The sequence below is a fragment of the Enterococcus sp. FDAARGOS_375 genome, from assembly GCF_002393265.1.
GTDB lineage: Bacteria > Bacillota > Bacilli > Lactobacillales > Enterococcaceae > Enterococcus_D > Enterococcus_D innesii.
This window is the reverse complement of sequence record NZ_CP023515.1, coordinates 576717-807402: the sequence shown is the minus strand read 5'-3', so window position 1 is coordinate 807402 and position 230686 is coordinate 576717. Positions and strand designations below refer to the sequence as shown.

The 230686-nt window shown below is 43.2% G+C and carries 211 protein-coding genes, 1 pseudogene and 1 other annotated feature (2 of these 213 only partly in view); of the genes and pseudogenes, 158 read left to right on the top strand and 54 right to left on the bottom strand.

From position 1 onward, the window contains the following. From CO692_RS04785 to CO692_RS04775, 3 genes are all read left to right on the top strand, one after another. Positions 1 to 294, top strand: the end of a protein-coding gene (locus CO692_RS04785; RefSeq protein WP_015510359.1) for an alpha/beta fold hydrolase. The gene continues 456 nt to the left of window position 1, outside the view; the window shows 294 of its 750 coding nt (coding positions 457–750); the start codon falls outside the window, past its left edge; the stop codon is at positions 292 to 294. Between the two features lie 107 nt (positions 295 to 401). Then, positions 402 to 1364 (top strand): rhodanese-related sulfurtransferase, encoded by a 963-nt coding sequence (locus CO692_RS04780; protein WP_096741697.1) that lies wholly within the window; start codon positions 402 to 404, stop codon positions 1362 to 1364. A 266-nt stretch (positions 1365 to 1630) separates the two neighbouring features. Next, positions 1631 to 2569 carry a 2-dehydropantoate 2-reductase gene (locus CO692_RS04775; RefSeq protein ID WP_005228196.1) on the top strand — a complete coding sequence of 313 codons (939 nt, stop codon included), beginning with the start codon at positions 1631 to 1633 and terminating at the stop codon, positions 2567 to 2569. 159 nt (positions 2570 to 2728) lie between these two features. On the opposite strand, the gene CO692_RS04770 is transcribed toward CO692_RS04775, so the two are convergent. Further along, complete coding sequence (locus tag CO692_RS04770; RefSeq protein WP_096741696.1) at positions 2729 to 3478, bottom strand: MurR/RpiR family transcriptional regulator; 750 nt, start codon at positions 3476 to 3478, stop codon at positions 2729 to 2731. Positions 3479 to 3632: 154 nt separating this feature from the next. Between CO692_RS04770 and pfkB the strand changes: the two genes are divergently transcribed. From pfkB to CO692_RS04735, 6 genes are read left to right on the top strand one after another with little or no spacing between them, the layout of a single operon-like run. After that, complete coding sequence (gene pfkB / locus CO692_RS04765; RefSeq protein ID WP_081119286.1) at positions 3633 to 4571, top strand: 1-phosphofructokinase; 939 nt, start codon at positions 3633 to 3635, stop codon at positions 4569 to 4571. Next, positions 4568 to 5647 (top strand): glucitol/sorbitol-specific PTS transporter subunit IIC, encoded by a 1080-nt coding sequence (gene srlA, locus CO692_RS18125; RefSeq protein WP_413464652.1) that lies wholly within the window; start codon positions 4568 to 4570, stop codon positions 5645 to 5647. The genes pfkB and srlA overlap by 4 nt, the downstream gene beginning before the upstream one ends. Positions 5648 to 5659: 12 nt before the next feature. Beyond that, positions 5660 to 6658, top strand: a complete 999-nt coding sequence (locus tag CO692_RS04750; protein ID WP_074934133.1) for a PTS glucitol/sorbitol transporter subunit IIB — start codon at positions 5660 to 5662, stop codon at positions 6656 to 6658. Positions 6659 to 6680: 22 nt separating this feature from the next. Next, positions 6681 to 7037, top strand: a complete 357-nt coding sequence (locus tag CO692_RS04745) for a PTS glucitol/sorbitol transporter subunit IIA (protein WP_096741695.1) — start codon at positions 6681 to 6683, stop codon at positions 7035 to 7037. Between the two features lie 42 nt (positions 7038 to 7079). Then, entirely contained in the window at positions 7080 to 7760 is a 681-nt protein-coding gene (locus CO692_RS04740) for a fructose-6-phosphate aldolase (protein WP_096741694.1), read from the top strand. Further along, on the top strand, positions 7757 to 8407 hold the full coding sequence (locus tag CO692_RS04735) for an HAD family hydrolase (protein ID WP_096741693.1): 651 nt from the start codon (positions 7757 to 7759) through the stop codon (positions 8405 to 8407). The genes CO692_RS04740 and CO692_RS04735 overlap by 4 nt, the downstream gene beginning before the upstream one ends. Positions 8408 to 8520: 113 nt before the next feature. Here the strand turns inward: CO692_RS04735 and CO692_RS04730 are convergent, their stop codons facing one another. Then, positions 8521 to 9309 (bottom strand): PHP domain-containing protein, encoded by a 789-nt coding sequence (locus CO692_RS04730; protein WP_015510339.1) that lies wholly within the window; start codon positions 9307 to 9309, stop codon positions 8521 to 8523. Between the two features lie 132 nt (positions 9310 to 9441). On the opposite strand from CO692_RS04730, the gene CO692_RS04725 reads away from it, so the two are divergent. From CO692_RS04725 to CO692_RS04700, 6 genes are all read left to right on the top strand, one after another. Next, complete coding sequence (locus tag CO692_RS04725) at positions 9442 to 10308, top strand: AraC family transcriptional regulator (protein ID WP_096741692.1); 867 nt, start codon at positions 9442 to 9444, stop codon at positions 10306 to 10308. A gap of 234 nt (positions 10309 to 10542) precedes the next feature. Then, positions 10543 to 11616: a Gfo/Idh/MocA family protein gene (locus CO692_RS04720; RefSeq protein WP_005228203.1), complete on the top strand. Its 1074-nt coding sequence runs from the start codon at positions 10543 to 10545 to the stop codon at positions 11614 to 11616. A 30-nt stretch (positions 11617 to 11646) separates the two neighbouring features. Next, positions 11647 to 12399 (top strand): sugar phosphate isomerase/epimerase family protein, encoded by a 753-nt coding sequence (locus CO692_RS04715; RefSeq protein WP_096741691.1) that lies wholly within the window; start codon positions 11647 to 11649, stop codon positions 12397 to 12399. Continuing rightward, positions 12396 to 13115, top strand: coding sequence for a ThuA domain-containing protein (locus tag CO692_RS04710; RefSeq protein WP_096741690.1), 720 nt, complete (start codon positions 12396 to 12398; stop codon positions 13113 to 13115). The genes CO692_RS04715 and CO692_RS04710 overlap by 4 nt, the downstream gene beginning before the upstream one ends. Continuing rightward, positions 13112 to 14080, top strand: coding sequence for a sugar phosphate isomerase/epimerase family protein (locus CO692_RS04705; protein WP_096741689.1), 969 nt, complete (start codon positions 13112 to 13114; stop codon positions 14078 to 14080). The genes CO692_RS04710 and CO692_RS04705 overlap by 4 nt, the downstream gene beginning before the upstream one ends. A gap of 24 nt (positions 14081 to 14104) precedes the next feature. After that, positions 14105 to 15133: a Gfo/Idh/MocA family protein gene (locus tag CO692_RS04700; protein ID WP_010749991.1), complete on the top strand. Its 1029-nt coding sequence runs from the start codon at positions 14105 to 14107 to the stop codon at positions 15131 to 15133. A gap of 78 nt (positions 15134 to 15211) precedes the next feature. Here CO692_RS04700 and CO692_RS04695 read toward each other — a convergent pair whose 3' ends face one another. Further along, on the bottom strand, positions 15212 to 16120 hold the full coding sequence (locus tag CO692_RS04695) for an ArsR/SmtB family transcription factor (protein ID WP_008380365.1): 909 nt from the start codon (positions 16118 to 16120) through the stop codon (positions 15212 to 15214). A 246-nt stretch (positions 16121 to 16366) separates the two neighbouring features. On the opposite strand from CO692_RS04695, the gene CO692_RS04690 reads away from it, so the two are divergent. The 9 genes from CO692_RS04690 to CO692_RS04650 all read left to right on the top strand — a co-directional run bounded on the left by CO692_RS04690 (position 16367) and on the right by CO692_RS04650 (position 27481). Then, complete coding sequence (locus CO692_RS04690; RefSeq protein ID WP_096741688.1) at positions 16367 to 17608, top strand: extracellular solute-binding protein; 1242 nt, start codon at positions 16367 to 16369, stop codon at positions 17606 to 17608. A 159-nt stretch (positions 17609 to 17767) separates the two neighbouring features. After that, a complete protein-coding gene (locus CO692_RS04685; RefSeq protein ID WP_096741687.1) occupies positions 17768 to 18643 on the top strand; it encodes a carbohydrate ABC transporter permease in 876 nt (291 codons plus the stop codon). A gap of 11 nt (positions 18644 to 18654) precedes the next feature. Then, on the top strand, positions 18655 to 19488 hold the full coding sequence (locus CO692_RS04680) for a carbohydrate ABC transporter permease (protein ID WP_096741686.1): 834 nt from the start codon (positions 18655 to 18657) through the stop codon (positions 19486 to 19488). An 18-nt stretch (positions 19489 to 19506) separates the two neighbouring features. Further along, complete coding sequence (locus CO692_RS04675) at positions 19507 to 21300, top strand: glycoside hydrolase family 2 protein (RefSeq protein ID WP_096741685.1); 1794 nt, start codon at positions 19507 to 19509, stop codon at positions 21298 to 21300. 30 nt (positions 21301 to 21330) lie between these two features. Next, the gene (locus CO692_RS04670; RefSeq protein WP_096741684.1) at positions 21331 to 22737 is read left to right on the top strand and encodes a glycoside hydrolase family 43 protein; all 1407 of its coding nucleotides are present in this window, start codon (positions 21331 to 21333) and stop codon (positions 22735 to 22737) included. Between the two features lie 204 nt (positions 22738 to 22941). Further along, a complete protein-coding gene (locus CO692_RS04665) occupies positions 22942 to 23868 on the top strand; it encodes an alpha/beta fold hydrolase (RefSeq protein ID WP_096741683.1) in 927 nt (308 codons plus the stop codon). A 125-nt stretch (positions 23869 to 23993) separates the two neighbouring features. Further along, positions 23994 to 25073, top strand: a complete 1080-nt coding sequence (gene serC / locus CO692_RS04660) for a 3-phosphoserine/phosphohydroxythreonine transaminase (protein WP_005228215.1) — start codon at positions 23994 to 23996, stop codon at positions 25071 to 25073. Continuing rightward, entirely contained in the window at positions 25074 to 26258 is a 1185-nt protein-coding gene (locus CO692_RS04655) for a phosphoglycerate dehydrogenase (RefSeq protein WP_081117859.1), read from the top strand. After that, positions 26258 to 27481, top strand: a complete 1224-nt coding sequence (locus CO692_RS04650) for a DUF1015 domain-containing protein (RefSeq protein ID WP_096741682.1) — start codon at positions 26258 to 26260, stop codon at positions 27479 to 27481. The genes CO692_RS04655 and CO692_RS04650 overlap by 1 nt, the downstream gene beginning before the upstream one ends. 44 nt (positions 27482 to 27525) lie before the next feature. Here CO692_RS04650 and CO692_RS04645 read toward each other — a convergent pair whose 3' ends face one another. Together CO692_RS04645 and CO692_RS04640 are read right to left on the bottom strand one after the other, a co-directional pair. Further along, complete coding sequence (locus tag CO692_RS04645; RefSeq protein ID WP_077452117.1) at positions 27526 to 28875, bottom strand: Nramp family divalent metal transporter; 1350 nt, start codon at positions 28873 to 28875, stop codon at positions 27526 to 27528. A gap of 156 nt (positions 28876 to 29031) precedes the next feature. Continuing rightward, positions 29032 to 31374: an ABC transporter ATP-binding protein/permease gene (locus CO692_RS04640; RefSeq protein WP_096741681.1), complete on the bottom strand. Its 2343-nt coding sequence runs from the start codon at positions 31372 to 31374 to the stop codon at positions 29032 to 29034. Positions 31375 to 31512: 138 nt separating this feature from the next. Here CO692_RS04640 and CO692_RS04635 point away from each other — a divergent pair, with 138 nt between their 5' ends. The 8 genes from CO692_RS04635 to CO692_RS04600 all read left to right on the top strand — a co-directional run bounded on the left by CO692_RS04635 (position 31513) and on the right by CO692_RS04600 (position 42050). Further along, entirely contained in the window at positions 31513 to 31998 is a 486-nt protein-coding gene (locus CO692_RS04635) for a MarR family winged helix-turn-helix transcriptional regulator (protein WP_010749984.1), read from the top strand. 160 nt (positions 31999 to 32158) lie between these two features. Further along, positions 32159 to 33946: a glycoside hydrolase family 13 protein gene (locus CO692_RS04630; protein ID WP_096741680.1), complete on the top strand. Its 1788-nt coding sequence runs from the start codon at positions 32159 to 32161 to the stop codon at positions 33944 to 33946. Between the two features lie 304 nt (positions 33947 to 34250). Next, the gene (locus CO692_RS04625; protein WP_096741679.1) at positions 34251 to 35303 is read left to right on the top strand and encodes an aspartate-semialdehyde dehydrogenase; all 1053 of its coding nucleotides are present in this window, start codon (positions 34251 to 34253) and stop codon (positions 35301 to 35303) included. Positions 35304 to 35425: 122 nt separating this feature from the next. Continuing rightward, positions 35426 to 37108 carry a ribonuclease J gene (locus CO692_RS04620; protein ID WP_010749981.1) on the top strand — a complete coding sequence of 561 codons (1683 nt, stop codon included), beginning with the start codon at positions 35426 to 35428 and terminating at the stop codon, positions 37106 to 37108. 242 nt (positions 37109 to 37350) lie between these two features. Beyond that, positions 37351 to 38790 carry an MFS transporter gene (locus tag CO692_RS04615; protein WP_096741678.1) on the top strand — a complete coding sequence of 480 codons (1440 nt, stop codon included), beginning with the start codon at positions 37351 to 37353 and terminating at the stop codon, positions 38788 to 38790. Positions 38791 to 38989: 199 nt separating this feature from the next. After that, complete coding sequence (locus CO692_RS04610) at positions 38990 to 39673, top strand: metal-dependent hydrolase (protein WP_096741677.1); 684 nt, start codon at positions 38990 to 38992, stop codon at positions 39671 to 39673. Between the two features lie 37 nt (positions 39674 to 39710). Then, complete coding sequence (locus CO692_RS04605) at positions 39711 to 41042, top strand: DRTGG domain-containing protein (RefSeq protein WP_005228249.1); 1332 nt, start codon at positions 39711 to 39713, stop codon at positions 41040 to 41042. A gap of 54 nt (positions 41043 to 41096) precedes the next feature. Further along, entirely contained in the window at positions 41097 to 42050 is a 954-nt protein-coding gene (locus tag CO692_RS04600) for a DHH family phosphoesterase (protein WP_096741676.1), read from the top strand. 139 nt (positions 42051 to 42189) lie between these two features. Here the strand turns inward: CO692_RS04600 and dapD are convergent, their stop codons facing one another. Genes dapD through dapA form a run of 3 tightly spaced genes read right to left on the bottom strand, consistent with a single transcriptional unit; the run spans position 42190 to position 44566 of the window. Beyond that, entirely contained in the window at positions 42190 to 42903 is a 714-nt protein-coding gene (gene dapD / locus CO692_RS04595; RefSeq protein WP_005233952.1) for a 2,3,4,5-tetrahydropyridine-2,6-dicarboxylate N-acetyltransferase, read from the bottom strand. A 12-nt stretch (positions 42904 to 42915) separates the two neighbouring features. Beyond that, positions 42916 to 43671 carry a 4-hydroxy-tetrahydrodipicolinate reductase gene (dapB, locus tag CO692_RS04590; protein ID WP_005233953.1) on the bottom strand — a complete coding sequence of 252 codons (756 nt, stop codon included), beginning with the start codon at positions 43669 to 43671 and terminating at the stop codon, positions 42916 to 42918. 13 nt (positions 43672 to 43684) lie between these two features. Next, a complete protein-coding gene (gene dapA, locus CO692_RS04585) occupies positions 43685 to 44566 on the bottom strand; it encodes a 4-hydroxy-tetrahydrodipicolinate synthase (RefSeq protein WP_096741675.1) in 882 nt (293 codons plus the stop codon). 222 nt (positions 44567 to 44788) lie between these two features. Here dapA and CO692_RS04580 point away from each other — a divergent pair, with 222 nt between their 5' ends. The 8 genes from CO692_RS04580 to CO692_RS04545 all read left to right on the top strand — a co-directional run bounded on the left by CO692_RS04580 (position 44789) and on the right by CO692_RS04545 (position 52374). Further along, positions 44789 to 45958 carry a M20 metallopeptidase family protein gene (locus CO692_RS04580; protein WP_096741674.1) on the top strand — a complete coding sequence of 390 codons (1170 nt, stop codon included), beginning with the start codon at positions 44789 to 44791 and terminating at the stop codon, positions 45956 to 45958. A 4-nt stretch (positions 45959 to 45962) separates the two neighbouring features. Beyond that, the gene (gene lysA / locus CO692_RS04575; protein WP_086291711.1) at positions 45963 to 47279 is read left to right on the top strand and encodes a diaminopimelate decarboxylase; all 1317 of its coding nucleotides are present in this window, start codon (positions 45963 to 45965) and stop codon (positions 47277 to 47279) included. A 23-nt stretch (positions 47280 to 47302) separates the two neighbouring features. After that, positions 47303 to 48136: a diaminopimelate epimerase gene (gene dapF / locus CO692_RS04570; RefSeq protein WP_077452097.1), complete on the top strand. Its 834-nt coding sequence runs from the start codon at positions 47303 to 47305 to the stop codon at positions 48134 to 48136. A 93-nt stretch (positions 48137 to 48229) separates the two neighbouring features. After that, positions 48230 to 48464, top strand: a binding site (T-box leader). A 50-nt stretch (positions 48465 to 48514) separates the two neighbouring features. Continuing rightward, on the top strand, positions 48515 to 49369 hold the full coding sequence (locus CO692_RS04565; protein WP_086291712.1) for a MetQ/NlpA family ABC transporter substrate-binding protein: 855 nt from the start codon (positions 48515 to 48517) through the stop codon (positions 49367 to 49369). Between the two features lie 12 nt (positions 49370 to 49381). Then, positions 49382 to 50407, top strand: a complete 1026-nt coding sequence (locus CO692_RS04560; RefSeq protein ID WP_096741673.1) for a methionine ABC transporter ATP-binding protein — start codon at positions 49382 to 49384, stop codon at positions 50405 to 50407. Beyond that, a complete protein-coding gene (locus CO692_RS04555) occupies positions 50400 to 51059 on the top strand; it encodes a methionine ABC transporter permease (protein WP_081117871.1) in 660 nt (219 codons plus the stop codon). Before CO692_RS04560 ends, CO692_RS04555 begins: the two co-directional genes overlap by 8 nt. A gap of 180 nt (positions 51060 to 51239) precedes the next feature. Then, the gene (locus CO692_RS04550) at positions 51240 to 51572 is read left to right on the top strand and encodes a zinc ribbon domain-containing protein YjdM (RefSeq protein WP_005228268.1); all 333 of its coding nucleotides are present in this window, start codon (positions 51240 to 51242) and stop codon (positions 51570 to 51572) included. Positions 51573 to 51666: 94 nt separating this feature from the next. Next, positions 51667 to 52374, top strand: coding sequence for a zinc metallopeptidase (locus CO692_RS04545; RefSeq protein WP_016612795.1), 708 nt, complete (start codon positions 51667 to 51669; stop codon positions 52372 to 52374). Positions 52375 to 52430: 56 nt separating this feature from the next. Here the strand turns inward: CO692_RS04545 and CO692_RS04540 are convergent, their stop codons facing one another. The 4 genes from CO692_RS04540 to CO692_RS04525 form a co-directional block, all read right to left on the bottom strand. After that, a complete protein-coding gene (locus CO692_RS04540; protein WP_096741671.1) occupies positions 52431 to 53120 on the bottom strand; it encodes a hypothetical protein in 690 nt (229 codons plus the stop codon). Further along, entirely contained in the window at positions 53110 to 53595 is a 486-nt protein-coding gene (locus tag CO692_RS04535; RefSeq protein ID WP_096741670.1) for an RNA polymerase sigma factor, read from the bottom strand. Before CO692_RS04535 ends, CO692_RS04540 begins: the two co-directional genes overlap by 11 nt. Positions 53596 to 53894: 299 nt before the next feature. Next, positions 53895 to 54587, bottom strand: coding sequence for an HAD family hydrolase (locus tag CO692_RS04530; RefSeq protein ID WP_096741669.1), 693 nt, complete (start codon positions 54585 to 54587; stop codon positions 53895 to 53897). Between the two features lie 2 nt (positions 54588 to 54589). After that, the gene (locus CO692_RS04525) at positions 54590 to 55375 is read right to left on the bottom strand and encodes a DeoR/GlpR family DNA-binding transcription regulator (protein WP_005228279.1); all 786 of its coding nucleotides are present in this window, start codon (positions 55373 to 55375) and stop codon (positions 54590 to 54592) included. 237 nt (positions 55376 to 55612) lie between these two features. Here CO692_RS04525 and lacG point away from each other — a divergent pair, with 237 nt between their 5' ends. From lacG to CO692_RS04500, 5 genes are all read left to right on the top strand, one after another. Beyond that, a complete protein-coding gene (gene lacG, locus CO692_RS04520) occupies positions 55613 to 57013 on the top strand; it encodes a 6-phospho-beta-galactosidase (protein ID WP_096741668.1) in 1401 nt (466 codons plus the stop codon). A 24-nt stretch (positions 57014 to 57037) separates the two neighbouring features. Then, positions 57038 to 57355 (top strand): PTS lactose/cellobiose transporter subunit IIA, encoded by a 318-nt coding sequence (locus CO692_RS04515; protein WP_010749967.1) that lies wholly within the window; start codon positions 57038 to 57040, stop codon positions 57353 to 57355. Between the two features lie 12 nt (positions 57356 to 57367). Then, positions 57368 to 59041 carry a PTS lactose transporter subunit IIBC gene (locus tag CO692_RS04510; RefSeq protein ID WP_096741667.1) on the top strand — a complete coding sequence of 558 codons (1674 nt, stop codon included), beginning with the start codon at positions 57368 to 57370 and terminating at the stop codon, positions 59039 to 59041. A gap of 15 nt (positions 59042 to 59056) precedes the next feature. Continuing rightward, positions 59057 to 60688 (top strand): arabinogalactan endo-beta-1,4-galactanase, encoded by a 1632-nt coding sequence (locus CO692_RS04505; RefSeq protein ID WP_096741666.1) that lies wholly within the window; start codon positions 59057 to 59059, stop codon positions 60686 to 60688. A gap of 526 nt (positions 60689 to 61214) precedes the next feature. Then, positions 61215 to 62822 carry a CTP synthase gene (locus CO692_RS04500; RefSeq protein WP_005228290.1) on the top strand — a complete coding sequence of 536 codons (1608 nt, stop codon included), beginning with the start codon at positions 61215 to 61217 and terminating at the stop codon, positions 62820 to 62822. A 263-nt stretch (positions 62823 to 63085) separates the two neighbouring features. On the opposite strand, the gene CO692_RS04495 is transcribed toward CO692_RS04500, so the two are convergent. After that, a complete protein-coding gene (locus tag CO692_RS04495; protein WP_005228292.1) occupies positions 63086 to 63541 on the bottom strand; it encodes a YehR family lipoprotein in 456 nt (151 codons plus the stop codon). A 368-nt stretch (positions 63542 to 63909) separates the two neighbouring features. Between CO692_RS04495 and CO692_RS04485 the strand changes: the two genes are divergently transcribed. From CO692_RS04485 to CO692_RS04460, 5 genes are all read left to right on the top strand, one after another. After that, entirely contained in the window at positions 63910 to 64779 is an 870-nt protein-coding gene (locus CO692_RS04485) for a class II fructose-bisphosphate aldolase (protein ID WP_005228297.1), read from the top strand. 173 nt (positions 64780 to 64952) lie between these two features. Next, positions 64953 to 66212 carry a UDP-N-acetylglucosamine 1-carboxyvinyltransferase gene (locus CO692_RS04480; RefSeq protein ID WP_005228299.1) on the top strand — a complete coding sequence of 420 codons (1260 nt, stop codon included), beginning with the start codon at positions 64953 to 64955 and terminating at the stop codon, positions 66210 to 66212. A gap of 2 nt (positions 66213 to 66214) precedes the next feature. Further along, entirely contained in the window at positions 66215 to 67510 is a 1296-nt protein-coding gene (gene rho / locus CO692_RS04475) for a transcription termination factor Rho (protein ID WP_005228301.1), read from the top strand. 99 nt (positions 67511 to 67609) lie between these two features. After that, complete coding sequence (locus tag CO692_RS04470) at positions 67610 to 67873, top strand: type B 50S ribosomal protein L31 (protein ID WP_005233979.1); 264 nt, start codon at positions 67610 to 67612, stop codon at positions 67871 to 67873. A gap of 493 nt (positions 67874 to 68366) precedes the next feature. After that, positions 68367 to 68993: a restriction endonuclease gene (locus CO692_RS04460; protein WP_096741664.1), complete on the top strand. Its 627-nt coding sequence runs from the start codon at positions 68367 to 68369 to the stop codon at positions 68991 to 68993. 193 nt (positions 68994 to 69186) lie between these two features. Here CO692_RS04460 and CO692_RS17645 read toward each other — a convergent pair whose 3' ends face one another. The 4 genes from CO692_RS17645 to CO692_RS04445 all read right to left on the bottom strand — a co-directional run bounded on the left by CO692_RS17645 (position 69187) and on the right by CO692_RS04445 (position 72128). Continuing rightward, entirely contained in the window at positions 69187 to 69354 is a 168-nt protein-coding gene (locus CO692_RS17645) for a hypothetical protein (RefSeq protein ID WP_005234033.1), read from the bottom strand. 220 nt (positions 69355 to 69574) lie between these two features. Next, positions 69575 to 70348 (bottom strand): ABC transporter permease, encoded by a 774-nt coding sequence (locus CO692_RS04455; protein ID WP_086291731.1) that lies wholly within the window; start codon positions 70346 to 70348, stop codon positions 69575 to 69577. A 5-nt stretch (positions 70349 to 70353) separates the two neighbouring features. After that, a complete protein-coding gene (locus tag CO692_RS04450) occupies positions 70354 to 71157 on the bottom strand; it encodes an ABC transporter permease (protein ID WP_096741663.1) in 804 nt (267 codons plus the stop codon). Beyond that, positions 71154 to 72128 carry an ATP-binding cassette domain-containing protein gene (locus CO692_RS04445; RefSeq protein ID WP_081117895.1) on the bottom strand — a complete coding sequence of 325 codons (975 nt, stop codon included), beginning with the start codon at positions 72126 to 72128 and terminating at the stop codon, positions 71154 to 71156. The genes CO692_RS04450 and CO692_RS04445 overlap by 4 nt, the downstream gene beginning before the upstream one ends. A gap of 390 nt (positions 72129 to 72518) precedes the next feature. Here CO692_RS04445 and CO692_RS04440 point away from each other — a divergent pair, with 390 nt between their 5' ends. Further along, complete coding sequence (locus CO692_RS04440) at positions 72519 to 73187, top strand: CPBP family intramembrane glutamic endopeptidase (RefSeq protein WP_096741662.1); 669 nt, start codon at positions 72519 to 72521, stop codon at positions 73185 to 73187. 46 nt (positions 73188 to 73233) lie between these two features. Here CO692_RS04440 and CO692_RS04435 read toward each other — a convergent pair whose 3' ends face one another. Next, entirely contained in the window at positions 73234 to 74025 is a 792-nt protein-coding gene (locus tag CO692_RS04435) for a helix-turn-helix domain-containing protein (RefSeq protein ID WP_096741661.1), read from the bottom strand. Positions 74026 to 74258: 233 nt separating this feature from the next. Here CO692_RS04435 and CO692_RS04430 point away from each other — a divergent pair, with 233 nt between their 5' ends. The 3 genes from CO692_RS04430 to CO692_RS04420 all read left to right on the top strand — a co-directional run bounded on the left by CO692_RS04430 (position 74259) and on the right by CO692_RS04420 (position 77048). Then, the gene (locus CO692_RS04430; RefSeq protein WP_096741660.1) at positions 74259 to 75272 is read left to right on the top strand and encodes an acyltransferase family protein; all 1014 of its coding nucleotides are present in this window, start codon (positions 74259 to 74261) and stop codon (positions 75270 to 75272) included. Between the two features lie 177 nt (positions 75273 to 75449). Then, the gene (locus tag CO692_RS04425) at positions 75450 to 76514 is read left to right on the top strand and encodes a DUF1002 domain-containing protein (RefSeq protein WP_081117899.1); all 1065 of its coding nucleotides are present in this window, start codon (positions 75450 to 75452) and stop codon (positions 76512 to 76514) included. Between the two features lie 162 nt (positions 76515 to 76676). Next, positions 76677 to 77048: a YccF domain-containing protein gene (locus CO692_RS04420; protein WP_010749951.1), complete on the top strand. Its 372-nt coding sequence runs from the start codon at positions 76677 to 76679 to the stop codon at positions 77046 to 77048. A gap of 257 nt (positions 77049 to 77305) precedes the next feature. Here CO692_RS04420 and CO692_RS04415 read toward each other — a convergent pair whose 3' ends face one another. Next, a complete protein-coding gene (locus tag CO692_RS04415; RefSeq protein WP_096741659.1) occupies positions 77306 to 78157 on the bottom strand; it encodes a MurR/RpiR family transcriptional regulator in 852 nt (283 codons plus the stop codon). Positions 78158 to 78309: 152 nt separating this feature from the next. On the opposite strand from CO692_RS04415, the gene gnd reads away from it, so the two are divergent. The 11 genes from gnd to CO692_RS04360 all read left to right on the top strand — a co-directional run bounded on the left by gnd (position 78310) and on the right by CO692_RS04360 (position 87594). Next, positions 78310 to 79209, top strand: coding sequence for a phosphogluconate dehydrogenase (NAD(+)-dependent, decarboxylating) (gene gnd, locus CO692_RS04410; protein ID WP_096741658.1), 900 nt, complete (start codon positions 78310 to 78312; stop codon positions 79207 to 79209). 11 nt (positions 79210 to 79220) lie between these two features. Beyond that, complete coding sequence (locus CO692_RS04405) at positions 79221 to 80222, top strand: D-isomer specific 2-hydroxyacid dehydrogenase family protein (RefSeq protein ID WP_081117901.1); 1002 nt, start codon at positions 79221 to 79223, stop codon at positions 80220 to 80222. Positions 80223 to 80237: 15 nt separating this feature from the next. Further along, positions 80238 to 81341, top strand: a complete 1104-nt coding sequence (locus tag CO692_RS04400; protein ID WP_096741657.1) for an iron-containing alcohol dehydrogenase family protein — start codon at positions 80238 to 80240, stop codon at positions 81339 to 81341. A gap of 11 nt (positions 81342 to 81352) precedes the next feature. Continuing rightward, on the top strand, positions 81353 to 82192 hold the full coding sequence (locus tag CO692_RS04395; protein ID WP_096741656.1) for a PTS mannose/fructose/sorbose/N-acetylgalactosamine transporter subunit IIC: 840 nt from the start codon (positions 81353 to 81355) through the stop codon (positions 82190 to 82192). 19 nt (positions 82193 to 82211) lie between these two features. After that, the gene (locus CO692_RS04390) at positions 82212 to 83069 is read left to right on the top strand and encodes a PTS system mannose/fructose/sorbose family transporter subunit IID (protein WP_008380577.1); all 858 of its coding nucleotides are present in this window, start codon (positions 82212 to 82214) and stop codon (positions 83067 to 83069) included. Positions 83070 to 83087: 18 nt separating this feature from the next. After that, positions 83088 to 83594, top strand: a complete 507-nt coding sequence (locus CO692_RS04385; RefSeq protein WP_096741655.1) for a PTS system mannose/fructose/N-acetylgalactosamine-transporter subunit IIB — start codon at positions 83088 to 83090, stop codon at positions 83592 to 83594. A 102-nt stretch (positions 83595 to 83696) separates the two neighbouring features. Beyond that, a complete protein-coding gene (locus CO692_RS04380) occupies positions 83697 to 84572 on the top strand; it encodes a hypothetical protein (RefSeq protein ID WP_081117904.1) in 876 nt (291 codons plus the stop codon). A gap of 24 nt (positions 84573 to 84596) precedes the next feature. Continuing rightward, complete coding sequence (locus tag CO692_RS04375) at positions 84597 to 85052, top strand: PTS sugar transporter subunit IIA (protein ID WP_096741654.1); 456 nt, start codon at positions 84597 to 84599, stop codon at positions 85050 to 85052. 20 nt (positions 85053 to 85072) lie between these two features. After that, the gene (uxuA, locus tag CO692_RS04370) at positions 85073 to 86161 is read left to right on the top strand and encodes a mannonate dehydratase (protein ID WP_096741653.1); all 1089 of its coding nucleotides are present in this window, start codon (positions 85073 to 85075) and stop codon (positions 86159 to 86161) included. Beyond that, the gene (locus CO692_RS04365; RefSeq protein ID WP_096741652.1) at positions 86158 to 86775 is read left to right on the top strand and encodes a bifunctional 4-hydroxy-2-oxoglutarate aldolase/2-dehydro-3-deoxy-phosphogluconate aldolase; all 618 of its coding nucleotides are present in this window, start codon (positions 86158 to 86160) and stop codon (positions 86773 to 86775) included. The genes uxuA (CO692_RS04370) and CO692_RS04365 overlap by 4 nt, the downstream gene beginning before the upstream one ends. Before the next feature lie 96 nt (positions 86776 to 86871). Beyond that, the gene (locus tag CO692_RS04360) at positions 86872 to 87594 is read left to right on the top strand and encodes an HAD family hydrolase (protein ID WP_096741651.1); all 723 of its coding nucleotides are present in this window, start codon (positions 86872 to 86874) and stop codon (positions 87592 to 87594) included. A 263-nt stretch (positions 87595 to 87857) separates the two neighbouring features. On the opposite strand, the gene CO692_RS04355 is transcribed toward CO692_RS04360, so the two are convergent. Next, the gene (locus CO692_RS04355) at positions 87858 to 88652 is read right to left on the bottom strand and encodes an AraC family transcriptional regulator (protein ID WP_172634710.1); all 795 of its coding nucleotides are present in this window, start codon (positions 88650 to 88652) and stop codon (positions 87858 to 87860) included. Between the two features lie 265 nt (positions 88653 to 88917). Between CO692_RS04355 and CO692_RS04350 the strand changes: the two genes are divergently transcribed. The 4 genes from CO692_RS04350 (at position 88918) to CO692_RS04335 (ending at position 93730) form a co-directional block, all read left to right on the top strand. Continuing rightward, entirely contained in the window at positions 88918 to 90534 is a 1617-nt protein-coding gene (locus CO692_RS04350; RefSeq protein WP_096741650.1) for a glycoside hydrolase family 43 protein, read from the top strand. After that, positions 90531 to 91856 carry an ABC transporter substrate-binding protein gene (locus CO692_RS04345; protein WP_087664632.1) on the top strand — a complete coding sequence of 442 codons (1326 nt, stop codon included), beginning with the start codon at positions 90531 to 90533 and terminating at the stop codon, positions 91854 to 91856. The genes CO692_RS04350 and CO692_RS04345 overlap by 4 nt, the downstream gene beginning before the upstream one ends. A 128-nt stretch (positions 91857 to 91984) precedes the next feature. Then, positions 91985 to 92896 (top strand): carbohydrate ABC transporter permease, encoded by a 912-nt coding sequence (locus CO692_RS04340; protein ID WP_096741649.1) that lies wholly within the window; start codon positions 91985 to 91987, stop codon positions 92894 to 92896. Continuing rightward, the gene (locus CO692_RS04335) at positions 92897 to 93730 is read left to right on the top strand and encodes a carbohydrate ABC transporter permease (RefSeq protein ID WP_005228444.1); all 834 of its coding nucleotides are present in this window, start codon (positions 92897 to 92899) and stop codon (positions 93728 to 93730) included. Between the two features lie 55 nt (positions 93731 to 93785). On the opposite strand, the gene CO692_RS04330 is transcribed toward CO692_RS04335, so the two are convergent. Beyond that, positions 93786 to 94964 carry an ROK family transcriptional regulator gene (locus CO692_RS04330; protein WP_096741648.1) on the bottom strand — a complete coding sequence of 393 codons (1179 nt, stop codon included), beginning with the start codon at positions 94962 to 94964 and terminating at the stop codon, positions 93786 to 93788. Between the two features lie 250 nt (positions 94965 to 95214). On the opposite strand from CO692_RS04330, the gene xylB reads away from it, so the two are divergent. The 7 genes from xylB (at position 95215) to CO692_RS04295 (ending at position 105958) form a co-directional block, all read left to right on the top strand. Next, positions 95215 to 96711 carry a xylulokinase gene (gene xylB / locus CO692_RS04325; RefSeq protein WP_077452032.1) on the top strand — a complete coding sequence of 499 codons (1497 nt, stop codon included), beginning with the start codon at positions 95215 to 95217 and terminating at the stop codon, positions 96709 to 96711. A 117-nt stretch (positions 96712 to 96828) separates the two neighbouring features. Further along, positions 96829 to 98136, top strand: a complete 1308-nt coding sequence (gene xylA, locus CO692_RS04320) for a xylose isomerase (protein ID WP_096741647.1) — start codon at positions 96829 to 96831, stop codon at positions 98134 to 98136. A gap of 141 nt (positions 98137 to 98277) precedes the next feature. After that, entirely contained in the window at positions 98278 to 99744 is a 1467-nt protein-coding gene (locus tag CO692_RS04315) for a glycoside hydrolase family 1 protein (RefSeq protein ID WP_096741646.1), read from the top strand. 36 nt (positions 99745 to 99780) lie between these two features. Continuing rightward, positions 99781 to 101190: a response regulator gene (locus tag CO692_RS04310; RefSeq protein ID WP_096741645.1), complete on the top strand. Its 1410-nt coding sequence runs from the start codon at positions 99781 to 99783 to the stop codon at positions 101188 to 101190. 137 nt (positions 101191 to 101327) lie between these two features. Further along, positions 101328 to 102227 (top strand): ROK family protein, encoded by a 900-nt coding sequence (locus CO692_RS04305; protein WP_096741644.1) that lies wholly within the window; start codon positions 101328 to 101330, stop codon positions 102225 to 102227. Continuing rightward, positions 102224 to 104494, top strand: a complete 2271-nt coding sequence (gene yicI, locus CO692_RS04300) for an alpha-xylosidase (protein WP_096741643.1) — start codon at positions 102224 to 102226, stop codon at positions 104492 to 104494. The genes CO692_RS04305 and yicI overlap by 4 nt, the downstream gene beginning before the upstream one ends. Continuing rightward, a complete protein-coding gene (locus tag CO692_RS04295; RefSeq protein ID WP_096741642.1) occupies positions 104495 to 105958 on the top strand; it encodes a glycoside hydrolase family 43 protein in 1464 nt (487 codons plus the stop codon). It begins immediately after the preceding gene. Between the two features lie 58 nt (positions 105959 to 106016). Here the strand turns inward: CO692_RS04295 and CO692_RS04290 are convergent, their stop codons facing one another. Next, on the bottom strand, positions 106017 to 107813 hold the full coding sequence (locus tag CO692_RS04290; RefSeq protein WP_096741641.1) for a sensor histidine kinase: 1797 nt from the start codon (positions 107811 to 107813) through the stop codon (positions 106017 to 106019). Beyond that, positions 107810 to 108415, bottom strand: a complete 606-nt coding sequence (locus tag CO692_RS04285) for a YesL family protein (RefSeq protein ID WP_096741640.1) — start codon at positions 108413 to 108415, stop codon at positions 107810 to 107812. Before CO692_RS04285 ends, CO692_RS04290 begins: the two co-directional genes overlap by 4 nt. A 234-nt stretch (positions 108416 to 108649) precedes the next feature. Here CO692_RS04285 and CO692_RS04280 point away from each other — a divergent pair, with 234 nt between their 5' ends. The 6 genes from CO692_RS04280 (at position 108650) to CO692_RS04255 (ending at position 115386) form a co-directional block, all read left to right on the top strand. Next, positions 108650 to 109591, top strand: coding sequence for an ABC transporter permease (locus CO692_RS04280; protein WP_005228459.1), 942 nt, complete (start codon positions 108650 to 108652; stop codon positions 109589 to 109591). Positions 109592 to 109606: 15 nt separating this feature from the next. Continuing rightward, positions 109607 to 110539 carry a carbohydrate ABC transporter permease gene (locus CO692_RS04275; protein ID WP_005234069.1) on the top strand — a complete coding sequence of 311 codons (933 nt, stop codon included), beginning with the start codon at positions 109607 to 109609 and terminating at the stop codon, positions 110537 to 110539. A 21-nt stretch (positions 110540 to 110560) separates the two neighbouring features. Continuing rightward, a complete protein-coding gene (locus CO692_RS04270; RefSeq protein ID WP_096741639.1) occupies positions 110561 to 112309 on the top strand; it encodes an ABC transporter substrate-binding protein in 1749 nt (582 codons plus the stop codon). A 137-nt stretch (positions 112310 to 112446) separates the two neighbouring features. Next, positions 112447 to 113103, top strand: coding sequence for an SGNH/GDSL hydrolase family protein (locus tag CO692_RS04265; protein WP_096741638.1), 657 nt, complete (start codon positions 112447 to 112449; stop codon positions 113101 to 113103). Continuing rightward, complete coding sequence (locus CO692_RS04260) at positions 113100 to 114566, top strand: alpha-L-fucosidase (protein ID WP_096741637.1); 1467 nt, start codon at positions 113100 to 113102, stop codon at positions 114564 to 114566. Before CO692_RS04265 ends, CO692_RS04260 begins: the two co-directional genes overlap by 4 nt. A 10-nt stretch (positions 114567 to 114576) precedes the next feature. Then, positions 114577 to 115386, top strand: a complete 810-nt coding sequence (locus CO692_RS04255) for an alpha/beta hydrolase (RefSeq protein WP_096741636.1) — start codon at positions 114577 to 114579, stop codon at positions 115384 to 115386. Between the two features lie 81 nt (positions 115387 to 115467). Here the strand turns inward: CO692_RS04255 and CO692_RS04250 are convergent, their stop codons facing one another. Next, complete coding sequence (locus CO692_RS04250) at positions 115468 to 116685, bottom strand: amidohydrolase family protein (RefSeq protein WP_096741635.1); 1218 nt, start codon at positions 116683 to 116685, stop codon at positions 115468 to 115470. 175 nt (positions 116686 to 116860) lie between these two features. Here CO692_RS04250 and CO692_RS04245 point away from each other — a divergent pair. From CO692_RS04245 to CO692_RS04185, 13 genes and pseudogenes are all read left to right on the top strand, one after another. Then, positions 116861 to 118972: pseudogene (locus CO692_RS04245) on the top strand (glycoside hydrolase family 65 protein). A gap of 205 nt (positions 118973 to 119177) precedes the next feature. Then, entirely contained in the window at positions 119178 to 121058 is a 1881-nt protein-coding gene (locus tag CO692_RS04240; protein WP_096741634.1) for a BglG family transcription antiterminator, read from the top strand. Between the two features lie 3 nt (positions 121059 to 121061). Beyond that, positions 121062 to 121847, top strand: coding sequence for a tyrosine-protein phosphatase (locus CO692_RS04235; protein ID WP_096741633.1), 786 nt, complete (start codon positions 121062 to 121064; stop codon positions 121845 to 121847). A gap of 15 nt (positions 121848 to 121862) precedes the next feature. Further along, positions 121863 to 123128, top strand: coding sequence for a PTS sugar transporter subunit IIC (locus CO692_RS04230; protein WP_096741632.1), 1266 nt, complete (start codon positions 121863 to 121865; stop codon positions 123126 to 123128). 28 nt (positions 123129 to 123156) lie between these two features. Beyond that, positions 123157 to 123456: a PTS sugar transporter subunit IIB gene (locus tag CO692_RS04225; RefSeq protein WP_010749922.1), complete on the top strand. Its 300-nt coding sequence runs from the start codon at positions 123157 to 123159 to the stop codon at positions 123454 to 123456. Between the two features lies 1 nt (position 123457). Further along, positions 123458 to 123799: a PTS lactose/cellobiose transporter subunit IIA gene (locus tag CO692_RS04220; RefSeq protein WP_061053195.1), complete on the top strand. Its 342-nt coding sequence runs from the start codon at positions 123458 to 123460 to the stop codon at positions 123797 to 123799. 156 nt (positions 123800 to 123955) lie between these two features. Then, entirely contained in the window at positions 123956 to 125296 is a 1341-nt protein-coding gene (locus tag CO692_RS04215) for a hypothetical protein (RefSeq protein ID WP_096741631.1), read from the top strand. Positions 125297 to 125516: 220 nt separating this feature from the next. Next, complete coding sequence (gene guaD, locus CO692_RS04210) at positions 125517 to 126872, top strand: guanine deaminase (protein WP_096741630.1); 1356 nt, start codon at positions 125517 to 125519, stop codon at positions 126870 to 126872. Between the two features lie 49 nt (positions 126873 to 126921). Next, the gene (locus tag CO692_RS04205) at positions 126922 to 128217 is read left to right on the top strand and encodes a uracil-xanthine permease family protein (protein WP_081117984.1); all 1296 of its coding nucleotides are present in this window, start codon (positions 126922 to 126924) and stop codon (positions 128215 to 128217) included. A gap of 317 nt (positions 128218 to 128534) precedes the next feature. Beyond that, on the top strand, positions 128535 to 129149 hold the full coding sequence (locus CO692_RS04200) for a LysM peptidoglycan-binding domain-containing protein (protein WP_005228480.1): 615 nt from the start codon (positions 128535 to 128537) through the stop codon (positions 129147 to 129149). Positions 129150 to 129433: 284 nt separating this feature from the next. Next, entirely contained in the window at positions 129434 to 129835 is a 402-nt protein-coding gene (locus tag CO692_RS04195) for an MmcQ/YjbR family DNA-binding protein (protein ID WP_096741629.1), read from the top strand. Between the two features lie 229 nt (positions 129836 to 130064). Then, complete coding sequence (locus CO692_RS04190) at positions 130065 to 131774, top strand: ABC transporter ATP-binding protein (protein ID WP_096741628.1); 1710 nt, start codon at positions 130065 to 130067, stop codon at positions 131772 to 131774. A 2-nt stretch (positions 131775 to 131776) separates the two neighbouring features. Beyond that, positions 131777 to 133546 carry an ABC transporter ATP-binding protein gene (locus CO692_RS04185; RefSeq protein WP_096741627.1) on the top strand — a complete coding sequence of 590 codons (1770 nt, stop codon included), beginning with the start codon at positions 131777 to 131779 and terminating at the stop codon, positions 133544 to 133546. 207 nt (positions 133547 to 133753) lie between these two features. Here CO692_RS04185 and CO692_RS04180 read toward each other — a convergent pair whose 3' ends face one another. Together CO692_RS04180 and CO692_RS04175 are read right to left on the bottom strand one after the other, a co-directional pair. Then, positions 133754 to 134071 (bottom strand): RNHCP domain-containing protein, encoded by a 318-nt coding sequence (locus CO692_RS04180; RefSeq protein WP_010749914.1) that lies wholly within the window; start codon positions 134069 to 134071, stop codon positions 133754 to 133756. A gap of 663 nt (positions 134072 to 134734) precedes the next feature. Further along, positions 134735 to 135526 carry an L-threonylcarbamoyladenylate synthase gene (locus tag CO692_RS04175; RefSeq protein WP_192940719.1) on the bottom strand — a complete coding sequence of 264 codons (792 nt, stop codon included), beginning with the start codon at positions 135524 to 135526 and terminating at the stop codon, positions 134735 to 134737. Between the two features lie 324 nt (positions 135527 to 135850). Here CO692_RS04175 and CO692_RS04170 point away from each other — a divergent pair, with 324 nt between their 5' ends. Together CO692_RS04170 and CO692_RS04165 are read left to right on the top strand one after the other, a co-directional pair. Then, complete coding sequence (locus tag CO692_RS04170; RefSeq protein WP_096741625.1) at positions 135851 to 136771, top strand: cation transporter; 921 nt, start codon at positions 135851 to 135853, stop codon at positions 136769 to 136771. Positions 136772 to 136836: 65 nt separating this feature from the next. Then, complete coding sequence (locus tag CO692_RS04165) at positions 136837 to 137673, top strand: YitT family protein (protein WP_081117936.1); 837 nt, start codon at positions 136837 to 136839, stop codon at positions 137671 to 137673. 97 nt (positions 137674 to 137770) lie between these two features. Here the strand turns inward: CO692_RS04165 and CO692_RS04160 are convergent, their stop codons facing one another. Next, the gene (locus CO692_RS04160; protein ID WP_096741624.1) at positions 137771 to 138439 is read right to left on the bottom strand and encodes a GntR family transcriptional regulator; all 669 of its coding nucleotides are present in this window, start codon (positions 138437 to 138439) and stop codon (positions 137771 to 137773) included. A 188-nt stretch (positions 138440 to 138627) separates the two neighbouring features. On the opposite strand from CO692_RS04160, the gene CO692_RS04155 reads away from it, so the two are divergent. The 5 genes from CO692_RS04155 (at position 138628) to CO692_RS04135 (ending at position 143877) form a co-directional block, all read left to right on the top strand. Next, positions 138628 to 140223 carry a mannitol dehydrogenase family protein gene (locus CO692_RS04155; protein WP_096741623.1) on the top strand — a complete coding sequence of 532 codons (1596 nt, stop codon included), beginning with the start codon at positions 138628 to 138630 and terminating at the stop codon, positions 140221 to 140223. A gap of 3 nt (positions 140224 to 140226) precedes the next feature. Next, the gene (gene uxuA / locus CO692_RS04150; protein ID WP_096741622.1) at positions 140227 to 141303 is read left to right on the top strand and encodes a mannonate dehydratase; all 1077 of its coding nucleotides are present in this window, start codon (positions 140227 to 140229) and stop codon (positions 141301 to 141303) included. A 16-nt stretch (positions 141304 to 141319) separates the two neighbouring features. Next, positions 141320 to 142708 carry a glucuronate isomerase gene (gene uxaC / locus CO692_RS04145; protein ID WP_096741621.1) on the top strand — a complete coding sequence of 463 codons (1389 nt, stop codon included), beginning with the start codon at positions 141320 to 141322 and terminating at the stop codon, positions 142706 to 142708. A gap of 138 nt (positions 142709 to 142846) precedes the next feature. Next, positions 142847 to 143173 (top strand): MGMT family protein, encoded by a 327-nt coding sequence (locus tag CO692_RS04140; RefSeq protein WP_005228493.1) that lies wholly within the window; start codon positions 142847 to 142849, stop codon positions 143171 to 143173. After that, a complete protein-coding gene (locus CO692_RS04135; protein WP_077451974.1) occupies positions 143170 to 143877 on the top strand; it encodes a GntR family transcriptional regulator in 708 nt (235 codons plus the stop codon). The genes CO692_RS04140 and CO692_RS04135 overlap by 4 nt, the downstream gene beginning before the upstream one ends. Positions 143878 to 143972: 95 nt before the next feature. Here the strand turns inward: CO692_RS04135 and CO692_RS04130 are convergent, their stop codons facing one another. After that, positions 143973 to 145172 carry an enolase C-terminal domain-like protein gene (locus CO692_RS04130; RefSeq protein ID WP_005234111.1) on the bottom strand — a complete coding sequence of 400 codons (1200 nt, stop codon included), beginning with the start codon at positions 145170 to 145172 and terminating at the stop codon, positions 143973 to 143975. A 290-nt stretch (positions 145173 to 145462) separates the two neighbouring features. On the opposite strand from CO692_RS04130, the gene CO692_RS04125 reads away from it, so the two are divergent. Next, the gene (locus CO692_RS04125; RefSeq protein WP_096741620.1) at positions 145463 to 147292 is read left to right on the top strand and encodes a glucose PTS transporter subunit IIA; all 1830 of its coding nucleotides are present in this window, start codon (positions 145463 to 145465) and stop codon (positions 147290 to 147292) included. Positions 147293 to 147344: 52 nt separating this feature from the next. Here the strand turns inward: CO692_RS04125 and CO692_RS04120 are convergent, their stop codons facing one another. The 3 genes from CO692_RS04120 to CO692_RS04110 form a co-directional block, all read right to left on the bottom strand. Then, complete coding sequence (locus CO692_RS04120; protein ID WP_005228499.1) at positions 147345 to 148115, bottom strand: ABC transporter permease; 771 nt, start codon at positions 148113 to 148115, stop codon at positions 147345 to 147347. Further along, on the bottom strand, positions 148108 to 149043 hold the full coding sequence (locus CO692_RS04115; RefSeq protein WP_005234114.1) for an ABC transporter ATP-binding protein: 936 nt from the start codon (positions 149041 to 149043) through the stop codon (positions 148108 to 148110). The genes CO692_RS04120 and CO692_RS04115 overlap by 8 nt, the downstream gene beginning before the upstream one ends. A 175-nt stretch (positions 149044 to 149218) precedes the next feature. Next, a complete protein-coding gene (locus tag CO692_RS04110; protein WP_077451962.1) occupies positions 149219 to 149467 on the bottom strand; it encodes a helix-turn-helix domain-containing protein in 249 nt (82 codons plus the stop codon). 194 nt (positions 149468 to 149661) lie between these two features. Between CO692_RS04110 and CO692_RS04105 the strand changes: the two genes are divergently transcribed. Together CO692_RS04105 and CO692_RS04100 are read left to right on the top strand one after the other, a co-directional pair. Next, positions 149662 to 149925, top strand: coding sequence for a hypothetical protein (locus CO692_RS04105; RefSeq protein WP_005228502.1), 264 nt, complete (start codon positions 149662 to 149664; stop codon positions 149923 to 149925). Positions 149926 to 149938: 13 nt separating this feature from the next. Beyond that, entirely contained in the window at positions 149939 to 150856 is a 918-nt protein-coding gene (locus CO692_RS04100) for a LacI family DNA-binding transcriptional regulator (protein WP_081117944.1), read from the top strand. 60 nt (positions 150857 to 150916) lie between these two features. Here CO692_RS04100 and CO692_RS04095 read toward each other — a convergent pair whose 3' ends face one another. Beyond that, a complete protein-coding gene (locus tag CO692_RS04095; protein ID WP_096741619.1) occupies positions 150917 to 151690 on the bottom strand; it encodes a MerR family transcriptional regulator in 774 nt (257 codons plus the stop codon). A gap of 114 nt (positions 151691 to 151804) precedes the next feature. Between CO692_RS04095 and CO692_RS04090 the strand changes: the two genes are divergently transcribed. The 5 genes from CO692_RS04090 to CO692_RS04070 all read left to right on the top strand — a co-directional run bounded on the left by CO692_RS04090 (position 151805) and on the right by CO692_RS04070 (position 157639). Further along, a complete protein-coding gene (locus tag CO692_RS04090) occupies positions 151805 to 152686 on the top strand; it encodes an HAD-IIB family hydrolase (protein ID WP_096741618.1) in 882 nt (293 codons plus the stop codon). After that, complete coding sequence (locus CO692_RS04085) at positions 152673 to 153029, top strand: DUF1827 family protein (protein ID WP_077451954.1); 357 nt, start codon at positions 152673 to 152675, stop codon at positions 153027 to 153029. Before CO692_RS04090 ends, CO692_RS04085 begins: the two co-directional genes overlap by 14 nt. A gap of 244 nt (positions 153030 to 153273) precedes the next feature. Next, entirely contained in the window at positions 153274 to 154740 is a 1467-nt protein-coding gene (locus tag CO692_RS04080) for a nicotinate phosphoribosyltransferase (protein ID WP_096741617.1), read from the top strand. 62 nt (positions 154741 to 154802) lie between these two features. After that, positions 154803 to 155627, top strand: coding sequence for an ammonia-dependent NAD(+) synthetase (gene nadE / locus CO692_RS04075; RefSeq protein WP_096741616.1), 825 nt, complete (start codon positions 154803 to 154805; stop codon positions 155625 to 155627). A gap of 191 nt (positions 155628 to 155818) precedes the next feature. Beyond that, positions 155819 to 157639 carry an LTA synthase family protein gene (locus CO692_RS04070; RefSeq protein ID WP_077451950.1) on the top strand — a complete coding sequence of 607 codons (1821 nt, stop codon included), beginning with the start codon at positions 155819 to 155821 and terminating at the stop codon, positions 157637 to 157639. Positions 157640 to 157706: 67 nt separating this feature from the next. Here the strand turns inward: CO692_RS04070 and CO692_RS04065 are convergent, their stop codons facing one another. Both CO692_RS04065 and nrdI read right to left on the bottom strand, forming a co-directional pair. Further along, a complete protein-coding gene (locus CO692_RS04065; RefSeq protein ID WP_096741615.1) occupies positions 157707 to 159356 on the bottom strand; it encodes a MutS-related protein in 1650 nt (549 codons plus the stop codon). A 41-nt stretch (positions 159357 to 159397) separates the two neighbouring features. Further along, entirely contained in the window at positions 159398 to 159847 is a 450-nt protein-coding gene (gene nrdI / locus CO692_RS04060) for a class Ib ribonucleoside-diphosphate reductase assembly flavoprotein NrdI (RefSeq protein ID WP_086291838.1), read from the bottom strand. 135 nt (positions 159848 to 159982) lie between these two features. Here nrdI and CO692_RS04055 point away from each other — a divergent pair, with 135 nt between their 5' ends. Next, positions 159983 to 160360 (top strand): VOC family protein, encoded by a 378-nt coding sequence (locus CO692_RS04055; RefSeq protein ID WP_086291839.1) that lies wholly within the window; start codon positions 159983 to 159985, stop codon positions 160358 to 160360. A 94-nt stretch (positions 160361 to 160454) separates the two neighbouring features. Then, on the top strand, positions 160455 to 161021 hold the full coding sequence (locus CO692_RS04050; RefSeq protein ID WP_005234129.1) for a GNAT family N-acetyltransferase: 567 nt from the start codon (positions 160455 to 160457) through the stop codon (positions 161019 to 161021). A 4-nt stretch (positions 161022 to 161025) separates the two neighbouring features. On the opposite strand, the gene CO692_RS04045 is transcribed toward CO692_RS04050, so the two are convergent. Then, positions 161026 to 161547: an LURP-one-related/scramblase family protein gene (locus CO692_RS04045; RefSeq protein WP_077451944.1), complete on the bottom strand. Its 522-nt coding sequence runs from the start codon at positions 161545 to 161547 to the stop codon at positions 161026 to 161028. 39 nt (positions 161548 to 161586) lie between these two features. Continuing rightward, positions 161587 to 162456, bottom strand: coding sequence for a Cof-type HAD-IIB family hydrolase (locus CO692_RS04040; protein WP_077451942.1), 870 nt, complete (start codon positions 162454 to 162456; stop codon positions 161587 to 161589). A gap of 132 nt (positions 162457 to 162588) precedes the next feature. On the opposite strand from CO692_RS04040, the gene CO692_RS04035 reads away from it, so the two are divergent. The 5 genes from CO692_RS04035 to CO692_RS04015 all read left to right on the top strand — a co-directional run bounded on the left by CO692_RS04035 (position 162589) and on the right by CO692_RS04015 (position 166141). Then, complete coding sequence (locus CO692_RS04035) at positions 162589 to 163272, top strand: uracil-DNA glycosylase (protein ID WP_096741614.1); 684 nt, start codon at positions 162589 to 162591, stop codon at positions 163270 to 163272. A 147-nt stretch (positions 163273 to 163419) separates the two neighbouring features. Next, a complete protein-coding gene (gene pta, locus CO692_RS04030; RefSeq protein ID WP_096741613.1) occupies positions 163420 to 164403 on the top strand; it encodes a phosphate acetyltransferase in 984 nt (327 codons plus the stop codon). 214 nt (positions 164404 to 164617) lie between these two features. Further along, positions 164618 to 165091, top strand: a complete 474-nt coding sequence (gene tsaE / locus CO692_RS04025; protein ID WP_077451938.1) for a tRNA (adenosine(37)-N6)-threonylcarbamoyltransferase complex ATPase subunit type 1 TsaE — start codon at positions 164618 to 164620, stop codon at positions 165089 to 165091. After that, positions 165084 to 165608, top strand: a complete 525-nt coding sequence (locus tag CO692_RS04020; protein ID WP_096741612.1) for a GNAT family N-acetyltransferase — start codon at positions 165084 to 165086, stop codon at positions 165606 to 165608. The genes tsaE and CO692_RS04020 overlap by 8 nt, the downstream gene beginning before the upstream one ends. A 17-nt stretch (positions 165609 to 165625) precedes the next feature. Further along, positions 165626 to 166141 (top strand): GNAT family N-acetyltransferase, encoded by a 516-nt coding sequence (locus CO692_RS04015; RefSeq protein ID WP_096741611.1) that lies wholly within the window; start codon positions 165626 to 165628, stop codon positions 166139 to 166141. Between the two features lie 75 nt (positions 166142 to 166216). Here CO692_RS04015 and CO692_RS04010 read toward each other — a convergent pair whose 3' ends face one another. Further along, entirely contained in the window at positions 166217 to 166750 is a 534-nt protein-coding gene (locus CO692_RS04010) for a 3'-5' exonuclease (protein ID WP_096741610.1), read from the bottom strand. A gap of 84 nt (positions 166751 to 166834) precedes the next feature. Beyond that, positions 166835 to 167587 carry an exodeoxyribonuclease III gene (locus CO692_RS04005; RefSeq protein ID WP_096741609.1) on the bottom strand — a complete coding sequence of 251 codons (753 nt, stop codon included), beginning with the start codon at positions 167585 to 167587 and terminating at the stop codon, positions 166835 to 166837. 222 nt (positions 167588 to 167809) lie between these two features. Between CO692_RS04005 and murB the strand changes: the two genes are divergently transcribed. Beyond that, on the top strand, positions 167810 to 168694 hold the full coding sequence (gene murB, locus CO692_RS04000; RefSeq protein WP_370447898.1) for a UDP-N-acetylmuramate dehydrogenase: 885 nt from the start codon (positions 167810 to 167812) through the stop codon (positions 168692 to 168694). Positions 168695 to 168811: 117 nt separating this feature from the next. Next, on the top strand, positions 168812 to 170029 hold the full coding sequence (locus CO692_RS03995) for a hypothetical protein (RefSeq protein WP_096741608.1): 1218 nt from the start codon (positions 168812 to 168814) through the stop codon (positions 170027 to 170029). Positions 170030 to 170095: 66 nt separating this feature from the next. Here the strand turns inward: CO692_RS03995 and CO692_RS03990 are convergent, their stop codons facing one another. Genes CO692_RS03990 through CO692_RS03975 form a run of 4 tightly spaced genes read right to left on the bottom strand, consistent with a single transcriptional unit; the run spans position 170096 to position 173068 of the window. After that, on the bottom strand, positions 170096 to 170740 hold the full coding sequence (locus tag CO692_RS03990; RefSeq protein WP_077451927.1) for an ECF transporter S component: 645 nt from the start codon (positions 170738 to 170740) through the stop codon (positions 170096 to 170098). A gap of 2 nt (positions 170741 to 170742) precedes the next feature. After that, entirely contained in the window at positions 170743 to 171300 is a 558-nt protein-coding gene (gene coaC / locus CO692_RS03985; RefSeq protein ID WP_008380717.1) for a phosphopantothenoylcysteine decarboxylase, read from the bottom strand. Between the two features lie 32 nt (positions 171301 to 171332). Beyond that, entirely contained in the window at positions 171333 to 172082 is a 750-nt protein-coding gene (gene coaB, locus CO692_RS03980) for a phosphopantothenate--cysteine ligase (RefSeq protein ID WP_081117960.1), read from the bottom strand. Further along, the gene (locus CO692_RS03975) at positions 172079 to 173068 is read right to left on the bottom strand and encodes an acryloyl-CoA reductase (RefSeq protein ID WP_081117961.1); all 990 of its coding nucleotides are present in this window, start codon (positions 173066 to 173068) and stop codon (positions 172079 to 172081) included. The genes coaB and CO692_RS03975 overlap by 4 nt, the downstream gene beginning before the upstream one ends. 387 nt (positions 173069 to 173455) lie before the next feature. Here CO692_RS03975 and CO692_RS03970 point away from each other — a divergent pair, with 387 nt between their 5' ends. From CO692_RS03970 to CO692_RS03935, 8 genes are all read left to right on the top strand, one after another. After that, positions 173456 to 173998: a helix-turn-helix domain-containing protein gene (locus CO692_RS03970; RefSeq protein WP_015510239.1), complete on the top strand. Its 543-nt coding sequence runs from the start codon at positions 173456 to 173458 to the stop codon at positions 173996 to 173998. A 16-nt stretch (positions 173999 to 174014) separates the two neighbouring features. Beyond that, positions 174015 to 175103, top strand: coding sequence for an ABC transporter ATP-binding protein (locus CO692_RS03965; RefSeq protein ID WP_077451918.1), 1089 nt, complete (start codon positions 174015 to 174017; stop codon positions 175101 to 175103). Between the two features lie 12 nt (positions 175104 to 175115). After that, a complete protein-coding gene (locus CO692_RS03960; protein ID WP_005234157.1) occupies positions 175116 to 175925 on the top strand; it encodes an ABC transporter permease in 810 nt (269 codons plus the stop codon). Next, positions 175922 to 176758, top strand: a complete 837-nt coding sequence (locus CO692_RS03955; protein ID WP_005228535.1) for an ABC transporter permease — start codon at positions 175922 to 175924, stop codon at positions 176756 to 176758. Before CO692_RS03960 ends, CO692_RS03955 begins: the two co-directional genes overlap by 4 nt. Then, the gene (locus CO692_RS03950) at positions 176755 to 177828 is read left to right on the top strand and encodes an ABC transporter substrate-binding protein (RefSeq protein WP_074933293.1); all 1074 of its coding nucleotides are present in this window, start codon (positions 176755 to 176757) and stop codon (positions 177826 to 177828) included. Before CO692_RS03955 ends, CO692_RS03950 begins: the two co-directional genes overlap by 4 nt. Positions 177829 to 178270: 442 nt before the next feature. Then, positions 178271 to 180028, top strand: coding sequence for a 1-deoxy-D-xylulose-5-phosphate synthase (locus CO692_RS03945; RefSeq protein WP_096741607.1), 1758 nt, complete (start codon positions 178271 to 178273; stop codon positions 180026 to 180028). A 286-nt stretch (positions 180029 to 180314) separates the two neighbouring features. Further along, positions 180315 to 181493, top strand: coding sequence for an MFS transporter (locus CO692_RS03940; RefSeq protein WP_096741606.1), 1179 nt, complete (start codon positions 180315 to 180317; stop codon positions 181491 to 181493). Between the two features lie 127 nt (positions 181494 to 181620). Continuing rightward, positions 181621 to 182508, top strand: a complete 888-nt coding sequence (locus tag CO692_RS03935; RefSeq protein ID WP_096741605.1) for a MurR/RpiR family transcriptional regulator — start codon at positions 181621 to 181623, stop codon at positions 182506 to 182508. 35 nt (positions 182509 to 182543) lie between these two features. On the opposite strand, the gene CO692_RS03930 is transcribed toward CO692_RS03935, so the two are convergent. Further along, entirely contained in the window at positions 182544 to 183365 is an 822-nt protein-coding gene (locus CO692_RS03930; protein ID WP_096741604.1) for an MBL fold metallo-hydrolase, read from the bottom strand. Between the two features lie 466 nt (positions 183366 to 183831). On the opposite strand from CO692_RS03930, the gene CO692_RS03925 reads away from it, so the two are divergent. Then, on the top strand, positions 183832 to 185688 hold the full coding sequence (locus CO692_RS03925) for a beta-glucoside-specific PTS transporter subunit IIABC (RefSeq protein WP_096741603.1): 1857 nt from the start codon (positions 183832 to 183834) through the stop codon (positions 185686 to 185688). Between the two features lie 11 nt (positions 185689 to 185699). Continuing rightward, positions 185700 to 187124: a 6-phospho-beta-glucosidase gene (locus CO692_RS03920; protein ID WP_096741602.1), complete on the top strand. Its 1425-nt coding sequence runs from the start codon at positions 185700 to 185702 to the stop codon at positions 187122 to 187124. 124 nt (positions 187125 to 187248) lie between these two features. Here the strand turns inward: CO692_RS03920 and CO692_RS03915 are convergent, their stop codons facing one another. Beyond that, positions 187249 to 188133 (bottom strand): AraC family transcriptional regulator, encoded by an 885-nt coding sequence (locus tag CO692_RS03915; RefSeq protein ID WP_096741601.1) that lies wholly within the window; start codon positions 188131 to 188133, stop codon positions 187249 to 187251. 132 nt (positions 188134 to 188265) lie between these two features. Between CO692_RS03915 and CO692_RS03910 the strand changes: the two genes are divergently transcribed. Together CO692_RS03910 and rhaM are read left to right on the top strand one after the other, a co-directional pair. Beyond that, positions 188266 to 189372 carry a glycoside hydrolase family 105 protein gene (locus CO692_RS03910; RefSeq protein WP_096741600.1) on the top strand — a complete coding sequence of 369 codons (1107 nt, stop codon included), beginning with the start codon at positions 188266 to 188268 and terminating at the stop codon, positions 189370 to 189372. Positions 189373 to 189411: 39 nt separating this feature from the next. After that, positions 189412 to 189723 carry an L-rhamnose mutarotase gene (gene rhaM, locus CO692_RS03905; protein WP_096741599.1) on the top strand — a complete coding sequence of 104 codons (312 nt, stop codon included), beginning with the start codon at positions 189412 to 189414 and terminating at the stop codon, positions 189721 to 189723. A 155-nt stretch (positions 189724 to 189878) separates the two neighbouring features. On the opposite strand, the gene CO692_RS03900 is transcribed toward rhaM, so the two are convergent. Genes CO692_RS03900 through CO692_RS03890 form a run of 3 tightly spaced genes read right to left on the bottom strand, consistent with a single transcriptional unit; the run spans position 189879 to position 193721 of the window. After that, positions 189879 to 191330: a response regulator gene (locus tag CO692_RS03900; protein ID WP_096741598.1), complete on the bottom strand. Its 1452-nt coding sequence runs from the start codon at positions 191328 to 191330 to the stop codon at positions 189879 to 189881. Next, complete coding sequence (locus tag CO692_RS03895; RefSeq protein WP_008380747.1) at positions 191327 to 193096, bottom strand: sensor histidine kinase; 1770 nt, start codon at positions 193094 to 193096, stop codon at positions 191327 to 191329. The genes CO692_RS03900 and CO692_RS03895 overlap by 4 nt, the downstream gene beginning before the upstream one ends. Beyond that, the gene (locus CO692_RS03890; protein WP_010749870.1) at positions 193065 to 193721 is read right to left on the bottom strand and encodes a DUF624 domain-containing protein; all 657 of its coding nucleotides are present in this window, start codon (positions 193719 to 193721) and stop codon (positions 193065 to 193067) included. Before CO692_RS03890 ends, CO692_RS03895 begins: the two co-directional genes overlap by 32 nt. 265 nt (positions 193722 to 193986) lie before the next feature. Between CO692_RS03890 and CO692_RS03885 the strand changes: the two genes are divergently transcribed. From CO692_RS03885 to CO692_RS03815, 15 genes are all read left to right on the top strand, one after another. Then, positions 193987 to 195297 carry an ABC transporter substrate-binding protein gene (locus CO692_RS03885; protein WP_060791387.1) on the top strand — a complete coding sequence of 437 codons (1311 nt, stop codon included), beginning with the start codon at positions 193987 to 193989 and terminating at the stop codon, positions 195295 to 195297. A 187-nt stretch (positions 195298 to 195484) separates the two neighbouring features. Further along, positions 195485 to 196444 carry a carbohydrate ABC transporter permease gene (locus CO692_RS03880; RefSeq protein WP_016608843.1) on the top strand — a complete coding sequence of 320 codons (960 nt, stop codon included), beginning with the start codon at positions 195485 to 195487 and terminating at the stop codon, positions 196442 to 196444. A gap of 3 nt (positions 196445 to 196447) precedes the next feature. Continuing rightward, on the top strand, positions 196448 to 197281 hold the full coding sequence (locus tag CO692_RS03875; RefSeq protein WP_005234188.1) for a carbohydrate ABC transporter permease: 834 nt from the start codon (positions 196448 to 196450) through the stop codon (positions 197279 to 197281). A gap of 75 nt (positions 197282 to 197356) precedes the next feature. Next, positions 197357 to 198970 (top strand): glycosyl hydrolase family 28 protein, encoded by a 1614-nt coding sequence (locus tag CO692_RS03870; protein WP_096741597.1) that lies wholly within the window; start codon positions 197357 to 197359, stop codon positions 198968 to 198970. Positions 198971 to 199393: 423 nt separating this feature from the next. Continuing rightward, a complete protein-coding gene (locus CO692_RS03860) occupies positions 199394 to 200647 on the top strand; it encodes a glycoside hydrolase family 28 protein (protein WP_096741596.1) in 1254 nt (417 codons plus the stop codon). Between the two features lie 419 nt (positions 200648 to 201066). Beyond that, positions 201067 to 202581 carry an extracellular solute-binding protein gene (locus CO692_RS03855; protein ID WP_096741595.1) on the top strand — a complete coding sequence of 505 codons (1515 nt, stop codon included), beginning with the start codon at positions 201067 to 201069 and terminating at the stop codon, positions 202579 to 202581. Between the two features lie 264 nt (positions 202582 to 202845). Further along, positions 202846 to 203514 carry a DUF1961 family protein gene (locus CO692_RS03850; protein WP_081117544.1) on the top strand — a complete coding sequence of 223 codons (669 nt, stop codon included), beginning with the start codon at positions 202846 to 202848 and terminating at the stop codon, positions 203512 to 203514. Next, positions 203514 to 204188: a YesL family protein gene (locus tag CO692_RS03845; RefSeq protein WP_096741594.1), complete on the top strand. Its 675-nt coding sequence runs from the start codon at positions 203514 to 203516 to the stop codon at positions 204186 to 204188. The genes CO692_RS03850 and CO692_RS03845 overlap by 1 nt, the downstream gene beginning before the upstream one ends. Next, positions 204163 to 206676, top strand: a complete 2514-nt coding sequence (locus CO692_RS03840; protein ID WP_096741593.1) for a hypothetical protein — start codon at positions 204163 to 204165, stop codon at positions 206674 to 206676. Before CO692_RS03845 ends, CO692_RS03840 begins: the two co-directional genes overlap by 26 nt. Beyond that, on the top strand, positions 206661 to 207608 hold the full coding sequence (locus CO692_RS03835; protein WP_005234199.1) for an ABC transporter permease: 948 nt from the start codon (positions 206661 to 206663) through the stop codon (positions 207606 to 207608). The genes CO692_RS03840 and CO692_RS03835 overlap by 16 nt, the downstream gene beginning before the upstream one ends. Positions 207609 to 207619: 11 nt before the next feature. Continuing rightward, complete coding sequence (locus CO692_RS03830; RefSeq protein WP_005234200.1) at positions 207620 to 208498, top strand: carbohydrate ABC transporter permease; 879 nt, start codon at positions 207620 to 207622, stop codon at positions 208496 to 208498. Between the two features lie 86 nt (positions 208499 to 208584). Next, positions 208585 to 210795: a helix-turn-helix transcriptional regulator gene (locus CO692_RS03825; RefSeq protein WP_096741592.1), complete on the top strand. Its 2211-nt coding sequence runs from the start codon at positions 208585 to 208587 to the stop codon at positions 210793 to 210795. Positions 210796 to 210988: 193 nt separating this feature from the next. Continuing rightward, positions 210989 to 212368: a beta-galactosidase gene (locus CO692_RS03820; protein ID WP_264291240.1), complete on the top strand. Its 1380-nt coding sequence runs from the start codon at positions 210989 to 210991 to the stop codon at positions 212366 to 212368. Next, positions 212310 to 213668, top strand: a complete 1359-nt coding sequence (locus tag CO692_RS18010; RefSeq protein ID WP_264291239.1) for a beta-galactosidase trimerization domain-containing protein — start codon at positions 212310 to 212312, stop codon at positions 213666 to 213668. Before CO692_RS03820 ends, CO692_RS18010 begins: the two co-directional genes overlap by 59 nt. Next, positions 213640 to 214491 (top strand): sugar phosphate isomerase/epimerase family protein, encoded by an 852-nt coding sequence (locus CO692_RS03815; RefSeq protein ID WP_096741591.1) that lies wholly within the window; start codon positions 213640 to 213642, stop codon positions 214489 to 214491. Before CO692_RS18010 ends, CO692_RS03815 begins: the two co-directional genes overlap by 29 nt. 150 nt (positions 214492 to 214641) lie before the next feature. Here CO692_RS03815 and CO692_RS03810 read toward each other — a convergent pair whose 3' ends face one another. Both CO692_RS03810 and deoC read right to left on the bottom strand, forming a co-directional pair. Next, positions 214642 to 215505, bottom strand: coding sequence for an SDR family oxidoreductase (locus CO692_RS03810; protein ID WP_096741590.1), 864 nt, complete (start codon positions 215503 to 215505; stop codon positions 214642 to 214644). Between the two features lie 10 nt (positions 215506 to 215515). After that, complete coding sequence (gene deoC, locus CO692_RS03805; RefSeq protein WP_005234205.1) at positions 215516 to 216217, bottom strand: deoxyribose-phosphate aldolase; 702 nt, start codon at positions 216215 to 216217, stop codon at positions 215516 to 215518. 163 nt (positions 216218 to 216380) lie between these two features. On the opposite strand from deoC, the gene CO692_RS03800 reads away from it, so the two are divergent. From CO692_RS03800 to CO692_RS03765, 8 genes are all read left to right on the top strand, one after another. Continuing rightward, positions 216381 to 216794 carry a PTS sugar transporter subunit IIA gene (locus CO692_RS03800; RefSeq protein ID WP_005234206.1) on the top strand — a complete coding sequence of 138 codons (414 nt, stop codon included), beginning with the start codon at positions 216381 to 216383 and terminating at the stop codon, positions 216792 to 216794. Between the two features lie 18 nt (positions 216795 to 216812). Next, complete coding sequence (locus CO692_RS03795; protein WP_096741589.1) at positions 216813 to 217307, top strand: PTS system mannose/fructose/N-acetylgalactosamine-transporter subunit IIB; 495 nt, start codon at positions 216813 to 216815, stop codon at positions 217305 to 217307. A gap of 12 nt (positions 217308 to 217319) precedes the next feature. After that, positions 217320 to 218150, top strand: coding sequence for a PTS mannose/fructose/sorbose/N-acetylgalactosamine transporter subunit IIC (locus tag CO692_RS03790; RefSeq protein ID WP_096741588.1), 831 nt, complete (start codon positions 217320 to 217322; stop codon positions 218148 to 218150). Between the two features lie 12 nt (positions 218151 to 218162). Next, positions 218163 to 218972, top strand: coding sequence for a PTS system mannose/fructose/sorbose family transporter subunit IID (locus CO692_RS03785; RefSeq protein ID WP_005234209.1), 810 nt, complete (start codon positions 218163 to 218165; stop codon positions 218970 to 218972). 36 nt (positions 218973 to 219008) lie between these two features. Then, positions 219009 to 219908: a class I mannose-6-phosphate isomerase gene (locus CO692_RS03780; RefSeq protein ID WP_096741587.1), complete on the top strand. Its 900-nt coding sequence runs from the start codon at positions 219009 to 219011 to the stop codon at positions 219906 to 219908. Between the two features lie 42 nt (positions 219909 to 219950). Beyond that, entirely contained in the window at positions 219951 to 220661 is a 711-nt protein-coding gene (locus tag CO692_RS03775) for a GntR family transcriptional regulator (protein WP_096741586.1), read from the top strand. 158 nt (positions 220662 to 220819) lie between these two features. Then, on the top strand, positions 220820 to 220906 hold the full coding sequence (locus CO692_RS18120) for a LacI family DNA-binding transcriptional regulator (RefSeq protein ID WP_096741585.1): 87 nt from the start codon (positions 220820 to 220822) through the stop codon (positions 220904 to 220906). Positions 220907 to 220930: 24 nt separating this feature from the next. After that, positions 220931 to 221698 carry a histidinol-phosphatase gene (locus CO692_RS03765; RefSeq protein WP_096741584.1) on the top strand — a complete coding sequence of 256 codons (768 nt, stop codon included), beginning with the start codon at positions 220931 to 220933 and terminating at the stop codon, positions 221696 to 221698. Between the two features lie 68 nt (positions 221699 to 221766). Here CO692_RS03765 and add read toward each other — a convergent pair whose 3' ends face one another. The 4 genes from add to CO692_RS03745 all read right to left on the bottom strand — a co-directional run bounded on the left by add (position 221767) and on the right by CO692_RS03745 (position 226944). Further along, positions 221767 to 222783, bottom strand: a complete 1017-nt coding sequence (gene add, locus CO692_RS03760) for an adenosine deaminase (RefSeq protein WP_096741583.1) — start codon at positions 222781 to 222783, stop codon at positions 221767 to 221769. Between the two features lie 152 nt (positions 222784 to 222935). After that, entirely contained in the window at positions 222936 to 224042 is a 1107-nt protein-coding gene (gene ald, locus CO692_RS03755) for an alanine dehydrogenase (RefSeq protein ID WP_086291876.1), read from the bottom strand. Positions 224043 to 224189: 147 nt separating this feature from the next. Next, entirely contained in the window at positions 224190 to 224912 is a 723-nt protein-coding gene (locus CO692_RS03750; RefSeq protein WP_096741582.1) for a C39 family peptidase, read from the bottom strand. A gap of 100 nt (positions 224913 to 225012) precedes the next feature. Beyond that, positions 225013 to 226944 (bottom strand): ABC-F family ATP-binding cassette domain-containing protein, encoded by a 1932-nt coding sequence (locus tag CO692_RS03745; protein WP_096741581.1) that lies wholly within the window; start codon positions 226942 to 226944, stop codon positions 225013 to 225015. 217 nt (positions 226945 to 227161) lie between these two features. Between CO692_RS03745 and CO692_RS03740 the strand changes: the two genes are divergently transcribed. Then, positions 227162 to 227836 carry a redox-sensing transcriptional repressor Rex gene (locus CO692_RS03740; RefSeq protein WP_005228549.1) on the top strand — a complete coding sequence of 225 codons (675 nt, stop codon included), beginning with the start codon at positions 227162 to 227164 and terminating at the stop codon, positions 227834 to 227836. A gap of 92 nt (positions 227837 to 227928) precedes the next feature. Here CO692_RS03740 and CO692_RS03735 read toward each other — a convergent pair whose 3' ends face one another. Further along, on the bottom strand, positions 227929 to 228291 hold the full coding sequence (locus CO692_RS03735) for a thioredoxin family protein (RefSeq protein ID WP_096741580.1): 363 nt from the start codon (positions 228289 to 228291) through the stop codon (positions 227929 to 227931). A 220-nt stretch (positions 228292 to 228511) separates the two neighbouring features. Here CO692_RS03735 and CO692_RS03725 point away from each other — a divergent pair, with 220 nt between their 5' ends. The 3 genes from CO692_RS03725 to CO692_RS03715 all read left to right on the top strand — a co-directional run. Continuing rightward, the gene (locus CO692_RS03725; protein WP_096741579.1) at positions 228512 to 229459 is read left to right on the top strand and encodes a permease; all 948 of its coding nucleotides are present in this window, start codon (positions 228512 to 228514) and stop codon (positions 229457 to 229459) included. Between the two features lie 3 nt (positions 229460 to 229462). Beyond that, positions 229463 to 230293: a TIGR03943 family putative permease subunit gene (locus tag CO692_RS03720; protein ID WP_005228555.1), complete on the top strand. Its 831-nt coding sequence runs from the start codon at positions 229463 to 229465 to the stop codon at positions 230291 to 230293. Positions 230294 to 230438: 145 nt separating this feature from the next. Next, positions 230439 to 230686: the 5' portion of an IreB family regulatory phosphoprotein gene (locus CO692_RS03715; protein WP_005228556.1), read on the top strand. It continues 19 nt past the right edge of the window; 248 of the gene's 267 nt are visible here — the first part of the coding sequence; it begins with the start codon at positions 230439 to 230441; the stop codon falls past the right edge of the window.

The window sequence follows — 230686 nt, the reverse complement described above, 5'->3', positions numbered from 1 at the left end:
CACGCTGGCGCTGCTGGGTTCTTTGTACCCGAGGATTATGGTCAGCTATTAAGCTGGATGGATGCTTACGACCTGTCTTCTCAACCAGAGAAATTAGGACAGCGTCCTCTTTTGTTTTGGCATGGTACCCAAGACGAGAAAATTCCTTATGGTGATGTGGAAGCCTTTGTGGCAGAAAATCCAGAAGCAAATCTGCAGTTTATCTCGCGAGAAGAACGCCATCTGGTGCGTGGAGAAACGATGGATCAAGTCACAGCTTTTTTCGTGGCAGAGCTCAATAAAACCAATCCATGACACTGTTTGCTCAAGGAAAATGATTGTGTGGAAAAGTACAAGCATAAAACTCGTTTTTTGTCACGTGATAACCTATACTGTAGGGTGCAAAAAAAGGAGGAATTGGTTTGACATACCGCGTTTTATTATTTTATAAATACACAACAATTGAAGATCCGGAAAGCTTCGCCAAGGAGCATTTAGCATTTGGAAAAGAAATTGGCATCAAAGGCCGTATTTTAGTAGCCAATGAAGGGATCAATGGCACGCTTTCTGGAACGGTTGAAGCAACGGATCGCTATATGGAAAAAATGGAAGCTGATCCCCGTTTTAAAGGGATTTTTTATAAGATTGACGAAGTAGAAGAACATGCGTTTAAAAAGCTATTCGTTCGTCCGCGCAAAGAATTGGTTTCATTGAACCTTGAAGACGACATCGATCCATTAGAAATGACTGGAAAATATTTAGATCCTAAAGCGTTCAAAGAAGCGTTGTTAGATGAAGATACCGTGGTGATCGATGCCCGTAACGATTATGAATATGATTTAGGCCATTTCCGAGGAGCCGTTCGTCCCGATATCCGCAGCTTCCGTGAGTTGCCGCAATGGATCATCGATAATAAAGAAAAATTCATGGATAAAAAAGTCGTTACTTATTGTACTGGTGGTATCCGTTGTGAAAAATTCTCAGGCTGGCTGCTGCGAGAAGGTTTTGAAGATGTGGCCCAACTCCATGGTGGTATCTTTGCTTATGGGAATGACCCAGAAGTTCAAGGCGAGCTTTGGGATGGGAAAATGTACGTCTTTGATGAACGCATCAGTGTGGAAATCAATCATGTAGATAAAAAAGTCATCGGCCGCGACTGGTTTGATGGGACACCTTGCGAGCGCTATGTAAACTGTGCCAACCCAGAATGCAATCGCCAATTCTTAACTTCTGAGGAAAATCAAGCTGCCCATTTAGGTGCCTGTGGCTATGATTGTGCCATCCACGAACACAACCGTTACGTGGAACAACATGGGATCACAGAAGCGGAAAAAGCTGAACGGTTAAAAAACTTTGCAACAAAAAACGAAACAGTCACTGCCTAAACCGACAACTGTTTCACAGAAAATGAATGATTAAAAGAGTCGCACGTGAGTCCGAAAACTGGCTTAGCTCAGTCAAGTTTTCAATCTTCCGTGCGACTTTTTTGAATGAACAAAGTTGGAAACGACCGTTTTTTAATTATCTGAAAAATCTAACTATTCCAATTGTTCTTTTTTCTTTCCTATCGAGAAAAAACGCAAGGCTCTCGCATATTTCACGATTTTAGAGTAAACTATACCTAATTGTGGAAGAGGAAAGAGGAATTCAGATGAAAATTGTTATTGCTGGTGCAGGTGCTATGGGCAGCCGTTTTGCTATTATGTTAAAAAGAGGCGGAAATGACGTCACGTTGATCGACGGCTGGCCGGCGCATATCGAAGCGATCCGTGAACACGGATTACGAGCGAACTTAAACGGTGAAGAGATCGCAGTCCCTTTTTCGATCTATTCGCAAAATGAGATCCCAACGACTGTACAAGCAGACTTGATCCTGGTCTTTACTAAAGCGATGCAACTGGATCAAATGATGCAAACGATCAAACCGATGATCGGAGAGCAAACGAAAGTCTTATGCTTATTAAACGGGATCGGTCATGAGGACACGATTGAAAAATATGTCAGCACGGATAAAATCTTTTTAGGAAATACCATTTGGACGGCGGACTTGATTGGTCCTGGTAATGTTCGCTTGTTTGGGGATGGTTCTGTAGAACTGCAAAATATCGAACCGGGCAAAGAAGAAGATGCCCGTCAATTAGCGGCAGTCTTGGCTGATGCTGGGTTAAATGCGTCTTATTCTGAGAACATTCGCTACTCCATCTATCGCAAAGCCTGTGTTAACGGCACACTAAATGGTTTGTGTTCGATTTTAAATGTGAATATTGCCCAATTCGGACAAACCTCAACGGCGCGTGCGATGGTCCAAACGATTGTGGAAGAATTTGCGGCAGTTGCTGCCCATGAATCTGTTGAACTGGATGTATCCGAAGTAGTCCACCATATTGAAGAAACCTATGATCCAGAAGGCATCGGAATGCACTATCCATCCATGTATCAAGATTTGATCAATAATCATCGTAAAACCGAAATCGATTATATCAATGGCGCAATCTCACGAAAAGGCCGCAAGTACCAAGTGCCAACGCCTTATTGCGACTTTTTGACTCAAATGATCCATGCTAAGGAAGATATTTTAGCAGCAGAATAACACTTCTGCGAAGGTAATAACTCGTAAAATCGCTAGCAGTCAGTAGCGATATCAAGAGACTGCATCCAAATCATTCAGCAAAAAAGTCTTTTCGCTCACTCATAGAAGAAACACTATGAGGGCGAAAAGACTTTTTTTATTGATTTCGAGTGAGTCTGCTTATTTTTTCTTGATACGAATCGCATAAGAATCCAACAAGATTCGAGCAATGACCGATAAGGGCAGTCGTGAGCGGACTTCATAATCAGGGAAAAAGGAAATTTCTGATTTGAAGCCAATCAAAGAAAGCTCGACTAATTCCAGCAAGCGGCTTTCTTTTGAGGCGGTGATCAAAAGCGATCCGATTTCTTTATCGTAACAATTTTGAGCCGCGATGACTAATTCTTCGGTTTCCCCATTTAATGAAACAAAAACCACAGTATCTTCTTTATGCAAACGCTTACTGATCGTAGTGATAATATTGGGATCAGTGTACAACTCACAATATTTATCCACCAGTTGAAATTTTGTCTTCATTTCTTCCCCAATCAATTCTGAAAAGCCCCGTGCAAAAATAACGATTCGTTTCGCGTTGTATATTTTTTGGATCGCATCTTCAATAGTGCCCGTATCCAGCATATTTAAGGTACGAATGACTTCTTGTTCATTTTTAATAATGGAGCGACGGATCTCTTCATCCACCATTTCCACGTTTGAAAAATTCAAGGTTATATTCGATTGCTCTTTTAAATGATGTTTAAAAGAGGTGTAGCCCTCATAGCCCTTTTTCTTCATGGTTCGGACGATCGTTGTCGTTGAAACATTTGCCAGTTCACTTAGTTTGATAATCGAAAGGCTCGGAATTTCTGAAAGGTTTTGCGTAATGTAATTCCATAAAAATAGTTCTGCTTCACTTAATTTGTTGTCCATCTTGCCACCTCTTATCGCTATTTTAGTGTGATTGTATCTGAAAATCAAATGGAATCAAACAAGATTGAAAATGTTTTCAACAGAATGGATCGTTTTAGAAAACATGTACATTCAGAAACAGTGCATACTTAAGGTACAGCAAGGAGGAACAATTATGGGAACGATTTACACATGCACGATGAATTTAGCGATTGACTTATTTATTGAAACAGAACAGCTTTTGCCTCAAGTTGTCAATCGTACACTAGATGATGAGATCCAAGCCAATGGCAAAGGGGTGAACGTTTCTCTTATTTTGAAAATGCTAGGTATTCCCAGCACTGCTTTAGGATTTAGCGGTGGCTTTACAGGAAAATATATTGAAGATTTTTTAAGCGAAAAGCACATCAAGAACGATTTTGTAGCGGTTAATGGAATGACTAGGATCAATGTCTTTACACAAGTCAACGAAGAAAACAAAGAATATAAATTGGTCAATCAAGGACCAGCGATCAGTCCAGAAAATGTGGAACGATTGTTAGCAAAAATCAAGACTCTTGTTCCAGGTGATTTTCTCTGTGTTTCTGGGAGTTTGCCAAAAGGTGTTCAGCCGACGGTTTTGATTGAGATCAGTAAAATCTGTCAGGAACGAGAAGTCAAGCTGATTATTGATAGTAGTTATAAGGAAGTTCGGGAGTGTTTGCAGTATCGTCCTTACTTAATCAAACCAAATGAAGAGGAGTTAGCGACACTGTTTGATGTCGCCACGATCGCACCCGAAGATTATCAGAAATACGGTCAAATGTTAATTGCAGAAGGAGCGCAAAATGTGTTGCTGTCTTTAGGAAGTGAGGGGGGAATTTTTTTAAATGAAGCAACTTGTCTGATCGCTAATGCACCAAAAGGCAAAGTGGTAAATACAGCCTGTGCGGGAGATAGCTTATTAGGGACCTTTATTGCTGGGATGGTTCGCAAGGAGGAGGTTTTTCATACATTGAAAAGAAGTATTGCTGCGGGAAGTTCAACTGCTTTTAAAAAGGGATTGACTGACTTTTTAGATATCCCTGAATTGGAAGCGCAAATACATGTTCATAGAAAGGAAGTCCATAAATGACAAAATTTCAGATAGTAGCTGCGACGGGATGTCCGACGGGGATCGCGCATACGTATATGGCACAAGAAGCATTAGAGCAAGCCGCTAAGAAGCGAGGCATTTCGATCAAAGTAGAGACTCATGGACAGATTGGGATTGAAAATGCGTTGACTGCTGAAGAGATCGAAGCTGCCGACGCAGTCATTATCGCGGCTGATAAAGATGTTCAAGCCGAACGTTTTGCAGGCAAAAAAATCATTGATGTCCCGGTAGCTTCAGGCATTCGCAATGCGGATCAATTGATCGCTGATGCCTTAGAGGGTGCAGGGAAAATCAAACAGCCGAAGCAATCTGTTCCGACCAATAAAGAAGAAGTAGCCGTCAGCGGGATTGGACATACGATCTACAAAAACTTAATGAATGGTGTCTCCCATATGTTACCGTTTGTGGTCAGTGGGGGAGTCTTGATTGCTATTTCATTTCTTTGGGGGATTTATTCGGCTGATCCAACTAACGCTCAGTACAACGAATTTGCTGCGCGACTCAATGGAATCGGTGGTTTTGCTATGAGTATGATGGTCCCTATCCTATCAGCATTTATTGCGGAGAGTATCGCGAAACGACCAGGACTAGTGGTTGGGTTTGTTGGGGGCTTGATCGCGGCAGACGGCGGCACTGGCTTAGGAGAAGAACGCGTGACCAAAGTGGCACGTTTATCTTCAAAAAATCCTTTCACTCGCTATTTGCTTTTACCTTTCCTATCTGCCTTTATGTTAGGAAACCCAATGTCGTTTACTATGGCTCGCTTTTTACCTGAATATTATAAGCCTAGCTATTATGCTTCACAAGCGCAATTTTGTCACACCAGTAATGGGGTATTTCCTCATATCAATCCGGGAGAACTCTTTGTATGGTTGGGTATTGCCCAAGGAATCACAACATTAGGCTTAAACTCGATGGAGCTGGCGATTCGTTACCTATTGGTCGGTATGATCATGAACTTTATTGGCGGTTGGATCACCGACTTTACGACTGCTTACGTGTGTAAGCAGCAAGGCATCACTTTGAGTAAAACAGTCAAACTAGCGGCAGAATAAGGAGGAATCAAGATGACGTACAAAAGTATACGAGTAGTCAAAGGCAGTGGCGGTTATGGCGGTCCCTTAGTGATCACGCCGACAGAAGAAAGACATAAATTTATTTACATTACTGGTGGTGGTGAGCGACCTGCAATCGTTGATAAAATTGTTGAATTAACGGGAATGGAAGCAGTCAATGGCTTTAAAACATCGATTCCCGATGATGAAATTGCATTAGCGATCATTGACTGTGGTGGCACGCTACGTTGCGGTATTTATCCCAAAAAAGGAATTCCGACGATCAATGTCGTCGCAACGGGGAAAAGTGGGCCATTAGCACAATATATCAATGAACAGATCTATGTTTCGGCGGTTGGGGTCGACCAAATTTCATTAAGTGAAGAGCAAGAAGCAACCACCGTCGCCAATGAAGCAACAGCTCCTAAGCGGGAATTCACCTACGATACTTCGAAAAAAATCACAGAGCAAAAAGCCGAGCAGCAAAATTTTATTGCCAAGATCGGGATGGGCGCCGGGAAAGTCGTTGCGACCTTTAACCAATCTGCACGAGACGGGGTTCAGACGATGATCAATACCGTCATTCCCTTCATGGCATTTGTTTCCCTGTTGATTGGAATCATTCAAGGGTCAGGCGTTGGAAATTTCTTTGCGAATGTGATGGCGCCATTGGCTGGCAATATTTGGGGATTGATGATCATCGGCTTTATTTGTTCCTTGCCATTTCTCTCCCCGTTACTTGGACCAGGGGCAGTGATCAGTCAAGTGATCGGGACACTGATTGGGGTCGAGATCGGCAAAGGAACGATTCCACCACAACTTGCTCTACCTGCATTATTTGCGATCAATACTCAAAATGCCTGTGATTTTATTCCAGTTGGGTTAGGATTAGAAGAGGCAGAAGCGGAAACGGTTGAGGTTGGGGTACCTTCTGTTCTTTATTCTCGTTTCTTAAATGGTGTACCACGGGTCTTCGTAGCATGGCTTGCAAGTTTTGGACTTTATAGTTAAATCAGTATAGGAGGAAGCAGAAATGGCAGTTTTTACTACGACAGTTCTTTCAATCGGTGTGGAGGCGGAATTATTTCGCCAAGAAAATATGATCATTCTTTTTGGCAAAGATGCACCGGCAGCGTTAGCTGACTATTGTTACAATATTGAAGTACAGCCAATGAATGGCACGATTACATCTGAACAAAAATTATGGATCGATGATCAAAGCTATCAAATTACCTCGGTAGGCGGTGTGGTATCAAGAAATTTACAAGAATTAGGACACATCACGATTAAATTTGACGGCAGTTCGACCTCTGAATTACCAGGCACACTTTATGTAGAAGCAAAAACGATCCCTGTGATTGATAAAGGAACGAAAATCAGCATTAAGTAAGGAAACTGTCTAGTAAAACGTAAGATTGAAGGAGTGTAAGCAATGGAATTCTTTTTGGATACAGTAAATCTTGAGGAAATCACCCACTATCAAAAGGTACTCCCGCTGGCAGGAGTAACCTCAAACCCCACGATTTTGAAAGCTGCGGGGAACATCGACTTTTTTACTCATTTGCAAGCAGTGAAAGAACGAATCGGAGAAGCATCCTTACATGTTCAAGTGGTTGGGGAAACCGTCGATGAGATGATCCTAGATGCAGAAACGATTATCAATAAGCTGGGAAAAGAAGTCTATGTCAAAATCCCTGTCAATGAAAATGGGTTAGAAGCCATCAAACGCTTAAAAGAGCGTGAATTCAACTTAACAGCTACAGCCATTTATACCGAATTGCAGGGGTTCTTAGCGATTGGTGCTGGAGTCGATTATTTGGCGCCATACTATAACCGTATGGAAAATATTAATGTTGATGCACCAACAGTCATTGAATCATTGGCACAAGCGATTCGTACCACTCAAGCACAAAGTAAGATCCTTGCCGCAAGCTTTAAGAACACTGCGCAAATGAATCGCGCGATTCGTGCAGGGGCACATGCGCTCACTGCTGATCCAGACATCTATCGACAAGGATTAGCCATGCCTTCCATTCAAAAAGCAGTAACGGACTTTCACAATGACTGGGTCGAGACGTTTAAGTCGCCATCGATTCAGGGGTTATGCCAATGACGACAACGGTAATTTTTGATATGGATGGGGTTATCGTAGATTCTGAGTATACGTTTTTAGAATCAAAAACAGCGATGCTTCATAGTGAAGGACACCTTGTAGATGAGTCATATCACTATCAGTTCATGGGGACCACTGCAGAATTTATGTGGGAAAAAATGAAGGAAGAATTACAGTTACAAAAATCTGTTTCAGCGTACATTGAAGAAATGAATCGCAGAAGAAAAGCGTTGATCACACGTGATGGCGTCAAAGCGATTCCTCATGTGCAAACATTGATTCGGCAGTTAGCAGAAGCGAACTTTCAGCTTGGTGTTGCTTCCTCTTCTCCCAAAAAAGAGATTGAGGAGAACCTGGATCAATTGCAGTTGCGAAACTATTTTACAGAGATCGTCAGTAGTGAAGAGGTAGCACGCTCGAAGCCTTTTCCTGACGTATTCTTGAAAGCAGCGTCGTTGTTGAGCGCGAACCCTCAGCAATGTATCGTCATTGAAGATACGATCAATGGCTGTAAAGCTGCCAAAGCTGCGGGTATGTACTGTATTGGCTTTGCGAATCCAGCATTCCCTGTGCAAGGTCTGCCAGCGGATCAAACGATTATTGATTTTCGTGACCTGAATGTGCAAGAATTGAAAACCATCAAATAATACGCACAACTAAAATGACCAACCTAGGAAAGGATAACTGCTAATGAAGCTGGAATCCTCCTTTCCTTGGCTGGTCATTTTTAATTTTTTTGCATGATAGTCAAAGAATAAGCTTATTCTGTCGGCAGATCCGCCATAAACCGTTCGCTACCTTGAAAGACCGCTAATTGATTGACACCAAAGGAACGCAACAGATCGCTCATCGCTGCAAAATCTAACCGATAGTCACTGGCTTTATGGGCATCAGAGCCGAGGGTGAACAATTTACCACCGACACTTTGATACAGCGGGATAGCATATTGATAAAGGTGGGCATTTTGATAGGGGCCAAAACTCTTAGCGTTGATTTCCATCGCTAAGTCACGGGCAACGATTTTTTTGAAGATCGTCGTTAACTCTGTTTCAAAATGGGCGGCCAATTCCTCAGCTGTAAATTGGAAACGACGCAAGCCATAATCAAAGTGGGTCACGATATGCCCGTCAGAAAACGAGTCCAACACGTGGGCCATTTGGTCAAAGTATTGTTTGGCGACTGCAAATTTGTCCTTGTTCAACACGGCGTCGTCCATATAATCAAAGGTACCGTTTTGATGGATGCTGATCAATTTCAAGTCATAAGGATGGCTTTCAAGATAGCGCAAGATTTCTTGTTCTTGACCAGGCACGACACCAATCTCGATGCCTTTTAAGAGTTTCGTCGCTGTGGTCTCTTGCAGCTTCTGGTGGGTATTTACTAGTAATTCATAGTCAGGAATATCATCACGGAATCCCGAATAGGGGTTCTTCAAATCGAAATGATCTGTCGCAACGAAGTAGGCAGGCTGGTAAGCTAGATAATTCTCAAACTGTTCATCTGAATCAAAAGACAAAAATGTATGCAGATGTTGATCATAATAATTCATAAACAAGACTCCTTTTCTTGAATACGATACCACAAAAAAGCAGAAGAAACTATGATTAGCTGAGAAAAGGTTTTCTCTTGGGCAATTTTTCGCTTATAATAAATAAGAATAGAGCGAAGGAGTCGGTCAGCCATGAGTATGTACCTTGAAATTCCTGAATTTGAAAGTGAATTTCGTTTTCGAACGTTTCTAAATGATGGGTTGACCATCGTTTACCCCCATGTCCATAAAGAAATCGAGATCATTTACGCTAAGCGCGGCACGGTGAATATTGGTGTTGACGATACGATCATTGAGTTGGAGGAAGGGGATCTCTATCTTTTTTCCAGCGGGCAGCCCCACTACTTTCTTGCATCACCTGAGAGTGAACGCTATGTCTATCAATTTGATATGCAGCTTTTTGAAGAGCCGCTGCTGCGAGAAAATGAAGTATCCTTGATGACACTCTTTGAAGAAGGGGAGCCCCACAGCAAAAATTGGCCAGCGAGTTTTACGGAAAAAATAACAGGTCTCTTGATCGAGTTGTATCAGTTGGAAGAGGAAAATGTTGTTGGGAAGCGTTATTTGACTCTCGGGCTGCTTTACCAGTTGATCGGGGAGTGCTATCAAAGCTTGCCAAAGCGCAAACAAGCCGTCAATCCGCTAAAACGAACGGCCGCACAATACAAAGAAACCTTGCAGCGTCTGAATGATGTCTTTGAGTACATCGAATCTCATTACCAAGAAGTCTTGACGATGGAGGACACCGCAAGACATGTAGGGTTTAGTCCCCATTATTTCACGCGTTTCTTTAAAACCAATACTGGCAAGACCTTCATGCAGTTTTTGACGGAATACCGCATCAATCAAGCCAAATTTATCTTGGCAAATGAAAAGATCCCAATGGCAGAAGTCGCTGAAAAAGCAGGCTTTGCTAGTGTCAAAACATTTCACCATGTCTTTAAGGAAGCCGTTGGTCAATCACCGTTGCAGTACCAGAAACAACTGAATCAAAATTGATAGAAACAGCCGATGAGCCTTTGCTTGTCGACTGTTTTTTTGTCAATTTGGCACTATTTTTTTCTCGATAGTGTTTTTTTAAGCGCTTTGCATAAATTGTGGAGTGGTTCTTTTTGTTAAAGTTTCATAAGATAATTTTCGGGAATTTTTTCAATGGAAACTGGGAAGAACTGCTTTCGATGTTTCGCTATAATGAGGGGGTAGAAAATAATAAGCGTTTTCAGGAGGAAAGATATGACAGTTAAAGTTGGAATCATTGGGTGCGGTGGGATCGCAAACGGCAAGCACATGCCTGCCTTGTCTCAAGTAGAAGAAGTAGAAATGGTTGCCTTTTGTGATCTGCTGGTTGAACGTGCAGTTGAAGCGAAATCAGCATTTGGAACCGAAGATGCCCAAGTATTCAGCGATTATCAAGAAATGTTGGCACAAGCTGATCTAGATGTGATCCATGTGTGTACACCAAATGCCTCACATGCTGAGTTGACGATTGCCGCACTAGAAGCGGATTGTCATGTCATGTGTGAAAAACCAATGGCAAAAACAGCGGCAGAAGCCAAAGCAATGATCGAAGCAGCCAACCGAACAGGAAAAAAACTCACGATCGGCTACCAAAACCGTTTTAGAAAAGATTCTCGTTATCTTCATGAAGTGTGCGCCGAAGGACAATTAGGAAACATTTATTTTGGGAAAGCTCATGCGATCCGTCGTCGGGCTGTGCCAACTTGGGGTGTTTTCCTTGATGAAGAGGCGCAAGGTGGCGGTCCGTTGATTGATATCGGTACCCACGCATTGGATCTGACCTTATGGATGATGAACAATTACAAACCAAAATTTGTTGTCGGAAAAGCGTATCATGAGTTGTCACAAACCAAAAATGCCGCAAATGCTTGGGGCCCTTGGGACCCAGAGAAATTCTCAGTAGAAGATTCGGCCTTTGGTTTTGTGGTCATGGAAGATGGCGCAACGATTTTCTTAGAAGCCAGCTGGGCACTCAACAGTTTGGACGTGAAAGAAGCCAAAACGACACTGATGGGTAGCAAAGCCGGTGCGGATATGAACAACGGTTTGACCATCAATGGGGAAGACCACAGCTTGCTGTATGAAAAAAATATCGAACTTGAAACAGGCGGCGTTGATTTTTATGAAGGAAACGGGGAGACGCCAGAAATTTTAGAAGCACAATCGTGGATCCATGCGATCATCAACGATACCGAACCAGTGGTCAAACCTGAAGAAGCAATGGTCGTGACGGAGATTTTAGAAGCGATCTACAAATCATCGCAAACCGGTGAGCCAGTCTACCTATAAGAACTGCTGGAAGAAAAGGAGCGAGCATAAATGACAAAACCGAAAATCGCTTTACAGCTTTGGAGTATTCAAGAGGACTGCAAGACAGATCTTTTTGAAGCGTTGAAAACAGTAAAACAAAACGGCTATGACGGTGTTGAATTTGCCGGTTATCATGGACACAGTGCTGTTCAGATCAAAGAAATGCTGGAGCAGTTGGATTTGGCGGTCGCGGCTTCCCATATCCCGTTTGAAGCATTGCAAGATCGTTTTGAAGAAACCGTCGCTTTTGAAAAAACGATTGGCAATCAACGGATCGTGATTCCGTATGCCAGCTTTGATTCTTTGGAAAAATGGCAAGCCTTTGCTGCGGAGCTGACCCAGATCACCCAAAAATTGCAGGCAGAAGGGCTGACTTGCTACTACCACAATCATGCCCATGAATTCACTGAAGTTGCTGGAGAATCCATGATCGATGAACTGATCAAAGACAATCCGCAACTGCGTTTGGAAGCCGACCTTTACTGGTTAGCCTTTGCAAACGTGGCTGTTTTACCTTGGCTAAAGGAACGCGAAACGAAGGTCGGCTTGGTTCATATCAAAGATATGCAAGAGCAGCCGCAAGAAAGCACCGAGATCGGCAATGGGATTTTACCAATCAAGTCGTATGTTGAAGCAGCTAAAGCATTAGCACTACCATGGCTGATCGTCGAGCAGGAAGCGTTTCAAAAATTCGCTCCTTTAGAAGCTAGCGGGATTGATTATCTGCAATTAAAAGACATCGTAGAGGAGGTCTACCAATGATCCATGTTACAGTATGGAACGAGTTTCGTCATGAAAAAACGAATGAGACCGTCCAAAAAATGTATCCAGAAGGAATCCATGGTCAAATTGCCAAGTTTTTAGAAGAGGATGATTTCCAAGTGCGAACGGCGACCCTTGATGAACCAGAACACGGGTTGACGGAGCAAGTATTGGCTGACACGGATGTGTTGGTTTGGTGGGGCCATATGGCGCATGAAGAAGTCGATGATGCTATCGTTGCTCTTGTGCAGCAGCGTGTATGGGAAGGAATGGGACTGATTGTCTTGCATTCCGGCCATTTTTCGAAAATCTTTAAAACCTTGATGGGAACGTCATGCGATTTGAAATGGCGGGTAGACGATCAGCATGCGCGGATCTGGAATATCAATCCAAGCCACCCAATCGTTGAAGGAGTCGGCGAATGGATCGAACTAGAGCAAGAGGAAATGTATGGCGAGCACTTTGATATTCCAGCGCCGGATGAATTGATTTTTGTCAGCTGGTTCCCTGGTGGTGAAGTTTTCCGCAGCGGCTGTACATTCCGCCGTGGGAATGGCAAGATTTTCTATTTCCAGCCTGGTCATGAGACATTCCCAAGCTATTACAATCCCAAAGTGCAAAAAGTGATCCAAAATGCGGCTCGCTGGTGTGCACCAACAGAAAATCGTTACCCAACATATGGGCATTTTCAAGCAATTGAGGAGGAAAGAAAATGAAATTAGGTGTTTTTACCCCATTATTCAATCAACTTAGCTTTGAAGAAATGATCGATGAAGTAGCGAAAAAAGGGCTCCAAACCGTTGAGATCGGTACCGGTGGTTCTCCCGGCAATGCCCACTTAGACATTGACCGTTTACTAGCAAGTGAAGCAGAGCGAAAAGAATACTTAGCGAAATTAGCTGATAAAGGATTGGAAATCTCAGCTTTGAGCTGCCACAACAACCCAATCTCTCCACTAAAAGCAGAAGCGCAAGAAGCCGATCAACTTTTGCGCAAAACCATCAAATTAGCCAGCTTAATGAATGTACCTGTTGTGAATGGATTTTCAGGCGTTTCAGGCGGAAATGAAACAGATACGCAAGTCAACTGGCCAGTATTGCCGTGGCCAACGGAATACGATGACAATTATAATTATCAATGGGAACAAAAATTGATTCCTTATTGGAAAGACATCAACACGGAAGCGGAAGCGGCTGGTGTTAAAATCGGGATCGAACTTCATGGCGGCTTTTTGGCACATACTCCTTATACGATGTTGAAACTGCGGGATGCTGCGGGGAAAGCCATCGGCTGTAACTTGGATCCAAGTCATTTATGGTGGCAAGGGATCGACCCAGTGGCAGCGGTCAAAATCTTAGGGGAAGCCGATGCGATCCATCACTTCCATGCCAAAGATACGTATTTGGATCAAGACAATATCAACATGCATGGCTTGACGGACATGCAGCCATATAGCAATGTCAAAACTCGAGCTTGGACCTTCCGTTCAGTCGGTTGCGGCCACAGCTTACAAGTCTGGTCAGATATTATTTCTGCGCTTAGAATTTATGGGTATGATTATGTCTTGAGTATTGAACATGAAGATCCAATCATGTCCATTGATGAAGGACTGACTCGTGCCATCAGTAACTTGAAGACGATTATGATCCGTGAAGAAGCTTCATCCATGTGGTGGGCATAAGAAGAAAACCGAGGAGTGTCAGACATGAGTGCAATCAATTTTGCAGTAATCGGATATGGCGGCATGGGTGCATACCATGTCCACAATATCTTACCAAATGAAAACGAACGAATCCACATCGTAGGAACTTACGATATCAATGAAGAACGTCAAGCGATCTCCCAAGAAAAAGGCCATAAGATCTTTAAAAGCTATGATGAAGTCTTAGCCGATGAGACGATCGAAGCAGTATTGATCGCCACACCTAATGACTTGCACAAAGAGTTATCGATCGCTGCGTTGAAAGCAGGCAAACATGTTGTTTGCGAGAAGCCTGTTGCGCTGAATACTGCGGAACTAGATGAGATCGTGGCGGTTGCCCAAGAAACTGGCAATACCTTTATGGTTCACCAAAACCGCCGTTGGGATCCTGATTTTCTACTTGTACGCGAACTGTACCGTAATGGACAGATCGGTGATTTGTTCCAATTAGAGTCACGGGTCCAAGGGGCAAACGGCATCCCAGGAGACTGGCGCCATGTGAAAAAACAAGGTGGGGGAATGCTTTTAGACTGGGGCGTTCACTTGCTGGATCAAATGCTATGGCTGATCGACAGTCCAGTGAAAGATGTTAAAGCGGATCTTAGCTTTGTGTTGGGGGAAGAAGTCGATGATGGGTTCTTCGCTTTGATTACCTTTGAAAATGGGGTCAAAGCAATCGTGGAAGTTGGAACTTCCAATTACACGCAATTGCCTCGCTGGTACATCAAAGGAACAGAAGGAACAGCCACCATCACCGATTGGGATCTAAATGGGGAAATGGTGCAAGCAACAGGGCGCGAAGACGTGGCAGCACCAAAACCGGTCCAAGCAGGCGTCGGATTGACGAAAACGATGGCACCCCCATCGGAATTGGCAGCCAAAGAAATTCCTTTCCCGAAAGCCGAAGCGGATTTTGAACCTTTCTACAAGAATTTTTACAACGTTGTACGCAACGGTGCCGAACCTATCGTTAAAAACGAAGAAGTCCGAGCAGTGATGCAGTTGATCGAACGCATTTTTGCCACAGCGTAAGAGAATAGAAAAAAGCACTAGCTGAGGGAGTGGTCTCTCTTCGCTACGTGCTTTTTTTGTGTAATGAAACGACAACAGTCATTCCGATACGTAAAAATTGAACAATAAATCTTGAGGATAATTTCCCCATCGATCGCCGAAAATGGTCAGACCACCAGCGTTTTCGGCAGTTGCAGGTGCAGCAATTTTAAAGGTGAAAAAGTCACTGTGGTCTAAGTCGATTTCATTCAGGTTGTGATCTGTTAATTTTTCTCCATCAAGGGAAGTATCATAGCGATTGATGCGCAAATGCTTAAGTAATCCATATTGACTGAACTCATCGATCCACCATTGCGGAGTCAGAGAACCTCTGACATCCGAAAAGTTTCCTGGTACGGTGTAGCTACCGATGCAGTGATTGTTTAAGTAAAAGGAAAGATCACTGGGCCAATAGTTATTCGAAATTGGGAACTCTGAAGCGATCTCCATACTGATTTCCAGTAATTCGATTTTTTCGCCATTTTTCAAAGGATTTGGGATTTTGTATTCTAAAAAACCGTTATTTAGCCAGATGATACTTGCATCAACACGTTCTTGATCCAGAAAAGATTTTGGATCATCTAAGGCGCCAATCAAGCGGTCTTTGGTCGCCATTCCACAAGAAGGCTCAGCTTTAAAATCGGTGAAGTGGCCAATTTTCACGGATTGGGAGGTTAGATTCATTTCTGGAAACACTTTTGCTGGGAAATTGATATTGATGAAATCAGTTTTTAGAGATAAGTATTTTTTCTTCCAGTCTTGCCCCGATCCTTTTTCTGTTTTGATCAACTGAGCTTCTTCGAGTTTACGGATATGTTTGGTCATCAAAGCATTGCTGATTGCTAATTTTTGTCCAATTTCACTGATGCTTTTCTTCTTATCGCCTAATTCTCTTAAAATCGCTAAGCGAGTTTCATTTGCCAGTGCTTCGTAGATCGGTAAAGATGCGTTTGTTAGATCCAATTCCATAGCGATCACCTCGTTATACTAAAATGTTTAATGAAAAGATGGTTTAATTATAACACAACCTTGTGAATTTACAAAATAGTAAAATGATGATTTTTTTAGATGCACCTTGTTAAAATAATATTGACAGCGCTTTATATTTATAGTAACTTTACGGTGTAAACATTATTCGACGATAGTCTAACGATTATGTTTATTGATAACTGGATGTCATTTTACTTTTTAGTTAAATTAAAAGGAGTGTAAAAAATGAAAGTAAGTAAATCAATTGTTTTAGTAGGGACAAGCTTATTATGTACAGTGTTGTTAGCTGCTTGTGGCGGAAGTGGTAGCTCAAGTAATAATTCAGAAATTTTGCTTTGGTCTTCGACGACAGGACCGGACGGTGAAAAAATCAAAAAAACGATTGATCAATACAATGAAACAGACCCAGACTTTAAAGTGAAGCTAGTAAGCATGCAAGGTGACACCTTTACTTCAAAGTTGACGACTGCGGGGAAATCGGGGAAAGGTGTCCCTGATTTGGCTTTGATCGCCTCAGAAGCTTTGCCTACGTATAAACACCAAGACATGCTTGAAACTTGGGATGACATGATCGATGGGACAGAATTGGCACGGGAAAACTACGTAGAAGCTGCTTGGGACACTGGTGTAGTGGATGATAGTCAATATGGGATTCCGGCAACCATGGGTTCGTGGGTGATGTATTACAACCAAGATTTGGTGGATAAATATGTTCCAGGAGCGTTGGATGATGGCGTAGTGACGTACGAAGAAATCAGACAAGCTGGGGAAAAAGCAAAAGCAGATGGTATCTATAGTTTTGGCTATACATGGGGCATGCAGAATTATTCGAATCTCTACCAACAAATGGGTGGGGAATGGCAAGATGCACAAGGAAACATCAATATCGATAATGAGTTTTCTTACAATGCCGTTCAAGAGTTTAAGGATCTATACGATGCCGGCTACATGGTCCCAGATGGTGAAGATGCAAATAAACTTTTTGCAAACCAGCAGCTGATTTTTCTTCCAGAAGGAACATGGATGCTAAGTAATATGGAAGAAATCAGTGACTTCACTTGGGGTCAAACATTTACTCCTCAATGGAATGCGGAACATATCATTCAGGGTTCAGGCGTCGATCAGTTTGCGATGTTCAAAACGAACGAGGAACGTTCCGATGAAAAGAAAAGTGGCATGGTCGACTTTCTGACTTGGTTACAAGCAAACCAATTAGAGTGGGTCAAATCAGGTGCAAATCCTACTTCCTTAGCAATGCTAGACAATGAAGAATATGTTGAGATGCCACAATCCTTCTTATTGAAGATAGAAAAAGGACAAGCGGCAATTTCTGTTAACGCAGTTGATGGCTTATCGTATATCTTTGGTGAATATGATAATCGTTCATGGGACATGATCACAGGAAAAGCAGATATTCAAACGACTTTTGGTGAGATCCAAAAAGTTGTAGAAGAAAAGATGAAATAATCTTCTCACTTGGAGGCTGTGGCAGAAGGAAGAGCGACCATAAAAAGAATTCAGTCCATTTTTTGATAAGGTAGGAATTCTGATGGGGAGGTTTAAAGGGCTGTCACAGTCGTTTCTTGTTGAGAGCTGCACTAGAAATACAAGGAAGGATGGGTATTGATGAAAAAAAGGTTAAATGGCTGGCCGATCGTTTTTATTGGTCCGCATATGCTCCTTTTTCTTTTATTCTTTTTAGTTCCTGCAGTGATTGGGATCTATGTTTCTTTTACTGAATGGGATCTGTTCAGTACACCGATTTTTGTCGGATTTGATAATTTTCAAACGATTTTGTTTGATAAAGACTCGTTGTATCATACGCAATTTTTTAATGGAATGAAAAATACGCTGTTTTTTGCGGCAATCTCCGTTCCATTATGTATTATGATTCCCTTGTTGCTAGCGGTTGCATTGTCTGCTAAACCAAAAATGATGCGTTTTTTTCAATCGATTCTCTATCTGCCAACACTGTTTGCAATCTCTGCCGTCATGATTATTTGGGGGTTCCTTTTGAGCAAATCTTTTGGGCCAATCAAAGAAGTATTCGGTATCGACATCAATTTTGTAGGCACGCAACCATGGGCATGGATCGCTATTTTGATCGTGACGATTTGGTGGACATTAGGTGGGAATCTAATTATTTATGTTGCTGCATTAAATGGCGTCTCCAAAGAGCAGTTAGAAGCAGCAGAATTAGATGGTGCAAATAGTATCACGAAATTTTTCCGTATTTCTTTGCCGAGTATTCGCAACCAGCTTGTTTTTACCACGGTCATGACGACCATCGCTCAGTTTAATATTTATGGTCAGCCACTAATGTTGACGGGTGGCGGCCCCAACAATTCTACTCGCGTGTTGATGATGTACATCCAAGAAAATGCTTTTGGTAGTAGTACCTCGGTTGCAGGAATTTCTTCAGCGATGGCTATTTTACTAGGTTTTGTAATCATGGCAGTTTCGATTGTGCAATTTATGGTCATCAAAAAAATGGAAAGATAGGAGGGAAGAAGATGCGAGAAAACAAACTAGGGAAAAGAATTGCCTTTATTTTGCTAGCGATCGTCTGTGTGATTTGGATCTTTCCTTTGATATGGGCAATTTTTACCTCGTTTAAATCGGAGGCAGAGATTCAAAAGGTTGGGTTCAGTTTGATTCCGCAAGATAGGACACTGGCTAACTTTTTGGGCTTGTTACAAGGCAATGATTCTTCTCCTGTGTTCCGTTGGTTTGTGAATTCAATGATTATTTCAACTTCACATACGCTGTTGGTTATGGTGATCGTCTCGTTTGCAGCCTATGGCTATACACGACTCACCTTTAAGGGGAGAGATTTGATTTTTGCCCTATTGTTAGGAACGATGATGTTTCCGGGGGTGGTCAATTTGATCCCGAATTTCAAAATCGTTGATACGTTAGGTTGGACCAATACATTTCTAGCTGTCATCGTTCCTGGGGCTGCAGGTGTTTATAACATTTTCCTCGTTCGGCAGTTCATTTTAGGGATTCCTAAAGAATTGGATGAATCGGCTGTGATCGATGGGGCCAACGAGTTTCAAATCTTTTATCATATCATTTTACCGTTGATCAAACCTGTATTGACGGTGGTTGCGTTATTTAGTTTTACTGGCTCATGGAATGACTTCTTGTGGCCATCGATCGTGATAAACGATATTGATAAATTGCCGATTACACCGGGGCTGCAATTGCTACAAGGGCAATACATGACCTATCCGGGAATTGGAACTGCTGGAGCAATCTTGGCTTTGATCCCTACCTTTTTATTGTATTTGGTGGCGCAAAAGAGTTTTATGGCGTCAATGTCGTTGCAAAGTGGCATAAAATAATTTGTTTTTGGAGGAAATATGAGTAGAGAAGAATATCCGAGACCGCAATTTGAGAGAGAGAATTGGTTAAGCTTAAATGGTGAATGGCAATTTGCCTTTGATGACCAAAATCTTGGTTTAAAAGAAAAGTGGTACACAAACGAAGCAAACTATCCGTACAAGATCAATGTTCCCTTTGTCTATCAAAGTGCATTGAGCGGCATTGATCATCGAGAAGTGCACGACGTTGTATGGTATTATCGGACCTTCAATGTGCAAGTCCCTGAAAAAAGTCGTGTCCTTTTGCATTTTGGGGCGGTGGACTATGAAGCAGATGTGTTTGTCAATGGCAATCATGTGAAAAATCATTGCGGAGGGCATACCTCTTTTGATATAGACATCACGGATGCTTTAGTATCTGGACAAGAGCAAATACTAAGTGTGCGAGCATTTGACCCGCATTTTGATGAAAGCATTCCACGGGGGAAACAATTTTGGGAAGAAGAATCAGCAGGAATCTGGTACACAAACTCAACAGGGATCTGGCAGCCAGTCTGGCTTGAAGTAGTTGCCGAAACCCATCTGAAACAGGTGAAATTTACGAGTGATTTTGATGCTGGCGCCGTGAAGATCGATGTAGAACTGAACCAGTTACAGCCGCAAGTAGTCTTAGAATATCAAATCTATTATAAAGGTGCTTTAGTTACCAGCGGAAAGGCAGACTTTATCACTGCTAAGTTGAGTTTTGCAGTTGATATTTTCCAGCAAGAAATTTTTCGGACGAATTTTCACCACGAAGGCTGGTCTTGGACACCTGAAAAGCCGCAATTATTTGATGTTGAATTGACGCTTAGAGAAGCAGGGAATGCCATCGATCAGCTAAAAAGTTATTTTGGTATGCGTAAAATACATACAGAAAACGGTATGATTTACTTAAATAACAAGCCTTACTACCAGAAGTTGGTTCTCGATCAAGGCTATTGGCCGAGCAGCTTGTTAACTGCACCAACAGATGAGGACTTTAAACAAGACATTTTATTGGCCAAAGAAATGGGGTTCAATGGTTGCCGGAAACACCAAAAAACAGAAGACCCACGCTTTTTATACTGGGCAGATAAATTAGGATTTCTTGTTTGGGGAGAGTGTGCGGCGCCGGCAATCTATACCGATCGTTCGGTAACGCGCTTGATGCAAGAGTGGGCAGAAATCATTACTCGAGATTATAGTCACCCTTCGATCGTTACTTGGGTCCCAATCAACGAGAGCTGGGGTGTGCCAAAAATCTCATTTGATCGTCAGCAACAGCATTTTTCTCAAGCGATGTATCACTTTATCCATTCGCTAGACCAGCAACGGTTGGTTATTTCAAATGATGGTTGGGCGATGACGGAGACAGATATTTGTGCGATTCATAATTATGCGCATGGGCAAGAATCTGAGCGGCAAAAATATCTATACTTCAAAGACAGTCTCAGCACGAGAGAAAAATTGGTGAATCGAGTATCGACCCCATGGCCGATTTTCGCTGGAGGATTTTCTTATCAGGATCAGCCTATTTTATTGACCGAGTTTGGCGGTATTGGCTTCGATGTTTCGGGGCAACCCGGTTGGGGCTATACCTCAGTGGAAAATCAACAAGATTTCTTGAAGGATTATCAGCGAATCATGACAGCTGTTTATGATTCTGTCGGACTCTGGGGCTATTGCTACACTCAGTTGACAGATGTTGAACAAGAAATCAATGGATTACTGACCTATGACCGCCAACCAAAAGTTGATTTGGCAGCGATTAAAGAGATCAATGAGCAGTTTCATCCACCACAGATAGAATAAAATGATTGGTAAGGAAAGGGGCGATGTCCGATGGGGAAATCAGCAGCTTGGCTCAGTGGAGTAAGTATCTTGATTGCTGCGCTTATGATAACCGGTTGTAGCACTGGAACTGATCCAGGGGAAGAAGTGTCCGATTTTACTTCAATTATCGATAATAATGGGGCAGATCCTTGGATCTTGCAAACGGAAGCGTTCTTTTATTATACCAAAACGACTGGGAATAATTTAACGCTCTGGCGTGCTGAAAACCTCTCTCACGTTGCTGCTGGGGAAAAAAAGATCATCTGGGAAATGCCAGCAGAATTTGAAAGTATCTGGGCACCTGAGCTTCATTACTTAGATGATCGCTGGGTGATGTATTTCGCGGCTAATCGCCCTTCAGAAACACATCGTATGTACGCATTAGTCAATCATCAGAAAGATCCTTACATGGGTGAGTGGCAATTGGAAGAGATCAAAGGGATGGATGATAAATTTGCGATTGATGGAACAGTCTTAGAGATCAATGACAAACGCTATTTCCTTTGGTCGGGCTGGGAAGGGTATGAAAATGTTGCGCAAAATCTTTATTTAGCGGAAATGGCCTCCCCTACGGAAGTGATTGGGGAGAAACGGCTGATCTCAGAACCAGAATATGAATGGGAAATGCGGCAAACACCATTGATCAATGAAGCCCCTCAAGTGATGATCAAAGACGAAACAGTCAATTTGGTATACTCTGCCAGTGGAAGCTGGGACAATGATTACGCTCTTGGTCTTATGACCTTAGATGTGGCTGATGATCCGCTAGAAAGAGCGAACTGGCAAAAGGAACCAGCGCCGATTTTCCAACAGACAAACACTGTCTATGGACCTGGTCATAATGGATTTGCCAAATCAAAAGACGGTTCTGAAGACTGGCTGATTTATCATGCTGCTCGGTGGGATCATTCGGGCTGGAAACGTTCGATCCGCTTACAAAAGTTTGGTTGGGATCAAGAGGATAAAATTCTGCTGGAAGCTCCTTTGGATGAATGGCATGTTCAAGCGTTGCCAAAAGCTGAGCCGAATCGACTGCGATTAACTGCTAGCCGTGCTTTGCTGGAAGGCGATTTAGTGCTTGTCGAAGATGAGGCAGCACTCTCGAAAAAAGTCGTCCAAGGCTTTGAATCAACGACTGACAAAATTATCTTTACCCCGCAGATTGAAGAAGCAGACGAATTTCTAGTGATTGCCTATGTCAAAACCACTGATTACCTCTCCTTAAATGACCCAATTCAGGTCAGGATTGAAACGAAACAAGCAAGCCACGTGGTGGATGTCTATCCTTCCGAATATTATCAACCGCTACAAGTCCGCATGAAGTTACCGAAAGGGGCGCAGGAAATCACCCTTTCGTCTGAGATTGGGGTGGATACGCTAAGTATTGATCGTTTAGAACTCGTCAAATTCAAATAAAAAATAGTGAGGAAGTTTTCCAATCCAAGCGATGGGTAATGATCGTTTGACTCCTGCTACTTTGTCTTTAGACAATGTGGCAGGATTTTTTCGTCCTCGAAAATTCCCAACTCCTACCGCCATAGCCTAAAATTCCATGTATAATAAAGAAAACAACCGTTTTATTTGGCGAAGGGAAAAGAAAAAGCAAAAGAGGTGCAAACTATGAGGATGAATCAAGAAAAGCTGACTTCATCAAATGGGAAGGATCAGCTTTTTGTCAAAACGTGGCTGCCAGAAGAACAGCCAAAAGCAGTCGTGCAAATCGTCCACGGAATGATCGAACACATTGAACGTTACCACGAGTTTGCGGAATGTTTAACTGCGCAAGGCTATGCGGTGGTCGGTCATGATCACTTAGGGCATGGGCAATCCGTGAAAGAAACACAGGCCTATGGTCATTTTGGTGAAAAAGAGGGCGCCAAATATTTAGTGGCAGATGTGGGAGTGGTCCATCAGTACGCCGCTGCTTGCTATCCAGACCGACCATACTTTATCTTAGGTCACAGTATGGGATCGCTGGTTTTGCGGAATTATTTGTTTAGTCAGCCATATCCATTGACAGGAGCGATCATCATGGGCACCACGATGGAAAAAGCTGTGCTGATGCAAGGAGGCAAACTTGTCACGAACTTGTTGCGGCCCTTTGCCGCTCAGCAATGGCCTTATCACGTAATGGAACAGTTAGTTTTTGGTCAGCACAACCGGCGTTTTCGTCCCAATCGAACCGCCAAGGACTGGTTGACCAGTGATCCGCAGCAAGTGGATCGCTATTTGAAGGACCCTTACACCCAATTTCATTTTTCCTTAGCAGCTTACAAGGATCTCTTTACATTGACACAAGCTGCCAGTGATCCGGACCAACTACGCAAGATTGATCCAGAATTGCCGCTGCTGCTGATTTCAGGTGGAGACGATCCTGTGGGGCACTATGGCAAAAGCGTCCGCCAATTGGCTCAGCAACTGAAGCAAAATGCTGACGTGACGATGTATTTGCTCGAACATGGCCGTCATGAGATTTTGAATGAGCGCAACCGCGAGATCGTTTACAATGAAATTTCTCGCTGGCTGTATGAAAAAATGCCGAAATGACGAACGTTAAGAAATTGGTAGTCTTTTCTGAAAATTCAAAATTATTTTCTCTTTTAAGGCTTTTTTCATTTTCGGCTATCTGTTATAATGATTTTCACATCTAACATAAAGGAGAGATTTTTTGTATGACAGTTTATAACTTTTCAGCTGGTCCTGCCGTATTGCCCCGTCCCGTATTGGAGAAAGCACAATCCGAACTTTTGAATTACCGCGGAAGTGGGATGTCCGTTATGGAGCTGAGTCATCGATCCTCCTTGTTTGAAGCGATCATTAAAGATGCAGAAGCACTTTTACGAAAATTAATGGGAATTCCTGAAAACTATCAGGTACTGTTTTTACAAGGCGGCGCGAGTCTCCAATTCAGTATGATCCCTTTGAATCTTGCACAAAACAAAAAAGCCTTATACGTAAATACCGGTTCTTGGTCGAAGAAAGCTATTGAAGCAGCAAAAGCGCTTGGAAACGTGACGGTGGAAGTCGTTGCCTCTAGTGAGGATCAAAACTTTACCTATATTCCAGAAATTTCAGAAGATGCGATCGATCAAGAAGCGGCTTATTTGCATATCACCACGAACAATACCATTGAAGGGACGGCCTTTCAAACGATTCCGCAGGCTGGCAATGTGCCGATCGTAGCAGACATGTCCTCAAATATTTTAGCTAATGACTATCGCGTAGAAGACTTCGGTGTGATTTATGCTGGGGCCCAAAAGAATATTGGTCCTGCAGGGTTGACGGTAGTGATCATCCGAGAAGATTTACTCAATGATGATGCTGTCTTCGCTCCAATGCTGGATTATCGTCTACAGGCTAAAAATGACTCATTGTACAATACACCACCAACGTATGCTATCTATATTGCTAAATTGGTGTTTGAATGGTTGGAAGAATTAGGCGGCATTCCTGCCATTTTAGAACAAGACCGCCAAAAAGCGGCGCTTTTATACGAAACGATCGAAGCCTCGGCTCTTTACAGTAGTCCTGTGGCTGTTGATAGCCGTTCACTAACGAATATTCCTTTTGTGACAGGGGATAAAGCATTAGATCAGCGCTTCAATGAAGAAGCTGTTAAAGCTGGCTTTGAGAACTTGAAGGGGCATCGTTCCGTCGGAGGAATGCGAGCAAGTTTGTACAATGCCTTTCCATTAGCTGGCGTTCAAGCGTTAGTCGACTTTATGAAATCATTTGAAGCGGAGGTCAAATAAATGTTCCAAATCAAAACATTCAATGCGATCGCACCAGAAGGATTACAGCGTTTAGAAAAAGAAAAGTATGCCATCAACGAAAGCGACCAACCGCAAGGGATTTTGCTGCGCAGCCAGAAATTGCACGATTACGCTTTTCCTGAAAGTGTCTTAGGTGTTGCCCGTGCAGGGGCTGGGACCAACAACATTCCCGTCAAAGCATGTACTGAAAAAGGGATCGTCGTCTTTAATACGCCAGGTGCCAATGCCAATGCGGTCAAAGAATTAGTGATCGCTAGTCTGCTCTTAAGCGTCCGTCCGATTTTACGAGGTGCCCAATGGGTGCAAACCTTGAGCGGTGATAATGTGGAAGAACAAGCAGAAGCGCAAAAAAGTCAATTTGCTGGAACAGAGTTAGAAGGCAAAAAGTTAGGAATCATCGGCCTTGGTTCTATTGGAGCGATGGTCGCCAACGATGCTTATCGTCTAGGGATGGAAGTAGTCGGTTATGATCCTTACGTATCAGTGGATACTGCTTGGACGATCTCTCGTCGGGTCAAGCGTGCCAATGATATTGCGGAAGTCTTTTCAACCTGTGATTTTATTACGGTTCATGTGCCGCTAATGGAAAACACCCATCATCTCGTTGGGGAAGCCGAACTTGCGAAAATGAAACCAACAACGAAGCTATTCAACTTTTCTCGTAAAGAAATCGTCGATACAGATGCCGTTTTACGTGCATTAAAAGCCGACCGTTTAGCGGGCTATACGACTGATTTTGCGGATGAACAATTGTTGCACAATGAAAAAGTACTCGTCTTGCCGCACTTAGGTGCATCAACAGAAGAAGCTGAAGTCAACTGTGCCAAAATGGCAGCCCGAACATTGAAAAAATTCTTGGAATTCGGGACCATCAAGCGCTCGGTGAATTTTCCAACTGTTGAGATGGCTTTTCATTCGCCTTATCGTCTGACGATCATCAATCGCAATGTACCGAATATGTTAGGTCAGATTTCATCGATCATTGCGGAATCCGGAATCAATATCGACAATATGCTGAATCGTGGACGGGAAGACTTTGCTTACACCCTAGCCGATGTCGCTTCTGAAGATGAAGCCTTATTGAATCAATTAGCCGATAAACTGCGGGAGAACGAAAACATCGTTCGTGTACGGGTCATCAAGAATCAGGAGGTTGGGTATTAATGGTTCAAGTATTTCCGTTTAAAGCCATTCGTCCAGAAGCCTCATTGGCAGAAAAAGTGGCCGAGCTGCCTTATGACGTGGTCAATTCACAAGAAGCCGCAGCGTTTGCGCAAGGCAATCCTTACAGCTATTTCCACATTGACCGTTCGGAGATCGACTTGCCAGGAATCGATCCTTATGATCCACAGGTGTATCAAAAAGCGGCAGAAAATCTTGCATCTTTTCAAGAAGCAGGCTGGTTGATCCAAGAAACGGCGCCCGCATATTATTTGTATGAATTGACGATGGCTGGCAGAAGGCAAACTGGGCTTGTCGCCTGTACCTCGATCGATGATTACGTCGCTGGGAAAATCAAGAAACACGAGTTTACCCGTCCAGAAAAAGAAATCGATCGGATCAACCATATTCTGGCATGTGATGCCAATACAAGTCCGATTTTCTTGAGCTATCGCCAACCAGCAGCAGTCAAAGAATCGATCGATGCGTGGCAAGAAGAGCATGCGCCAATCTATGATTTTGTCAGCTATCATGAGGTGCAACATCGTGTTTGGCTAATCGATGATCCAGCGCTAGTCGCCTCTTTTGCCCAGCAGTTTCAAGCTGTAGATGCCCTTTATATTGCGGATGGGCATCACCGCACAGAGTCAGCAGTCAAAGTCGGCTTGCAAAAGCGAGCCGATGGCCAAAGCAGTCAAGAAAGCGACCGCTTTTTAGCGATTTTATTCCCAGAAAATGAACTAGCGATTTGGGAATACAATCGGGTCTTGCGGGTACCGGTGCCAGAAACCTTTTTTGAGCAGGCAGCCCAGCATTTTACGATTCAAGAAACTACAAGGAAGAAACCAGCGCAACGTGGTTCGATTCATCTGTACCTAAACCATGCGCGGTGGGAGTTGACCATCAAACCGGAAGCTGTGCCGCAAGATGCGGTAGGACAGCTGGATGTGTCGCTTTTACAACAATACGTGCTGGCTGATATTTTCGCGATCCAAGATGTGCGGACAGACAAACGCATTGATTTTGTCGGCGGGATTCGTGGTCCAGAAGAATTGGAACGTTTGGTGGATAGCGGAGAATGGACATTGGCTTTTTCCATGTATCCAACGCAAATGGCCGATCTTTTGGCAGTAGCCGATGCGGGAGAAATCATGCCGCCAAAATCAACTTGGTTTGAACCAAAACTGTTGAGCGGTCTGTTTTTACATGATTTAGAAACGAATTAACCAAAAAAGCTTACGAGGCAGCCTCGTAAGCTTTTTTTTCGCTATTAGAAGTTGCCGAGTGTTTCGATGATCAAGCGGACATTCAAGACCGTCAATGCAATGGCACAGATCCAGCCTAAGGTAGAGACCCATAGCGGATTCTTGAAACGTTCCCCCATGATTTTTTTTGAGCTGGTAAAAAGAACCAACGGAATCATCGAAACGGGTAAGGCGATGCTTAAAAAGACTTGCGAATAGATCAGCAGATCGTCCAGAGCTTGTTCGTTGCCGCCAAAGTAAATTGTACAAAGCAAGACGGGGATCACCGATAAGCCACGGGTGATCAGACGTCGCGCCCAAGTAGGGATCTTCATATGGATAAATCCTTCCATCACGACTTGCCCCGTCAGTGTCCCAGTGATCGTTGAATTTTGACCAGATGCCAAGAGCGCCACAGCAAACAGAACGCTCAAGACTGGACTGGCGACAGCACCAGCAATGGAGGAATCTTGCAATGCATCAAACAGCGCGGAGAAGGTGCCGACTTCTTCACTATGACCAAAGAACAAGGCGCTTCCTAAGATCAAAAGCAGGCAATTGACCAAAAACGCAGCGGATAATTGGATATTGGAATCCCAAGTAGCGAACCGCACGGCCGTTGCTACTTCTTGGGTATCGCTGCGATCGATTTTTCGTGACTGGGAGATCGAAGAATGCAGATAGAGATTATGTGGCATCACAGTCGCACCAACGATCCCCAACGCCATTGTCAGCTGCCCATGGTTCAAGACTTGTTTTTGCGGAATAAAGCCTTGCAAGACAGCCGGTAGATCCGGTTGAGCAATAATGACTTCGTAACAAAAGACTAGCATAATGACCAAAATCAGTGTCATGACGATCGCTTCGATTTTACGGAAACCTAGTTTCATTAAAAAGAGCAGAAGCAATACATCGAAAATCGTTAAGATGACCCCAACTAATAACGGTAAGCCGAATAGTAGATTGAGAGCGATCGCTCCTCCGATCACTTCCGCGATATCCGTTGCCATGATAGCTAATTCGGTGACGATCCACAAGACAAAGCCTAAACCTTTGCTGGTGTGTTTACGAGTTGCTTGCGCAAGGTCCATCTGGGTCACGATCCCTAGCTTGGCTGCCATGTATTGCAGTAGCATAGCGATCAAACTGGAAATCAAGATCACAGAAAGTAAGAGATAGCCATATTCAGCACCGCCTCCGATCGAGGTGATCCAGTTTCCTGGGTCCATATAGCCCACGGCTACCAATGCCCCAGGACCAGAGAACGCTAAGAGATTGCGCCAAAAGCTGCCGTTTTTTGGGATGGCAACTGTATTATTTATTTCTTCCAAGCTAGGACCGTTGGCCGCTTGGATCAATTTTTTTTCTTCATTCATCGTTTCACGTCCTATCTTTTTAGGTATACCTAAAAACAAATCTATTGTATTCCTCATTTATGAATTTTTCAAGAGAAACCTTTTGGAAGTCAGAAGGAAGGACAAAAAAACAGCAGCCAAAGGAATGGCTGCTGTCTGCTGGGTTTTCTTATAAAATTAGTCGGCGCGTAAAGCGATCGCTGCATCTTTTTTCGCTGCCATTCGAGCTGGAATGTGGCCGCCGATCATCGTTAGGACGGTGCTGACAGCAATCAAGATCAGGCCGTGGACCGGATTTAATTGAGCAACATTTTCGAGATCAGTCATACTATATAAGATCGCGTTGATCGGGAATGTGGCTAACCAAGCAATCAGGACACCTAAAGCTCCTGAAGCAATCCCTAAAATACAGGTTTCGGCATCAAAGACGCGGGTGATGTCTTTTTTACGAGCACCTAATGCTTTTAAGACCCCAATTTCTTTCGTACGTTCTAGCACAGAGGTGTAGGTGATGATACCGATCATGATCATGCTAGTTACCAAGGAGATTCCTGCAAAAGCGATCAAGACGTAGGTGATGGCATCCATCAAGCCACCAGTCAATTGAGTCATCGTACCTGCTAAATCGGAATAAACGATTTGGTCTTCTTTGTCTTTGCCTTTGTTGAAGTCATCCAAGTAATCAAGGATTTTTTCTTTGGCACTGAAATCATTCGGATAGATCATAATGCTGTTTGGTAAATCACTGCCGCCAAGATAAGCGATCAATGAATCTTTAGCACTTTCGTCAACGGGTTCATTCGTCATCACGTTGGTGTCGCTGTCTTTTTGGGCTTGGACGATCGCTGAGTCTTGGTTTTCTTTGATGACTTCTTGCGCGAGGGCATCACTGTAGGCAATGCCAGTTGACAGCAAGTTCATCGTAGAGTTTTGCTTGATACGTAAGATTCCGCTGATCGTTAATTCTTTGTTGTTACTGTTATCGAAAACGTCATTTAAATCTTGATTTGGAATGAAGTTTCCAGTTGGTAATTCGGTGTAAAAGGCATCATTAGACGCCAATGTGATTTTTGTTCCCACGATATCGTCGAAGGACACCTTGTCGCCATCTTCAATGTCAAAACCGAGATTGATCAATGCATTGACATTCGTTACGTTGTTTTCATCGACGATCAAAACGACATCTGTGCTAGCACTTGGGTAGCTGCCTTCTAAAAGGTCGTAGTTGTCTTTTAAGAAATTGCCGTTATCCTCTGATAACTGCTCGGGGAAAGTCGAAACCCCAATCCCGGTGGAGGCACTCATGGCAGACATCATGGCATTGGTCTGTTCATTGTCAGGTGATGCATTGGAGAAGCTGACTTGTTCCACAGTATCATCGATCTTACGGAAAAGGTTCAAGGAAGTGGAACGAGTGTAGCCGATATTGTTGCTTAATTCAGGATCAATGTCGTTGATGTAATCGAGAAACTCTTGATCGATTTTGTTGATATGGGTTGCACGATCCGCATCACTTAATTTAGCAGTGACCTCTTTATCTGAAGGGAAATCTTCCGATTTCTCCCGCGTACCCATGGCTGATGGATCTTGTTCAGTGGCTACTTGCGAGATCGTAATCGGAAAACGAGCTAATGTTTCTGACTGGGTATTGTCGATTTGTTTTTGGAATCCCGTTGACAGTGACAAAACAATGGCGATTCCGATGATCCCGATACTAGAAGCAAAGGCTGTCAAGAAGGTGCGCCCTTTTTTGGTGCGGATATTGTTAAACGACAAACGTAAGGCAGTCATGAAACTCATTTTTGTGTGCTTTAATTCGAATTGGTCTTTCTTTTGTCCTTCGACATGAGGGTTCGAATCTTTAATGATTCGTCCGTCTTTGAACTCAATGATCCGTCCAGCGTATTTGTGCGCCAATTCAGGATTATGAGTAACCATGATGACCAATTTTTCTTTTGATAGTTCTTGGATCAGTTCCATGATTTGGACACTGGTCTCTGAATCCAAGGCACCTGTTGGTTCATCACAAAGAAGGATATCAGGATCATTTGCTAAGGCACGAGCGATCGCTACCCGCTGCATTTGACCACCGGAAAGCTGATTTGGTTTTTTGTGCATATGCTCAGCTAAGCCCACACGCGTCAAAGCATCGGTTGCTTTTGCGCGTTTTTCTTCTTTTGACACACCGCTCAAGGTCATCCCAAGCTCGACGTTGTCGATGATGCCTAAATGACTGATCAAATTGTAGCTTTGGAAGACAAAGCCGATCGAATTGTTCCGATACGCATCCCAGTCACGATCTTTAAAGGATTTCGTTGATTTGCCGTTGATGATCATATCACCAGAATCGTAATTATCTAAGCCGCCGATCACGTTCAACATGGTTGTTTTCCCAGAGCCGCTTGGCCCTAAAATGGCAACAAACTCTTGTTTACGAAAGGCGACGGAGACACCATCGAGGGCTTTTGTAGTACTGGCGCCAACCGTATAATACTTCTTGATATCTTTTAATTCTAACATGCTGTCACTCTTTTCTTGCCGTTTTCACGATTATTTTCATTATGTAACCACGCTATCATAATGGTTAACAAAAATCAACGATTATCATTGTTTAAACAAATAATTTATACTAAACTAAAGACAGAAAAGAGGGAGAGTATGGAAAAAGCGTTAGGAACATTCAATATGGCGGTATTTGCGGAGATCTTTTCGCTGATGGGAAACATATTGTTTGAAGAAATCGGTTTGGAAGATTTAAAATTGACCAAAATGGAAATCTTGGAACTCGTGGTGATCTCTAGTAATGAAGGAATCACGATGTCCGAGTTGGCCCAGCAAATCGGTACGTCAAAAGTCCAAATCAGTCGTTCGATCTCGGGGTTAGAAAAGGCTGGCTTTGTGGTCCGCAAAACCAACGGCGTCAATCGCCGCAACGTCAATGTTTATTTGGAAGAAGCTGGGAAGCAGTTATTTGTCCAAAAGAAAAAACAAGTGGAAGACCGCTTGAATGCCAAAACCGCTCAAATGGCTGCAGAAGATATCCAGCAGTTGAGTCAGTCGTTGACGGAGGCAGTGGGGATCTTGCGGAAATATGACATTTTACGGACTGGCAATCAATGTGAGAAAAATACGCCGTTTGATTAAAAAAGGGCGAAGCAATCGTTTGCTTTTTAATTACTGAATTAATTTCATATTAACTTATATTATCGATTTTTTAGATAAAGCAACCGATTGCGTTTTTCTCTTGTTTTGACTTCTGATTTGTGCGACAATGAGTATATCAAACAAGTCAAAGGAGTCTGCTATGAATACTACTGCCATTTATCATCGTCCCGAAAGTGAATTTGCGTATTTGTACGAGAAGGATAAAATGCATATCCGTTTGCGTACCGCCCGTCAAGACGTCCGCCATGTCCAGCTGCTTTGCGGTGATCCTTACACACTGTATAAAGAAGCTTGGTACCAGCAAAGAATTGAAATGAAAAAAATTCTTTCCACGGACTTGCATGATTATTGGCAAGTATCGGTCGGAGCAGAATTCCGCCGTTTGTCTTACGGCTTTTCCATCGAAAGTTACGATGGGTTGCATGTCTTTTATGGAGACCACGGGGTCTATCCTTTTGAGCAGCAATATTTAGAAATGAACAACAATTATTTTCGGATGCCTTACTTCCAAGAAGCCGATCGTTTCAAAATTCCCGAGTGGGCAAAAGAAACCGTTTGGTATCAAATCTTCCCTGAACGCTTTGCAAATGGGGACCCATCAAATGATCCAGAAGGTGTATTGCCTTGGGGTTCAAAAAATCCCGATCGCCAAGACTTTTTCGGCGGGGATCTGCAAGGGGTCATCGATCATTTGGATTACCTCGTCGATCTAGGCATCAATGGGATCTACTTCTGTCCGATTTTTGAGGCCTATTCGAATCACAAGTATGATACCATCGATTATTTAGCCATCGATCCAGCGTTTGGGGATAACGACACCTTTAAACGCTTAGTGGAGGAATGCCACAAACGCGGTATCAAAGTCATGCTAGATGCTGTGTTCAATCATATGGGGGATACTTCGCATCAATGGCTAGATGTCATCAAAAACGGCAAAGATTCGCCCTTTGCTGATTGGTTCCACATCAATGAGTTTCCTGTCAACTACAAAGAAGGGGAAAACTTTGAAGATGCTTATGACATCACCTATGATGTTTTTGCCTTTACGCCGCATATGCCGAAACTCAATACGGAAAATCCCGATGTGCAAGATTATTTGTTGAAGATCGCTCGTTATTGGATCGAAGAATTTGATATCGATGCTTGGCGCTTGGACGTGGCGAATGAAGTTAGTCACTTCTTCTGGAAAAAATTCCGCCAAGTGTGTGATGAGGCCAAAGATGATTTTTATATCCTTGGGGAAATTTGGCATTCTTCTCAACGCTGGTTACAAGGCGACGAGTTTCATGCAGTGATGAACTACGCCTTTACAGATGCAATTATTGAATATTTTGTCAAAGACGAGATCTCCATGACGAAAATGGTCTCGGAATTAAATAACCAGCTGATGTTGTATCGGGAGCAAACCAACCAAGTGCAGTTCAATATTTTGGATTCTCATGATACCCCGCGTTTGTTAACTTTGGCTCGGGGAGACAAAGACTTGATGCGCCAAGTGATGGCCTTTACGTATCTGCAACAAGGCGTTCCTTGCCTATATTACGGCGATGAGATTGGTTTGACCGGTGATATGGATCCGGATTGTCGTAAATGTATGATTTGGGATGAGGAAAAGCAAGATCGTGATTTGCTGCATTTCACCCAGTCATTGATCAAACTACGCAAAGACAACCAAAAAGTCTTATCTGAAGGTTCCTTGAGTTGGAACTGGGTTTCGGAAGAAGATGGCCTGATCATTTTCGAACGAGAGTTGGGGGCACAGCGGATCATCGGTATTTTCAACACTGGCGAGGACCAACTTACGCTCTCTCGTCCTGATTCAATTTTGATGGAACAGTTTGTCCAACTGGAAGATGAGACGATGATCATCGATAACAAAGGCTTTGCTATCGTGAAAGTAAATAACGAAGAATCGAATGAAGCATAAAAATGAGGCAAGAATTGCATATGCAATTCTTGCCTCATTCAATGTTTTGGGTATTTTTAATTTCCCCATGCACGTTGGAAAGAATCTTCCCCAAAATTCCTTCTGTCGGTATTATATCCTATAACACCTAAATGTGACAAATGATAACCCTTAAATATAGGTAGTTTTTTTCCGAAACGGGGGAAACGATTGAAAATTTAGATAGTTCTGCCTTCTTTTTGCGCTTCTTTCCACGAAAGGTCTTTTCTTTTTTACAAGATATGATAAACTAGTAAAAATGTATTTTTATTCGAGGAGTGATTTGATGAGTACAGGGTATCACATAGCAGTTGTCGGAGCTACCGGCGCAGTAGGAACAAAAATGATTGAGATGTTGGAGAAGACCACGTTGCCGATCAAAAAAATAACGTTGTTGGCATCCAAACGTTCTGCTGGGAAGACCCTTGTGTTCAAAAATGAACCGCTCGTTATTCAAGAGCTGACCGCAGATTCCTTTGTGGGAGTCGATATTGCATTGTTCAGTGCCGGTGGTGGCATTTCAAAACAATTTGCTCCAGAAGCAGTCAAACACGGTGCAGTCGTGATCGACAATACCAGTCATTTTCGGATGGATCCGAATGTTCCTCTAGTCGTTCCTGAGGTGAATCCTCATGCATTAGCGCAACATAAAGGAATCATTGCCAATCCGAATTGTTCAACGATTCAAATGATGGTGGCATTAGAACCGATTCGTCAAAAAGTCGGTTTATCGAGGGTCTTGGTTTCAACATATCAAGCAGTTTCCGGTGCTGGCGCACAAGCCTTGGCTGAATTGACTCGTGAATCTCAAGAATTATTAGCCGGCAAAGCCGCTGATGAACTAAACCCTGAGATTTTACCAGCAGGCAGCGACAAAAAGCACTACCCAATCGCGTTTAATGCCTTGCCGCAAATCGATGTTTTTGCTGAAGACGACTATACTTACGAAGAGTGGAAAATGATCAATGAAACGAAGAAGATCATGGAAGATGCGCAGATCAAAGTAGCAGCTACGTGTGTGCGGATCCCTGTGTTTAGCGGTCATTCGGAGTCGATTTATATCGAGACCAAAGACCATGCTAGTGTTGAGGAAGTCAGACAGTGGATCAGCGAAGCGCCAGGAGCTGTCTTGCAAGATGATCCAAGTCAACAAGTGTACCCGCAAGCTTTGACCAGTGTGGACAAAACGGAAACCTTTGTTGGTCGGATTCGCAAAGATTTGGATGTCGAAAACGGCTTGCATTTATGGGTCGTTTCTGATAATTTGCTGAAAGGTGCGGCATGGAACTCCGTTCAAATCGCCGAAAGCCTGCATCAGCAAGGATTAGTTCATGTGTAAACCATAAGTTTTTCAGAAAAGTGTGGTGAATGCCACGCTTTTCTTTTTTTTGTTGTATAATAATAGGGACGGCTTATGCTTGGGAAATAATACAGTAGAAAAAAATTAAGAGGTGAATAAAAGTGGAAACGATAAAAATCATTCCTCTTGGCGGTGTACGCGAAAACGGAAAGAACATGTACATTGCTGAAGTTGGCGAGGATATATTTGTGCTGGATTGCGGTGTCCGTTATCCAGAAAATGAATTATTAGGGATCGATACAGTGATTCCAGACTTCACATATTTAGAAGAAAATGCCGACCGTGTGGCTGGTGTCTTCTTGACCCACGGGCATGCAGATGCGATTGGTGCATTGCCTTATTTCTTGGAGAATATCCAAGTACCGGTCTTTGGGACCGAGTTAACGATCGAACTAGCAAAATTGACCGTGAATAAAAATGAAGCTACCAAGCGCTTCAAAGATTTTCATGTGATCGATGAACATTCGGAGATCGACTTTGGCCATGCGACCATCAGCTTTTTCCGTACGACCCACTCTATCCCTGATTCTGTTGGAATCAGCGTAAAAACAGAAGCTGGCAATATCGTTTATACAGGAGATTTCAAGTTTGACCAAACAGCGATCCCTATGTATCAAACCGATTTTGGCCGCTTAGCGGAAATTGGAAAAGAAGGAGTCTTAGCATTGCTAAGTACGTCCTCAAATGCCGAAAATCCAACGCCGATTGCTTCTGAATTGACGATCCAAGATGAAGTTTATGACAATATCCGTTACTGGGAAGGTCGGATCATCGTCGCTAGCGTTGCTAGCAATTTACAACGGGTGCAACAAGTACTAGATGCGGCATTTCGTTCTGATCGCAAAGTCGTTTTGACCGGGCAAGATTTTGGTCGGATCATCAAAACGGCCATGAAGTTAGGGAAATTAAAATTACCTGCCGAAGACTTGCTAATCACCCAAAAAGAAATGAAAAAATACTCAGACGAACAGTTGTTGATTTTAGAAACAGGTCGCATGGGGGAACCAATCAAAGCGTTGCAAAAAATGGCCAACGGCTCTCACCGGACGCTGCGCATCAAAGAAGGAGATCTTGTTTACATCACAACGACGCCGACAACGGCAATGGAAACGGTGGTTGCGAAAACGGAAGATATCATCTATCGCGCTGGCGGTACCGTAAAACAGATCTCGGATAATTTCCGTGTTTCTGGTCATGCCAACCCGAATGATCTGCAGCTGATGTTGAATATGATGAAGCCGAAGTACTTTATCCCTATTCAAGGCGAGTACCGCCAATTAGCCGCCCATGTGGACTTGGCGCAAGAAGTCGGGATTCCGATGAAAAATATCTTCATTACTGCACGTGGAGATGTGTTAGAATACAAAAAAGGCGAAATGCTTGCCGCAGGTGCGGTTCCAGCTGAAAACGTCATGATCGATGGGATCGGTGTCGGTGACATTGGGAATATCGTCCTGCGAGACCGCAAAGTCTTATCTGAAGACGGAATCTTCGTTGCGGTAGTGACGATCAATCGTCGTGAAAAGAAAATTATTTCTGCCCCTCAAATCACTTCTCGCGGGTTTGTCTACGTGAAAGCCAGCCGTGACCTGATTCGTGAAAGTGGCGAGATCGTAGAAGAAATCGTAGAAAAACACCTTCATGATGAAGAGTTTGAATGGAGCAAATTGAAACAAGATATCCGTGATCGTTTGAGTCGTTTCTTGTTTGAACAAACCAAACGCCGTCCCGTCATCTTGCCGGTCATCATGGAATCAAGCCAAAGAAATCGCAACCGTAAATAATTCGTTTTGACCTACTGACAAAAGCAGGTGAAAGAATAGCCGTTTGACGGCCGATTTCTTTTCACCGAAGCTTTTGTCTTTTTTTGTGCAAGAAAACAAGCGGCGGTTTTTTTACAAAATGACCTTTATTTTGGTCGTGATGAGCAGATAAGGATTGACGGCGAATGGATTTCGATCAATAATACAAAGTTGTCCCCCTAAGACTAGAGGAACAAAACAAGCAAAGAGAGGATGGTCGATTTGTGAATAGTTATCAAGAAAATCCCGTAGTACAACAGAGAAAGTGGTGGATTCTCATTGCTGTTTCGATGTTTACCTTTATGTCAACATTGGATGGGAGTATCGTAAATATCGCATTGCCGACGATCTCAGCAGATATGGGTGTACCTATGAATCAAGCGGAATGGGTCGTATCCGTCTACTTGATGATCGTTTGTGCCTGCCTTTTATTATTCGGTAAGGTAGGGGACAGTTGGGGCAAAATCAAAGTATTCCGCTTGGGGATGCTGATCTTTATTATCGGTTCGCTGTTATGCGGGTTTAATCACTCCTTAGCATTTCTGCTATTTGCCCGAGTGGTGCAAGCGATCGGTGCTAGCATGACAATGGCGACGAATACCGGAATTATTACTGAAGTCTTTCCTATGAGTGAACGAGGACGCGCCTTAGGGATGATCGGTGCCTTTGTTTCGTTAGGCTCCATCGTCGGTCCTGGATTAGGCGGAGTGATTTTGGCGCATTTTTCTTGGCCGTTTATTTTTTGGATCAATGTTCCTGTCGGTATTCTGACGATGATTGCTGGAGAAAAGGTGTTGCCAAAAGATATCACCATGAGTCATGATTCCATCGATAAAACCGGGTTTGTGCTGTTTTCAATTGCAATTATTAGCTTCTTCGGCGGCATTTTTCTTGGACAAGAGCGTGGCTTTCTAACGTGGCTGCCGCTACTGTTGGTGGGGATCGCCTTAGTGGCATTCATCGTCTTTTTGCGAGTAGAAGCGCGTGTGAGCAAACCGTTGATTACCTTTGGGATCTTTCGTAATAAAATTTTCACCATGAGTCTGATTACGGCGTTGCTGATCTTTTCTGCAAACTTTTTTGTCAATGTCGTGATTCCCTTTTACTTGCAAAGTGCCCGAGGCTTAACGCCGAGCGTGGCAGGAATGCTGATGATGGTCTTTCCTTTGATGATGGTCATTGGTTCACCACTTAGCGGGTATTTGACGGACCGCGTAGGACCGGAGATTTTGGTCTTAGCTGGCTTAGCGTTACTATCCATCACTCAGCTGATGTATATGTTTATGAATCAGCATACGCCGATTTGGTATTATATCGTTGCCACTGCAATCATGGGGTTAGGCAATTCGTTGTTCCAATCCCCCAACAATACGATGGTGATGAGCAGTGTCACCAAAGAAAACCTTGGGGTGGCAGGTAGTCTAAATTCCTTTGCCCGCAATTTGGGCATGGTCTTAGGGATATCCTTAGCAACGACGATTCTTTATGCCGCAATGAGTCAAGCCTACGGGAAGCATGTGACGACCTATATCGCAGGTCGGGCAGATATTTTTGCCTATGGCATGAAAATCACCTTCTTTGGGGCGTTCCTTCTTTGTATCACGGCGTTATTCTTAACAGTCTGGCGCATCTATAAACAAGGCGGACGTAAGAAAACGCTATGATTGCTTGAAGTCATCAGGTCAAACTGTTCTATTCCTTATTCAGAGAGGGTAGAACAGTTTTTTTCATTTTTCTTGACAAGAACCAGAAAAAGGACGGATGTATTAAAGTTGCCAGAATTTGTGCTTTTGGATTTCTGGCGTTATCTGTTATAATGAAAAATATTAGACTGTATTACTTAGATGGAAAGGGGAATGTTGTATGAAACTCACGTATCACGGACACTCAGTGCTTGCTATCCAATTAGCGGATGGCCAAAAATTGTTGTTTGACCCTTTTATTACTGGAAATGCTCTGACTGATTTGGATGCAGAGACAGTAGAAACCGATTGGCTTTTGATCACGCATGGTCATAGTGATCATATTGGGGATATGGTGCCGATCGCCAAAAGAAACGAAGCACCAGTGATCAGTGTCGTTGAAATTTGCCGCTATGCAGCCCGCAAAGGCGTTGCTGAGACGCATGGCATGAATATGGGAGGCTCTTTTGAGTTTCCGTTTGGCAAAATCTCAATGGTGGAAGCGAAACACAGCTCTGGTCTTGAAGAAGACGGCACGATGATCTATATGGGCAATCCTGTTGGAATCATTTTAGAAGCAGAAGGCAAAACCATCTACCACGCTGGCGATACTGCACTCTTTAGCGATATGGCGATGATCGGTGAACGTTTCGACATCGATGTGGCATTTTTACCGATCGGGGATAATTTTACGATGGGCGTTCAAGATGCCGCAACAGCAGCGGCGCTTTTAAACGCGAGCAAAGTGGTACCGATCCATTACAATACGTTTCGAATGATCAAGCAAGATCCGCAAACCTTCGTGAATTTATTGCCGGCAGGTGTGGGCCAGATCCTTGCAGTCGGTGAGACATTAGAAGTTTAAGCAACAGGAAGATTCGTAGTAGGAATAGGGGATAATTATGGCGACAAAACACGACTTGATTTTAGCGCATATCGAGAATCTGCCTGTAGGCGATCGCATCTCGGTGCGGGGAATCGCAAAAGACTTGAATGTCAGTGAAGGAACAGCCTATCGGGCAATCAAAGATGCGGAAAATATCGGCTTGGTTTCAACGATCCAACGTGTGGGAACCATCCGGATTGAACGGAAACTAAAGAAACACATTGAAAAACTAACTTTCGGCGAAGTCGTCCAAATCATTGAAGGTGATGTTTTGGGCGGCGCTGCCGGTTTGGACAAAGACTTGAACAAATTTGTTATCGGCGCCATGAAAGAATCAGCAATGGAACGCTATATCACGCCTGGTTCTTTAGTGATCGTCGGAAACCGTAACGAAGTCCACAAGTTGGCACTGGAGGATGGCGCAGCCGTCTTGATCACGGGGGGCTTTGAAACCTCAGAGGAAATCTGTCGTTTAGCAGACGAATTGGAATTGCCGATTTTACAAACGACCTATGACACCTTTACCGTGGCAACGATGATCAACCGTGCCTTAAGCGACCAGCTGATCAAAAAGGACATTATGCTGGTGAGTGACATTTATATGCCATTGGAAAAAACCAAGTATCTGCACACCTTTGATACGGTCAAGGATTACAAACTGCTTTCGGAGTCTACCAACCACTCCCGCTATCCAGTCGTCAACAAGAATATGCGGGTCGTTGGGATCATCACAGCCAAAGATGTCCTAGAAAAGCCTGACACGCAGATCATCGAACGAATCATGACCCGGGAACCACGGGTCGTAAAAAAAGAGATGAGTGTGGCCTCTGCCAGCCATCAGATGATTTGGGATGGCTTAGAAGTGATGCCCGTCGTAGCAGATGACCTTTCTTTGATTGGGATCGTTACACGCCAAGACATCATGAAAGCGATGCAGATGGTCCAACGACAAACACAAATTTCAGATACGATTTCAGACCAAATCTCGGGACAGATGCAAGTCATCGAACAAGATTTTGAAGGGAACAAATTGCCGCAGCCACATTTCAGCTTTGCGGTGACGCCTCAAATGGTCAATGAAGTCGGAACGATCTCTTTTGGTGTCTTGAGTGAAGTGATCGCTAATACGGCAAAACGTACCATGCAGTTGAATCAACGGCGCAATAGTTGGATCGAGCAAGTCAATCTGCATTACTTCCGTTTGATCCAATTAGAAAGCGAGATCATCATTCAACCGAAGATTCTAGAACTGGGGCGACGTTCGGCGAAAATCGATATCGAAGTATCGATCGAAAATTCCTTAGTGGCAAAAGCGATCGTGGTATGCCAAGTAATGGAACGCCCATAAATCATCGAAAACGGCACTTATGGAAAATTTTTAGAGAGAAAGTTGAGACCATTCATGAAGGTACAAGAAGAAATACTCGCAACAATCAAAGCATTCGACCGAATCATTATCCATCGGCACCAACGCCCTGATCCAGATGCATTAGGATCACAAGTGGGTTTGGCAGAAATTTTACGAGCTAGTTTTCCCGAAAAAGAAATCTATCAAGTCGGCGGACCCGTTGAAGGATTGGATTACTTGGCGCTGATGCAGACGATCCCTGATGATTTGTATAAAGGGGCACTAGTGATCGTTACAGATACGGCCAATGCACCACGGGTCAGTGACCAACGCTATGATCAAGGGGCGAAATTGATCAAAATCGATCATCACCCTAATGATGAGCCTTACGGAGAGCTGGTCTGGGTCAATACGAATGCCAGCAGCTGTAGTGAGATGATCGTTTCGTTTTGGCAAATGTTTCAAAACGAGCTGACGATGACGCAAGAAGCGGCTCGTCTACTGTATGCGGGCATTGTTGGTGATACTGGACGGTTTTTATATCCGGCAACGACAGCGACAACCCTGCGCTTAGCGGCTGAACTATTGGATTACGGCTTTGATGCAGCGAAGATCAATCGGCAATTGGATCAAGTCTCTCGCAGTGTTGCCCGCCTTTCAGGGTATGTCTACGAAAACATCGAAATCGATGAGATTGGTGCTGGCAAAGTGATCCTATCACAAGAATTGCAGCAGCGTTTTGGCGTAGTGGATTCGGAAACCTCAGCAGTCGTTTCCTTACCAGGGAAAATCGATGAGGTGCTGGCTTGGGCGATCTTTGTCGAACAACCAGAAGGCTATTATCGGGTGCGGATGCGTTCGAAAGGTCCAGTGATCAATGAGATCGCCAAACGTCATCATGGCGGCGGACATCCCCTTGCCAGTGGAGCAAATGCAAAAGACCTTGAAGAAGTTGCAGTGATCTATCAAGAGATCCAAGCAGCGATCAAAGAATTTCAAGCAGAATAAACACTTTTACAAGCACATTTGCCAATAGAAAAAGGGCGTGTCAAAAGCTTTCGGCACGCCCTTTTTTAGACAAAACGCAGCGCAGGCTCATCACTGAACCGGCACTGCGTTTTTTGCTTATATTTGAGAAAAGCACGGCTTAACCCCGTAGATCATCTAAAAATTCGGTTTTGCTTTTCGTTTTCTCGTCTTTCATTTTGATGACTTTGGCTGGTGAGCCAGCAACGACTGCTCCAGCAGGGACATCTTCAGTCACCACAGAACCAGCAGCGACGACTGCACCTTCGCCAACACGGACACCTTCAAGGACGACGGCATTTGCACCGATCAAAACATTGTCTTCTATGATGACTGGGCTTGCTGAAGGTGGCTCAAGAACGCCAGCCAAGACAGCACCAGCACCAATATGGGCTTTTTTCCCAACGGTTGCCCGGGCGCCTAAAATCGCACCCATGTCGATCATGGTTTCTTCACCAACGACGGCACCAATGTTGATCACTGCCCCCATCATGATAACGGCATTTTTTTCAATGATGGCTTGGTCGCGGATAAAGGCACCTGGTTCGATACGGGCATCGACTTTCGTCAAGTCCAACAAAGGGATCGCTGAGTTGCGGCGATCATTTTCCAGATAGTGATCGGTGATTTTGTCTTGGTGCGCGGTTAAAAACTCAGCTACTTTTTGACTGTCACCAACCACGAAATAGAAGGTGCCGTTACCAAACAATTGGATGCCATCTGCTTGGACGTCGCCAAGATCTCCATTGATATAGACTTTTACAGGTGTTTGTTTATTTGCTTCTTTGATATATTTTGCTAATTGATAAGGATCGGAAAATTGTAATTCTGTCATGAGAGACCACCTTTACTTGTCGATTAGATTTTGCATGGAATAAAAACCGGCTGGTTGATCGGCTAAAAATTCCGCTGCTTTTAGCGCACCATTGGCGAAGATTTCGCGGGAGAGCGCAGTGTGTTTTAATTCAATGATTTCATCCTGCCCAGCATAGATGACAATGTGTTCCCCAGGGATCGTTCCGCCGCGAACGGCATGGATGCCCATCTGCTTGCGGTCATTTACTAGATCACTGCCTTCACGCCCGTAGAGATACTCTTTTTTTGTTTCGCAGCTGTCATTGATACTATCTGCCAACAGCAAAGCTGTACCGCTTGGTGCATCAAGTTTTTGATTATGATGCTTTTCGATGATCTCAATGTCAAAGTCAGCTTCTAATGCGGGGGTGATACTTTGCAGTGCTTTGATCAGTACATTGATCCCCAACGACATATTGGCAGAATAGAAAACCGGAATCACTTTAGCAGCTAACGGCAGCATCATCTGCGTGTCTTCCGTCAAACCAGTTGTAGCAACCACGATTGGCAGCTGTTGTTCGACACAATAGTTCAACAAGGCAGGCACATTGCTATAATGAGAAAAATCAATCACCAAATCGATTGGCTGCGTGATTTTTTCTGGACGATCATAGATTGGAAAAGGACCATCTAATTGCTCGGTACGATCCAAGCCGGCGGCCACTTCTAACTGAGGGTGCTTTGCGATCAGGCTTTGCAACACTTTGCCCATGCGACCGTTTGCACCGCTTAATAAAATCTGTTTCACCAAAAACTCCTCCTTACAGCAATCCGTAATTGGTCATTTCTTCTTCTAAATGAACGAGAGTCGCATCTTCTGGGACACCCAAAGGCAAACGATAATGCAATTCGCATTTGCCTAGCAAGGAGACCGCTGCTTTGATCGGCACAGGATTTACTTCACTGAAAATCGCATCGATCAACGGTTTTTGTCGCAATTGCTCTTTAATGGCTGCTTTTACATCACCATTTAAGAAATCAGCAACGAGTTGTGCCGTTTGTTTCGGTGCAATATTGCCGATCGTTGAAATCACGCCAGAGCCACCTAAAGCTAGAATTGGGGTTACTTGATCGTCATTTCCTGAATAGATCGCAAAGTCATCATCCGCAAGACGAGCGATTTCTGCGATTTGCGAAATGTCACCGCTGGCCTCTTTGATGCCTTTGATATTAGGTATTTTTTTTAGTTCTGCCACGGCTTCAGGTGTTAAATTTAAGCCGGTTCTTGAGCTGACGGAGTATAAGATCACTGGCAGCTCAACGCTTTGAGAGATTGCTTCATAGTGAGCGACTAAACTTTTCTTGGTCGCTTTGTTGTAGTAAGGTGTTACAACCAATAATGCGTCAGCACCAACGCGTTGTGCTTCTTTTGAAAGATGGATCCCATGTTGGGTGTTGTTGGAGCCTGTTCCGCCGATGACGGGGATTCGACCAGCAACTTGTTTTACCACCGCTTCGATCACCGCGATATGTTCTTCATCGTCTAACGTGGATGCTTCACCGGTCGTACCGCATGCAATGATTGCATTCGTTCCTTGCTGCACATGCCACTCCGCTAACTCCTTCAGCTTATCGAAATCCACCGAACCATCTTGAAGCATAGGGGTGATCAACGCAACGCCAGAACCTTTGAATATTGTCAAACTACGACACATCCTTTCAACCAATTTATTTTTCGTTACTCTACGTATAAGTGTACCAAAACGAGGGGTAAAATTTTCAATAAAAATCGAAACATTTCGACAATTTATACTATAGATTATTCGAATTATATACTATAATATTAAACAATATCAATGAAAAACTGAATATTCGCTGGTTTTTATGGATATTTTTAAAAGGAATGAATAGAAAGGTGTTTTAACATGCAAGTATCGCAAGCAGTCAAAGAATTAACCGAAGACGTGGTTCGTTTTCGTCGTGAATTACATACAATCCCTGAATTAGGGTTAACTGAGTACAAAACAAAGGAATACTTGCTGCGTCAGCTGCAATCCTTTGGAATCAAAGAAATCTATCCAGTGATTGAAACCGGCTTGATTGCGGTCTTTCGCAGCGATCGCCCAGGAAAGACACTGGCCTTTCGAACGGATATCGATGCACTACCGATCAAAGAAGAGACCGGTGTTTCTTTTGTTTCCAAACATGAAGGGAAAATGCATGCCTGCGGTCATGACGGCCATATGGCAACGATGCTAGGGTTTGCCAAATACTTAGCGACGCATCCTGAAGTGATTCGTGGAACGATCGTTTTGATTTTCCAACCAGCCGAGGAAAGCCCCGGTGGCGCTCAATTGATGATCGATGAAGGCATCTTACGAGATTTTGGCGTGGAAAAAATCGTGGGGCTACATGTCTTCCCAGACTTTCCCGAAGGAGTCATTGCGAGTCGGAAAGGTCCGATGATGGCCCGTAACGGCGAGATCAATCTAACGATCAACGGCACGAGTGCCCATGGTGCCCAGCCTCATCAAGGACATGATGCCATTTTAGCTGCGGCTGCGATCATTCAAGGATTGCATTCGATCATTTCACGCAATATCAGCCCGCTTTCTGCTGGGGTCATCACTTTTGGGAAGATCCATGGGGGAGATGCGGAAAATATCATTCCCGGCAAGGTCGTTTTAAAAGGAACGATGCGGGCGTTTGAAGATGAAGTCTATGAAACGATGACACGCAGAATCACCACTGTCGCACAAGAAATCGCCAAAGGATATGATTGCACGGCGGATGTCGAATTCGAGCATCTTTATCGTGTCGTGGACAATGATCCTGAGATGGTGGAAGTATTGGAAAAAGTGGTCGGAGAGAGCTACCGAGAAACACCGCCATATATGTTGGCAGAGGATTTTTCGATGTACCAAAAGGAAATCCCCGGCGTCTTTTTCTTTGTCGGTACCCGAAATGAAGAAAAAGGTTATGTCCACCCTTTACACAGCAGCAAAATGAATTTTGACGAAAAAAATCTATTGCAAGGCATCGAATGCTACGTTCGTTTGATCGAGGCGTTGAACGAGCCGACAGACAAGGAGTAAAGCGATGGCAAAAGAAATCAAGAACAATCACTTATACATTGACGGTTGCGATACCGTTGAGCTGGCAAAAACCTTTGGAACTCCCCTTTACGTGTATTCCGTTTCGGAGATTCGCGAAGAATGCCAAAAGATTCAGGCGCAGTTTTTGACGCGCTACAGCAAGACACGGGCAGCATATGCCGCTAAAGCTTTCTGTACCACAGCGATGCTGCAAGTGATCAAGTCAGAAGGACTTTCATTAGACGTGGTTAGCGGTGGAGAGCTGTATACAGCGATCCAAGCTGATTTTCCAGCAGAACACATCGAGTTTAACGGCAATAACAAATCCATTGAAGAATTAGCAGCCGCCCTTGATTATGGCGTAGGACGGATCATCGTTGATGGCATTCAAGAAGTCGGCTTGATCCGCGCGTTATGTCAAGAAAAGCAAGTCGTTGCTAAAATTTTGTTGCGCATCACACCCGAGGTTTCGGTCAGCACCCATCAATTTATCTCGACCGGACAAAAAGATTCAAAATTCGGGATTCCTTTAGATGAAGAAATCTTATTTCCGTTAGTGGAAGAAGTGATTCAAGCACCTGAATTGGATTTCTATGGCCTGCATTTTCATGTCGGCAGTCAATTGTCGGACAATCGCTCACATCTAGCGGCAGTTGATGCGGCTTTGGCCCTTGTCCAAACTATTCATGAACGTTTTGATTATTGGATCAAAGAACTAAATGTTGGCGGCGGCTTTGGCGTTCGATACACAGATGCAGATATTCGCCAACCCTACAGCTACTTTTTAGATCCTGTGATGGAAAAAATCGACGCCTTTTATGCGCAGCACCAGAGCGAACGTCCGACCATCGTTATTGAACCTGGGCGCAGTATCGTCGCAGAAGCAGGCATTAGTTTGCACACCATCGGCAGTATCAAGACATTGCCGGGAATCAGAACATACGCCAGCATTGACGGTGGCATGACAGACAATATTCGTCCTGGTCTTTATCAAGCAACTTATACTGGGATCTTAGCCAACCGCGCTTCCGAAGCAGCGACACAGAAGATCACCATTTCTGGTAAAGCTTGTGAGAGCACAGACATCTTAGTAAAAGATCTTGCATTACCGCCCGTTGAAACTGGGGATCTGTTTGCTACGTTCGCAACAGGAGCTTACGGCTATTCGATGGCCAGCAGCTACAATAATTTACAGATACCCGCAGTCGTTTTTGTAGAAAACGGCCAAGCGGAATTAGCCGTTAAACGCCAGTCCTACGAGCAAATGCTGCAAAATGAAGTGGTTCCTTCGTTTCTAAAAGAGGGAACTTCCAGCAAGTAAAATTTTGAAAAGCAGGTGACAACATGACGATTCCTTATACAAAAATGCAAGGTGCAGGAAATGATTTTATCGTAATCGATAACCGCACATTGAAATTCTCCCGTGAACAACTGTCGCAATTTGCTGCTCAAGTTTGCCATCGGAAATTTTCTGTCGGCGCGGATGCAGTCATGGCAGTGGATTTCCCCACAGGAACCGCTGATTTTCGGATGCGGTTTTACAATGCTGATGGGACGGAAGCAGAAATGTGCGGCAACGGCGCTCGCTGTATTGCCCGTTATGCCTTTGAGAAGGGAATTGCTGGCGAGCAGATGACCATCGAAACAGTTGCTGGCGATGTCCCTGCATGGCGCTTGTCGGCAAAACACTACAAAGTAACCTTGAATCCACCGACCGTGACTACATTTGATCAAGCGTACCCGAATCCAACGGTTTCTTTCGTGGACTATGTGGAACTGGGTGATCCAGGAATCCCTCATGCGGTGGTTCACTATCCTGGTCTGGCAGAAACTGAGTTGGAACAGCTGGCTGAACTTGCCAAAGAGATACGCTATTGGGAGGTTTTCCCCAAAGGGGCCAATGTCAATTTCTATGAAGAAGACGAGAAGGGTGAGCTGATCGTTCGCACATATGAACGAGGGGTAGAAGGTTTTACCTATGCGTGCGGCACAGGATCTGGTGCCACTGCGTATGTCGTGACCAAACGTCACCAGCAAGCGGCAGCGAATGTCTTGCTGCACGTGTTAGGTGGCGAGTTAACGGTCGAAGTTGATGTCGATCAGGGCGCATTAGAATTGATCGGCGATGCGGTTATGGTCTCTGAAGGCTTGATTCTAGATGAGAATTTGGCTCTGTAAACACTGTGAAAATTATTGCAAAAAGATGATATTTTCGTGAAAAAAAGAATTGACATTCATTTGAGGCTATCGTATAGTTAAACACAAATTAAAAAACACGCGATGATAAGAAGAGTAAGTCAGTTTCGATTGGATCAGAGAGCTCGGATTGGTGAGAAAGAGCACAGCCGTTTGACTGAAGATGGACTTGGAGCGTTTGGACGTGAGCAAAAGCAAGCGTGCAGCGGGATTGCCCGATACAGCAAAGCAGTTAATAAACTGATAAGGTTGGCTGGTTCAGCCAATAAATTAAAGGTGGTACCACGAACAAGGTTGTTTCGTCCTTTCTCTATGATGGAGAAAGGACGTTTTTTTATTATAAAAAGGGGGAACAAAGAAATGAAACAGTTGAAAAAGGGAATCGTTGGATTAGTTGCTGCTGTCTTAATTACATTGGCAGCTTGTGGCAATACTAGCAGCACAGAGGATACGCAGTCTGGTGAAAACAGTGTAAATGCAGTGGAAGAAAAAGTCGTTGGAGTAGCGCCGGGACCATACGGGGACATGGTGACAGAGGTGATCTCTCCATTACTGGAAGAAAAAGGGTATCAACTCACGACCAAAGTGTTTAATGATTATATTCAGCCGAACAATGCCTTGGCGAATGGCCAAATCGATGCCAATTTGTTTCAACATACGGCTTATCTAGAAAAATTTTCGGCAGATAACCAGTTATCCCTTACGGCATTACAAAAAGTGCCCACACTGGGAATGGGCATCTATTCGAAGCAACTGTCCGGCTTGGATGAGTTAGCAGACGGGGCGACTGTTTCGATTGCCAATGATGCCTCAAATTTAGCTCGGACCTTGCAACTGTTAGCTGCCAATGAGTTGATCACCATCGCAGACAATATCGACGAAACGAAAGCAACAGTGAATGACATCGAAGAAAATCCGAAGAATCTGACTTTTAAAGAATTAGACGCAGCTCAATTGGCTCGTTCGTTAGATACCGTCGATTTAGCTTTAGTACCAGGAAACTTCGCTTGGGCGGCTTCTCTTGATCCTGCAGATGCTTTGGCGTTGGAGTCATTGAAAGAAGAATATAAAAATGTCTTTGTGGTGTCCTCCGAAGAAGAAGACAGTGATTTTGCTAAGGCAGTTACGGAAGTATTAGAAAGTGACGCATTTAAAGAAGCGATTGCCGAATCACCGTTCAGCAACTTTGATCAACCGAAATTTTGGACTGAGTAAGAAGGGGATCCTATGGCAAAAATAGAAGTGAAACAAGTATCAGTGGCCTTCACTCATAAAAAAGAAATCAAAAAAGCAGTGGATTCCGTTGATTTTTCCGTTCAAGCTGGAGAAGTATATGGGATCGTCGGATTGAGCGGGGCCGGGAAAAGTACTTTGGTTCGTACGTTGAATCTACTGCAGGTGCCATCTAGTGGTCAAATTCTGATTGATGGTCAAGACATCACGCAAGCTAAAGGCAAACACTTGCGTGAAGTACGACAAAAAATCGGGATGATCTTTCAGCATTTCAATCTGATCCATAATCGAACCATCAAGGAAAATTTAGCCTTTGCTTTGCGTGCTGGACATTATCCGCAAGAAAAGCAAGAAGCGAGGATCAAGGAACTGTTGGAAATGGTGGATCTGCCTCACAAAATTCACGAGTATCCGAATAATTTGTCTGGGGGAGAAAAGCAACGGATCGGTATTGCGCGAGCGATTGCCAACGAACCTGAGATTTTGTTGTGTGACGAAGCTACAAGTGCGTTAGATGTTGAAACGACTGAAGAAATTTTGAAATTATTGATCCGAATCAAGGAACAGACAGGCATCACCATCGTCTTTATCACCCATGAATTGGATGTTGCCCGAAAGTTTTTTGATCGGGTGGCAGTTATGGAAAAGGGGCGGATCGTTGAAGAACAAACGACCTACGGCTTGTTCAGTCAGCCTAAACAGCCTATTACGAAAAAACTGGTAGGTCGCTACTTGGATCTGACGCTTCCCGAGGAGATTCTAGCATCCTTCACGGAAGGCGACTTGCTGGAATTGCGCTATCAAGGGGAGTATACGTTAGAACCGCTGATTTCGACTGTAGCCAAAGCCTATGATGTGTCGATCAATATTATCCACGGAAAAATTGAGTATATCAAAAAAGATGTGATCGGTATTTTGTATATCTATTTGACCGGACCCGCCGAAGAAACAGCAAAAGCCCGAGCACACCTAGCTGCGAACGTCTTTTCTCTAAGAAAGATAGGTGAAGAAAATGGCTGATACGCTTGAGATTTTAAAAACAAACCTGCCTCAAGCACTATGGGAAACATTCTTCATGGTGGGAACTTCAGCAATTATAGGAGTAGTTTTCGGCTTATTGATTGGATTAGTCCTGTTTTTAGTCGGCAGTAAACTTTTTCATAAAAATGTTTTCTTGCATCATCTGGCCGATTTTGTCGTCAATGCAATCCGTTCGCTACCATTTTTGATCTTATTGATTACGTTGATTCCGTTATCAGCGATGCTGATCGGTGATCCTTATACCCCAGCGGGTGGTGCGATTGCTTTATCGATTGCCGCGATTCCTTTTTACGCCCGAATCGCTGAATCCGCATTTGCCGAAATCGACTATGGCGTCCTTGAAGCTAGTGTCGCTTCCGGAGCATCGACGGGGCAAATTATTCGCGAAGTGATTTTACCAGAAAGCTTGCCAGCCTTGATTCGCGGATTTGTGTTAACTTTGATCAGTCTTTTAGGCTACTCGGCGATGGTGGGAACGATTGGCGCAGGCGGCATTGGCGATTTAGCGATTCAGTATGGTTATTATCGCTATGAAACGGCGATTTTGATTGTGGTGATTCTCTTGTTGATCCTTTTGGTACAACTCATCCAGTGGATCGGCGATGCTTGTGCAAATTATTTCTCGAAATAAAAATGAATTCTGTGTAGTTCCTTTTCGGATACACGTGAATTATCGCTTCTGTTATTACTCTACAGAAGCGTTTTTTTGCTTATCGGTCACTGATTTTTGGTTGCGCCACTAGTGGTTTTTCGGTATGCTGATGGTGAGTTGTTTTTTACAGCGAAAATTATATTTTAAAGGAGCAACATTATGACTCAAATTCCTAACTGTCCCAATTGCCAATCTGAATACGCTTATGAAGATCGCGGGCTGTTTGTTTGTCCTGAATGCGGAAACGAATGGCAAGAGCAACAAGCGGCGGAAGAAGCACCCGTATACAAAGATGCCAATGGCAATATTTTAGTAGATGGTGATACAGTGACAGTCATCAAAGACTTGAAAGTCAAAGGCGCATCTGGCGCCATCAAACAAGGAACGAAAGTGAAAAACATCAAATTAGTCGAAGGCGACCACAACATTGATTGCAAGATCGATGGCTTCGGCGCGATGAAACTAAAATCAGAATTTGTAAAAAAAGGTTAAAAACAAAATCTTCCAGTCATCTTCATAATTTTTTCACCACTTTAATGGTAAAATAAGGTCAAAGATTAAAAGGGGGAATTTTATCGTGTATGGTATGGGCGGATACGGGTTCGGCTTTTTTTATGACCCGACTTTCATTCTCGTAATTATCGGTATGGTGATATCGCTAGCAGCGTCAGCGTACGTCAAAAGTACCTTTAACAAATATGACAAAGTCAGAAGTAAAAATAATATTACCGGCACAAAAGCGGCGCAGTACATCTTGCAGAGCCAAGGAATCAATAATGTTGGTGTGCAAGCGATCGCTGGTGATTTGACGGATAATTACAATTCTGGCAACAAAATGCTGAGTTTATCACAATCCACCGCACAATCAACTTCGGTAGCAGCAATCGGTGTTGCAGCCCATGAGTGTGGTCACGCAGTCCAAGATGCCAAAGGTTATTTTCCTTTGCGTTTGCGTCATGCGATCGTGCCGATCGCCAATATCGGAACTAGCATCTCGATCCCGTTGATTTTGATCGGGGTACTGTTACGAGGCTCGTTTCTGATCAACTTAGGTTTGTTGGCTTTCTCATTGGCATTTATTTTCCAATTAGTGACCTTGCCAGTCGAGTTCGATGCCTCAAAACGGGCGATCCGTATTTTGGCAGATGGTGGCTTGTTAACAGAAGAGGAAGTGCCACAAGCGAGAAGAGTGCTCTTTGCCGCAGCGTTGACCTATGTCGCAGCTGCCGTAGCAACCTTATTGCAGCTCTTACGTTTGATTATTTTATTCGGTAATAACAACCGTCGGAATTAATCGACAGTATGACAGAAAAAAGACCAGCTCAGGCATCCTGAACTGGTCTTTTTTCGTTATTCTACTATTAAGTAAATGTAATAGACGTTTTCAACGCTTTTTAAATTTTCTTCGGACAAGTTATTTTCCATCACATCATATAATTTTAGGTCGCCACCTTGTGCAATATAAATCAAAGGAATCTCAACATTTTTTTGGATTTCTAGGTGATCTTCTTCAATGTGGTAGATTGCTCCCCCGGGAAGATCATTGTCTTCTCCAAGAGAAATATACTGAAATGCCGTAAGATCTGTAGTTGTTTCTGATGCTCCGCCATTGGAAGATAAGTTTACGAGCAGCTTTTTTTCCCCTTTAGAAATACCAATTGTTAAATAACCGTTATAATTGCTTTTGGTATCTGTCATTAAGGAAGCAATCAGCTTGTGGGTTGTTTTCTCGCCTTTTTGATAGTGATCAAAATAAACCGTCATCGCTCGAGCTTGGGTATTAAATTTTAGCTGTGAGCCAAAATCAAATAATAATCTGGAAAGATCCATTTGATTTTCGACTTGAACTAGATGATTATCTGGAACACCCGCTATTTTTTCTCCTCGAAAAGGACCGTAATTGTAATAGTTTAAATAAAGCCCCCCTGGTAGACCAATCAATACTATCAAAGACAGTACAGCAATAACAATTGTCCTATGTGTGTTTTTTAGCCGAGCTTTTTTCACGATTTTTTTAAATTCTTGATCTTTAATAGTCATGATTCTTTTCCTCCATTCGTTTTTTCAGTTGTTTTCTTCCTCGGTATAATGCTGTTTTGATGCTATCTTCCGGGCGATTCAGTAAAAAGCTTATTTCTTTTAAACTCAAATTTTCTGCGTACTTCATGATCAAAAGGGTGGAGGTAGAAACGGGTAATTCTTGAAGTGTCTCATAAAGATCATCATCAGTTTCTTGCCAGTTGATACCAGAAGCAGTCACTGGCAAATACTGCCTGACGATTTCTCGCCGTCGCTTTGTTTGTTTATACAACGTAAAGTAACCATTGATCCCCACACGAAACAACCACGGACGAATCGCTTCTGCGGTTAAGACCGAATCGATTTCAAGGATTTTAACAACTGCTTCTTGAGCAATATCTTCGGCATCCTGTTGAGAAGCGCCGAGGGACTGCAGGTAATGAACCAAGTCATTCGTTAACTTCAGTAAATAATGTTCGTAAGCATTCAAACGCATTTTTCTCCCTCCTTAACAATACAACAACTGAAAATAAAAAAAGTGAACATCTTTCAACTGAAAAAATCGAAAAAAATCGATAAAATGTTAAATTAATCGATTGAGTTGTGCTTATTTTCTCAAAGAACAAAAAGAATGACAATGATTGGTTGGAGAAAATCTAGAAATTTTTAGCAGAATGAGTAAGAACTAAACGAAAATGAAAAAAACTGCAGTGAAATGACACGTGTCTTCATGTCATTTCACTGCAGTTTTTTATAAAAGGAGATATGCATCTCAGTTGTTTTTAATAGAATCGCTTAAGAATTAATGGATATGACAGATAGGCACTCTGTCCAAAAATCAGTAAAATCTTTGATGGTTCCATCTTTATTTAGCTGTGCCTGTTCAAATACTGATTTATTCTTACCGAATGGATCAATTGCGATAATTGTTCCAATCCCAGCACGCTTGGCAGCAAGCAAACCTGAATAAGCATCTTCGATAACAAGACAATCTGCAGGAGCTAAGCCCAATTTGCCAGCCGCTTTAAGAAAAATATCCGGTTGCGGTTTTCCAGGAAAAGAGCCATCGTCATAGACGATCTTATCCCAATCAAACCAGCGAGCTAAATCGAAAGTATCAAAATAAAAAGCAACATTCTCTTTAACAGTAGCGGTGGCAATCGTTAATGGAATCTGCTGGTCAGTCAGCTGATCAAGAGTCGCTTCAAGCCCCTTTGTCAATTGGAGATCGTTCTTATTTTGCAAGCAAAGCATACGATAATAGCTTTCTTTTTCTTCTGACAATACGGCGATCTCAGAGGCGGTCAAATGTTCTGAAATGAAATGTTTTAAAATCTCCGTATTCGTTCGACCATGGATATTTTTTAAAATATCCTCATCTGATAAACCATTTTTTGTATGATCATGAATCATGTGCAGCCAAGCAGTTTCATGCAGATGAGAGTCCAAAAACATAGTTCCGTTGAAATCAAAAATAATCCCTTTCATAGTTACGCTCCTATAGTGGTATTTTCGGTTGAATCAGCAATTTGCAGATCGACATATTGTGCATAGTGCTCTTGCAGCTCAGGTGATATTTGACGATCCGTAATGAGTAGGTCGAAGTCATGCAAATTATAAAATACATAAAAATCATCTCGGTTGAACTTTTTGTTATCAACGAGCAGATATTTCTTACGGGAATTATTTAATGCGATCTGTTGTGCTTCTCCTTCTTCTGTACTATAAGTAGAAATGGCTTCGTTGTGTACACCGTTTGAACTGATAAATGCTTTCGTAAACTTTAATCTTCTTAAATTGTCGTTAGTGATCGGTCCAACAAATGCACCGGTATTTTTACGGAAATCACCGCCAATTAGCAAAATTTCTGGTCCATCTGCTTGCGCAAGAATATCAAAAACTGGGTAATTATTAGTAATGATTCGGATTTTCTTGTTGAGTAAATGAGTCGCCAAAAGTTCGATTGTTGTACCAGGCCCTAAGAAAATCGTTTCACCTTCTTGAATCAAGGAGGCTGCTGCGGCAGCAATTTCTTTTTTTTCTTGAATCTGCAAAGTGGCTTTTTCGGTGTGAGAAAGTTCTTGATCTAAAGTGTAGGAAAGACTTTGCGCCCCTCCATGGACACGTAGCAGCTTGCCCGATTTTTCTAATTCATCTAAATCTCTGCGAACGGTCATATCAGAAACATCTAATTGATTGATGATTTCATTAACGGTAAGGATTCCTTTTTTATTGACCATTTCTACGATAGTAAACAATCTTTCTTTTTTCAGCATCGTCTTCACCTCTAATTTAAGGATAATCTACCATATAATCGGATAACAGTCAATCTGTTTCAAACAAAAACAAACAATTATTTGCGTGATACATGTTTATTTCAATGGGTTTTATCATTTTTTTTCGAATTTTGTGATTATTTATGTTTGTTTTTGTTGACAAATGTTTTGGATACGATTACAATTCAATCAGTTAGAAAGTGTGGAAACTGATTATAGATTTGAGGAGAGATGTACATGCTTAAATTACCAGAAGATTTTATTTTTGGTGGAGCCACAGCAGCCTATCAGGTTGAAGGAGCCACTAAGGAAGGCGGCAAAGGCGCTGTTGCTTGGGATGATTTTTTAGAGGAACAGGGTAGATTCAGTCCCGATCCGGCAAGTGATTTTTATCATCAATATGCAAAGGATATTGAATTGTGTGAACGATTTGGTGTGAATGGGCTAAGATTATCCATTGCATGGAGTCGAATTTTTCCTGATGGTGATGGGGAACCGAACCCAGAAGGAATCGCTTTTTATCATCGTGTGTTCGAAGAATGTGCGAAAAGAAACGTAACGCCGTTTGTGACATTGCATCATTTTGATACCCCTAAACGTTTGTTTGACCAGGGAGATTTTTTGAATCGAGAAACAATAGAAGCATTCGTTTCCTATGCCATTTTTTGTTTTCATGAATTCAAAGAAGTGAAAGTGTGGAGTACCTTTAATGAAATCTATCCTGTTGCGACCAATCAATATTTGTTAGGCGTTTTCCCGCCAGGAATCAAATATGATTTTACAAAAATCATCGCCTGTCTTCATAGTATGATGGTTGCCCATGCACGTGTAGTGAACTATTTCAAAGAAAACGAACTTCCAGGCGAAATCGGTGTCGTTCACTCATTGGAGACGAAATATGCGGCAACAGATGCTCCAGAAGATAAGCATGCAGCCTTTTTAGACGATGCATTGTCGATCCGCTTCTTATTAGATGCTACTTATTTAGGCTATTATTCAACTGAAACCTTGACTGCTCTTGATGAGATATGTGAAGCAAATCAGGCCAGCTATCATTTTCCTGAAGAAGATTTTGTCGAATTGAAAAAAGCCTCCACGCGTAATGACTATTTAGGGATCAATCACTACCAATGCCATTTTGTCAAAGCTTACGATGGAGAAAACGCGATCCATCATAATGGCACGGGTGAAAAAGGGACCTCTGTTTATAAAGTGAAGGGGATCGGAGAACGCATTTATAAAGAAGGAATTCCTCGAACAGATTGGGACTGGCTGATTTATCCAGAAGGGCTTTATGACTTGTTGTTGCGAATTAAAAGCGATTACCCGCATTACAACAAAATCTATATCACTGAAAACGGCATGGGGTATAAAGACCAGTTTGAAGATGGCATCATTATGGATCAGCCGAGAATCGACTATTTGAGAGTCTATTTGGAATCCTTAAGCAAGGCGATAACAGCTGGGGTAAATGTGAAGGGATATTTTTTGTGGTCGCTTATGGATCTTTTCTCATGGACAAATGGGTATAACAAAAGGTATGGCTTGTTTTATGTTGATTTTGAAACCCAGAAGCGTTACCCGAAAGAGTCAGCATACTGGTACAAATTAGTTAGTGAAACCAAAACGATTATTTAATAAGTAATAATGGGGGAAGAAAAGATGAATAAAGAGGAATTACAAATGCTTGGTTTTGAGATCGTTGCTTATTCAGGGGACGCTCGCAGTACATTATTGAAATTATTGAAAGAAGTAAGACAAGGGAACTTTGAGCATGTTGATTCAGCACTGAAAGAAGCCGACGAAAATTTAACCCTTGCACACAATTCGCAAACGAAAATTTTAGCGGAAGAAGCATCGGGAAAAGAGATGGAGATGGGATTCATTTTTATCCATGGACAGGACCATTTAATGACCACTTTGTTGCTGAGAGATCTGATTCAAGACTTTATTGCACTGTACAAGCAGAATCAAGGATAGGAGAAGAACGCTATGGATGGAATCATTAAACAAATCGAAAAAGGGAAACCGTTCTTTGAAAAAATCTCACGCAATAGTTATCTGGGAGCCGTTCGTGACGGATTTTTAACAGCGATGCCGGCTATTTTATTCTCAAGCATATTCATTTTGATTGCTGCGGTTCCTGAGATTTTTGGTTACCAATGGCCTGAAGCTGTCTCCACTTGGTTGTGGAAAGTCTATAATTATTCGATGGGGGTTGTAGGGTTACTTGTTTCAGCAACCACTGCTCGCTGCTTGGCTGATTCGATGAATCGCCGCTTACCGGAAAACAAAGTAATCAACACGACTTCTGTGATGCTGGCTTCTGTGGTAAGTTTCCTGTTGTTAAGCGTCTCTCCGATCGAAGGCGGATTTTCAACGGAATACATGGGGACAAAGGGGCTATTGGCGTCCTTTGTCGCTGCATTTTTAACAGTTAATTTATATAAGTTTTGTGTGCTGAAAGATATTACCATTAAGATGCCTAAAGAAGTTCCTGGTACGATTTCGCAAACCTTCCGAGATATTTTTCCTTTCTCTTTTTCAGTATTTGCGGCCGTTTTAATTGATTTAGGTATTCGGCAAATTTTCCAAATCTCATTTGCAGAAGCAATCATTACTGTGCTGCAGCCATTATTCACAGCAGCCGACGGTTATTTAGGAATTGCTATTATCTGGGGAGCGATGGCGCTATTTTGGTTTGTCGGTGTTCACGGACCGTCGATCGTGGAACCAGCAATTGCAGCAATTATCTATGCCAATGTGGAAACCAATCTGCAATTGTTCAATTCCGGTGAGCAAGCTTCAAAAGTACTGACAGTCGGTTTAGGAAATTTTGTAGGAACTATGGGAGGAACTGGGGCCACATTGGTCGTTCCTTTTATCTTCTTACTCTTTGCTAAGTCTAAACAATTGAAGGCAGTCGGGAAAGCTTCCTTTATTCCAGTAAGTTTTGCTGTCAATGAACCATTGTTGTTTGCAGCACCCATGATTTTGAATCCTTATTTTTTCATTCCGTTTTTGTTAACACCAGTTGTAAACGTTTGCTTATTTAAGTTTTTTGTCGATGTGCTAGGCATGAACAGTTTTATGTACGTTTTACCTTGGGCAACTCCGGCACCGATCGGTTTGGTTCTAGGAACGGGCATGGGGGTGTTAGCCTTTGTTTTAGCAGCGGTTCTAATCGTCGTTGACTTCCTAATCTATCTACCATTTTGTAAAGCATACGATGCTGTTTTAGTAGAGCAAGAAGCACAAAAAGCGGAAGTGATCGCAACCGAAGAAGGCGCTTCTGCTGCTATACGTGAGGAAGTACCTGTGGCAGCGAGACAAATTATCAGCGATACAAATAAAGAAATCAATGTGTTGGTGCTTTGTGCTGGAGCAGGGACAAGTGCGATGTTAGCTAATGCTTTAAAAGAAGGCGCATCTGAATCGAAAGCACCGATCAGTGCAATGGCGGGTGCTTATGGTTCTCATTACGAAATGCTGCAGGATTTTGATATGGTGGTCTTAGCACCGCAAGTCAATTCTTATTATGATGATATCAAAGAAGATACCGATCGCTTAGGAATCAAGCTGGTTGCGACAAAAGGAGCAGAATATATCGGATTAACGAGAGATCCTGAAAAAGCCGTTCAATTTATTCTGAACCAATTTCAATAAAGGAGGAGCAAATGAATGAAAAAGGGAGCTTGGTTGCGTAAAGTCGCTTTATTTGCAGCTGTGATAGGGACTTTGGGGGCTGTTTCAAAAACAGTTGAAGCATCTGCCAGCGAGTTTATTCGCGGAGCAGATATTTCAATCTTGTCAGATATGGAAAAATCTGGTGCAAAATATTATGAAGATGGTATTTCAAAAGATGCCTTAGAGATTCTAAAAAATAATGGTGTCAACTATGTTCGACTGCGTTTGTGGCAGGATCCTTATAATAGTAACGGAGAAAGTTATGGGGCAGGGACAAATGATCTGGAAACGACGATTGCCCTTGCAAAACGAGCAAAAAGTCTTGGACTCAACGTGTTGCTAGATTTCCATTACAGTGATTTTTGGGTTGATCCTGGGAAACAGAATGTTCCTAAAGCGTGGCAAGATCTGACCTTTGAAGAAATGAATACGGCATTGTATGACTATACAAAGAACGTTCTGTCGGAAATGAAGCAGCTAGACGTTTATCCTGATATGGTTCAGATCGGCAATGAACTGAATAGTGGCATGCTCTGGCCTTATGGCAAGTCTTGGGGAGAAGACGGGGGAGAGTTTGATCGATTAGCTACTTTTTTGAAGTCTGGTGTCCAAGCTGTTCGAGACACTCAACCTAAAACAACTCCAGTAATGCTCCACTTAGCTGATGGTGGCGATACAGGAGCATTTACTTGGTGGTTTGATGAAATCACCAGTCGGGGTGTGTCATTTGATTTAATTGGAGTATCGTATTATCCGTATTGGCACGGTTCAATGAATGAACTTCAAACCAATATGAATACGATCAGTCAACGGTATGGCAAAGAAGTGATCGTAGTTGAAACAGCTTATGGGCATACAACAGCGAATGCAGATACTATGCCAAATGCCTTTGGCGAAGCCGAAGCAGCGGCGGGGGGATATGAACCAACACCGTCAGGACAAGCAGAGTATTTGCTGGATCTAGCCGATCGTATTCAAGCGGTGCCGAATGATCGCGGGGCGGGCTTCTTTTATTGGGAACCTCTTTGGTACAACGGAAACGTGAGTTGGGCAACACAAGCAGGTATGAATTATCTCGGTGTTCAATCTACTATGGGAAACGAATGGGACAACCAGGCGATGTTTGATTTTGCTGGAAACGCCTTGCCAAGCTTGCGTGCGTTTAAACAAGCAGGGGCGCAAACAAATCTGGTTAAAAATGCAAGTTTCGAGAGCGATGGACCAACGACCAGTCCTTCCGATTGGCAAACGTGGTTTCAACAAGGAACAGCTGAAGGTACGATCAAAACGGAAGCTGGGACTTTTTTTGGAGACTACAAATTAACTTTTTGGCAGGACCAAGCTTACGAGGCATCAGCTTATCAAAATGTTAGTGGCATCAGCGATGGAACTTACACATTGAGTGCCTACGTAATGTCTGGGGGAGAGTTTGATACCAATCAGTTATATATCAAAAATTATGGTGGAGCGGAACTAAATACTGCGGTTGATAAAACAAGTGAATGGACAAAAATTACAATCAAAGACATTCCAATTACAACAGGTGTTTGTGAAATCGGGGTTTACAGCAAGGCATCAGCAAATGCTTGGACGAACGTTGATTTTGTTTCATTGGTGAAACAATAATTTAAGGATTGCTGCGATTGATCCTCAGAGCTTCCTTTTAACCGCATCACTAGCGTAGAAGGCAGGAATCGAACCTGCACCTCGTCTTTGCCAAAAATAACCAGAAATACGTTCCGATCATTTTTACCAAAACGAGTAAAGCGCCAGACTTCATCTACACTTTGTATTATGCCAAAGAGAGTTCAACGATTTCGTAAGAAGCAATGAAAAATTTGCAAAAAGTTGTGCAGAAAACATGAAGGTTGTTTAAGAAAGAATAACCATAGAACTTAGTCGTGAAAAAGAAGGAACCAGCTGTATCGATAAGTAAAGTGCTTTGTCTGGAAACCTCGTTTTCTTTCTGAAAAAATCAGATAAAGTTTTCTTGACATTTGCTAGGTGAGAATGTATCATTCTGTTTGGGCACTCTTTACAAGAGTCAGAAAGTGATTTAGAATTTTCGCTCCCTATTCATTTATGGATAGGGAGCTTTTATTATTTTCTAAATGCTTTTCCTGTAAAATAGATTAAAGGAGTTTTTCAGTTTATGACAAAATATATTTTTGTAACCGGCGGTGTGGTTTCTTCTATTGGTAAAGGGATCGTAGCAGCATCATTAGGACGTCTGTTGAAAAATCGCGGCTTGAAAGTAACGATTCAAAAATTCGATCCGTACATCAACGTCGATCCAGGAACGATGAGCCCATACCAACATGGTGAAGTATTCGTAACCGATGATGGAGCAGAGACCGACTTAGACTTAGGTCACTATGAACGCTTTATCGATATCAATTTGAACAAATACTCAAATGTAACAACTGGAAAAATCTATTCAGAAGTTTTGCGGAAAGAGCGTAAAGGAGAATACTTAGGCGCGACTGTTCAAGTGATCCCGCATATCACCAACGAGATCAAAGAAAAAATCATGCGGGCAGCCAAAATGACTGATTCAGATGTGATCATTACAGAAGTCGGCGGTACAGTAGGGGATATTGAGTCATTGCCATTTCTAGAAGCTTTGCGTCAAATGAAAGCAGACGTAGGTTCAGACAATGTGATGTACATCCACACCACGCTGATTCCTTATTTGAAAGCAGCGGGCGAAATGAAAACCAAACCGACCCAACACAGTGTGAAGGAACTGCGCGGCTTAGGGATTCAACCAAATATCTTGGTCGTTCGTACAGAACAACCCGTAGGACAATCAACGAAAAACAAATTGGCCCAATTCTGTGACGTGGCACCAGAAGCCGTGATCGAATCTCGTGACGTTGAGACCCTTTATTCGATTCCATTGGCACTGCAAGCGCAAGGCATGGATCAAATCGTGTGTGATCATTTGAAACTGACTGCACCAGCTGCTGACATGACTGAATGGCAAGCATTGGAAGAAAAGGTACTGAATTTGAAGAAAAAAGTACGTATCGCATTAGTCGGAAAATACGTGGAATTGCCAGATGCTTATCTATCAGTTGTCGAAGCCTTGAAACATTCTGGTTTTGCCTTTGATGCAGACATCGAGATCGATTGGATCAAAGCCCAAGAAATCACACGAGAAAACGTGGATTCTTACTTAGGTGAAGTAGACGGTATTCTTGTTCCTGGTGGATTCGGTGATCGCGGGATTGAAGGAAAAATCGAAGCGATCCGATATGCTCGGGAAAACGATGTGCCATTCTTAGGGATTTGTCTAGGGATGCAAATGGCTTGTGTGGAATATGCCCGCAATGTCGTTGGCTTGGAAAATGCCAATTCCGCAGAAACAGATCCTGAAACAGCCAACAACATCATTGATTTGATGGCTGACCAAGAAAACATCGAAAACTTAGGTGGGACATTGCGCTTAGGCTTGTACCCATGTAAAGTGAAGAAAGGCACCAAAACAGCTGCAGCTTATGACGGAGAAGAAGTTGTTCAAGAACGTCATCGTCATCGTTATGAATTCAACAACAAATACCGTGAAATCTTTGAAGCAAACGGGATGGTCTTCTCAGGTGTGTCACCAGACAATCGTTTGGTGGAGATCGTTGAGATCCCAGAAAACAAATTCTTCGTGGGTTGCCAATTCCACCCAGAATTGATTTCTCGTCCAACTCGCCCACAACGCTTGATCAAAGCCTTTGTTGGAGCTTCATTAGACAACCGCCAAGCATAATAATCGCTAGCGGCAAACCAAAGAATGAATGTGCGAAACTCCTCATCTCAAGATGGGGAGTTTTTTTGAGTTGCGCCATCCCAATAATCCGTAAAAGGTTGAAACTTGCGAGAGCGTTGGTAGAAGGTATCTGTTTCTGCACACAAAAAACTTCCGTCAAAACGACCGGAAGTTTCTGGCTTATGCATTATTTTTTTCGCTAACAGTTTGAATGAAATCCGCCAGCGGGAAACCCATGTTGATTTGCTGGTGCCTAGAGAGGATTATTCTTTTAGCTTATACCCTTGGTCTAAGAGCATTTCCTCTGTACGTTCCATGCTGATCCCATTTTCAGTGTTTCCTTCGAAACTAACCCCAGGCAATTGTTTCGCTGAATCATAATCCAACTCATCATAATTGATGGTCAAGGATTCAGTCGCTTCACTATCTGTATAGTCGAGGGAATAGTCCAACCCTTTGACTTGCTGATACTTCTTAGCGATCGGATCAAGCACGGTTTGTGCTTCTTCTTTAGTCGTTACCCCGATCGCTGAATAAGGCATGACATTGTTCGCAGTCTGAGTTTTTACTTTATCGCCTTCGTAAGTGAAGACCAATTCCATCGAAACCCCATTTTGATCCATTGTGAATGTTTTGGTTTCTTCCTTGGCCCCCGAGCTACAGCTTGCCAAGAAAAGAACTCCGATGACTGCCAAAAATCCAATAAGCGCTTTTTTCATTTTATCCCTCCTTTTTTACATAATAATATAGCCGCTTTCACAAGGCTATTCTTATGCTCAAAAGAGAAGAAGAAAGGATATGCTGGAAGATTATGATAAAATAACGAAAAAATATGTGAAATTTTTCTCGAATTTTCACATGCCGATTTGTTATCTAACGACCACAGACAGAAGAGCAAAACCTTACAGAATCCTAGACTTTCAGAAAAGATGATGAAAATGCTGGATTTTTATATTTGTGCAATCTTTTTTTGAAAAGAGAAATTCCTCTTTTTAGTAGCAAATACCGCAAATCTTTGCTAAAATAGCATTGTCGGTTAAGCATTGCTTAACAAATAAAGTTTTTCAAAACTTAGGAGGAATTTTTTATGCCAGTAGTATCAGGAGCTGAATTCTTAAAAGCTGCTCGTCAAGGCGGATATGCAGTCGGCGGATTCAACACAAACAACTTAGAATGGACACAAGCGATTTTAAAAGCTGCTGAAGCGAAAAAAGCGCCAGTTCTAATCCAAACTTCAATGGGTGCTGCCAAATATATGGGCGGATACAAAGTTGCTAAAGACATCGTTACAAACTTGGTTGATTCAATGAACATCACTGTTCCAGTTGCAATCCACTTAGACCACGGTGATTATGATGCAGCAATGGAATGTATCGAAGTTGGTTACACTTCTGTTATGTTTGATGGCTCTCACTTACCATTTGAAGAAAACTTGAAATTGGCTAAAGAAGTTGTCGAAAAAGCACACGCAAAAGGCGTTTCTGTTGAGTGTGAAGTTGGTTCAATCGGCGGAGAAGAAGATGGAATCATCGGTTCTGGCGAATTAGCTGACATCGAAGAATGTAAACAAATGGTTGCAACTGGTATTGATTACCTAGCTTGCGGAATTGGTAACATTCACGGTCAATACCCTGAAAACTGGAAAGGCCTTGCTTTTGATCACTTACAAGCAATCGCTGATGCAGTAGGTTCTGATGTACCATTAGTATTACACGGTGGTTCTGGTATTCCTCAAGACCAAATCGAAAAAGCAATCTCAATGGGTGTTTCTAAAGTAAACGTAAATACTGAATTCCAATTATCATTTGCTAAAGCAACTCGTGAATACATCGAAGCTGGCAAAGATAAAGAAGGTAAAGGATTCGACCCTCGTAAATTATTAGCACCAGGTGTTGCTGCAATCGTTAAAGATGCAGAAGAACACATCGACTGGTTCGGTTCAGCTGGTAAAGCTTAATCTTAATCAAAGATCAAAACTCTTAGAATCACTGATTCTAAGAGTTTTTTTGTTTTCCAAGAAAATATTCTTGATGCGGGGATCAAAAATATCCTGCATCTTTTTTCTTTGAGTGATCTGTGCTAAAATTGGAATGATACACATAAATTAAAAAAGAGTATAGGTGGAATTCCATGAAAAAAATTGTCATCAACGGCAATCGTCCCTTAAAAGGTGAAGTCACCATTAGCGGCGCAAAAAACAGTGCAGTCGCATTGATCCCGGCAGCGATCTTAGCTGATTCACCGGTCATTTTAGAAGGAGTGCCTGACATCCAAGATGTGCACTCATTAATTGAGATTATCGAAATCATGGGTGTGAAGACCCATTTTGAAAACAATACGCTAGAGATCGATCCGACAAACATCGTTTCGATCCCGATGCCTAACGGAAAAATCAACAGTCTACGAGCTTCTTACTATTTCATGGGGGCATTGTTGGCGAAGTTTGGTGAAGGTGTCGTTGGATTGCCTGGCGGCTGCTTCTTAGGCCCGCGACCAATCGATTTGCATATTAAAGGCTTCGAAGCACTTGGCGCAAAAGTCACCAACGAACATGGTGCCATGTACTTGCGTACCGAAGAAGAAGGCTTGACTGGTGAACGAATCTTCCTAGATATGGTCTCCATCGGAGCAACCATCAATGTGATGCTGGCAGCAGTAAAAGCCAAAGGCAAAACGATCATTGAAAATGCCGCACGAGAACCTGAGATCATTGATGTTGCGACCCTTTTAAATAATATGGGAGCGAAAATCAGAGGTGCAGGTACCAATGAAATTCGTATCGAAGGCGTGGAAGAATTGCACGGTTGTCGTCATTCCATCATTCCAGACCGGATCGAAGCAGGAACCTACCTTTCTTTAGCCGCAGCAGCGGGGGAAGGCATTACTGTCAAAAATGTGATTTATGAGCATCTAGAAAGCTACATTGCGAAATTGGAAGAAATCGGCGTGCGAATGGATATCAGCGAAGATGAAATCTATGTGCATCCCTCAAAAGACTTGAAACCAGCGACTGTGAAAACTTATCCTTATCCAGGATTTGCCACAGACCTGCAACAGCCGATCACACCATTATTGCTAAAAGCAAACGGAACGTCGGAGATCATGGACACGATTTACGCCAAACGGGTCAACCATATTCCTGAATTAGCACGGATGGGCGCACAAGCAACGACAGAAGGCAACATGATTTTTGTTAGCGGACCGAGCCAATTGCACGGAGCAGAAGTTGTCGCTTCTGATTTACGAGCAGGAGCTTGCCTTGTCATTGCCGGATTGATGGCGACTGGCACGACCAGCGTCTTTAATGTCGAGTATATTTTGCGCGGCTATGATCATATCATCGAAAAACTAACGGCTCTTGGAGCTGATATTCAAATGATAGAGGAGTAATTATGAGCGATTATCTTACGATGGCAGAGTTGGAAAACAAAACCTTAAAAGAAATCTACACCTTTGCCAAAGAGTTTCGAATTCCTTATTACAGCCAGATGAATAAAAAAGAATTGTCATTGGCTGTGATACGGGCGCAGGCGGAAAAACAAGGCTTCTTTTATATGGAAGGAATCTTGGATATCGTAGGCCAAGAAGGCTACGGTTTTTTACGCCCAATCAACTACGGACCGAGTGCAGAAGATATCTATATTTCTTCATCACAGATTCGTCGGTTTAGTTTGCGTAATGGTGATAAAGTCGCCGGTAAGGCGCGCCCGCCCAAGGAATCTGAGCGCTATTATGGATTGATGCACGTTGAGTCTGTTAATGGCAAAGATCCAGAAGATGCCAAAGAGCGTCCGCATTTTCCAGCGTTGACGCCGCTTTATCCGAATCGTCATTTAAAATTGGAAACAACGTCAGGACGCCTTTCTACTCGGATGATCGACATGCTGTCGCCAGTGGGTTTTGGACAACGGGGACTGATCGTTGCTCCGCCTAAAGCTGGGAAAACCAGTATCTTGAAAGAAATTGCCAATGGGATCACTGACAACTATCCTGAGGTGGAATTGATCGTTCTTTTGATCGACGAGCGCCCAGAAGAAGTGACTGATCTGGAACGCAGTGTCAAAGGAGATGTTGTTTCTTCAACCTTTGACCTGCAGCCTAGCAATCATACCCGTGTTTCTGAATTGGTACTAGAACGGGCGATGCGTTTGGTAGAAGACAAGCGTGATGTCGTGATTCTGATGGATAGTATCACTCGTTTGGCAAGAGCCTACAACTTAGTGGTACCGCCAAGCGGACGTACACTAAGTGGCGGGATCGATCCAGCTGCTTTGTACAAACCAAAGAAATTTTTTGGTGCTGCCCGCAATATTGAAGAAGGCGGCAGTTTGACGATTCTTGCCACCGCACTGGTGGATACCGGCAGCCGCATGGATGATGTCATCTATGAAGAGTTTAAAGGAACCGGCAATATGGAGCTGCAGCTTTCTCGCAGCTTAGCAGAACGTCGGATTTTCCCTGCGATCGACATCAAGAAATCTGGTACCCGTAAAGAGGAATTGCTGATGAGCAGCGAGCAATTGGAAGAAACCTGGCGCTTACGCAACAACATGTTGGGGGATTCCTTGGAGTTCACAGAACAATTCATTCAATTCTTGCGTAAAACGAAGAACAATGAAGAGTTTTTAGCGGCTTTTCATGATGTCCATTTCGGAGACAAACGGCAAAAAAGAAATATAAAAAGATAATTGCATCTAAAAACCAAACATGGTAAGATAGTCATGTTGTAAAATCGACAAATCAACTCTGGTGAAGCAAATGAGCCAGGGCAAAGGAGAGAAGAAGAAATGAAACAAGATATCCATCCAGATTATCATCCAGTTGTATTCATGGACTCAACTACTGGTTTCAAATTCTTATCAGGTTCTACAAAGAATTCTCAAGAAACTGTTGAGTGGGAAGACGGCAACACGTATCCATTGATCCGTGTCGAAGTAACTTCTGATTCACATCCATTCTACACTGGACGTCAAAAATTCACACAAGCAGACGGACGTGTGGACCGTTTCAACAAAAAATACGGTCTCAAAGACACAAACGCTGCAGAATAAGACAAATAACTGCAAATGTTGTTTCGGCAACATTTCTGAGGTTTCCCTTCTACGAGGGAAACCTTTTTTTATTTTTATAGGTAATAGACACGCAACTGCTAAAGCGAAAGAAACCATTCAGAATCTGTTACAAGTAAAGTAAGAGGACTCAATAGATCAGTAAGACAAGAATGTGGAAATTAGCACTATAACGAATCCTATCTAAAAATTTTCTTAAATGAAGCAGTGATCAAGAGTGATTTGATTTAACCTTCGATTGTTATTGAATATTCAAGCTTCAATTGACTTTTAGCTTAAATAAAATTATCATTAAATTAATAATATCCTTATATAAGTTTCTTATTTTGACTTATTTTATCAAATTAAAACGTTTTTTTGAGAAAAGTAGATTTTTCCTCTCCTTAAGAACCAGTTTTTATTCTACATAATTAAAGACCACTTACTAGCTAAGCTTTAACTAATCACATCCAAAACAATCAAGAAAGGAAGAGACATGTTTTCATTTAAGAAAAAGAAGGAAGTTATTAATTTACCAGAACTAAGCAACTTTAATGAACGTACATACCCGAAAAAATTGAAAAAGATTGTGGCTCAATTAGAAACCTGTAAATCGGAGGATTTGAATTATATTGCTGAATGTATTTTACAAAAGATGGGATATACCGTCCAAAACATCGATGGTTACAAAGATGGTGGTATTGATGTGTATGCTTTTTCTAATAATAAAAAGGCAATAGCGGTCCAATGTAAAGCTTGGAATCCGCAAAAGACAACGGAGCGGATCAGTAAGCCACTCGTTGCCGCATTTAAAGGGATTTTTCCAGACAAAGGGTTTCCCAATGGGCTTTTTATCACAACACATTTTTTTACAGATCAAGCATTAGAAATAGCCGGTGATAATCTACTGTTGGTTGACAGAAAAAAGCTGATTGAGCTGCTTGCGCATTTTTATCCAGAAATGATCAGTGAGTTATTTTGTTATAAAACCTTGACTGAATTAGAAGAATGCAAGAGTTGTAAAAATGGGAAGAAGTTGAAACTTTATAATAAGAAGAAACGCAACTATTACTATATCTGCGAAACATGTGGAGAGTATAGTTCGTTTAATTATTCATCATGAGAAAAGAACAAGAAAAAAGCGTAATGAATGAACGGATATCCGTTATTCATTACGCTTTTTTCGCGACTTATGTCAAAGTCATTTTTTTCTCAAATTAATTTTAACAAACGTGTCCTATACGTCGGGTGTAATGACTAAAACAGCCCCGGTTGTTTCGGTAGGTTCGTAGCCAGCTTCCCGTGTTTTTGACGACTTAAAGTGTATTTGAATAGAAGAAAACGTAAGAAATGGCAATCAAGCAAACCAACAATAAACCAGAGAGTGACAGAAAAAGCAGCATGATTCGTTTCTTCTTCAATCCAAGTACAAGTATCACTACATTCAATAGAAAGAAAACAAGTAAAATCGCTAAATATTCCATAACTGGTCCTCTTTTACGTTTTTATTTATCTTACCAGAGATTGGCGGCTTTTCCTAGCCAGTTTTTGTCTTTATAACAATAATTATTTACTGCATAAGATATGTGTAGTTATGCAATCAAAAAAGCGAATAAGCAATTTCACAACTATTAGAAAGTAAAAAAAGAGCATCACCCATAAAGTGACGCTCTTTTCCCACAAGATGTTTAATAAGGGGGAGGCTTACGAACCCGTAGAAATATAGTTCTTCAAACCTACTCGCCAAAAGAAGAAGGCGGGAAAGGCAAAGAGTAGACAAACCAAGGGTGATAAGATCCACCAAGGATTAGTTACGCGACCAATGACATACAGAAACGGATAATACTGAAACCAAGCCATCGGCACGACGTAGGTCAATAAACGCAAGACGTGTTTTCCGTAGATACTGAAGGGGTAGCGGCCGAACTCGCGGGCACCATCGGTAAAAATATTCATAAATTCAAGTCCTTGGATCGTAAAGAAGGAAATGGCGGCATACACTAAGAACAATAGGGCGAAAAAGAGGGCGCCACAGACGATCATCAGAAAAAGAGTCAGGACATTTCCAAAATGCCAAGCAATTCCACTATTAGGAATCGCATAAGCAAACAACAGCAAGGCTTGAATAAAACGACCGAGACGCGAGAATTCCATTTTGGAAGCTAAGACTTGAAAGATCAAGGAGCGGGGGCGCACGAGTGCCCGATCGAACTCGCCATTACTGATCATTTGTGGAAAAAGATCGAACCCGCGAAAGAAGCATTCCGCAATCGAAAAGGCAAACAAAACCGTCGCAAAGGAAAGCAGGACTTCCTCAAAGGTAAAGCCATCCACTTGATGAAACCGCGTAAACATAAACCAAATGCCTAAAAAAGCAGTAAAGGAACCTAGAAATTGTCCCAAAGCAGTTAACATAAAGGAAACTTTATACTGCATCTGACTTTTGATATGAATACAAAAATAATGCCAATAAACCATATTCCTTAACCTCCTTGCACAACGACACGCTTGAGTGCCTGATGCAGCCAAATTTTTCCGATCACGATCAAAAGTACGAGCCAAAAGACTTGTAAGAGCAATGCGGAAACCAGCGCAAAGCCAGTCAGATCCCCATTGTAAATTCGCAGCGGGACGTTTTGCATGGAAGCAAAAGGCAATAGTTCCACGAATTGGCGAAAAGGCTGCGGAAAGAAAGGCAGAGGAATGACCCCGCCAGCTAAAAATTCACCGATGGAGCTGATGACGATCCGCACCCCGATGGAGGATAATGTATAAAAAGTTGAGATGTAGACCAGCTGCGACATAGCGATCACTACACCTAAACTCAGCACCATAGACAAAAGAAACAAGAACAGGGCAGCGACGTTTGTTGGCAGAATCAAGCGATAAGGGGCTGGTAGTAAAAAAGCAATCACAAAAATTGGTCCGCAACGCAAGAGGGCTTTTGCTAAGCGATTGGCAGCCGATTGGCAAAACCAGCGATTGTATAGATCCATCGGCCGCACAAGTTCGTAGGCGATCGACCCTTTGGTGATGGTATCGAAAATTTCTGCCTCAAAGAACCACAACATAAACAAGGATAAGAAGGCTTGCTGGAGCCAAACATAGGAGACGGTTTGTTGAAAGGTCATGGGAAAGGCACTAGGATCTGCTTGGTAAAAGGCGTGGAATGCCAGAATCTCCATCAAGCCCCAAGCTAGTTGTGTAGCCATCCCGGCAATCGCCGCCGAGCGGTATTGCAAGGTATTGATAAAGCGAATGCGGAAAAATGCCTGATACTTCCTCATATTTGATACTCCTGATACAGCTTGGCGACCATTTCTTCGGCGGTGATACTGGCAACGGCCAAATCGGTGATCTCGACTTGATTGCTGAGCAGACTGAGCAGCTGAGCGACTGACACTTCTTTGGGATCAAGCTTCAGAACCAGGCGACCAACGTCTTTTTGAAGCAGCTGGACATTTTCTGGCAGATGGGGCTCCTTCCCTTGATAGTCGATCTCCAGCGTTTTGACATCAGAAAAACGATGCTTTAGTTCATCGAGGCGACCATCCAGCAAAATTTGCCCTTTGCCGATCAACAGAATTCGTTGTGTCAGCGCCTCGATATCTTGCATATCGTGGGTCGTCAGGATGACTGTGGTACCTTTTTCTTGGTTTCTTTTTTTGATGAACTGACGCACAGCAATTTTTGATACAGCATCTAAACCGATGGTGGGTTCATCAAGAAATAAGATTTTGGGGTCATGGAGTAAGGAGGCGGCGATCTCACAGCGCATACGCTGACCGAGACTCAAGGAACGAGCCGGGGTTTTTAAGATCTCACCTAAATCTAGTAAGGTGACTAATTCTTCTAGGTTGCGCTGATAACTAGCAGCGTCAACTTTGTAGATATCACGGATCAAATCAAAGCTGTCATTGACGGGGACATCCCACCAAAGTTGACTGCGCTGACCGAAGACGACGCCGATGTCTTTGACATGTTGGATACGTTCTTGCCAAGGGGTACGACCATTGATGTGACAAACGCCTTGATCAGGGGTCAAAATCCCACACATGATTTTGATGGTGGTACTTTTTCCAGCACCATTAGGCCCGATGTAGCCAACCATTTCGCCCTCATTGATGGTAAAGCTGATGTCTTGCAACGCATGGACGGTGGTGGTTTCACGAGAAAGAAAGGCTTTGGCTGCTTGGCGAAAGCCGCTTTTTCGCTTGGATACTTGGAAGGTCTTGCTGAGGTGTTCTACTTGGATCATTTGGATTCACTCACTTTCTTTTGACAAACGCGACAAAAAGAGCATTCGAAATCGAATACTCGCAACGAGTTGGTCCAAACGAACATGGTTGGGGCAGCGGTTCGTCAGCCAAACAAAAGTAGGAACAGTGTAGCATAAGAGAGCGCTTTTTTCAAACATTACTTATATTTTTTTGAGAGCAGCAAAAGAAAAAACGTGGTTTATTGGATAAAATACGCAAAATAACTGTTTTTATTTTTTATTTGTTGTAAATACTGAAGAAACTCAGTATCATTAGAAACAAGCCGATAGCGGCTTGCTTCTGGATATATGGGGAACCAAGTGATGAGCTGTGTCATGATTTGTCGTAACCCAATCCTGCAAAATGCAATGAGAAAAAAGGAGGAGAGCATGAAAGCAGTAAAGAACTTATTTATTTTGATTGGCTTATTCTTACTTAGTCAAGTAGGGATGACCGTATTCAGTGTGGTAAAAATCTATTATTTGGAAGCCGGAGAGCCGAGGATTCCTGCGATGATGAGCTACGGATTGATTGCCTTGCTTTTGGCAAACATTGGCCTGATGATGTATTTGGCTTGGAAGCTAGGACTTGCCACCTTTGACTTTGGCTGGTCAACGAAGCGCAACTGGTTATGGATCATCGGTGGCTTTGTTTTAGGACGAGTTATTGCTGTTGGTGGTACCATGTATCTGCAGCATATTTCCGATCAAGAAGCGACCGCCAATGATGCAGTGTTAGGGGAACTGTTTACAGGCGAAAATCCGCTTTTGATCTTTCTATTGATCGCCGTGGCGGCGCCAATCATGGAAGAGATCGTTTTCCGGGGTGGATTCATCGGCCTTTTATTCAAGAAATACCCGATAGTCGGGATCATCTCAAGTGTGGCGGCTTTTAGTATCATCCATTCCGTCACCAATCTGGTCGAGTTTCTAATTTACGGTGCTATGGGATTGATCATGGCGCTGATTTATGTAAAAACTAAGCGCTTAGAAACAGCCATCGCCATGCATTTTCTCAATAACGCCTTGGCAGCGATCGCAATGATCTTGTTAGGATAAGAAGTCAGCAAAAAACCACCGATCAAAACGATTCGATGGTTTTTGTTTACTCTGGCAGTTGTCCTTGTTCAAAGGGTAATTGTTCCAGTTCTTCTGCAGTAAAGAGGAGATCGCCTTCGTCTTCGATAGAAAATGTGTCACCTGCTGCAGATTTTTGATAGGCGCGTGCTTTATTCATATTACGAAGATAAAGATCCTTGCCTGCATTTAATTCTGGTGCAGCTAAATTGTCTTGGCGATTGCTGCGAATGACGATTTTACTTGTTTGCGTGCCAAAATGAAAACCGCGATGACCAAAAGCCATTAATTGGCTGGCATTTTCGCTGCTGTATTCTTTATAACCCGACAGACGGCCCGTTTTTACCAATGGCCGATCGATCGTATAAGTGATCAAGTATTCCGTATCTTCAGGCAGCTGAATCACTTGTCCGGTTTCCTGATTCGTTATCTCAGTGGCAGGCAAGTGGTACTTTTTAATAGAAGTGATCGTTAGGTCTTCTTTTGTGAAAAAGACTGGATCGATCCAAAATCCTGCCAGCAAAATCGTACTTAAGCTAATACTGAGAACAGTCAAAAGGGCGATCAATACGAGGCCAATTCGTTTGCGGTGGGTGGTCAGATTGAGTTCTTGCACCATCTGCTGATCTTCTTTTAATAAATAGTCCAAGGTCAATTCAAAATAGTTGCTCAGCTTGACTACTTGATCTAGATCAGGATAGCTCTTGCCGTTTTCCCATTTTGAAATCAGTTGCCGAGTGACAAAAAATTCCTGCGCCAATTGTTCTTGTGTGAGATTTCGTTTGGTGCGTTCTTCTTTAATAATTTTCCCAATATCCATGTGTCTGTTTTGCCTCCATCATTCTTTCTATATTATAGCAAACTCTTTTCTATGCGAACGAGGATCTATGAAATTAGCGATGCAACAAAGGGTAACATCCTTTATTTATCAATGTTTCTACTTGTTGCACTGTCTTTCTATCCTGGAAGCTTTCAGTGCTGGTCATAAAAAGAAAGGGTCAGTAAAGTGAAGGATGTTTGATCAAATTTGACGGAGAAAGGAGAAACGATTGAATGAAGACAAAACAACCTATGGTTCCAATTGGCTACATCCAATTCATCGCTTCCTTACTGGTGATTCTCGTTCACTGTGGTCGACTGGCGGAAAACAACGGGCTTCATTTTTTGTTAAAGAGTCTCTTATGTCGTTTGGCGGTTCCTTTTTTTCTGCTGCTGAATGGCTATTTTTTTCAAAAGAGCACCTGTTCATGGCAGCAATGGTGCAAACGACAACTTAAGTTATATTTGCGTTGGTCGATCGTGTATCTTCCCTTAGGCTGGTTTTATTTAGGAGAGCAAAATCTTGCCGATCCATTACGGGTCATCGGTTTGGTTGTTGGCTTTTTTACTGTAGGCATTTGGTATCATCTCTGGTATTTTCCAGCGTTGCTCTTTGGCATGTGGTTAGTACGGAAAACCCGCTTTCTTGGCTATCGGCGGCAGTTTTTACTGGCGATCAGTTTGTATGTGATTGGCTGTCTTGAAACGTACAGCAGTTATTTAAGTGGACCTTTATTGGTATTTTATCAAAATTATCGGACCCTATTTTTTACAACGAGAAACGGTCTTTTTTATGGGTTTCTTTTTTTGCTGTGCGGGTTTTGTTTAGGTGAACACCAGAAACGTCCTTTTTTCACGAAGCATCTTGGCAGAAAATTCGCGGTCTCTCTTTGTTTATTAGGCATTGAAGGTCGACTGGTGTATCTCAATCAGGGGGACGATAAGAATTTCATGCTGTTCTTTGTGCCGACGACTCTTTTTTTCCTTGCTTGGCTGATCAAGCAGCAACCACAAAAGCGGACTTGGCAAGCAAAACAAGCAGCTGAGGCTAGTCGATTGATCTTTCTGAGTCACCCGCTGTTTCTGGAATCCGGGAAAGTCTTTTTTTCACTCACAGGGTTTCCGTTGTTCTTTTATACGATAGCTTTAACGGGAGCCTTTCTTAGTTTGAGGAAAGTGGGCAGCCGTTTGAAATCCTATGCGGTTGGTTTTGCTAAAAAAACAGTTGATGAAAAGAAAAGCGTCTAAAGTATTGCTGTACCAAGGATAATACCAAATTGTGCCTTTTTTAAATAGCAGCAGAGTTCTAAGTTTTTCTTCATTTCAGACCCTAGACGTAGGCTTTGCAAGAAAACCTATAGTACAATAACAGCAGTAAGTGGGAAAAATCCCTGAAAAAGAGATCAACACTTGGAGGATATAATGATGAAAAAACAGACTCGAAAACCAGCGATGATTTTAGCGACTCTCTTGGTATCTAGCCAAGTTTTATTAGCAGCACCACAAGTTTTTGCTGACGAAACCAATTCAACGACCAGCAGTTCCACTGCAACAAGCAGTTCTACTGCAACGACAGCCACTACCGACAGTCAGACGAGTACCTCTGACAGCAGTTCAGATCGTTTGCAAGTCAATGCCGTGGCGATCGGAAATGCCTTGACGAAAGCACAAGAAGACTACACACTTGAACGCCTGGGCATTCAAGGCGAAACACCGATTTATACGACAAACGGTACTGACTTGATGAAATACATTCCCGATGGTGGCTTTACCGCAGATTGGGCGGTCTATAGCTCGGTCAGAATGCAGACGCTAGAAAGCGGAGCAGGAATCACTGTCGATATCGCGACACCAGATAACATTACCCGCATCACCGCAGCCCAATATCAAAATGCAGCGCTGACGGCAGGGATCACTGATGCGAAGCTAACGGTAGCTTCTGCTGTACCGATCGACGGTTCCGGTGCTTTAGCTGGGGTATACAAAATCGTTGAAGAATCAGGCGGCGTCATCAATCAGAATCGAGTAGCTGTAGCTCAAGATGAGATGGATGTGCTTTCTACGATCACCGAAGAGAACAAAGACAAAGAAGGCTATTCCGATGAAGCATTGAATGCAGCGCAAGAACAAGCGAAAACCGATTTGGCTGCTCAAACCGCAGATGGTACGGAATTGACTCAAGCAGACATTCAAGAGACAGTAGAAAAAGCCTTGAAGGACAACGGACTTGAAGGAATCGTTACGGAAAATCAAATTTCTGAATTGACCTCTTTAATGAGCGACATGCGAGACAACAATATCTTCGATGACTTCATCAAAGAATTGGATCTGTCAGAAGCTCGCAAGCAAATCGAAGAAACCTCTAAGGGCCTTTGGGAAAATATCAAGAGCTTCTTTAGCGGCATCTGGTCTTCGATCACCGGTGTCTTCGGCAATGACTCAAATGAATCAAATAACAGCAGCGAATCAACGGTTGATTCTGGGCAATAAGCATTTTACAAAATAACACATTTCGCTCGTATTAAGAAAAAAGAGAAGCGCGCAGGGGAAGGATCACCAGACGATAGCGCATGTCTGAGTGCTAACGATGCCCCCTGCTTTCTTTGCTAAAACAGGAGCAGTCTTTATTAAAAAAAGAAGGAGGGCAATCAGATGAATTTTTTAGGCAACGTGATTTGGTTTGTCTTTGGCGGCTTGATCGGTGCGATCTCATGGTTTTTGGCTGGGTGTTTATGGTGTATCACCATCATCGGCATTCCCATTGGTCTGCAATGTTTTAAGTTTGCGACGTTGTCACTCGCACCATTTGGGAAAGACATCGTTTACCGTGGCGGTGGCGTGTCCGTGATTCTAAATATTTTATGGTTGATATTTTCTGGTATACCACTGGCTTTAGGACATTTAGCTAGCGCAGTCATTCTAGCCATCACGATCATCGGCATTCCATTTGCGGCGCAATCATTGAAAATGGCGCGCTTAGCGTTGATGCCCTTTGGAGCAGAGATTGTGTCTAGTCGTTATTGATTTACCTAAAAAAAGATAGTCTTAAAAAACCACATTACAGAGCGGATAGCTTTGTGATGTGGTTTTTTTGCGACCATCAGCAAGAGTAAGGGACAAGATTTTTGGCAGGCTCACCGCAGTTGAATTTCAGAACTGAAAAAGTTGATAAGAAACCAAAGAAGAGTACAGAAAAAAGCACAAGTTTTTTTGCATATCAACTGTGATTCACAAAAGATTTAGCGAAACACAGAAAAATGTTAAGTTTTTTTCTTCCCTTCTCAGGGTTCTTTGATTTTTGAAATGGAGCGCCGAATTTTGGCAATCGATTGTTGCGCTTTGTCTCGATTAATAAACATTAAGATGACATAGAGGGAATCCATGATGCTCAGTTGAGCGATTCTGGATGCCAATGCCTCTGAGCGAAACTCAGTTTCTTCGGAAATAGAGATGAAAACCACGTCGCCGAGTTTGGCTAAAGGGGAAGCAGCATGGCTAGTAATGACGATAATTTTGGCACCATTGTTTTTGGCAACTTGAGCTAGTTCAATGGTTTCTCTTGATTTTCCAGTATGAGAGATAAAAATGCCGCAATCATCTGGCGTCAACAATGAAGCCTCCATCAGTTGGATGTGATAATCACTGCTGTGAAAAACAGTGATCGGCGAGCGCAAAAATTTGTGATAGGCATCGGTTGCCACGATCTCTGAACCACCAACGCCGAAGAAAGAAAGTCGTTTAGATTGATTGATCATTGCAGCAGCAAGCTTTAAATCTTCTTCTTTCAAAAGATTTTTAGTATCAGTCAATGTGGTCATATTGGAATCAAATACTTTTTGAGCCATAGTCAATTCATTATCAGACTTCTGGATATTTTCATGGATCGAAATGGCAGAAAAATCATTTTCCTGCATTAGCATTGCCATTTTGAAGTCTTTAAATCCGTTGTAACCGAGTTTTTTTGTGAATTGAAAAAAGGTCGAATCAGCGATGCCTAATTCATTGGATAAATCACTGATTGAACTGTGGCTGACTTTACTAGGATTTTCCAAAATGTAGTCGGCAATCGCTTGTTCTTTGAGACTTAAGTCTTTATAAAGCGTTTTTATTTGCAGGCGAATCGAAACAGTCAAAGACGGTTACCTCCTTTATATGAACATTATTATCTTTGTATTGTTACGTTACCTCTTTTAAAGAAAAAAAGCAAATAAAAATTATTTTTATTTTTCATGTTTACAAAAAAATATTTTTTTGTATAATGAAAGTATGAAATGGAGGCGCTGTCATGGAGATAGGAATTATCGGACTTGGAAAAATGGGATTGAACTTGGCCCTCAATTTAAAAGATCAAGGTTATCAAGTAAAAGGGCTGGATCTTTCGATACATGCGCAGAAAACAGCGCAAGAAGCTGGAATTACACTCTATCAAACGCTAGCTGATTTGACGAATTCTTTTAGCGGCCGACAGATTTTATGGTTGATGCTTCCTGCGGGAACGGTGACTGAGGGGATTCTTGAAGAACTATGGCCCCTTGTATCAGCGAAAGATATCGTGATTGAAGGCGGAAATTCTAATTACAAAGATTCGATTCGCCGAGCAGCCTGGTTTAAAGAAAAAGAGGTGCATTACTTTGATTGTGGGACTTCTGGTGGGGTTTCCGGAGCTAGAAAAGATGCATGTTTGATGATTGGCGGGAATGAAATCGCTTTTTCAGAAGTGGAATCTTTGTTTGCAGATGTGGCTATTTTAGGAGGCTACCTTTACGCAGGGGAATCAGGAAGCGGTCATTTTCTAAAGATGGTCCATAACGGTATCGAATACGGAATGATGCAAGCGATCGGTGAAGGCTTTCAATTGATTGAACAAAGTGCCTATGACTTTGATTTGGCTTCCGTCGCAGAGGTATGGAATCATGGATCGGTTATTCGCAGCTGGCTGATGGAAATCGCAGCGGCCCAATTTAATGAGAGCCCTAAGTTGGAGGAATATCGCGGGGTTGTTGTAGCTTCTGGTGAAGCTAGGTGGACAGTGGAAACGGCTTTGGAGATGAATGTTGCTGTACCGACGATCGCTATGAGTTTGTTTATGAGAAATTTGTCCCAAGAAGAAGACAGTTTCTCAGCAAAAGTCGTCTCTGCGCTAAGGAATGGTTTTGGTGGTCATGAGATTGTTGCAAAAGAGTAAGGAGGAAGAATATGGAACAGTTTAAGATCGCTATAGTGAATTCCAGCAGCTTTGGAAAAATCTTTCCGCAACATATCGAGCGGTTGCAAGCAATCGGAACTGTCAGTCATTTCACGTTCGATAGCGAAATCAATGGGAAAGAATTAGCAGAAAAGCTTAAGGGATACAACATCATTATAGCAAGTGTTACCCCGTTTTTTACCAAAGAGTTTTTTGAGTACAAAGATGAATTGCTACTGATTACACGCCACGGGATCGGCTATAACAATATTGATTTAGAAGCAGCGAAGGACCACCAAACGATTGTTTCGATCATTCCAGCTTTGGTCGAGCGAGATGCAGTAGCAGAAAATAATGTGACCAATCTATTGGCGCTTCTGCGCTGTACAGTTGAATCGAATACAAAAGTCCGCGAAGATCAATGGGAAAAACGAGCGGACTTTGTCGGACGGGCATTATTTAACAAGACGGTAGGAGTGATCGGTGTCGGCAATACTGGAAGCTGTGTAGTAGAAATATTGAGAAATGGTTTCCGCTGCGAGGTTTTGGCATATGATCCATATAAGTCGGCTTTGCATATTCAAAGCTATGGTGGAAAAAAAGTCGAGCTAGACGAGCTGCTAGCAAAATCAGATATTATTTGTCTATGTGCTAACTTGACGGAGGAAAATTATCATATGATTTCCTTTGAAGAAATTTCAAAAATGAAAGATCAAGTATATCTCTCCAATAGTGCCCGTGGCGCACTTTTGAATGAAGAGGCAATTGTAAGCGGATTAAAAAGTGGGAAAATCGCTGGTCTTGCCACCGATGTCTTAGAGGAAGAGCCTGGTCATAAAGATCATCCGTATTTAGCTTTTGAAAATGTAGTTATGACACCGCATACATCAGCTTATACTATGGAATGCTTAGAAGAAATGGGAAACAAATGTGTCACGGATATTGAACGAATCGTTAAGGGACTGCTGCCAGACCGTGCTGTTCAAGCGGAAAGTCGGTTTTTAGCTGTATAAAGGAGAGTGAAACTCGTGCTAACGGATTTAAAAGTAAAGGTTGGACCGCAAGTTTATCGTTACCATGAAGGCGCGATCGACTATGTGCCGGAAGTATTAAAAGAGTACAAAGTAAAACGCCTGCTGCTCGTACATGGAACGGTTTCTTGGGAAAAAGCGAAACCAAAATTACCCTTTTTAGAAGATGCGCATTTGGAAATTTTTTATCATCGCTACACAGGAGAATGTAGTTATTATGGCGCTGGACTGATTGCTGATCTTGTTGAAGAACTGGCGATCGATTTTATTCTGGGGGTTGGCGGCGGAAAGTTAGCCGACTTAGTGGGGTATGCAGCACATGTAGTCAATCGACCCTTTGGACTGATCCCAACATTGGCCAGCAATTGTGCACCATGGACCCCCTTGTCTGTCATGTATAAAGAGTCAGGAGAATCTGAAGGAAAGTCGGAACACTATTTAAGACAGGCTGCTTTTTTGATTACCGATCCGACGTTAGTGATCGATGCACCAGTCTCCTACTTTATCGCCGGTTTAGCAGATACGTTGGCAAAATGGATTGAATCGGAAGCAATTTTAGCCCAACCACATTTGAAAAATGAGCCCTTCTTGCAAATGGCAGGCTATACAGCAAAATTATGCGAAACAGCTATTTTGACACAATCGAAACAAGCGATTGAAGATATGAAGCGGCAGGAAGTGACAGACGCCTTTTGTCACTTGTCGGAGATCGTTATTGCAGTTGCTGGAATGGTAGGCGGGCTAGGCGATAAATATGCCCGCAATGCAGCGGCGCATGCGATGCATGATGCCATCAGTAAATATCTGCCTGAAAGTCATCGTTTTCTTCACGGGGAAAAGGTTGCCTATGGGATGTTTTATCAATTAGCCCTTGAAGAAAAATGGACGGTCATCGATCAGTTGATCCCCTTTTATCAAGAATTGCACTTACCAATGAGTTTACATCAAATGGGTATTTTTCCTGAAGATGCACAAGTCATCGATCAGTTGGTGCAGTTCATAGATTCGAAAGAAAAAGTCCACTTGATTCCAGTCTTAATCACCAAAGAACGCTTGAAAGAAGCTGTTTTTGATTTAGAAAACTATTTGAAAGAAGTTTAGGAGGAGGAAAAATGGATACATTAAGTGTTACACAAAGTTTACTGATTGCGCTGTGGGTTGCAGCAGTCATGTCTCGTTGGCTCGGTGGAGGCGCCACACTGACTTTACGTTTTTCACCATTGATGACGGGATTAGTTGTCGGACTGGTGATGGGAAATGTGGCTCAAGCCATGATCGTCACTGCCGCTTTACAAATGATTTACATGGGGGTATTTTCTCCCGGCGGATCCATGCCGGCGGAACCTTCGATTGCTGCGGCGATTGCCGTACCGGTAGCTTTGCTAGGAAATCTGCAACCAGAAGCAGCGATTGCTGTTGCCGTTCCTGTTGGGTTGCTAGGGAGTTATTTGTATCAGTTCCGTTTCTTTATCAATACCTTCTTAGGAAAGTATACGGATAAAGCAGTAGAAGATCTTAATGCCAAGGCAATGACGCGTTCAATTATTTTATACCCAACGCTGGCTTCATTTATTTTATTTGTTCCGCTGGTATTTATTGCACTTTATTTAGGCGCTCCACTGATTGCTGATGTCATCAATGCTCTTGAGGGGACAGTCGTTATTCATATTTTAGAAGTAGTCGGCGGAGGATTGGCAGCGATCGGGATTGCAACTACCGTCTATGTGATCGGTCGAAAAGATTATATGGTCTTTTTCTTCTTGGCCTATTTCATGAGTGTAGTTTTCAGTTCGCTGGAAATTACCATGGTCACCTATGCGATTTTTGGTATTTTGATCGCGTTGATTTTTGTTCAGTCACAAAAAGGAAAATTGGCCCCAGCCCCAGAAACGAATACAGCATCACCATCCTTTGATGATGACGATGACGATGACTATGATGACGGGTTCTAATCGATAAGGAGGAGCAGTAATGACCGAAATAATTCAAAAAGCGCAAGGCGCACCGGAAGAAATCACGAAGAAAGATGTCACAAAAGCATACCTAAGATGGCATTTCGCCAATGAGATCCCGCATTCATTTGAACGGTATTTATCACCCTCGCTTTTATACGCCATGATGCCGATTTTGCGCAAACTTTACAAAGACGATGAGGCACTGAAAGCTGCCTACAAACGCCAACTGCTGTTTTTCAATACCCAGCTGAGTTGGGGTGGCGGAGTCATCACTGGGCTGATGTCATCAATGGAACAACAGCGGGCCGAGGAAGAGCATGAGAAAAAAGAGATCTTGATGCAAGATGATCTAATGTACAACACGAAAGCTGGTTTGATGGGGGCTTTAGCAGGAATTGGGGATGCCATCGACTCAGGAACCGTTCAATATATCTTTATTGCGATTGCCGTCCCTTGGGCACAGCAAGGAAGTCCGCTAGGTGCGTTGTTCCCATTCATTTGCTTTGCACTGTATCAAGTTTCTCTAGGAATGTTTTTCGCCCGTCAAGCATTTTCGATGGGGCGCAATGCAACTGGATTGATGCAAAGTACAGGCGTCCAAACCGCAATTGAAACACTGTCGGTTCTCGGTTTGTTTATGATGGGGGTTCTGGCTGGAAACTATGTCAAAGTCAGTTCTTCGCTGCAGTTTGATATTTCTGGACGAGAATTTATTATCCAAGATATCCTTGATCAGATTGTACCAGGGATCTTGCCGTTAGCAGTTGTGATGGGCGTCTACTGGTTCTATACAAAGAAAGGATTAAAAGTCACGCAAGCATTGCTATGGCTGACTTTGATTCTGATTATTTTAGCCGGTGTCGGTATTTTATAAGAAAAGGAAGTGTCAAAAATGGGTGTAGTAAATTTAGCACGAGTCGACGAACGATTGATCCATGGGCAGGTCATGATGACCTTGTCACAAAAAAGCGGAGTCAATTCGATTTTTGTAGTGGATGAGGTAGTAGCTAAGGATAAGTTCATGCGGGAATTATACAAAAATGCCGGTAGCCGCACAGGGCAAAAAACGATCGTCGTTACACCAGAAAAAGCCAAATTTTACTGGGATGAATACAACTTCAAAGATTACAACTGTATTTTGATCGCCAAAACTGTCAGTGTGATGTACGACTTAGTCAAACACGGCGTGCCGATGAAAGAATTAAACATAGGCGGTATCGCCCAAAAAGATCCTGAAAAGGACCTTCTCGTTACAAAATCTGTTTATTTAAATCAAGAGGATGCGCAAAAACTCAAAGAAATGAACGAAGCGTACGGTGTGGAATCAATCTATTTTCAAGCAACACCTTCTGCACCGAAATCAACCCTTAAAGATGTGTTGAAGCAGTTCAATTTGTAATCATTGAGCGAGTTCGTCATCTGTTGAAGAGGAAGGCGGAGGATCTTATAAAAAAAGAGTTCCTCCTTCCTTGTCGGTAATTTGTGAATAGGAGAATTCGCCATGAATCAAACAGAAGCATTTCGTGATTGGCTGTTTCGTTATCGGTATGTCTATCGGTCGCGATCCACGGATAAAAGCAAACAAAGATTTTTGAAGGCACTCATCGCGGATATCATTCCATTTCGCAAAGACCTTCAGGTGATCGAGTATGATCACACGAAAAAAAACGCCTCACGCAATTTGTATGTTGGCGATCTGACCAAAGCAAAACGGATCATCTGCACATATTATGATACACCGCCACAGCATTTCGGTGATTACCATTTTTTTGATCGGCAGGAGCAAGGGCGCAAAACAAATCAATTTATTCTGACTGCTTCAGCAGTGATGATTCTTTTAGGGTTGTTGGGTACCTGGCTTTATATCCACTTTGCCTCAGGGAGATTTCCCTTGCTCTCATGGCAAACAGCGCTTTTTGCTTTAGGAGTCGGTATTTATTTTCTGCTATTAAATCGCGTAAGCCGCGGGGCAGGATTTGAGCAAAATTTGACCCGCAATACCTCCTCTATCTTAGCGCTGCTGTCACTGATCAGTCAAAACAGTCAAACAGCGACTGCCTTCGCATTTCTTGATGAAGGAAGTTACGGAGAACGCGGGTTGGAAGTGTTACGTGATTCAGCAAGGCCGAATGCGAAGATTTATTATTTAGATTCTATTGGTGCCGATGCGCCGATTCGAGCTATCGGCAAGCAATTCAATGAAGGGCAACTGCAGCAGCTGGCGATCGAACACAGCAGTGAAGCAATGGGCAGCATCAACTATCTGTTTTGTGCAGAAAAGCAACAGGATCAGACGTATGTGTTGCCTAGAAAACAATTAAAGCAAAAAGAGCTGAATCTGAGGAATATGCAAAAAGTCCTTGCATTATTTGGTTAGGAAGCGAAAAAGGAGGAACAACATTTGTTAGGAATCGTATTGGCAACTCACGGACAGCTGAGTACTGGTTTTAAAGATGCCGCAGAGGTGATCATGGGCAGTGTCGAAAATATTGCGGTCGTTAATTTGAACCACGGAGAGGATATTCAACTTCTGGGAAACAAAATCCATGAAGCAATCCATGAAACAGATCAAGGGGACGGTGTATTGGTGTTTGCTGATCTATTGAGTGCGAGTCCCTACAATCAGTCGGTTGTAACGATCAATCAATTAGAAGAACCTCTTCAGGAAAAGACGTATGTGATCGGCGGAGTGAATCTGCCGATGGTATTAGAAGCAATCAATCACCAATTTTTGGCGACACCGATTGAACAGGCGGTGGCAGCAGTGATCCAGCAAGGAGAAAACAGTGTGGCGCTTTGGCACAATTCTTCGGCAGGTGATAGTAGCAAAGAAACTGAGGAGGACGATGATTTTTAAAAACGAAAGGATGACAGCAAATGCAATGGGGGTTTCGATGGTACGGGGAAGGGGATACGATCCCGTTAACGAATATTCGACAAATTCCAGGAATGCACGGCATTGTAGGAACACTTCTGAATAAAATGCCCGGAGATGTCTGGGAGATTTCCGAAATCAACGCACTAAAAGCATCAATTGAAAAAGAGCATCTTTCGCTATTAGGGATTGAGAGTGTGGCGATCCACGATGCGATCAAAGCCGGAACAGAGGAACGGGATCACTACATCGATCATTATATTCAAACGATTCGGAATTTAGCAGCTTGTGATGTACATATGATCTGCTATAGCTTCAAACCGATCTTCGGCTGGGCAAAAACAAACCTATTTTATCAAAACGAGGATGGCAGTTTCTCCTTGCTCTATGATCAAGCCGTTGTAGATGATATGGAACCTAGTGAGATGTATACGTTGATCCATAGCCAATCAAAAGGCTTTAAATTGCCAGGCTGGGAAGAAGAACGACTGAAAAAGTTCCAGCGTTTGATGGCAACTTATGAAGGGGTCACTCAAGAGATCCTCTTTGATAACTTAAGCTATTTCTTAAAGCGGATCATTCCTGTGTGTGAAGAAGTAGATGTGAAAATGGCGATCCATCCCGACGACCCACCTTGGGAAATTTTTGGCTTGCCACGGATCACCAAAAATTTAGAGGACTTGAAAAAAATCATGGCCATCGTGGATTCACCTTATAATGGGGTGACGTTGTGCACCGGTTCGTTAGGTGCCGATCCAGAAAACGACATGGTGGAGATCGTTCATGCCTTAAAAGGCCGCATCAACTTTGTTCATTTCCGCAATGTGTTGTTTATGGGGGAACGCAAATTTAAAGAATCTGCCCATCTTTCCACTGAAGGATCGTTAGACATGTATGCCATCATGAAAGCCTTGGTTGAGGTCGGTTTTGATGGCGTCATCCGTCCTGATCACGGACGGACGATCTGGGGGGAAGTGGCGATGCCAGGCTATGGTCTGTATGATCGCGCGATTGGAATCAGTTATCTTCAAGGGCTTCATGAAGCCGTCTTGAAAGAGCAAATGCAATCGAAGGGAGGAAAGAGTGTATGACACTCTATGAACAATTGGCAAAAACAAGGGTGTTGCCTCTTTACACGGCAACAGACCTTACCTATTTGCCAGTAGTAGAATCACTGCTGATTGAGCATGAACTGTATTTTATTGAAGTGACCTTCCGCAGTGACCTTGCTTTAGCAGCGATTGAAGAACTCTCTCGATCGGGCAAATTGATCGTAGGCGCAGGCACGGTACGCACCTTAGAACAAGCGAAAGCAGCAGTTGAGAAAGGGGCGCGCTTTATTGTTTCCCCTGCTCTTGTACCTGATGTGGTGGAATTTTGTCTTGCCGAAAACATTCCAGTATTTCCGGGGACAGCTACGCCAAATGACATTCAACGAGCAGCGGCATATGGCTTATCAGTTGTGAAATTTTTCCCCGCGGATATCTACGGGGGCTTGCCGGCGATCAAAGCCCTCAGCGGTCCGTTTTATGATATTCGATTTGTCCCAACTGGTGGCATCACTCTCGAAAATATGCAAGACTATTTATCTGATCCGCAGGTGCTAGCAGTTGGCGGCTCCTTCATTCTTTCAGAATCATTAGTAAAAGAAGGTCGGGAAAAGGCTGACAGCCATTTGGCGCATGTAAAATCATTGCTAAGTTGAGCAGTCAGCTGTAAATAAACAAGATGAAGCAATGGGTGCCAAAGGATTTTGGTACCATTGCTTTTTTATTCGCAGAAAAGCAAAGGAGGCCATAGGATGGAGAAGATAAAACTGGTGATTTTTGATATGGACGGTTTGATGTTTGAAACAGGTCGTCTAGCTTACCGCGCCTATTTAAGCGCCGCGGAGGAGTATGATTTTGAAGTTTGCCAAGATGTTTATTATTACCTGACTGGCAAAACGGAAGCCGATATTCGTAGAGGGATGCAGGAACTTTATGGCAGTACGGTACCAACGGATCGGTGGCGAGAAGCGATGAATCGTCAGAAAGAAGTGATTTTAGCTGAAGAAAAACGGGTGTTCAAAAAGCCCGGCCTTCTTGAACTGTTGGAAGCATTAAAAAAACAAGATTGCTTGATAGCCGTGGCGTCCTCTTCGTCGAAAGAAAAAATCAAGGCGTATTTTGAAATGGAACAGATGCCAGATTGGTTTGACACGGTGGTTTCTGGGGATCAAGTGCGAAACGGCAAACCTGATCCAGAAATCTTTCTAACAGCTTGCCAACAATTAGGCGTAAAGCCTGAAGCAGCCTTGGTATTAGAAGATTCTCTAGCCGGCATAAAAGCCGCAAAACAAGCCGAGATCCCAGCTTTTCTGATTGCGGATGATTTGAGTGCTTTGCCAGTCAAAAAAAATGGGAAGTATCCTTTGCTTAAACAGCCAAAACTTGAGCAAGAAGTAGCTACACAGGTGAAAACTTTTTCTGATCTAACAGAAGTCAGAGACTGGCTAGTCGTGAATCATTTTTCTTGGGCTTGATCGATATTTAAAGAAGCTTCGATCAAGCAAACGGGCATTAAGCAAGAACATACAGTGCTGTAAATCAGGGATAGTGTTGCGGAATCGATAAAACAACAAAGGTTGATTTTGGCAATTGGTTTCTTCCTGCTCATTTCTCTATGAAGAAGGGGAGCGTTAGAACGTTTTTCACTACTTTCTGGGAACGTGGCAACAGGTTGACTAGAATAACGAGTAAGATTGTAGCAGCTCACTTTATAGGTAAGTGAAGCTGCTTTTTTACGCTATTCCTTCAGCAACGAAAAATGAGCATTGTGTGTTAAGCGGTATTCTTTCGGAGTCAGTGAGGTCAATGCTTTGAAATTTCGATTGAAGGTTCGCACGTTTTGAAAGCCAGCTTGTTCTGCTACTTCCGTAATCGGCAAGAGACTATGGGTCAGCAAAAAAGAGGCATGGCGAATTCTTGCTTGATTCAAAAGCCGAGGAAAGGTGCTTTTCAATTTCTCAGTGATCATTCTGGAAACGTAGACGCTACTATAACCGATACTGCTGCTTAGTTTTTCGAGCGTCAGCTCTTCTTTGAAGTGTGACTCGATATAGGCAAGCAGCTGGATCAGGATATCCTCTTGGTTTTTGGCTGGTAGTAAAGTCGTTTGGTGCTCAAAAAGGTAAAGGACTTGATACAGTGCCGATTTTCGTAAATAGAGGGAATCCGTTTCAAATAAAGGATAATACAGCTGATTTGCGACAGACGGATCAATGGTGATAACGGGATCTGACAAAGCGAAATCTTTGGTTTTGGCATAAAAATCTGGAATAAACTCCGGCGAAAAAACCAGAATATGTAGTTGTGATTCCTTAGGGGTTTCGATGGCATGGGTCTGGTAAGGCATGACTAATAACACTTGGCCAGTTGTAAGGACATAGGGACTTTCTTCGATTTTGACAACCGCTTCGCCGTCACTACAAAAAAGCAATTCAAAGGAACGATGAAAATGTTCCATGTAATTAAGCGAGTAGGGATGGTAACTGGAAACGCCTAGATATTCGCCAAAATGGTATTCTTCTAAAATGGTCACGCAATCTTTCCTCCGTTTTTTGTCTATCGATGTGTGGAAATCGTCCTGTGAATGATAGCGATTCCATTTATAATTATGACAGTTCAGCTGAAGAAAGTAAATAGAACAATGATTAGTGAATATTTTTAAAATGAACTACAGCAGCAAGTTTCTTTTTTTAGTTAGGTATATTAGTAAAGAAAACTTACTAACTGAAAGCTGCTTATTCCTATTGACACTCAGTTGAATCACAAAATGCCAAAAAGGGAAAGAGGAGGAAATTTTTTTGATTACCAATCCGATACTAACAGGCTTTCATCCAGACCCGAGTATTTGTCGTGCAGGAGAAGATTATTACATTGCTACATCGACCTTTGAATGGTTTCCAGGTGTGCGCATCTTCCATTCGAAGGATTTGAAGAACTGGCGCTTGATCAGTACACCAGTCAATCGTGTCAGTCAGTTGAATATGCTGGGAAACCCTGATTCTGGGGGCGTTTGGGCGCCAAACTTAAGTTACAGTGATGGTCGTTTTTGGTTGATTTATTCAGATGTCAAAACACAATCCAATAGCTGGAAAGATGTGAACAATTATTTGATCACCTGTGAAACCATTGATGGGGAGTGGTCAGAACCAATCTATATGAACTCTTCTGGTTTCGATCCCTCGTTATTTCATGACGACGACGGCAAAAAATATTTTCTGAACATGGTATGGGATTATCGCCCGACAAACCATTCCTTTTATGGGATCGCTCTTCAAGAGTTTGATTGGCAAGCCAAGAAATTGGTGGGGCAGCCCAAAATTATCTTCAAAGGAACAGAGCGCAAATTGACTGAAGCACCGGTTATGTATAAAGTAAACGGCTATTATTATTTATTGACGGCAGAAGGTGGCACCAAGTTTGAACATGCAAGTACCATCGCTCGTGGAACGCACATCGAAGGGCCTTATGAAGTTCATCCTCAAAACCCTCTGATCAGTTCCTGGGGACAGCCAGAGATCCTGCTACAAAAAGCTGGCCATGGTTCATTTGTGAAAACGCAGACCGATGAATGGTATTTTGTTCACTTAACAGGGCGAGCGCTGAAGTATCCAGAAACGCCCCTCTTAGAAAATCGCGGCTATTGCCCGCTCGGACGGGAAACAGCGATCCAGTCTGTTTATTGGGAAAATGATTGGCCGTATATCACAGGCGGAAACTTTCCAAAAGAGGAAGTCCCACAGCCACAGCTGCCCGAACATCCGTGGGAAACAGAATCAGGCTTTGATGATTTTGAAGAGGCGTCGTTGGCACCAGTGTTTCAAACCTTGCGGATTCCTTTTTCTGAGGAAATAGGTAGTTTGACCGCACGACCAGGGTACTTGCGCTTGTATGGGCGAGAGTCGTTCAATTCCTTGTTCCATCAAGCACTGGTGGCAAGAAGATGGAGCGATTTTCGTTTCGAAGCAACGACTGCCGTCGAATTTTCACCGACCTCGTTTCTACAGTTAGCAGGCATGACGAATTACTACAATACACAAAACTGGTCGGCGATCTACATCACTCATGATGAGACGAAAGGCAGAATCATCACTGTATTGGCAAGCGAAAAGGGCCAACTGAAGAGTCAAAAAGCACCAGAAGTTGTGATACCAGCCGATGTACAAACAGTCTACTTCAAAACGATCGTTAATTATGCCCACTATCAATACGCGTACTCCTTTGATCAAAAAGAGTGGCAGGTCATCGATCAGCTATTTGACAGCTTGCAATTGTCTGACGACTATGTAGCAGAACATTACGGTGGGTTCTTTACAGGGGCTTTTGTAGGGATGTTTGCGATCGATACGACTGGCAATCGTTTGGCGGCTGATTTTGATTCATTTGACTATCAAAAAATCGAGGAGGAAGAAAGATGAAAAATTGGAAACGGGTCTTACAAACAGCGTCAGTGGCGGGCTTAGCGGCTTTTATGCTTAGTGGCTGCGGGAATGGTTCAGGAAACAGCGGCTCAGATAATAGCGCAACGGGAAGTAGTGGCAAGGATGAACTCGTGGTTTGGACCTTTACTTCAGAATTATCAACGATGATCAATGATTACTATTTGCCGGCGCATGACGATTTGGCCTATGACATTCGGATCGTGGAGATTCCTTCTGACCAATTCGAGACCAAGCTCGATCCGATTCTCGGTTCCAAAGATGCACCAGATGTGATTGCTTTAGAATCTGCCTTTGTCAAAAAATATGTGGAATCAGGCATGATGGCAGACCTTGGTTCACTGGGACTTGATGAAGCCGCGGCAGATACGTATCAATATGTCAAAGACGTAGGGACTTCAAAAGACGGGGTTCTTCATGCCTTGGCTTGGCAAGCCGCTCCTGGCGGGTTTTATTACCGGGCATCGATGGCAGAAGAGCTGCTAGGGATCGATGATCCAGCGGCTGCGCAAGCGGCCTTGTCAGACTACGACAAGTTCTATGAGGAAGCCAAAGCAGTCAAAGAAAAAAGTGGTGGAACCACCTATATGATCTCTAGTGTCCAAGATTTGGCGAAGCCTTTTTATGGTCAACGCGAACATGGCTGGGTTGAAGACGGTAAATTAGTGATCGACGACAGTTTGTATGATTTGTTGGATATATCACGAAAATTTGTAGAAGAAGGCCTGACACAAGATACAGAAGGACAATCAGAAGCTTGGTTTGCTGGAATGAATAGCGACAATGTATTCGGTTATAGTTTGCCGACATGGGGGCTGCACTATTGGTTAAAACCAAATGCGACAGCTGCCGATAACTCCAGCTCAACAGAAGGGGACTGGCGCATGATCCAAGGACCGTCGTCGTGGTTCTGGGGCGGCACATGGATCGGTGCTACGGCAAATTCTGAGATGCAAGAAGAAGCGGCGCAATTGGTGGCTTACTTGACCACAGATCAAGCATTTTTAAAACAATGGGCCGAAGATACCGGTGATTTTGTATCGAATGAGCGAGTCGTTGAAGAAATTAAAAGCGAATACCAAGAGGAATTTTTAGGCGGTCAAAACCACTATGCAGAATTTGCCGATATGGTTCAAGACATCAACGCGAAAATTCTGACCGAGTATGACCAAACGATTGAAACCCTCTTTACGGATAGTTGTTTGACACCATATTCAAAAGGTGAAGTGGATCAGGAAACGGCGATCCAAAACTTTAAAGATGCGGTCGTCAATGCTTATCCAGATGTTCAAGTAGATTAGGTGTTGTTGAAACCGGCACCGAAGACGGGGTCGGTTTCAACCTTTTCTAGGTACTAGGCGCTGCTTAAATGGCTTGTCTTTATAGGCAGAAGTTGACAGTGGAAGAAAAAAATATCAGGGGGATTACGATGCAGAATAAGAGAAGATTTGAACAGTATCATCGCTATGGGCTATTATTTATCGCACCATTTTTTCTAGCATTCTTGGTTTTTCAGCTTTATCCAATTCTCTATACGATTTACCTGAGCTTTACAGATCTAAAAGGGTGGAATCCGACTGCCAATCTTGTCGGACTGGATAACTATCTTGCGATTTTTCGCAACCCGTTATTTTTAAAATCGATCAGCAATACTTTTATTTTGTGGGGCGTAAACTTTGTCCCTCAAATTGGCTTGGCTTTGTTGCTGGCGGCATGGTTTACCAATATCAAGCTGCGCTTGCGGGGGAAAGGCTTCTTCAAAGTCGCTTTTTACTTACCCAACATCATTACTGCCGCTTCAGTAGCAATCTTATTTTTTGTTTTGTTCAGTTTTCCGTTAAGTCCGATCAACCTAGTCTTGCAGCATTTCGGTGTTTTGGACCAGCCCTATGACTTTTTCCGTAGTGAAACGGGCACTCGGCTGATCGTTTCCTTTATCCAATTTTGGATGTGGTATGGTCAGACCACGATCGTTTTGGTTTCGGGCATTTTGAGCATTGATGATGCTCTTTTTGAATCAGCAATGGTCGATGGAGCCAATGATGGTCAAATTTTCCGCAAGATTACGCTGCCTTTGTTAAAACCCATCTTGCTTTATACATTGGTGACGTCCTTGATTGGCGGCTTGCAAATGTTCGATATTCCTTTTTTGCTGACAAATGGCAATCCCAACAATAGCGTCTTAACGATCACGATGTTTATCTACAACCAGGCCTTTACCGGGAGTCGGAATTTCAACGTTGCCGCAACTGCGTCGGTACTATTATTGGTACTTTCAATCGTATTAAGCACGTTATTGTTTCAATTTTTCAAAGAAAACAGCAAAGTGGGGCGAAAATAAATGGAAAATAGCTACCGAGCAAAACGATTGTTGATCTATGTCTTTTTGGTGTTGCTGACCATCCTAAGTATACTGCCGTTTTGGGTCGTCTTAGTCAATGCGACCCGTTCAGCGGAACAGATCCAGCAAGGGCTGTCCTTGTGGCCCGGCGGTAATCTCCAATACAACTGGTCCGTCTTAATGGGCAGAGGCTTCAATGTTTTCAATGGGTTTAAAAATAGTTTCCTGATTGCTGCTGGTGCTACCGTTCTCAATGTGTATTTTTCGGCGTTGACGGCTTATGGCGTGATCGCCTATGAATTTCGCGGCAAGAAAGTCCTGTTTGCTGTCATTCTTGGGCTGATCATGATTCCTCAGCAAATCAGCATGATCGGTTTTTATCAATTTATGAATCGCTTAGGGCTCTTAAATAATTTTCTGCCATTGATTTTACCAGCGATCGCATCACCCGCTACCGTTTTTTTCTTAAAGCAATATTTAGAAACGATCTATCATCCTGATTTGGCAGATTCTGCTCGTTTAGACGGAGCCGGCGAAATCAAAATTTTCCATCGCATCATGTTGCCTTTGATGAAACCGGGCTTAGCTACCATGGCGATTTTCTCGTTCGTGACCTCGTGGAATAATTTCTTGATGCCCTTGATCTTGATCAACGATACGGAAAAGTATACGTTGCCGATGCTGGTCCAATTGTTGAAAACTGATGTTTACCGTACTGAATTTGGCAGTATGTATCTAGGGATCTCATTAAGTATTATTCCTTTACTGCTGATTTACCTGTTTCTATCGAAATACATCGTGGGCGGTGTGACGGCTGGCGGAATCAAAGGATAGCGAGACCCTTTTACCAAAAGAAAACGCTGGACTGAGTTTTCAGTCCAGCATTCACTTAACGGATCACACGGGAGAGATCAAGTGCCGCAAAGCGCAAATCGTTGATATTCAAGAAATGTTTTGCCACTAGAACGTTACCACCAAACAGCGGGGCTTGATCGCCTAATCGGCTGTTTTTGATCTTCGTGTTTTTGGTGAACTGACTGGTCAATTTTTGCTGCAGCGCCAGTAATAAATCAGGAATTTTGCGATAGACCGAGCTGTTGATATAGACTTCTTCGGGATCAGAAAAAGTGATGACATTGTTTAGCCCAATGCTAAGAAACTCAACATTTTGTTGCGCCAATTCGACTGCTGATTTTTCTCCGGCATGGTAGGCTTGTGCGAAGGTATCCGAATTTACGAAGGCAGTTTTTGTATAGTGACTGTAGGTGTCAAACAAGACTTTGTTCGAGGCATATTGCTCTAAGCAGCCTCGATTGCCGCAAGGGCACAAGTTGCCGTGAGGAAAGAGCGTAGAATGGCCAACTTCCCCCGCCATACCGTGAGTACCGGTTTGCAACTGCCCATCAACGATGATTCCGACACCGATCCCGCTATGGACGCTGACGCTCAGTAAATTCGTGGAATCAGAAGAAAAACAGTACTCGCCTAAAGCTGTTAAATTGGCTTCGTTTTCTATATAGACCGCCGTATTGTATTTTTGGCTCAAAGGGGCGATCAAATCAAAGTGTTCCAAGTCGTAGTAGGGGGCAAAGGTGATCGTCTGATTGTGAACGATGCCGTGGATCGCCAAACAGATTCCTACTAATCCATGAGTGGTTTGCGGCATTTGCGGCCAAAATTCTTTCATCATAGAATCGATCGTCGCCAGTACATTTTCTTTGGTGATCAATTCATGGGAATGATCGGCGGAGGCGATCATCTCGCCATTGATATAAGAAAGCATTCCACGAACATAGTTATAGCCGATGTCAAAGGTAACAGCTAAGCTGCTGCGGTGATTGAATTGCAATTGAATCGGTTTGCGACCACCGATCGAAGTGGAATCCCCAATGCCGACTTCGCGCACGAAGTCCGTGTCGATCAGTTTTTTGGTTATTTGAGAAACAGACGCTTTATTGAGATGGGTCAAATTTGACACTTCCGCTCTTGACACATTTTCATTGTCAATGATTGTCTTCAATACAGCCGCTTCATTTTGTTCGCGTATGCCCATTTTATTGATAATCATGTGTTCTCCTCTTCGTAGATGTGATTAGTGTTAGTTTACCGTGCAAATTAATATTGTGCAAGCTGAAGAATAAAGAAAAAACGAAGAATGTAGGAACAGTAGTTTGAGAACGAAAAACCATAAAAGAATCGTTGAAAGCGCTTGACAGGAATGTGAGAATCGTTTACTATCCAATTAGTTAGTTTTGAATGCTAATCAACCGATTGAGGATCAATGGTTAACTGCTTCAAACAGAGGAAGGAGAGAAGAGATGGCTTATTTTTTAGGGTTGGATCTAGGAACAAGTGCGTTAAAAGGCCTAGTTTTTGATCAAACCGGGGAACTCCAAGGAACAGCAAGTGCTGACTATCCATTGTCATCCCCTAGACCGGGGTTCAGTGAGCAAGAGCCGGTGCATTGGCAAGAGGCGGCAGATGAGGTAATCAAAACCTTGATCCAGCAGCTTCCAACGCTGCAGAAAGAATTGATCGGCATCAGCTTTTCCGGACAAATGCATAGTCTTGTTTTACTGGATGAAGAAAACCGGGTCATTCGCCCGGCAATATTATGGAATGACGTTCGAACCACCAAACAATGTCAAGCGATCATGGCATCCTTTGGAGAGGAAATAAAAGCAATCACCAAGAATGTTGCTTTGGAAGGGTTCACCTTACCAAAAGTTTTATGGGTTCAAGAACATGAGCCTGAACATTGGCAACAAGTTCGTCACATGATGCTGCCAAAAGACTACTTGGCTTTTTGGCTGACTGGTAACTATTCGATGGATTATTCTGATGCGGCGGGTACGTTACTGCTGGATATCGAAAAGAAGTGCTGGTCTGAAGCCATTCTAGAAAAATTCGCAATCGCATCGGATTTACTGCCGCCGCTTTTTGAATCAGCAGCGCCAGTAGGGCAAATGCGAAAAGAACTGCAAGAAGCCTTTGGCTTTGAACAAGAGGTGACGATCTATGCAGGTGGCGCAGACAATGCCTGTGCTGCATTAGGGTCAGGGATCATCGCCGAAGGTGTCGGCATGGTGTCGATTGGCACTAGCGGTGTGTTCTTATCCTTTGAAGAAGCGCAAGAGGTTGATTATCAAGGCGATCTACACCTTTTCCGTCATGCGATTAAAGACAAGTTGTATTCAATGGGGGTCACGTTAGCCGCTGGAAATTCCTTAAGCTGGTATCGTGATACGTTTGCCCCAAACCAATCGTTTCAGGAATTGCTTTCAGCGATCAGTGAGGTAAAACCGGGGGCAGAAGGCCTGCTGTTTACGCCTTATATCGTGGGCGAACGCACACCACATACCGACAGCCAAATCAGAGGAAGTTTTATTGGCATTGACACACGGCATCGCGAAAAGCATTTCAGTCGTGCCGTCTTAGAAGGGATCACCTTCTCTTTGAAAGATTCCCAAATGATCATGGAAGAACGAGCACAGCGGAAATTCACCCAGATCGTTTCTGTGGGGGGCGGTGCGAAAAATGCCGAATGGCTGCAAATGCAAGCCGATATTTTTAATGCAGAAATGCTGACTTTATCTACTGAACAAGGTCCAGGTATGGGCGCAGCAATGCTGGCAGCAATCGGCAGTGGCATTTATCCAGATGCAGGTGCTTGTGTTAACGCCTTTGTCAAATATGGCAAAGCCATTGCACCGATTCCTGAAAATGTCGCCAAATACCAAGAAATCTATGCGATCTACCGGACCGTCTACCAGCAGACCGCGCCTATCTGCCATGCGCTGGCGCAAATCGAATAGCGTAATGGCAGCAGGCAATCTGCTTGATCAAAGCGAGGAATCGTTTTTGGTTCTAAATGATTGGAAACAAGTAAGTTAGTTTATTACACTAAAAAACATAAAATGGAGGCAACAACAATGACTTATTTCCCAGAGATCGAAAAAATCCGCTACGAAGGTCCTAAAACAGACAATATGTTAGCATTTCGCCACTACGATGCCGAAGAAGTTGTTTTAGGCAAGAAAATGAAAGATCATCTACGTTTTGCAATCGCCTATTGGCATACGATGACGCAAGACGGCTCTGATCCTTTCGGCGCACCCGTCAACAAACGGACGTGGATCGGTGACACCGAAATGGAAACAGCGAAAAATCGAGTAGAAGCCTTCTTTGAGATTTGCGAAAAATTAGGAGCAGAGTTCTTCTGTTTCCATGATGTTGACGTGGCACCTGCGGGAGAAACGTTAGAAGAATTTTTCCAAAACTTAGACGAAATCACCGATTTAATCAAAGAAAAAATGGAACAAACGGGAATCAAACTATTATGGAATACAGCAAATATGTTCTCACACCCTCGTTTCAACAACGGCGCTGCTTCCACCAATAATGCGGAAGTTTACGCGTATGCAGCAGCCCAAGTTAAAAAAGGCTTAGATATCTCGAAAAAATTAGGCGGTGAAAACTATGTCTTCTGGGGCGGCCGTGAAGGCTATGAAACCTTGTTGAATACAGACATGAAATTTGAACAAGACAACATCGCCCGTCTATTCAAAATGGCGATCGCTTATGGCGAAAAAATCGGTCATAAACCGCAGTTCTTATTAGAGCCGAAACCAAAAGAACCATCAAAACACCAATATGATTTTGATGCAGCGACAACGATGGCCTTCATTCAGCACTACGGCTTAGAAGGAGATTTCAAATTAAACCTAGAAGCCAATCATGCAACATTAGCTGGTCATACCTTTGAACATGAAATCGCTGTTGCCCGCAGCTATAACGCATTAGGCTCACTGGATGCCAACCAAGGAGATATGCTGTTAGGATGGGATACGGATGAATTCCCAACTAACGTTTTTGACTCGACACTCGCTTTATACGAAGTCTTAGAAAACGGCGGCATCGCACCGGGAGGAATCAACTTCGATTCTAAAGTCCGTCGTTCGTCATTTGAAATGGAAGATCTGTTGTTAGCCCACATCGCTGGTATGGATACGTATGCCCGAGCGTTGAAAGCAGCAGCCAAACTAAAAGAAGACCGCTTTTTAGACGAGTTGAAGGAAAAACGATACGCCTCTTTCCAAGAAGGCATCGGAGCGAAGATCGTTGCTGATGAGGAAAGCTTAGAAACACTGACAGATTACGCATTGGCGCATGATCAAATCGAATTAGAATCCAGCCACATTGAATATGTGAAATCGCGTTTGAATGATTACCTGTTTTAATAAGAAACGACTGTCGTTCTGAGGAGCGACAGTTTTTTCACCTAAAAAATATCTTTTGGCAATTGTTACGAATCAACCAAATTATGATACGATAAAATGTAACCGATTTAACTCGGTTTAGGAATTGAAGGAGGCAACTTGATGTTTCACACAAACTTAGATCCTTTCCCAGAAAACTTCTTATGGGGGGCGGCTTCGGCGGCCTATCAAATTGAAGGTGCGTGGGCAGAAGACGGCAAAGGTCCATCGATTTGGGACACCTATGCTCAAATTCCCGGCAATACCTTTGAGGAAACCAACGGCAAAGTAGCGATCGATCATTACCATCGGTACAAAGAAGATGTTGCTCTGATGAAACAAATGGGCTTGAAAGCCTATCGTTTCAGTGTGGCATGGTCACGAATCTTACCTGATGGCGAAGGCGCGGTCAACGAAGCGGGTGTGGCGTTTTACGAAAAGCTGGTGGACGAATTGCTTCGGCAAGGAGTAGAGCCGATTTTGACGCTGTATCATTGGGACCTTCCCCAGGCTTTGCAAGACAAATACTTAGGATGGGAAGGCCGAGAAACAGCAGAAGCATTTGAACGGTATTGTCGGATCCTTTTTGAACGCCTAGGAAAGAAAGTCACCTATTGGGTCACCATGAATGAACAAAATGTCTTCAATTCTCTTGGGTACCGTTGGGCGGCACATCCACCAGGCTTGAAGGACTTAAAACGGATGTATGCAGCCAATCATATCATCAACCTTGCCAATGCTAAGGCGATCAATTTGTTCCATGAGCTGGTTCCTCAGGGCAAGATTGGTCCAAGTTTTGGCTATGGTCCGATGTATCCGTTTAGCTGTGACCCAGAAGATGTGCTGGCTGCAGAAAATGGCGAAGCCTTCAACAACGCGTGGTTTTTAGATGTCTATTGCAAAGGCGAATACCCGAAATTTGTCTACAAGCAATTAGCCAAAGTTGGCTTGGCTCCTGAAGTCACTCCAGAAGATCAAGCACTATTAAAACAGGCAAAACCTGATTTCTTAGGAATCAATTACTATCACGGTGGGACGGCCCAGCAAAACAATTTGCAAAAGCAGTCAGCTGAAAAGAAAGAATTTTCTAAAGTCGATCCGTATTTGATGCAAGCGGCAGCTGGTGAGTTCTCACCCGAAGAAACCATGTTTGCGACAGCAGAAAATCCTCACTTGAAAAAAACGGATTGGGGCTGGGAGATCGATCCCGTTGGTTTCCGCGTAGCCTTGCGACGCATCCAAGCCAATTATGACTTGCCGATTTTTATTACTGAAAATGGGTTAGGCGCTATCGATCAATTGACAGAAGACAAACAGATCCATGACCCCTACCGCATCACCTATTTGCAGGAACATCTGGTGGAACTGCAAAAGGCCATCATGGATGGGGTTGAGCTGATCGGCTATTGTGCTTGGTCCTTTACAGATCTACTGAGTTGGTTGAATGGATACAAAAAACGCTATGGGTTTGTTTATGTCGATCGCGACAATCAAAGCGAACGTCAGTTGGCGCGCATCCCGAAAGATAGTTTTTATTGGTATCAAGAGGTGATTCGCACCAACGGGGCAAGTTTGACAAGTGAAACATGATGTAACGAAGGAGTAGCTGAAAATGGAGGTTGGAAAATGCGTAAAGTGTTGATCGTTGACGATGAAGCATCGATCCGAAATGGACTGCCTCTGATCATCGATTGGGAACGTCTGGGGTATCAAATCGTCGGGTCGGCGGAAAACGGCGAAGCTGGCTTGGCGATGATCCGTGAATTGAAGCCAGACGTTGTGATCGCTGATATCCGTATGCCGGGAAAAAATGGTCTTGAGATGGTGCAAGCAGCATCGGAGGAAGGTCTTTTGTTTTTTGCCATTATTTTGTCCGGCTACTCAGATTTTGACTATGCCAAGCAAGCGTTGCAACTGGGCGCTGTGACCTATTTGCTGAAACCAGTTGATGAAGAAGAGCTGATCGGTATTTTGACGAAAATCGATCAAAAAGCCAAGACCGATCAGCAGAAAAATCAGAAGAGTCAGTTGATGGAGAAATTGTTTGGCGGGGATCCAACGGGGATCAAAGACGCACAAGCCATCAAGCTATTGCGACTTCCCGAGGAGGCAGATGCCCAAAAGCTGGTTGAGAAATTGCAGGAGCAAGTGGCGCAAGTCATCACCTTGATCCATCGGCATCATCGGTATTTGGTTTTGTTAAACGAGGAACGCTTTCCCGACGAGGCGATCGATGCGTGGTGCCGCAAAAAAATGGCTCATCAAGAAATCTTGATCTCCCGCTGGTTTGCGGCGCAAGATAACTTGAAGCCATTGATGATCGATATCCAGACATTGAGTAAATTGATTTTCTTATTTCCCAATCAAGTCATTTCTCACCATGTTTTGGATACGACCCAAGAAGCAGAAGAACGAAGCGATTTGCGTGAAGAATTAGTAAAAGCGATTTTGGCAAACGATCCGTTGGAACAGCCGTTATTCCGCTATTATCAAACCTTTTATCATTCATTGGCATTGGAAGAAGAGATCAAATGGCAAATCAATGGTGACATCGAATGGTTGCAGCATCAAATCAGTGAAAAAGTAGCCTTAGCAATCGAATGGTCGACAGACGAAGTGCATCAGCAGATTTTTCTCGCCCAAACGTTTCCGATGCTGCAAAAGGTCATCGCCGAAAAACTAGCAGCCTTGCAAGCAACAGTCGCCAGCAGTTTGAACCAAATCGATATCATTGCAGAATTGATCCAATATACAAAAAAGCATTATCAAGAAGATTTGACCTTGAAAAAAATCGGGGAACGTTTCAATTACAATAGTGCCTATCTAGGCAAGAAGTTTCGCAAAGAAACCGGTAAAAATTATTTGGCGTTCTTGGATGAAGTGCGAATGGAAAAGGCGGTGGAAATCTTGCGTCATTCCAATCTAATGGTCTATGAAGTCGCTGAATTGGTAGGCTACAGCAATGTTGATTATTTCTACAAAAAGTTCAAACAATACCATCAGGTTTCACCAAATGAGTTTCGGAAAAATGAATAACCACAAAGATGTCCGTGATTTTCTACGGACATCTATTTTTTAGGGTAACGATGACTAAATTGCTTGGTAGGCTTTCTTTTTTTTCTTTTATATAATTTAGATGAAACTGTAAGCGCTTTTTGAACGGAGGAGGAAAAATGACAGATGTACGCCTGTGCTTTGATGTAGGCGGGACCTATATCAAATTTGGGGTTTTTACCGAGAAGAATCAATGGCTGGACCGAGGCAAAATCAAAACCCCGAGTAATACGCGGGATGAATTTTTTGCTGCCTTAGCTGCCAAAATACAAGAAGTCGAGCAAGCGCATGTTATCGAAGCGATCGGGCTGAGTTTTCCTGGTTTCATTGATTCAGTCAATGGCCGAGCGATCATGGCGGGGGCGTTGGCTCCTTTACACGGCTGTGCTGTCGTACAAGAGCTGCAGCAGCGTTTAACCAAGCCCTATCCGATCTGGATCGAAAATGATGCGAAATGTGCTGCTTTAGCAGAACTTTCGACCGGCAATGCTACTGACGTACAAGATTTTGTCATGATCACATTAGGTACCGGTATTGGTGGCGCGCTCGTTCATCAGCGCCAGTTGATTCACGGGAATGGGTTTCGGGCAGGAGAATTCGGGATGATGATCACTGATTTTCAAGCATCTTCTTTTGCGACCCTCCATGATCTAGCTTCAACGAGAGGACTGATTGCTGCCTATCGACGGGCAAAAGCGATTCCTGAATCAGAGGAGATTTTAGGCGAAACCATCATGCAGCAGCGGTCGAGTGATCCTGAAACGCAGGAGATTCTGAAACAGTGGGCACGTTATGTCGCACTTGCGATTTACAACCTAGCTGTCACGATGAATCCCGAAAAAATACTGATCGGCGGCGGCATCAGCCAAAACCCTGATCTATTAGCTATAATCAAACAAGCAATCAATGAGAACCCCCATTGGCCGGATTTCCAAGTGCCGATCGAGACTTGTCGTTACTATAATGATTCCGGTCTGTTAGGGGCGTTGACATTGATCCAACAAGGAGGAAAAAAATGAAATTTTCAGATGGCGGTTGGTTATTTCGTGAAGGATTTGATGTGAAATTTGCGGTGCATGTCTACGATGCCCTTAAAGAAGAAAACAAATTGGTCTTATATCTGCCTTATAGCTATGTCGGGCATAAAGGGGCAACACTGGATGGCGGATTGTTAACGATGGAAGTCACTACCCCTAGAACCAATATCATTGGGATCACCCTCTACAATTATAAGGGAGTCCAAGCCAAAGCCCCCGATTTTGAATTGATGACAGAAGAAATCACTCCTGATATTTCAGAAGATGAGCAATCGTATGTTTTTCGCTCGGGAGACTTGCAAGTCGTGATTAGCAAAGAGGAAAATGTGACAGCTTCGTTTTATTACAAAGACCAGCTGATTACCCAAAGCAAACCTCGCAGTAAAGCCTTAGTGATTGATCCGCAAGCAAATACCCATATCAGCGAACAGTTGACCCTGGATGTGGGAGAAACGATCTATGGTTTAGGGGAACGCTTTACTAATTTCGTGAAAAATGGCCAAAGTGTTGATATTTGGAATGCCGACGGGGGCACTGGTACAGAGCAAGCTTATAAAAATATTCCGTTTTATGTAAGTAATAAAGGGTATGGCGTCTTTGTCAATTCACCAGATCGGGTGCAATTCGAAGTGGGGAGTGAAAAAGTTTCGCGTGTTCAATTCAGCAATCCAGGACAATTGCTGCAGTACTTTGTGATCGCCGGTGATGAGTTAAAACAAGTGATCCAGCGCTACACTGATTTGACGGGGAAACCTTCGCTGCCGCCTGCGTGGTCCTTTGGGTTGTGGCTAAGTACCTCGTTCTTGACGGATTATGATGAACAAACCGTAACATCTTTTGTAGACGGTATGGCAGAACGTGAGATTCCCCTTGAGGTCTTTCATTTTGACTGCTTATGGATGAAGGAATACGAGTGGTGCAACTTCACGTGGGACGAACGAACTTTCCCAGAACCGGAAAAAATGCTGCAGCGCTTGAAAGCCAAAGGATTGAAAATCTGTGTTTGGATCAATCCTTACATTGGGCAAAAATCCCCCTTGTTTGACGAAGGGATGGCCAATGGCTACTTTTTGAAACGCGCCAATGGAGATGTCTGGCAATGGGACAAATGGCAAGCAGGTTTGGCGATCGTCGACTTCACCAACCCTGAAGCGGTCGCTTGGTACAATAGCAAGCTGCGTGCCTTATTAGACATGGGTGTGGATTGCTTCAAAACGGATTTTGGGGAACGGATTCCCACCGATGCGGTATACTATGACGGCTCTGATCCAGAAAAAATGCACAATTATTACGCCTACCTATACAATAAAGTCGTCTTTGACTTGCTGAAAGAAGTCAAGGGAGCAGAAGAAGCCATCGTTTTTGCGCGGGCAGCTTCGGTTGGTTCGCAACGTTTGCCTGTACACTGGGGTGGCGACAGTACCTCAGATTATCCATCGATGGCAGAGTCACTGCGAGCAGGTCTGTCCTTTGGGTTAGGCGGCTTTGGGTATTGGAGCCACGATATCTCTGGATTTGAAGCTGGCTCAACCCCAGACCTTTACAAGCGCTGGACACAATTTGGTCTGCTGTCTTCCCATAGCCGTTACCATGGCAGCTGGGAATACAAAGTGCCATGGGTTTATGACGACGAAGCCGTGGCGGTAGCCAAAGCCTTCACCAAGTTAAAATTGTCCTTGATGCCTTACTTGCAAGCCCAATCGGTGCTAACTGCTCAAACGGGGATTCCGATGATGCGGGCGATGGTCTTAGAGTTTCCTGAAGACGAGATGACCCATCATTTGGATCGCCAATACATGCTGGGGGAACACCTTTTAGTTGCGCCCATTTTTAATGATCAAGGAACGGTCTCCTTTTACGTACCGAAGACGAAGGGGCATTGGATCGACTATTTATCTGGCAAAGCTTACGAGGGCGGACATTGGTACCAAGAAACCTATGATTATTTCCACTTGCCACTGTTAGTCCGACCAAATCAACTGATTATCGAAGGCCATGAACAAACCAAAGCAGTCTATGACTATGCCCAACATCCAACGATCCATCTCTTTGATCCACAAGACAAGACCACTGCTGCTATCTATGATCACCACGGTGAGTGGATTGGCGAGGTGGCTGTCGAAAGAGTCGATCAAGAACTGATCGTCAAGCTGACTGGCATCCAGCAAGCATCCTTGCAGATTCACACGACTGCTGGAAAAACGAGCCATGAGCTGACGGCTGACCAAACCACGATAAAGGAGTTCTAGATGCCCATGCGAACCATCATGAATCCAATTTTGCCTGGATTTCATCCAGATCCCAGTATTTGCCGTGTCGGTGAAGACTTTTATCTGGTGACGAGTACCTTTGAATATTTTCCTGGATTACCAATCTATCACAGTAAAAACTTGGCAGACTGGCAGTTGATTGGCCATGGACTTTCGCGACCTGAGCAGCTGCAGTTATCGACGGAAAATCCCAATGCTTTTGGTCTGTATGCCCCAACCTTGCGTTTTATCAAGGACCGCTTTTACCTCGTTTGTACCAACGTTGGCGCAAACGAAGGAAGAGAAGGCAACTTTCTGATCTGGACAGATGACATCGCCGGTGAATGGTCTGACCCGATTTGGTTGGACACCCCTGGGATCGACCCGACGATTTTCGCAAATCACGATGGACAGACCTATTACTTAGGAACCCATAAGGAGATCTATCTGCGGACGATCGATTTGGCTTCTGGAGAACTAGGCCCGCGCCAAAACATTTGGACGGGCAGCGGAGCGGCTGATCCAGAAGGCCCCCACTTGTATAAAAAAGACGGCTATTACTACCTGTTGATCTCCGAAGGCGGAACGTCCTATGGGCATATGCTGACCATGGCCCGCAGCCGTTCCTTGACGGGACCCTACGAAGCATGCCCCAACAATCCAGTGATGACCAATCGCAGTACGAATTTGCCATTGCAAGCCGCAGGGCATGCGGATCTCGTGCAAGATACTAAAGGCAACTGGTGGGCAGTCTGTCTAGCAGTACGCCCCATCAGCTATCCTTTGAGGCATTTGTTAGGGCGGGAAACATGCCTACTGCCAGTGGACTGGTCAAACCCATGGCCGGTGTTTGGCGAGGAAGGTCATTTACCAGAAACCATTCAGGTAGACACAGCGGCAGCACTAAAGGAAACACGAAAGGAGAGCAGCAAGCCTGATTACGTGACTTTATTCGAATGGGACCCAACATTGATTGAAGAAGAGCCACATGGCTTCTTGCTGCATCCTAATCAGACGGGTCTGTCTGATCAAGGCAAACTCGCCGCAGTGTTCCAACGACAAACCGCCTTTGAGCAACAATTTCAGGCAACCTTTGATTGTCGGCAACTAACGGATGGACAAGCAGGATTGACGGTTCTCTTAAATGCCACCCATCACTATGAGGGTTACCTTGAAAAAACGGCATCTAGTCAGAAGCTGGTTTTCCGCCGACAAATCGGTTCCTTATGGAAAGTGGAAGAGAAACTGCCTTATGCAGCAGATATGGTCACCTTGCAGCTGAGCGCCGATAAAGAAACCTATCGTTTTTCTGTTCTTGATGAACAAGGACAAGCACAGCCTTTAGGCAGTGGAGAAACAAAATATCTGACTACTGAAGTCGGTGGTGTCTTTACTGGAATCATGGTGGGCTGTTACGCCAGTGCTTCTTCACCACAACAAACCGTTCGTGTGCGGGATTTCTAATCAATCAAAAGCCCCCCTTCGATTTCTGAAACAGGAATCGAAGGGGGGCTTTACTGTTTTAGCGAGGAGAAAATGAATCTTGGCTTAGATCGTGGATCCGCAAGGTGACTTGTGTGCCGCTGCCCAACACACTCTCGATCGTTAAGCCGTATTCAGGTCCATAAAACATTTTGACCCGATGATTGACATTGGCTAGCCCAATGTTCTTTTTGGCATGGGTGGAGGGCGTCTTGATTTTTTGCTGCAAGTGTTCAAGTTTTTCTGGCGGTATCCCGCTGCCGTTGTCTTGTACCACGATCACCAGATCATGGCCGTCTTTAGTGATCGTCAAACGGACAAATCCTGGATAGGTGATGCCTTCCAAGCCATGGGAGATGGCGTTTTCCACCAATGGCTGAATCAGGAGGGGCAATATTTGGACTTCTTTTTGGTCGATCTCATTGGAGACTGAATAGGAAAAGTTGACTCGATCACCAAAGCGCATCCGCTGGATCTTGACATACACGTGAACGGCATCTAAGGACTCTTCTAAACTCGTTCGCTTGGTCCCGTGGGCTTCTAGCGTATAGCGCATCGATTTTGCCAGTAATTTGATGGCATAAACGACGTCTGAATTGCCAGAAGTCAGCGCCATCATGCGAATCGTTTCTAATGTGTTGAACAAAAAGTGGGGATTGATCTGCCCCGCTAAGATATTAAATTCCATTTTCTGCTGCTGAGTCAATAGCTCTTGCTGTGCCAAACGCGAACGGTAGATCTCTTCTTCTTTTTTCTTGATTCGTTGAATGATCTTATGGAAATCAAGAGAGATCTGTGAAATCTCGTCTTCGCCGCTAATATTTTGAAAGAAATCATAATCCTCGATCGAGGCAAAGTAGACCGCCTGCTGCAGTTGAGAGATTCGTTTAGTAAAGAATCGAGCAAACAGAAAGACGATGATGAAAGTAGTGATCAAAATCACCAAAACGATCGTGCTCCAACGGATCAGATTGGCACGTAGATTGCGATAGGCATTGGTATCCGCACTATAAATCGTGATGATATCTTCTTTGTTACTCATGGGTAAGGTGCTTTTGGTCAGCATCACCTTGGTACCATCATTTTTTAAAAAGGCAGCACTCGTTTGCGGCTCAGAAAGAGCTGTCAGCTGTCCCGGTTCCCCAACTTGATTGATTTTGTCGCTATAAAAGATGACATCATCATTTAACTGTAATTCCAATTCATAGGATGAATTACGAAGTCGGTTACTGAGATAATTGTAATCGACTTGGATCTCCAAAACGGCAGTTTCTTTTGATAAAGGCAAAGGCAACGTTTTATAAAGACTCAAACGATTTGCTTTGTAATCCTCTGGCATCGTCATCAAAAAAGCATCGGGTTGCTTGAGAGCTCTTTGGTACCAGGCGGTCGCTTGAATCGTGTCATCTGCCTGTTGAAAATATTTATAGTTCGGAATGGTTTGATTCGTCGTATAGATGGTTAATTTCGCAATCGAGGTTTGAAGATTTCTGATCTCATCTAGCTGATCATAGCTATTGATGTCCACGATCGCTTCTTGGTCGTCAAGGTAATTGGCAGTTAAAAGCTGACGTAGATGAGTATCGTTTGATAAGGAACTCGCCGTGTTGGTCAGCGTGTTTGTTGTATCAAAAAGAACAGATTTGACACGCTGAGCATTCAACTCTGCCAAGTGTTGGTAATTGCCTGTCAGCTGTTTGGTTGAATCGTAGACCAATAAGAGACCAATAGTCACTGTGGATAAAAAAACAACAGGTAGATAAAGAATGAACAATTGTCGCCGAATGGAAAACTGACTCAGACGACGAAAAAGTGAGAGATGACTGATTCTTTTCATGCTTGTTGATTACGAAAGATAGAAAGCAACAGGAACGAGCTACAATAAATAACAAAAGAAAAACCAAAAATCAACAAGAGGAATTTAAACAACGGTAATAAAACAACAAAACAAAACGCAGCGATAGGAATAAGCGCGAGAGCTAACGAACGGATAGGGTCCGCGATCGGTAACAGAAACGCGTTTTTTAATGTTTGCCTAAAGCTGTTTTCATAACGTCCAATTAACGCGAGGCAATAGACTAACACAATAAACAGATAAATAGCTGTAACTATTAGAACGAAGGCAAAAATACTGGCAAGAATGGTTTTTGAGGAAAACCAAAACAAGCTACTATACAGTAGTGCTACCATGGGCAACCCAAGAAGGAGAAAACTACCGGTTGCTTTCATGAAGTTTGCTCGTAGCGCTCGGACATAGCCCACGATCAATTCACCACGCTCTTCATCCGCATAACGAATCGTCACTTCATAAAGGGCAGCTGTCGCAGCTCCAATCGTAATAATTGGCAAACAGCTAATGATATATAGTAAATTTAACAATGTGAATTGTGAAAAAACGGTGGTTATTTTGTACAGTTGACCATCAGGATTGTACTTCATTTTTATCCCTCCAAAATTGATATATTCCTATAGTACTCGCAAAAAACAAATATTGAAAGCCTTACCATTTAGGTGTCTTTTATCTGAAACCTTGATATATCAGCATTCTTTATAAATAAAAGAAAAATAAAGTCTAAAATGTACGGATTGACCTCTATTTTTAACAGGTGGCAAATAAGATTTCAGGTGCTAGTATTAAAAATGTAAAAGCGGTTACAAAAAAGGGGGAGGAAAATGGAAAGTAAATTAAGCAGTGTCCCAAGAAAAAATAAGCGGGTGACACGAGAAGGGAAGATTTTGTTTTTATGTATCGTTCCCTTCCTGATTCTCGTGTTTTTGTTCTCTTATTTTCCTTTGCACGGATGGATTTATTCACTTTATGATTACAAACCAGCATTAGGTTTAGCGCGCAGCGAGTTTGTAGGCTTCAAATGGTTTCGACTTCTTGTCTCTAGTCCAACACAAGTGGATCAGATCGTACAAGTAATGAAAAACACCTTTGCCATGAGTTTTTTAGGGATCGCCACTTCGATCCTACCAGTAGGCTTCGCCATTTTACTGAACGAAATCAAGTGCAAATGGTTTAAAAACTTGGTCCAAACGCTGACCACGCTGCCAAATTTTATCAGTTGGGTTTTGGTGTATACGATCGCCTTTAGCTTGTTTTCTTCAACAGGGCTGGTAAACACGTTGCTGCAAGAATGGGGCTTCGTTACCGATCCAGTCAAATTTTTGGATAGCGGCAATCATACATGGCTGATGATGTGTCTTTGGAATATTTGGAAAGGCTTGGGCTGGGGTGCCATCATGTATCTGGCAGGCATTTCAGGAATTGACCCCGAATTGTATGAATCGGCACGAATCGATGGGGCGAATCGTTTCCATCTAATGCGTCATATCACACTACCTGCCTTGATGCCGACGTTCCTTGTGATGCTGATGCTGTCTATCGCCAACTTGCTGAACAACGGGATGGATCAGTACTTTGTTTTCCAAAATGCATTCAATCGAAATACGATCCAAGTCCTTGATTTGTATGTCTACAATTTGGGGATGGGCGGAAATAGTCTATCTCTGGCTACCGCGATCAGTATGCTAAAAAGTGTCATTTCTGTTGCCTTGTTAGCCATCGTCAATATTGCTTCGAAAAAAATTCGGGGGACTTCCATTATTTAGGAGAGGAGGATATCTATGGAACTATCGATTAGTGAAAAGAAAAAGGCGAAAAAAGTACCCAAACGTGAAAACCTGACGTTTAGTATCCTCAATTATACCTTTTTCTTTCTGATTACGTTGATTTGCGCGTATCCTTTTTATTACTTGATCATTAATTCAATCAGTAATAATGAGTTGAGTGCGTTAGGACAAATTCGCTTTTTTCCACAAGAGATCCATTTTGAAAACTACAGTCAAGTGTTACAACTAAAAGGGTTGCCATTAGCCGCAACCGTTTCGGTGGCTAGAACGGTGATCGGAACAGCAGCAACCGTCTTAGCTTCAGCCTTCTTAGGCTTTATGTTTACCCAAGAAAAAATGTGGAAACGAAAATTTTGGTATCGCTTTGTCGTGATTACAATGTATTTCAATGCAGGGCTGATTCCATTATTCATCACCATGAAGACATTAGGTTTAACGAATAATTTTTGGGTCTATATTTTGCCGGCTGTCGTTCAGCCTTTTAACATCATCTTAGTGAAAACCTATATTGAGTCAATCCCCAAATCGTTGCAAGAAGCAGCTGAAATGGATGGAGCTGGCATCATTCAAGTATTTTTTCGGGTAATTTTACCCAACTGTACGCCGATTTTAGCAACAGTCGCAATCTTCTCGGCAGTTGGTCAATGGAATTCTTTCCAAGATACATTGATTTACATTACGGATCAAAGTCTCTACTCCTTGCAATACCTTCTTTATACGTATATCAATCAAGCCAATTCGTTGGCACAAATGGTCAAAAACACATCGGGATCACTTTCCAGCATCGCTTCAGCAGCAACAACGCAGACGCCGACGTCGATTCGCATGACCGTTTCAGTCATTGTTGTTTTACCAATCATGTTCATTTATCCGCTATTCCAGAAATATTTTGTCAAAGGAATTATGTTGGGTGCGGTGAAAGGTTAATAAAAAGAAAGAGGGAAGAAAATGAAAAAAATGTCGAAATATGTAACAACAGGTTTGTTAGGCATGACATTGCTAGGTAGTTTAGCCGGCTGTGGAGGAGCGGCTGAATCTGACACAGACGCTGCTTCTAGCGAAAGTGGTTACGATGAGACGATCACGATCGATGTCTATAATGGGTTAGCCAACTATATGGGGATGCAAGAAGGTTGGTTTGCCAAAATCGTGCGAGATAAATTCAATATGGAATTGAACATCATCGCACCAAACGTTGCTGGAAACGGAGACACTCTTTATCAAACGAGGACGGCAGCAGGTGATTTGGGCGATTTGATCATTGTTGATAATGGCCAACAATACAACGAATTGGTTGAAGCTGGTTTGTTGACCGATGCGAGCGAGTATTATGAAACTATGGAAAATGTTCAGCGCTTCGATGCGGCTGTTCAAAATCTAAACAAAGATGCCGATGGGCTGTATGGCTTTCCAACTTCTGTTTCTACCTTAAAAGCCACCGATCCTTCAGAAGGATTAGATCCTACATTTGGTGCTTATGTGCGCTGGGATCTTTATGGGGAGCAAGGATATCCAGAAATCGGGACACTTGAAGACCTACTTCCTGTGATTCAAAAAATGCAAGAAGACAATCCAACAACAGATTCTGGGAAAAAAGTTTATGGGTTTTCTCTATTCAGCGATTGGGACGGCAACATGATGAATGCAGGCAAACAGCTGGTCACCTATTATGGGTACGATGAATTAGGATTTGTCTTGGCAAAAGCGGATGGTTCTGATTATCAAAGCATTCTCGATAGTGATTCTGAATATATTCGCGCACTTAAGTTTTATTTCCAAGCCAATCAAATGGGCTTAGTGGATCCAGAATCAACGACGCAAAATTACGATACACTTTTTGCCAAATTCCAAGAAGGACAAGTCTTATTCTCATGGTGGCCTTGGTTAGGTCAAGCGGCTTTTAATACGACTACGAACTTGAATGAAGGAAAAGGCTTTATGTTGGCACCGATTCAAGACCAAAAAATCTTCTCTTATGGTGCGGAAGTTTACGGTGGCAAACAATTTATCGGGATCGGTTCAAATGCCGAAGACCCAGAGCGAATCGCAGCCTTTATTGACTGGCTCTACTCTTCAGAAGGCGTGTTAGCAAATTCTTCTCAAACAAGCGGTAGTAGTGGCCCTGAAGGCTTAACTTGGGAAATGAAAGATGGCGAGCCTGTCTTAACTGAGTTCGGAAAACAAGCGTTGCTAGATGGCGATGGGGATGTGCCAGAAGAATATGGTGGCGGAAGTTACAAAGATGGTGTATCCGCACTAAACGTCAATACGGTATTACCGATCGATATCAATCCTGATACCGGCTTCCCATATGCTTACACAATGTGGGAAAGCTATCAAAATGAAACAACCGATCCTGTAAAAGAAGATTGGTCAAAAAATATGGGTGGTGCAGAATCGACCATTGGCTATTTAGAGGAGAACGACCAATTGTTAGTTGCCCCTGGTGCCAGCTATGTAGCGCCAGAAGATAGTTCAGAGATCTCTACGTTGCGGAATCAAGCCAAAGCGACGATCATCGAGTACTCTTGGCGAATGGTTTTTGCCAAAGATGAAGCAGAATTTGACCAATTGCTAAAAGAAATGCAAGAAACAGCAGACGGCTTAGGCTATCAAACAGTGCTAGAATTTGACATGAATAATGCGAAAGATCAAAACGAAAAACGGGTAGAAGTAGCGAAAGAATTTGGAGACTAATCAAAACAAAGAATCATAAAAATGGTTGGTCAATGGTTCCTTGACAAAAGTGAGTAAACAGCGTTTGGTTAAGCAATCACTTAAGAAGATTGATCCAGCACCAGCGGATCAGTCTTCTTTCTTTAAGGAGGAAAACAATGATAGTGGATAAAAAAGATCGTCTGCTTTTTATGGGGGATTCGATCACAGATAGTAATCGAAATTATCAAGCGATACCTGCGGGATGGTCGTCATGGGGGGACGGCTATGTTCATCTGATCAACGCCTATACCACAGCATTACTCCCACAAATGGAATTAATGATCGTTAACCGAGGCATCAGTGGAGATACAGTCGTCGATTTGAAGAAGCGTTGGAATGATGATGTATTGGCATTTCAACCAGATTGGGTAACGATCATGATTGGTGTAAATGATGTGTGGCGGCATTTTGATGGCACATTTGCTCAAACGGAACTGGTGGGGATTGAAAGATTTGAATCAGAGTTGCGTGATTTGATCGCTCAGACATTACCGAGTGTCAAGGGAATGATTCTCTTGACCCCATTTATGGTTGAAGCCAACAAAGAAGATCCACTAAGAAAAATGCTTACCAACTACCAACACGTGCTTGCTAAAGTAGCGCAAGAGTATGGTATCCTTTTAGGAGATACGCAGGAAAAGTTTGATGATTTTTTGCTTTATCAGTCATCCTATGTCTTAAGCAGTGATCGTGTGCATCCGTCGACTGCAGGACATGTGTTGATTGCAAAAACATGGCTGGAAACAGTCGGTATTTTGGAGGAAAAACCATGATCACAGTAGAAACGATCCGCCAAGTCGCGCATCAAGGCCCCTTTTTCCCAAATTGGCAGTCATTGGGCGCTTTTGTTCTACCGGAATGGTTCCCCAAAGCAAAATTTGGGGTCTTCATTCATTGGGGATTGTACAGTGTTCCTGCATTTAACAACGAGTGGTACTCCAGAAATATGTACATCAAAGGCCATCCGGAATACGATCACCATATTGAAACCTATGGCCCACAAAAAAACTTTGGCTACAAAGACTTTATTCCCATGTTTACCGCAGAAAAATTTGATGCAAATGAATGGATTCGCTTGATCAAACAAGCCGGTGCCAATTATCTTTTTCCCGTTGCAGAACATCACGATGGGTTTCAGATGTATAAAAGCGAGCTGTCTGAATGGAATGCAACAGTTATGGGACCGAAAAAAGATATTCTTGGGAAATTAAAAGAAGCAGCTGAGGAACAAGACCTGCATTTTTGTACCTCATCTCATCGCGCCGAACATTGGTTTTTTATGGGACACGGTAAGGAATTCGACAGCGACATCAAGGAACCGTTAGAAAAAGGCGACTTTTATTGGCCTGCTATGCCAGAACCTGATAATCAAGATTTGTATAGCGAGCCATATCCCTCAAAAGAGTTTTTAGATGATTGGCTGTTGCGAACTTGTGAACTCGTCGACAACTATCAACCAGAGCTGCTGTATTTTGATTGGTGGATCCAACACGAAGCCTTCAAGGAGCACTTGCAACTTTTCGCTGCTTACTATTACAATCGTGGGGCTGAATGGGGCAAAAAAGTTGGTATCTGTTACAAACATGATGCCATGATGTTTGGTAGTGGTATTGTGGAGATCGAACGGGGAAAATTTGCCGAACCACAACCTTTTTACTGGCAAACAGATACAGCAATCGCTCGTAATTCATGGTGCTATACCACAACGTTGGATTACAAAACAACGCGTGAGATTTTACAGGATTTGATCGAAGTCGTCAGTAAAAACGGCAATCTCCTTTTGAATATCGGGCCGAAAGGGGATGGTTCGATCCCAGAAAAAGATCAAACGATCTTAAAAGAAATCGGTGCGTGGTTGGATGTAAACGGTGAAGCCATTTATGAAGCGAAACCATGGCGCAAAGCTGGGGAAGGACCCACGACCGTTGTCTCAGGCCAATTTCAAGAGGCACAGGCGACGACATACACGAGCCAGGATTTCCGCTTTACGGTTCAGGGGGATTCGTTGTATGCTATTGGCATGGCAAGTCCTGAGAATGGACACGCAAGGATTCAAGCACTGGCCCAGTCTAAAGATCAAAATTTGCCAGAATTTCACGGCATCATCCAAAACGTGACGATTCTAGGACACGAAGAACAGCCTATTGATTGGCAAGTGACCGATGAAGGCTTGCAACTAACTTTTGAACCAATTGAAACCGACCAACCAATTGTCTATAAAATTACAATGAAATGAGGCGCAATCCGTGATACATGAAAAAAGAACCGCACTTTTACCAGAAAGCCAAGCCAGTTTAACCACGTATGTCATGGAAAATTCTCCTGAAATGGAACCAGATCGTGTTCGACCAGCGGTCATCGTCTGTCCTGGCGGCGGCTATGAAATGTTGTCTGATCGCGAAGCGGAACCCATCGCCATCAAAATGATGAGCTTTGGTTTCCAAGCCTTTGTGTTGCATTATAGTATCAAACCGGCTGTCTATCCGTTAGCCTTAAAGGAATTGGCGGCTGCCGTTCGTCTTGTGCGCACCAATCATGAGGTCTGGCACGTCGATCCTGAAAAAATCATTGTTGCCGGTTTTTCAGCTGGTGGTCACTTAGCTGCTAATCTGGGTGTGTCTTGGCAGCAACCTTTTCTAGCAGAGGCTTTACAAGGAGCCAATGAAGAATGGCGACCTAACGGGTTACTGTTGAGTTATCCGGTCTTATCTAGTGGTGAACTTGGGCACCAAGATTCCTTCCGTTCATTATTAGCAGATCGTTACGAAACAGAAAAAGCCGCCTTGTCTTTGGAGACTTTAGTCAATGAACAGACACCACCAACGTTTCTTTGGCATACGTTAGAAGATGGATTAGTCTTGGCGGAAAACAGCCTCCTTTTTGCCGAACAGCTGCGCAAATTTAATATACCTTATGAGCTACACATTTTCCCTCGGGGCGGTCACGGGTTAAGTTTAGGAACGCCAGAAACCGCCAACAGCGATCAACACGGGATCGAAGCGTCGGTTGTCCGTTGGCCAGAATTATTTGCTGATTGGGTAAAATGGAATTTTTGAGAAACGTTTAATGATCGAAAGAAATAAGCCATTGTCTGTTGAGTTCAGACAATGGCTTTTCTTTTGTTGCTATCAGATAGTTTATTCAGCTGAAAAGACAACCGTTCCTCGATAAAAACTTTTGCTGACGAAGCCTTTGCGGGCAACGAATTCTGCCGTACAAGCAGCTGGTGTCAGTAAGAAATCAGCCGAATCACCAACCTTAGGCCATTGCTGCGCACCGTTTTTATCTAATGGCACTTTGCCATCAGTAACCAGACCTAGGGCTTGCGTCAAGTCTTCCTGACTTTTGACGGCAAAAATCTCTAAATAGCGCGCCAGCTTTTCTTGTAAAGAACCGTCGCCAAGAGAAGACCAAGAATCATAGACATTGTCGCAACCGATATGAACAGCCACGCCATAGCTTTGCAATTCCTTCAGCGGCGGGATCGTTCCTGGGCTGATGGGAATACTTGAAATGATATGGATCTCTAAGTCTGCTAAGGCTTGAAAGATTTCTTTGCGTTCTGCTCCCTCAAAGTCATTTAGACCAAAGGCGTGACTGATCGCCACTTTTCCTTGCATATTGAATTCCTTTGTCAAACGAATCATTTCTTTAACGGTCGCTCTGCCAGCTTCTTGCCGATCATGAAGATGGAGGTCAATCCCGACATGTCCTTTTTGAGCAAGTTCAAAAGTTGTTCGTAAGGAAGTTTTATAATCTTGATCGAGTGTATAAGGATCAACACCGCCAATATAAGAAGCTTTGCCCGTTGCTAAGGCTTCTTCAATCAAAGAAGCTGCATTTGAGCGCAATAAGCCATGTTGTGGGAATAAGACCAACTCCGAGCCAAAAGGTTGTTCGGCGACTAATTCGGTAATCGCATCAAAATAGCGCAGCTGAGTCATTGGTTCAATATCGATATGTGAGCGGAACATCACCGCACCGTGAGGTAGTTCTAAATCAATCAGCGCTTGTCCGCGTTCTTTGATCGATAACGGCAAGGCATCTAATTGGGGAATCTCAGTTTCAAATCGTTCCACCAAGCTAGCTGCCGGCGTTACTGGACGCCAAGGAGTACCTAATTTACTTTTGTCCAAATGACAATGTTTTTCGATCAATCCTGGCAACAATAACTGATTTCCCCCATCAATGATCGTCGCTTCGCTTGATGCCTGCCATTCGGTCAACGGCACGATCTCCGCTATTTTTCCATCATTGATCCCGATTGCTGTATTTTCTGTTTTGGTTCCATAAGACCAATCGCCTTCTTTTAAATAACTCGTCTCAAGTTGTAAATTTGTAAGCCATAAATCCAAGAAATCGCCTTCTTTCGTGTTTGCTTCATGGTATCATACATTCGCTGCTCGGCTCTAAAGAGATGCTTGTGGCAAAAGGACTAAGAGCTGAGCCTTGCAATCATTGGCTAGAAGTGTAGGATAGAAACTAAGTGAAGATAACGAGGAATAAACCAAAAGACTTGGAGGATAAAGGATGAAGAAAAACGACTTTCTATTGACAGCTGATGAGCTGTCCCATCAGAAAATGGAGTATCTAGAAACATTGTTCGCTGTAGGAAATGGGCAAATCGGCGTCCGTGCAGGGCATCCTTTGAAGGTCAATCAACTGTATCCAGGAAATCCTGGGGCGTTTGTCAACGGCTTTTTTGACAGCGAGCCGATTCAGTATGGCGAATGGGCTTATGGGTATGCAAAAGAACATCAAACGATTTGCAAATTGCCAAACTTGCGTGGAGTTATTTTGAAAATCGGCGAGGAGGATTCTTCGGTTGAGGAATGGCAAGTCGAACGAACGCAAATGAGTCTTGAATTAGCTGACGGGATTCTGACGGAAAGTTATCGGATCACTACTCCGACCGGAAAGTCTTTTGTGTTGGGGTTAACTTCGTTTGCATCAATGACGCGTAGTGAACTCTATGTTTGCCGCTATGAAGTGATAACAGCCGATTTTTCAGAACCGATCGAACTATCCCACACATTAAATCAGCAATTCTCTGTCAATAAAACAGATGATCCTCGAGTTGCCAGTAAGAATCATCAATTGGAAAAAGAACAAATGGGCGCATATCAAGTATGGACAGCACCAAATAGTTAAAAGCAAATCGCTATTCGGCTGCATCAAGAAAAGCAGTATTTGACAGTTGGAGAACCGTCAACTTCGATTTTTCAGGTCAAATTGCTGCAAATTATTGGTGAGACACCATTTGAGCAGAGAGTCGACGAGTTTTCTGTCTTATTAAAAGAACAAGCGGATTACTATCAATCTTTCTGGCAAGCCAGCGATATTCAAATCGTGGGGGATGACTATTTGCAAAAAGGGATCCGTTTCAATTTGTTTCATTTGAACCAAGGTGCAGGGCGTGATGGGAAAACGAATTTTGCCGCAAAAGGGCTGACGGGTGAAGGATATGAAGGCCATTATTTTTGGGATACAGAAATGTATCTGCTGCCGTTCTTCATTTATACGAACCCCGAGATAGCCAAAAGCTTGCTTTCCTATCGTGCAAGTATTTTGCCGCAAGCCAAAAAACGAGCACAAGAATTGAATCAAGCAGGGGCCTTGTTTGCTTGGCGCACGATTGACGGTAATGAAACGAGTGCCTATTATCCAGCAGGTACAGCACAGCTGCATATCAATGCCGATATCGTGTATGGCTTTCAATTATATGAACGTATCACGGGTGATCAAACCTTTATTGAAGAAATTGGTCAAGAAGTCGTTTTTGAAACAGCGAAATTCTGGTTTCATTATGGTACGTTTGCTATAAAAGAAGGACAAGAGCGATTTTGTATTCATGGAGTGACAGGACCAGACGAATACAGCGCTTTGGTAAACAACAATTTTTATACAAACAAAATGGTACAAAATAACTTACGCTATGCGGTCGAACTGGCAAAACGCTACAATGTCTATCAAGAAATGATTGCTGATTGGGAAAAAGCGGCTGACTTGATGTACTTCGGCTATGACGAAGAGCGGCAGTTAACGAAACAAGATGATTCGTTCTTAGATCAAGCGCTGTGGCCATTTGAGGAAACACCATCTGAGAATTATCCGCTTCTGCTTCATTATCATCCAATGATTATTTATAAGTATCAAGTATGCAAGCAAGCAGATACGGTTTTAGCAGAGATGCTGTTTACCCATGAATTTTCAGCAGATCAATTAACAAGAGACTATGACTATTACGAGCAGGTGACGACCCATGACTCCTCGTTGTCTCGTTCCATCTTTAGTGTGATGGCTAGCCGAATCGGCGACACTGAAAAAGCGTATCGCTACTTCATGGATACTGCACTGATGGATCTCAACGATTTGCAAAAGAATGTTGTAGATGGTGTTCATGCAGCCAATATGGGTGGCAGCTGGTTGAGTTTGATTTATGGTTTTGCTGGTCTGACCTATGATCGCGGACTTCATCTGGCGAATCATTTGCCGCAGAAAATCGAATCATTGACGTTTACGATCACTTATCAGCAAGAAGCAATCAAAGTGAAGCTTCAAGGAGGAGAAATCGAATGCTGGCTGCTGCCTGACAGCAAGCTGCACATTGTCAAAGAGAAGCATGGACTTTGGATCCAGTAATACACCTTGACTATCGCTGTTTAGTTATAAGAAGCTTGTTCCATTAAATAGAACCAGTCCCGTCGCAAGGATTTTCGCTTGCGGCGTTTTTTTTTTTGACTTATTTCATAAAACTTCTTGTAGAAATTTCCCTTAATGAAAGGGAAGATATACCTATGGAGGTTGTTTGGGTTTGACTCTAAACTAGTAATCGAGGGAGAGAGAGATGGAAAAATTAAGCCTATTGTTGTTAAGAACACTTTCGGAGCATGACGGTTTTATGACGAGTAAAGCGGCTGCTACCGAGTTGGGTGTTAGCAGGAAAACCGTTCGCCGTTATGCAGAAGAAATTAACCAGCATCAAGAACGATACGGTTGTATGATTCAAGCGAAAAAAGGGAGTGGGTTGTATTTACAAATAACGAACGAAGAAGCTTTTCAGCGAAGGAAAGAACAAGCGTCCCACAATGACGACTTTGTTTCTAGAATTATTGAATTCTTTATTCAAGAAGAAACGTATATTAAGTCCGAAATGCTTTGCGAACGCTTATTCATTTCTCAAAGCAAGCTATCTCAAGAATTGAAAAAGCTGCGACGGATACTAAGCCATTACCAGCTCTCCATTCAAACGAAGCCGTATTACGGAATGAAACTTAGCGGTAGCGAATTTGACTTGAGACGGTTTATGGCTAGTAATTATTTGCAAAGAACCCATATCAAGCAGTTAGAAGAGGGCACAATCAGCGAAGATACACCGTCGCTTCTTCACCAGCAGATAAAAGCGATCGTTTCGTCGGAGTTTTCGCAAAAAGCCTACCCCATGTCGGAGGCTATTTTGAACAATCTGGTGAATCATTTAGCAATCGCTGTCTTACGCATGCAAAGCGGCCGCTACTTAGATCGAAACCTACCGATCAGCGGCAGAACCAATGATGAACAGACATTACTAGGAGAGCGAATCATCGCCAGAATTGAAAAAGAGTGTGCTGTACATTTTACCGAATACGAGCGAAATTATGTTTTAGGGCAAATCGTTGGCAAACGAGTAGTCCCTAGAAATGAAAAGATGACTGTTTCAGATGAAGCAGCAGAATTGGTCAGCAAAATTTTAAAAGCGATCAAGGAAAGCCGCCAAATCGATTTCAGTAAAGACTTGGATCTGCATACGATGTTGATGTTGCACTTTGCTCCGCTGATCGATCGGATCGAATTGGGGATCGAGCTGAAAAATCCTTTGTTGAATGAGGTGAAGGTACACTGTAATGTCGCTTATGATTTAGCCATCATTGCCGGTCAAGTCATTGCAAAGCAATTTGAAAAGACCATCAGTGATCATGAACTCAGCTATTTGGCGATGCACTTTGATGTGGCTTTAAATAAGAAAGATTCGCAAACACAGCGCAAATATATTTTAGTGGTCAATGACCTCGGCCGAGCGACCAATACCTTCCTTAAAGAGAAATTTGAGTTTTATTTTCGCAATTATATCAAGAAAGTCACGGTATGCAATCAATATGAATTTTTGCAAATGATCGAAGAGCAGGAGTTCGATTTTATCTTTTCTTCGATTCCACTTCCTTACGAAGGAACGATTCCTGTTATGAATGTTGATTATTTTATGCAACCGGATATGATCAAAAAGATCGAAGCCGCATTGGCCGCTGTCTTCACAGAAGAAGTGCTTTTGAACTACTTTAAGGAATCGTTATTCATCTGTGAACAAGAATTTGAAACAAAAGAAGCGGTGTTGCATTTTTTATGCCAACAAATCAAAGAACAGTATTCAATGCCTGAGAATTTTGAAACGTTGGTTTTTGAACGAGAAGCCTTTTTTGGAACCGATTTCTTACCGTCAGTCGCTTTCCCTCATCCCAATGCGCTGATTGGTGCAGAAACGGTGATTGCCGTTGCAAACTTGAAAAAGCCAGTGTTCTGGTACAAACAGACGGTTCGTCTCGTTTTCTTATTAGTGATTGCTGAACAAGATCACTTAAAAGTGAAACCGCTGAATGATCATTTGATCAAACAATGTTCTTCGTTGGATAAAGTAAACAAGCTAGCTGCGACAACGGACTTTATGACGTTCATTAATTATTTAAAGGAGTAGTATATGACAAATGAAAAAGTAACCTTAGAAGGTGCGTATAATTTTCGCGATTTTGGCGGCTATCGGACCAAAGAGGGCAAATACGTAGTGACTGGAAAACTATACCGCTCAGACGAATTGAGCAAATTGACAGAAGCCGATCAGAAAAAATTAGCAGCTCTGGGAATTGAGAAAATTATTGACTACCGCAATGCCCAAGAAAGAGCAGACAATGAAGACAAACCTATTGGGAATGCTCAGATCCTTTATTTGACGCCAATTGCTGATATTGCTGCTTTAGCTTCTTCAGAAGAAGGGGAGCCAATGGCGCTTTCTTCAGAAAAAATCACCGCCGAAGTTGCAAAAGAATTGATGATTCGGCAAAATTATGAATTTGTTGAAAACAGTCAATGCAAGACCGTTTTTAAAGAAGTATTGGACATTCATTTGGAAGCTGAAGGTGCAGTGGTTCAGCACTGCCGTGGTGGCAAAGACCGCACCGGGTATGGGGTTGCCCTGATTCAGTTACTGTTGGGTGTCAGTTATGAAGAGGTCATGGAAGATTACCTGCTGACCAACGAGTACAAAAGTGAGAAAAATACCAAGAGTCTCAAGCTGATACAAGAAGAAACGAACAACCCCGATTTTGTGGCAGCAATGCGATACTTCAAAGAAGCTGATCGGTGTTTTTTACAAACCGCTTTGGATTTGATTGAGGCTCATGGGGGGATTGAAACGTATGTAAAAGAAGAACTGGGTTTTTCACAGCAGAAAATCCAGCTGCTTAAAGATAAATACTTGCGGGATTAAGTGAAGGAGGACCTTATGAATACACTGAAAGATAAAATACTAGCTGCAGCCGTTCAAGTACAAAACAATATTTATATGAAAGCCATTGCCAATGCAATGATGGGCTTAATGCCCGTCATGATGATCAGTTCCATTGCTTCCTTGATCAATGCGATCGACATCGGGGCAACGCAACAGATAATGGAACAAATTGGTTTGAAAGCATTATTAACCCAAGTCAACGCGATGACGATCGATGTCGTTTCCGTTTATGTCGCCTTTCTAGTTGGCTATAAATTAGCCGAGCATTTAAATGCGGATCAACTAAATGCCGGTATCATGAGTTTGGTATCATTTTTGATCTTGAGTCCGATTTCGACTTTAGAAGAAACCCGTACGATGGAGTTGTCGACCCTTGGTTCCGGTGGGATGTTTGTCGCCATGTTTGGCGGATTGTTGGGTGCCAGAATTTACATTTTATGTGTACAGAAGAATTTGATGATCAAAATGCCGGATTCGGTACCGCCGATCGTCAACAAATCCTTTGCAGCGATCGTGCCAGCAATTATTGTTTCCGCCATTATGGGCATCATTTACGTGGGCATGGCGGCAACGCCTTACGGCACGCTGACAGATATGATCTATACTTGGGTACAAGCTCCATTGACCTTGCTAGGAGCGAATATTTTTGCTTGTATGATCATTGTGGCGTTTATCGAATTTCTTTGGTTCTTTGGCATTCACGGAGTGTTGGCTGTTTATCCGATCTTGATGTTGGTCTTTTACCAACCAGGGCTTGATAATCTGGCGGCGTACAGTGCCGGCCAAGCATTACCACATTTGTTTACGATTGGGTTTATTTTGAACAATCGCGGGGCTCGTTCATTTGCAGTCGCTTTATTGGCTATTTTTGGTTGCAAATCAGAGCAGCTAAAAGCTGTTGGTAAAATTGGTTTAATCCCTTCCATGTTTGGTATTTCTGAGCCAATCAAATTTGGGATTCCTCAGGTGATGAATATCAGAATGCTGCTTCCCTTGATGTTAACACCGGCTGTTTCCGTGTTGTCAGCATATCTCTTAACAATTGTCGGCTTTTTGCCTTATCACAATGGAGTCAATATCCCAACTGGATTTCCGATTATTTTCGGTGGCTTCTTAGTGAATGGCTGGCAAGGGATCATTGCACAATTGATTCAATTTGTCTTATGTGTCGTCATCTACATCCCTTTTATGCGTCTGCAAGACAAAGCAGCACTCGCTGAAGAAAAGAATCTGCAAACCCAAGCGGCAGTCGTTGAGTAACAAATAACGAGAAAATGGAGGAACAATGATGAAAAAAATAGTATTAGTTTGCGCTGGCGGCATGTCTACTGGCGTCTTAGTAAATAATATGAAAAAAGCAGCGCAAGAAAAAGGAGAAACGGTGGCGATCGATGCGTTCTCTATTGAATCGGTCACGACTGCAGCAAAAGATGCTGATTGCGTACTGTTAGGACCGCAAGTTTCATACCGATTAAATGAAGTCCAAGGTTTAGTTGCTTGTCCAGCAGCCAGTATCGACATGCGCACCTATGGCATGATGGATGGAAAAAAAGCATTGGAACAAGCACTTGAACTAATAGGAGAGTAGAATGGAAGAAAAAGAACAAATTTGTTTTCAGATTATCTCGCAAGCGGGTATGGCAAGAAGTTGCTTTTTTGAAAGTATTCAAAAAGGAAGAGAAGCCCAGAATCTGGCTGCACTGCAAGCAATCGAAAAAGGAAAAGAACACTATCATGAAGCCCATTTGGCACATCGGAAGTTAGTTCAACAAGAAGCACAAGGGGACAAAGTTTGGATGTCCTTACTATTAAGTCATGCGGAAGATCTTTTGATGAGCGCAGACATCATGAGTGAGCTTGCAAAAGAGTTTCAAGGGTTGTATGAAGAAATTCAGGCAATTAAGCAAACGATTCAGTCTACTGGCTCCTAACCGAAAATCGCAATAAGAAAAAGAAACGAAGTGTCAGTCTTTTGACAACACACTTGGTTTCTTTTTGCTTAAATTTGGCACGCAAGTTGACAGGATTGCTTGAAAGTGTAGGATAGAAGAAAGATGGAACTTTAAATCAAGGCAAGGAGTCGGACGATGAAAGTTTTAAAATCCCATACCGCACTTTTGATCATCAGCAATACGATCACGATCATCCCGTATCTTTATTTCTTATCTTTGAGCAAAGAGCAGTCGCTAAGTGCAGCATTAGCCTTTGCGCTCTTTTATACCTTTCGCATGACAGGGGTCTTTTTCTTACAGACGCTAACGGCGCTTTTCGCACCATCGCTCTTAGCAGCTAGTGTCTTGATCGGCGGCGCCGGCGCATTGGTAGGTATCTTGAGCACTTGGTGGAGCGCTGCACTCTTGCCAGCTGCTGGTTTGTTGGGGATCAGTGCTTCTTGGTTGCCGCCAGCTGACCTGATGGTACGCCAAAAAGCCAAGCTCACTGAACAGCCGCTGAAAAATGATTGGAAGGAGGCGCTTTTCTTTCTTTTCGTTTTATTGTTTGCCTTACGGTTGCCTGATGACCTTCAAGTCATTGGTCTATTTGGCAGTTATCTTGCACTCTTTGCGCTGGCGGCTAAGAGTAGTCAAACATTCAAAAACCTACCGAAAAGACCGCTGATGCAGCGCAACCAGTTATTCAACAAGCAATTTTTGTTGTATTTCTTTTTCTTTCTCTTACTGTTTGGCTTGCGAGCAGCCAGGCTGATCAAGTCGAATGCCCTCTTTGAGTGGGCGATCACTGGTTTCTTGTTTCTCTTTGCTTTGCTGCTGATCACTTTAACGAAACGCAGTAAGTCGTGGAGACAGCCGCTTCACTTGAACATCCTCACCTTTATTCGGGGAGTGATCGGTAACTTTCTTTTTCTTTTCGGCTCGGTCTATGTTACCGGTCGATTTGGGGCACAAGCGCTCAGTACTCACGTTTACTTGCCTTACGCACTGGGCCTTTTTGGCGCAATGTTTCTCGGAGGAAAACTCGCACGCTTGCTAGAAAAACAGTTAGTACCGGCGTATTTGCTTGGATTGATGGTTGGTGTTCTTCTATTTAGCAGCGATCTTTTGATCCCAATAAGTTTATTTGTCATTAGTTTCTTTAATGCGGGATTGAATCAATGGCTCACGAAACAGTATTTGGCGGCAAAACCGGAAGCAATTGAACAGCAAAGCTTAGCCAAGTATGCCACACAAAGCAAAGGGAGTCTGGTACATCAATTTCTTTTGATGACACTCCTATTTGTCATTCTTCGTTTTGAACATCAGCCGCTGGCGTTCTTGTTTCAGCTATCAGGAACGACGGCAACGAATCAAACCTCAAGGATCCAAAGCTTTTTAGAGCCAGCAAAATGGGGCTCGATTGCAGGAGTACTCTGTTTGCTAGTAGGCGGACTGGTGGTATTTCGCCGACAATCAAAGAAAACAAAAGAATAAGCGTCTTTAGCAGTCACTATCTTGATTCAAGACAGTGGCTGCTTTTTTTGAAATCGCATAAAAACCGAACATTTATCGTTTTATCTTCCTTTATGATAGTGAATTTTATTGCACTATTTTCGAATAGCGTTAAAATAAGAACATCGTGTTAGTGAAAAAGGAACATTAAGTGAACGGCTTTTTCCTGACAATGTCTTAGAGAACGGGGGAAATCAAACAAATGGCAACCATTCGCTATTTTAAAGGAGATGTTTTCCATACGCCAAGTGATGGAAAATTGGAGTATATAGAAGAAGCTTTGATTCAAGTCGATGACGCAGGGATCATCACAAAAGTCACTGCTAAAACAGATCAAGGGTATGAGTCAGAGATGGCGAAAGCATCAGAGAATCTGCAGGCTTTATCTGAAGGCCAGTGTTTTTTACCAGGGTTTGTCGATCTGCATGTCCATGCACCACAATGGCCGCAAGCAGGGATCGCGTTAGATGAACCGTTAAATGTCTGGTTAGATGAATGCACGTTTCCGCTGGAGGCAAAATATGCCGATCCGGCATTTGCCAAAGCTGTCTATCAGGATTTGGTGGCACAGTTGTTGGCAAGAGGAACGACAACGGTTCTTTATTTTGCAACGATCCATCTAGAAGCGAGCCTTCAATTGGCGAAGATTTGTGCCGCTCTTGGTCAACGGGGATTAGTCGGAAAAGTCGTTATGGACGATCCTCAAGCCAATCCTGCTTTTTATCGGGACGCATCAACAGAAGAGGCATTAGCGGATACAGAACGTTTTATTCAAGAAGTACAAGCAATCGCAAAGACCGCACCTCAAGGCGTTTATCCTGTGGTTACTCCGCGATTTGTCCCGAGCTGTACCGATGAAGGCTTGGCAGGGTTAGGTGCATTGGCTCAAAAATATGATGTCCATGTTCAGACCCACTGCAGTGAAGGGCAATGGGAACATGACTTTGTTCAAGAGCGATTTGGCAAAACGGATACCGAAGTGCTGCAAGATTTCGGCTTGTTGCGAGAAAAAGCAGTGATGGCTCATGGCAATTTCATCAGCCCAGCTGACGGCGCCCGTTTTGTCGAAACCGGCGCTGCAGTTGCGCACTGTCCCATTTCAAATGCCTACTTTGCCAATGGCGTGATCCCAATCAAGCGCTTGAAAGAGCAAGGGGTCACGATTGGTTTAGGAACGGATATCTCCGGCGGTTTTTCACCGAGTTTGTATGACAACATCAAACAAGCTGTGATGTCTTCGAGAATGTTAGAAGATGGTGTAGATGTCACGCTTCCCCAAAACACACGAGGAGTAGCCGATTCTCGTATATCCGTGATCGATGCGTTCTCATTGGCGACAAAAGGCGGCGGTGAGGCACTGAAATTACCAGTAGGTGTCATCAAAGAAGGTTATGCGTTTGATGTGCAAGTGATCGATACGCGCCAAAAAGAAAATCCTTTGCCTGACTTCGGTGTGTTCACCTCACCCGAAGCAAGATTACAAAAAATCCTGTACTTAGCAACGATGCAAAATATTCGCCAAGTCTGGGTCCAAGGAAAAAAAGTACACGAAAAATGAGGAGAATGAGACAGTGGAATCAACGAAAAACAAATATTTAACGATCGGAATGAATGAAGACATTCCCTTTGGTCAAGCAGTACTTTTAGGATTACAGCATGTGTTGGCAATGGACGTGTATGTGCCGCCATTTATTATCGCAACGGCGGTGGCGATGTCCTCTTCAGACGCATCAGGTTTGATCCAATCGACCTTTTTAGGAGCAGGGATCGCTTCTTTGATCCAAGTCCTCTTTTTCTTGAAATTACCCGTATGTCAAGGACCATCCTTTGTCCCCGTTGGAGCGATCATCGGTATTTATTTTGGTGCCAACGGCATGGACACGGTGTTAGGAGCCAGCATCGTTGGTGCCGCAGCAGTCATTTTACTAGGTTTTACGGGCATCTATAAGTATATCGTTCGTCATTTTATTCCTACGATCGTCAGTGGAACGATCATTATGATCGTTGGGTTGACCTTGCTGCCAACGGCATTTACCAGCAATATCTATCCTGCCACTGAAACACTAAGTGCCAATCAAAACATGTTGTTAGCTGCGATTACTGCGGCGATTTTGATCTTGTTTTCTATGTTAGGTGATTATTTTCCGGGAATGGGAAAATACTTCCGGATCAGTTCAGTCATTATTGCATTGGTTATCGGTACCGTGATTGCTTCCTTTATGGGGGGCGTTGATTTTCAGTCGGTGGCGGATGCTTCTTTCTTTAGTCTGCCAAAACTGGTATTTCTAAACTATGGCCTGCACTTTGATGTTTCAGCAATCTTAACGATGCTAGTGATCTATATGGTGCTCCTAGCAGAAACAACAGGTACTTGGTATGCGGTCAGTTCTGTGACAGAAGAACCTGTTACAGATGAACAGATCAATAAAGGCGTGATCGGCGAAGGGTTAGGCTGCTTGGTTGCCGCCTTAGTAGGAACGACCCCTGTGACTGGTTATTCTACCAATGCAGGGATCATTTCGATCACAGGGGTTGCTAGTAAAAAAGTCTTTGTGATGGCATCTGTCTGGTTTATCCTATTGTCCTTCATGGGAAAACTTTCAGCCTTGATTCACGCAGTACCTTCTGCTGTCATCGGCGGCGTGTTCGCGGTCGTCTGCGTCATTATTTTGTTGAGCGGCTTTCGGGTCATTAAGAATGAAGAGTTTTCCGAGCGGGAGTTGTATATTATCGGGGTACCGTTGATTATTGCCATCGGCTTGTTGTTTATGCCAGCAGAAATCAAAGAATCTGCGCCTCAATTCTTACAATATTTATTAGATTCACCGATTGCTTTAAGCGCTATTGCGGCGATCGTCATGAATAAATTGATCCCAGTGAAGAAAAAAATAGGAAGTAAATGAGGAATGAGACCTTGTCTCGTTCCCTCTTTTGTTACAATCCTGTGTAAAAAGAGGGTTTTTTGTAATATAGGAAAGGTTTTCTAAGGTTAACTGGTTTACCTAAAAACAAAATAACTGTAATGTTAAAAATTACAGCAGAGAAAAGCTTGATATGATAGTCTTTTCCGATTCTTACGAAACGTAAGGCAACTGTCGTTTTCGTAATCATCTGTAATGATTTCTTTACCTATGAAATATTCTTCGGTGTTAGACTTGTTTATGCGCTTGAGTCATCTCAAATGACGCAAAATGAGTTTCAAAGAAGGAGATTTAATTATATGAAGTCTTTAAAAACTGTTTTACTTAGTACAGCTGTCCTTGCCGGTTTCGGCCTTTTCTTAGGTGGGAAAGACGCCTTTGCAGACGAACAATACACTGTTCAATCTGGTGATACATTATCAACAATCGCTACTAACTTTTATGGTTATAGCTCTGATGATACGATCAATGCGATCGTTGAAGCAAACGAGATTGCTGATAAAAACTTGATTTTTGTTGGGGAAGCATTGATCATCCCTACAGATGGCACTGCAACTTATACAGAATCTGCAAGCACGACTGCTGCAGCAAGTGTACAACAACCAAGTGAACCAGCAGCTTCACAATCAAGCAACACACAATCTGCTGCAAGCACTCAAAGCAGCTCAAGCTACAGCTCTTCAGCTAGCGGCTCAGAAGCTTCAGCAAAAGAATGGATCGCAAACAAAGAATCTGGTGGTTCTTACACAGCGACAAACGGACAATACTATGGCCGTTACCAATTAACCAACTCTTACTTAAATGGTGACTATTCAGCTGCTAACCAAGAAAAGGTTGCCGATGAATATGTAGCATCACGTTATGGTTCTTGGTCTGCTGCCAAAGCATTCTGGGAAGCAAATGGTTGGTACTAAGATTCTAAAATGAATCTTGTCCATGACATCTAGTAATCAATTGCCCTTATTGGCGAGTACATCTTACTCGCTGATGAGGGCTTTTTTTGTATCTTCTGAGAGAGATGAATGTAACGCCGCATGCAACTCTCTAGAGTCATTTTCAGTCGACATGCCATTGATAAAAATCCCTTTTTACACGGCAACCATGTATAATAGTAGGAAATAGAGCAGAAAGCGATTCAATCTGTCAAAAATTGAGACAGAAAATGACGGTTTTGATAGCAGAAAGTGGGGGAAACACAATGAGTACATCGATTGAAGAAAAAATTGCACAAAAAATGCAGCGATTTCAAGCATTTGGGGAAGGCTTGCCGGGAGCCAAAGTCTATTACCGCGAAGATTGGGATGCAATCTACTTTGATTTAGTAAGGAAACAGTTTGGGATCATGAGTCCGCAAGCAGAAGAAACAGCGTTTTTGACTTTGAAAAATCTGCCCGAGGTCAACGAAACGCTGCGAGAGCAATTTCCTGACGTCATCATTCCGGGGTATTATGCCAATAAGACCCATTGGAATACCATCAAGTTGGCATCTGATGCCTTGATGGAAGAAAACATCGAACAAATGATTTTGGTTTCCTACGATCTAGTCAAACAAAAACTGACAAAAAAACAAAAAAGTGAGCTGGAAAACAGCGAATCGTAAGTCAAAGATTTAGCGACAGAAAATAAGGAAGACCCTATTGAGGATCATCATAATCCCTTTATTAATCGTTATTTTCGCCAACGTTTATGCAATATTTTCAAAGAGCTTTCATGAAAGCTCTTTTTGTTTTATTTGTTCGCTTGTTTCTAATCGTGATCCATGGTAAATTGTTGTGCAACCGAAATTTTTTGGCAGTCTTTTCTGCTAAACACAAAGGAGTGGTACGTATATGGATCTGGTCTTACGCCATGTCAAAAAGTACAAAGCGGCAACCAGCATTGCCTTATTATCGGTCATTTTAATGGTCGTTGCTGCATTATGGCAGCCAAAGCTCTTGCAGCAAGTGCTAGAATCAATTATTACCGAAAACAATGATGAAATGAAAAAAATTGGTGTGCAGCTGATTGGGCTAGCATTGCTAGGCCTTGTTGCAGGGATCATCAACACGATTTTTTCTGCGAAAGTGGCGCAAGGCGTTAGTGCCGATATTCGAGAAGAGATGTTTCGGAAAATCCAGACTTTCTCATTTGGTAATATCGAAACCTTCTCGGCAGGAAACTTAGTGGTGCGTTTGACCAATGACATCACGCAAATTCAAAACTTAGTGATGATCTCTCTACAATCGTTGTTTCGCATCCCGTTCTTATTTATCGGTGCCTTCATTTTGGCGATGGCAACCATGCCACAACTGTGGTGGATCATCGTCTTACTGATTATCGCTGTTCTAGTGATTACGGCACTCTCCTTTACACGGATGGGGAAACACTTTATGATCATCCAGAACTTGATCGATAAAATCAACGGGATCGCCAAAGAAAATTTGATGGGGATTCGTGTGGTGAAATCTTTTGTCCAAGAAGACAACCAACTGCAAGGCTTTTCCAAAGTCAGTGAAACGTTAACGAAGCATAATATTATTGTAGGAACCCTGTTCTCTGTAATGATCCCCTCCTTTATGCTGGCGGCCAACTTAGCAGTGGTCGGCGCGATTTTCTTTGTCAGTGATCTAGCGAAAGATGACCCAACCCTGATTGGGGGAATTGCCTCATTCATGAATTATTTGATGCAAATTATGATGGCGATCATTATCGGCGGCATGATGATGATGATGACTTCACGAGCTGCAGTTTCGCTAAAACGGATCAAAGAGATTCTAGATACCGAACCAGATCTGCAATACCAAGATGTCCCAGAACAAGAATTGTCTGGAAGTGTCGCTTTTGAAAACGTCAGCTTCCGTTACCCTGGGGATGAAAAAAATGCCCTAACGGATATCAGTTTTACCATCAAACCTGGCGAAATGATTGGGATCGTAGGAGCGACTGGTGCCGGCAAATCAACACTGGCGCAGCTGATTCCCCGTTTGTTTGACCCAACGGAAGGTATCGTGCGGGTTGGCGGCGTTGACCTAAAAGAAGTCAATGAACAAAGCTTGCGAAAAACGGTCGCCTTTGTCTTGCAAAAAGCGATCCTCTTTTCAGGAACGATTGCCCAAAACTTGCGGCAAGGGAAAAAAGATGCTTCAGAGTCTGAGATGTCTCGGGCAACAGAAATCGCCCAAGCCAGTGAATTTATTCAAAAATTGACAGCGGGTTTTGAAGCGCCGGTCTCCGAGCGCAGCAGCAATTTTTCTGGAGGACAAAAGCAACGCTTATCGATTTCTCGAGGCGTGATCGGTGAACCGAAAATTTTGATTTTGGATGATAGTACGAGTGCATTAGATGCGCGTTCGGAGAAATTGGTTCGCGAAGCGTTTGAAAAACAATTAAAAGACACGACAACAATCATTATCGCGCAAAAGATTGCCTCTGTTGTGAAAGCCGACCGTATCTTCGTTTTAGATAATGGACGTCTGGTTGGTGAAGGAAGCCATGAATTTTTAGCCAATAACAATGCCATCTATCAAGAAATCTTCGCAACACAGAAAGGAGAGGAGTAACCATGACAGATTTGTTCAAAGCGAGTAAATTTTTCTATCATTACTTAAAACAATACAAGTGGTCGTTTCTATTCATTTTTGTAACGGTGATTCTGGCAACGTATCTGCAAGTGCAAGCACCAGTTTTTGTCGGAGAAGCGTTCCAAGAGTTGGCGAATTATGTTGGTGGTTTGATGCAGGGGATCGATGATAAATCGGCTTTTCTATCAATCATTTGGAAATTGTTGATTTTTTATGTCTTAGCCAGTGCAGCCAATTTTGTTTATAGTATCTTGTTCACGCAAGTGGTGGGAAAATCAACCAACAGAATGCGGATCGGCTTATTCAATAAACTGGAAAAATTGACGATCAAATTCTTTGATTCCCATCAAGACGGTGATATTTTGAGCCGTTTCACCAGTGACTTGGATAACATCCAAAACAGTCTGAACCAAGCATTGTTGCAAGTGCTGACCAATGTAGTCTTAATGGTGGGAATCTTGATCATGATGTTCCGTCAAAACGTTGAATTGGCATGGGCAACGATTGCTTCTACCCCGATTGCGGTATTGATCGCGGTGATCGTGATCCAAAAAGCCCGCAAATATGTCGATCTGCAGCAAGATGAAGTCGGAAAATTAAACGGCTATATCGATGAAAAAATCAGTGGTCAACGAATCATCATCACCAATGGACTGCAAGAAGAAACCATCGACGGTTTCTTGGTCCACAACCAACAAGTCCGCGAAGCTACCTACAAAGGGCAAGTCTACTCTGGGCTGCTTTTCCCCTTGATGCAAGGGATGTCCTTGTTGAACACGGCAATCGTGATTTTCTTTGGTGGCTGGTTAGCATTGAACGGTGACTTAGAACGTTCCGTTGCCTTAGGATTAGTTGTGACCTTTGTCCAGTATTCGCAGCAATATTACCAACCGTTGATGCAGATCTCTTCTGGTTACAGCATGATTCAGTTGGCGATCACCGGTGCGCGCAGAATCAATGAAATGTTTGATGAACCTGATGAGATCAAACCAAAAGACGGGATCAAAGTGAAGGGCATCAAAGAGGCGGTTGCTTTGAATCATGTGGACTTTGGGTATGACAGTCAAGAATTAGTCCTAAAAGATGTCTCGATCACGGTCAACAAAGGGGAAATGGTCGCATTGGTCGGGCCGACTGGTTCTGGAAAAACGACCATCATGAACTTGTTGAATCGCTTCTATGATGTGAATGGTGGTTCTGTGACCTTTGACGGCATCGACATCCGAGAGTTAGACTTGGATCTGCTGCGTTCTCAAGTGGGGATCGTTTTGCAAGAATCCGTGTTGTTCTCAGGGACGATTCGTGAAAACATTGCTTTTGGGAAACCAGAAGCGACTGAAGCCGAAGTCATTGCAGCAGCGAAACAAGCCAATATCCATGAGTTTGTTATGACGTTGGAAAAAGGCTATGACACGGAGATCACCGAAGAGAACAATCTTTTCAGTACTGGTCAAAAACAATTGATGAGTATTGCCCGAACGATTTTGACCAATCCAGAATTGTTGATTTTGGATGAAGCCACCAGTAACGTTGATACCGTGACTGAAGCGAAAATTCAACGAGCAATGGATGAAGCAATCAAAGGACGAACCAGTTTTGTGATTGCCCATCGCTTGAAGACGATTTTGAATGCCGACCGCATCGTAGTCTTGAAGGACGGCGAAGTCATTGAAGAAGGCAATCACCATCAATTGGTGGCGGCCGATGGCTTTTATGCAGAACTGTATCACAATCAATTCGTTTTTGAATAAGCGCAAACCAACGTAAAATCATCAAGAAGACACTAGCAGGACAGCCCGCAATTTCGTCAACCAATCGACGAAACAGCGGGCTGTTTTTTTTAGGTTAAAGCAAGCGCTTCTTATGACGACAATGTTTATGAGCAGTTAGTGGTATAAGGGGTCCGTTGTTCTGATAAACAAAGAAGACCAGCCTTAAGCATAGTCTTCTTTGGTTTTTTAGTGATACGCAGCGGTTTGAGCCAACCACTCAATAAAATGGTCTGGCTGTTGCGTATCCTGTGCCACGATATTCCACTGCTGGTTTTTGCAGCGGGTGCATTCATGCAGCAGCTGATAGCCTTTTTTGGAATGTTGGCGATAGTCAATCGGTCGCATCAAGCCATGGCAAGTATTTTGACGATCACCCGGGCGAATATCCACGTGTAACGAGTAGAGACACTGGGGACAATGGTTGCGGTAAGAACCATTGGTCAAGGGTGCCACAGGCGTACTGCAGTTTTTACAAACAAAGGTCGTATTTTCATCTTTTCTCATTTTGCTTTCCTCCAAAAGAATGATTTCTTTTGAGAGAAAAGGGTTCCGTTCGTTCTTCATCAGGCTTCTTTGGCTAGGGACACATTCACCGTCCGTAACGATTACTTCTGCTTCCAGCTTCATGCGATTTCGCAATCCGTACCACGCTTAGTTTTTTCGTTTTGTGCTAAGCACTGTGTTGCGGCAGCCTACAACCCAGCAGTAAGTGTAGTCCAAAGTCACTGTCATTGGCGTCGTCCCCTAGAAAGCAATTGAGGAATGCTTTTTCATAGAGTCCCTCCTATGTGTTTATGAGGGTATTATAGCAGAGAAAGAATTGGAATTCTAAAATAGATAAAAATATTGATCCTAATTATGGATTCGTTTTTCGTAAAAAATATAATGATTTATATATAATGCTCATATTTTTTGTATAAGTAGATAGCTTCCAGTTGAATTTTATTCATAATAGAAGAGACACTGACTCATAGCATGGAGAAAGGGTAATTGAATGAAAGGAATGCAATGAGGTCTTCCGCTAACTAGAAAGCTGAAGATTCAAACGGAACAGTAGCAAAAAAATGTATGAGGCGCGATAGAAAAACCGAAGAACGAGCTGAGCGTTTTTTCCTTGAAAAGGAGGGCCGTTAGCTGGTTCTTCGGTTCTTTGTTGACGATGAAAGATTAATAGTACTCCCCGTGGCGATAGTCCCATGAGTTGAACTGATCAGAAAGGTACATTTGGATTTTTTCAACATCGAGTCCTTTACGGATCAAGACAGGTGCTGGCGTGATGGAGCGTTGGTCTCCTTGCTCTGGAATCAAGTTGCCGTCTTGGTCAACGAAAGAAACCATGACTCCTTGCTCATAGCGGGTTTCCAGCGTTTTATCTGGTTGGATCGATGCAACATAGTCGTTTCCTTCGATGATCAGATCGGCTTCTTGCGCGATTTGTTCACCGATCCCTTCAACAAGCCCGCGATTTCCTTTGCCTGAAGGATTCGCTGAGCTGGCGAAAAGCAACTTCTTATTCTGCTCCCAAAGCTCTTTAGAAATCTGCTCGCCAGGAACTCCAAATTTAATCACGAAGCAGCTAGTTCCCCGAACGTCAGTCATCAATTCCTCTGAGCCATCGTTTGGGATATAGGCTTTTCCTGATTCTTTCCAAGGCAAAATCGCGCCGAATAACACGTCATTGTTCCAACACGTTTCATAAACAGCGGCGGTTTCCGCATTTAATTCAGCTAGTTCGTGTAGCTGCTCCAATGAGCTGCAAAGAACGACACCTGGTTTATTACGTTTGCGATTCTTTGCCGAAAACTTGCGTTCCAGCCCTTTTTTATCAGAGACGGCAATAATATAGCCGACTTTGGTGGGGCAGACGATCACTTTGCCTTCTTCATTCAAATAGTTGATCGCTCGTTGGTTGAGTTCTCCTGTCCATGGGACTTGTTTTGCTTCATTCACTCTCTTCATCCTCCCTGTCTTCCAATGAATCGCCGTTATGAAAAATATAACGGAATATTCTGAAAATTCTGATTGAATATGGTTACCCTTGATGATAAGGGAATCAATCTGCGTAGTCAAGGGGATTTACACCAGAATGTAAAAAGAATAGGCCGGGGAAATCGAGGATCTGTAACGAGGACTAGGAAGAGTGAGTGACAGCAACACTATTTTTTTCCGCTTTGTATGAAAAAAATGACTGTTTTTTATGTTATTTATATGGGAAGATAGGCTTATAGATAGAAGAATGCAATCAAATTGATAGTTTTTTTGAAAAAAAGAAAGAGGAATATCATGAGTGAAAAGAAAAAAATACGCAAGCTCTTGCTGGCCTCGATTGTCGCTGGGAGTATCTATGGCGGCGGTGCCTTGCTTTTTGGGTTACTGGTCAGTTATAACGTTCTCTTGTTAGATGGAGTTTATACATTGATTGGTGCAGTGATGTCGCTAATTGCTTTATATGTAGCAAAGTATATCCAAGCCCAAGATTTTGAACGTTTCCCATTCGGCAAAGAAGCGTTGATGCCGTTGGTGGTTTTTATTCAATATAGTATCATCTTGCTGATCTCAATTTATGGGATTATTGAGTCTGCCTTTAGTTTATTACACGTCAGTGACGGCATGATTGATCCAATCGGTTTGTATTTCTCACGGGTTGGAACGATCTACTGTTTATCTTTTTACTTGTACTTAAAAAAGAAACCACTGACTCATCCCTTTTATTGGGTGGAACTAGAACAATGGCGTTTCGGCTTTTTCTTTAGTCTGGGTGTTGTCGGTTCGTTTCTTGTGTCCTGGCTGATCCAAGCCAGTCCCTATGGAAATTTCGCAATGTATGTCGACCCAATCATCTCCATCGGGATCACCTTGTTCTTTATTCAGCTTTCGATTAAAGAGTTGAAAGCGGCCATTCTGGAATTGACTTCTTCAACACCGAAAGAAGAACTACGAGAGTCCATCATGACGATCGTTGAAAAAGAATTGCGCGCAGAAGAAGTGGTGGACTTTGTGTTACGTACCGCCAAAGTCGGCAATCAAGTCATTGTGGAATTAGATGTGGTGATTTTACCTGCCAGTCCTCTCGATACAGTTGGGCGGCAAGATCCCTTGCGAGAACGGTTGAATCAAGCAATCAGCCGACAGATATCCGGTTATTCCCTCTGGCTAAACATAAATTTTGTCGGAGACATCAAATGGGCGTATAGTGAGGAGTAAGAATGGCTGCTAGGCGGTCACTGACGGAATCAACTTGTGAAAATGACAAAGAAAAGAGGAAACAAATGACAATTCTGAAAACTTATGGAAAAATTACCGCAGCACTTTTTTTGCTAGCGGCAAGCATCAATTTATTTTTAGGCCCGCATCATGTGGCAGCTGGCGGTGTCAGCGGAATCGGTATTTTATTAGAGTCAGCACTCGGTTGGGATCGAGCGGCTGTTATTATGGTGTTGAATATTTTTATGCTTATTCTGGCCTATGCTTTCTTAGGGAAGGGGCCTTTTCTGAAAGTCCTCTATGGTAGTTTTGCTTTTCCAGTAGCAATTGCCTTAGTACCAGAATATATGGTTGCTGAAGACCGACTGCTTTCCGTGATATTTGGCAGTGCGATTTTTGCTTTAGGTGTAGCGATTTTGTACAAAAATCAGTCTTCCAGCGGCGGCACAACGATTCCACCGCTGATTTTCAAGAAATACTTTAATTTGAATCCAGCGATTGGCTTGCTGGCGACCGATGCGATCGTTGTTTCCATGAACTTGTTCGTTTTCGGGTTTGAAGAGTTCTTGTTTGCGATATTATCGATCGTGATCACCTCTGGTGTGATGACCTACATTGAAACGGGCTTTAACCGGAAGAAATCCATCATGATCTTAAGTGAGAACCACGTGAACGAGATTCGAGAAGCGGTCTTTGATAAAACAGCTCGTGGTGCCACTCTATTGGCTGCCCAAGGCGGTTACCAGCAAGCCGACAAGCAAGTGCTGCTGATCGTGGCCAGCGACCAAGAGTTTATGCAGATCAGACAAATCATTGAGACGATTGACCCAAAAGCGTTTGTGATCGTCAATAATGTCTCAGAAGTACTGGGCCAAGGCTTTAGTTATCACCCAATCGAATGACCGTATTCTCGCTTGTTCAGCGTATGAAACCACCCTCGTCAAGTAGGCTATCTACTCGACGAGGGTGGTTTTTAGGGTCCATGATTTTCAAATAGCTTTACTCCGTAAAGTAATCGGGAAAGGCCTTTTCCACAAAAATCAAATCGTTATCAATGACATCAATGTGTTGTCCGACCAAGAGAGCAATTTTGGCTTGGTCTTTTTCTTTTAAAGTGACTAAGATTTCTTCGTGATCCCGCAAAATAATTTCCCAAGACAATTCCTCCACCTCTAAACGTAAGAAGCGGAAGCGATTTAAAGGCAGATTGATCGTTTGTAGCCAATTCCAGACATTTTCTTTGTCGGCGATTTTATAAATCAACTGATGGAAGGCCTCGTCGAGTTGAAAAAACTCGATTTCATCCTTCAATTGGGCATAGGTCCGCTGCAAAATAACGAGTTTTTCTAGTTCTTTCAGCTGTTCTTCTGTAACGGCTTGGCAGGCAGCTACGAATACTTCTTTTTCAAGCGTCTCTCTGACAAAACGAGCTTCTTCAATTTGTTTGATACTGATTTTAGAAATATAGGTGCCGCTTTGGGGAACGACATGGATCAGTGCTTCACGGCGCAGACGAATAATTGCTTCACGGATCGGCGTCCTGCCAATGGTTAGCCGTTGCTCCAATTCCTTTTCAGATATTTTTTGACCGGGAATCAGTTTGGCGGTTAAGATCAGTTCTTTGATTGATTCATAAGCTTGTGATTGAAAATTTGTAGGGTTCAACATAAACGCTTCTTTCTGTATCAGGCATTCAATTACCTTCTAAAGAAAAACTCTGAAGGAAGGTGCCTAGGGATAGTTTTGAGTAATAAAACTAGTATATAAGTTGAATAACCTTTTGTAAAGGCTTGCAATTCAGTATAGAATGAACTAGAATACTAATATATCAGTTTTAAGAAAAAGGAGGAAGTAGGATGTTTGATTTTGCTGCCTTGAAGCAGGCAGGAGTTACGATGCCGATCGTTCCCAAAGAAGTGACGGATCAATCAGATACTCAGTTTCAATGGCTACACTTTGGTGGGGGAAATTTGTATCGGGCATTTCACGCAGAAGTAGCCCAAACGTTGATCGATCAACAAGCGCTGACAAAAGGAATCGTAGTTTGTGAAACCTTTGATGAACAGGTGATTGATCAAGTATATGCCCCTTACGAGAATGATATTTTAGAAGTAATCATGCACGAAGGGGGACGGTTGGAGAAAAAATTGCTCCAGTCAACGGCGGCTAGTTATTATTGCCATCCTTCCCGTGCTGCGAGTTATGAGCAAATACGCAAAGTATTTCGTGAGCCGTCACTACAGTTGGTTACCGTAACGATCACAGAAAAAGGCTATGGCTTAAAAGACAGTCAGGGGAATTTTTTGCCTGTCGTCCAAGCGGATCTCGCTGCGGGTCCTCATCAGGTCAACCATACAATGAGCATTTTGGCTAGCTTTTTATGGGATCGTTTTCAATCAGGGGCTCTTCCGATCGCTATGGTCTCCACCGATAATTTTTCGCAAAATGGGCTCCGTTTCCAAACGGCGATGGTCACCATTGCAAAAGAATGGCAAAAGCTGGGGCATGTTTCAGAAGCGTTTGTCCGATACTTAGAAAACAACGCGCAAGTGACGTTTCCGTGGTCAATGATCGATCGGATCACGCCAAATCCTTCAACAGCAGTTGCAGAAGAATTAGCAGCAGCTGGCATTCAGCAGTTGCCAGTCATCCGGACCGATAAAGGAACGACGATCGCTCCGTTTGCTAACACAGAGGCGACTCATTACTTGGTGATTGAAGATGATTTCCCGAACGGTCGCCCGAATTTAGACAAAGCAGGGATGATCTTGACGAGTCGAGAGATCGTAGACAAAACCGATAGTATGAAAGTCACAACTTGTTTGAATCCACTGCATACGGCAATGAGTTTGTTCGGCTGTTTACTGGGCTATACATCCATTGCTGCGGAAATGACCGATCCAGATATTGTCGCTTTGATCAAAGGAATCGGCTATCGTGAAGGCTTGCCGGTAGTGGAAGATCCTGAGATCATTCAGCCAAAGAAATTTATCGATGAGGTGGTCGGTCTTCGTTTACCGAATCCGCTGATTCCTGACACCCCACAGCGGATCGCCGCAGATACCTCACAGAAAATCGCCATCCGTTTTGGCGAAACCATCAAAAAGTATGTGGAAAAAGAAGGCTCGGCTTCTGAGCTGACTTTCATTCCCTTAGCGATTGCAGGCTGGTTGCGTTATCTCTTAGCGATCGATGATGAAGGCCATCCATTTGTTCCAAGTCCTGATCCCCTCTTAGCAGAATTACAAGAGCTTTTACGTGAGTGTCAGTTGGGGACGGCCGCCGATGTTCAAGGGATCATTCGACCAATCTTAGCAAATCCGCAGATTTTTGGTTTGGATCTCTATCAAGCAGGAATCGCTGAAAACGTGGGTCACTTGTTCGCTAAGATGCTGGCAGGAACCGGCGCAGTCCGTAAAACATTACATGAAACAGTAGAAGGGATCGAATAAAAAATGGAAATGACATTTCGTTGGTATGGAAAAGACTACGATAAAATCAAATTAGCAGATATCCGGCAAATTCCTGGGATGAAAGGCATTGTCGGCACACTCTTTGATTTGCCTGCTGGAGCAGTTTGGCCGAAAGAACGGATCAAGGCGCTCGTGGAAGAAGTCGAAGCAGCTGGACTTTCCCTCAAGGTGATCGAAAGTGTCAATATTCATGATGACATCAAGATTGGCTTGCCTTCGAGAGACCTGTATATCGAAAACTACAAAGAAACGATTCGAAATTTGGCAGCATATGGGATCGAAGTGATCTGCTATAATTTTATGCCGATTTTTGATTGGATCAAAACGGATCTCGATTATCGCTTACCCGACGGTTCTTCTACGATGGCATTTGAAAAAGCAGGGATCGACAAAGACCCAGAAGAGATCGTCAAAGAAGTCGAGGAATCAAGCTCTGGCTATACCTTGCCAGGCTGGGAACCAGAACGTTTGGCACATGTCAAAGAATTGTTTGCTGCGTATAAGGATGTCGATGATGACAAATTAAGAGAAAACTTTGCTTACTTCCTAAAAGCCATCATTCCCACCTGTGAAGAGGTCGGCATCAAGATGGCTGTTCATCCAGATGATCCCCCCTATTCGATTTTTGGTCTGCCGCGTATCGTTAAAAACCGCGATGATTTGGATTGGGTCTGCAACGTGGTCGACAGTCCGTCAAATGGGATCACACTTTGTACTGGCAGTATCGCCGAAGACCCAGACAATAATGTCTATGAGATTTTGGCTGAGTTTTGTCGCCGGGACCGGATTCCTTTTGCCCATGTTCGTAACATTCAATACTTGGGTAATGACAAAGACTTTTATGAAGCACCGCATCTCTCCTCTGAAGGTTCGTTAGACATGTATCAAATCCTAGAAGCGATGTACAAAAATGGCTTTGACGGCTATATTCGACCAGATCATGGGCGAATGATCTGGGGAGAGACGGGACGTCCAGGCTATGGCTTGTATGATCGGGCGATCGGCGCTTCTTACTTATTAGGGTTGTGGGAAGCCATCGACAAGAGCGTGGGGCGTTAAGAAAAGGAGCGAAGAAATGTTTTTAACTGACGATTTTATTTTGAAAAACAGCTTTGCCAAACAGTTATACCATGGGTATGCAAAAAAGCAGCCGATCATTGATTATCATTGTCATTTAGATTCGAAAGAGATTTTCGAAGACCAAAACTTCACCAATCTGACCCAAGCGTGGCTGGCGGGGGACCATTACAAATGGCGCTTGATGCGAGCCAATGGTGTTGCAGAATCTTTGATCACTGGTGATGCTGATGACTACGAAAAATTCTGTGCTTGGGCGCAGACCTTGGAGGCTTGCATTGGCAATCCATTATATGTCTGGACCAATTTGGAATTGAAGCGAATCTTTGGTATTGATGAGCGGTTGACACTAGCCAATGCAGCAAGCATTTGGGAAAAAGCCAATCAACAGTTGTGGACGAAGGAATTTTCACCACGAGGGCTGATCAAAAAGATGGCCGTTGAGGTGATCTGTACGACGGATGATCCCATTGATTCGTTGACGTATCATCAAAAGCTGGCAGAAGAATCCTTTGCTGTGTATCCTACCTTTCGTCCTGACAAAGCAATTAATCTGCAGAATTCAGAATTTCCAGCATACCTTAAGCAATTGGCTATAGCTGCGAGCAAAGAGATCACTAGCTATCAAACGCTAGTTGAAGCATTGACCGTACGTATTTCTTACTTCCAGCAACAGGGCTGTCGTTTAGCAGATCACAGTCTGTCACGTCTTGGAGAGGAAGCTTATGATGTCGCTGCACTTGAAGCGATTTTTCAAAAGCGTTTGACCACTGAGACACTGACTAATGAAGAAATCAGACAGTTTCAAACCGGTTTGCTGATTGACTTGATGCGCCAATACGCAAAGCAAGGCTGGACCGCGCAATTGCATCTGATGGCGACTCGCAACAACAGTCAAAAGCTTTTCCAACAACGAGGGCCTGATAGCGGCGGTGATGCGATGGGGGACGACCGTCTAGCGAGGGGCTTAAGTCGGACATTGGCGCAGCTTCAGGCGGAAAGCTTACTGCCGAAGACGATTTTGTATTCACTGAACCCCAAAGATTATCCAGTGTTGACTGCGCTGATGGGGGCGTTTCAAGAAGAATGCAAAGGCAAGCTACAATTAGGCTCTGCTTGGTGGTTCAATGATACGTATTCTGGCATGCGGCATCAGTTGACGACCCTAGCAGAAGGCGGAATTCTCGGAAACTTCGTCGGCATGCTGACGGATTCCCGCAGCTTTTTGTCTTATCCACGCCACGAGTATTTCCGGCGGATTTTGTGTCAGGTGATCAGTGAATGGGTGGAAGACGGTCAACTGCCAGCAGATGAAATGTATTTAGGGCAGATCGTCGCAGACATCTCCTATCATAATGCGAAAACCTACTTTGATTTTCCAAACTAATGACTACTCGATTCGTTCTTGGCTTGCTAGAGAAGGAATCGAGTGTTTGTATGGCTATTGCTAAAGTTGCGTCTGTTCATTTACTATTGGTAGGGAATCCAGTACTATGATAGAAAGATCAAAGAAGGAGCGAACAGTATGAATCCATTCTATGAAGAAGTCTATGCGCTGGCGCGGCAGATCCCTTTTGGTAAAGTCGTCTCCTATAGTCAGATCGCATGGAAATTGGGACAAATCAACGGCGCACGGGCAGTCGGTCGAGCGATGCGCTTGAGCCCTCAGGATGTCCCTGCTCATCGAGTCGTGCGGGCAGATGGCGTCTTAGTTGGTCCCTCCGCCAATGTGCGAAAAGCAGCACTCGTCGATGAAGGGGTGGTCTTCAAAGCCAGTGGTCGTATCGATATGAAGGCTTGCAGTTGGTCCATGAGCGAGATCGCTCCCGCTCAAATGAAGGAGCCGTTATGAAAAAACGTGAATTTATCGTACAAGATCTGTTGAGTAAAATCTATCAGGAAGAATTTTCTGCCGGCAAACTACCCAATCAAAGAACTCTTGCGCAAACCTATGGTGTTTCTCGGTTTACGATCCAGCAAGCAATCAAAAACCTTGAAGAGATCGGGATCGTCAAAGTGGTTCAAGGTTCAGGGATTTTTATCCATGAAAAATGGGTCAAAAACCCAATGATCTTTAATTCCTTGACCCGCACCCCTTATGACCGCATCCGTTCCAAAATGATTTCCTTGAATAGGGCGGCAGCAACGTTGGATGAGCAGCAGATTTTCCAAATAGGCCCAGACGAGGAAGTCTGGACCTTTGAACGAGTGCGGATCGTCAATTACAAAATCGAGCAGCTGGAAACCTCTAAATTGCCTGTCAGCCTATTTCCCGAATTGACACAAGAAATCGTAGAGCACTCGATCCAACGCTATGTCGAAAGCTGCGGATACCGCATTTCCCACTACATCACCAGCTATACCCCCATCACCACATCGACCGCGCAATCGGGCATTTTATTGTGCAAGCGGGGGACGCCGGCAATGCAGATCAGCAATCGGGCGATTTTAGAAGACGGCCGCGTGTATGAGTTCAGCAATATTGTTGCCATTGATTATGCCGTGACCTACATCCGTCCCTTTGACCGTGAGATCCATCGCTCACGCATCGATTGATTTTTAGGAAAGCAAATGAGCCAGTTGCGTCGTCTTTACCCAGAGAGAACAAAGACATCCCCTGTCGATTGGACAGGGGATGTCTTTTGTTGTGTTTAAGGAGTGATCAAAGTGCCGTCTGGTGTACGGCTCTGGGTCCATTCGTGAGGACGGTAAACCACGGGAAATTCCGCAGCTGCTGCTTCATCGAACGTGATTCCGATCCCACTTTTCTCGATGGGATAAAAATAGCCGTTTTCAGGTTGTGGACTACCACCAAAGACCGACTGGGTATTTGCTGGGATCGCAATCGTTTCTTGGATCGCGGCATTGTGGAGATGGATATTTAGATGGGTGTTGACGGCTAAGCCGACAGGGCTGATATCAGACGGCGTGTGCCAAGCGATCCGAATGCCCATCGCATCGCAGAAGTGAGCCAATTTCAATGCTGGCGTGATCCCACCGATTTGTGAGACATGGGCACGCATAAAGTCGATCTGTTGATTTTTGACTAGCTCTTGCCATTCCATCGGATTATTGAACAATTCGCCGGTCGCGATCGGGGTCGCCGACTGGCTTCGGAGTTGCTGCAACCACTTGTTTTGATCCGGCGGCAAAATATCTTCGAGGAAAAAGAGATTAAAAGGTTCCGCAGCTTTTGCAAATTGAATCGCTTGGTTTGGATGCAGCCGTTCATGCACGTCATGCAGCATTTGGAATTGATTGCCGTATCGTTCTTGGATCGCAGCAAACATCTTCAGTGTCGTATCCATGTAGTCCGTTTGATCAAAATAGGAACCTGCGATGGGCTGATCGGGTGTTTGCAGTTGGCTAGGATTTCCACCATAAAAGCCTAATTGGCAACGGATATAGCGATACCCCTCAGCCAAGAAGCGATCGATTTCTTGGTAAAGGTCTTCGAGATTATCTGCCACGGCATGAGTATAGGCGGGAATCGCCGTACGCGCTTTTCCACCTAACAGTTGATACAATGGCATATCGGCTAATTGTCCCTTGATGTCCCACAAAGCCATGTCAACTCCTGAGATGGCATTGTTGGTGATTGGACCATTCCGCCAGTAAGAATTGACATTCATCACTTGCCAAAGATCTTCGATTTGATTGGCATCGCGGCCAAGTAAGAGGGGGCGTAAATACTCGTCAACGACGGTTTTTACGGCTAGTGGGCGAAACTGGAAGGTTGCGCAACCTAACCCAGATACGCCTTTGTTCGTTTCTACTTTAACGACAACAAGGTTATGACGATCAGGTTTGATCGCAAAGGCTTTGACGTCGGTGATGATCGTTGGTGTCATTTCATTCACTCCAATTTTTGTCTCTAGTTGCTATAGCCATTGAAACATGCTTGGCAACCGCTGTCAATTTGGTCTAATAAAAACTGGATATACACCATAAAACCAGTCCAATTTTTGTCTGTTTTATAATAAAACGTTGATATATAGCGTTTTTATTCTGTTTTTATAAAAAAAGGACTGGTTTTACAAGTCTGTGTCAGCATGCTACTATGTGTGTGAAAACGGAAACACCTGAAAGGGCGCCCGTCAAAAGGATCAGGACCGTTAGCAAACAACAGGGGGAAAAAAAGATGACCAAAGAAGACATCGTAAAACAGATCATTAAAGATGTTGGCGGATCAGACAATATCAACAATGCATGGCATTGTATGACTCGCTTGCGTTTTGATTTAAAGGATGAGAAAAAAGTCGACTATGCGGCGTTAGAAAAAACACCCAAAGTCGTAGGAACAAAATATCAAAGCAATCAGCTGCAAGTAGTGATAGGAACGGATGTTGCTGATTATTATGCACCTCTAGCCAAAGAATTAGGTCTTGATGAAGCGAACCAAGGGGAATCATCAGAGAAAAAAGGGGCCGTTTCCTTATTTATGGATACCGTTTCTGGCGTTTTTGGTCCGATCGTTCCAGCTATCGCTGGCGCAGGAATGATCAAAGGATTGATGGCTGGATTGGTGGCATTGAATGTCATCTCTAATCAAACAGATACCTATTTAGTGATCGACATGATCGCGAGCGGCGTATTCACATTCTTGCCATTTTTTGTTGCTGCTTCTGCCGCTCGGATTTTTAAAACCAATCAATATTTAGCGATCGCAATCGCGGCAACGCTGCAATTTCCAACGATGACTAATGCGGTAGCCGAAGGAAGCATTTCCGCCTTTCGCTTGTTCGGCGTACTGCCAGTACCCGTCTTTAACTATGCAGGGACAGTGATTCCCATTATCTTTGCCGTGCTGGCGCTCAGTTATATTTACCGTTGGGTCGATAAACTCTTACCACAAGTGCTGCGTACCGTGTTTACACCGACGATTTCGTTGTTTGTCGCGGGTATTCTGACATTAACGGTCATTGGTCCAATCAGTATCCATCTAGGAAACTTACTGGCTGCTGGCGTGGCTGGGTTATTCACTATCTCGCCTGTCCTAGCAGGAATTGTGGTAGGGGCGATTCGACCAATTGCAATCTTCACGGGACTGCACCATGCCATGACCCCGATCGCTTTGCAAAACTTCGCCAATCAAGGGTATGACATGCTGATGCCAATGATGTTTATGGCAAATATGGCAATCACCGGCGCAACAGCAGCTATCTATTTCAAAGTCAAAACCAAAGAAGAAAAATCGATCATTCTATCTTCGGCTGTTTCTGGCTTGTTAGGGATCACAGAACCTGCGTTATTCGGGATTTTGTCGAAGTATAAAAAAGCCTTTATCGCTGCAACAGTTGGTAGTTCTGTGGCTTCTGCCTTCATCAGTTTCTTCGGTGTTCGGATTTATGGGTACATTCTTTCAAGTATCTTTAGTTTGCCAGCCTATATTGGGGAATACTTTATCTATGCCGTTTTAGGGATCATCTTGGCAATCGGCTTATCTTTTGCCATGAGCTGGTTCTTGGTACCAACTCAAGCAGCAGAAGGCGATCGTTACACCAACGAAGTGGATCTGCATGCCGTGACCCATGGTGAATATGTCCCATTAGAAGATGTACCAGATGAAGTTTTTTCAACGAAAATGATGGGAGAAGGCTATGCCATCGAGTCCCAAGATGGCCAAATCTTTGCACCAGTCAGTGGCGAAGTCACCACTGTGTTCCCTTCAAAACATGCCGTTGGGATCAAAACCCAAAACGGCGTTGAAGTTCTTGTGCATATGGGGATCGATACAGTTTCCCTTGGCGGACAAGGCTTTGATGTCTTTGTCAAAGCTGGGGAGCAAGTCACTCCACAAACCAAACTGGCACAAATGGATCTGCCTTATATCAAGCAGCAAGGCAAAGAAACCATGGTGATCGTTTTGATCACCAACATGGATCGCGTGCAGCAATTTTCTGGAAGTACTGATTTAGAAGGCAGACACCAAGCCGGTGCATTACTGGAAAAAGTCGTTTTGAATGCCTAATAAAAGAAAAAAGATGAGCTTCGTTAACGAAGTTCATCTTTTTTCTTTGCAATTAACTACGCAGCCCGCGGCCTTTTTGGATCAAGTACCAGCATACGCTGTATAAGACAACAATGAACAAGACCAAAATACCGATGGATAGGAAAATTGGGACATCGATGGTGCCTAAAAAGCCGTAGCGGAAACCAGAGATCATATACACGATCGGGTTGACTTTGGAGATCGTTTGCCAAATCGGCGGCAGCATGCTGATGGAGTAAAAGACGCCTCCAAGATAGGTCAATGGTTGTAAAACAAAGGTTGGCACGATGGAAACATCGTCAAAGGATTGGGCGAAGATCCCATTTAGTAACCCTGCTAATGAAAATAAGATGGCGGTCATGACAAGGGTTAAGACAACGATGACCCAAGAATACACATGTAATGGCACGAAGAAAAGGGAAATGATGGTCACCAATGTGCCCACCAAGATACTACGGCCAAGTCCGCCAAAGACAAAGCCCCAAATGATGACGTGGGTAGGGACCGGCGCCACTAAGAGTTCCTCAATGTTTTTTTGAAACTTCTGTGAAAAGAAGGAAGAAGACACATTAGAGTAAGAACTAGTGATCGTCGACATCATGATCAGCCCAGGAACGATAAATTCCATATAAGAAAAGCCGCCCATTTCGCCGATGCGGCTGCCGATCATTTTCCCAAAGATAATAAAGTATAAGGAAGTAGTGATGACGGGTGGGACGAGGGTCTGCACCCAAATCCGTAAATAGCGGTTGGTCTCTTTGACCGCTAAACTTTTTAAGGCTGTAAAATAAAGACTAAACATGGTTTTCCTCCGCTTCGTGTGCTTCTTCGGTGATTTTCAAAAATAGTTCTTCCAAGCGATTGGATTTGTTGCGCATGGAGAGGACATTGATCCCTTGCTGGCTGAATTGAGCAAAAAGATCGTTGACGCCTTGGTCTCGAGCGACTTCAACGGCGATGGTCTGTTCATCTTCCATTTGGATCGGATATCCAGTGATCGTTGGTGCTTGTTTGATCGGTGCGATATCAAAAAGAAAGGTTTCAAATTGCAGTTTTGCCAACAAGGACTTCATGCTGGTGTTTTCGATCAGTTCACCAGATTGGATGATCCCGATGTTGCGACAAAGCATTTCCGCCTCTTCTAAATAATGGGTCGTCAAAATGATCGTTGTGCCATTTTGGTTCAGCTCCCGCAAAAAGCTCCACATTTCCCGACGCAATTCGATATCGACACCTGCCGTCGGTTCATCCAAAATCAATAGCCGTGGTTCATGCATCAGGGCACGAGCAATCATCAAACGGCGTTTCATCCCGCCAGACAGCATCCGCGCACGAACATTGCGTTTTTCCCACAAATTCGACTGCTTCAAGTATTTTTCGCTGCGCTTGATGGCTTCGTTGCGGGGGACACCATAATACCCAGCTTGATTGACAACGATCTGCTGGACCGTTTCAAAGGGATTGAAATTGAATTCTTGGGGAACCAAACCAATCTGTTGTTTGACTTGGACCAATTCTTTGTCTAAATCGTAGCCGAAGACTTTGACGCTTCCGGAAGATTTATTGACAAGAGAGGTGATAATGCCGATGGTGGTGGATTTTCCAGCGCCGTTTGGGCCTAACAAGGCATAAAAGTCGCCTTCTTCCACCGTCAAATTTATGCCCCGCAACGCTTCAACGCCGGTAGCATAGACTTTGCGTAAATCGGTTAGTTCTAGTGCATAGGTCATGTTTGTTTGAACTCCTTCTATGTATGATGGTTTATTCTATCATTTTTTTTCAAGAAGAACCGCATGTTTTGATTTTTTCATTCGATTAGATAACGATTGTTGCTAATTGATTAAAAGTGGGAAAGAGACAAAAGAAAAAACGACCGTTTGATCGTTTTTTCGATAAAGTCGATTGTTAGCATAAATACCGTTCTGGTCGTTCTGTCTGTCCTAGTAAGTAATCGACAGAGACATTATAGAGGGAAGCTGCGTGTAGCAGCGTCAATACATCGGGTAAGCGATCGCCTGCTTCATATAAGGTGTAATCGGGGTAAGGCACATCGAGATGCTGGCATACTTCTTTTGGGCTCAATCCGCGTTCTTCTCTTAAAAATTTGAAGCGGCATCGCAAGGTGTCTAATAAAAAAGCTTCTTCTAATGTCACTTTGCGGTCCTCCTTAAAAAAATCGCGCTTCCTTTCGCACTGTTCTCTTTTTATTGTACCAACAAAAGCAAAATATGCGAAGTAATTCACATGAAGGTCGATCGGTTTTTGTTAAAAAGTGAAACAAATGACTTGCTCTGAGACGCGTTTCATACAGTATGCTTGATTCATAAAAAGGAAGGCGGGATGAAAAAATGAATACGTACATGAAGAAAAATGGTGCGGAATGTTGTTATGTAACGTTGGCTTTTGATGGACAACAATTGGTATTGACGAAACCAAAAGGGTTCTTTCAAGAACGCTTGGTAGAAATTCCAGTGGATGAGATCAGTCATTTGACATGTGATGAACACTTCGGTTCTCAGCGGATCGGTTTTATTCATCACAATGATTACTATGAATTTTATACATGTGGGTTAAGTGTGATAGACTATATGAAAGAACAATTATTCGTTTAAGGAGCAGTGAGTCATGGCAAACATTCGGGATATTGCACGCTTGACCGGTTATTCGGTCTCCACAGTTTCACGAGTCATTAACAACAATCCGTATGTCAGTGAAGAAAAGCGTCGTAAGATCCTGGCTGTCATGGAAGAGGTCAACTATATTCCGAATTACACGGCACGGGCATTGAGTGTTGGCAAAACCAAAAATATTGGTGTGATTCTGCCATTTGTCAATCATCCGTACTTCGATCGCTTGTTGAGCGGCATCACGACAGCAGCGTTTGCTCGGGGTTATAAGGTGACGCTTTTAGCCACGAACTATGATCCGCAAGTAGAGGAAGCGTATTTGCAAGAATTTGCGGCGAAAAGCTTTGATGCCTTGATCATTGCCTCGCGGGCGAATCCGATCGAAACCTTATTGCCTTATCGTTCTTACGGTCGCATCGTCTTTTGTGAGAATATCCCGTATTTGACTGACGGCTGCACCTATATCGATCGAGAGGAATCGATCAAAGAAGTCTTTACGTATTTTAAGGAACAAGGTATCCAGAAAATCGGCGTGACATTGGGACGTAGCCGTAAGCTAAGCAGCAATTCAAAAATCACGGTCCGTTTGGCTCATGACTATTTTCCGACCTTTTCCGAAGACTTGATCTTTTGGGATTGTTTGACGGAAGAAGATGGCAAAGAAGCAGCTGCTTATTTTGCAGATAAAGGGGTCGAAGCGATCTTCACCAATGGGGATCATGTTGCAGCTGGGATCCAGTCGCAGGCGCCGGGAGAATGGCTTGTGATTGGACGGGACAATTTATACATCAGCGAGCTGCTGCAGCTTTCAACGATCGATCATCACTTGCAAGCTTGCGGGGAGACTGCCGTCCAATTGGCGATAATGGAAAAAAGCGGCAACTATCGCATGCCCTATGAGTTCATCAAACGATAGCATAGACGAAACGATGCGCAAACAAAGCCCCTGAGCGGGCAGTGCTAGCGCATCGTTTTTTTAATGGGATTTGGTGTAATGGTCAATGATCTGTTTCAACAGCTGGGCGCTGCCGACACCCGCTTTTTGATCGTAATAGGCGGTAAAACGCTCGTCTTGAACGTACATTTCCCCTAAAGATCGGTGATATTCTGCTGAGTAAAAGGGCGCTGCTTGTTTAAGCCATGCTTGATGCGCAGCAAAAGCCATTTGGGCTTTGTCAGAAGGGATTCGTTTCCCTTCCTTTTCATTCAACAGCTCTTTTATCAGCTGCAATAAGCGGTTTTCGTTGTCGGTCAGTGCTTGATAATCGACTTGGGTCATCTGCTGCCACTTTTGGTTGCTTTGTTCGATGATTTCCTCACCGTAGGCTTCTCGTAATTCGGCACCGTAGTTCGCTTCGTTTTCACGAATTTTTTGTTCCTTAAAATAACTGAATTTCTCTTGATCGGTCATCGTCTTTTCTCCTTCATAATAATCAATTGTTTGCGCTAAGGTGGTCAAAAGACTGTCCAGGGCTGCTCGTTCTTGTAAAAGCTGTTGGTAATGCTGCAACAAGACCGTTTGGATCGATGCTTGCGGCTCATCCAAGATTCCGCGGATCGTTTCTAATGACAGCCCAAAAGACTTAAAATACAAAATCTGCTGTAGGCGATCGACTTCCTGCCTCCCGTAGATACGGTAACCAGCTGAGTTGGTGCGTTGCGGTTGTAACAACTTGATCTGATCATAATACCGCAGGGTACGGCTGCTGACTCCTGACAGTTTGGCTAAGGCACTGATCGTATATTCCATCGGCTTTTCCCTCCTTACACCTGTATCCTAAAGGTTGACGTAACGACAAAGTCAAGAAAATTTTTTTGCGTTTTTTAAAATGTGCTATAATTATAACAAAGAAAGGAAGATAAGATGCAAATAGTTTTTTCTGATATTGATGGGACGTTTCAAGAAATGGGGCACCCGATTCATGAGATCAATAAAGAAGCCATCCGTTGTTTGCAAGCCCAAGGGGATCACTTTGTGTTTGTCACAGGGCGAGGATTTGAGCTTGTTCAAGATATGATGGCGGAAGAAGGCCTTTCCTGCGATGTGATTTTCGGAAACGGCGCCGGTGTGATGGTAAAAGGAGAAGCGCCTGTTTTGACGCATATCTTGCCCTATAAGACATTGGCACAAGTGATTGGTATCTTAGAAACAGAAGAGGTTTTTTATTTCTTACATACTGACCATGGCATCATTTCCCCACAAGCGCATTTGTATGAAGCGCAATTTCAAGAAAGCCGCAAGCAGTTACTCGCGGAGTTAGGGGAGCGAGGGCAAATCATCGCTGACTACAAATACGAGTTCTTCTACAACGAATGCCTTCATAAAGACGACGTGTTGCAGTTTATGAAGGAACATCCAGAGATAAAGGTCATCAAAATCGAACTGATGGAAGCGTCAGACGAAAAAAGAGAACGGCTGCGGGCGATGATCCAGTCAGAAACGGCAGCGATTTTTCAATCCTTTGTCCAAACACTGGAAATCGTTGATCCATTGGCGACCAAAGGTGCGGCGATCCGTAGCTTTTTAGAAGCTTTTCCCGCTGCCAAAAGCTACGGGATCGGTGATGGTGAAAATGACCTTGCGATGTTTGAAGCGGTGGATGTTTCTTTGGCGGTAGCAAATGCCAGCCCAGCGATCAAAGCAGTTTGTGATCGAACCATTGAGCGCGCGGAAGACGGCGGTGTTGGCCGCTTTATTTTAACAGAATTAGTTTCGAGAGAGGATGTTGTGCATGAAGTTGATTGAAACCCCAGTAAACCAAAATCTAAATATGGAAACTTTTTACCCGAACATCTCCAAGTACCTATTCGACAAAATAGCGATCAAATACTATAAATTGTACTCGCTTGATCGGACGCAGATTCTCTATGTGGATAGTTTTGATACGATTTCTTTAGTATTGATCAACAATAAAAAGAAAATCAGTCGGGAAGAAGTCGACACAGCGATTCATCGTTTGCTGAAGGTCGATCGCAAAGACGTGACCGTCAATGTTAATATTCGTAAAGAAATGGAAGCAAGAGGCATCACCTTTTCTAAACCGAGAAAAGATGTCATTCTTGTTCAATTGCCTGTGAAAGAACACTAGTTGAAAGAAGTTGGGACATGCACGTTGCAAGAGTAATCAAACGTTGAACAAAGGGGCGACCTTATACGAGCGCGTAAATAATGCGCAATAAGTAGGAGGTTGACCCATGCTTTGAGCAATTTGTTCTCAGGTGGATTGTCTTGTACTGGCAAAAACCTAACTTTTTTTGGAAAAAAACAAGATTTTCTGTCTTTTGTGTTTTTTTTGCTATAATGAGAAGAAGTAAGCTAGAGGGAGTAAGAACATGCAGAAATTATTTAAAGATGACAGCTTGACGCTACACACCGATCTCTACCAAATCAACATGATGCAAACCTATTGGGAGTTAGGCAGAGCCGATCGTAATGCGGTGTTTGAATGCTATTTCCGTGACATGCCTTTTGAAAACGGCTATGCGATCTTTGCCGGTCTGGAACGATTGATCGATTATTTGAACGATTTATCCTTTTCAGAAACGGATATTGCCTACTTGCGAGAAATCGGCGGCTACCCAGAAGCCTTTTTAGAGTATCTAAAAGAGTTCAAGTTTGCTTGTACCGTTCGTTCAGCGTTAGAAGGCGATTTGGTCTTCAACAATGAACCGATCATTCAAGTAGAAGGGCCGTTGGCACAAGCGCAGCTGATCGAAACGGCGTTACTAAATATGGTCAATTTCCAAACCTTGATCGCCACGAAAGCTGCCCGCATCAAATCCGTGATCGGCACGGATCCCTTGTTGGAATTTGGTTCACGGCGGGCACAAGAATTGGATGCAGCCATTTGGGGGACTCGAGCGGCCTATATTGGCGGAGCGGATGCGACAAGTAATGTGCGAGCAGGGAAGATTTTTGGCATCCCAGCCAGCGGAACCCATGCCCATTCCCTCGTGCAATCCTACGGCAACGACTATGATGCATTTATGGCATATGCCCAAACCCACAAAGATTGCGTATTCTTAGTCGATACCTATGATACATTGCGTTTAGGTGTGCCAAATGCGATTCGTGTGGCCAAAGAGATGGGGGATAAAATCAATTTCTTAGGTGTGCGGATCGACAGCGGCGATATGGCGTATATCTCGAAAAAAGTCCGTGAACAGCTGGATGAAGCGGGATTCACGGAAGCCAAAGTCTATGCTTCCAATGATCTAGACGAAAATACGATTCTAAGCTTGAAAATGCAAAAGGCGAAAATCGATGTGTGGGGTGTCGGCACCAAGCTGATCACCGCTTACGATCAACCGGCATTAGGTGCGGTTTATAAACTGGTTGCCATCGAAAATGAGCAGGGAGAAATGATCGACACCATCAAATTATCCAGCAACGCCGAAAAGGTTTCGACCCCTGGGAAAAAACAAGTCTGGCGGATCACCCGTAAATCGGACGGAAAGTCCGAAGGCGATTATGTCACGCTATGGGAAGAAAATCCCCAAGCAGCAGACGAACTGTTCATGTTCCATCCTGTTCACACTTTTATCAACAAAACAGTGACGAACTTTGATGCGCGTCCATTGTTGCAAGACATCTTTGTAGATGGCCAGCAAGTGTATCAAGTGCCTGACTTAGAACAGGTCAAAGCCTATGCGACGAATTGCTTGGATTCCCTTTGGGATGAGTACAAACGTGATTTGAATCCACAGAAATACCCAGTCGATCTCTCGCAAGAATGCTGGGATCATAAAATGCGCACGATTGAAAAAGTACGCAAACAGACCAATGGCGCGATTTTGTAATCCGCAACTGCGCTGGTCCTAAGATCAGTCAGCTGCTTCAAAAAATAAGAGGAGGCGTTTCTATGACCATGCAACAAGAAATTATCAAAGAATTAGGAGTCTTACCGACCATCGACCCGAAAGAAGAAGTTCGTAAGAGTATTGATTTTTTAAAGGCGTATCTGCAAAAGAATCCGTTCTTGCATACGTTTGTCTTGGGGATCAGTGGTGGACAAGATTCGACGTTAGCCGGTCGAATCGCGCAATTGACGATGGAGGAAATGCGTAGCGAAACCGGGAATCCCAACTATCAGTTCATAGGGGTACGCTTACCTTATGGGGAACAAGCAGATGAAGAAGATGCTAAAAAAGCCATTGAATTTATCAAACCAGATATTGAGCTGCGGGTAAACATCAAAGCCGCCGTCGATGCCCAAGTGCAAGCGGTGGAGGAAGCAGGCTTAGCGGTTTCTGACTTTAATAAAGGCAATATCAAAGCCCGTCAACGGATGATCACACAATATGCCATTGCGGGTGAAAAAGCAGGGGCTGTTCTGGGAACAGATCATGCTGCGGAAAATATCACCGGCTTCTTTACGAAGTACGGCGATGGCGGAGCCGATATCTTACCACTGTTTCGTTTGAACAAACGCCAAGGTCGTCAACTCTTGCAATACTTAGGCGCGCCAGAAGCGTTGTATACAAAAGTCCCAACTGCGGACTTGGAAGATGGCAAACCTTTAGTGGCAGATGAAGCAGCTTTAGGAGTGACCTACAACGACATCGATGACTATTTAGAAGGCAAGAAAATTTCGGCTGAAGCCCAACAAACCATTGAAAACTGGTGGAACAAAACGCAACACAAACGCCACTTGCCCGTCACGATTTTTGACGATTTTTGGAAATAAACGAAACCAGTGATTGAGTTCCATTCGGATAGAAAGAAGAGTCTAGGGGGCAAGAAACCTTAGACTCTTTTTTATGAGGGTTGCTTTCTTTAAAAATAACAAAAGCTTCTTGCCTTGGCTTTACTTTCTTGTCTTGAAAGCATAAAATACGAGGGTACCTAGAACGTGTAGAAAAGGAGGAATGTTCCTTCGTGAAAATAAATAGCCATCCTTATCTGAAGATCGCATTAAAAGGCATCGCCATCGTCCTGTTGATCATTTTCAGTAATTTATATTTGCAATGGTGTCAAAACAATCTTTCCGTTGAATTAGCCTTGAAATTTGCCTTTTCGTGGCATACAGCAAAGTTTTTCTTGGCTTGTGGGGTGCTACTGCTGGTGTATGGGGTGTTTGCCAGTTTGGCAGGTTCAGTACTGATCGGGGGCATCTTTTATAGTGTCGTCATCGGAATCTTAGGGTATGCCAACCATACGAAGATGGTCTATCGCCAAGAACCAATCTATCCTGATGATTTAAAGATGGTCACTCAATTCGACCTTCTACGAACCATGATCGGCAATGGCGCCTTTTTCTTAGCCATCCTCTTCGCTCTGGCGGCGATCGGGGCGATCGGCTGGAGTATCTATCGCAGCCGCAAATTAAACCGGCGTTTACAAGTAATGCGAGGGGCAGTGCTGGTCGTATGCTCGCTGGGCTTAGTCTATGTTTCACACTTCAACGACAGCAACAACCTTCTACGCAAAGCCTACAATCAGACCGCACTTTGGATTCCGTATTCACAAAAAATGAACTATTACAATACGGGATTTATCGGTGGGTTTTTGTACAACTTGCGGGTAGATGCCATGACGAAGCCTGAGGGGTATTCAAAAGAAGCGATCCAAGCGATTGCGGATACCTACAATGCACAGGCGGCGGAGAAAAACCAAGACCGTGAAAGTGAAGCACCAAATATCGTTTATGTGATGAGTGAGAGCTTTTCCGACCCGAGCCATTTAAATGGCCTGTCGATCACCGGCGATCCGTTGAAAGACTATTACCACGTCGCCGATCAAACCATCAGTGGAAAAATGCTTTCGCAAAATTATGGGGGCGGTACGGCAAACATCGAATTTGAAGCGTTGACTGGTTTTGCCATGGGCCTATTGAATCCGCAAATGACAACGCCTTACACGATGCTGGTGCCGAAATTGACGCAACTGCCATCCCTCGTTTCTTTCTTGGAACAATCAGGGTATACGGCAACGGCGATCCATCCTTACGATACATCAATGTACAAACGCAAGGATGTCTATGGGGTGATGGGGTTTGAACAGTTTATCGATCAAGATACGATGACCTATACCGACAAAATCGAAAATAATCCTTACATCTCTGATGAGGCGGCCTACAAAGAAGTGCTGGCATTGTTGGAAAACGATCAGCAACCGCAATTTGTCCATTTAGTGACGATGCAGACCCATATGCCCTATGCTGGCAAATACGATACGCTGAATTACCAAGCGAGCGGTCCGGGCAATATGGCTTCTTTGGAAAACTACCTACAGGATATCTCTTATAGCAGTACAGCGTTGAAAAACTTTGTGGCTGAATTAGAGCAGCTGGATCGGCGAACGCTGGTCGTCTTTTGGGGCGATCATTTACCAGGCATTTATGCCGATGAGATCAAGGATCAAAATGAAACGGCTGCCCTGCATGAAACCGAGTTTTTGATGGTTGATTCGCAAGGGAATTTTGCACCAGAAGATGTACCAGTAACAAGTCCTTTTTATTTTGCACCGAACCTATTAGAAGCCAGTGATCAACCAACCAGCGGGTTTTACCAGTTGTTGTTGGCCTTGCAAGATGAGTTGCCGGCTTTTGAACTGGGTCAATATTATCAAGAGGGACAATGGCAGACGACTCTTGCGTTGGATCAAGAAGCCCAAGAAATCTATGATGCCTATAGTTTGATCCAATACGATGTGCTACAAGGAGAGCAATACAGTTTAACGACTGGTTTGTTTGACTAAATGAAATGTAAAATAGCGCCTTATCCCAGTGTTAGTCACAGGATAAGGCGCTTTTGTTTGTATGAAGTTATAAATCCTGCCATTTACGGTTTTGATCAAAATCATTGGCGGCGGCATAGGCATCTTGAACGATCATTTCAGGGTAGCCCATGACTTTTAAGAGGGCGATCGCGTTGCGGCTCAAGGCAGGACCGGATTTGACCTTATAATCAAAGGAGATGCCGTCATCTTCCGTGACTTGTTCAGAAAAATGAATGTTGCGGCAATCATTTTTCAAAATTTCAGTCAGCTTAATATCATGGGTAGCGACAAAGGCTAATGATGGGTAGGCTCGCAACCAATGGATGATGCTAGCAGAAGAAGCGATTCGTTCCACCGTATTGGTTCCTTTTAAAATCTCATCAACAAAACAGTAGCAGCGCTGTTTCGTGGCAACGGTATCTAGCAGGCGTTTGATGGATTTGATCTCCGCCACGAAATAGCTGTCGCCTTCAAATAGATCATCTTCGACAGCCATCGAGGTAATGACGTGACCAGGAACCATCGTAAAGGTTTCAGCTACTGCTGTCTGGATCGTTTGTGCCAAAATACAGTTGATGGCGACACTTTTGACATATGTCGATTTGCCTGAGGCATTGGAGCCAGTTACAAGGGTATTGTGGGTCCAAGTGACATCATTCATGACTGCTTCACTCAGAAGGGGATGATACGTACCCGTTGCTTCTACACCTCCGCTTGTTTGGAAGGTCGGTAGGCAAGTGATGGGCATATACGTGCGAAAATTTAAAATGGCAGCTGCGACTTCCAATTTTCCCAGCAAATTCCACAGATCGATGGCTGCTTGTTGGTGTTTGGACAGAGTAGTGGTGACCGTTTGATAGGAAATAAACGGCAGCATAAAAATGATATTGATGTATTCAAACAACATGTCTCCTTCGCTGCCGTTTTTGGCACGAAACGAGAAAGCGAAACGAGTAATCTTCTTTAATGGTGCCAAGGATTGTTTGATCTCATCTTGGAGGGGTGTGTTGATTTTAGCAATCTGACTGCCACAGGCAATCGTTTGAACCAAATAACGCATACTGTTCAGTTCTGTTTCCAGCTTGGCTTTTTTGATGGAGTAATAGATCGTATTGAAAACGACACTAACCAACGTCAACAGGATGCCTTGGACAAACCCCAGCAGGAGCAGCAAGATGCCGACTAATGGCAGCACACCTAAAAAGACAAAGAAAGGCAGAGAACCGATGGATTGCGCCGCTTCATTGGCCAAGTAGGCTTTCGAAAAATTATCATCTTGTTTTCCTAAACGAGCAAACGTATATTGGGATTGTTCGCGTGCGGCACTGTCAGCAGCAAAAAAGTCGATCAATTTGGTCAGCTGTTTGTCCGTCTTGAAGCGAAAATTGCGTAACTGCTGGTACAACGCTTCTGAACCAACACTGGAAAACGTCAGATTAATGGACTCAAACAACGAAAAGCCATCCAAGTCATACCAAGTGATGTCATCGACCTCGCTATCAAAATCGTGAAACTTCTTCTCCGTCAGCCAAGCCTTTTTCAAACTCGCTTCTTTATCAAAGCGGGGCTGACGGGGAAGCTTTCCCCAAGCAAGCCGAACGTAACGGCGTACTTTGTATCGATTCCAGATATCTAGTGCGGTCAAGATGAGAATGCTGGCGAGTATGATCAAAATGACCATCGTTTGTGGTTCCATATGCAAAAGTCCTCCTAATGGCTAATGAATGCTGGCTAAAGCTAAGTGTTGCTGTGGGCAGGATCGATTTCTTTCAAACAAGCATAGATCCTTTCAATATCTTGGGTCGTGCCTCGCAGCTCGAAATCTGCTAAGAACGGGATCGAAAATTGCTCCGCATATTGCTTTGCGGTCAAACAATATTGATAATTGAAGTTTTTGTTGCCGCTGCCGATCACGCCCAAGCAAAGAGCGACGTTGTTTTCATAGTCGATGTATTCACGCATGGTCTCTGTGAGGATCTCCTGATCGCCGTTATCGACGCCATTTCCACCTTCTAAATAGGTAGGGACAAAAACCACATAAGGTTCGTCTTCTTGTTCAAAGATACTATTGTCATGAATTTCTTTGGCTTCCCAAGTACTCGGGGTATCTTGCTGATCCGCATAGGCCAACAAGCGGTTGACGAATGCACGGGTATTTCCAGAGATTGAAATATAGAGTAGTTTCATTTTTTCATCACCTTCCGCTTTCTAGTATAACAGAAACCATTTATGAAAAGAGGAGAACTTCGGCAGTCTTTTCTAGTAAAATGCAGCCAAAGGCTTTAAACTGAGAGAGGAGTCCAATACAAAGGAGTGGCAATAATGTTTTCAAAAATGCATCATGTGGCGATCATCGCCAGTGATTACCAGCAGACCAAAGAATTTTATGTAGAGAAATTAGGCTTTGAAGTGATTCGTGAACACGCACGCCCAGAAAAGAAAGATGTAAAAATCGACTTGCGCTTTGGGGAATCAGAAATAGAACTGTTTGTGGTGGAAAACCCACCAACACGACCAAGTTTTCCCGAAGCAGCCGGCCTGCGGCATTTGGCATTTGCGGTGGAAAATATTGAAGCAGTCGTAGCGGAGTTAGCCGCTAAAGGGATTGTGTGCGAACCGATTCGTTTTGATACCTTTACCAATAAGAAAATGACTTTTTTCCAAGATCCAGACGGCTTGCCCTTGGAATTGCATGAATAAATAGAGGGAACTTCAGGTAGGACATTTTTTTGATTCAACTTGGTTTTTCTTAAAAGAATTGTTATTCTATGTATAGAAGCAAGGAGGAAAAAACGTGATAAGATTTGCAAAAGAAGAAGATCGTTTTGTCATGGCTGAACTCGTTTTAGTCATTTTAAAGGACATGGAATTGCCGTTTGTCAAAGAGATCGGAGAAGCCAAGACCTTAGAGATCTTGGCAGATGCCATGCTAGAACCCGATTATCGTTACGGCTTTCGCCGTGCACTAGTCAATGAGATCGACGGGGAAGTTGCTGGGGTCGCCTTTGGATACCCAGACAAAGAAGAGGCGACGATCGATCAGCCTCTAGATAAAGTGCTGGAACAGTACGGTTTGAGTAAAGACATGAAGCTGTTTATCGATGAAGAGACTTTACCAAATGAATGGTACTTAGATACCATTTGTGTGGCTGAGAAATTTCGGGGCAAAGGTGTTGGCTCAGCCTTATTAGAAGCATTGCCAAAAATTGCTTCTAGAGATGGCTATGAGGTGATCGGCTTGAGTGTTGACCGAGCAAATCCCCATGCGAAGCGGCTCTATGAAAAGCACGGCTTTGAAGTCGTGGCCCAAAGAGAGATCAGTGGCCATCTTTACGACCATATGCAAAAAAGAACCAGCTGATTTTTCAGCTGGTTCCATTTGTTAGTCGAAGCTCAAGAGGGTGGTCTTTTTTGCGGTGCCGATTGTACAGCCAGTAATCCATGACGGCCGCAATACAGATGCAGACCGGCGCATCCCGGTCATCGACAACATCCAGTACATAATAATCCCCCGTCAACAAGGTCGCTTTGTTCATCTCCATAATCTTTTTATTGAAATGATGGATCCCATAGCGATGATTGTAGATATCGCCGTGGACTGCCCAGTGAAGCTGTTGGATATAGTAGAAATCACCTGGCCAGTTAAAGATTTTTTGCAGTGTACCGACTTTCTCAAAGTCTTTGTAGATCTCAAAGCGTGTACCAAAAGTAAAGCTGATTTGTTTGATACTAGCGACCATTTGCCCATTTAAACGGTAAAGGGAGAGGGCATCGCCCTTTGTTCCCCAACGTCCCACCATCAAAAATAGTGATTTGCCTGTTTCATCTTTGACAATGGTGCGTGTGACTCTGCTAAGTTGCCTATCTTGGATGAAAAATTCTGACATACTTACGCCTCCTCATGTATCCCCAAAAAGCTGCGTGGTTTAAAGATTTTCATCAATTGCCCGAACGATTGCTTTGCCGACACCAGCCTCAATATTGGTGTCCGTCAAATACTTCGCGGCTTCTTTTACCTCTAACTCGCCATTTCCCATTGCAAAACTAACGCCTGCTAGTTGCAGCATACTTACGTCATTTAAGTTGTCACCGATCGTCATCACTTCCGCCAGTGAGATCATCCGATCTTTGGCGACATGTGCCACTGCGATTCCTTTTTGCGCGTTTCGGTGGTTGATCTCAATATTGTTTTGTCCAGAAGAAGTCACCACTAGATCGCCGTACCCATCGATGATTTTCGTGATAGGACCCAATACCCGGGCACCGTCTTGGTGGAAGCAGATCACTTTCAAAAATTCTAATTCTTCGATCGAAAACAACTCACTGAAATCATCGACATAATTGATCGGTAAAAATTCTAAACGGGCTGCTGTCATAGCAATCGCCATCTTATGAGTGAGATGGGGCATTGCTTCTGCCGTATGGATCGCAAAATTTTCGATCCGACGTGTCTGACTTTCCGAATAGATCCCATTGCTCGTTGAGATCTCAAAATAGATGTCGTTTTCTTTTAGTAGGTCGATCAACGAACGAGTTTGTTCATGGCTGATCGGCACAGTAAATAATGAATTACCCGCTTCGTCATAGACTTGGGCCCCATTCAAGGTGATCATTGCACAGTCGATCCCGGCTTCTTGCAGCGGCGGCAATGCCTCTTTACGGTTACGGCCAGTTGCGACCATAAATTCGATTCCTTTGGATTGGGCATATTTGATTGCTTGGATATTTTCTTCTGAAATCTGCATACTGGCATTTAAAAGCGTACCATCCATATCAGAAGCAATTAATTTGATCATTGTCAGCGTCCTTTCTTAATCGTTTCTACAAATAGTGTACCATAAATCACGGATTTTTTTTCTTTCGAAGAGTAATTCTTGTTTCTAAGGAGAGGGATTTGTTATCCTAGAAGAAAACAAAGGAGATTCGCCATGAAACGACTATTGGACAATGATTGGCAAGAACAATTGCAAGAATCATTTGAGCAACCCTATTACCAACAACTACGGGCTTTCTTGAAACAAGAATATGCCCAGCAAACGATCCATCCAGCGATGGATCATATTTATGAAGCACTTAAACTGACGCCATACCATGACGTAAAGGTCGTCATCTTAGGTCAAGATCCTTATCATGGCCCGCACCAAGCCCACGGACTGTCGTTTTCCGTGCAGCCGGGGGTCAAAATACCGCCTTCCTTACGCAATATTTACAAGGAATTAGCCGATGACTTAGGGATTGCACCTGTGTCCCATGGCTATCTTGTGCCATGGGCGCAACAAGGGGTCTTATTGTTGAATACCGTATTGACGGTACGTGAAGGGCAAGCCTATTCACATCATGGACGTGGCTGGGAGCAGCTGACAGATACGATTATCGAAAAATTGAATCAACGAGAAGAACCGGTCATTTTTGTACTTTGGGGCAAACCCGCCCAAAAAAAAGCCGCTTTGTTAGATACCAGCAAGCATATTATTATAACAGCGCCTCATCCAAGTCCGTTATCAGCGCATCGAGGATTCTTTGGTTCGAAGCCTTTTTCTAAGATCAATCAAGCATTGCTGGCGTTAGGGGAAGAACCGATTTCCTGGGCGTTGCCAGAAAAAATAACATAGTTGTAAAACTGTGTTATTTAGAATGAGTGAATTTGTGAAAAAGGTAACGATATTTAAAATAATCGACTAATACAGGATTTTTATCTGTTCTTTTTTTCGCAGTTATTGTACAATGGAAGGGTATAAAAAAACTGGAGGTCTTTACCCGTGGAATTATTCGAAAGTTTAAAATTTAAAATCGTGCGTCGTCATATCAAAATCGTTTTTCCAGAAGCAACAGATCCTCGTATCCTAGGTGCTGCTAGCCGTTTACGTTCAGAAGAATTGATTGACCCCGTTTTGATCGGTAACCCGGTTGAAATCGAAAAAGCAGCAGAAGCTCGCGGAATCAACGTATCAAACTTTGAAATTTTAGATCCTGAAAATTATGATCGTTGGGATGAAATGGTTGAAGCTTTTGTGGAACGCCGCAACGGCAAAGCAACGAAAGAACAAGCAGAAGAAATCTTAAAAGATGTCAACTATTTCGGTACGATGTTGACTTACATGGGCATTACTGAAGGAATGGTTTCAGGAGCGATCCATTCTACGGGTGATACAGTAAGACCCGCTTTACAAATCATCAAAACAAAACCAGGTGTGAGCCGTACAAGTGGTGCTTTCTTAATGGTTCGTGGTCGTGACCAAGAAAAATACTTGTTCTCAGACTGTGCCATCAATGTAAACCCAAATGCACAAGAATTAGCAGAAATCGCTGTTGACTCAGCGAAAACCGCTGAATTATTTGAAATCGATCCAAAAGTTGCTATGTTAAGCTTCTCAACGAAAGGTTCTGCGAAAGCACCAGAAGTAGATAAAGTCGTTGAAGCAACAAAAATCGCCAAAGAATTGGCACCAGAATACCAAATCGATGGAGAATTGCAATTCGATGCTGCGTATATCTCAGCAGTTGCGCAATTGAAAGCTCCTGAATCTGAAGTAGCTGGTAAAGCAACCGTCTTTGTTTTCCCAGATTTACAATCAGGAAACATTGGTTACAAGATCGCCCAACGTTTCGGTAACTTTGAAGCGATTGGACCAATCTTGCAAGGATTGAACAAACCAATCTCTGATTTGTCTCGTGGTTCAAATGAAGAAGATGTCTACAAATTATCAATCATTACTGCGGCACAAACACTAATGGAAAAATAAGCAGCCAATCGCTGCACTGATGAAAAACTGATCCCTTGAGGGTCAGTTTTTTGTTTTGCTCTTGGAAAGTTGAGGGCAGCAAAGGAGGAAGTGAGCGCAAAAGAAACGATCCAGTGATCGTCGGGAAATTTTCCCTAAGCTCCTTCTTTACAATTCCTTGAAAAACAGGCTATACTAGCAACTAGTAAATTAGATTGATCAAAGGATGGGGACTATGTTTACCATTAACGACTTAGAAGCAACCGCAGCATTTGCAAAAATCATTGGAGAAGTAGCCGAGCCAGGGGATAATCTGGTATTGACGGGCGACTTAGGTGCTGGCAAAACAACCATGACGAAAGGCATCGCCTTGGGGCTAGGAATCGAGCAACTGATCAAAAGTCCGACCTATACGATCATTCGTGAATATACCAATGGGCGGATGCCCCTGTACCATATGGATGTCTATCGGGTGGAATACGGTGCAGAAGATTTAGGACTGGATGATTATTTTGAAGGGGATGGCTTGTGTGTGATCGAGTGGGGCAATCTCTTAGAAGCCTCCCTGCCAGAGGATTATTTAGAACTGATTTTGGAAAAAGATGATACAGATGAACAAAAACGTTTTGTGAAATGTCATGCATATGGCACCAAAGCAACCGCCTTTTTGCAACGGATCACAACAAAATGGCAGGCAGCCCATGAGTGAGATCCAATTACAGATCAAAGAAGCCACGGGTGCTGATGCCAAAGCTGTGTTAGCAGTCAGTCAACAGCTAGGAGAAGAAACGGATTTTCTCTTAATGGACGAAAGCGGCTTGGCGTTGCCAGAAGCCTTATTGGCAGAACAGCTGGATGCTATCTATGAACGGGAGGACTATTTGCTGTTGTTGGCATTTGATCAAGAACAGTTGATCGCCATGGCATCAGTCAAAGGCAATGAAGAGTGGCAATTAGCCCATGTCGGGGAGATCGGTATCTCAGTTTTAAAAGACTATTGGGGCTTGGGCTTAGGTTCACTCCTGATTGAAGAATTACTGGACTGGGTAGTAGAAGTTGGCGAATTGACCCGCATCGAATTGACCGTCCAAGCGAGAAATCTACGAGCGATCCATCTGTATCAAAAATTTGGTTTTTTAACAGAAGGCTGCATGAAAGAAGCGGTGCAAACCCGCGAGGGGCAAAAAGTTGACGTCTTGATGATGGCACGTCTTTTTGAATCATAAAAAAAGGAGTGAAGGAAATGGAGTTTCGGGAACCGACGATCGCAGACTGCGATCAAATCGAAGCGTATCGGCAAGCGTTTGAGAAGAATCAAGAAGTCATCCATGGTGGGGCAGGACTTGTAGAAAGTCCGACAGCCAAAGACTGGATAGAGGGATTGGCGGATTTTAAAACAGCAGAAACGGTACCAGAAGGATTCGTTCCCGCCCGTACCTATTTGGCTATTCAAGATCAAAAAGTGGTCGTTCTCTTGAATCTGCGTCTGACACTTAATGCGTATTTGCGCCAAATTGGCGGACACATCGGGTATTCGGTGCACCCAGATCATCGAAAGCAAGGCATCGGCTCGGCAATGCTGGCACAGTCATTGGTAAAGGCCAAACAATTTGGCTTGAAAAACGTGTTAGTAACCTGTGAAGAAGCCAATCGCGCCTCCGCCAAAGTCATTGAAAACAACGGCGGTAAACTAACCGAAAAAGTCATTGATCCAGAAGATGGCGCTGTAATCTGTCATTATTGGATCGACCTGACCTGAAATGAATGCTTCCTTAAATGAAAACGTGCGTCCTAAAGTCTAGCGCAATGCTGACTTTAGGACGCACGTTCTTATTTATTTGACTAATACTAATTTTTTTAATGGATCGATGCCAAATTCTTCTTCTTGACGCAATAAGATTTGGGCACATGCCCGACTATCTTCCAAGGCATCATGGTGGTTTAGTAAAGGAATCTGTAATTGCTCACAAACCGTGTTTAATTTGTGGTTCGTAAATTCTGGATACAGTTTGCGGCTCGTTCGCACCGTGCATAAGGAAAGATAATTTGGTTGTGACAACCCATAATAATCAAGACATCCTGCCAAAATCCCAGTATCAAAACCAGCGTTATGCGCAACGATCAAACTGTTCAGTTGATAATATTGTTGGATTTGTTTCCATACGTCAGGAAACTTAGGCGCTTCTTGTACATCTTCTGGACGGATGCCATGAATTTGAATGTTTTTCCAAAAAAATTCCGTTTCCGGTTGGATCAATGTGTAATATTCGCCCACGATTTTGCTATCTTGTACCATGACTAGTGCAAGGGAACAGGCACTATGCTTTTGATAATTTGCTGTTTCAAAGTCCATTGCGATAAAATTCATCAGACTCACCTCATTGCCATTCTAGCACAAAATCAAAGAATGAAAAGCGAACAAACGTTAAGAAAAACTGAAGTTTTTTTACGGTTAGTTGAGATCCAGTTCCACCGGACAATGGTCACTGCCGATGATATCTGTATGGATCTTGGCATCTAGCAAGCGCTCATTTAAGTCATCCGAAACGACAAAGTAGTCGATGCGCCAGCCGGCATTGTTTTTGCGAGCGTTGAAACGGTAGCTCCACCAAGAATAAATACCTTCTGCATCTGGATAGAAATAACGGAACGTATCGGTAAAGCCAGCAGCCAATAGAGTCGAAAACTTTTCCCGTTCTTCTGGCGTAAAGCCGGCGCTTTTTTGATTGGTTTTCCAGTTTTTGATGTCGATATTCTTATGGGCAACATTCAAATCACCACAGAGAATCACTGGCTTTTGTTGTTTCAATTCAGTCAAGTAAGCCAAAAAGGCATCTTCCCAAGTCATGCGATAATCCAAGCGGCGCAATTCATTTTGAGAATTCGGTGTGTAGCAAGTAATCAAGAAAAATTCAGGATACTCCAGCGTGATGACGCGACCTTCCGTATCATGTTCTTCGATTCCTAATCCATAACGGACCGATAGTGCAGGTTCTTTTGCGAAAATTGCTGTGCCAGAATAGCCTTTCTTCTCCGCATAATTCCAGTATTGATGATAGCCTGGTAAATCCAATTCGATCTGACCTTCTTGCAGCTTTGTTTCTTGTAAACAAAAGAAATCAGCATCGAGGGCTTCAACCACTTCAGAAAAATTTTTTTTAACGATGGCCCGTAAACCATTCACATTCCAAGAAATAAATTTCATTGAGACTCCTCCTTATTTTCCACTACGCCTCCCATTTTACCTAAAAAAGCCAGAAGCGCAAAGCAAGTGAGCGGAATGAGGAAAACAAGGAGGAATGCTTGCCTTCAAGAGGGGGGATTGGTTGAAGATCATATTCACCAGAGGTAGCAACTTTTCCTTGAACATGCTAAAATAAGTGAGATGTTTATTGTGAAAGGAAACCTTCTCGTGAATAAAGACTTGATGATTGCGCAATTCCCTGAAATTGCCTTATTAAAAGATGAACCCTTATTGAACTATACGTATACAAAAACTGGTGGACCGGCAGACATTTTGGCTTTTCCCAAAACAGCGGAAGAGGCTAAACAGCTGCTTGATTATTGCCGAGAACAAGCGATTCCTTGGATCGTCTTAGGAAATGCCAGCAACTTGATCGTCCGTGATGGTGGTATTCGTGGCGTGGTAATCATGCTATCAGAAATGAACCAAATCGTGGTGGACGGCACTTCTTTGATCGTCGATGCTGGAGCAAAGTTGATCGATACCACCTATGTCGCTTTGCATGAATCGTTGACTGGTTTTGAATTTGCCTGCGGGATTCCCGGCAGTGTCGGCGGTGCCGTCTTTATGAATGCTGGCGCCTATGATGGCGAGATCCAAGATGTCTTTGCGTCCTGCGACGTTTTGCTGGCTAATGGTCAAATCGTGACTTATACCAAGGAAGAAATGGAATTTGCTTATCGTCATAGCAAATTGCAAGAGCAAAAGATGATCATTTTGAGTAGTCGTTTTGATTTAGCAAAAGGCGATCAAGAGCAAATCAAAAAGCGGATGGATGAACTGACAGAATTGCGGCAATTGAAGCAACCGCTAGAATACCCCTCTTGTGGGAGTGTCTTCAAACGTCCAGTCGGTCATTTTACCGGCAAGCTGATCCAAGATGCAGGCTTACAAGGATTGAAATGGGGCGGAGCCCAAATTTCGGAAAAACATGCGGGCTTTATCGTGAATGTCGATCAAGCAACAGCCACGGATTACGTTGAACTGATCGCTCATATCCAACAAGTCATCAAAGAAACCTTTGATGTCACCTTAGAAACAGAAGTCCGAATCATCGGCGAAGAATAGATTAGCGAAAAGATTGTCCCGAGGGGCAATCTTTTTTTCATGAGAGCTGATAAAAAAGAGCTTAGGATTGTAAGCTTTCGCAGTCTTCGGTACAATAAACGAAAAGGAGTGAGCAGGATGAAAAAGTGGGGAAGCGTCATTTTGTTTGTTGGGTTCGCCTTTCTTTTCGGCGGTTGTACGAAATTACCGCAAGAACAGTTTGCCGAACAGTTGACGAATCAGCAAGCAGCGAATGCTGGTGAATTCCAAGCGACGATCGATACGTTTGAGATGGGCAATAGCAGCGAATACGGTCAAGAAGCCGATAGGTATGCCTCTATGTTGATGTCACAGTTAGTCGGCTCGTCATTTAAAGGGGACTTCGTCCAAGACAAAGAAACCAAAGCGATTTTACTCAATCTGGCAGTCGCTTATGGTGGTCAGGAGCTGCCGATCAAGCTGATCGTCGATCCAGAAAAACAAGGAGCATATGTGTCAGCTGAAATCTATGAAACACTGCAAGGGTATATCAGCGCATTTGGTGATGACAGTTATGGAACTAAACCAGACGCTGGGGAATATGAGGGCAAATACCTGCGCATAGATCAAGAAACCTTAGATTCTTACTTTGGCGAAGGAACTTTTGCAGAGGACGACGAGGGGACGACCGAAGCAGAAAAAGCGCCTGAAAACCTCTTTACCATGAACAGTCTTTTTCATAATGAGACATTTGCAGACTATTTGAAAACCTTTGAACCGGATGCTTTCAAAAGAGATGGAGATACGATCAGCCACACGTTTACCAAAGAAGAATTGGCAGATTATGCAACCTATGCTCAAGAACACGGCGCCGATCAAAATCAAGTCGCCGAATTAGAAGCGCTGCTGGAAGAAGTCGAGCAGTTTGACTTAGCTATGACCGTCAATACGAAAACGAATCAGCAGAAAATGGCTTTTCACTTCGTGCAAGCAGATGAGCTGCAAACCACTATCGGAGCCACGGTGACTTTTACAGGGAAGAAAAGTGATACTGCGGTTGCGATTCCCACAGCGGAAGAATTGATTGACCCAGAAGAATTGTTTACTCCCTATGATTATGGCTGGGATGACAGCTATGACGATGGGGATGAAAATGATTATGATGATGAGTACTGGGATAGCTATGATGAAGCCGATGATTGGTCTTCTTATATGCTGACGGATGAGGAGTTTGAAGAATTGCTGCTGCAAATCAAGCAAGAGCTGCCTTATTTGACCCAAGCAGATATCGATGATTATCTGACATTTTATGAAGAGTACTTGACCCAAGAGCAGTATCAAGAGCTTGTCGAAGCACTCCAAGTGCAAAGTCTATGAGTCACTCAAAAGGGAAGCGACCGCCTAAGTTAGCCAAAAAGCTAACTTTGGGCGGTCGCTATTTTTTTAGATACGATTTTTTTTGCGGTTCATGACTAAGCGCAAAAGGACGCTTCCAACTGCCATCGTGGCGATTCCCGCTACAATGGCTTCAGGCACGCCTTGGGCGAAGATCACACCCAAAATCGCTGCATAAACAGCATTGCCGGCTTTTCCCACAACCTCTGCATATTCTTGCTGGAACAAGAAGTAGATCAAGTTCATTACCAGGATCGTATTCGTCAAGCCTCCGGCAACACCAGCAATTAGTAGTGAAAGACTTTGCTGTTTGTTTTTCCAGATTTTTTGACAGCCCTTATAAACAAAGTAAGGAACGACACCAATCAAAATACGGGGAATCAGCGCTACGAGGATCGCTTTCCAGCTTCCTTGATCACTCCCATAAATCGGTACGAAAGGAGAGAAGACAAAAGAAAGCGGGGTGATGATCCACGTCGAACGCACCATACTGATGATCCCAAAGGCGCCGCCTAAAAAGCCGCCGATCCGAGGGCCCAATACAATGGAAGCAATGATGACAGGAATGTGCATCGTTGTCGCATTGATTGGTCCTAAGGGAATAAACCCAAGAAAGGGTACCGATGCTAAAAGAATCAAGATTCCTAAAAAGAAAGCTGTTAAGACAAGTTCAAAAGTTGATATTTTTTTCATTGTTAGACACTCCGTACTTCCAAAGCAGTCAATGCTTTTTCAAGAATCGTTTCTGTTGCTGCTAATGCGCCTCTGCCGAAATCACCGCAAGCCAGTAACGCTTCACGGGGTTCAATCTCTTGGAAGCCGACTTCTTTCAAAATCCCCAAATTTCTTTGAACAATCGGGTTTTCGTACATGACGGTATTCATGGCTGGTGCAATCAAGCGGGGCACGGATAACGGCAACGCTAAGGCAACTGTTGAGATCAAATCATCGGCTAAACCATGCGCCAGCTTGCCAATACTGTTGGCACTGGCTGGGGCGAGCAAGAAAAGATCGGCTTGTTTGGCTAGTTCAATATGGTTGATCCGATCTGGTTGGCGCTCTTGCATAACATCCACATGGATCGGGCGTTTGGATAATGACTGTAACGTCAAAGGCGTAATAAATTGTGTGCTATTTTGAGTCATTAAGACATCCACTGCATAGCCCTTTTTGGTTAATTCATTGGTCAGGTCGGCTGCTTTGTATGCAGAGATACTGCCGCTGACGCCAAGCAGAACGTGTTTTTGTTTCATGATTCTTTCTCCTTTTCTAAAAAAACATCTAGCTAAGCACGCAGGTCATTGCGTAATGTGTCAACGATCAAGGTTGCAATCTCAGCTTTTGTGCGACCAGTCCCGATTTGTCCTTCTTGTGTCAAAAGGTGGCCAACATGCTGGTTTCCTGAAATTTGCGTCAAGTCGTTGGCCAACACATAGTCCGCTTGGCTAGCCAGTAAACTTTTTCGTGCGACCGCAAACAACTCGTCTTCTGCGACGTCTACTAATAATTTGAATCCGACTAATAAGGTTGTCGGCTGTAATGCTTTGATGGTTTGGATCACTTTCGGGGTTTTCTTCAACACTAAAAATAAATGATCAGTATTGGAAGAAACTTTGCCTGCCGTTGCTTCAGATTGTGCGAGCACGTGTGCCATCAATGCCGGAGTGACCTGGTTGTCATAAGTCGGTAGGGCATCGTTGATTGCTTCATAAAAGGCTGCTTCTGAAAAATGAGCAGCAGGGGTAAAATCACTAACTGCCATACTGTGGATCACGGCAGCATACGAATGGGTCGTCAATAAATCGGTCAATTGCGCCAACAAGTCCGTGGTCCCTTCAATGAAATGACAGGTAACTCGTGGATCGGTCGGCGGTTGCTTGGCAGTTTTCGTCGTAACGTAATCGATGGTCACCTCAGGGGACTGCAGCCATTCCTTGGCAATGGCTTGACCAAGTGAACCCGTGGAATGATTCGTGATTGCACGGACATCATCGATTTTTTCGGAAGTACCGCCAGCCGTAATCAAAATTCTCATTGCCCTTGTGACACCTCAACGATCGTTCGTCCCTGGTGCGTGCCAGCTAATAAAGCTGCCAACGTTTCTGGCAAGTCTTCCAAAGTGATGGCTTTCGTGTAAAGCTGATCGATCACATTCCACTCACCCGCTAATTTCTCCCATAATGCCGTGCGGATCTCATGGGAAACATTGACTGAATCGATCCCAATTACGCGAATCCCACGCAAAATAAAAGGTAAGACAGTCGTTTCGATTTTGATCCCACCAGCATTGCCGCATAAGAAGGCACCGCCCCCATAAGCGATTTGCGGAAGCACTGCCGCAAGCAATGGACCGCCAACAGTATCGATGACCGCTGCAAACGATTGTTTTGCTAATGGTTTGAACTTTTCTGGTACCACGTCATCAGGACTAATGATTTTTGCTGCGCCTAGGTCTAACAACCACTGCGCATCGGTTTTCCGAGATAGCGCCACTATATTTGTATAGCCCAGTTTTTTCAATAAAGCAATGCTGACACTGCCGACGCCACCGCTCGCACCTGTCACCAAAATAGCAGCATCTTTTGCTAAGTGCAGCTGTTCTAATTCTTGCACCGCTAAAGCTGCTGTGAACCCAGCCGTGCCATAGGTCATACTGTCTTTTGCTGAAAAACCAGCAGAACGTTTCACGAGCCACTCGGCTGGGACCCGTTGAAATTGACTGTAACCGCCTGGGTGAGAAACCCCTAAGCCATAACCTGTCACTAAGACTTGGTCGCCTGGGGCAAAATCAGCAGACTGACTGTCCACGACTTCCCCTGCTAAATCGATTCCCGGCGTCATCGGATACGTACGGATCACGCCGCCATTTTCTTTTGCTGCCAAGGCATCTTTGTAATTGACATCTGAGTAATCAACACGGACAAGCACATCGCCTGCTGGCAGCTCGTCAAGGGTTGCAGTTGTGAGTGAAGCAGTAAAATTTGGTTCATTCATGACACGAAAGGTAGAGAAATTCGTCATTTCAGACACTCCTTTGATGGTTTGTACTCATAATACCATAAGTTTTATTTTTTTAACCAGTGAAGCAAGAAAAGGCAGGGCTTCTTATCAAAAAATCAGTAAAAACAGATCATTATTAAATCTACCTTTTCTTCGTTAAAATAGAAGTTGTTCTTTTAAACCTGTGAAAAGCGAAAATGACGGGATCGCCAATCCTTTCCTTTATAGCATAAGCGTTTAGCGTCACTCCTTTTTTTGATCAGTAAGAAAAGAATTCAAAGAAATGCAGAAAAAAGGCTTGTGTTTTTTGCAATTATTTGTATACTAGAAAAAGTGAAATTAAACATGAAGTTTACTTATAGCAAACTTTTTTTACTTGCAGTTGTGTCAATAAAAGGGGGAATGAACATGGAGATTGGCGAGAAGCTGCGCAATTTGCGCGTTCAAAAGAATTTGACCCAAGAAGAATTAGGCGAGCGGACCGATTTGACGAAAGGCTATATCTCACAGTTGGAACGTGATTTGAGTTCGCCTTCTATGGAAACTTTTTTTACGATCTTAGAAGTTTTAGGCGTGACACCAGAGGAATTTTTCCGAGAAGAAAATGCGCAGCATCAAGTGGTTTATCGCGAAGAAGACAGCACGCTTTATTATGATGAAGAAAATGGATATGAATTGAAGTGGCTGATTCCCGATTCCAATGAAAAAGAAATGGAGCCCGTCTTGCTGACTTTTGATAAAGCGGGCGAATACAAGACCTTTGAACCATCGTTAGCAGAAACATTTATCTATGTCTTAGAGGGCAGTGTGGCGTTGACACTTGGAGAAACGCAGTACAAGGCTCGTAAAGGCCAATCGATTTATTATCAGGCGACTGAGCCGCATCAATTAAAAAATATCGCCGGCAAAAAAAGCCGTGTGCTCGTAGTCGTGACGGATTCTTATTTATAGTACAGGAGGAAAGAGTGTGGGAAAAACAATAATTTCATTCAACAATGTGGTGAAGCGATTTGATGATGATGAAACAGTTTTGAAAAAAGTGAGTTTTGATATTGAAGAAGGTCGCTTTTATACATTGTTAGGTCCTTCAGGTTGTGGAAAAACAACTATTTTACGTATCATTGCGGGTTTTTCGGACGCAACAGAAGGCGACGTTTATTTTGATGGACAAAGAATCAATGACGTTCCTGCCAATCAACGGCAAGTGAATACTGTCTTTCAAGATTATGCCTTATTCCCACATATGAACGTTTTTGAAAATGTGGCATTTGGTCTGCGAATCAAAAAATTACCAAAAGATGAAGTGAATAGAAAAGTCTTAGAAGCGTTACGGTTAGTACAACTTCCTGGTTACGAGAATCGTGAAATCAGCGAAATGTCAGGAGGTCAACGCCAACGGGTCGCAATCGCACGAGCGATCGTCAATGAACCCAAAGTATTGCTTCTTGATGAACCATTGTCCGCATTGGACTTGAAATTGCGAACTGACATGCAATACGAGCTGCGGGAATTGCAGCAGCGACTAGGCATCACCTTTATTTTTGTCACCCATGACCAAGAAGAAGCGTTGGCCATGAGTGATGAGATTTTCGTTATGAACAAAGGGAAGATCGTCCAAAGCGGCACACCAGTGGATATCTACGATGAACCAATCAACCATTTCGTGGCGGATTTTGTCGGTGAAAGCAACATCGTCACAGGCACGATGATCGAAGACAACTTAGTGGAGTTTGTCGGCAAGCAATTTGAATGTGTCGATGGCGGGATGCGGCCGAATGAAGCCGTTGAGATCGTGATCCGTCCAGAAGATTTGAATTTGACGACGGCGGAAAATGGCAAGCTGGTCGTTGAAGTAGACACGCAATTGTTCCGAGGCGTGCATTACGAGATCATTTGTTATGACGAACAAGGCAACGAATGGATGGTTCACTCTACAAGAAAAGCTACTGAAGGAAGCAAGATCGGGCTTTCCTTTGAACCAGAAGATATCCACGTCATGCGTTTCAATGAGTCCGAAGAAGATTTTGATGCTCGTTTAGAGAGCTACGAAGATTAGGAGGGAAAGCTAATGACGAAAATGCGTCGTTTTTATGCGATACCCTATGTCTTTTGGTTATTGCTATTTGTTATTGCACCAGTCTTATTGATCATCTACCAATCCTTTTTTGATATGAACGGCAACTTTTCGCTGGTCAATTATCAAAGCTACTTAGGTTCTGGCAAATATTTGATCATGACCTTAAACTCGGTTTGGTATGCCTTTTTGATCACCTTGATTACCTTAGTGATCAGCTACCCGACAGCCTACTTCTTAACTAAGCTACGTCACAAAGACTTGTGGCTGCTGCTGATCATCTTACCGACGTGGGTCAACTTATTGTTAAAAGCCTATGCGTTTATTGGGATTTTCGGCATTCATGGCAGTGTCAACAACTTCCTAGAAATCATGGGTGTTGGACCAAAGCAGATTTTGTTTACCGACTTCAGCTTTTTGACGGTTGCCGTCTATATCGAACTACCCTTTATGATCATGCCGATTTTTAATGCCTTAGAAGAAATGAATCCCTCTTTGATCAGTGCCAGTCGCGATTTAGGGGCAAACAGCTATGATACGTTTCGACGAGTGATTTTCCCTCTGTCGTTAAACGGTGTGAAAAGCGGCGTCCAAGCCGTCTTCATTCCGTCGCTCTCCCTCTTCATGTTGACCCGTTTGATTGGGGGCAATCGCGTGATCACGCTTGGTACGGCGATCGAGCAGCATTTTCTCGTTACCCAAAACTGGGGCATGGGGTCGACCATCGGCGTCATTTTGATCATCGCCATGTTCCTCGTGATGTTGTTTACGGGAGAAAAGAAAAAAGGAGGGCAACGTAAATGAAAAAATTTCGCTGGTCGAATCTTTATCTGATCGTCGTCTTTATTCTTTTGTACGTGCCGATCTTTTATTTGATTTTCTATTCCTTCAATGAAGGAGGCACCATGAATGCTTTTACGGGTTTCACTTTTGAACATTACCAATCCGTCTTTCAAGATACCCGCTTGATGATCATCGTGTTGAACACCTTTATGCTGGCATTTTTATCAGCATTACTGGCAACGATCATCGGCACATTTGGTGCGATGGGCATCTACTATACCCGCAAACGTCGAACGAGAACGGCATTGTTGAGTTTAAATAATATTTTGTTGGTTTCACCAGATGTCATCATTGGTGCCAGCTTCTTGATTTTCTTTACGATGATCGGCAACTTGTTCCGTGGGTTTAGCTTAGGCTTTTTCAGCGTATTGCTTTCGCATATCGCCTTTAGTATCCCGATCGTGGTCTTGATGGTCTTGCCGAAATTGCAAGAGATGAACGATTCAATGATCGATGCTGCCCGTGATTTAGGCGCGAATAATTTTCAAGTCATTAAAAATATCATTTTGCCTTTCTTGACACCGGGCATCATCGCCGGCTATTTCATGGCATTTACTTATTCACTCGATGATTTTGCCGTGACATTCTTTGTGACAGGCAATGGCTTTAGTACCTTATCGGTAGAGATCTATTCTAGAGCACGTCAAGGAATCAGTTTAGAAATCAATGCATTAAGTACACTTGTCTTCTTATTCTCCATGATCCTGGTGGTAGGCTATTACTTTATCAGTAAAGAAAACGGCGCGAAGAAATTGCGTAAAAACCGCCGTGTGGAGGTGGCAAATCTGCGATGAAACGACTACAATCTCTGATTATCGGTATTGTTGCGATCGTCCTGATCTTGCTCTTTGGTGTCCGTGAATTGGAACGCTCCTCTGGTATGGCAGGCGCTGAGGTCGTCAACATCTACAACTGGGGCGACTACATCGACCCTGATTTGATCAGTAAGTTTGAAGAAGAGACAGGCTACAAAGTCAATTATGAAACCTTTGATTCAAATGAAGCGATGTTCACGAAGATCCAACAAGGCGGTACGTCTTATGACATCGCCATACCGAGTGAATACATGATTGAGAAAATGATGGAACAAAATCTTTTAAAACCATTGGATCACAGTAAAATCAAAGGGTTAGACAATATCGACCCTCGCTTTTTAGACTTGAGTTTTGATCCTGGCAATCAATATTCGATCCCTTATTTCTGGGGAACACTGGGGATCGTCTATAACGATAAATTCTTTGATGAAGGTGAGATCACCCAATGGGACGATCTTTGGAAACCCGAATTAGCAAATAGCATCATGCTGATCGATGGCGCGCGTGAAGTAATGGGATTAGGTTTGGACAGCTTAGGCTATTCTCTAAACAGCAAAGACGACGATCAGCTGCAAGAGGCATTCAATAAGCTGCGGACAATGACTCCAAACATCAAAGCCATCGTCGCAGATGAAATCAAGATGTACATGGCCAATGAAGAAGCATCGGTTGCGGTTACATTTTCTGGGGAAGCAGCCGACATGATGTACGAAAATGAGCACATTCATTACGTGATCCCTTCGGAAGGCTCCAACCTGTGGTTCGATAACATGGTCATTCCTAAGACCTCACAAAACGAAGCCGGCGCTTATGCATTCTTGAACTTTATGCTGGAACCCGAGAACGCTGCACAAAACGCAGAATACATCGGCTATTCCACACCAAACCAAGCAGCCATGGCATTACTGCCAGACGAGATCACCGAAGACGAACAATTCTACCCATCCGATGAATTGATGGAACACCTCGAAGTCTATGAAAACTTAGGTGCTGAGTATCTGGGCATCTATAATGATTTGTTCTTGGAATTGAAGATGTATCGGAAGTAAGCAAACTGCCATTAAGCAGGGAATGGATCCTGTTTAATGGCAGTTTTTTATAATTTACTATGACATATCAAATGAACCTCTAGGAATATGTATTAGAAAAGAAAATTTATAGAGAATAAACCTGCAATTGTTTCAATAATTAGGAAAAATCAACCTCGTTTTGTTCAAAATGTTTCAAAAACCACTTGACCTAAAGTTAACTCTAGGTGGTATCTTTTTAGATAGAAGAAATGAGCAGCGATTGTTGAAACTCAGAAAAATCACGATTTCCCTTTAGGATAACTTGCTATTTCTCGGTTTGATAGGAATTCTAAAAAGAGCGTCTAGCTCCGATTGCCGCTTTTTTTCATTCTAGAAAACGATCCACTCATTTCGACTTCGTGTCTTTTTCCTTGTGAGTAAACACACGAACCATTCAAACATTTCTACAGGAGGTACGTACATGTTATTAGAAAAAATCAAAAGCCCCAAAGAGTTAAAAGAATTGACCAGTGGGCAACTTCAAGAACTGGTAGTAGAAGCACGAACTGCTTTATTGGAAAAAATCAGTCACCATGGGGGGCATAATGGCCCCAATCTGGGGATGGTTGAGATGACGATCGCGTTGCATAAAGTCTTTGATTCTCCCACAGATAAGCTGATTTTTGATGTGTCTCATCAGACCTATATCCATAAAATGTTGACGGGACGCGCCCATGCCTTTCTTGATGCTGCGCAGTATGATGCGGTTTCTGGTTACACGAATCCGAAAGAAAGCGAGCACGATCTCTTTACGGTCGGTCATACCTCCACCTCAGTTTCGTTAGCAAATGGTGTGGCGAAAGCCCGTGACCTAAAAAATGAAACGTATAATGTCGTTGCCGTGATTGGCGATGGTTCTCTATCAGGTGGCTTAGCGTTTGAAGGCTTGAACAATATCGTGGAATTAGGCACCAATACTATCGTGATCCTCAACGACAATGACCAATCGATTGCAGAAAACCATGGAGGGATGTACCAGAATTTGCGGGCATTGCGGGAAACCAAGGGGCAAGCAGCAGACAATCTGTTCAAAGCGATTGGTTTTGAGTACCATTATTTAGATGAAGGAAATGACCTCGCTGCCTTGATCGCTTTATTTGAAAAAGTGAAAGATGTTGATCATCCTGTTTTATTACACATTCATACGATCAAAGGCAAAGGCTTCAAGTTTGCGGAAGAAAATCGTGAAAAGTTTCATGCAGGCGGTCCCTTTAGTTTAGAAACCGGCGAATATATTTCTGCTGGCGGCAATCAAGTAACCTACAACAGCTTAACGACGGATTATTTATTAGAAAAAATGGCGACAGATCCTAAAGTCGTGGCAGTAAACGCTGGTACACCGATGCTGCTTTTTTCTCCGGAACAAAGAGAAAAAGCAGGCAAACAATTTGTAGATGTGGGTATTGCAGAAGAACATGCGGTATCGATGGTTGCTGGGTTAGCAAAAAATGGAGCAAAACCTGTCTGGGCCGTTTTTTCTACCTTTATGCAACGTAGTTTTGATCAAATTTCCCATGATTTGTCCTTAAATCATCTGCCTGGAACGATTTTGGTATATGGTGCATCGATTCACGGCATGAATGACGAGAGCCATTTGGGAATTTTTGATATTCCATTTTTGGCACATATTCCCAACCTTATTTATCTTGCGCCAACCTCTAAAGAAGAATATCTGGCAATGTTGGATTGGTCGCTGGAACAAACCAACGCACCAGTTGCGATCCGGGTACCGGTTGGACCTGTCAACGAAACGGCAGTAGCAGTCTCTACTGACTATAGCGATCAAAAAAATGAAGTGACTCAAGCTGGCACGCAGGTAGCCATCGTCGGTGTTGGGAACTTTTATGCGCTAGCGGAAGAGATCGCAGATCAATTGAAGATGCAACATGGAATTACGCCAACGGTGATCAATCCTAAGTTTATTTCAGGGGTCGACAAAGAGTTGTTGGATGCTGTGGCACGATCGCACAAACTCGTTGTCACGTTGGAAGATGGTATACGAGAGGGTGGCTATGGACAAATGATTGCCAGCTACCTGGGTGATCGTGAGATTGCCGTCAAAAACTATGGCTTAGAAAAGAAATTTTATGATAATTACCGGGCAGCAGACGTTTTATCTGAACTTGGTATCACTGCTGAGGAAATTACGAAAGATGTCATAGAACAGCTGCAGAAATAAGTTCTCTTAGGGTGTCTTGTGTAGCTGATATGATTGTTAAAAAATGAATGATCGAAGGAAACCTTGCAGAAAAACAGACTGCAAGGTTTTTTCGCAAACAATCGGTGATGATTTGCAGCAAAATACAGAAGACCAATGCTTTTCAAGCATAAAGCCCAAGCGCGTTAAGCATTGGTCAACGAGGATAATCTAGCGAATAATAAGGTAGTGAAAGGATCACTTGTCATCTTGGACTATTGGGTTCAGAGACAAGGAAGAAAAGGTGTTTTTAAGGAAAGGGGTATTTATGAAATTTTTTTCTATGAAGTTGTTGGCACTGTTGTCGGTGGCAATGGTCGTCTATTCGGCACCGGCGATTTCTGCCAATGTCCCAGCGATTGCGGCAAGCTTTCCAGAAGTTGATGCGGTCTACATTGGGTTACTGACCACGATTCCGTCATTGTTTCTTTTGCTGGGGATTTTTACTACTAGCATGATCGAAAAAAGGATCGGCAAAAAATACACGATGGTCACCGGATTGGTCATTGTGGCGATTTTTGGCACGCTGCCGGCATGGTATCAGGGGAGCTTTCCCGTCTTGTTTCTTTCTCGAGGGATTCTTGGCTTCGGGATCGGCTTATTCAATCGTTTGGCGATTCAAATGATTAGTTTGCTGTTTCAAAATGAGCCGCAAAAGAAAGCCAAAGCTCTTGGATTAGAAAGTGCCGTCGGTGGTTTAGGTGGTATCTTTATGACTTTGCTCGTAGGACAGCTAGTGAAGATTAGTTGGGAAATGTCCTTCTTGGTTTATGGCTTTGCCCTGATCAGTCTCTTCTTTGTCCAGCTATTTATTCCCAACGAAACACAGGCTGTGACTAATGAGACGTTATTGGCGAACGTCACGGTTTCAAAAGAACGGAAACAGCGATCATTCGTTTTGGGTGTGCTCTTGTTTCTAATCGTTGTCTTGTTTATCAATTACAATTTACAGATCACACCGTTGTTGTTGGAAAAAGGAATCGGGGACGCCACCGAAGGCAGTAACATGATTGCCGCCATTGCGACGGGGGCATTTATCGCCGGCAATGCCTTTGGCTTGATATACAGTCGCTTACATCGCTGGTTGCTGCCCATTGCGGCATTGCTTGCAGGAAGCAGCATCTATTTGACCTATCCCTTGCAGACGGTGGGGCTACTCTTGGGTTGTTCTTTATTATTAGGCTTTGCCTTTCGCAGCATCATGCCTTTTTTCACCCACTTACTGACGACTGGTGGTGAAGCGGAAGCTAAGTTTGGCACGGTCGTCTCGATCGTTGCTTACAATTTAGGGGTCACGTTAGCCCCTTATGCATCACGCTTGCTGATACTAGTCAGCGGCAGTGAAACAGCAGGGATGCAGATGATTCTATCAGGGGGCTTGTTGTGCTTGATTGGTGTCCTAGCTTTTTTGGGAAATAAATACTTTCTGTATTTTGAACGAGGATAGGCGAAAGCTAGCTTGATCCTCGTTTTCCGTCTTCATTTCATCCTTCTCATCGCTTATAATAAAAAGAAACAATGATGAGTTGAGCGCACTAGACAAACTGCCGGCGTCAATCAGAGGGGAGAACCAGATGTATCTTTTTCAAAAAATTGAAGAAGCAGCGTTTAAACAAAATGACGCGAGACGAACGATCGGTGACTTTTTATTAAGCAATCGAGAAAAAGTTAGTGAGTATAGCATGGAAGAAATCGCAAAACTGACCCATACTTCCAAGCCGACGCTGGTCCGTTTTGCAAAATATTTTGGCTTTTCTGGTTGGAAAGAATTTGTATATGCCTTCATGCACGAATTGGCTCATTTTGATGATGGCTCAGCAACGATCGATGTGAACATTCCTTTTGGTGAGGCGGCAGATACATTAGAAATCATTGAAAACTTGGCGAACTTGCGCATACAGACGATTAAAGAAACAGCTTCACTTATGACAGTGAAAGACCTGAATCAAGCCGCTCGGCTCATCAATGGAGCTCAAACCATCGTCATCTATGGGCGCAGTCCAAATTCTTATTTCGGACAGCTGTTTAAACGCAACTTAAACACGATCCATAAAAAAGCCTTTCTTGCGGATACGGACGAAGCGGGCTTGATTTCTAATACGCTGACCCCACAGGATTGTGCCATTCTTATCTCTTATTCTGGTAATAATTCAGAAACGTATCCTATGAAAAATGTGAAAACATTGTTGAAAAATGGTGTGCCGATTATCAGTATTACGAGTGGTGGAGAGAACTATTTGCGGGACTATTCGACGATCGTCTTAACGATTGCTAGCCGAGAAAAACTGTATTCTAAAATCGGAAATTTTTCCACAGAAGAATCGATTCAATTCCTTTTGACAGTTTTGTTTGCTAAGATTTTTTCCCTCGATTATCAGGAAAATATCCAAATGAAAATCACCAATGCTCGTTTTTTAGAGACGAGCCGAAAAACGACGTTTAAAGAGATGGCAGAAGAATAAAAGGACCGCACCGAACATGGTGTGGTCCTTTTTCCCTATTGTACATTGTTGGAAGTGGTTAATTTCAATTCAATCGGCTCACCGGCAGCGACAAGACGAATCCGCTTTGGATTGACGATCCGATCGTACAAAGCTTCAGGATCCCCATTAAAGGCATCGATATGCGGAGCATCCACTGTACCCCAGTGGGAGAGGATCAAGTCAGCATGAGGATAGGTATTTGCCAGTTTCACGGCGTTTTCAAAGCCGATATGCCAAGCATTGTCGTTAAAGTCGAACAAGATCGCATCTGGTTGAGGCATCTCTAATTGCTCTGGTAAAAGACGAGAATCGCCAGGAATCCATAAGGAACCATCCGGGGTATCGATCCAAAAGCCGCAATAGTCCTCAATTTGGAAGACACGGTCAAATTTTGTCGTCTCATTTTGCCAAAGGTGATACGCCTTTGTTAAAGAAATCTCCAAATTTTTAACGGTGAATGAATCATAGATTTCGTGACCTTGGGCAGCAACTTGAAAGTGCTCTTGCATAAGTTCAGCAACATATTTGGGTCCATGGAAGCTATCGGTAACCGGGACTAATTTTTCAATCGTCGGAATGCCGTAGTGATCATTATCTGAATGGGTGATCAATACTGCATCTAAGTGAGGAACTGCCGCCGATTTGATTGGCAGATCGATCAGTAACGGCAGGTCAAATCCTTCTAAGACCGGATCGACCATGATACAAGTACCACGGCTGTTTAGAAGAATACCGGAGTTTCCTAACCAGCGAATGATCGTTTGATCCGTTTTTTGAAAAGCGTCTTCATGAAAAAAAATCGTTTTTGGAGGCATTGCTTGTTTCGCATTTGTCATTTTCCGTCGTTCCCTTCGCCTGTTTTTTATAAAGCCAACGTAAAATAGCCGTTCATAACCGGCTAGATCAAATCGGTGATTCAATAAGGATTGCTTCAATGGTTGGGGGAAGAAGCAGTGGTTTGATCCGTTGTTGCGGGATCATCGGGGTGTTCTTTTTGGGTTGGTAGATCCATTATGTTTAAAGGCCTATTATGATCGCAGTAAATCAAAAGTAACACAATCATCTAGTAAATTATATCATTGTTTCTAGTGGCTTCGTCAAGGCGATGTTTGGTCTTTTAATGGAATAAATTTCGAAAAAAGAGCGGTATTTAATGAAAAGATGAAATCCATTTCGTCTTTAAGAAAAAAGATTGGAACCGCTCTCTAAAAATGGTACATTGCTGGCAGAAAGAACAGTATGTTATACCGGTAAGCACATACAACATAGATTTTCTTTGAAATTTATCTAGGGGTGGAATGTATGAGTGAAAATTATCAATCATTAGCAAAAAAAATCGTCCAGTATCTGGGGGGACAAGAAAATATCACGGATGCCTATCATTGTCAAACACGATTGCGCTTTAAAGTCAAAGAAGAAAAGCGGATAGATCAAGGAGAACTAGAGGCACTCGATGGGGTTGCCAAATACATCAATAACGCAGGAGTACATCAAGTCGTGATCGGAACACATGTCAAAGATGTCTATGAAGAAGTCACAAAATTGGTTTCGCTTCAATCATCAGGGGCGTCGGAACCTGGGGAGAAAAAAGGACCAGCAGCTGCAGTGATCGATTTTGTGGCAGGAACGTTTCAACCAATTATTCCCGCACTGTCCGGTGCCGGAATGGTTAAGGCAGTTTTGGCTTTATTGATCGTCTTTGATGTGATCACGGCTGATTCGCAGACCTATTACATGCTGAATCTTTTTGCAGATGGTGTTTTCTTCTTCTTACCAATGATCCTGGCCTTCACCGTGGCACAAAAATTGCGTTGCAATCCAATATTAGCGGCTTCAGTGGCTGCTATGATGATGCATCCTAATTGGGGGGCGTTGGTCACAGCAGGCGAACCCGTTCACTTTTTTGGGGTTATTCCTTTTACATTAGCAAACTATACGGGATCAGTCATTCCGATCCTGATCGTGATTTTTTTCCAATCGTATGTCGAAAAGTTTTTGAACAAAGTGATTCCAAAATCAGTGGAGCTGGTTTTTGTTCCAATGCTAACATTCTTGATAATGGGTACATTAGCCTTCTCGCTATTTGGACCGATCGGTAGTATCTTGGGTGGTTATTTGGCAACTTTCTTTACCTTCTTAAGTGTCCATGCTAGCTGGGTTCCAGCGGTTTTGATTGGGGGCTTTTTACCAATCATGGTGATGTTTGGATTGCACAATGGGATTGCTCCTTTAGGGGTGATGCAAATGGCAGAACTTGGGTATGACAGTATTTTTGGTCCAGGGGCATTGGTCTCAAACATTGCTCAAGCAACCGCAGTAGCAGTTGTTGCGTTGCGTACGAAAGAGAAAAAGACTAAGCAGTTGGCGGTATCAGGGGCGATCACTGCCTACATGGGGATTACTGAACCCGCTTTATATGGCATCAATTTGCCCAAAAAATATCCGTTAGTTTCGGCAATGATCGGTGGGGCTTCTGGTGGTTTGTATGCTGGCTTGACCAATACGCATCGCTTTGCGACCGGTTCGTCTGGTCTCCCAGCAGTCTTACTATATATCGGTGATGATACGATGCGCTATTTTTGGAATATCATTATTGCATTGGTGATTGCAGCTGTGGTGAGTGCGGTCGTTACCTATGTCTTAAGTTTCAAATATGAAATAAAAGTGACAATTGATGTTCCGGAGATGAAAGCAGTAGTCTTAGAAGATACCCAATTGATCAATCCTGTACCAGGAACTGTGATGCCACTGAATCAAGTCAAAGATGACGCATTTGCTTCTGAAGCACTCGGAAAAGGATTTGCGGTCGATGAACCCATCGGTGAAGTCATTGCGCCGTTTGATGGAAAAGTCGCTGCTGTTTTTCCTACCAAACACGCGATTGGCTTGGTTTCAGACACCGGAATTGAATTGTTGATCCATGTCGGTTTGGACACAGTGGAACTAAATGGTCAGTATTTTGATGCGTTAGTAGAAGCAGAGCAAAAAGTTACAAAAGGGCAGCGATTGCTGACGTTCGATGTACAGCAGATAAAAGCTGCAGGATATCTCACACAAGTACCGATCATCGTTACCAATACACCACAATATACCGCAGTCGAACTTGTGAAAGAAGGATTGGTAGCTAAAGAAGAGGAAGTACTTGTAGTCAAAGTCTAGGAGGAAATAACATGGGATTGTCAGATGATTTTTTATGGGGTGGTGCAACGGCTGCCAATCAAGCAGAAGGTGGCGTATTAGCAGGAGGACGTGGTTTATCAAATGTCGACCTCTTACCAACTGGTCCTGATCGCGCAAAGGTCGCTGCGGGTGAACTGGAAATGTTGGAATGGCAGGAAGATTCTTTTTATCCAGCCCAAACAGCCATTGATATGTACCACCATTATATGGAAGATATTGCCCTTTTTGCCGAAATGGGTTTTAACGTGTATCGGATGTCACTTTCTTGGTCAAGGATTTTTCCAAATGGCAATGACGAAGAGCCCAACGAAGAAGGCCTGCTTTTTTATGAGAAAATCTTCAAAGAATTGAGAAAACACCAAATCGAGCCATTGGTCACGATTGCCCACTTCGATGTTCCGTTGCATTTGATCAAGGAATTTGGTGGCTGGAAAAATCGCCGACTCATTGATTTCTATGTGACCTATGCGGAAACCGTCTTCCAGCGCTATCGCGGGTTGGTCAAATATTGGCTGACGATCAATGAAATCAATATCTTGCTGCATCAGCCCTTTGTAGGTGGCGGGATCGTCTTTAAAGAAGGGGACAATCGTCAAGAAATCAAATACCAAGCAGCGCATCATCAGTTAGTCGCCAGTGCCTTAGCAACCCAAAAGGCTCATGAAATCGATCCGACCAATCAAGTTGGTTGTATGCTGGCTGGCGGCAGTCATTATCCTTATACTTGCCGACCTGAAGATTACCAAGAAGCAATCAATCGTGATCGCGAAGGGTATTTCTTTATCGATGTGCAAGCCCGAGGCAAATACCCCAATTATGCCTTGAAAAAATTTGAGCGAGAAGGCTTAACAATCAAAATAACACCTGAGGACGAGGCGATTTTAAAGGCTTCTCCTGTTGATTTTGTCAGTTTTTCTTATTACTGTTCGCGAACGGTCAGTGCCCACCCAGAAGACTATGCGCAAGCGACAGGGAATCTCTTTCCATCAATTAAAAATGAACATCTATCATCGACTGAGTGGGGGTGGCAAATTGATCCGTTAGGACTGAGAAATTCATTGAATCAATTGTATGATCGCTATCAAAAACCGTTGTTTATCGTAGAAAATGGGTTAGGGGCGATCGATACCCCTGATGAGAATGGGTTTGTCGCAGACGATTATCGGATCGACTATTTAAAAAAACATATCCAAGCCTTCAAAGATGCAGTGACGATCGATGGCGTGGAACTACTTGGCTATACTACTTGGGGGTGTATTGATCTTGTAGCAGCCAGCACGGGTCAAATGAGTAAACGCTACGGCTTTATCTACGTGGATCGAGACGATCAAGGCAATGGCACCTTGAAACGAACCAAGAAAAAGTCCTTTGAGTGGTATAAAAAAGTGATCGCTTCAAATGGGGAAGTTTTATAATATACAAAAAGAATGACACGAGAAAATGTGTCATTCTTTTTGTATTGTGTCATGTAATTTCAGGATAGAGAAGCAGGAACTCTTTTTTTACACGAGCCAATGGTGGACGCTTTTTATCTGCTTGCTATTTTTTTCCTGCAAAATGTGTAAAACGGACAAACTGATTTTGGGCTTCTTCTTGTAAAAACTCTTTAGGTGTCAGCTGAAATTCTTGTTTGAAGCAGCGTAAAAAATGGGTATAGGAGTTGAAGCCGCAAGCTTCGAAGGTGGCGGTGGCGCTTCTGGTTTTACGTAAAATTTCTTTGCTCTTTAAGAGTCGTTTCTTGACGACATAGGCATGAAAGGCGACGCCAGTTTCTTTTTTGAAGGTCCGAGAAAGCGAGTATGGACTCATGAAAAGGGCTTTGGCGACGGTCTCTAAGGAGAGATCAGTGGTCAAATGCTGATTGATATAGGTAATGGCAGCCAAAATGTCTTTATTTTTATAGAGTGAGTCGGATAAAAACAGCGGTTCTTTTTCCTGATAGGCAATCGTATTGATGGAAATCAAAAACGCGATCAAATGATTTTGATAAAGTAAGTCGGTGCCATAATTGCTATCCGTTTTTTTGCGCAAAGGACGCAACAGCTGGTCTAGTTGTTCGGCATCGATCGATAAAATACGACTATTGATGCCGCCGTTGCTACGAAAACAGGCAGTGAGATCTGTTTGGGTAGTGGAGAGGGCAGTGAGATAACTAGGATTGATATACAGGTAGGTTCGCTCGAAAAAATCAGAAGTTTGATGGACGATTCGATGCAAGACGTTTGGAGGAATCAAGATGATCGTACCAGGTTCTAGAGGGAATTCTCCGCCATCGATAAAGAAGACCGCTGATCCTTTTAAGGTACAGTGAATCTCATAAAAACTATGGTAATGATAAAGGGTATTGTTTTCTTCTACGATGTCTTTGATATGAAAGGCCTCAAAACGATCGTTGATCATCGTGTCCGCACTTTGCTTCTCCATGATTGGCTCCTTTCGTGCTTGTTTGATTTTATTATACAAGAATAGATAGTAAAGTGTCAATAACTGCTATTTTTATGCAAATGTAAGCGTGTTACGATCAATCTATCAAAGAGAAATGAGAGGATGAACCCAATGGTGATTTTAGAACAGTTATTTGTGGAAAAACGTGTCGTAGAAGAAAAAATTGATCGCATGATCGAAAATTTAACGACGATCAAGGATGACAATGGTGAATTTCTAATAGACTTTGACGGCTTGATCGTTGATGATAAAAGCTGGGAGATTTGGAACTGGCCGCAAGGGGTGGGACTATACGGTATTTATAAAAACTACCAAATCACCAAAAATCCTAAAGCGCTCCAAGTTGTGGAAGAATGGTTTGAGCAACGGATGTTAGAAGGCGCGCCACCTAAAAATGTCAACACGATGGCGCCGCTTTTGGCAATGGCGTATCTTTATGAAGACACCAAAGATTCTCGTTACTTGCCTTACCTTGAACAATGGGCGGAATGGGTCATGCATGATATGCCGCGAACCGACGAAAATGGTCTGCAGCATGCGACCTATGGACCAGAAAATCGCAACCAGCTTTGGGACGATACCTTGATGATGACTGCTTTGCCTTTGGCGAAAATTGGCATGTTGCTGAATCGTCCGGCTTATATCGAAGAAGCAAAACAACAATTTATGATCCATATCAAATACTTAGTGGATAAAAAAACTGGGCTTTGGTTCCACGGCTGGACCTTTGAAGAACGCCACAATTATGCACAAGCGCTTTGGGCAAGAGGCAACTGCTGGATCACCATTGCGATTCCTGAGATCATTGACATTCTCGACTTGCAAGAAGGAGATGCGTTACGTAGCTTCTTGATCAATACCCTCTTAGACCAACTAACTGCCTTGCAAGAAATGCAAGATGAAAGTGGCCTGTGGCACACCTTGTTAGACGATCCTAGCTCGTATGTGGAGGCTTCTGCGACGGCTGGTTTTGCCTATGGGATTTTAAAAGCCGTTCATAAGCGTTACATTGACAAAGCTTGGGAAGATGTTGCCTATAAAGCGTTAGCCGGTTTGATCGAACAAGTCGCAGAAGATGGAGAAGTCCAAAATGTTTCCATCGGTACTGGAATGGGAGAAGACTTGGAGTACTACAAAAACATTGCGATTACGGCGATGCCTTACGGACAATCACTGACAGTCTTAGCATTTACTGAACTATTGGTTTCATTTTGTTAATTTGAACACCTTACGTAATAAAGAGAGGAGCAGACAAAGATGATCAAAAAAGCGATTCGGATGAAGTTACATCCTGGTTATGAAGCAGAATATGAAAAACGGCATCGCGAACTATGGCCAGAACTAAAAGAGCAGCTCATAGCACATGGGGCGAAAAGCTACCAGATTTTCTTAGATCCAGAAACCCTTGCGTTGTTTGGCTACCTTGAGATTGAAGATGAAACCCGCTGGCAGCAGTTAGCGGCAACCGAGATCAACCAAAAATGGTGGCATTACATGGCAGAACTCATGGAAACAAATTCGGATGATTCGCCAGTGACACAGGAGTTAAGGGAAGTCTTTACGCTGTAAGCTAGTTAAAAACGTTCATTCCTTAAAACGAACACGGTCGCATCAGTTGTTTGAAATCAATCACTGGTTAGTCAAAGAGGTAGTTCGCTCACGAATGTGAGCGGACTACCTCTTTTGTTGAAATAGCAAAACAATGCTTTCGGATAGAAGAAACGTTAAGAGAGAAGTGCTTTTTCTTGCTGCTTCAAAAATTTCTTTGGTGTCATACCAGTAATCTTTTTGAATGTTTGAACAAAATATTCAGGCGCATTGCTAAAGCCCGTCATCGCTGCCACTTCGTAGACTTTGTAGTTTTTCTTCAGCAGTTCTTGTGCTTTTTTGATGCGGTATTCGGCTAATTTTTGATTGAAGCGAATCCCGGTTTCTTTGTAATAGGTTTTTCCTAAGTATTCAGGATTTAAGTACAAAAGATGGGCGGCGATCCATTTCAATGACAATGCTTCATGGTCATAATATTCTTCGATGATCAGGTTGACTTTTTGGGACAGCTGCATGTTCTCGCTATCATCTAAGCTGCCCCGCATCAAATCGATACAGTGAAGCAGCATAAACTGGAGTTCGTGCCAATTATTCAAGAGCATGATCTTTGGGGAATAGTCATCAAAGTAAATGTCTTTTTTGATGCGATGGTTTTCAAAAATTGCCGATAACAAATCGTTGACCTGCAGCCGTAATAGTTGGACAGGGTAAAGCTCCATGCGACAGGTAGAAAAAAAGTTTTCCGTAAGAACTTGGGCTAAAGTCAGTTCGCCTTTGTCGATCAATGCCAAAAGTTTTTCACGGTATTCCATGTAGAGACTATTTTCATAGACATTTTCTTGTGAGATTTGGGCTTCTTGGATGACTTCAAAGGTATCAAAATAAAACTCCTTATCCAAGTTCCGCTTGCCTAAATGATAACTGAGTAAAAATTTTTCGGGAGTGTCGACCCAGCAATTGATGGCGATCCCTTTTCCTAGATGCGCAGCCTGTACCTTCGTTTTAAAAAAGAGATTAAAGGTATTTTCCGTACTGAAGTTCAGGATATAGCCAACTTTGTTTTGATGACCGATCACCAACTCGTGATGGTTCTCATAGCTTTCGATCCGCTTAGCGACGGCGTGATAGAATTTCGAATCAAATAAGTACATACAAAATGGAAAAACGAATGATTCAGGCAGTGGTTCTTCTCCGCAGCTATTGATGTATTGCTCAATTTGTTGTTTTAAATAGAGGGTAGATTCCATTTGGCGACGTTCAGAGCGTTCGATCGTCTCAGCCAACGCTTCTGAAAGCTTGCTCGGAAAAACAGGTTTTTCAAGGAAAAATTTGACTCCTAAAGCCATCGCTTCTTTGGCAAAGGAAAAGCTGCCAAAGCCTGTCAAAATAATGATTTGAATCGCAGGATTGATGGCTTTTAGGTTTTTGATTAAGGCAAGTCCATTGACTTTAGGCATATTGATGTCGGTAATCACGATGTCGATGGTGTTTTGCTGACAAAATGCCAAGGCTTCTTCACTGTCTGTGTAAATTCCTTTGACCACTAATGGGAAATCAAAAGAAGCAACGAGGTTAGCCACACCATTTGCTATCAAGGGTTCATCGTCAACAACGAGGATATTTTTCATGTTTCACTCACTCCTTTTAAGGGGATCACAAAGCGCACCGTCGTCTTTTTGAAGGGAATCGAGGAGACGATGGCTAACGACGCTTGATCACCATAATGCAGTTGCAATCGTTTTTGAATATTGGTCAATCCGATGCCGCCTTCTTTTTCAATCGAGAAGTTGGCTTTAAAACCAGGGCCATTGTCAGAGACACTGACTTGGAGAAAGGTTGCTTGTTGTTCAATCGTAAGGACGAGGCGACACGTTTCCTTCATATCATTGACGGCGTATTTAAAGACATTTTCAATCAATGGTTGAATCAGTAACTTAGGAATCTTAAAGGACAAGTCATTCACCAAAATTACTTCGATATACTCGATCCGTTTCCCGAAGCGAACGTTTTGAATATTGATATAGGCGTGCACGATATCTAATTCATCTTGTAGCGTTGTGAAGTCAGACTTGGTATCGATTTTTTTTCGAAACAAATAGGCAAGGGAGGTGACCATCTCTGAGATCTGCCACTGCTGATTTTCAATGGCGATCCAGTTGATCGAGTCTAACGTATTGTAGAGAAAATGTGGATCTAATTGCGCTTGCAATCCTTTAAATTCGATTTCTTGGGACAAAATACGCATTTCATAATTGTCCTTGATCAAGGCATTTAATTCATCGATCATCGTATTGTAGCTTTCATAAAGGACCATGATCTCTTCTTGACTATTTTCTGGGACAGCGAGGGTCTTTAAAGAGGCCAGTTTTTTCGTTTTCCGCAGAACGGCCATTTGCGAAGCCAAGTCAGCTAAAGGTCGGGTCAGCTGATTGCTTATTTTCCGAATCACAACAATAATCAAACATAAAAAAGGCAAACTCACAGCGATGGAAAGGCCTTGTAGTTTATAAAGATCCGCTAAGACTTGGTTTTCAGGCAGTAAATAAATGAAGGTCATATTCGGCATCGTCTTCCGATCCATTGCATAGTAGTACTGGCGATTATCAAACGTCATGGAGCCGATCGATCGCTGGAAGGTTTCCATTTTCTGCTGCAAGGTATTTTGATCCGCAGCGAGGGTTTGCTCGTCATTTGCGGTACTATAAAATTGGTTCTGATACGCCATGAAAAATTGGTTTTGTTCAGAGACAATGGGAAGACTTTCGATCTCGTTACGAAAGAAGGACGTATTGACTAGAAATATCACCGTACCAATATAGGTCAAAGAAAGATCGGCTGTTGAATAGATTTTTCGCAGGTAGACACCTTGAGAAAGGTCCTTTGCAAAAAACCAACTCCCTTTGGCAGGCTTATCGGGCAAAGTCTCGATCATATCTTTGATGGTTTGGCCATTAAAGATATGGTCGGTCTCGGCTAGAAAGTTGATCATGTTTTCGTTCGTTGGGGTAAAGAGATAGACGTTTTGAATCGTTGATTCATTGCGTACGAGGGCGTTGATTTCTGCACTTAAGGCATTCTTTTGGTCGATCGCCTCTAAGGATTGCAAGGAATCTTGTGCCAAGATCCTTTGTAGGCCATTTTGGATCGGTGCACTATCGATAATGCGAAAAGAGAGGGTTTCGACGGCAGTTAAACGTTTGGCGATATTTGTTGAAATGATCGAGACATCTTTATACGCGGCTTCTTTCAGCTGCGCCATGTAGACTTGTCGCCAAACTAAGGTCAGGAGAACAGCCAATGAGACGATAATTGCCACCGTCGCAAAAAAGACAAAATGTAACTGTCGCTCAAAAGGCTGCTTTTTAAAGTGATTGATCAGCTTCTGGGACTTCATGGACACTGCCTCGCTTTGCTTGCAATTGTTTGGTTTTTTCAATCATCTGACCATGAAAAAATTCAGCGAAAAACAAGAAAATCACTAGTCCAAAGACGAGTAACAAGGAGGTTTTGGCAGTCAATAAGAGAAACAATAAATACCAGGTAAACAACAAGGCAAGGCCTTGCAGTGGGTAGCGAAAGACTAGAAAGATACTGACGTACAAGGTCTGTTTCCAAGCGTGTTGTTCGGCTTTGGCATAGGTCATAAAGCTGATGAATGCAGTGTAAAGGAGGAGAATCGTTAAAAGTAAATAGACAGGACGCAGCCAAGCCATTTCAGTCGGGAAAAAATGAGTGATCCGTAAGTTAAACAACAACAGGAGTACTGTACTTAATAGTCCAATGCCAAAAAGGGAAAAGGTGCGAAAGGCTTGCTTGTAGGCTTGCCAGAAGGCAACAGCTGAATAGTCATGACCAGTTTTACGAAAATCATGTAAACATTTGATCGTGACAGCGGTGGCAGGACCGAAGCCAAAAATCCCCAACCCTAAAAGGGTAAAGAAAAGCCATAAAAGGTTTAATTTAGCAAAATAAGCTGTTACCGTAAAAAGACGAAACAGTCCGGTTTGTATTTTTTTCATTGTTTCCACCTACCTTGTTTTTTGAAAAGTAAGCCTTTTCAACGCTAGTATAGCATAGTATATTGGAAAAAATAGAGCATGTCTGTTTTTTTACATTTTTCATCTGTTTTTCTATTTTTTTCTAGCTATTGCCCGTGAAGGCTTAGCCTTCAGCAAAAACGGCAGTCTAGTTTTTCACATATTTGCTCTTGTTTTTTCATTTTTATTAACGAGGATTTCCATTACAATCACCTTGTAAGCGCAAACAAAAAAGGAGTGTAGAAGAATGAAGAAAACTTTTTTAAAAGCAGCGAGCTTGTTGTTTCTTGGTGCGACCTTAGCAGCTTGTGGCAACAACGGCAATAGTAGCGGAAGCTCAGAAGCTGATGCAGATGGGAAAACGACGATTTCCTTTACCTGGTGGGGCTCAGAAGTCAGACACGAGAAGTATATCGAATCGATCAAAGAATTTGAGAAGCAAAATCCTGACATCAAAGTTGAATATGAATATGGTTCTTGGGATGACCATTGGAAAAAACTAGCAACAAAAGCGGCTTCTGGAGAATTACCTGATGTGATCCAGATGGATGTGCAGTACATTGCGCAATATGGAACGAAAAATCAATTAGCAGATATGTCGGAATTTATCGGCAATGAGATTCAAACCGATGATATCAAAGAATCGATTTTAGCAACTGGCGAGTTAGATGGAAAAGTTTTTGGCATACCAACTTCTGTCAATACGATGGCGATGCTCTACAATCCATCATTGGTAGAACAAGGGGGCACTGGGATCGACTTTAGCAATTATACCTTCGATGACCTTGTAGAAAGTACGGCAGCGATCGCTGAAGCAACCGGTGATTATGGTTGGAATGATAACAATGACAACAGTACGATTTTACAATACTTTTTACGTACTAAAGGCGAAGATCTATACCAATACGATGCAGACGGCAAACCAGAGATCGGTTTTTCCAAAGAAAACTGGGTTGAATTTATGGGGGCTATCGCGGACCTTACGGAAGCCAAAGCAATGCCAACCGCAGAAGTGACTAGCAATGCCAACAGTATGGATCAATATCCGTTTTCACAAGGAAAAGCAGCCTATATGATGACTTGGTCCAATCAATACTTGACCTATAAGGCCTCCGCCGCAGAAGATGTCGAAATCAACTTGGCTCGTCCATTCGACTCAGAAAACGGGGCGATGGCGTATCGACCAGGGTTCTTTTATTCGATCGCGAATGCTTCTGAATCAAAAGAAGCAGCTGCGAAGTTTGTTGACTTTTTAGTGAATAGTGAAGAAGCCAATAAGATCATCGGTACTGAGCGGGGGATTCCTTCCAATGATGCCATCAAAGAATTGCTTTATGCCGACATGACACCAGAAGAACAAGAGTCCTCTGATTTCTTAGATGATATTGCAGATATCGTTGGTGATCCATCCCCAATCCCACCAATTGGGTTTGCTGAAATCAACACGTACTTTAAAGAGCTGTACGCAGAGATCACTTATGGCACGATGACACCAGAAGAAACTTATGATGCCTTTACGCAACGCTGCGAAGAAATTTTTGCAGAAAACTATCAATAAGCATAGCTGCGGCGCCTTTACTGACTTTTTCAGTAAAGGCGTTTTTTTGGAGAAACAATGGAGGAAAAAATATAGGTCCTCTAGTTTTTCACATTTCTGTGCTTTTTTTTCTATTCATTCTTAAGAAGCACTTCGTTAAAATCAACTTGTAAGCGTAATCAACTATAGGAGGTAGGAAGTGAAAATTATGGAACTACAATCAAAATCACCCACGGCAAAAGAGCCTGGGAAACTCAAAAGCTGGTTTAATCGATTACCAGAATCAAAACAGAATATGGTTACAGGCTACTTATTTATCTCACCCTTCATCATTGGCTTTTTTGCTTTTATTATCGTCCCGATGGGGATTTCTCTTTTTATGTCTTTTCATGACTATGATTTATTGACAGAGGCGCAATTTGTTGGCTGGAATAACTTTAAGACGATTTTTACGAATGATCCCAAGTTTGTTCAGTCACTGACTGTTACGCTGAAATATGTTGTGTTGGCAGTCCCTTTACGGCTGATCGTCGCATTAGCAGTGGCGATGCTGATCAACCGCCCATCGAAATTAAGCGGCGCTTATCGGGTATTATTTTATATCCCTTCGATTTTAGGTGGGAGCGTGGCGGTCTCGATCATGTGGCGGAATCTTTTTGGCGATTCAGGGTTGATCAATGGCGTGCTAGCGGCGATCGGCTTAGACCCGATCTACTTCTTTAAAAGTCCTGGCTTAGCATTGATGACCTTGATTTTATTAGCAGCGTGGCAATTTGGCTCGTCGATGTTGATTTTCTTATCCGGTTTGAAAAATATTCCGAAAGATTATTACGAAGCGGCGGAAATTGATGGGGCAGGAAAAATCAGACAGTTTTTCAATATCACGGTTCCAGTCCTGACGCCAATCATCTTTTTCAATCTGATCTATCAAACGATCATGGCCTTTTTGACGTTTACACCTGCGTTTATCATTTCGAATGGGACGGGTTCACCCCGTAACGGCACGTTAGTCTATTCCTTGTACATGTATCAACGAGCCTTTACCGATTTCAAAATGGGCTATGCTTCAGCCTTAGCGTGGATTTTACTGGTCATCGTTGGGTTGATTACGATTCTGTTGTTTGCAACATCGAAATTTTGGGTGTTTAAAGAAAACGAGGAGGTTTGATTGATGCGTGAACAAAAACAAAATTATTTCTTTGATGCCGTGATCTTAGTTGCTGCATTACTGATGCTTTATCCGATTTTCTGGCTGCTGTTTAGTGCCTTTAAACCTAGTAGTGACATTTTTCGAACGGCAACGGAGTTGATCCCCCGAAGCTGGACGTTAGAAAATTTTACCAAGGGGTTTGAAGGGATCGCAGGGATTCCCTTCATTCGCTATATTTTCAACTCGTTGCAAATCGCGTTGATTTCAATGGTAGGGGCGGTCTGTTCTTCGGCTGTCATTTCTTATGGATTTGGTCGAATTCCTTTCAAAGGAAAAGGCTTTTGGTTTGCTTGTATCTTGGTCACGATGATGCTGCCGCAAGAGATCATCATGGTTCCTCAGTATCTTTGGTTCAATCAATTAGGCTGGCTTAACTCGATTCGTCCGGTAACCGTTCCTTCATACTTCGGACAGGCCTTCTTTATTTTCATGATGGTTCAATTCGTCTCTGCGATCCCGACAGATTTAGATGAAGCAGCAAAAATGGACGGCTGTGGACGGGTCGGTATTTTCTTCCGCGTGATTCTACCGTTGATGAAGCCTTCCTTGGCAAACGCTGCGATCTTCTCTTTCTATTGGAAATGGGAAGAACTGATCGGACCGATGCTGTACCTTACACGTCCGCAAAACTACACAGTATCGATTGCCTTAAAGCAGTTCCTAGATGCTAGCAGCACCTCCAATTGGGGAGCGATGTTCGCGATGTCTGTCGTCTCCTTGCTGCCTGTGTTGATCATCTTCTTTATTTTCCAAAAATACATTGTTGAAGGCATCAGCACGACGGGTCTTAAATAAGTGTGGAAAAAGATATTCGCTGTTTTGGAATATCTTTTTTCTATTGAATGAATTCGTTGAAGAAAGGACAAACCGATGGAACCATTTCAAGTAATTGATTTTCATGTCGTACCAAGCACGATCGGCGCTCATCAAGCGACCCTTATTTGGGAGAAGCCGCTGCACGCTCAAGCTATTTTTGGTTATCAATTGTTTTTAGACAACGATTTGATCCAAACCAGACCAACAAACAAGACGCATTGGACGTTGACAAACTTATCTGCCGATCAAACGTATCAAGTAACGATCATCTGCCTCGATCATCAGGGGTGCCTGCTTACAAATACCGCAGTCACGACGACCTTTCGTACAAAGAAAAAAAGTGTTGTGTTAGATGTTACGCAAGCACCCTACCATGCTGATAGCGCAGGCAAAGAAGATAGTACCGCCATTCTCCAGCAAGCGATCAACGATTGCCCTAGCAATGGCACTGTCTGGATCCCAACAGGGGCGGTGATCCTTTCTGGTGCGTTGGAGCTAAAAAGCAATATGATTTTTCAGGTAGATGGCACATTGCAAGCAAGCCTCGACATAGAAACGTATCGGGTTGCCCCTCACGAGTATTTAGGAAGCGTGAATCAAGAGGGCTTACCATTAAGCCGTTATGAAGGCTGGGAATTGTTTTGCTTTCGTTCATTGATCAACATTGGGTATATCGATCAAGGCGATCGAGGGCGTATCGTTTGTGAAAATGTCCGTCTTTGTGGCAAAGGGACGATCATTGGTGGCGGGAATCCATTAGGACTGGCGATGCGAAACCCTTATGCAGATCGTGAACAGTATCCAGAATATGTTTCTGATGGAAAACCTGGAAGACGAGTAAGGGGACGTTTGATCTGTATGATGCAGGCCAAAAACATCCATTTGACAGAGCTGACGTTGATTGATCCACCATGCTGGACTGTTCATATGATTTACTGTGACACCGTTGTGACCCATGGGGTGAATATTCAGTCCAAAGGCATCGACAATGGCGATGGTTGGGATCCAGATTCTTCGCAAAACTTGCTGATTTTTGACACCGTTTTTGATACGGGTGATGATTGTATCGCAATCAAATCTGGCAAAAATCCAGAAGGAAATCAGATCAATAGACCAGCGAAAAATATTCGGTTGTTTGATTTGGCTATTCGAGGAGGACATGGCATCGCGATTGGTAGTGAGCAATCTGGTGGTGTCGAAAATATCACTTTTCGAGATTGTCAACTGACCAATACGCTTTATGGGCTAGAATTGAAAGCGCAGAATGATCGTGGTGGCTATATTCGTCAAGTGACGATCACCGATTGCCTGTTGGATCGTTTCATGGCTCATCCTGTTGCTTACAATGCCGATGGTCAGGCAGCCCAACAGTTACCGATCATTTCGGATATTTTGGTCAAGAATACCCGTATCGTAGGGCAGAACCCTTTGGTCGAGCTAAAAGGGTTTGTCGATGAACAAGCACAGCAGGTTTCACCGATCCAACGCGTTGCTTTTGAGTCAGTTGCCTTTGAATCAGCTAAAGGGCAAAAGAAAATGATTTTTGAACAGTGTCAGGAGGTCAGCTTTAAAGAGGCAGCGATCATTGATCGAGCGACCATAAGTGACGCAATAAGTTGCCAAGAAACAGTCGAACTATCCATGGTGGGACAAAAGAAACGCACGTAGAACAAGCTTTTGAAAATGATCTGCGTTGGTTCTCCCAATGAGAAACAGTTAGTTAAGCACCTTATTTCCTACCTTGACAGGTTGCGCCTTTTTGCTTTTGTAGACAAAAAGGCGCATTTTTCTAACAAGAAAGGACGATGCAAAAAAAGACGATCCCCAGAAATCAAAAAGGATTTTCTTTTCCCGCTAAGGGGACTATAGTAAAGAATGTAGGGAAAAGGACGCCAGAAAGCACATGGGAAAAGACAACGAGATGTGCCAAGAGGAACGCTTTACTTGATGGACAGCGCCAGTAAGAAGCACTCAGTTCTATCCAACGAAATGATAGATGAAAAAAGGTTGGCGATGCGCAAATTTTTAAAAGTCATGGATATCGACAAACCTATTTGTAGCGTAAAACAAAAGCGTAGGAGGTAAGCAAGAATGGAAGATATCACGCAATTATTGCAACGAGAAATTGACCAAGCATCAACTGTGCAGGGAACAGTGATTACACCACCCGGCGCCTATCAAATCGGCGCATTGTTTTTAAAAAGCAATGTGCACTTGATTGTCTCAGAGGATACGATTCTGTATGGTAGTCAAGAACTGGCCGATTATCCCGAAGTAGATAATCGGGTCGCAGGGATCAATATGAAGTGGCCTGCAGCGATGATCAATATTTTTCACGCAGAAAATGTCATGATCTCGGGAAAAGGGAAACTTGATGGTCGTGGAGAAACATGGTGGCAAACGTTTTGGGGAACAGATGAAGCCAGCGAGATGATGGCGGATTATGCAAAGAAAGGCTTGCGCTGGGCAGCAGATTATGATTCCAAGCGTCCACGGAATATCCTTGTTTATGAAAGTCAGCAAGTAACCATCAAAGATATTTCGTCGGTACAGTCGGGTTTTTGGAATACCCAAATCACGTATTCTCACCACATATTGATCGACGGCATCACGATAGACAATGGAAAAGGGCCTAGTACTGATGGCATCGATATTGATTACTGTGAAGAAGTCACGATTCAAAATGCCTACATTTCCTGCAACGATGACAATATCTCGATTAAAGCGGGACGTGGGGCGGAAGCCTTAGCCCAGCAAAGAAGCTGTCGGAAAATCACGATCAAAGACTGTCAATTAGGGTATGGTTCAGGAATTGCTATTGGTAGTGAAACTTCTGGTGGGATCGAAGATATCACGATCCAAAAAGTCGTCTTTGAGCAAACTGGCGCAGGGTTTCGGATCAAATCCGCCAATAATCGAGGTGGATTTATACGCAAGGTCACTGCTTCGGATTTAACGATGAAGGATGTTGGCTTTCCTTTTCTCTTACAAACAAATTGGTACCCAGATTATAGTTATCCAGAACTGCCAGCTGATTATGCGGAAGAGATTCCCGACTATTGGCACAAATTGATGGCACAACCAGCTATTCCAGTAGGTCCAGCAAAGGTCTGCGACATTACTATTGAAAACGTGCAAGCTACCAAAACAGGACAACAAAGCGTGCGTGCTTTTTTCATCGAGGCCAGCCCAGCAGAACCGATCCGCAATCTAACATTGAAAAATCTTTCCATCCATGCCGATGAGTTCGGCAAGATTGCAGGGGTTGAGAACTTAAAGATGGTGGAAACGATCGTCACTGCGTTAGCGCCAACCTTGGATCAAAATGATGTGTATGAGCGGTAGTACTCTTTCTGTCAAATATGAATAAGTGGTGATCCGCTTAGTACTACAAAACTGATGAATTATCAAAGAAGACCAATGAGTTGGTCTTTTTTTCATGATAAGGTGTTTCCAAATCTCTCACGAATAAGAACATCAGTACTTAGGCTACCCTTTCTACAACGAGAATTTAAGAATGATAGGAATCAGAAAAACTGCGATAATTAAATTGATTGAGCGAACTAAGAACACGAAGAACTATTTATTCTTTTTTCCTATAATTTACGATACCTGCAAATGTAGAGCAAAACTCCCAACCCAGCCATATATCAACGATTAACAAAAAATGTCAATTGCTGGAAATCCAGCTTTTCGTTGTGCTTTTGGTATTGAAAGCGGTTTATTTAATCGAGCTCAACAACAAAATCTAAGGAGGAAAAGTAGTGAAAAAATTAAGTACGATTCTTGGTTTGGGGTTACTATCAGTCGCCTTTTTGTCGGCATGTGGGAAGGAGGAAGCAGGTTCCACAACAGATTATGATACGATTTCGATTTTATCGCCGTACATTGAAACTGAACCACCTGCAAGTGACAACGAGATTTTGAAGCAATTAGAAGCTTACACTGGCAAAAACATTGATATTACCTGGGCACCCAATACATCCTACGAGGATAAAATGAATATTACGTTAGCTTCAGATGATATTCCAGAAGTGATGGTCATTCAAGGAAAATCAGGAGGATTTATCAAGTCAGCAGAAAATGGCGCTTTTTGGGATTTGACCGACTATTTAGCTGATTATCCTAATCTCTCTCAATCTAACGAGGATGTTTTGCGTAATTCTTCTGTGAATGGCAAAGTGTACGGAATTTATCGGAAACGTGATGCGATGCGGACGGCGGTGATCATCCGGAAAGATTGGTTAGAAAACTTAAACTTAGAGGTACCAGAAACGATCGATGATCTCTATGAGGTTGCCAAAGCATTTACTGAGAACGATCCCGATGGGAATGGTGAAAATGATACGTTTGGTTTGATTATTCCCCAATGGCCTGGCTCGATCAATTCAAATAGTCCTTACGATGTGTTAGCTACTTGGTTTGGGGCAGGAAATGCTTGGAAAGAAATAGACGGCACTTTAGAGCCATCCTTTATGCAACCAGAATACCTAGAATCAATGCAATTTGTTAAAGATATGGTGGAACAAGGCTATGTCAATCGTGATTTTGCAACTATGGCAGCAGATAAATGGGATGAGCCGTTTATCAATGGACGTGGTGGGATCATTATTGATACGTATTCACGAGCAGCACAAATCAGTAATAAATTATTGCAAGCTGGAGAAGAAGACCTCGTCGTCTTTACAGGGAATTTAAAAGATAATAACGGTACGATGAATGCGTTACCGACAGATGGCTATTCTGGTTTCTTGGCGATTCCTAAGTCGAGTGTCCAGACAGAGGAACATCTAAAAGAGGTGTTGACGTTCCTTGATAAATTAAATGATAAAGAAGCACAGGTATTGCTGAACAACGGAATTGAAGGAATTAATTTCGAAGTAGTGGATGGAATGTCCGTCGCACTAGAAGGATCAGAAGCTGAAGCGCTAGCCAATGCGGTCAAAGGGTACTCACAAATTGGGATGAATGTAACGGAAGATACCCTGTACTATATTGCTAAACCTGATACAGAAGCGGCTACTGAAAGCTATGAAAAACGATTGTCACTGATGGAAGCTGATTTAGAGCACGCTGTCTTTAACCCAGCAGCCTCCTTTAATACAGATACGTATGTAACAAAAGGGGCACAGCTTGATCAGATCATTAGTGATGCGCGGGTTCAATTTATTGCAGGACAAATCGATGAAGCGGGTTGGGAAGCTGCGATCGAACTTTGGAAGAATCAAGGAGGCACGCAGCTGATGGAAGAAACGAATGCCCTTCATCAAGCACAATAACGACAGTCGAAGAAGGTTGAGTGGATCTTGCTCTCAACCTTTTTCTTTTTCAATGATTTTTTTCAGCTAATAAAATGGAGTAATAGTCAAGTGAGACGAGACAGGTAGTAAGAAATCAGAAAAGAAAAAATGGAAACAAGCAAATGAAAACCCTAATCTAACGCTTGATATCAAAGAATTCAAAAAAAGTCAATTGTTAGAAATGTAGGTCAAGTTTACTATGAAAAGAGAAAAGCAGCTCATATACGCATAAAAGGAGAAGAAATGTTAGCGAAATTGATCTATGAAAATCCGCTGAATCAAGCAGCAGATATTCAACACTTTATTGCTGAAGGAGAGCCCAAAATTACTTTCCAAGACGGGATGATTCTGGCAAATACGTATTCTGAAGAATCAAACAAACAACCACATTTTGTTTTATGGCTGCCTCAACAATTTCCAGCGGACCTACGAATCACCTGGCAGTTTCAACCACTGGCTGAACCAGGCTTATGTATGCTCTTTTTTGCAGCAGCCAATCGCAAGGGTGGCTCGATCTTCGATTCTGGAGTACCCAAACGAACCGGGGCATATCCCGAGTATCATTCTGGAGGGATCAATGCTTACCACCTTTCTTATTTTCGAAGAAAGTATGAGGAGGAACGGGCGTTTGAAACGTGTAATTTGCGCAAAAGCCATGGGTTTCATCTGGTCGCCCAAGGCGCAGATCCACTTCCGAGTGTAGCAGATGCCCGAGGGTTTTATCACCTAAGAATCGATAAGGTAGGTGCAACGATCTCCTTTTGGATCAACGACTTATTGGTGTTAAGGTACCTTGATGAGGAACAGTTTGGTCCCGTATTAACCAAAGGAGCGATCGGATTTCGGCAAATGGCGCCAATGAAGGCCCGCTATAAAGACTTAAAGGTATATTCCTTAGAGGAGGAACGGTGATGAATTGGCAGAAAGCATATCAAGCAGCAGATTTTGTCTTTTATTGTTTACTGATAAATGTAACCGTTATTATAGGTGCGCTAGTAGGTGGGATCATCTTTGGACTGGCGCCTAGCGTACAAGCAGGATTCCACGTAGCAAAGAAAACCCTTAAACAGGAATCGCCGCCTTTTTTTCAAACGTTCTTTGGGTATTACCGCAGGAACTTTTGGCGATCGAATCGCTTGGGCTTACCGATCATTCTCTTTTATTTGTGCCCCATGGTAGTGATCCAGCAAAGATTTTTAGCGGCATTGACTCAAACAGGCTTGATCCTATTGATCGTTAGCCAATGCGTCGCGATCGCTGTGATCAATACATTGCTTAGCATGTACGAATATTATGTGCTCCCAACGAAGAAGTACCTAGGCGCTTCACTACGCTTTCTTTTCTTTCAACCTATTGGCACCTTTTTAGGCGTCCTTTGGTTTGGGATTTGTAGTACGATCAGCTTTTTTCTCCCCGGTCTCCTGCCATTCTTAAGTATTGGGATGTGGATCATTGGCACAATGGGGATTTACTTGAAATTATTTGATGAAAATGAACAAAAGCTAAAGCAACAAAACGATGCAGTTCAACCTGCAGAGAGGGAAGAGGAGGAAATCGAACATGGCATTGAAATGGCTCAAAAATAAACCTAAGGGAAAACGTGGGCTGAGTTTTGGGTATCCATGGGAAAAAGGGGCTTTACAACCTGAGGTTCTAAGTGAGGAACTGTTTTTGCTGGGTGAGGAGCCGTTGCAAACGAAAGTACTGGCTTACTGGCCAGATGGCAGTGTGAAATGGACAGGACACAGTGGTCTGGTGGCAGAAACGACGCAGTTACTTTTTCAAAGAAAACAGCGTGTCCAGAAGAAACAGGCGATTGCTAGGGAAGCTTACAATGGTATTTATTTTGACAATGGTACGATCAAAGGCTTCTTCCCGAAACATGGGGAAGGGAAAAATGTATTGGACTGGGTAGTGGTCAATGGGCAGAAAAAATTGCAAGATCTTCACGCAATCCTGCAATACCAAAACAAAAAGGTGCAGTCCAAAGTAATGGACTTGATGTTGGAAGAAAATGGTTCCGAGAAAGCCGTTATCAAAGTATCGGGCGTCATCGAGATCGATCAAGAAGTGGTGCAAGAGTTTATTTTACGGTTCCGCATCTTTCGCGAAATCAGCAAATTGGAAATCATTCATACGGTCATTATCATCAAACCACTTGCTTATGAAGGCATGGGGATAGCATTTGATTATGCGTTGACAGGTGAAAATTGGAATCGACAAGTCAAATTTATTGCAGATGCTGTGTATCATGAAGCGGCGCAATTGTTACTTTCACGTCGACACTATCAGCAAAACATTCCCTATCAAGAACAAGCCAGTGGACAGCTCGTTTCATTGACCCCAGCGGACGAGCCGATGCTGTCTCATGCGGTGGAAAATGCTATTTGGGACAATTTTCGGGTCAATCAAATCAATCATCGGTTATTTGAATTAGAAAAACAGACCGAAGCTGGGTACTGTTGGTTGCCCATTGGGGATGGCGAGTATTATTCAGGTACCTTTTACGTTGGGGGAGAAACCGGCGGCGTTGCTTGCAGCATGGAGAAATTTTGGGAAAAAGCACCATCTGCGATCGAGGTGGCAGGCATCACCCAAAAAGAAACCCAAATCACGATGTGGCAGTGGTCACCGAATGCCAAGCCAATGGATTTTCAGCACTATTCCAAACGGGATCATATGCTTAGCGGATACGAAGGAATGGAAGAGATTCGTTCGACGGCAGTTGGCGTAGCAAATACGACGCGTTGTTGGTTGGATCTTTATGAAGAAGCCCCGTCAGAAGAAGTGTTGCTGGGCTTAGCTCAAGAAAACCAAGAACCTGCACAGATCGTTTCATTGCCAGAGCGTTATCAAGAGACGAAGGTTTTTGGCAGGATCAGTTTACCAGACGAATCAACGAAAACGAAACAGTTGCTGGAGCAACAATTAGCTAAGATGCGTCAATTCTATTTAGCAGAAGTCCAACAAAGAGGTTGGTATGGCTATTGGAACTATGGTGATGTCATGCATACCTATGATCAGTTTCGACACCAATGGCGCTACGATCTTGGTGGGTACGCTTGGCAAAACACTGAATTGGTCCCTAACATGTGGCTTTGGTTAGATTTTTTACGGACTGGTGATCCAAGCGTCTACTATCTGGCTGAAAGCATGACGAGACATACTTCAGAAGTCGATCAGTATCATGCTGGTGAATACAAAGGATTGGGGTCTCGGCATAATGTCGTTCATTGGGGCTGCCAAGCCAAAGAAGTTCGAATTTCAATGGCGGGTCTGCATCGCTACTACTACTATTTGACAGCGGATGAACGTATTGGGGAGGTCATGGAACAAGTCAAAGACAATGAAACCTATGCTTTTGATGCGTTACCACCGATGCGCGAGTTTTATGAACGAGAAACGAAGCGGATACCGATCCGAATCGGACCAGATTGGGCTGCGCTAGTCTCGAACTGGTTTACCCAATGGGAACGGACGAATGATCCTGTTTACCTTGAAAAAATTCGCACAGGAATCACCTGCATCAAAGCCATGCCCCAGCGCCTTTTGTCTGGTCCCACAGTGTTATTTGATCCGCAAGACAAAACCTTATCTTATATGGGAACAGGGAATTTTGGCGGCTATCACATGGTCATTTCCTTTGGGGCGCCGCAAGTTTGGTTAGAACTTGCTCAAGTGCTGGAAGACCCCGAGTGGACAGAGATGTTAGGGGAGTTTGGCTGGTTTTATAGCTTGAGTCCTGAGAGAAAAGCAGAAGAGTCAAACGAGGTACTGACGGAACCTCATTTTGCCTGGCCAATGTTTGCGTCGACGATGATGGCCTTTGCTGGGCGAGTGCGTAACGATCAAGCAATCAGCCAAAGGGCTTGGCACTTATTGCTTGATAATGACAAATCGGGTGTTCCATTGCCGATCGAAGCGACCATTGAAGCAGCGACAACGTGGAAAAAAATAAAAGAAATGCCGTGGGTATCGACCAATGTGTTGTCACAGTGGGGTCTAAATACGATTTGTTGTTTAGCACTGATCGGAGCGGAGTTAGAGGAGGAGAATGAATGGAAACAACAATAAAAAAAGTGCCGAAAACGAAAGAGCAATGGGGGAGTTTTCTCAACCATTTTAAACAAAATAAATGGCTCTATATTTTGACGATTCCCGGGATCATCTATTTTGCAGTATTTCGTTATGCACCGATGTATGGGTTGATCATTGCTTTCAAAGATTATGTACCTTTTTTAGGAATCGCAGATAGTCCATGGGTTGGAACACAAAATTTTATGGATTTCTTCAATAATCCTGATTTCTTTCGGATCTTGTGGAACACGTTGATGATTGCCTTTTTAAACATCTTCTTTTCGTTTCCAGCACCCATCTTTTTGGCACTGTTACTGAATGAATTGCGCAACAAGCTGTTTCAGCGGACCATTCAAACCTTCGTCTATGTACCACATTTTCTTTCATGGACGATCGTCGTTAGTCTTTGGCATATCTTATTCAACATCGATCATGGAGCGATCACTCAATTTATCGCTTCGTTGACAGGCGTTGAAATCGACTTTCTCTCAGACCCGCAATGGTTCCGCCCCATGATCGTGATGCAATCGATTTGGAAAGAGATCGGATGGGGGACTATTATTTATTTAGCTGCCTTATCAGGTGTGGATCAGGAACAATACGAAGCCGCGATCATGGATGGTGCAGGACGTTTCCGTCGTGTGTGGCACATCACTTTGCCTGCGATTCGTTCGACGATCATCATTATGCTGATCATGCGGATCGGGTCGATTTTGTCTACTGGGTTTGATCAAATTTTCTTGATGACCAATCAGTTGAACCGAACAGTAGCAGATGTTTTTGATACGTATGTGTATATGATGGGGATCACCAATGGCGCTTACAGTTACTCAACAGCCGTCGGATTATTTAAATCGATCGTTGGGATCATCCTCGTACTTTGTACCAATAAATTAGCGAAACGCTTTGGCGAAAGCGGCTTATACTAAGGAGGAAAAAGATGGATACTTTACACAATACGAAGGCAGGGAAAATATTTGACATTTTTAATGCGCTATTTTTGGCATTGATTGGGTTATTCATGGTGATTCCTTTTATTTATGTGATCGCTGGTTCATTTGCTACGGAGTTAGAATTGACCACACGTTCGTTTTTCTTATGGCCAAATGAGATCAGTCTCGACTCCTATCGCTTTATTTTTTCAACCAACACCTTTATCCGTAGTTTGCTTGTAACGGTCGGCGTTACCATCGTTGGCACGCTGGTGCAGCTTTTCTGTACCTTCACCTTTGCCTATCCTTTATCACGCAAGCACCTAAAAGGACGGAACACCTTGTTGAATCTCGTGATTTTTGCAATGCTCTTTTCAGGTGGGATGATCCCAACGTTTATCGTGGTGAAAAATTTAGGACTGATCAATTCTTATTGGGCATTGATTTTGCCGATCGCGATCAATCCGTTCAACTTAATGATCATCAAAAACTTTTTCCAAGAAATGCCGATCGAATTGGAAGAATCCGCCAAGATGGACGGCTGTACGGAACTAGGGATTTTATGGAAAATCATTTTGCCTTTATCAAAACCAGTGATCGCGACCTTCACCCTTTTTTACGCCGTTGGTATCTGGAACGACTTTATGAGTGGATTGCTTTATATCAACGATTCAGCAAAATGGCCGATTCAGTTATTGTTAAGACAGATCACGATGGCGTCCAGTGGTGCCAATGCGTTAGCAAGTATGGACCCCAACTATGTGCCGCCGGAACAAGGAATCAAATTTGCAGTCATCATTGTGGCGACTTTGCCAATTTTGATCTTCTATCCGTTTTTGCAAAAACATTTTGCCAAAGGAATGCTGATTGGATCCGTCAAAGGATGATACACTTCAATAGTTGTGGATAGGTTGTCATGCGTTTTTTCGCATGACAATTTGTTACATAAAATCTATTACAAGGGTGTTTGGGAATGAAGTACTTTAAAACAGGCGGTTTTCATCGAAAACTGCAGCTAGCCAGTCTATGGATCGTCGTGCCGCTATTAGCCGTTGCAATTTTTTTGCATGCCTATTTGATCGGACCATTACAACGATCGTATCAAGAACTAAACAATCGCCAAGTCGAAGGAATCGTTAGTAACATCAACCAACAGTTCTCGCAGCTGGAAGTGACTTTAAGCGTTTGGGGGCAATCGTTTCAAAGGCGCTACCAAGAAGATTTATTGGAAACGACGAATTATCAGACGTTGATCCAGCTGTCGGAAGAATTGTTTTACTTAACCAATAGCTCCAATTATGTCAATCGAATCGGTATTTATTCGCTCGGAGAGGCGCCCTTTGGGATTGAAAGTGGCGGCACGTATGAATTAACGCTCGAGCAAACCAAAACAGCATTTGAACGCTATCGGATCGATAATGGTAGGCAGTATCAGTGGAAGATCATTGAAGAAGAGGATGAATTGATTTTTGTACAAAACATTGATAGCCAAGGCGAAGATCAGCCTAAAAATTTTTTAGTTGCAACGATCGACGAGCAATCATTGTTAAAGTATTTTTATGATACTCAAATTGAAAATGGTCTCGCAGCGATTTCCTTTAATCATGAGAGTTTTCGTTTTATTGGCGATCAGAACTTAGCGAATGTTATCCAACCGCTGAGTGAGGAGCATCAAGGAACCTGGGTCGAATCGATCAATGGCAATGATTATAGCATGATCGCCGTAAACAGTACGCGACTCAATCAAATATGGACATTTTATACCGTCGTTCCCTTAGCATTGATTACCGAGCCAGTCACTCATTTGGCTAGAGTGCTGATCGTCGTAAGTATTCTTTTTATTGCTTGTGTGGCAGTCATGAGTCTCTTTTTGGCAAAAAAACAATACCAACCTTTTGAAAAAACGATGGATCAGCTCTTTGGTAATACCCAATGGAAAAAAGAAAACGATCTGGAGTTTTTGGTGGACCGTTGGCAACAATTAAGTCGTGAAAAAGGATTGCTACAAAATCAGGCGGAACGCTTTCAAGATTCGCTCAAGCGGCAAGTGATCCAACATTTGATGGAAGGGTATTATGGCTATTTATCAGAGGAAGAATCGCAACAATTACTGCAGCAAAAAAACTGGCGCTTAAGTGACCAAGGGTATCGCTTGTTTTATTTCCAACTCAATGATCTATTAAGCAATCAAGCAAATTCACAAGATGAAACCCACATTTTGTTTGCGTTAGAAAACATTATAGCGGATGTCACAGCCATGTTTTTCCCAGAATCAACCATCGTTTCGTCAAATGAAGGACGGATTTTGGTTTTTGTGGTCAATCAAGAGCAACAACTGACAGATTACTTCACGATGGTCACCAAGCAAATCAATTTGATCGTCTGCCGTTATGTCACCATCGTTAGTTCGCAACAAGAAACTGAGATTCGCAAGTTGCCTGAAGTTACCCAACGTCTCAAAAAGCAAATCCATCTGCAACAGTTGATTCCCGAAAATCAAGTGCTTCAAAGAGAGAACATGCGCCCGCTGCCGAAGTATTCTCTTTCGCAAGAAAATTTGATTTTAACAGCGCTGAAAAGTGGCTATCATGAAGAATTGCAACGAAGTGTCCAGCGGTTTTTAGAACAGGTCGTGGCAGAAAACAATCAACAGGCCGCGGTGATCTATGTGGTCAATCGAATGTACGATCAAGTCGATTACCTTTTAAATGAAAATGGGGTCTCACGAACGGATTATGTATCGAAAACGGTTGTGTTAGAGCGAATCGAACGACTTTTGGACATCAATCAGATCCAAGCCTTTTTGTACCATCATTTCTTAAAGCCCGTTTCCATCCTCTGGCAAGAAAATGTCGCTAATTCTTATAGTGAAATGATCCAAAAAGTAGCGGAGTACATCCAATCTGATTTTCGCAATGAACAAATTTCCTTAGAATACGTTGCGGATCGTTTCGAAGTCGACCCAATCTTTTTGAGTAAGGAGTTCAAGCGTGCCAAGCAGGTCAACTTTATTGATTATTTAACTAATGTTCGCATCGTAGAAGCAAAACGGCAGTTGCTAGAAACCGATCATCAAATCAATGAAATCGCCGAAAACCTTGGGTATAATCCCAGTTACTTCAATCGTTTATTTAAAAAGTGCACGGGGATGACCCCAGGACAATATCGAAAAGGTCAGAGCTGATCACTGTTGGTTGCTGCGGAAAAGCTCGTATTTTCGCAGCTTTTGCTCTGATTTTTCCATGTTTTCGTCAGCGAATGTCTTGTATAATAGAAAAGAAAGCGATTTCTAATACAGCTTATGTTCAGCAAGAAAACCAGTGGACTTGTCAAAGCTGTTGAAAATCTGATAGTAAATAGATGGAGGAAGAAAAGAAATGAAAATCGTTTTAGGCGGAGATTCAACCGTGGCGGATTATCCCCTTGATCAACAGCCAATGATGGGCTGGGGACAAGCCTTACCAAGCTATCTACCCCCAGAAGTAAACGTACGCAATTTTGCAAAAAACGGCAGTACGACTCGTTCGTTTATCGAAGAAGGGTTGTTTGAGCAGCTCCTGCAAGAAGTCGAACCGAATACAGTCGTCCTACTGCAATTTGGACATAATGACCAAAAAGAGAAAAACCATGTCACGATGGAGGCATACATTGCTCATTTAACAGACATGATCCGTCAGATCAAAGAAAAAGCAGGAATCCCGATCCTGTGTACACCTGTTGAACGGCGGGTAGGAGAAGAGGGACGACTGGCGCATACGTTGTCAGCATTTTTACCTGTCTTAAGAGAACTTAGTCGAACGGAAGAAGTAGTTTTGTTTGATTTAAATCGCTATACCTATCATTATTATGACACATTAGGACTAGAAGCTTCCAAAGCACTCTTTGTGTGGTTAGCACCGAATGAGCATCCCAATTATCCTGCAGGTCTTGCAGATGATACCCACTTTTCAAAGCTCGGGGCGCATATGATCGCTCGCTACGTGGCGATTCGTTTACAGGCGTTTTTCCATGAGCAACCACTTTTTCCTGATATTTATTATGGCGCCTGCATGTATCCAGAAGTCTGGTCGGAAGAAATCATGCAAAGTGATAGTCACACGATGAAAACGTTGGGCATGAATTTTGCTAGAATTGGGGAATTCATGTGGCGTGACTTGGAGCCTAAACCTGGAGAATATGATTTTTCGTTGTTGGAACGTGCGCTAGAACAGTACCAAGCAAATGGCATCGATGTTTGCTTATGTATTCCAACGCCGACCCCACCCCGCTGGTTTACAAAACAGTACCCAGAAGCGTTGGTCACTAACCAAGATGGAACGAAGATGCATCACGGCTCAAGACAGCATGTCTGTACCAACAACGAGGACTTTCGCCGTTATGCCTATCGTTTGACGAGAAAAATCGCGGAGATTGCCGAAAAACATGAAAATGTCGTTATGTTGCAATTGGACAATGAGTTTAAATGTCATGTCGATCTATGTTACTGTACGACGTGCCAAACGCGTTGGCATACGTATTTAAAAGACAGCTATCAATCCGTGACTAACCTCAATGAGTGTTGGGGAACGAAGGTGTGGAGTGAGTGGTATGACGCATTTGAGGATGTCGTCTTGCCGCTAACAACCCCATTTTTGCATAATTCTTCCTTGATGAATGCCTTTCGCCGCTTTACCACTGATACGTTGAATGAGTTTGCACATGATCTTTGTCATTTTATCCGAATGGAGACCGCGTTACCCGTTACCCATTACCCATAACTCCGCTTTTGGGTTTAACTTGCAAAATGATGAGCTATTTGCTGATTTAGATATTGCTGGTTTTGATACGTATGCACCGGCAGACAACTATCCAGCGTATACGATGAACTTGGATCGTTGGCGGAATGTCAAACCGCGCAACAAGGAAATGTTATTGTTAGAAACTTGTACTGCCAACGCTGGTCATATTGAAAATTATGCGGCTCCTCGTCCTCATGGGTTTGTCACAAGTGAAGCGTTCATTGGCTATGCTGGGCATTTGAAATCCTTCTGCTTTTGGCATTTTCGTGGACATCGCTATGGTGTGGAGCAACCCCATAGTGCCGTGTTAACTGCTTGGGGAGAGCCAGATCGTGGGTATGAAGAGGTAGTTCGGATTGGCGAACTAAGACAACAGATCGCACCACTTTTAGCGGAAACGAAGTATGTATCAGCAAAAATAGCCATCATGTACTCGGATTACTCGAAACGCTTTTACACGATCGATCATGGGGGTGTTTATGATTATCGCAGCCTATTTACCGAATTTTACGGCAGTCTGATTCGCCAAGGGATTCGTGTAGAAATCATTCAAGAAAATAGTCCGTTAGAAGAGTATGATGTTGTTCTTGCCCCATTTGTTCGTTGGATAAGCCCTACTTTGCTGAAAAAATTTGCCGCCTTTACCGAAGCAGGAGGCAAGCTGATTTTAGGCCCGATGACAGGGGATCGGACCAAAGAGCTGGCGTGGCCAGCGACGAATGGTTTAGATCGTTTAGGAGAGTGGCTCGGGTTTGACCAAATCCAGCAGTTTACGGTGAAAGGACTGGCTTATCAGCTAACCTATGATGGCCTAGAAGAACCTTTGGATCATTTGGTCACAGTTTTTCACTGCCCAGAAGATTGGGAAACGATCGGACGAGGGAATGACCAAACGCTACTAGCTAAGAAACAACTGGCTCAAGGAGAGATCATCTATTTAGGTGCGCTACCTAGCAATTTAACAGACAGTTTGATATGGCAGTCGTTTTGTCGCAAAGAACTTTTCCCTTATGAATCAGATCGCCAGTTGATCAAATGTTCGGAAGGTGTGATGAAGTATCGCAGAGAGTCAGCGACCCATGTCCAACTTTGGATCAGTAACTTAGGTATGACGACAGCTGACTTTACCTTACCTCTCCCCGGATTCGAACGCTTGTCAGGGGAAGCGCTGACGCGCGGTAACCATAGGCTAAAACCTTATGAAAATTTGATTATTGAATGGGAAAAAACAGTAGAAAGCGAGGAGTCAGATGATTCATTTAGCCATCCGAGGGCATGATCTCTCAGGAGAATATACACCAAAGCAGTTAGCACAAGCCATAGGTGCAAAGAAAATAAAAAACGTTCAGTTTGCCTTGAATGTGTCTTTTCCAGATCTAAGTGCTCCTGAAAAGATGAATCCAGGTATGGGGACCTTCTTCAAGAATGAATTCCAAGAACAAGGCGTTCAAATCGCTTTGTTAAGTTGTTATAGTAACTTGATTCACCCCGAACCAGGGGAACGAGAAAAAATCTTACAGAAATTTGAGAGCTATTTATTCCATGCCCGTTATTTTGGTGCCAGCATGGTGGCTTCAGAAACAGGCTCAGTCATTGCCGCGCTGGGATATAGCGAAGAGAATTTTTCGGATGAGGTTTTTGAAGACTTGATCCATGTGATCCAGCGACTCGTTCGAGTGGGAGAAAAACATCAAATCATGGTAGGGATCGAAGCTGGACTGAATCATCCGCTGTATTCGAATCAGCGCATCGTCGAGCTGATTGAACGTGTTCCTTCTGATTATTTAGGGATCATTTACGATCCAACGAATTTGATCACCGCAAAAACAGCTGCTGATCAAGTCGCATTGGTAGAAGAAGCATTTACTCTTTTCGGAGAGAAAATCGTCTGCTTGCACCTAAAGGATTTTCAACTCTCGGGAGAAGAAGTGATCCCTGTCCCGTTAGGTGAAGGACAAATACGGTATCCAGAAATTTTGCAGCTTCTGATCAAACACAAGCCATACTGTTACGTGGTGCTAGAAGAAACAAAAGACGCTGGGATCGATCGTGCGGTGGCGTTGCTTGAAGAGAGATTTGGACAGGGTGGCTCTTACAACTAACACAATATTTTCAAGTAGCTGCTTGATAACGAAAGCACGTGCTGGTAGAAAAGCCAGTACGTGCTTTTTTAGTATGGTTTTCATTTCATTGACAATCAATCGTACCGAATAATTCGTAGCTTTTTTGGCTAGGACTTTTGGAGATCATTTTTATTGCCAGCCAAAATCTTTCAGACATTCGATCACATCATTTTGAGAAGAAGATAGTGACAGACCATGGCTTTTTATTTTTTCAGTGGCTAAACGAAGATCACGAGGCGCCTGTGCGTAACGCTCCTCATCTGGCAAAACATACTTTCTACATAATTTTTCATCAAAGCCAAGCTCTTTGGCAATAAATGTCGCGAACGCATAGGTAGACAGTGAGTTCGTACTAGAAAAATGATAAGTGCCAGTTGGTAGTTGAAGGATTTTTTCAAGCTGATCAGCAAATTTTTTGGCGTAAGTGAGTCCTCTTACCTCATGTACTGGAAAAGAGGTTGGCTGCTGATACAAGAAGGCATTTATCACCTGCTTGAGAATATTCGGGCTGGCAGAGACTTCGGGATAAGAAAGACCCATCATCCAAGAAAGGCGTAAAATCAAATAATCGCAATCAAAGGTTCTTAGGAAGGTTTCGACAGCTAGTTTTTGTTGCCCATAGATCGATGCGCTTTTGGGCGAATCCGATTCTGAATAGGGACCGACTGCGTTATCGTTGAAGACTTGTTCAGTACTTAAAAAAATGAAGCGAGCATTCTTTTTTTTACAAATCTTTGCTAATTCAATTGCACTGTCCGTGTTCACTTTTTTTGTTTCAAAGGGATGTGCTTCACAGTCGGCCGTTTGGGTACGTGCAGCGGTATGGATGAGTATGTCAAACGTTTGCTTTTCAAAAAACTTATTGACGGCAGCTAAATCTTCATAATCGACATCCTTACGAGTGATAGGAAGAAATGTGAAGGTTTCGTGATTCTGTTTCTGAATCAAAGAGGCTATATAGCCGTTGGCTCCGGTAATCGCGATCGTAGTCATATACTCCTCCTTAAATAGTTATATACCCATCCAATGCGTCCGCTTTTAGTGTTTCGATGATTGAGATACCAGAACTTGTCCCAATGCGACTTGCTCCGAGTTGGATCATTTTTAAGAATGTTTCTGCATCACGGATACCACCTGCAGCTTTGATCGCTACATCCTCTCCTACATATTGTTTCATGAGTGTTATATCCTCGAAAGTCGCCCCAGATGGTGCAAATCCAGTGGAGGTTTTAATAAAATCTGGTCTGATTTCTTTGGCGATCTGACAAAGTGCAATCTTTTCTTCCTGAGTTAAATAAGCATTCTCAAAAATAACTTTGGAAATAACTTGTTTTTCGCGGCACAAAGAAACGATGGTTTGCATTTCTTCTTTAAGATAATCCCAATTTTGGGCTTTTACTTCAGTGATATTGATAACATAGTCGATTTCTGTCGCACCATTTTCTATTGCATCTTTTGTTTCAAAGGCTTTTGCTGCAATTGATGTTTGTCCTAACGGAAATCCTATTGCTGCACCAATCCCAATATCCGTTTCTTTCAAGTGGGTATAGCATCGGTTAGATTGAACTTGGTTGATGGCAACCATTTTAAAGTGATACTCTTTTGCTTCCTCGCACAAAATCTTTAAGTCTTCTTCGGTTGCAAATGGTTTTAAGTTTGTATGATCAATGAAACGAGCCAATTGATCAATCGAAAATTTTTTCATGGTTTCCCCTCCTAATATGTAATTACAAATAAGATGATACTTCACAATGACTTTTTTGTCAAATAGTTAAATATATTAATTTTACCATATTGACAACGCTTACCTGATGGGTTTAGTATAAGGGTAACAATTTAATTTGTAATTACATATCGGAGGGGAAACAATGAAAGTGATCGTAGCATCTCATGGAAACTTTGGAACAGGGTTATTACAGAGCTATCAAATGATTGCTGGGGAGAATGATCAGTTGATAACGATTCAGTTGACAGATGCAGGTGTAGAGGCGTTCAAAGAACAGTTCTATCAAGTAATGGAGCAATTAAAGGGAGAGGAGGTTTTGATTCTTACAGATATCAAAGGAGGAACGCCTTTCAATGTTTCTTATAATTACTTATTAGAGCAAAAGAAACCAATCAAATTAGTTGCTGGTATGAATCTACCCATGCTCTTGGAAGTTGGTTTAGCAGTGGGAAGTCGATCGTTCGATGCTTTGTTTGATTTAGCGATTGCTGCAGGTAAAGATGGGGTGACTTTTATCGAGGACGATAATGAATTTGAGGATGAGAATATATTTTAAAGATAGGGGAGATTGAAGATGACAATAACTTTAGCACGTGTGGATGATCGAGTGATTCATGGGCAGACAACAACGAGATGGACAAAGTCACGACCGGTACAAGGAATTCTTGTTGTTGGCGATGATATCGCTCAAGATGAATTACGTAAAAAAGTCTTGAAGGCAGCTGCTGGTAATTTAAAACTAGGTATTTATACGACTGAGCAAGCAATAGAAAGTATCCCAAAAGGGAAACAATCGGAGAAAAATTTTTTCTTGATCAGTAATTCTCCACAAACATTTGCAGAACTTGTAAAACTGGGGGTTGATTTTGGAAAACAACTAAATGTTGGGCCTATGAATACAAGAGAAGGTGCAAAAGTATTAGGTAGAACCGTAGCTATTGATCAAAAGGATTATGAGGCATTCGAGTATATCACATCAAAAGGAATCGAAGTTTTGTTTCAACTATTGCCAGATGACGATAGTAAAAGCTGGGAAACAATGAAGAAAAAATATGATTCTCTAGGATAAGGAGGAGACAAAATGAATGGGAGTTTATTATTGCCAGCATTTTTAACGGGGATATTCTGCTATTTAGGTGCGATTGAAAGTCCCTGGCTTTTTGGGATGAGTGGAGGGTTCTATGTTGTTGGTCGACCGCTTATCGCAGGGTTTCTAACAGGGATCGCATTTGGGGATATTCAGGCGGGTGTTCTATGTGGATTAGCGGTTCAGGCAGTTTTCATTGCCAATCTTTCGACAGGGGGCGCGACAAATAGTGAAATTACCTATGCTGCTTATGGTGGCATCGGACTTGCATTAGCGACGACTAAAGATCCAGCAGTTGCAGTTACCTTAGCAATTTTAATTGGCCAAACATTTGGATTGATTTTTTATAATACACGAATGGCTTTGTATTCATTCTGGAATACGCGTGCTCAGACTGCGGCTGAAACGATCGATGAGCGAGGGATCGTCATGAACCATATCGTTTATCCACAGATCACAACCTTTTTGTTGAGAGCTGTCCCCATTTTTGCGGCGATTTTCTTTGGCCGAGGATTGGTTGATTGGTTGTTAAACAATGTCCCAGATGTCGTTACGGATATTATTTCTGTTTTAGGAGGCGTGCTACCTGCCTTGGGGATCGCAATGTTGATGGGAATCGTCATTAAAGAAAAAGCACATTTAGTGTTCTTTTTTGCAGGTTTTGTTTTGATGGCATTTGCCAACCTGAATATGATCGCACTTGTTTTCTTAGCGGCGATGGTTGCTTATATCGTTTATTTGAGTACAGGGAAGTCCACAATGACTCAAACGGCTTCAGAGGTTCAAGGAACAAATGTAGCTTATGAAGATGATGATTTGTTTTAGGAGGGGTTAATTATGGAGAATACATTAAGTAAAAAAGAATTGCGTAGCATATGGCGTCGTTGGGGATTCACTCATTTGTCGTCCATGAGTTATGAAAAATTGCAAGCACACGCATGGGCATATTCTTATATTCCATTTGCTGAAAAATATTACAAAAATGATCCTGAGGCAAAACGACGCTTGTTTTTGCGGCATTCAATGTTTTACAATACAGAACCCCAAACGGGACAACTGATCAATGGAATCGTGGCTTCATTGGAAGAAAAAATTGCTTTAGGTGCAGATGTACCAGAAGAAATGCCAATCAATATCAAAACTACATTGATGGGGCCACTCGCAGGAATCGGCGATTCAATCATTCAGGGAATTATTGTTCCAATCCTCTTGTCCATTGCAATGGGATTAGCTGCAGGTGGGAATCCATTAGGTCCACTCTTTTATTTAGTGAGCTATGGCATTATTGGACCATTGATTTCGTATATTTGTTTCATGAATGGTTATCGATTAGGTGTAAATGCGATTGATGTCATTGTTGGGGAAAATGCGAAACGAATCACTGATGCATTCAATATACTTGGGGTGATGGTAGTTGGCGGCTTAGCTGCATCCAATATTGCATTGACGACTGCCCTTGAAATCCCAATGGGTGAGGAGGTTCAGGCACTACAAACCGTATTAGATGGGATTTTCCCTAAGATTCTCCCCTTAGCAATGGTTTTACTTGCTTGGTATCTCTTGACCTCAAAACAAATGACTGCAACAAAAGTGATTTTAGTGTTGACGGTTATTTCTGCAGTAGGCGTTATCATCGGTGTGTTTTAGCAGGCGTTTGCCCAAGCAGATTAAGGAGGAATCGTTGTGTATATTTTAGTCCCTGAATTACGAGAGCGAATATGGGGAACACCTCGTTTGAAGCACTATATTTCCAGCGCAAGTGCCAAAGTTGGCTCGATCTATTCTCTGAGCGGAATTCCAGAGATTGATTGCAAAGTGAGAGATCAGGAGGTGACTTTGAACCAACTGATCCAAGAAAACCCAGCGAAGTTTGGCTTGCCGCTAGGAGCAGTTTATCCTCTGATCATTTCATTTACGGCTTGTGATGAAGACCTGAGTATTCAAGTACATCCGACAGACCAAGTAGCAAGAGAAAAGGAAGGGATGCCTTATGGGAAAAGTGAAGCATGGTATTTTCTAGAAGCTCCGGAGAAAAAGTGGATCTATGCTGAACAACGGATTGCCGATAAAAAAAGTTTAGTACAAGCGATCGCTCAGGGAAGCTATTCTCGTCTATTAAAGGAATATCCCGTGTCCCGAGAAGATTTGATCTATATTCCCTCAGGCACGATCCACGCTCTGACCAAAGGAGCATTGGTCTATGAAATCCAGCAAGCAACCGACATTACGTATCGGTTTTATGATTACGACCGAACCGATGAATTTGGCAAAAAAAGACAATTACATGTAAAACGTGCAGTAGAAACGCTACAACCGATGCAAAAAGTCACCAAGACAACTTTTAAACTTGGAGAAGAAGTTCAACTAAGAGAATTCACGATCAAGCACTTAGTTGTCGAACAGACACTCAAGAATTCAGCTGATGTAGCGAGTGTCGTAACGATAGTAAATGGTGAGTTAAAAATAGCGGGATCAGTGTGTCAGTCGGGACAAAGTATTTTACTGTTGCCTCATGAGTGCATCTCAATAATTGGAAAAGCTGAAGCCATTATAGCGACTCCTCATATTTATTGGTCATCCTAACCTATGTTATAATGAAAGCAAGAATTAGAGGAGTAGGTGCCAATGAACATTCCGCTGCATAAGAAAATACGACAAGATATTTTGAATAAGATCGAGACAAATGAATATAGCGAAAATCAACTCATTCCTACTGAATTAGAACTAGCTGAAATCTATGGTGTCAGTCGTCCTACGATTCGTCAAGCCATTCAAGCGCTAGTCAATGAGGGCTATTTAGAAAAAAGAAAAAGACGAGGAACCATCGTACGTAAGCCCAAAATACAACAAGAATTTACCCATGTCATTGAAAGCTATGACTCTGAAATGTCACGCAAAGGATTAATGCCTGAAACACACGTCTTAAAATTTGGTGTGGTTCGTGCGACTGAGGAAGTTTCCGAAAATCTTGCCTTAGCACCAGGCGCTAAAGTATATAAGCTGACCCGTCTACGTTTTGCTGAAAAAAAACCGATAGTTTTGGTTACAAGTTATATCCCGTTTCATCTATTTCCAGAGTTGATTCATGCCGATTTTTCACAGGAGAAACTTTATCGTAAATTTGAGGAGATGGGGTATCCGGTAAAAACAGTATCGCGAAAGCTAGAAGTGATCAAAGCTGACGAGACAGCGAGTGATTTACTGGATATCGATTTAGATGAACCGTTGTTTTATTTCCATACCCAAGGGTTTTCTTATGATCGTTTACCAATCGAATACTCCATTTCGAAATATCGTGGAGATCTTAACTCCTTTATTTTTGAACTGTCTGAGTAATCATGAGTAGTGAGGACTATTTATTAAATAGCAAAAAGCAGTTGAAGCATCCGTAATCAGGAAACTTAAACTGCTTTTTTGTTTTATTGACCAAATATCTGCGAAAATAGAGGGATAGTTTGTTATTATAGAAGAAAGCGCTTTAATCGAATGGGGGGATGGGAAATATGCAAGATGTGGCAAAGCTTGCCAATGGGTCTGTGAACACCGTTTTACGAGTAATTAATAAAAAAATACATGAGTGAAGAAACACAAAGGAGTGAATAACCATGTGGAAAGCAAACTATCATACCCACACAACTCGATGCAAACATGCACGGGATTCTGATGAAGACTATGTGATCAAAGCCATCCAAGCTGGCTTTAAGGAAATTGGCTTCGCTGATCATTGCCCTTGGCCCTTTGAGGATGGGTATGTCTCGCCCATGCGGATGGATGTTGCGCAATTGGAAGATTACGTTTCATCGGTGAAAAGCTTACAGGAAAAGTACCAAGGACAAATCGATGTGAAATTAGGATTAGAGTGTGAATATTTTGAAACAATGATCCCTTGGCTAGTTGTAGAGAAAGAAAGGCTGTCGATCGACTATTTGATTTTTGGCAATCACTTTCCTGAAATCGAAAGCAATCACTATTACGACCATACACCCGGGGATTCGGTAAAAGCGATCAAAGATTATCTCCGTGTTTCTTTACAGGGAATTGAATCAGAAATTTTTGCTTATATGGCACACCCAGATGTGTTCATGCGGGGCTATAAAACCTTCGATTCTCATTGTGAAGAAGTTGCCTACCGCTTATGTGAAAAAGCCAAAGAGTATCAGCTGCCGTTGGAGTATAATTTGGCAGGCTATACGAACGGTGGCTATCCGCATCCTGAATTTTGGAAGATCGCCAAGGAAGTCGACTGCTCTTGTATTATTGGGATCGATGCCCACGAGAGTGCTGCTTTAACGAATACAGAAATTTACGAAAGAGCTCTTTTAGAAATCGATGCCTTGGGGTTAACACGGATCGATCGGCTCTTCTTTGCGTGAAGGAAAGAGAGTTGATCGTTTTGGAAATAAACATGGACGCCAGTGGGGATCACTAGCGTCCATGTTTATTAGAATTGCCATTCTTGGATTTTTTTCAAGAGTACCGCTTTGTCGGAAGCTTCCGCAAAGGAATGCTGAGCGGCGGTTTCGTTTAAGAAGCGCATCTCTGATTCGGTCATGTCGCAATGATGAGCCATTTGCAGGTATTCATTGGTCAATGTCGTGTTGGAGACCGTTCGGTTATCGGTGTTCAAACAAAAAGGGACCTTGGCTTCCAGCCATTCTCTTAATGGGTATGCCGAGTATGTGGGAATCGCACGCGTATGAACATTGCTGGTAGGACAGCCTTCGATACAGCGCATATGTTCTCGAACAAATGCTTGAGCAGTATGATCTCCTTTTAAGGCGATGCCGTGGCCAATCCGCTGCGCACCGCTTTCGATGGCTTGATAAATGTTTTGCACACAGCCGCATTCGCCTGCATGTAAGGTCAGCTGGACACTTTGGTTCTTGAGGAACACTTGATAGCTGGCAGCTAAATCAGGGACGTACCCATCTTCTTCTGGACCTGCCAGATCAATGCCGACTACTTTTTCATCGGTAAGAGCGATCGCTTCATCAAAAATCGCCGTAATAGCTGGTAGGTCTTCTTGACGCATCCCAATGACCAAAACATTGCCTTTGATTGGATAGCGTTCTTCTGCTCGTGCGATGCCTTCGATCACGGCTTGGATGGTCTGGCTGCAAGTAAGTCCTTTGTCCATCGATAAGCTGGGAGCAAAGCGGATCTCAATATAAGCGACCCCATCTTGAGCAGCTTGTTCCATCACATCATAGGCGGCGGCAGCTAACGCTTCTTGTGTTTGCAGATACGGCCGAACGAAATCAAAACAGCTAAGGTAATCCCTCAGGTCATGACAATCCTTGGGGGCTTGCATCTGTGCTTTCACAGCTTCTATGTCTTGCTCGATCGGTAGTTCTTGCTGATTGGCGATGGCGATCAATGTTTCTGGACGAATGGAACCGTCGAGGTGGCAGTGAAGTTCTACTTTAGGAAATGCTTGGATTTGTTGTTGAGTAAGCACAGTGTTCCTCCTGTCTAGGTCGAATTTTTTTTAAGTATGAATATAGCATACTTCCAAAGCCCATGCTACCCAAAAAAGGAAATTCTCATAGAAAGCAAAACAGCAGCCGCGAATTACTTGTGCGGCTGCTGGTTTTATTGTGGGAGAGTGGCTCAAATCAATTCCGATAGATCGGTAAAAGGCAATGACAGATCGTGAGCGGCTTCTTTTGAAGTAAATGCGCCCTCATAGGCGATGACCCCTTTGGCAAGTGCCTGATTTTCTCGCAACGCTGCTAAAGGATCGTTCGCTAGCTGCTGGGCATACGGTAATGTGGCAATGCTCAATGCGATGGTTGCCGTTTGCGGCACAGCACCTGGCATATTCGCCACTGCATAGTGAATAACTTCTTCCCGGATATAGGTTGGCTCGTCGTGGGTGGTGACTTTGTCTTCGGTCTCGAAAATTCCGCCTTGGTCAATGGCAATATCGACGATCACGGATTTTTCAGGCATCTGTTTCACCATTTCGCGGGTCACTAAGCACGGGGCTTTTTGTCCTGGTAATAAGACGGCTCCTACCACCAAGTCTGCGGATTGGATCGTTCGTTCGATATTCAAGCGATTGGAATACAAGGTTTGGACTTGACCAGAAAACTGTCGATCTAGCTCTTGTAAGCGTGGGATCGAAACGTCTAAAATCGTCACTTGTGCGCCTAGACCTACGGCGACTCTCGCGGCATTCTCACCGGCAACGCCACCACCAATGATTGTTACCCGACCTTGACGGACGCCGGGAACACCTGAAAGCAGTATCCCTTTTCCACCATATATTTTTTCGAGAAATTGCGCGCCAATTTGAACAGACATTCTTCCAGCGATCTCACTCATGGGTGATAGCAGAGGCAGGGTGCCGTTCGCCAGCTGGACGTTCTCATAAGCAACAGCGATCACTTTGCTGTCGATCAACGCTTGAGCAAGCTGTTGATTGGCGGCTACGTGGAAATAGGTGAATAAAACCAGTCCCTCATGCAAAAAGGGGTATTCTTCTGGTAAAGGTTCTTTGACTTTCATAACCAATTCAGAGGCCCAAACCTCTTCAACGGTAGCAATCGTAGCGCCGACTTCCTGATACGCTTGATCAGAAAAGGTTGATCCTGCACCAGCGCCTTGTTCAACGAAGACTTCGTGTCCGTCTTGGACTAACTCATAGACTCCGGAGGGCGGCAATGCCACACGATTTTCATTGTTCTTGATTTCTTTGGGGATACCGATTTTCATAGACTTCACACCTTTCTTTCTTCCATTATAATAGAAAGCGGATTCCCAAAGGGAGAAAAAAGGGTTTTTTTATTAAAAAAATAAGATCCAGTTGCTGCCTACGCCACGACAAAGAAAAAGCCCCGAAAGGGGACTTTTTTCGATCAATCAGCTGAATGTCCAAAAGCGTAAGCTTTGATTAGCGATTTCATCTAGTGTGTAATAGATAGCGTAATGGGATTTTTCTGGATCATCATTGGGATCTAAGACAAACACTTGATCGTCCATCATTCCACCTAAGACCATAATATGGCCGCCATCTGTAAATTCCCCTGGAGTCACAGAAACGATGACGGGATGATTTTGTTGCAAGTAAGCTTCAACGCTGGCTAGATCTGTGCCAAGATCATAATAGTTGTAGCCGTTTGCATCGGCAAAGTCAGAAAAAATCCGCCAGTCCGTTCCTTGGCCGTCAACGTAATAATGATCTCCTGCCCAGTCGAGGACTTCTAGTGGCGAAATGGGATAGCCTTCAAGATAGGATTGAACCATCGCAAGAGAAGCAATCGCACAGCCATTTTCTGCTAAGGTTTGGCTGCCATCATTGCCATAGGATCTATCAGCCCATTCTTCGTTCGTCTGCAGGAAAATCGGTGTTGTGATGTCCATTTCCCCTAAGTAAGCATTGATATCTTCACTTAAAATAGCTTGGGAGTAAACATATTCGTCATCGTAGCTATCATCATAGGCAACGGCGGTAGACACGTGTTCGGACAACTCTCCGTACAACACGTGATGAGAGATTCGATTGAACCCTATCCCAATCAACACCAATCCTGCCAAAACAATCATTGACCGACGCTTTCGATAAACATCTGTCTGTTTTTGCATTTTTCCCTCCTTGTTTTACGAATTGTACGTATTCATCCTGTTCTTTTAAGTAAAACAAAGGAGGGGGCGATTGTCATCGGCCTACAGACCGATGACACGATCAACTTTCAAATGCCTCTAGTTCTAAGCTAGTATTTTCCCATGCTTCTAATAGGGCTTCTTGTTCAGTGCGGGCTTGTTCTAACGCTTGATTCAACGCGGTCAATTTTACATGATCATTCAACGCTTCTGGTGCGGTCATGTCTTGTTCCAGTTGCTGGATCGTTTCTTCTATCGTGGCAAGCTCTTCTTCGATTTGGGCGACTTTTCGCTGTAAGGTTCTAACGGCTTTTTGCTGTTCTTTGCTTTGGACAAAGGTTTGTTTGCCCGCTGAAATGGTGGTTTCGGTTGTTTTTGCTTCCAGCATCGCTGCGATCTCAGCTTCTTCTTGTTTCTTTTCTAAATAATAATCGTAATCGCCTAGATAGAGCTTGCTGCCGTTTTCAGACAGTTCCACGACCTTTGTGGCGATTCGATTGATAAAGTAGCGGTCATGAGATACGAAGAACAACGTGCCTTCATAATCGATCAGGGCATTTTCTAAGACTTCTTTGCTGTCGATGTCTAAATGGTTGGTTGGCTCATCCAAAATCAAGAAATTGTCATGGTCCATGGCTAATTTTGCCAAAGCGACACGGGCTTTTTCGCCACCGCTTAACAGCGTGATCGGCTTTTCAACATCTTCTCCCGAAAATAAGAAGCTGCCTAATATATTGCGAATCTCGACTTCAGGTGTGGTACTGTGGTCATCCCAAAGCTCATGGAGGATCGTTTTGGTTGAGTGCAGATCGGATTGAGTTTGGTCATAGTACCCGATTGAGACATTGGCGCCAAAATGCACCTTTCCTTGAATAAAGGGGATTTTATGAATCAGTGATTTCAGTAAGGTTGATTTGCCGATCCCATTCGGTCCTACTAAAGCGATCGCATCTTTGCGCCGAACATCTAAGTCGATGGGCGCCGATAAGACTTCTTCTTCAGAATAACCGATAGCGGCATTTTCTACTTGCATTACAACATTTCCTGAAGGTTTTTCAATGGAAAAAAGGAAGTGGGCGGACTTTTCATCTCCTTGCGGGCGATCCAACCGGTCCATTTTCTCCAATTGCTTACGGCGACTTTGCGCGCGTTTGGTGGTAGAGGCACGGACAAGATTGCGGGCAACAAAGTCTTCCAGTTTATTGATTTCTTCTTGCTGCTTTTCAAAGGCTTTCCATTCGCTTTGCAGCTGTTCGGCTTTCAGGGTCAAATAGCGGCTGTAATTGCCTTTGTAGTGGCGCATTTTTTGGCGACTCAGTTCGTAGACTTCGTTGACGACTTTGTCTAGGAAGTAACGGTCATGGGAAACAATCAGCAACGCACCGGCATATCCTTGTAGATAGTTTTCCAGCCAAGATAACGTTTCGATGTCTAAATGGTTGGTCGGCTCATCCAGGATCAAGATATCAGGTTTTTGCAGCAGCATTTTTGCTAATGCCAAACGGGTTTTTTGACCACCGGAAAGGGTATCGATCGGCTGTGTGTAAAAAGAAGGATCAAACTGAAAGCCGTGCAAGACGGAGCGAATTTCATTTTCATAGCCATAGCCGTTTTTTTCTGCAAATTCATGCTGCAACTGGTCGTATTCTTTCAGGAGATTGCCAGAGTCAGCAGCAGGATCTGCTTCGGAGATAGCGATCTCTAAGGTACGCATGCGCTGCTCCATCTGCCGAACCGTTGCAAAAGCTCCTAGCATTTCTTCCCAAACGGTGGCCTGACTATCAAGTCCGGTATCTTGAGCTAAGTAGCCCATCGTAGCAGTTTTGTTTTTAGCGATCGTTCCTTTATCAGGACTTTCGAGTCCAGCAATAATTTTCAGTAGCGTTGATTTACCAGCACCGTTGCGCCCAACAAGCGCGATTCGGGAATTGCTGGCAATCTCTAATTGGATATTTTCAAATAAAACCTCGGCTCCGAAAAGACGGGCGATTTGGTTGGCTTGTAATAAAATCATGTGTATGTCATTCCTATCTTTAAGAAACTTGTCTGTATCAAGGTTGCAATACTACAAGTCTATCATATTTTAGGGGAAACGGCGATTGGGAAAAAGTTTGATTTTACCATTATAAAATTTATATTTCAAATTATGAGCATTCAAATTGATTTTTGAACAATGTATTTGTTATGATAGCTTCATCACAAGTGAATTTTTCACAATGGGGGAGTATTCTTTGAAAGATCATCAAATTCCAAAGGCAACAGCGAAGCGATTGCCTTTATATTATCGTTACTTGCGTATTTTGCACCAAGCAGGCAAATTAAAAGTTTCTTCGACCGAACTAAGTGAAGCTGTTCAAGTTGATAGTGCGACGATCCGCCGCGACTTTTCCTACTTTGGTGAATTAGGAAAACGCGGCTACGGCTATGATGTTGAAAGCTTGATGCAGTTCTTTGCGAAGACATTGAACGAAGACCACATGACGAATGTAGCTTTAGTCGGTGTCGGAAACTTGGGGAGCGCCTTGTTGAAATACAAATTTCACCAAAGCAACAGCATTCGGATCAGTGCCGCATTTGATGTCAACGAAGATCTAGTTGGTCGAATCGTAGATGGTGTGCCGGTCTATCCAATGGATGACATGAAGGAACAAGTGAAGATCCAACAGATCGATGTGGCTATTTTGACGGTTCCCGCACAACATTCACAAGATTTAGTGAACGAGCTTGTGAAAGCTGGCATTAAAGGAATCTTGAACTTTACACCTGCGCGAATCACTGCACCAAAAGGCGTGCTGATTCAAAACGTTGACTTAACCAATGAATTGCAAACATTGATTTATTTCTTGCATTCAGGCAACGTCTTGTCACATGAAGAACCAGTAGAAGAACCATCACTAAGCGAATAATCGCATCACATAAATAGGAACCAACAAAACAGCTGCCAGATCGTAGTATACACAACGATCTGACAGCTTTTTTTGACTTTTATTCACTGAACTTACTCGTCTAACTGGTCAAAAAGTGATTCGTAGGAATCTTGCTCTTCAACGCTTGTGAGCGCTTTTTGATACCGCAAGATTTGTTGAGTCAAACGTGTGAAATCGATGATTCGGGCTTCACGATGCACTTCTTTCCCATTCGCGAACAAGAGGACGACGGGAACCGTCAAGACCGAAAATAAACTGGCTGCTTCTGGCTCTGCCAGCGTGTTGATGGTAAATAGGGGGAGTTGCTGGGTTTGTGCCAGTGTTTGGATGCGTGGTTTGTCTGCAACACAAATACTGCAATTCGGTTGAGAGAGATAGAGTAGTGCCAACGGATGTTGGTCGAGCTGCTCTTGGATCGGTTGATTTTTTTGCATAAGTCATTCCTCCATGGAAAATGTACGCTGTTCTTGAGGAAAAGTCAAAATATCTGCTAGCAGCTGATCGCTTAGATGAGTAAGAAGGATTCAAAGATAAGGGAAATCTAAAGCAACGATTAAAAAAATTGGCTGCTTTAAAAAAAACGTTGTATAAAAAAAGGAAAAAACGTATAGTAATTCCAGCGTTTCGAATTTATTGATAAAGAAGGTTAAAGTTATGTTTCAGGCATTACCGAATTCTGTCCTGCAAATGAGTGTTATTTTTTTATCTATCGTCATTGAAGCCTTGCCCTTTGTCCTATTGGGCTGCTTGATCTCAGGTGCCTTACAAGTCTTCTTGACGCCAGAAAGAGTCACGAGACTCTTACCAAAAAACAAATTGGCATCGATCACAGTTGGTTGTGGTCTGGGGGTCTTTTTTCCTTCCTGCGAATGTGGGATCGTACCGATCGTTAATCAGTTCGTAAAAAAAGAGGTTCCAGTGTATACGGCGTTTGCCTTTATGCTGACTGCACCGATCATCAATCCTATCGTGATTTTTTCTACATTCATTGCCTTTGGAAATTCCGCGAAGTTCGCCTTTTTGCGTGTACTGGGCAGCTTATTGGTCGCAATGGTCGTGGGGATCTGGCTGGCGTATTTTAACAAACAAGAGGTCTTAAAAACACGGCTTGCCAATCAATTAAGTGGCGGGAATGAGCAGGCAGCTCACCGACACCATCATGGGCATGATCACGCCCACCATCAAACGGAAAAGACCAGTCATCCGCTCCTTCGGCAGATTCGTCATTTGCTGCAGCATAGCTTGGATGAGTTTTTCGATACTGGGCGTTATTTGATCATTGGTGCGTTGATCGCCTCAGCGATGCAGACCTATCTGCCAACTGGCTTGATGCTGACATTAGGCTCCACGAAGCTGTTAGCGGTCTTCGTCATGCTGCTGTTGGCACTAACGTTATCCCTATGTTCCGAAGCAGATGCCTTTATCGGCTCTTCGTTGTTGAGTTTATTCGGCGCGGGACCAGTCGTCGGTTTCCTGGTTTTTGGTCCAATGGTAGATATTAAAAACCTGTTGATGATGAAGCGGTACTTTTCGGGGCGTTTTATCGCTTCTTTAGTTGGTTTAGTCGCAATCGTCGTTTCAATTTATGCATGGGTGGTGTAAACAATGGTTCGTTTTTTGATCTTATCAGGCTATTTTGAATTGATGATGTATTTGCAAGTGACGGGCAAACTCAATCAGTTTATCAACATTCATTATCGCTATCTCGCTATTTTATCCATGATCATTTCTTTATTATTGGCTTTGGTCCAGCTGTATTTTTGGGTCAAACAAGAGCCCGAGCATCATCATGACGATGAGCACCAGCATGGATTAGAGAAAAAACATCAACGAGTGATTGCGTATTTTCTATTAGCCTTACCGATCATCGTGGGTCTCTTTTTCCCCACCGTTAGCTTGGATACGACGATCGTTGAAGCAAAAGGGTTTAATTTCCCCCTAAGTGAAGAATCTGTGGGGGATCCAGAAATGACGACCCAATATCTGAAACCCGATACAAGTCTTTATTTTAACAAAGAAGATTATGACACTCAGATGGATGCCGCATTGGCACGTTACGCCAAAGATGAGACGATTGCGGTAACGGAAGAGAATTACTTGGAAGTCATGGAGTTGATCTATACGTATCCGAGTGAATTCATTGGTAAGAAAATCACCTATGATGGATTTGTGTATCATGCAGATCAAGATGATGCCAACGAAATCTTTTTGTTTCGTTTTGGGATTATCCATTGTGTGGCTGATTCAGGCGTTTTTGGCTTGCGAGTGGAATTACCTCAACAAACAACGGCAGAAAATAACCAGTGGCTCCACGTGGAAGGGACGATCCAATCGAAGTACTATCAACCCTTCAAACGGGACTTGCCGATGGTGGTAGCAGACCAAGAGAAGACGATTGAAGCACCAGAAAACCAGTATGTCTATCGCGCTTTCTAGCTTTTTTTAAGAAAGTTCATAAAAACATCATAAACCTTTGTTATAATGGAGAAAATCTAAGCATATGTTTGTAGTTTTATCAAACGTTTAGTACAATATAGAAGGAACATATGCTAAAATCTATACAAAAGAGAGGTGTCGTGAAATGGGTTTTACAGATGAAACAGTTCGCTTTGATTTTGATGATAGCCGTAAAAAAGAAGTCAGCGAAACATTAGCTATCGTCTACCGAGCATTAGAGGAAAAAGGATACAATCCGATCAATCAAATCGTCGGTTATCTCCTTTCTGGCGACCCGGCTTACATTCCTCGTTATCGGGATGCCCGGAATTTGATTCGTCGTCACGAACGGGATGAGATCATGGAAGTTCTGATCCGTTATTATTTAGGCAA

Excerpts from the sequence above, each read along its gene's own strand:
- CO692_RS04775 (WP_005228196.1), top strand. The coding sequence starts at position 1,631 with ATGAAAATTGTTATTGCTGGTGCAGGTGCTATGGGCAGCCGTTTTGCT.
- CO692_RS04770 (WP_096741696.1), bottom strand. The coding sequence starts at position 3,478 with ATGGACAACAAATTAAGTGAAGCAGAACTATTTTTATGGAATTACATT.
- pfkB (WP_081119286.1), top strand. The coding sequence starts at position 3,633 with ATGGGAACGATTTACACATGCACGATGAATTTAGCGATTGACTTATTT.
- srlA (WP_413464652.1), top strand. The coding sequence starts at position 4,568 with ATGACAAAATTTCAGATAGTAGCTGCGACGGGATGTCCGACGGGGATC.
- CO692_RS04750 (WP_074934133.1), top strand. The coding sequence starts at position 5,660 with ATGACGTACAAAAGTATACGAGTAGTCAAAGGCAGTGGCGGTTATGGC.
- CO692_RS04745 (WP_096741695.1), top strand. The coding sequence starts at position 6,681 with ATGGCAGTTTTTACTACGACAGTTCTTTCAATCGGTGTGGAGGCGGAA.
- CO692_RS04740 (WP_096741694.1), top strand. The coding sequence starts at position 7,080 with ATGGAATTCTTTTTGGATACAGTAAATCTTGAGGAAATCACCCACTAT.
- CO692_RS04735 (WP_096741693.1), top strand. The coding sequence starts at position 7,757 with ATGACGACAACGGTAATTTTTGATATGGATGGGGTTATCGTAGATTCT.
- CO692_RS04730 (WP_015510339.1), bottom strand. The coding sequence starts at position 9,309 with ATGAATTATTATGATCAACATCTGCATACATTTTTGTCTTTTGATTCA.
- CO692_RS04725 (WP_096741692.1), top strand. The coding sequence starts at position 9,442 with ATGAGTATGTACCTTGAAATTCCTGAATTTGAAAGTGAATTTCGTTTT.
- CO692_RS04720 (WP_005228203.1), top strand. The coding sequence starts at position 10,543 with ATGACAGTTAAAGTTGGAATCATTGGGTGCGGTGGGATCGCAAACGGC.
- CO692_RS04715 (WP_096741691.1), top strand. The coding sequence starts at position 11,647 with ATGACAAAACCGAAAATCGCTTTACAGCTTTGGAGTATTCAAGAGGAC.
- CO692_RS04710 (WP_096741690.1), top strand. The coding sequence starts at position 12,396 with ATGATCCATGTTACAGTATGGAACGAGTTTCGTCATGAAAAAACGAAT.
- CO692_RS04705 (WP_096741689.1), top strand. The coding sequence starts at position 13,112 with ATGAAATTAGGTGTTTTTACCCCATTATTCAATCAACTTAGCTTTGAA.
- CO692_RS04700 (WP_010749991.1), top strand. The coding sequence starts at position 14,105 with ATGAGTGCAATCAATTTTGCAGTAATCGGATATGGCGGCATGGGTGCA.
- CO692_RS04695 (WP_008380365.1), bottom strand. The coding sequence starts at position 16,120 with ATGGAATTGGATCTAACAAACGCATCTTTACCGATCTACGAAGCACTG.
- CO692_RS04690 (WP_096741688.1), top strand. The coding sequence starts at position 16,367 with ATGAAAGTAAGTAAATCAATTGTTTTAGTAGGGACAAGCTTATTATGT.
- CO692_RS04685 (WP_096741687.1), top strand. The coding sequence starts at position 17,768 with ATGAAAAAAAGGTTAAATGGCTGGCCGATCGTTTTTATTGGTCCGCAT.
- CO692_RS04680 (WP_096741686.1), top strand. The coding sequence starts at position 18,655 with ATGCGAGAAAACAAACTAGGGAAAAGAATTGCCTTTATTTTGCTAGCG.
- CO692_RS04675 (WP_096741685.1), top strand. The coding sequence starts at position 19,507 with ATGAGTAGAGAAGAATATCCGAGACCGCAATTTGAGAGAGAGAATTGG.
- CO692_RS04670 (WP_096741684.1), top strand. The coding sequence starts at position 21,331 with ATGGGGAAATCAGCAGCTTGGCTCAGTGGAGTAAGTATCTTGATTGCT.
- CO692_RS04665 (WP_096741683.1), top strand. The coding sequence starts at position 22,942 with ATGAGGATGAATCAAGAAAAGCTGACTTCATCAAATGGGAAGGATCAG.
- serC (WP_005228215.1), top strand. The coding sequence starts at position 23,994 with ATGACAGTTTATAACTTTTCAGCTGGTCCTGCCGTATTGCCCCGTCCC.
- CO692_RS04655 (WP_081117859.1), top strand. The coding sequence starts at position 25,074 with ATGTTCCAAATCAAAACATTCAATGCGATCGCACCAGAAGGATTACAG.
- CO692_RS04650 (WP_096741682.1), top strand. The coding sequence starts at position 26,258 with ATGGTTCAAGTATTTCCGTTTAAAGCCATTCGTCCAGAAGCCTCATTG.
- CO692_RS04645 (WP_077452117.1), bottom strand. The coding sequence starts at position 28,875 with ATGAATGAAGAAAAAAAATTGATCCAAGCGGCCAACGGTCCTAGCTTG.
- CO692_RS04640 (WP_096741681.1), bottom strand. The coding sequence starts at position 31,374 with ATGTTAGAATTAAAAGATATCAAGAAGTATTATACGGTTGGCGCCAGT.
- CO692_RS04635 (WP_010749984.1), top strand. The coding sequence starts at position 31,513 with ATGGAAAAAGCGTTAGGAACATTCAATATGGCGGTATTTGCGGAGATC.
- CO692_RS04630 (WP_096741680.1), top strand. The coding sequence starts at position 32,159 with ATGAATACTACTGCCATTTATCATCGTCCCGAAAGTGAATTTGCGTAT.
- CO692_RS04625 (WP_096741679.1), top strand. The coding sequence starts at position 34,251 with ATGAGTACAGGGTATCACATAGCAGTTGTCGGAGCTACCGGCGCAGTA.
- CO692_RS04610 (WP_096741677.1), top strand. The coding sequence starts at position 38,990 with ATGAAACTCACGTATCACGGACACTCAGTGCTTGCTATCCAATTAGCG.
- CO692_RS04605 (WP_005228249.1), top strand. The coding sequence starts at position 39,711 with ATGGCGACAAAACACGACTTGATTTTAGCGCATATCGAGAATCTGCCT.
- CO692_RS04600 (WP_096741676.1), top strand. The coding sequence starts at position 41,097 with ATGAAGGTACAAGAAGAAATACTCGCAACAATCAAAGCATTCGACCGA.
- dapD (WP_005233952.1), bottom strand. The coding sequence starts at position 42,903 with ATGACAGAATTACAATTTTCCGATCCTTATCAATTAGCAAAATATATC.
- CO692_RS04580 (WP_096741674.1), top strand. The coding sequence starts at position 44,789 with ATGCAAGTATCGCAAGCAGTCAAAGAATTAACCGAAGACGTGGTTCGT.
- lysA (WP_086291711.1), top strand. The coding sequence starts at position 45,963 with ATGGCAAAAGAAATCAAGAACAATCACTTATACATTGACGGTTGCGAT.
- dapF (WP_077452097.1), top strand. The coding sequence starts at position 47,303 with ATGACGATTCCTTATACAAAAATGCAAGGTGCAGGAAATGATTTTATC.
- CO692_RS04565 (WP_086291712.1), top strand. The coding sequence starts at position 48,515 with ATGAAACAGTTGAAAAAGGGAATCGTTGGATTAGTTGCTGCTGTCTTA.
- CO692_RS04560 (WP_096741673.1), top strand. The coding sequence starts at position 49,382 with ATGGCAAAAATAGAAGTGAAACAAGTATCAGTGGCCTTCACTCATAAA.
- CO692_RS04555 (WP_081117871.1), top strand. The coding sequence starts at position 50,400 with ATGGCTGATACGCTTGAGATTTTAAAAACAAACCTGCCTCAAGCACTA.
- CO692_RS04550 (WP_005228268.1), top strand. The coding sequence starts at position 51,240 with ATGACTCAAATTCCTAACTGTCCCAATTGCCAATCTGAATACGCTTAT.
- CO692_RS04545 (WP_016612795.1), top strand. The coding sequence starts at position 51,667 with ATGGGCGGATACGGGTTCGGCTTTTTTTATGACCCGACTTTCATTCTC.
- CO692_RS04540 (WP_096741671.1), bottom strand. The coding sequence starts at position 53,120 with ATGACTATTAAAGATCAAGAATTTAAAAAAATCGTGAAAAAAGCTCGG.
- CO692_RS04535 (WP_096741670.1), bottom strand. The coding sequence starts at position 53,595 with ATGCGTTTGAATGCTTACGAACATTATTTACTGAAGTTAACGAATGAC.
- CO692_RS04530 (WP_096741669.1), bottom strand. The coding sequence starts at position 54,587 with ATGAAAGGGATTATTTTTGATTTCAACGGAACTATGTTTTTGGACTCT.
- CO692_RS04525 (WP_005228279.1), bottom strand. The coding sequence starts at position 55,375 with ATGCTGAAAAAAGAAAGATTGTTTACTATCGTAGAAATGGTCAATAAA.
- lacG (WP_096741668.1), top strand. The coding sequence starts at position 55,613 with ATGCTTAAATTACCAGAAGATTTTATTTTTGGTGGAGCCACAGCAGCC.
- CO692_RS04515 (WP_010749967.1), top strand. The coding sequence starts at position 57,038 with ATGAATAAAGAGGAATTACAAATGCTTGGTTTTGAGATCGTTGCTTAT.
- CO692_RS04510 (WP_096741667.1), top strand. The coding sequence starts at position 57,368 with ATGGATGGAATCATTAAACAAATCGAAAAAGGGAAACCGTTCTTTGAA.
- CO692_RS04505 (WP_096741666.1), top strand. The coding sequence starts at position 59,057 with ATGAAAAAGGGAGCTTGGTTGCGTAAAGTCGCTTTATTTGCAGCTGTG.
- CO692_RS04500 (WP_005228290.1), top strand. The coding sequence starts at position 61,215 with ATGACAAAATATATTTTTGTAACCGGCGGTGTGGTTTCTTCTATTGGT.
- CO692_RS04495 (WP_005228292.1), bottom strand. The coding sequence starts at position 63,541 with ATGAAAAAAGCGCTTATTGGATTTTTGGCAGTCATCGGAGTTCTTTTC.
- CO692_RS04485 (WP_005228297.1), top strand. The coding sequence starts at position 63,910 with ATGCCAGTAGTATCAGGAGCTGAATTCTTAAAAGCTGCTCGTCAAGGC.
- CO692_RS04480 (WP_005228299.1), top strand. The coding sequence starts at position 64,953 with ATGAAAAAAATTGTCATCAACGGCAATCGTCCCTTAAAAGGTGAAGTC.
- rho (WP_005228301.1), top strand. The coding sequence starts at position 66,215 with ATGAGCGATTATCTTACGATGGCAGAGTTGGAAAACAAAACCTTAAAA.
- CO692_RS04470 (WP_005233979.1), top strand. The coding sequence starts at position 67,610 with ATGAAACAAGATATCCATCCAGATTATCATCCAGTTGTATTCATGGAC.
- CO692_RS04460 (WP_096741664.1), top strand. The coding sequence starts at position 68,367 with ATGTTTTCATTTAAGAAAAAGAAGGAAGTTATTAATTTACCAGAACTA.
- CO692_RS17645 (WP_005234033.1), bottom strand. The coding sequence starts at position 69,354 with ATGGAATATTTAGCGATTTTACTTGTTTTCTTTCTATTGAATGTAGTG.
- CO692_RS04455 (WP_086291731.1), bottom strand. The coding sequence starts at position 70,348 with ATGGTTTATTGGCATTATTTTTGTATTCATATCAAAAGTCAGATGCAG.
- CO692_RS04450 (WP_096741663.1), bottom strand. The coding sequence starts at position 71,157 with ATGAGGAAGTATCAGGCATTTTTCCGCATTCGCTTTATCAATACCTTG.
- CO692_RS04445 (WP_081117895.1), bottom strand. The coding sequence starts at position 72,128 with ATGATCCAAGTAGAACACCTCAGCAAGACCTTCCAAGTATCCAAGCGA.
- CO692_RS04440 (WP_096741662.1), top strand. The coding sequence starts at position 72,519 with ATGAAAGCAGTAAAGAACTTATTTATTTTGATTGGCTTATTCTTACTT.
- CO692_RS04435 (WP_096741661.1), bottom strand. The coding sequence starts at position 74,025 with ATGGATATTGGGAAAATTATTAAAGAAGAACGCACCAAACGAAATCTC.
- CO692_RS04430 (WP_096741660.1), top strand. The coding sequence starts at position 74,259 with ATGAAGACAAAACAACCTATGGTTCCAATTGGCTACATCCAATTCATC.
- CO692_RS04425 (WP_081117899.1), top strand. The coding sequence starts at position 75,450 with ATGAAAAAACAGACTCGAAAACCAGCGATGATTTTAGCGACTCTCTTG.
- CO692_RS04420 (WP_010749951.1), top strand. The coding sequence starts at position 76,677 with ATGAATTTTTTAGGCAACGTGATTTGGTTTGTCTTTGGCGGCTTGATC.
- gnd (WP_096741658.1), top strand. The coding sequence starts at position 78,310 with ATGGAGATAGGAATTATCGGACTTGGAAAAATGGGATTGAACTTGGCC.
- CO692_RS04405 (WP_081117901.1), top strand. The coding sequence starts at position 79,221 with ATGGAACAGTTTAAGATCGCTATAGTGAATTCCAGCAGCTTTGGAAAA.
- CO692_RS04395 (WP_096741656.1), top strand. The coding sequence starts at position 81,353 with ATGGATACATTAAGTGTTACACAAAGTTTACTGATTGCGCTGTGGGTT.
- CO692_RS04390 (WP_008380577.1), top strand. The coding sequence starts at position 82,212 with ATGACCGAAATAATTCAAAAAGCGCAAGGCGCACCGGAAGAAATCACG.
- CO692_RS04385 (WP_096741655.1), top strand. The coding sequence starts at position 83,088 with ATGGGTGTAGTAAATTTAGCACGAGTCGACGAACGATTGATCCATGGG.
- CO692_RS04380 (WP_081117904.1), top strand. The coding sequence starts at position 83,697 with ATGAATCAAACAGAAGCATTTCGTGATTGGCTGTTTCGTTATCGGTAT.
- uxuA (WP_096741653.1), top strand. The coding sequence starts at position 85,073 with ATGCAATGGGGGTTTCGATGGTACGGGGAAGGGGATACGATCCCGTTA.
- CO692_RS04365 (WP_096741652.1), top strand. The coding sequence starts at position 86,158 with ATGACACTCTATGAACAATTGGCAAAAACAAGGGTGTTGCCTCTTTAC.
- CO692_RS04360 (WP_096741651.1), top strand. The coding sequence starts at position 86,872 with ATGGAGAAGATAAAACTGGTGATTTTTGATATGGACGGTTTGATGTTT.
- CO692_RS04345 (WP_087664632.1), top strand. The coding sequence starts at position 90,531 with ATGAAAAATTGGAAACGGGTCTTACAAACAGCGTCAGTGGCGGGCTTA.
- CO692_RS04340 (WP_096741649.1), top strand. The coding sequence starts at position 91,985 with ATGCAGAATAAGAGAAGATTTGAACAGTATCATCGCTATGGGCTATTA.
- CO692_RS04335 (WP_005228444.1), top strand. The coding sequence starts at position 92,897 with ATGGAAAATAGCTACCGAGCAAAACGATTGTTGATCTATGTCTTTTTG.
- CO692_RS04330 (WP_096741648.1), bottom strand. The coding sequence starts at position 94,964 with ATGATTATCAATAAAATGGGCATACGCGAACAAAATGAAGCGGCTGTA.
- xylB (WP_077452032.1), top strand. The coding sequence starts at position 95,215 with ATGGCTTATTTTTTAGGGTTGGATCTAGGAACAAGTGCGTTAAAAGGC.
- xylA (WP_096741647.1), top strand. The coding sequence starts at position 96,829 with ATGACTTATTTCCCAGAGATCGAAAAAATCCGCTACGAAGGTCCTAAA.
- CO692_RS04315 (WP_096741646.1), top strand. The coding sequence starts at position 98,278 with ATGTTTCACACAAACTTAGATCCTTTCCCAGAAAACTTCTTATGGGGG.
- CO692_RS04310 (WP_096741645.1), top strand. The coding sequence starts at position 99,781 with ATGCGTAAAGTGTTGATCGTTGACGATGAAGCATCGATCCGAAATGGA.
- CO692_RS04305 (WP_096741644.1), top strand. The coding sequence starts at position 101,328 with ATGACAGATGTACGCCTGTGCTTTGATGTAGGCGGGACCTATATCAAA.
- yicI (WP_096741643.1), top strand. The coding sequence starts at position 102,224 with ATGAAATTTTCAGATGGCGGTTGGTTATTTCGTGAAGGATTTGATGTG.
- CO692_RS04295 (WP_096741642.1), top strand. The coding sequence starts at position 104,495 with ATGCCCATGCGAACCATCATGAATCCAATTTTGCCTGGATTTCATCCA.
- CO692_RS04290 (WP_096741641.1), bottom strand. The coding sequence starts at position 107,813 with ATGAAAAGAATCAGTCATCTCTCACTTTTTCGTCGTCTGAGTCAGTTT.
- CO692_RS04285 (WP_096741640.1), bottom strand. The coding sequence starts at position 108,415 with ATGAAGTACAATCCTGATGGTCAACTGTACAAAATAACCACCGTTTTT.
- CO692_RS04280 (WP_005228459.1), top strand. The coding sequence starts at position 108,650 with ATGGAAAGTAAATTAAGCAGTGTCCCAAGAAAAAATAAGCGGGTGACA.
- CO692_RS04275 (WP_005234069.1), top strand. The coding sequence starts at position 109,607 with ATGGAACTATCGATTAGTGAAAAGAAAAAGGCGAAAAAAGTACCCAAA.
- CO692_RS04270 (WP_096741639.1), top strand. The coding sequence starts at position 110,561 with ATGAAAAAAATGTCGAAATATGTAACAACAGGTTTGTTAGGCATGACA.
- CO692_RS04265 (WP_096741638.1), top strand. The coding sequence starts at position 112,447 with ATGATAGTGGATAAAAAAGATCGTCTGCTTTTTATGGGGGATTCGATC.
- CO692_RS04260 (WP_096741637.1), top strand. The coding sequence starts at position 113,100 with ATGATCACAGTAGAAACGATCCGCCAAGTCGCGCATCAAGGCCCCTTT.
- CO692_RS04240 (WP_096741634.1), top strand. The coding sequence starts at position 119,178 with ATGGAAAAATTAAGCCTATTGTTGTTAAGAACACTTTCGGAGCATGAC.
- CO692_RS04235 (WP_096741633.1), top strand. The coding sequence starts at position 121,062 with ATGACAAATGAAAAAGTAACCTTAGAAGGTGCGTATAATTTTCGCGAT.
- CO692_RS04230 (WP_096741632.1), top strand. The coding sequence starts at position 121,863 with ATGAATACACTGAAAGATAAAATACTAGCTGCAGCCGTTCAAGTACAA.
- CO692_RS04225 (WP_010749922.1), top strand. The coding sequence starts at position 123,157 with ATGAAAAAAATAGTATTAGTTTGCGCTGGCGGCATGTCTACTGGCGTC.
- CO692_RS04220 (WP_061053195.1), top strand. The coding sequence starts at position 123,458 with ATGGAAGAAAAAGAACAAATTTGTTTTCAGATTATCTCGCAAGCGGGT.
- CO692_RS04215 (WP_096741631.1), top strand. The coding sequence starts at position 123,956 with ATGAAAGTTTTAAAATCCCATACCGCACTTTTGATCATCAGCAATACG.
- guaD (WP_096741630.1), top strand. The coding sequence starts at position 125,517 with ATGGCAACCATTCGCTATTTTAAAGGAGATGTTTTCCATACGCCAAGT.
- CO692_RS04205 (WP_081117984.1), top strand. The coding sequence starts at position 126,922 with ATGAATGAAGACATTCCCTTTGGTCAAGCAGTACTTTTAGGATTACAG.
- CO692_RS04200 (WP_005228480.1), top strand. The coding sequence starts at position 128,535 with ATGAAGTCTTTAAAAACTGTTTTACTTAGTACAGCTGTCCTTGCCGGT.
- CO692_RS04195 (WP_096741629.1), top strand. The coding sequence starts at position 129,434 with ATGAGTACATCGATTGAAGAAAAAATTGCACAAAAAATGCAGCGATTT.
- CO692_RS04190 (WP_096741628.1), top strand. The coding sequence starts at position 130,065 with ATGGATCTGGTCTTACGCCATGTCAAAAAGTACAAAGCGGCAACCAGC.
- CO692_RS04185 (WP_096741627.1), top strand. The coding sequence starts at position 131,777 with ATGACAGATTTGTTCAAAGCGAGTAAATTTTTCTATCATTACTTAAAA.
- CO692_RS04180 (WP_010749914.1), bottom strand. The coding sequence starts at position 134,071 with ATGAGAAAAGATGAAAATACGACCTTTGTTTGTAAAAACTGCAGTACG.
- CO692_RS04175 (WP_192940719.1), bottom strand. The coding sequence starts at position 135,526 with ATGAAGAGAGTGAATGAAGCAAAACAAGTCCCATGGACAGGAGAACTC.
- CO692_RS04170 (WP_096741625.1), top strand. The coding sequence starts at position 135,851 with ATGAGTGAAAAGAAAAAAATACGCAAGCTCTTGCTGGCCTCGATTGTC.
- CO692_RS04165 (WP_081117936.1), top strand. The coding sequence starts at position 136,837 with ATGACAATTCTGAAAACTTATGGAAAAATTACCGCAGCACTTTTTTTG.
- CO692_RS04160 (WP_096741624.1), bottom strand. The coding sequence starts at position 138,439 with ATGTTGAACCCTACAAATTTTCAATCACAAGCTTATGAATCAATCAAA.
- CO692_RS04155 (WP_096741623.1), top strand. The coding sequence starts at position 138,628 with ATGTTTGATTTTGCTGCCTTGAAGCAGGCAGGAGTTACGATGCCGATC.
- uxuA (WP_096741622.1), top strand. The coding sequence starts at position 140,227 with ATGGAAATGACATTTCGTTGGTATGGAAAAGACTACGATAAAATCAAA.
- uxaC (WP_096741621.1), top strand. The coding sequence starts at position 141,320 with ATGTTTTTAACTGACGATTTTATTTTGAAAAACAGCTTTGCCAAACAG.
- CO692_RS04140 (WP_005228493.1), top strand. The coding sequence starts at position 142,847 with ATGAATCCATTCTATGAAGAAGTCTATGCGCTGGCGCGGCAGATCCCT.
- CO692_RS04135 (WP_077451974.1), top strand. The coding sequence starts at position 143,170 with ATGAAAAAACGTGAATTTATCGTACAAGATCTGTTGAGTAAAATCTAT.
- CO692_RS04130 (WP_005234111.1), bottom strand. The coding sequence starts at position 145,172 with ATGACACCAACGATCATCACCGACGTCAAAGCCTTTGCGATCAAACCT.
- CO692_RS04125 (WP_096741620.1), top strand. The coding sequence starts at position 145,463 with ATGACCAAAGAAGACATCGTAAAACAGATCATTAAAGATGTTGGCGGA.
- CO692_RS04120 (WP_005228499.1), bottom strand. The coding sequence starts at position 148,115 with ATGTTTAGTCTTTATTTTACAGCCTTAAAAAGTTTAGCGGTCAAAGAG.
- CO692_RS04115 (WP_005234114.1), bottom strand. The coding sequence starts at position 149,043 with ATGACCTATGCACTAGAACTAACCGATTTACGCAAAGTCTATGCTACC.
- CO692_RS04105 (WP_005228502.1), top strand. The coding sequence starts at position 149,662 with ATGAATACGTACATGAAGAAAAATGGTGCGGAATGTTGTTATGTAACG.
- CO692_RS04100 (WP_081117944.1), top strand. The coding sequence starts at position 149,939 with ATGGCAAACATTCGGGATATTGCACGCTTGACCGGTTATTCGGTCTCC.
- CO692_RS04095 (WP_096741619.1), bottom strand. The coding sequence starts at position 151,690 with ATGGAATATACGATCAGTGCCTTAGCCAAACTGTCAGGAGTCAGCAGC.
- CO692_RS04090 (WP_096741618.1), top strand. The coding sequence starts at position 151,805 with ATGCAAATAGTTTTTTCTGATATTGATGGGACGTTTCAAGAAATGGGG.
- CO692_RS04085 (WP_077451954.1), top strand. The coding sequence starts at position 152,673 with ATGAAGTTGATTGAAACCCCAGTAAACCAAAATCTAAATATGGAAACT.
- CO692_RS04080 (WP_096741617.1), top strand. The coding sequence starts at position 153,274 with ATGCAGAAATTATTTAAAGATGACAGCTTGACGCTACACACCGATCTC.
- nadE (WP_096741616.1), top strand. The coding sequence starts at position 154,803 with ATGACCATGCAACAAGAAATTATCAAAGAATTAGGAGTCTTACCGACC.
- CO692_RS04065 (WP_096741615.1), bottom strand. The coding sequence starts at position 159,356 with ATGGAACCACAAACGATGGTCATTTTGATCATACTCGCCAGCATTCTC.
- nrdI (WP_086291838.1), bottom strand. The coding sequence starts at position 159,847 with ATGAAACTACTCTATATTTCAATCTCTGGAAATACCCGTGCATTCGTC.
- CO692_RS04055 (WP_086291839.1), top strand. The coding sequence starts at position 159,983 with ATGTTTTCAAAAATGCATCATGTGGCGATCATCGCCAGTGATTACCAG.
- CO692_RS04045 (WP_077451944.1), bottom strand. The coding sequence starts at position 161,547 with ATGTCAGAATTTTTCATCCAAGATAGGCAACTTAGCAGAGTCACACGC.
- CO692_RS04040 (WP_077451942.1), bottom strand. The coding sequence starts at position 162,456 with ATGATCAAATTAATTGCTTCTGATATGGATGGTACGCTTTTAAATGCC.
- CO692_RS04035 (WP_096741614.1), top strand. The coding sequence starts at position 162,589 with ATGAAACGACTATTGGACAATGATTGGCAAGAACAATTGCAAGAATCA.
- tsaE (WP_077451938.1), top strand. The coding sequence starts at position 164,618 with ATGTTTACCATTAACGACTTAGAAGCAACCGCAGCATTTGCAAAAATC.
- CO692_RS04020 (WP_096741612.1), top strand. The coding sequence starts at position 165,084 with ATGAGTGAGATCCAATTACAGATCAAAGAAGCCACGGGTGCTGATGCC.
- CO692_RS04015 (WP_096741611.1), top strand. The coding sequence starts at position 165,626 with ATGGAGTTTCGGGAACCGACGATCGCAGACTGCGATCAAATCGAAGCG.
- CO692_RS04010 (WP_096741610.1), bottom strand. The coding sequence starts at position 166,750 with ATGAATTTTATCGCAATGGACTTTGAAACAGCAAATTATCAAAAGCAT.
- CO692_RS04005 (WP_096741609.1), bottom strand. The coding sequence starts at position 167,587 with ATGAAATTTATTTCTTGGAATGTGAATGGTTTACGGGCCATCGTTAAA.
- murB (WP_370447898.1), top strand. The coding sequence starts at position 167,810 with ATGATTGCGCAATTCCCTGAAATTGCCTTATTAAAAGATGAACCCTTA.
- CO692_RS03995 (WP_096741608.1), top strand. The coding sequence starts at position 168,812 with ATGAAAAAGTGGGGAAGCGTCATTTTGTTTGTTGGGTTCGCCTTTCTT.
- CO692_RS03990 (WP_077451927.1), bottom strand. The coding sequence starts at position 170,740 with ATGAAAAAAATATCAACTTTTGAACTTGTCTTAACAGCTTTCTTTTTA.
- coaC (WP_008380717.1), bottom strand. The coding sequence starts at position 171,300 with ATGAAACAAAAACACGTTCTGCTTGGCGTCAGCGGCAGTATCTCTGCA.
- coaB (WP_081117960.1), bottom strand. The coding sequence starts at position 172,082 with ATGAGAATTTTGATTACGGCTGGCGGTACTTCCGAAAAAATCGATGAT.
- CO692_RS03975 (WP_081117961.1), bottom strand. The coding sequence starts at position 173,068 with ATGACGAATTTCTCTACCTTTCGTGTCATGAATGAACCAAATTTTACT.
- CO692_RS03970 (WP_015510239.1), top strand. The coding sequence starts at position 173,456 with ATGGAGATTGGCGAGAAGCTGCGCAATTTGCGCGTTCAAAAGAATTTG.
- CO692_RS03960 (WP_005234157.1), top strand. The coding sequence starts at position 175,116 with ATGACGAAAATGCGTCGTTTTTATGCGATACCCTATGTCTTTTGGTTA.
- CO692_RS03955 (WP_005228535.1), top strand. The coding sequence starts at position 175,922 with ATGAAAAAATTTCGCTGGTCGAATCTTTATCTGATCGTCGTCTTTATT.
- CO692_RS03950 (WP_074933293.1), top strand. The coding sequence starts at position 176,755 with ATGAAACGACTACAATCTCTGATTATCGGTATTGTTGCGATCGTCCTG.
- CO692_RS03945 (WP_096741607.1), top strand. The coding sequence starts at position 178,271 with ATGTTATTAGAAAAAATCAAAAGCCCCAAAGAGTTAAAAGAATTGACC.
- CO692_RS03940 (WP_096741606.1), top strand. The coding sequence starts at position 180,315 with ATGAAATTTTTTTCTATGAAGTTGTTGGCACTGTTGTCGGTGGCAATG.
- CO692_RS03935 (WP_096741605.1), top strand. The coding sequence starts at position 181,621 with ATGTATCTTTTTCAAAAAATTGAAGAAGCAGCGTTTAAACAAAATGAC.
- CO692_RS03930 (WP_096741604.1), bottom strand. The coding sequence starts at position 183,365 with ATGACAAATGCGAAACAAGCAATGCCTCCAAAAACGATTTTTTTTCAT.
- CO692_RS03925 (WP_096741603.1), top strand. The coding sequence starts at position 183,832 with ATGAGTGAAAATTATCAATCATTAGCAAAAAAAATCGTCCAGTATCTG.
- CO692_RS03920 (WP_096741602.1), top strand. The coding sequence starts at position 185,700 with ATGGGATTGTCAGATGATTTTTTATGGGGTGGTGCAACGGCTGCCAAT.
- CO692_RS03915 (WP_096741601.1), bottom strand. The coding sequence starts at position 188,133 with ATGGAGAAGCAAAGTGCGGACACGATGATCAACGATCGTTTTGAGGCC.
- CO692_RS03910 (WP_096741600.1), top strand. The coding sequence starts at position 188,266 with ATGGTGATTTTAGAACAGTTATTTGTGGAAAAACGTGTCGTAGAAGAA.
- rhaM (WP_096741599.1), top strand. The coding sequence starts at position 189,412 with ATGATCAAAAAAGCGATTCGGATGAAGTTACATCCTGGTTATGAAGCA.
- CO692_RS03900 (WP_096741598.1), bottom strand. The coding sequence starts at position 191,330 with ATGAAAAATATCCTCGTTGTTGACGATGAACCCTTGATAGCAAATGGT.
- CO692_RS03895 (WP_008380747.1), bottom strand. The coding sequence starts at position 193,096 with ATGAAGTCCCAGAAGCTGATCAATCACTTTAAAAAGCAGCCTTTTGAG.
- CO692_RS03890 (WP_010749870.1), bottom strand. The coding sequence starts at position 193,721 with ATGAAAAAAATACAAACCGGACTGTTTCGTCTTTTTACGGTAACAGCT.
- CO692_RS03885 (WP_060791387.1), top strand. The coding sequence starts at position 193,987 with ATGAAGAAAACTTTTTTAAAAGCAGCGAGCTTGTTGTTTCTTGGTGCG.
- CO692_RS03880 (WP_016608843.1), top strand. The coding sequence starts at position 195,485 with ATGGAACTACAATCAAAATCACCCACGGCAAAAGAGCCTGGGAAACTC.
- CO692_RS03875 (WP_005234188.1), top strand. The coding sequence starts at position 196,448 with ATGCGTGAACAAAAACAAAATTATTTCTTTGATGCCGTGATCTTAGTT.
- CO692_RS03870 (WP_096741597.1), top strand. The coding sequence starts at position 197,357 with ATGGAACCATTTCAAGTAATTGATTTTCATGTCGTACCAAGCACGATC.
- CO692_RS03860 (WP_096741596.1), top strand. The coding sequence starts at position 199,394 with ATGGAAGATATCACGCAATTATTGCAACGAGAAATTGACCAAGCATCA.
- CO692_RS03850 (WP_081117544.1), top strand. The coding sequence starts at position 202,846 with ATGTTAGCGAAATTGATCTATGAAAATCCGCTGAATCAAGCAGCAGAT.
- CO692_RS03845 (WP_096741594.1), top strand. The coding sequence starts at position 203,514 with ATGAATTGGCAGAAAGCATATCAAGCAGCAGATTTTGTCTTTTATTGT.
- CO692_RS03840 (WP_096741593.1), top strand. The coding sequence starts at position 204,163 with ATGGCATTGAAATGGCTCAAAAATAAACCTAAGGGAAAACGTGGGCTG.
- CO692_RS03835 (WP_005234199.1), top strand. The coding sequence starts at position 206,661 with ATGGAAACAACAATAAAAAAAGTGCCGAAAACGAAAGAGCAATGGGGG.
- CO692_RS03830 (WP_005234200.1), top strand. The coding sequence starts at position 207,620 with ATGGATACTTTACACAATACGAAGGCAGGGAAAATATTTGACATTTTT.
- CO692_RS03825 (WP_096741592.1), top strand. The coding sequence starts at position 208,585 with ATGAAGTACTTTAAAACAGGCGGTTTTCATCGAAAACTGCAGCTAGCC.
- CO692_RS03820 (WP_264291240.1), top strand. The coding sequence starts at position 210,989 with ATGAAAATCGTTTTAGGCGGAGATTCAACCGTGGCGGATTATCCCCTT.
- CO692_RS18010 (WP_264291239.1), top strand. The coding sequence starts at position 212,310 with ATGATCTTTGTCATTTTATCCGAATGGAGACCGCGTTACCCGTTACCC.
- CO692_RS03815 (WP_096741591.1), top strand. The coding sequence starts at position 213,640 with ATGATTCATTTAGCCATCCGAGGGCATGATCTCTCAGGAGAATATACA.
- CO692_RS03810 (WP_096741590.1), bottom strand. The coding sequence starts at position 215,505 with ATGACTACGATCGCGATTACCGGAGCCAACGGCTATATAGCCTCTTTG.
- deoC (WP_005234205.1), bottom strand. The coding sequence starts at position 216,217 with ATGAAAAAATTTTCGATTGATCAATTGGCTCGTTTCATTGATCATACA.
- CO692_RS03800 (WP_005234206.1), top strand. The coding sequence starts at position 216,381 with ATGAAAGTGATCGTAGCATCTCATGGAAACTTTGGAACAGGGTTATTA.
- CO692_RS03795 (WP_096741589.1), top strand. The coding sequence starts at position 216,813 with ATGACAATAACTTTAGCACGTGTGGATGATCGAGTGATTCATGGGCAG.
- CO692_RS03790 (WP_096741588.1), top strand. The coding sequence starts at position 217,320 with ATGAATGGGAGTTTATTATTGCCAGCATTTTTAACGGGGATATTCTGC.
- CO692_RS03785 (WP_005234209.1), top strand. The coding sequence starts at position 218,163 with ATGGAGAATACATTAAGTAAAAAAGAATTGCGTAGCATATGGCGTCGT.
- CO692_RS03775 (WP_096741586.1), top strand. The coding sequence starts at position 219,951 with ATGAACATTCCGCTGCATAAGAAAATACGACAAGATATTTTGAATAAG.
- CO692_RS18120 (WP_096741585.1), top strand. The coding sequence starts at position 220,820 with ATGGGAAATATGCAAGATGTGGCAAAGCTTGCCAATGGGTCTGTGAAC.
- CO692_RS03765 (WP_096741584.1), top strand. The coding sequence starts at position 220,931 with ATGTGGAAAGCAAACTATCATACCCACACAACTCGATGCAAACATGCA.
- ald (WP_086291876.1), bottom strand. The coding sequence starts at position 224,042 with ATGAAAATCGGTATCCCCAAAGAAATCAAGAACAATGAAAATCGTGTG.
- CO692_RS03750 (WP_096741582.1), bottom strand. The coding sequence starts at position 224,912 with ATGCAAAAACAGACAGATGTTTATCGAAAGCGTCGGTCAATGATTGTT.
- CO692_RS03745 (WP_096741581.1), bottom strand. The coding sequence starts at position 226,944 with ATGATTTTATTACAAGCCAACCAAATCGCCCGTCTTTTCGGAGCCGAG.
- CO692_RS03735 (WP_096741580.1), bottom strand. The coding sequence starts at position 228,291 with ATGCAAAAAAATCAACCGATCCAAGAGCAGCTCGACCAACATCCGTTG.
- CO692_RS03725 (WP_096741579.1), top strand. The coding sequence starts at position 228,512 with ATGTTTCAGGCATTACCGAATTCTGTCCTGCAAATGAGTGTTATTTTT.
- CO692_RS03720 (WP_005228555.1), top strand. The coding sequence starts at position 229,463 with ATGGTTCGTTTTTTGATCTTATCAGGCTATTTTGAATTGATGATGTAT.